Here is a 226,181-nt window from a genome sequence, read left to right as displayed (position 1 = left end):
ACCAATGGCGCCGCCGGTATCGTCCCGGCAGTGCTGCACTACTACATGCGCTTTATCCCGGGCGCCAACGACGACGGCGTGGTGCGCTTTCTGCTCACGGCCGCCGCCATCGGCATCCTCTATAAAGAGAACGCCTCGATCTCCGGTGCCGAAGTCGGTTGCCAGGGCGAGGTCGGCGTCGCCTGCTCGATGGCCGCCGGCGCCCTCTGCGAAGTCATGGGCGGCAGTGTGCAGCAGGTCGAGAACGCCGCCGAGATCGGTATGGAACACAACCTGGGCCTGACCTGCGACCCGATCGGCGGCTTGGTCCAGGTGCCCTGCATCGAACGCAACGCCATGGGCTCGGTCAAGGCGATCAATGCGGTGCGCATGGCCCTGCGCGGTGACGGGCAGCACTTCGTCTCGCTGGACAAAGTCATCCGCACCATGCGCCAGACCGGCGCCGACATGAAAAGCAAATACAAGGAGACCGCCCGCGGCGGTCTGGCCGTCAACATCATCGAATGCTGACACCCTCTCAAGCCCCAAGGAGTCATCAATGTCCACCGAAACACTGCTCAAGACCCCGCTGCACGCCCTGCACCTGGAACTGGGCGCCCGCATGGTGCCTTTCGCCGGTTACGACATGCCGGTTCAGTACCCGTTGGGGGTGATGAAAGAACACCTGCACAGCCGTGAACAGGCCGGCCTGTTCGACGTTTCGCACATGGGCCAGATCCGCCTGAGCGGCGCCGGTGCCGCCAAGGCCCTGGAGAGCCTGGTGCCGGTCGACATCATCGACCTGCCAGTGGGCATGCAGCGCTATGCCATGTTCACCAACGAACACGGCGGCATCCTCGACGACCTGATGGTTGCCAACCTGGGCAACAACGAACTGTTCCTGGTGGTCAACGCCGCCTGCAAGGAGCAGGACCTGGCGCACCTGCGCAAGCACATCGGCGACCAGTGCCAGATCCAGCCTCTGTTTGAAGAGCGCGCCCTGCTGGCCCTGCAGGGCCCGGCAGCGGTCAAGGTGCTGGAACGCCTGGCGCCAGAAGTGGCAAAAATGACCTTCATGCAGTTCCAGCCGGTACAACTGCTGGGCAGCGACTGCTTCGTCAGCCGTTCGGGCTACACCGGTGAAGACGGTTTCGAGATTTCCGTGCCGGCCGAAAACGCCGAAGCACTGGCCCGCCGCCTGCTGGCCGAAGCGGAGGTCGCCGCCATTGGCCTGGGCGCACGCGATTCGCTGCGCCTGGAAGCCGGCCTGTGCCTGTACGGCCACGACATGAACAGCCAGACCACGCCAATCGAAGCCAGCCTGCTCTGGGCCATTTCCAAGGTGCGCCGGGCCGATGGCGAACGTGCCGGTGGTTTCCCCGGTGCCGAGGCGATCTTCGCCCAGCAGCAAAGCGGCGTTGCCCGTAAACGCGTGGGCCTGCTGCCGCAGGAACGCACCCCGGTCCGTGAAGGTGCTGAAATCGTCGATGAAGCGGGCACGGTAATCGGTAGCGTCTGCAGTGGCGGCTTTGGTCCGTCATTGAATGCGCCGGTGGCCATGGGCTACCTGGATGCGGCCCATATCGCCCTGGAAACTCCGCTGTGGGCCATTGTTCGCGGCAAGCGCGTAGCGATGAAAGTCAGCAAGATGCCGTTTGTTGCCCAGCGTTACTATCGCGGCTGAATCGTTACTTGAAACTGGGTGTCATGACGCGTTCGGATTTTCGAATCCGAACGTGGTTTATAACTTTCGAAAAGCCTTGCAACACCGCTTGGAATGAGCCGGAAGCAATCGACCGAACGGCCGCTAAAAGGCACAGCCGCAGCGGTCTGCAGGGCTTGTTTTTGTCTTCAAAGTTAGCGTATTGTCTGTGCACTGTGTTTGCATGGGTCGCTATGGTTCGTGACCTGGGCAGTAGCTCTGATGTTTGCTACACCCGTTCGACGTCTCTTACTTTCCTGCAACCCAGCCCAGTACTCTTTCATTTGGAAGAAGCTGTTACTAATTCTAAGTTTCAAAGGAAATAAGACAATGTCCCAACGTCAGAGCGGTACCGTCAAGTGGTTTAACGACGAGAAAGGTTTTGGTTTCATCACTCCAGAAAGCGGTCCGGATCTGTTCGTACACTTCCGCGCTATTCAGGGCAACGGCTTCAAGAGCCTGAAAGAAGGCCAGAAAGTCACCTTCATCGCCGTGCAGGGCCAGAAAGGCATGCAGGCTGACGAAGTTATCGCGGAAGCCTGATTTCCCGATAGAAAAGCCCCTGCTGGCAACAGCAGGGGCTTTTTTGTGCGCGCTCGCTGAGTGCGGCCTGATGCGTAAACCGTGTCGCAGGGCAACGCATTGTGCGCGCAATTTCGTAGAATGGCGGTTTTGCCCAAGGAGGGCCATGTATGCCCAAGCAGTTGTTGCAGCCCCAGGGTGATTTCCCCCCGGTCGACCTGGGCCGCCGCCTGGCCGCCATGTTCTACGATTTTCTGCTGTGCACCGCGCTGCTGATCGTCACTGCCGGCGCCTACAAGATGATCCAGATGGCCATTATCGGCGAGGCGCGCATGCGCGAGCTGACCGAGGCTGGCGCGCTGGATGGCGATCCGCTGCTGTCGACCATCCTGCTGTTCGCCCTGTTCGGCTTCTTCGCCAAGTTCTGGACCCACGGCGGCCAGACCCTGGGGATGCAAGTGTGGGGTATTCGTGTACAGAACGCCGATGGCAGTGCCATCAGCCTGTGGCAGGCCCTGCTGCGTTTCGTCGTCGCCATCGCCTCCTGGCTGTGCCTGGGCCTGGGGTTTATCTGGGCCCTGTTCGACAAGCGCAAGCGCAGCTGGCACGACATCTATTCCGATACCCAGCTGGTGCGGATCCCCAAGCGCAAGAAATAGCAGGCAGAAAAAAGCCGACCCAAGGGTCGGCTTTTTCTTGTCTGCCGCGGCCTATCCAGCGCGCCGCAACAACCACAACCCCGCCACCGCACAGATTGCCGCCGGCAGCACCACCGCCAGCAACGGCGGGAAGCCGAACACCTGGCTCGAAGGCCCGAGCAAGTCCTGGGCGATACGGAACACAAAGCCCACCAGCACCCCGGTAAATACCCGCTGGCCGAGGGTAACCGAACGCAGTGGGCCGAAGATGAAGGAGATGGCCATCAGCACCAGCGCGGCGGTGACCATCGGCTGCAGCACCTTGGTCCAGAACGCCAGCCAGTAACGGGCGTTGTTCAGGCCCTGGTCGGACAGGTAGTGGATGTAGTCCCAGAGCCCGGTAATCGACAGCGACTCTGGCGCTACGACCACGGTATTGAGCAGTTGCGGAGTGACGGATACGTCCCAGCGCTCTTCAGGGGTTTTGACCACTTCGGTGTGGTCTCCACGGAAATACGTGGTGGTGACGTCGCTGAGCAGCCAGTGATCGTCCTTGTACTGGGCGCGGCGGGCAAAGCTTGAGGTCTGCATGTGCCGCTCGTTGTCGAAACGGTAGCGGGTCACGCCGTACAGCAAGCCGTTGGGCTGCACCGAGTTGATGTGCACGAACTCGTCACCCTGACGGTGCCACATACCGCGCTTGGAGCTCTGCGCCTCACCACCGCCCTGGGCCAGGGAACGCTCGGCCTGGGCCTTGTTCTCGGTGACCGGGGCCAGGTACTCGCCAATCAGGATACCGGCCAGCATCAGCACCAGCATCGGTTTCATTACCGCCCAGACGATCCGGCCAATGGACACGCCCGCGGCGCGCATGATGGTCAGTTCGCTGCTGCTGGCCAGGCTGCCCAGGCCGATCAGGCAGCCGATCAGCGCGGCCATCGGCAGCATGTCGTAGAGGCGCCGCGGCGCGGTGAGCAAGACGAAGTTGCCAGCGTCCATCAACGTATAGGTATCGGTGACGTCACCCATTTCATCGATGAAGGCAAACAGCGAGGCCAGGCCGAGAATGATCCCGAGTACGGCCAGAATGGCCACCAGCACGCTTTTGCCGATGTAACTATCGAGCTTAACCATGGGCCACCTCCGCACGGCGAGCAGCGCGCTTGAGGCGCAGCGGCTCCCAGTACATCAGCCCCAGGCCGATCAGCAGGAACAGGCCATGGACCCACCAGATGCCCAGGCCGATCGGCAGTTTGCCTTTCTCCAGGGCGCCACGCACGGCAATCAGCATTGTCAGGTACGCCATATACAGAAGAATCGCCGGCAGCAGCTTGAGGAAACGGCCCTGGCGTGGGTTGACCCGCGACAGCGGCACTGCCAGCAGGGTCACGATGAACACCAGCAACGGCAGCGACAGACGCCATTGCAGCTCGGCGCGCTCGCGCAAGCCGTCGCTGCCGATCAGTTGCGAGGTCGGGATGGCTTCGCGCTCGGTGACTTCTTCACTGACCTCGGGCTTGGGCAACAGCACGCCGTAAGTGTCGTACTTGATTGCCCGGTAATCGGCCTGGCCAGGGTTGCCGTCATAGCGATAGCCGTTTTCCAGGATCAGGTAACGGTTGCCATCGGGGTTGACCTGCTGGTGGCCTTTTTCGGCAACCAGTACCGACGGGCCACGATCCTTGGTCTTGTCCTGGCTGAAGCGCTTCTCGGAGATGAACACGCCGGCAAGGTTGGCGCGGTCTTCCGACAGTTGTTCGGTGTAGGTCACCCGCGAACCATCGCGCAGGGTCTGGAAGCGCCCCGGCACCAGGGTGTCGAACTCGGTCAGGGCATCCTGCTGGTTGATGATCTGCGCCACCTGGGTGACGCCCTGAGGCGCCAGCCCCAGGCTCAGCCAGGCGACCAGGACAGCGACCAGCGCAGCCGGGGCCATGGTCATGCCCAGCAGGCGCTGCTGGCTCATGCCGGTGGCCGAGAGCACGGTCATCTCGCTTTCCAGGTACAACCGGCCATAGGCCAGGAGGATGCCGAGGAACAGGCCCAGGGGCAGGATCAGTTGCAGGAAGCCCGGCAGGCGATACCCCATGATCAGGAACAGTACGCTCGGATCGAGCACGCCCTGGGCAGCCTGCGCCAGGTATTTGATGAAGCGCCCACTCATGATGATGACCAGCAGCACGGCGCTGACGGCACTCAAGGTCACCAGGACCTCGCGGGACAGATAACGAAAGACGATCAAACCAGACACTCCTGGGTTGTCAGGCTCGGACAGCCGAACAAGGAATCCATAACAGCCAAGATAGTAGCCCGCTCGCCAGAGCGGACCCGGGTAAAAGTTGGCGCATTATCCTGTGATTGACCGTGCCTGTCACTTGGCGCCGCACAATGCTTCATCTCGGGGTTGTCAGGGCGGGCGAAGCAGGCTCAAACTGGGGGCTTTATCACTGGTACGCGACCACGCGGCCAGGAGCCTTGGCGCGCCGGCATACCGTGTGCGCACTGACAGATCATTCGGGGAACCTGACATGGAACTGGTTGTAAAAAGCGTAGCCGCTGCATCCTTGAAAACCGCCACGCTGGTGCTGCCCGTGGCTGAAGGCGGCAAACTCGGCGCCACCGCCAAGGCCATCGACGAGGCTACCGGCGGCGCCCTGGCCGGTGTGCTCAAGCGCGGCGACCTGACCGGCAAGGTCGGCCAGACCCTGCTGCTGCACAGCCTGCCCAACCTCAAGGCCGAGCGCGTGCTGCTGGTCGGTACCGGCAAGGATGCCGAACTGGGTGATCGCAACTGGCGCAAAGTGGTCGCCAGCGTTCTGGCGGTGCTCAAGAGCCTGAACGGCAGCGATGCGGTGCTGGCCCTGGACGACGTCGCCGTCACCGGCCGCGAGGCCTCTTATGGCAAGACCCGCCTGCTGGCCGAAACCCTGCTCGATGGCCAGTACGTTTTCGACCAGTTCAAGAGCAAGAAGGCCGACCCCCGCGCCCTGAAGAAAATCACCCTGCTCAGCGCCAAGGCTGGCGTCAGCGACGTCGAGCGCGCGGTCAAGCACGCTGTCGCCATCGCCAACGGCATGGGCTTCACCCGCGACCTGGGCAACCTGCCACCGAACGTCTGCCACCCGAGCTACCTGGCCGAACAGGCCAAGGCCCTGGGCAAGGAATTCAAAGGCCTGAAGGTCGAGGTGCTGGATGAGAAGAAAATCAAGGACCTGGGCATGGGCGCGTTCTACGCCGTGGGCCAGGGCAGCGACCAGCCACCACGGCTGATCGTGCTCAACTACCAGGGCGGCAAAAAGAGCGAGAAGCCTTTCGTGCTGGTGGGCAAGGGCATCACTTTCGACACCGGCGGCATCAGCCTCAAGCCCGGCGCCGGCATGGATGAAATGAAATTCGACATGGGCGGTGCCGCCAGCGTCTTCGGCACCCTGCGCGCCGTGCTCGAACTGCAACTGCCGATCAACCTGGTGTGCCTGCTGGCCTGCGCCGAGAACATGCCAAGCGGCGGTGCCACCCGTCCGGGCGACATCGTCACGACCATGAGCGGGCAGACCGTCGAGATTCTCAACACCGACGCCGAAGGCCGCCTGGTGCTGTGCGATACCCTGACCTACGCCGAGCGCTTCAAGCCGCAGGCGGTGATCGACATCGCCACCCTGACCGGCGCCTGCATCGTCGCCCTGGGCAGCCACACGTCCGGCCTGATGGGCAACAACGACGCGCTGGTCGGGCAACTGCTCGATGCCGGCAAGCGCGCCGACGATCGCGCCTGGCAGTTGCCGCTGTTCGATGAATACCAGGAGCAGCTCGACAGCCCGTTCGCCGACATCGCCAACATCGGCGGGCCGAAAGCCGGCACCATCACCGCCGGTTGCTTCCTCTCGCGCTTTACCAAGGCCTACGACTGGGCCCACCTGGACATCGCCGGCACCGCCTGGATCAGCGGCGGCAAGGACAAGGGCGCCACGGGCCGTCCGGTACCGCTGCTGACCCAGTACCTGCTCGACCGCGCCAACGCCTGAGATGACGCTGGCCGCCAGCGCCTTCTGGCGTAGCCGGCCGGCAGGCCGATCATGACCAAAGTCGATTTCTACATATTGCCCAGCGCCGCGCCCTCGGCGCGCCTGGATTTCGCCTGCAAGCTGTGCGAAAAGGCCTGGCGCCTCGGGCACCGGGTTTACCTGCATTGCAGCGGCGCTGCCCAGCGCGATGAACTGGACGCACGCCTGTGGGCGTTCAAGGGCGAGGCCTTCGTGCCCCACAGCCCGGCTGAAGATGACCCGCAGGCCAGCGTGGCCCTTGGCCTTGGCGATGACGCCGGCAGCCATCAGGACCTGCTGATCAACCTGGACCTCAAGGTACCGCCCTTCGCTGCCGGTTTTGCCCGGATCGCCGAGATCGTGGTCGAAGAGCCGGCGATTCGTCTGGCGGCCCGAGAGAGTTTCCGTTTCTACCGCGAACAGGGCTATGCTCTGCAAGATCACCGCTTACAGCGACTCTGAAGACGATGGACAAATCCACTCCCCTGCCCCAATCCGCGCACCTGCTGGACGACCTGGAGTCGATCCGTCAGTTGCTTGGCGATGCATCCCTCGAGCCACCGCTGTTGACCGACACCGTCGAGGAGCAGATCCCGCTGCTGCTCGAAGAGGCCGAAGTGCCGCCAGCGCCCGTGCCTGAAGCCCCTGCCGACCCACAGGCCAAGCGCCAGGAAACCCTGCTGCACCTGGACGCCGAGCTGCGCGCAGCCGCGCAATTGATCATGCAAGACGTGATCAACGATTTCGCCCCGCATATCGAGAGCGAGATCAAGCGCCGGCTCGATGCCCGCCTCGAGCGCCTGCTTAACCAATAAAAAGCAGTTACAAGCTTCAAGCGACAAGCTGCAAGAGCCGTGCGGCGCTCTGAGCTTGTCGCTTGTCGCTTGTCGCTTGAAGCTTGCCGCTTCGTTATACTCTCCGGCTTTCCTGAATAAATGCCTAAGGGTCCCGCCGCGCATGGATAAGACCTACCAGCCGCACGCTATTGAAACTTCCTGGTACAACACCTGGGAGTCCGAGAATTATTTCGCTCCGCAAGGCGCGGGCGATTCCTACACCATCATGATCCCGCCGCCGAACGTCACCGGCAGCCTGCACATGGGTCATGGCTTCAACAACGCGATCATGGACGCCCTGATCCGTTTCCGTCGCATGCAGGGCCGCAACACCCTGTGGCAGCCTGGCACCGACCACGCCGGTATCGCCACGCAGATGCTGGTCGAGCGCCAGCTTGAAGCCAAGGGCCAGAGCCGCCACGACCTGGGCCGCGAGAAGTTCCTGGAAAAGGTCTGGGAATGGAAGGATCAGTCCGGTGGCAACATCAGCCGCCAGATTCGCCGCCTGGGCTCGTCAGTCGACTGGAGCCGCGAGCGCTTCACCATGGACGACGGCCTCTCTGAAGCCGTTAAAGAAGCTTTCGTGCGCCTGCATGAAGACGGCCTGATCTACCGCGGCAAGCGCCTGGTCAACTGGGATACCAAGCTGCACACGGCGATCTCCGACCTCGAAGTGGAAAACCACGACGAGAAGGGCCACCTGTGGAACCTGCGCTACCCGCTGGCTGATGGCGCCAAGACCGCCGACGGCAAGGACTACCTGATCGTCGCCACCACTCGTCCGGAAACCATGCTCGGCGACGCCGCCGTGGCCGTGAACCCGGAAGACGAGCGTTACAAAGCGCTGATCGGCAAGTTCGTCGAGCTGCCCCTGGTGGGTCGGCGCATCCCGATCATTGCCGACGACTACTGCGACCCTGAATTCGGCACCGGCTGCGTGAAGATCACCCCGGCCCACGACTTCAACGACTACGAAGTCGGCAAGCGCCACAACCTGCCGCTGCTGAACATCTTCGACAAGAACGCCTTCGTCCTGCCGGCCGCACAGGTGTTCAACCTCGACGGCAGCGTCAACGACAGCATCGACGCCACCCTGCCTGCCCAGTATGCCGGCCTGGACCGCTTCGTCGCGCGCAAGCAGATCGTTGCCGACTTCGACGCCGCGGGCCTGCTGGTCAGCGTCGACGACCACGCCCTGAAAGTACCGAAAGGCGATCGTTCAGGCACCGTCATCGAGCCGTGGCTGACCGACCAGTGGTACGTGTCGACCAAGCCGCTGGCGGAGCCGGCGATTGCTGCCGTTGAAGACGGCCGCATCCAGTTCGTGCCCAAGCAATACGAAAACATGTACTTCTCGTGGATGCGCGACATCCAGGACTGGTGCATCAGCCGTCAGCTGTGGTGGGGCCACCGTATTCCGGCCTGGTACGACGAGTCCGGCAAGGTCTATGTCGGGCGCAGCGAAGAAGAAGTGCGCAGCAAGCACAACCTCGGCGCAGACGTGGTCCTGAACCAGGACAACGATGTTCTCGATACCTGGTTCAGCTCGGGCCTGTGGACCTTCTCGACCCTGGGCTGGCCGCAGCAGACCGAATTCCTGAAGAAATTCCACTCCACCGACGTGCTGGTCACCGGCTTCGACATCATTTTCTTCTGGGTTGCCCGGATGATCATGCTGACCATGCACCTGGTGAAGAACGAGGACGGCACCCCGCAGGTACCGTTCAAGACCGTTTATGTTCACGGCCTGGTGCGCGATGGCCAGGGCCAGAAGATGTCCAAGTCCAAGGGCAACGTCCTTGACCCGCTGGACATCGTTGACGGCATCACCCTCGACGAACTGCTGGAAAAACGCACCAGCGGCATGATGCAGCCAAAACTTGCCGAGAAGATCGCCAAGCAGACCAAGGCCGAGTTCCCGGAGGGCATCGCCAGCTACGGCACCGACGCCCTGCGCTTCACCTTCTGCTCGCTGGCCTCCACCGGTCGCGACATCAAGTTCGACATGGGCCGCGTCGAAGGCTACCGCAACTTCTGCAACAAGATCTGGAACGCAGCCCGCTACGTGCTGGACAAGGGCGAGGACTGCGGCCAGAACGGCGAAGCCTGCGAACTGTCGCTGGCCGATCGCTGGATCATCTCGCAGTTGCAGCGCACCGAAGCCGAAGTCACCCGCCAGCTCGATCAGTTCCGCTTCGACCTCGCCGCCCAGGCGCTCTACGAGTTCATCTGGAACCAGTATTGCGACTGGTACCTGGAGCTGTCCAAGCCGGTCCTGTGGGACGAGAACGCGCCGGTCGAACGCGCCCGTGGCACTCGCCGCACCCTGGTGCGGGTACTGGAAGTGGCACTGCGCCTGGCCCATCCGTTCATGCCGTTCATCACCGAAGAAATCTGGCAGCGCCTGGCGCCGCTGGCCGGGGCCGAAGGCAAGACCATCATGCTGCAGCCATGGCCAGTGGCCAACGAAAGCCGCATCGACGCCGCTGCCGAAGGCGACATCGAGTGGCTCAAGGAGCTGATGCTCGGCGTGCGCAACATCCGTGGCGAAATGAACATCGGCCCGGGCAAGCCACTGCAACTGTTCCTGAAAAACGCCAGCGCCGAAGACCAGCGTCGCCTGCAGGAAAACGAAGCGCTGCTGAAGAAGCTGGCGAAGATCGAGTCCTTCACCGTGCTCGGCGAACAGGACGAAGCGCCACTGAGCGCCACCGCCCTGGTTGGCGATCTGCAGGTGCTGGTGCCGATGGCCGGCCTGATCGACAAGGATGCCGAACTGGCTCGCCTGAACAAGGAAATCCAGCGTCTGCAGGGTGAAGTCCAGCGCGTCGGCGGCAAGCTGTCCAATGCCGCCTTCGTCGACAAGGCACCGCCTGCGGTGATCGACAAGGAGCGCGCCAAGCTGGCTGAAGCCGAACAGGCCCTGGCCAACTTCACCGAGCAGCATGCGCGGATTGCCGCCTTGTAACACTCGCTGACCTCAGTGATGCTTTCGCGGGTCAAGCCCGCTCCTACACAACCCTGTAGGAGCGGGCTTGACCCGCGATGCTTTCCACCGGACATCAACATGACCACAGCCAACAAACCGACCCTGCACCCGCGCAACCGCCACCAGGGCCGCTACGACTTCCCCCAACTGATCAAGAGCAGCCCTGAGCTGGGCCGATTCATGATCACCAATCCCCATGGCAAGCCCAGCATCGACTTTGCCAACCCCGAGGCTGTGCGGGTCTTCAACCGCGCCTTGCTCAAGGCTCAGTACGGTATCCAGCACTGGGACATCCCGGCCGACTATCTATGCCCACCGATCCCTGGCCGGGCGGATTACGTGCATGTGCTGGCCGATTTGCTCGCGCAAGAAAACAACGGCGAAATCCCCCGGGGTGCGCACGTCCAGGCCCTGGATATCGGCGTCGGCGCCAACTGCATCTACCCGTTGCTGGGCCACAGCGATTACCGCTGGCGCTTTCTCGGCTCGGACATCGACGCCACGGCGCTGGCTGCGGCCGGCGCCATCGTCCAGGCCAACGGCCTGGGCAAGGCCATCAACCTGCGCCAGCAAGGCAACCGCAAGCACATCCTGCTGGGGCTGCTGAACAGTGACGAGCGCTTCGACCTGACCCTGTGCAACCCGCCCTTCCACGCCTCGCGCGAAGAAGCCACCCGTGGCAGCCAGCGCAAATGGCGAGCCCTGGGCAAGGCCGACCCCAAGCGCAAGCTGCCGGTGCTGAACTTTGGCGGGCAAAACAACGAACTGTGGTGCGAAGGCGGCGAGATCCGCTTTGTCAGCCAGTTGGTGACGGAGAGCGCCAGCCTTGGCCAGCAGGTGCTGTGGTTCACCAGCCTGGTGTCCAAAGCCTCCAACCTGCCCGGCATCCAGGCGGCGCTGAAAAAGGCCGGTGCGCTCGATCAGCGAGTGGTGGAGATGGGCCAGGGGCAGAAGCAGAGCCGCATGATCGCCTGGACCTTCCAGGATGCTGCAGCGCGCCAAGCCTGGCGCCAGCAGCGCTGGAGCAAAACCAAGGCATAAAAAAACCGCGTCCGGGCAACCCGGACGCGGTTTTTTCGAGCTGTTTACAATTACTTGTTTACAGCGTCGGTCAGCACTTTGGCTGGCACGAACTTGACGACTTTCTTGGCAGCGATTTCGATGGCAGCGCCAGTCGAAGGGTTGCGGCCGGTACGGGCAGGACGCTCGGTGATTTTCAGTTTGCCGATGCCTGGCAGGGTGATTTCGCTGCCATTTTCCAGCTGATCCGCAACGATCTGACCCAGTTGCTCCAGAGCGTTACGCGCGGTGGTTTTTGGCGCGTCGATAGCTTCAGCGATATCGGCGATCAGTTGGTCTTTGGTCAATGCCATGGTGGTGTTCCTTCCCTATCAAATTCAGTGAGTATGCAGAGTGCTACGTCAGTCATCGAGCCAGACCTGCGGGGGATCCGGCGGTCCGGTGTTACAGCCACGTCAATCGCGTATGTAGATACGTAAAACGACGTTTGGTTCGACGTGACGCGAGCGGTCTGCCAGCAATGCGCCACACACGGGGCGCAAGACCGGGCAAAACTACCACAGGAATAGATAAATATCCGCCTCCCTCAAGGCAAATGTGCAGGTTTTTCGGGGGTTTGCGCGAAAAAACGCAAAATTCTGAACAAAAAACGAACAACCGACATATCTGCCAACATCTGGCCACTGAATCACCCCTGGGCTGAGGTACACTTGGCGACTTTGCAACGCGGCCAGCACCGCCCATTTTCGACCGAGAATCCCATGCCGATCCGTCATTGCATCGTCCACCTGATCGACAAGAAACCCGATGGTAGCCCCGCCGTGCTGCACGCACGCGACTCGGAACTGGCCGAGTCCGGTGCCATCGAAAACCTCCTGGCCGACCTCAACGACAGCTACAACGCCAAACAGGGCAAGGCCTGGGGCTTCTTCCACGCAGAATCCGGCGCCCACCCGTTCAGCGGCTGGCTCAAGGAATACCTGGAGGAAGGCAGCACCTTTACCGCCTTCAGCCGGGTCGCCGTCGAACACCTGCAAAAACTGATGGAAGAGTCCAACCTGTCCGTCGGTGGCCACGTCTTGTTCGCCCACTACCAGCAAGGCATGACTGACTACCTGGCCATCGCCCTGCTGCACCACAGCGAAGGCGTGGCGGTGAACGCCGACCTCGACGTGACCCCGTCGCGCCACCTGGACCTGGGCCAGCTGCACCTGGCTGCACGCATCAACCTCTCCGAGTGGCAGAACAACAAAGCCTCCAAGCAGTACATCTCGTTCATCAAGGGCAAGAACGGCAAGAAGGTCTCGGAGTACTTCCGCGACTTCATCGGCTGCCAGGAAGGTGTCGACGGCCCGGGCGAAACCCGTACCCTGCTCAAGGCCTTCAGTGACTTCGTCGAAAGCGAGGACCTGCCCGAAGAAGCCGCTCGCGAGAAAACCCAGACCCTTGTCGACTACGCCACCAGCCAGACCAAGGCCGGCGAGCCGGTGACCCTTGAGGAGCTTTCGGGGCTGATCGACGAAGACCGCCCTCGGGCCTTCTACGAGCACATCCGCAACAAGGACTACGGCCTGTCGCCGGAAATCCCGGCCGATAAACGCACCCTCAACCAGTTCCGCCGCTTCACCGGGCGCGCCGAGGGCCTGTCGATCAGCTTTGAAGCCCACCTGCTGGGCTCGAAGATCGAATACGACGAGGAAGCCGGTACCCTGATCATCAAGGGCCTGCCGACGCAACTGACCGATCAGCTCAAGCGTCGCAAGGACTGAGCCCCGACCAGGAGGCCACCAGCGCTTCCTTGGCACTTTTGCGCAGCTTCTTCACCAGCCGCTCCTGTTGCAGGGCCTTGGTCTTGTCCGGCCAGGCTTCGACATAGACCAAAGCCACTGCCGGGCTGGTACTGAAGTAGCGTGCGCCCTGGCCCTTCTGATGGGCCAGGAAGCGCCGTGCGGGGTTGTCACTGATCCCGCAATACAGCGAGCCATTGGCGGCGCGCACCAGGTAGACGTACCAGGGTTTGTTCAGGGGTTCGGGAGTGGGCTCGGACACGACGGCTACTATCAACGGCAAAGCGCACAGCTTAGCGCTTCAGCGCCCGGCCTGAAACGCCCGCAGGCCTTTCTGCGCCTGGGCACGCACCTTGCCCTGCACCAGTGGTGACCAGCCCAGCAACAACCCGCTGGTGCCCAATGCCTGGCGCGACCAGCCCCACAGGTCGAAGCTATCGTGGTGCTCGCAGATCTTGCCGTCCCGCAGGACGAAACGCGCCTGAATGTCGTTGACCACGGTACGGCCGGTCTGGCTGAACAGGTAGCGGGCGACCCAGTGCGCACTGGCGCTGCGTTCATCGGCACGCACGCTGTCGAAGGTCAGGGAAAAATCCTTGGCACGGGTGGTGAGCATGCGCCACATGTCACCCGCGTCCTTGCCGCGCAAGGTGCCGAAGGCCGGGTCGCTGAAGATGATATCGTCGCTGTAGCAGGCAACCATGGCTTCGGCATCCAGGCGCTGGAAGGCCTGGTAGAAGCGGGTGATCAAGGCAGTGTTGGCGTCGCTCATGGGCGGGTCCGTTTCGAAGGGAATAGACCTGAACGATAGTCCGCTGGAGTGGCAAAAAGCTATGGACATTTACCTGGCGAATGTCTGCTTAAACCCGGGCCGCTTCGCAGCCTTGCCGGCAATAGCCTCAACGCAATCTCAAACCCGCTCGCTGACCACCTGCACATGCAAGTTGCGCCCGGCCTTGAGGCCAAAACCAATGGCGCCAGCCCCCAGCACCGCAAAAATCCAGCCTACCGCACTCCAGCCGCCGGTCAAATCATGCACCAGGCCGACCGCGAATGGCCCCATCGAAGCCAGGGTATAGCCGATGCCTTGAGCCATGCTCGACAGGTTGGCCGCCACATGGGCGTCTTTGGAGCGCAGCACGATCAGGGTCAGGGCCAGGGCGAAAGTGCCGCCCTGCCCCAAGCCAAGCACGATTGCCCAGCCCCACAGGCCATCCAGGGGCGCATACAGGCAGCCGAACAAACCGGCCAGGGCCATGAGCATGACGATCACGATGGCCAGGCGCTGGTCCTTGCCGCGGGTCGCCAGCCAGGGGGCGCTGAGCGAGCTGATCAACTGCACGATGACTGAGCCGGAAAGCACCAACCCCGCCTGGGTCGGGCTCAGGCCGCGACCGATGAGAATCGACGGCAGCCAGCCAAAGACGATATAGGCCAGCGACGACTGCAGGCCCATGTACAAGGTCACCTGCCAGGCCAGCGGGTCGCGCAGCAGGCCACGCACCCGATAGGCGACGTGATGCGCACCGTGTCCCTCGCGCGCCTGGGGCAACCAGATCAGCGCGGCCAGCAATGCCGGGATCAACCAGAAACCCAGACCTAGCGACCAACTGTCACCCAGGCGCTCGCTCAGGGGGACGGTGGCGCCGGCCGCCATGGCCGCGCCCAGGCACAAAGCCATGGTGTAGACACCGGTCAGGGTCCCGGCGTGCTTGGGGAAATCACGTTTGACGATGCCAGGCAACAGTACGCCGATCACGCCGATGCTGGCCCCGGCCATGATGCTGCCGACGAACACGCCAGTACTGCCGAAGGCGCTACGCACGGCAATACCCGCTGCCAACACCAAAAGAATACCGAGGATCACCCGCTCGCTGCCAAAGCGCCGCGCCAGCAACGGTGCCAGCGGCGCGAACAGGCCCAGGCAAAGCACTGGCAAGGTCGTCAGCAAACCGGCCTGCGACGCTGTCAGGCCGAGGCTGTCGCAAACCTGGCTAAGCAGCGGCGCCATGCTCGACAACGCTGGCCGCAGGTTCAGCGCCACCAGCACCAGGCCGAGCAGCAACAGCCAGGGCCGCTTGAGCAGCACCGGCTGCTGTTGCACCTGTTCGTCGTCGGCCTCGGCGTCGATCAGCAGTTCTTCCAGCTCCGGCCCATTGGCTGGCGCCGCAGTTCGGGTTGTGTCATGGCCCATGGCAGTCTCGCAAGGTCAGGATTCGTTGATCAGGGTCCGGCTCAGGGCCTTGGCCCGGTCCGGATCGCGTTGTTCGATGGCATCGAGAATCTGCCCGTGCAGGTCGAAGACCAGCTGACAGCGGGGCGCGTGGGACAGGTTGTGGTGCAAGGTGGCGGCCACCACACCGGAAAAGTACCGATACAGCTCGCTCAGGGCCGGGTTGTGCGCGGCATCGACCAGGCGCTGGTGGAACACCAGATCGCAACGAATGTACTGCTCCAGGTCGGCATGAAAATGCGCGCCGCTGTGTTCGAGCGCTTCGCGAAGAGCGTGCAGGTCCGCGTCGGTACGGCGCAGCGCGGCCAGGCCAATGGCTTCGGCTTCAAGAATATGGCGAGTCTCGCGCGCCTGCTCCAGATCGCAGCGCGACAAGGCCTGTAGCGCCTGCAGCGGGTCGACGGCGCTGCGCAGGTAGCTGCCATCCCCCTGGCGGACTTCGACCAGGCCGCTGAACGCCAGCACGCGCATGGCTTCACGCACGGTGTTGCGACTGATGCCCAGTTCGCTGGCCAGTTCCGGTTCGGTGGGCAGGCGCTGGCCCACGGCCCAGGCACCGCTGGCCACGCGCTGGCGCAGTTGCTCGACGGCTTGTTCGACCAGGGAGCGTTTGATCAATAACGTCATGACATCCAATCATCGGATGAATTCAGAAGGGAAAGATTACCGGTAACAAGCATCGCGGGGCAAGCCCGCTCCCACAGTGGGAGCGGGCTTGCCCCGCGATAAGGACTGAGCAGTTTCAGTTCAGCGCATCAAGCAACGCCTGGTTCTGCTCCGGCGTACCGATGGTGATGCGCAGGAACTGGGCAATCCGCGCCTGCTTGAAGTGCCGCACGATCACCCCTTGCTCGCGCAGGCGGGCCGCAAGCTCGGCGGCGTCCTGCTGCGGGTGGCGGGCAAAGATGAAGTTGGCCGCCGACGGCAGGACTTCAAAACCACGGGCGCTCAATTCCTTGACCAGCGACTCGCGGCTGTCGATCACTTTGCGGCAGGTTTCGTCGAAGTACGCGCGGTCGGCGAACGCTGCCGCCGCACCAACAATCGCCATGCGATCGAGCGGGTAGGAGTTGAAGCTGTTCTTGATCCGCTCCAGGGCCTCGATCAGGTCCGGGTGGCCCACCGCCAGACCGACCCGCAGACCTGCCAGCGAGCGCGACTTGGACAGGGTCTGGGTGACCAGCAGGTTGTCGTAGCGATCCACCAGGCTGATGGCGGTCTGGCCGCCAAAGTCGATGTAGGCTTCATCGACCACCACCACCGAATCCGGGTTGGCCTTGAGCAGTTGCTCGATGGCCTCCAGGGCCAGCAGGCAACCGGTCGGTGCGTTGGGGTTGGGGAAGATGATCCCGCCATTGGCCTTGCGGTAATCGTCGACACGGATCTGGAACTGCTCATCCAGCGCCACCGCCTCGAACGGGATGCCGTACAGGCCGCAGTAGACCGGGTAGAAGCTGTAGCTGATGTCTGGGAACAACAGCGGCGCATCGTGCTGGAACAGGCCATGGAAGATGTGCGCCAGCACTTCGTCCGAACCGTTGCCGAGAAATACCTGGTTGCCCTGCACGCCGTAGTATTCGGCCACCGCCTGCTTGAGCAGGTCGCTGTTAGGGTCCGGGTACAGGCGCAGGTTGTCGTTCAACTCGCCACGCATGGCTTCCAGCGCCTTGGGCGATGGGCCGTAGGGGTTTTCATTGGTGTTGAGCTTGACCAGCTTGGCCAGCTTTGGCTGCTCGCCCGGCACGTAAGGCACCAGATCCTTGACGAAGGGGCTCCAGAATTTACTCATGTTCAGTTCCCCTTTTTGTTATCGGCAAGGATGCGGTATTCGGCGCTGCGGGCGTGGGCGGTCAGCGATTCGCCACGGGCCAGTACCGAGGCGGTGTGGCCCAGCTCGGAAGCGCCCTGCTCGGAGCAGAAGATGATCGACGAACGCTTCTGGAAGTCGTACACCCCCAGCGGCGACGAGAAGCGCGCAGTGCCGGAGGTTGGCAGTACGTGGTTGGGGCCTGCGCAGTAATCGCCCAGGGCTTCGCTGGTGTGGCGGCCCATGAAGATCGCACCGGCATGGCGAATCTGCGGCAGCCAGGCTTGCGGATCGGCCACCGATAACTCCAGGTGCTCCGGCGCAATACGGTTGGCAACGTCCATCGCCTGCTGCATGTCGCGCACCTGGATCAGCGCACCACGGCCGTTGATCGAGGTCTTGATGATCTCGGCGCGTTCCATGGTCGGCAGCAGCTTGTCGATGCTGGCGGCAACCTTGTCGAGGAACGCGGCGTCAGGGCTGACCAGAATCGCCTGGGCATCTTCGTCGTGCTCGGCCTGGGAGAACAGGTCCATGGCGATCCAGTCCGGGTCGGTCTGGCCGTCGCATACCACGAGAATCTCCGACGGGCCGGCGATCATGTCGATACCTACCTGACCGAACACATGACGCTTGGCGGTGGCCACGTAGATGTTGCCCGGGCCAACCACCTTGTCGACCTGTGGCACGCTTTCGGTGCCATAGGCCAGGGCGGCAACCGCCTGGGCGCCACCGATGGTGAAGACCCGGTCGACACCGGCGATGCAGGCGGCGGCCAGGACCAGCTCGTTGACCTCGCCACGCGGGGTCGGCACCACCATGACCACTTCACCGACACCGGCGACCTTGGCCGGAATCGCGTTCATCAGTACCGACGAGGGGTACGACGCCTTGCCGCCTGGCACATACAGGCCGGCGCGGTCCAGTGGCGTGACCTTCTGGCCGAGCACGGTGCCGTCGGCTTCGGTGTAGCTCCAGGAATCCTGCTTCTGCCGTTCGTGGTAGCTGCGCACCCGCTCTGCGGCTTTTTCCAGCGCTTCACGCTGGGCCGGGGTGATGCGGGTCAGGGCCAGCTCCAGGCGCTCGCGACCAAGGATCAGGTCGTTGATCGAAGTGGCTTGCACGCCATCGAAACGCTGGGTGAACTCCACCAGCGCCGCATCGCCGCGCTCGCGCACGGCCTTGATGATGTCGAGCACGCGCTGGTTGACCGCGTCGTCAGAGACACTTTCCCAGCTCAGCAGATGATCCAGATGTCGGGCGAAATCCGGGTCAGCGGCATTGAGTCGGGCGATTGCAGTGGACGTGGTCATAGCGAGGGCCTCAATAAATGGCGAATGCTCAGGCGCCCTAAGCTACCAGTCCATCCGCGCGGGCACCCGAGAAAATTGGCTATGACGCGGATAGACGGGCGCGACAGCGAAGGCCGCGCGCAGGAGGTAGAAAGTCTTAGCCGCGGTGTCGCGATTCGACCGCTTCGCGCAGGGTGTCGATCAGGCTCTGGATGCGGGCGTGCTGCATCTTCATCGAAGCCTTGTTGACCACCAGCCGGGAGCTGATGGTGGCAATCAGTTCCTGGGGTTCCAGGCCGTTGGCACGCAGGGTATTGCCGGTGTCGACGACGTCGATGATCTTGTCGGCCAGGCCGATCAGCGGCGCCAGCTCCATCGAGCCATACAGCTTGATGATATCGACCTGACGGCCTTGTTCGGCGTAGTAGCGCTTGGCAACGTTGACGAACTTGGTGGCGATGCGCAAACGGCCTTTAGGCTCGGCAGCGCCGATCTTGCCGGCGGTCATCAGCTTGCACTGGGCAATCTGCAGGTCCAGCGGCTCGTACAGGCCCTGGCCACCGTACTCCATCAGCACGTCCTTGCCGGCCACGCCCAGATCGGCGGCACCATGCTCGACATAGGTCGGCACGTCGGTGGCGCGCACGATCAGCAGACGTACGTCTTCCTGAGTCGTAGGAATGATCAGCTTGCGGCTCTTGTCCGGGTTCTCGGTCGGAACGATACCGGCTTCCGCCAGCAGCGGCAGGGTGTCGTCGAGAATCCGACCTTTGGATAGCGCGATGGTCAACATGGGAAACGTCGGTCCTTATGCGGCTACAGCCGGCCGGGCACTCAACAGGCCCGACCGCATTAATTCGGTGCAGCAATTGGCTGGCGCGTCCCTGCGCCACTCACAGACTAGCCCGGTACGCGACGGATCTTGGCGCCGAGCATCTGCAGTTTTTCCTCGATGCACTCGTAACCACGGTCGATGTGGTAGATGCGGTCGATCAGCGTATCGCCTTCGGCAACCAGCGCCGACAGCACCAGGCTGGCCGAAGCCCGCAGGTCGGTGGCCATTACTGGAGCGCCTTTGAGGGTCTTGGTCCCGGTCACGATGGCAGTGTTGCCTTCGACCTGGATCAGGGCGCCCATGCGGTGCATTTCGTAGACGTGCATGAAGCGGTTTTCGAAGATCGTCTCGATCACCGCGCCGGTGCCTTCGGCAATGGCGTTGAGGGAGATGAACTGCGCCTGCATGTCGGTCGGGAACGCTGGGTACGGAGCGGTACGCAGGTTGACGGCTTTGGGCCGCTTGCCGTGCATGTCCAGCTCGATCCAGTCTTCACCGGTGGTGACTTCGGCACCAGCTTCCTTGAGTTTTTCAAGGACGGCTTCGAGGATGGTCGGATCGGTGTCCTTGACCTTGACGCGGCCGCCAGTAACGGCAGCAGCCACCAGGTAGGTACCGGTTTCGATACGGTCAGGCATGACGCGGTAGGTCGCCGAACCCAGACGCTCGACGCCGTCGATGGTGATGGTGTCGGTACCGGCGCCCTGAACCTTGGCGCCCATGGCGTTGAGGAAGTTGGCGAGGTCGACCACTTCCGGCTCGCGCGCGGCGTTTTGCAGCACGCTGCGGCCTTTGGCCAGGGCTGCGGCCATCATGATGTTCTCGGTACCGGTCACGCTGACGGTATCAAAGAAGAAGTGCGCGCCACGCAGGCCGCCTTCAGGGGCCTTGGCCTTGATGTAGCCGCCTTCGACCTCGATCTTCGCGCCCATGGCTTCCAGGCCACGGATGTGCAGGTCGACCGGACGCGAACCAATGGCGCAACCGCCAGGCAGGGCCACTTCGGCCTCGCCGAAACGGGCGACCATCGGGCCCAGCACCAGGATCGAGGCGCGCATGGTTTTCACCAGCTCGTACGGCGCGACCAGGGTCTTGATGGTGCGTGGGTCGATTTCGACCGAGAGCTTCTCGTCGATCACCGGCTCAATGCCCATGCGGCCGAACAGCTCGATCATCGTGGTGATGTCGTGCAGGTGTGGCAGGTTGCCCACGGTGACCGGGCCATCGCAGAGCAAGGTCGCCGCCAGAATCGGCAGGGCAGCGTTCTTTGCCCCGGAAATGCGGATTTCGCCATCGAGGCGAACGCCGCCAGTAATAATCAGTTTGTCCATTAGAGTCTCGCCGCCAAGTTGGCTCAGGTGCGCTCAGCCCAGGCTGCGCTGCTGAAAAATTTCATGGTTACCGCATGGATGCTGCCATCGGTGATCCACGGGTTAAGGTGAGCATAGATCTGCTGCTGACGCTTGACCGGGCTCAGGGCCGCCAATTCATCGCTGATCACGTTCAACTGGAAGTTGCAGCCTTCGCCTTCAACTTCGACCCGGGTTCCCGGCAACTTTTCTTCAAGGAAGTTCTTAACTTCTACGGCCTGCATGCTCAACCTCAATCGGCGCCCTGTGCGCGCGGGTCGGCCATCATACAAAAAAGCCCCTCGCCTGCGAACCCCGTAATCGGAGACTCTGACAGAGGGGCCAGTCGCTGGCTGGCGGTCATTGACCGGCCAGCACCTCATCGAGGTCATAAACTTCGGCGATTTCACGCATGTCCTGGGGCATGGAGCGGACCTGCACGGCCTTGCCCGCCGCCTTGCCATCGCGCATGAACGCCAGCAGCAGGGACAGGCCGACGCTGCTGGATTTCTCGACCTTCGAGCAATCCAGCACCAAAGCCTGGGCCTTGCACGCCGCGATCAGGGCCTTGCCTTCCTTGCGCAAGGCAGGCCCGCTGCGGTAATCCAGGACCCCGGCCAGGTTCAATACACCCGGCTCGCTCATGGTCACGGCGTTGTCGGTCATTGCGCTTGCTTCTCGGCCGCTTGCTCGGTGGACTCCTTGGCCTTGGCCACTTCGCCGGCCCAGCCGTCGATGGTCTTGTCCAGGTTGTTGCCGTTGCGCTGCATGGCGTCGGCGAACTGGTCACGGAACAGCTTGCCGATGTTGATGCCGTTGACGATGACGTTACGCACTTTCCACTCACCATTGAGCTTGGTCAGGGTGTACTGCACCGGGTAAACGGCACCGTTGTTGCCCTTGACCGTCATGTCGACGCTGGCACGCTCATCACCGTCCTGCTTGGCATTGCCGACAGTGATGCCCTGGTTGTTGTATTCGAGCAGGGCGTTGCCGTAGAACTGCATCAGGCTGCGCTTGAAGTTCTCCTGGAAGCGCTGCATCTGCGCCGGGCTGGCCTGGCGCGAATACTTGACGGTCATGATGCTTTTCGAGATGCCGTCGGCATCGACGACCGGGCCCAGGTTGGCATTGAGCGCATCGTAGAACGCACTCGGGTTGGCCTTGTACTGTTCTTTGTTGGTCTTGAGGTCAGACAACAACTGGCTGGTGGTCTTCTCGATCACCTCTTTGGGGGACTGAGCAGCCGCGCCGGCCATCAGTGGCAGCGCTGCCAGCAACACCAGCAAGCCGCGTCGCAGGATAGAAATCATGGAAACTCCTTATTTAGCTTCTTTGCCAACGGTATTGAGCAGGAACTTGCCAATCAGATCTTCCAGTACCAGCGCCGACTGGGTGTCGTGAATGGTTGCACCATCCTTGAGCACCGCATCTTCTCCGCCCACGCTGATACCGATGTACTTCTCGCCGAGCAGCCCTGCGGTGAGGATAGATGCAGTGGAGTCGACCGGCAGATTGTCTACCCGTTTTTCCAGCTGCAGCGTCACCCGACCGGTAAAGGTGTCACGATCCAGATCGATGGCGGTGACCTTGCCGATGGTCACACCGGCCATGGTCACTTTAGCTCTGACAGTCAAACCGGCGATATTGTCGAAATTGGCATAAAGTTTATAGGTATCGCTGCTCGGGCTCGCCGACAGGCCGCTGACACGCAGGGCCAGCAGGATCAGCGCCAGGATCCCGGCCAGAAGAAACAGGCCGACACCGATTTCCAGGGTGCGGTTTTGCATCAGAAATCTCCAAACATCAAGGCGGTCAGAATAAAGTCCAGACCCAGGACTGCCAATGAGGCATAGACCACGGTCTTGGTAGTGGCACGACTGATCCCCTCTGAAGTGGGCTCGCAGTCATAGCCCTGGAATACGGCAATCCAGGTCACGACGAAGGCAAAAACCAGGCTCTTGATCACCCCGTTGAGCACATCGTCGGTAAAGGAAACACTGTTCTGCATGTTGGCCCAGAACGAGCCTTCGTAGACGCCCAGCCAGTCCACGGCAACCCAGGAGCCACCCCAGATGCCGACCACGCTGAAGATCAGCGCCAGCAACGGCAGGGAGATGAAACCGGCCCACAACCGAGGGGCAACGATGTACTTGAGCGGGTCGACACCGATCATTTCCAGGCTGGACAACTGCTCGGTGGACTTCATGTTGCCGATCTCGGCGGTCAGCGCCGAGCCTGCACGGCCGGCAAACAGCAAGGCGGTAACCACCGGCCCGAGTTCACGCAGCAAGGTCAGGGCAACCATCTGCCCCACCGCCTGTTCCGAGCCGTACTTGGTCAGGATGCTGAACCCCTGCAGGGCCAGCACCATGCCGATGAACACCCCGGAAACGACAATGATCGCCAGCGACAGCACGCCAACCGAATACAGCTGCCGGACCAGCAGCTGGAAGCCGCCGCCGGTGCCGCTGCGCCCTACCAGCGAATGCAGCAGGAACAAAAAGGAGCGGCCGAGTACGGCCAGCACGTCGATGGCCGAACGGCCAAAACGACGAATACGTTCGAGCATGGATTTTTTGCGCATCAACGCTTCCCCAGAAGATCGGCGCGGTAATCCGGCGCAGGAAAGTGAAAGGGCACCGGACCATCCGGATCGCCTTTCATGAATTGACGAATGCGCGGGTTATCGGAGCCCATCAGTTCCTCTGGCGTGCCCTGCCCCAGGACCTGACCATCACCCACCACGTAGATGTAGTCGGCAATGCTGGCGGTTTCGGCCAGATCATGGGAAACCACGATACTGGTGATGCCCAGGGCGTCGTTGAGCAGGCGGATCAGCCGTACCAGCACCCCCATGGCAATCGGATCCTGGCCGACGAACGGCTCGTCGTACATGAGGATCTGCGGGTCCAGAGCGATGGCCCTGGCCAGGGCGACGCGACGCTTCATGCCACCGGACAACTCGTCGGGCATCAGCTCGATGGCGCCGCGCAGGCCAACGGCCTGGAGCTTCATCAGGACGATGTCGCGAATCATCTCGTCGGACAGCTGGGTATGTACCCGCAGCGGGAAGGCGACGTTCTCGAACACATCGAGATCGGTGAACAGCGCGCCGCTCTGGAACAGCACGCCCATTTGCTTGCGGGCATCGAACAGGTCACTGCGCGACAGGGTCGGCAGATTCTGCCCTGCCACCCAGACTTCGCCGCTGGCCGGACGCAACTGTGCGCCCATCAGCCTCAGCAGCGTGGTCTTGCCGCACCCGGAAGGCCCCATGATACCGGTAACCTTGCCGCGCGGAATGCGTATGTCGACATTATTGAAGATGCTGCGCGAACCGCGCTTGAAGGTTACGCCCTTCAATTCGACCGCGTAGGCGTTATCAACGCTCATCTAGACTCCTTGCGATGCAGCCTTCTCACTCAGACGCGCGCCCCCTTCGTGGAGGCACGCCCGCACCGAGCGGGCCGAACAGCAGCGAACTATAGCACCGCTGATAGGGCCGCCCCAAGGCCGCCACGGTGCTTGTTCAGGTATGGTTAAGCTAAGTGGACGACTGTATGACAATCACAAGGTGAGGCTTTTGCCCTTTACCGCTATAATCGCCGCCTTTTCATCAGGCAATCCGATTTTCGACATGAGCCAATCCAGCGACCTGATCCAATCCGCGCAGCGCACCATCCGTTTCGAACTCGAGGCGGTTGAGGGCCTGCTGGCCCACATCGACGCCGATTTCGTCAAGGCATGCGAGCTGATCCTGGCCAGCAAAGGCCGGGTAGTGGTGGTCGGCATGGGCAAGTCGGGGCACATCGGCAACAAGATCGCCGCCACCCTGGCCAGCACCGGTACGCCGGCGTTTTTCGTCCACCCGGCCGAAGCCAGTCATGGCGACATGGGCATGATCACCCGTGATGACGTGATCCTGGCCCTGTCCAACTCGGGCTCGACGGCCGAGATCGTCACCCTGTTGCCGCTGATCAAGCGCCTGGGCATCCAGTTGATCAGCCTCACCGGCAACCCCGACTCGCCGCTGGCCAAGGCCGCCGAGGTCAACCTCGACGCCCGTGTCGCCCAGGAAGCCTGCCCGCTCAACCTGGCACCGACCTCCTCGACCACCGCAGCACTGGTACTGGGCGATGCCCTGGCCATCGCGCTGCTCGAGGCCCGCGGCTTTACCGCTGAAGACTTCGCGTTCTCGCACCCCGGCGGCGCCCTCGGCCGACGCCTGCTGCTCAAAGTCGAGAACGTCATGCACGCTGGCGACGAGTTGCCGCAGGTTCAACGCGGTACCCTGCTCAAGGACGCGCTCCTCGAAATGTCTCGCAAAGGTTTGGGCATGACCGTGGTACTCGAAGCCGACGGACGGCTGGCCGGGATCTTCACCGACGGCGATCTGCGCCGTAGCCTCGATCGCAACATCGATGTGCACAAGACCCTCATCGAGGAAGTCATGACCGCCCACGGCAAGACCGCCCGCGCCGAGATGCTCGCCGCCGAGGCCCTGAAGATCATGGAAGACCACAAGATCAGCGCCCTGGTGGTGATCGACAAGGACGAGCGCCCGGTTGGCGCCCTGAACATGCACGACCTGTTGCGTGCGGGAGTGATGTAAATGACCCAGGACCTGCTCCAGCGCGGCAAAGCCATCAAACTGGCGGTTTTCGACGTAGACGGCGTACTCACCGATGGGCGCCTGTACTTTCTCGAAGACGGCAGCGAATTCAAGACCTTCAACACCCTCGACGGCCAGGGCATCAAGATGCTCATGAACTCGGGCGTGACCACCGCCATCATCAGCGGGCGCAAGACCCCGGTGGTCGAGCGCCGGGCAAAGAACCTCGGCATTCCTCACCTGTACCAGGGCCGCGAAGATAAATTGGTGGTATTGGACGAGCTTCTTGGCCAGCTCAACCTAAGCTATGAACAGGTTGCCTATCTGGGCGACGACCTGCCTGACCTGCCCGTGATCCGACGGGTCGGGCTGGGCATGGCGGTGGCCAACGCCGCCGCCTTCGTTCGCGAGCACGCTCATGGGGTGACCCTGGCGCGCGGCGGCGAAGGTGCCGCTCGCGAGTTCTGCGAACTGATCCTGCAAGCCCAGGGCAATCTTGAAGCGGCCAACAGCCATTACCTGTAGAGCGACACATGTTCAGTAAGAAAATCCGCAATATTGCGCTGTTCAGTGTGATTGCCGCCTTGCTGGTGGCGATCGGCTACTGGAACATCAGCCCTGAGAGCTTCCTCGACAACAAGCCTGTTGTCGGGCCCGACCAGAGCGCCATTGACTATTACGCCGTGAACGCCCGCAGCGTGCAGTTCCTGCCCGACGGCAAGATGCAGTACGAGATGACTGCCGACAAGGTCGAGCACCTCAAGGCCAGCGAAGTGACCTTGCTGACCACGCCGGACCTGCAGATGTACCGTGGCACCACTTACCCGTGGCACGTGCAAAGCGAGCGCGGCGAGGTCAACCCCGATGGCAGCGAAGTCGAACTGATCGACTCGGTACGGGTTGCCCGCACCGATGAAAAAAACCGCACCATGATCATTACCACCAGCCGCATGACGGTATTCCCGCAGAAGCAATATGCGCAAACCGAGCAAGCCGTTAGAATCGACGGCGCCGGTGGCGTAACTACGGGCAATGGAATGAAAGCGTATTTGAAAGACGGCAGGATGGACCTGCTGTCCAACGTAAGAGGACAGTATGAGGCTCGTTAAAACCCTCCCCTTTTTGCTCAGCCTGAGCGCAGCACTGGGAAGCGCGAGCGCCTGGGCCCTGCCGACCGACCGTGACCAGCCGATCCGTATCCAGGCTGACCATGCTCAACTGGATGACAAACAAGGCGTCGCCACCTACACCGGTGACGTGATCATCACCCAGGGCTCGATGATGATCAAAGGCAACACCGTGACCATCACCCGCACTGCCGGTGGCGACATCGACGTGGTGACCTCGGTGGGCAACCTGGCCTACTTCGAACAGCAGCAGAGCGCGGCCAAGCCAGACAAGATGCAAGGCTATGGCAAGACCATCCAGTACAATGCGCCGCAAAACCGCATCGTCCTGATCGACCGCGCCAAAGTGATCAACGAAGGCAACACCACCGAAGGCGAGAAGATCGTCTACGACACGGTGAAACAGATCGCTACCGCCGGTCGCGGTGGCAAAGTCACCGAGTCGCGCCCACGCATCGACATGGTGATCCAGCCGAAGAAGAAGGCCGAGTAAATGGCAACCCTCAAAGCCCAGCACCTGGCCAAGAGCTACAAGAGCCGGCAAGTGGTCCGCGACGTCAGCCTGTCGATCGACAGCGGCCAGATCGTCGGCCTGCTCGGCCCCAACGGCGCCGGCAAGACCACCTGCTTCTACATGATCGTCGGCCTGGTCCAGGCCGATCAGGGCCGCGTCCTGATCGACGACCACGATGTCAGCCATCAGCCCATGCACGGCCGCGCGCGCGCCGGCATCGGCTACCTGCCGCAGGAAGCCTCGATCTTTCGCAAGCTGTCGGTGGCCGACAACATCATGGCAATCCTTGAAACCCGCAAGGACCTCGACCGCGATGGCCGGCGCAAGGAACTGGAAAGCCTGCTGCAGGAATTCCACATCAGCCACATCCGCGACAACCTCGGCATGAGCCTCTCCGGTGGCGAGCGTCGCCGCGTCGAGATCGCCCGCGCCCTGGCCACTGCGCCGAAGTTCATTTTGCTCGACGAACCCTTTGCCGGTGTCGACCCGATCTCGGTCGGCGACATCAAGCAGATCATCCACCACCTGAAAGCCAAGGGCATTGGCGTTCTGATCACCGACCACAACGTCCGTGAAACCCTGGATATCTGTGAAACCGCTTACATCGTCAACGATGGCCAACTGATCGCCGAAGGCGATGCAGAGACCATCCTGGCCAACGATCTGGTCAAAGAGGTTTACCTCGGCCATGAGTTCCGCCTGTAGGCTCAAGGTGTAAGGCGCTGCCAGAGCGCTCTCGATCAAGCCAGTTCATGGCTTAATTGTTACGGCGCTCTAGGCAAACGCTGCAATTTCAGGCATATAATTTGCTTAAAGTTGGCGCTTCGGTGCCCTTGTAGTGGATGGCGCATGTGCGCCGGCAAATAAGGTGTTAAGCCCCTGCCATGAAACCATCGCTCGTCCTAAGAATGGGCCAGCAACTGACGATGACCCCGCAGTTGCAACAGGCCATACGTCTGCTCCAGCTTTCTACCCTGGACCTCCAGCAGGAAATCCAGGAAGCGCTGGAATCAAACCCGATGCTCGAACGCCAGGAAGACGGCGACGACTTCGACAACAGCGACCCGATGGCCGACAACGCCGAGAGCAAACCCGTCGCCGAAGTTCAGGAAACCAGCTTCCAGGAGACCGCCCCGACGGTGGACAACCTCGAAGAAGGCGAATGGAACGAGCGCATCCCCAACGAGCTACCGGTCGATACCGCCTGGGAAGACATCTACCAGACCAGCGCCAGCAGCCTGCCCAGCAACGACGATGACGAGTGGGACTTCACCACCCGCACCTCCGCTGGCGAAAGCCTGCAGAGCCACCTGCTCTGGCAGCTCAACCTGGCACCGATGTCCGACACCGACCGGCTGATCGCCGTGACCCTGATCGACTGCATCAACAACCAGGGCTACCTCGACGAAACCCTGGAAGAAATCTGCGACTCCTTCGACCCCGAGCTCGACATCGAGCTGGATGAAGTCGAAGCCGTGCTGCACCGTATTCAACAGTTCGAACCGGCCGGCATCGGCGCGCGCAACCTCAGCGAGTGCCTGTTGCTGCAATTGCGCCAACTGCCGCCAGGCACCCCGTGGATGGCCGAGGCCCAGCGCCTGGTCAGCGACTACATCGACCTGCTCGGTGGCCGCGACTACAGCCAGCTGATGCGCCGCATGAAGCTCAAGGAAGATGAACTGCGCCAGGTCATCGAACTGGTGCAGAGCCTCAACCCGCGCCCAGGTTCGCAGATCGAGTCCAGCGAAGCCGAATACGTGGTGCCGGACGTGATCGTGCGCAAGGACAACGAGCGCTGGCTGGTCGAGCTCAACCAGGAAGCGGTACCGCGCCTGCGGGTCAACCCGCAGTACGCCGGCTTCGTTCGCCGCGCCGACACCAGCGCCGACAACACCTTCATGCGCAACCAGTTGCAAGAGGCGCGCTGGTTCATCAAGAGCCTGCAAAGCCGTAACGAGACCCTGATGAAGGTCGCCACCCAGATCGTCGAGCACCAGCGTGGCTTCCTCGATCACGGCGATGAGGCGATGAAGCCGCTGGTGCTGCACGATATCGCTGAAGCGGTGGGCATGCACGAATCGACCATTTCCCGGGTCACCACGCAAAAATACATGCACACCCCTCGCGGTATTTACGAGCTGAAGTACTTTTTCTCCAGCCACGTCAGCACCTCCGAAGGCGGCGAGTGCTCGTCCACGGCGATCCGCGCGATCATCAAAAAACTGGTTGCAGCGGAAAATCAGAAAAAGCCATTGAGTGACAGCAAGATCGCTGGTTTACTGGAGGCACAAGGCATCCAGGTAGCACGTCGCACCGTCGCCAAGTACCGCGAGTCCCTCGGCATTGCACCGTCGAGCGAGCGCAAGCGATTGATGTAACGGCTCCTGAGGTGTGCCACCGCAGTTCAGTGGCAGGCGCAACACCTGCCTCTTATGCACCGGCAACAAAGGAGAAGCTGTATGCAAGTCAATATCAGTGGACAGCATGTAGAAGTTACTCAGCCCCTGCGTGAGTACGTCGAGCAGAAGTTGAAACGGCTGGAGGGGCATTTCGACAAGATTACCAATGTGACGGTAATCATGAAGGTCGAGAAGTTGCAGCAGAAGATTGAAGCAACGCTGTTCATTCCCGGCGGCGAAGTGGTTGCAAATGCCGAACACCAAGACATGTATGCAGCGATCGATGCCTTGACTGACAAGCTCGACCGCCAACTGAAAAAACACAAGGAAAAACAGCAAAGCCTGCTGCAAGGTGCAGCGGCCCGCTGATCCCCCTCATCCATGATCCGACTTGAAACCATCCTGACCCCCGGCCGTTCCCTTGTGAACGTGCCGGGCGGCAGTAAAAAGCGTGCGCTCGAACAGATCGCCAATCTGATCGGCAAACAAGTGCCCGAGCTGGACACCCAGGACGTGTACGAAGCCCTGATCGCCCGGGAAAAACTGGGCTCTACCGGCTTCGGCAACGGCATTGCCATTCCGCATTGCCGCCTCAAGGGCTGCGAATCGCCGGTCAGCGCACTGTTGCACCTTGACGCCCCTATCGATTTCGACGCCATCGATGGCGCCCCGGTCGACCTGCTGTTCGTACTGCTGGTCCCGGAAGCGGCTACCGATGCGCACCTGGAGCTGCTGCGCCAGATCGCCAGCATGCTCGATAGCAAGGACGTACGCGACAAACTGCGTGCGGCCACCAGTAACGAATCCTTGTACCAGGTCGTACTGGACGTACAGAACGGGCACTGAACATGCGCTTGATCATCGTTAGCGGCCGGTCCGGCTCCGGCAAGAGCACCGCCCTCGATGTACTTGAGGACAACGGTTACTACTGCATCGACAACCTGCCGGCGGGCTTGCTGCCGCAGCTGGCCGAAAACGCCCTGATCAATACCGAACTGATGCAGCCCAAGGTGGCGGTGTCGATCGACGCGCGCAACCTGCCAAGCCACCTCACGCGCTTCCCCGAACTGCTTGAGGAAGCCCGTAGCCGGCACATCCAGTGCGATGTCCTGTACCTGGACGCCGACGAAGAAACCCTGCTCAAGCGTTTCTCGGAAACCCGTCGCCGCCACCCGCTGACCAATGCCGAACGCTCGTTGGCCGAAGCCATCAAGGTCGAGAGCGATTTGCTCGGGCCGATCGCCGACCTCGCTGACTTGAAGATCGACACCACCAACCTGAACCTCTATCAGTTGCGTGATTCGATCAAGTTGCGCCTGCTGAACCAGCCGGAGCCAGGCACGGCCTTCCTGGTCGAGTCCTTCGGCTTCAAGCGCGGCATGCCGGTAGACGCCGACCTGGTGTTCGATGTGCGCTGCCTGCCCAACCCTTACTGGAAGCCGGAACTTCGCGACCATTCAGGGCTGGAGCAACCGGTGATCGACTACCTGGCAGCACAGCCGGATGTCGAGGACATGTTCCAGGACATCTCCAGCTACCTGCTCAAATGGTTGCCACGCTTTGCCGCCAGCAACCGCGCCTATGTCACCATTGCCATCGGCTGCACCGGCGGTCACCACCGCTCGGTGTACCTGACCGAGCGACTGGGACAGCTGCTGCAACAATCGTTGAAGAACGTCCAGGTTCGCCACCGCGACCTCTAGCCCACAGGATCCCCGCCTCGATGCCCGCTCGTGAAATCACCATCATCAACAAGCTGGGGCTGCACGCCCGGGCGGCGGCGAAATTCGTAGGTGTAGCCGGACGCTTTCCCTGCCAGGTCCGAGTGGGCCGTACACCCCAGAGCCTGGTCGACGGCAAGAGCATCATGGCCGTGATGATGCTCGCAGCTGGCAAGGGCACTCAGGTGCACCTGCACACCGAAGGCGAAGAAGACGACGCAGCACTGGCTGCACTGGTCGAGCTGATCAACAACTACTTCGACGAGGGCGAGTAACCCGCCCCCGTTTTCTCAAGACAGCGCCGTGTCCATCACCATCATCAGGCAGAAGCCGATGCACAGGCCAAGACTGGCCAGCCGGTGATGGCCATTGCTGCGCGATTCCGGAATGATTTCCTGGGTCACCACCAGCAACATCGCACCTGCCGCGCAGGCCAGCCCCAATGGCAGCAACAACTCCGCCACGCTAACCAGCCAGGCGCACACCACTGCCGCCAGCGGCTCGACCAGACCTGAAGCCGCACCGATCAGAAACGCCTTGAAACGGGCCATCCCCGCCCCTGCCAGCACCAGGGCGATGACCAGGCCTTCGGGCACATCCTGCAAGGCGATACCCATGGCCAGGCTGTCGGCATCAGGCATGCCGCCGCCGGCAGACACGCCAATGGCCATCCCTTCCGGAATGTTATGGGCAATGATGGCGATGACGAACACCCAGATCCGCGCGGCGATCACCGGCTGCTGGGCAGTACCGACCAGCGCCTCCGGTGAAGCGCCGGAGACCTTCAGGTCCACCAGGTACAGACAGAAGGCCCCGAACAGCAAGCCGAAGCTGATCAAGCCACCCGCGCCCCATTTACCCAGGCCAATGGCCTGGGCGGCATCCAGCCCGGGAATGATCAGCGAGAAAGCCGTGGCCGCCAGCATCACCCCGGCACCGAAGCCCAGCAGGGTATCGGCGAGCGCCACCGGCATGTTGCGGATCACCAGCACCGGCACGGCGCCCAGGGCAGTGCCCAGGGCGCACAGCGCACCGCCTTCAAGTGCCCGCAGCATGCGCGGCTCCAGATCAAGCCAGGCGATACCCTGAGCCACCAGCAGCGCGAAGCCGACCAGCAGCAACAGGGTACCGAGCGCCAGGCGAAACAGCCGCACTCCGGCAATGGACATCACATCCGAACGCATACCAGCGCGACTCACACAAGCGCGGCTGCGTAACGACGCTCTACCTCGGACCAGTCGATCACGTTGTAGAACGCGTTGATGTATTCCGGACGGCGGTTCTGGTACAGCAGGTAGTAAGCGTGCTCCCAGACGTCCAGGCCGAGGATCGGCGTATTGCCGTTCATCAGCGGGCTGTCCTGGTTACCACTGCTTTCGACCACCAGGGTCTTGGCCGGGGTCACGCTCAACCAGGCCCAGCCGCTGCCGAAACGGGTCAGCGCAGCCTTGGTAAAGGCCTCCTTGAAGGCGTCGAAGCCACCCAATTGCTCCTCGATGGCCTTGGCCACGGCGCCTTGTGGCAAGCCGCCGCCCTTGGGCGACATCACCGTCCAGAACAGCGAGTGGTTGGCGTGTCCGCCCCCCTGGTTGATCACGGCGTTCTGCAGTTTTTCCGGCAGCTGTTTAACGCTGGCGACCAGTTTTTCCACCGGCCACTCGGCATACTCGCTGCCTTCTACCGCCGCATTGAGGTTGTTGATGTAGGTCTGGTGGTGCTTGCTGTGGTGAATCTGCATGGTCTGGGTATCGATGTGCGGTTCCAGCGCATCGTAGGCGTAAGGCAATGCAGGCAAGGTATAAGGCATATCACTGGATTCCATATCGTAGGGCTGAAGGCGCGGTGCTTTCCTGGCCGGCATGCAGGGCCGGCTGCGGCTCGTGCCGGTAGAGCAGACGTTCGGTGCGCGGGTACTGGCCGTACTCGCTGATAAAGCTCAGCAACTCGGTGTAGGTCTTGCTGCTGTGGCGCAGCGCAGCTTCACGCAACCTCGGCGCCAGGCGTGGGTCCTGGGCGCTCTGCAGCAGCCGCTGGTGAATGGCGCAGAGGTACTCGGCGCTTTCCTGCGGCTGATTCAGGCGCAGGTGCAAGTCGGCCAGGTTATGGTGGGCGATGACACAAGCGGCCACCGCTTCGTCGGCGTCATGCCAGCGCTCGAACAACACCTGGGCAAGCGCCAGGGCCTGCAGATACAACTCGCGGGCATCGACCAGCTCGCCCTGCTCGAACAAGCGGTTGGCAATTTCGGTGGTGCGTTTCCAGTGCTGCATGACTAACCTCCAGAGCGGTGGACCGGCTCAGATCCCGCCAGCTGTGAGCTTTTCCGGATCGAGCAGCGCTTCAAGCTGGCTGCGCGGCAGGTCGGTATGTTCCAGGGCCACGTCAATAATCGGGCGACCCTGCTTGTAGGCGGTCTTGGCGATCTCGGCGGCCTTTTGGTAGCCGATGATCGGGTTCAGCGCGGTCACCAGGATCGGGTTGCGTGCCAACGCTTCCTTGAGTTTTGGCTCGTTGACCTTGAAGCTGGCAATCGCCTTGTCGGCCAGCAGGCGGCTGGCATTGGCCATCAGCTCGATGCTGCTGAGCAGGTTCTGGGCAATGATCGGCAGCATCACGTTGAGCTCGAAGTTGCCCGACTGTCCGGCCACGGCGATGGTCGCGTCGTTGCCGATCACCTGCGCGGCAACCATGGCGGTAGCCTCCGGAATAACCGGGTTGACCTTGCCCGGCATGATCGAGGAGCCCGGCTGCAAGCCTTCGAGCTCGATTTCGCCAAGGCCCGCCAGTGGCCCGGAGTTCATCCAGCGCAAGTCGTTGGCGATCTTCATCAGCGCCACCGCCGTTGTCTTGAGCTGGCCGGAAACGGCCACTGCGGTGTCTTGCGAGCCGATCAGGGCAAACAGGTTATCCCCAGGGACGAACTCGACGCGGGTCAGCGCGGTCAGTTGCCGGCTGAAGCGGGCAGCGAATTCAGGGTGGGCATTGATGCCGGTGCCCACCGCGGTACCGCCCTGGGCCAGCGCCTGCAGGCTTGGCAAGGTGGCTTGCAGGTGAGTAATAGCCGCCTTGATCTGCGCCGCCCAGCCACCCAGCACCTGGCTCATGCGCACCGGCATGGCGTCCATCAGGTGGGTGCGGCCGGTCTTGATGAACGGATGCACCTGTTCAGCCTTGGCGTCGATGACCTTGACCAGATGGTTTAGTGCCGGCAGCAACTGCTCATGCAAGGCCAGCGCGGCGCTGACATGAATGGTGGTGGGGATGATGTCGTTGCTGCTTTGCCCACAGTTGACATGATCGTTGGGGTTGACCGTGTCGCCCAGCACGCGGCTGGCCAGGGTGGCGATCACCTCGTTGGCGTTCATGTTCGAGCTGGTCCCGGAACCGGTCTGGAAGATATCCACCGGGAAGTGCTGCATGAAATCGCCCGCCAGCAGTTGCTCCACGGCGTTGACGATCGCCTCGCCCCGGGCCGGGTCCAGCTGTTTGAGCTCGATATTGGCCTTGGCCGCGGCAGCCTTGGCCAGCAGCAGCGCGCGAATGAACTGGGTCGGCATGCGTTGCTGGCTGATCGGAAAGTTGTTCACCGCGCGCTGGGTCTGGGCGCCATACAGGGCCTCGGCCGGCACCAGCAGTTCACCCATGCTGTCGCGCTCGATACGGGTATTACTCATCATCAAGTCCTTGCATCAGTTCATCGTAGGAAATCGAAGGCAGCAGCACGCAGTTCGCCAATTGCAGGGCGAAGGGCTGCCAGCGCTGGTTGTGTTCATGGCGATCTAGGTTGCGCAGCTCCAGCAGCGGGCGCCAGGCCTGGTCCAGGCACAGGCAGCGCCAATGCCAGGGCAGTGCACGATCGCAGGCGGTATCCAGCAACAGGCGAAATGAAGTCAGGGCGACGGTCCAGGCGCTGGTACCGGTGCAGCACACCAGGTAGCGGCCTTCAGTGAGGTAGTGCTCGATCAGGCGCGGCTCGTCCGGGTCCAGGGCACAGCGAATGCGCCGGCTCAGCCAGCGCCAGTTTTCCAGGTAGGGCAATTCGTGGAGGACTGGTTTCATGAACATCATCGCCGAGATAATGATATTCATTATTAGGTGATAATCAGAATCAGTTCAAGGACGAGTAAAAAGAAAAACAAAAAGCCCGACACAGGGCCGGGCTTTGCAGGGGGTGTAGGAACGGGCTCTGCGCGCTCGATCGCTGGCAAGTCCAGCTCCCACAGGTCCAGCTTACATCGAACCATTGTGGGAGCTGGCTTGCCAGCGATGAGGTCGGTAGGGGCTTAACTGCCCGCTACGGTCATCCGCTCAATCAATACCGAACCTGTGTGAATATTGCTGCGGGTTTCAAGATCATTACCGATCGCGACGATTTGCTGGAACATGTCCTTCATATTGCCGGCGATCGTCACCTCCTGAACAGCGAACTGAATCTCGCCGTTTTCAACCCAGAAGCCTGCGGCACCGCGAGAATAGTCACCGGTGACCATGTTCAGGCCATGGCCCATCAGCTCGGTGACCAACAGCCCGCGGCCCATGCGCCGCAGCAAGGCCGCCTGGTCTTCGACGCCATGGGTAACGAACAGGTTATGCACGCCACCGGCGTTGGCGGTGCTCGGCAAGCCGAGCTTGCGTCCGGAATAGGTGCCCAGCACATAAGACACAAGCTGGCCATTCTCGACGAACGGTTTGGCGTAGGTTGCCAGGCCATCACCGTCGAAGGCCGCACTGCCCAACGCCCTTTGCAGGTGCGGACGCTCATCCAGCGTCAGCCAGCTCGGGAACAGGCGCTGGCCCATGGCGCCATCAAGGAAAGATGACTTGCGATACAGGTTGCCGCCGGAAATCGCCGAGAGGAAGCTGCCGAACAAACCGCCAGCAAGCTCGGCGGAGAACAGCACCGGTACTTCACAGGTCGGCACCGGGCGCGCGCCGAGGCGGCTGGCCGCCCGTTGCGCGGCGCGAATGCCGATGCTGCGCGGGTCGGCCAGCAATTCGCCCTGGCGGTTGACGTCATACCAGTAATCGCGCTGCATCTGCCCGTCGGCTTCGGCAATCATCACGCAGCTCAGGCTGTGCCGGGTCGAAGCGTAGCCGCCAATAAAGCCATGGCTGTTGCCGTAAACGCGGCAGCCCTGGTGGGTGTTAAGGGTGGTGCCGTCGGCGTTCTTGATCCGTGCATCGGCGTCGAAGGCCGCAGCCTCGCACTCAAGCGCCTTCTCGATAGCCTGCTCGGGGGTGATGTCCCAGGCATGGTACAGGTCGAAATCCGGCTGTTCACGGGCCATCAGTGCCGGATCGGCAAGCCCGGCGCACTCGTCTTCGGAGGTGTGCTTGGCAATCGCCAAGGCGGCGGCGACGGTTTCCCGGATCGCCTCGCTGCCGCTGGCCGACGTGCTCGCCGAGCCCTTGCGCTGCCCCACGTACAGGGTAATGCCGAAGCCCTGGTCGCGGTTGAACTCCACGGTTTCGACTTCGCGCTGGCGCACCGAGGTCGACAACCCCTGCTCCAGCGATACCGCCACTTCACAGGCGCTGGCGCCCTGGCGCCGGGCTTCGGCGATGATCTGCTCGACCTGCTCCTGCAACGCCGGCAGGGCCTGTGGACCTACGCTCTGGACTGCACTCATGGTTTTCTCCACTCAAATTCTGCGTTCGGCGCGGGTCAATCTACGACCGGACCGGACAAGCGGCCCCCGACTGGTTATCATGGCGGCGATTCTCAGCGGACTGCCCCCATGGTTGATTCTTACGACACCGCCTTTGACGGCGAAAAAAGCAAAACCCAGATCAAGCGCGAGATGCAGGCGCTGGTTGATATGGGCGAGCGCCTCACTACGCTCAAGCCCGATACCCTGGCCAAACTGCCGTTGACCGACGAACTGCGCATGGCCCTGGAAGAACACAAGCGGCATACCGCGAACGAGGCGAAAAGACGTCATAAATCGTTCATCGGCAAGCTGATGCGTGACCAGGACATCGACGCGATCAATGCGCTTCTTGACCAGCTCGACGCCTCCTCGCGCCAATACAACGAGCGCTTCCACAATCTCGAACGCTGGCGCGACCGGCTGATCGACGGCACCGACGAAGTCCTGGAGAAATTTGTCCAGGAGTATCCGGATGCCGATCGCCAGCAGCTGCGCTCGCTGATCCGCCAGGCCCAGCACGAGCTGGCGCGCAACAAAGCGCCAACCGCGAGCCGCAAGATCTTCAAATACATCCGCGAGCTCGACGAGATCCAACGCGGCCTGCGTTGAGCCCCGCACACGGGCAGGCGCCCTGCCTGCCCGGTTTCACCTTCATGCGCCCGTGCCACCGACGGTGATCGCATCGATCTTCAGGGTTGGCTGGCCGACGCCCACCGGCACCGACTGACCATCCTTGCCACAGGTACCGACACCGCTGTCCAGCGCCAGGTCGTTGCCGACCATCGATACCCGGCTCATGGCTTCCGGACCGTTACCGATCAGGGTTGCGCCTTTGACCGGAGCGGTGATCTTGCCGTCTTCGATCAGGTACGCCTCGCTGGTAGAGAACACGAACTTGCCGCTGGTGATGTCCACCTGTCCGCCGCCGAGGTTGGCGCAGTAGATGCCCTTTTTCACCGAGGCGATGATCTCTGCCGGGTCGCTCTCGCCAGCACGCATGTAGGTGTTGGTCATGCGCGGCATCGGCAGATGCGCATAGGACTCGCGGCGGCCATTACCGGTGCGCGCCATGCCCATCAGACGGGCGTTGAGCTTGTCCTGCATGTAGCCCTTGAGGATGCCGTTCTCGATCAGGGTGGTGCACTCGGTCGGAGTGCCTTCGTCATCGACGCTCAGCGAGCCGCGACGCCCTTCCAGGGTGCCATCATCGACGATGGTGCACAGGCTTGAAGCGACCTTTTCGCCCATGTGGCCGCTATAGGCCGAGCTGCCCTTGCGGTTGAAGTCACCTTCCAGGCCATGGCCCACCGCCTCGTGCAGCAACACGCCGGACCAGCCCGAACCGAGCACCACCGGCAAGGTACCGGCCGGCGCCGGGATCGCTTCAAGGTTGACCAGCGCCTGGCGCAGGGCCTCGCGGGCAAAGCCCATGACCCGCTCGTCAGTGAAGTAGCGGTAATCGGTACGCCCGCCACCGCCATGGCCGCCACGCTCGCGGCGACCGTTCTGCTCGACAATCACGCTGACGTTGAAACGCACCAGCGGGCGAATGTCGGCCGCCAGGCTGCCGTCGGCAGCGGCCACCAGGATGCGCTCCCAGACCCCGGCCATGCTGACGGTGACTTGCTGGATGCGTGGATCAAGCTTGCGCGTGGCGGCGTCTACCCGCTTGAGCAGGTCGACCTTTTCGGCGCGGCTGATGACTTCCAGCGGGTTGTCGGTGCCATACAACTGGACGACGTCCTGGCTGTTGAACGCTTGCACACTGCCATTCTGCCCGGCACGGGAGATCGACCGGGCCGCGCGGGCCGCCGACGTCAGGGCTTCGAGATTGATTGCATTGCTGTAGGCAAACCCGGTCTTCTCGCCGGACTGGGCACGCACGCCCACGCCCTGATCGAGGTTGAAGCTGCCTTCTTTGACGATGCCGTCTTCCAGTGCCCAGGATTCGGAAATCTGCCCCTGGAAGTACAGGTCGGCGGCATCGATGCCTGGCCCTGCCAGCTCGCCCAGCACTGACTGCAGGCTGTCGAGGGTCAGGCCGCCCGGCGCCAGCAGGTGTTCGCTGACAGTGGATAACATCTGGCTCATAGTCACTCCGAGGTGTGCGCAGGCCGCAAGGCGTCCTGCGAGAAAAAGCGCCGGTGCAAGGTCACCGGCATCCGCGCCCGGATGGACGCTTGTTCGCTGCTGTCGCGCTCGCCGAGCAGCACGGCCTCGCCACTGGCCTGTTCGGCGACGATGCGCCCCCAGGGGTCGACGATCGCCGCATGGCCATAGGTTTCCCGTGGCCCCGGGTGGGTGCCGCCCTGGGCTGCGGCCAGGACATAGCATTGGGTTTCAATGGCCCGTGCGCGTATCAGCACTTCCCAGTGCGCTGCACCGGTCACCGCAGTGAAGGCCGACGGGGCGCTGATCAATTCGGCCCCGGCCTCGCGCAGCGCACTGTACAGCTCAGGGAAGCGCAGGTCATAGCAGACGCTCAGGCCCAGACGACCCACCGGGGTATCGGCAACCACCACCTGCCCGCCGTGGGCATAGTCATCGGATTCGCGATAGCGGCCGCGGTTATCCGCCACATCGACATCGAACAAGTGCAGCTTGTCGTAGCGCGCCACCTGCTCGCCATGTTCATCGATCAGCAAGGAACAGGCGTGGGACTTGGCCTCGGCCTGGCCGACCGGCGGCAGCGGCAAGGTCCCGGCCACTATCCATAACTTGAGGTCGCGGGCAGTCTGTTTCAACCAGGGCAGGATCGGGCCTTCGCCCAGGGCTTCGGCGCGACCGATTGCAGCGCTGTCGCGCCGGCCCATGGCGGCGAAGTTTTCCGGTAGCACGGCGAGCCGCGCGCCACCTGCGGCCGCCTGCTCAAGCAGGTGCCGGGCTCGCTCCAGGTTGGCCAGAACGTCGCTCTGGCTGACCATCTGGATAACCGCTGACTTCATGCCGGCTCCTAGCGTGTTTTTTCGAAAGGTTTGATAAAGCTTATCTTAGGCTCTTTCCACGGACCCTCGACGCGATAATGCACGCTGGCGTATCGCGCCACCCGATCACCGAGCAGCCGGTCAACCAGGAACAATGCCCCGCCGATGGCCGGCGCCCCGACAATCAGGGCGGCAATCGGCAGGTTGTTGGTCACCGGCAAGGTCACCAACAGGTTGGCGTCGACCCGGTCACGGACCATGTCCAGGGTGCCATCCAGTTCCAGGTTGCTGGACGGGCCCGTCAGGGTAATCGGCTCGCGGGTCACGTAGACCCCTTCACTGGCCACCAGCAGGCCCTTGACCCGGTCGTAGCTCAGACCCTTGTCGAGCAGGTCGGAGAAGTCCAGGCGCAAGCGCCGACCAATCGAGTTGAAGTTGAGCAGGCCGAACACCCGCAGCGCCTGGGCGCCGCCTTCCACTTCAACGAACTGACCTTTGCGCAAGGCAGCATCGAGGCTGCCGGAGAAACGCTTGAGCCCGACCCAGGCAGGCGAGCCGGGCCAGCGACCATCGACATCGAGGCGGAAATCACGGCTGGTGACCGTCGGGGCAAAGTTCCAGGCCTTGAGGATGTCAGCCAGGTTCTTGCCTTCCAGGCGGCCCTTGTACCAACTGGCGCTGGCCCCCGGCGCGCCTTCCCAGCCACCGTTGCCGTCGATCTGCAGGCCTTTGACGCTGACGTCGAGGTCGTTGAGAGCGATACCTTTGGCGGTCGGGCGAACTTTTACCGCCCAGCTGCCGAGCAGGTCGTCACCGCGGAACAGCTTGTCGATGGTCAGGTCGACGGCTGGAATCTTGCGCGGATCGATGTTGGCCATCGGATCCGGACCGTCATCGGAAGAGACTTCAGCGGGGTCGGCGGGCGGCAGGTGAATGGTCTGCAGGTTGATCACCATCGGCGCCCCCTTGGCATCAGGGATGCGGGCGTTGCCGATGAGTTCCTTGCTGTCCAGGCGCAAGGCCCACAGGTTGCCGCTGCGGTCCACACGTACCACCGCCTGGGCCAGGTTCAGGCCAAAGCCCTTGAGCTGGCCAATACTCAGGTCGACGCCGCGCAGCATCTGCTTGGCACTGCCGCTCGGGTCATTGCCGGCAAAGCGATCAAGCTGCTTCTGCCAGGGCTCCAGGTCCAGCTCTGCCAGGCGGCCACGCACCCGCAGGCCCTGGCCCGGTGGCAACTGGGCGGTCCCGGCGCCGAACAGCAATTCGCCACGCCCCTGGTCGAGCTTGTCCATGGGCGCGGCATAGAACGCCTTGGCGACATCGGCGTAAGTGACATTGAAACGCCGCTCCGGCCCCTGCAAGGTCATGCTGAACTGGCTGTTGCGGGTTTCACTGGAAGCCTTGCCAAAGGGTGCTGGCAAGTCCACCGTCAAGCCCTTGAGGCTGGAATCGACCGTCAGCAGGTTTTCGCGACTGCCCAGGCTCACCTGCAACTGATAAGGCAATTCGCCGGACAGCGGCAGGGCCTGCTTGACCTGCAGCCAGTCGGTCAGCGCCTTGACAGGCATCTGGCCCTTGGCGTTGACGCGAGTTTGCAACTGGCCGGACTTGCCTTCGGCAAAGATCTGCGCGGTGATCGGCTTGTCGAAGGACCGTGCGCTGATGTTCTCGCCGCTCAGGCCCTTGTCGAAGTCAAAGCGGAAATCGCCCTTGAGCTGGTTCAGCTCCAAGGCTGGCGCGGCGATCTTCAACCGTGCATCGCCGGTAGCGAAATCGACCACGATCTTGGGCTTCTGCCCCTTGGCCAAGGGGATATCCAGCTTCAGCTTGCCCTTGAGGCTGCCCTCGCCTTCCCAGCCGGCGAAGATCGGCCCGGTGCCGATCGGGGCGTCCTGGAGAATCTTCAGGCCATCGCCGAGCCCGCCGTCGAACTCACCGTCCAGATAAAGGTGATTGTGTTCACCGGCCACGACATGGGGAATGTTGACCTCAACGTCACGCACCTGGGTATTGAGCAACTGCCCGCTTTGCGCCTTGATGCGCACGCCAGCGTCGTCGATGAACACATCACCGGCAACTTTCTGCACCTGCGGCCAGCCCGGCTGAAAGTCCAGGGCGGCATCGTGCACCTTGAAGAACAGGCTGATGCTCCGGGCCTGCGCCGGGGCACCGTGATTGATCGAGCCCTGATACTGGAAATACCCTTCATCAACCGCGCCCTTGAGGATTGCCGTGCGCAGCCATTCATCCAGCCCCGGGCTGAGCACCTCGGGCAGGTACTTGGCAGTGTAGCGACCATCGCCGTCGACCAGGCCGACACGCAGGTCCATGTAGTCTTCGCGGGTTTCATCGAACAGCAGGCGAATCAGGAAGTCGCCGGCGATCTTGCCCTCATCGCCCAGCACCTTGAGGTACGGCGCGATCAAGGTGAAGCCTTCCTGGTCCAGGCGCCAGGTCAGCCGTGCATTGGCCTTCTGGTAGTGCCAGGGTTTCTCGAAGATCGGGTACAGGTGCAGCATGAAGGCATCGGTATCCAGGCGCAGCTCGCCCTGGCCGAGGTCGCCGCTGATGCTGCCGCTGACATTCCCCGCCGCCGGGGCGCCGTGATAGGCATCAAAACCTACCCGCTCCAGGTTGGCAGCGAAGCTCAGGCGCTGGTCACCCTGGGCTTTAGGCCGGATATCCAGACGCACATTGCGCAAGGCCCCCGTGACCTTGAGGCCATCGACTACCGCCATGAGTTTTTCCGGAAGCGGTGCCAAGGCATCGAGCAGCGGCGTGACGGGCGTCAGGTCGAGGCGGTCGGCCTGGATCGCCCAGGTTTCATCGCTCGACTCGGTCGCTGCCGTCTGCTTGAGCTGCACGTGGGATTCCCAACGGGTCTTGCCCAGGCTCATGGCCAGGGAGTCGACCAGCACATCAAGCCCCTTCTCGCTTCGCTGGAACCAGGCATTGAGGGCCAGGTTATCGACCTGCACCGGCTTGCGTTCGGCATAGTTGCCGCGCAGCTGCGGCGCATTGAGGCGCACCATGGCGCTTTGCAACTGGCCCTTGCCCCAGTTCGCCCACAGCTCGCCACCCGCGCGCAGCTCGGTGGCCTGCCACCGGCCCAGCAGGCGAGGTGGCAGCCAGCGCGCCCAGTCGCTTTGCGGCAAGCTCAGGTAGGCATCGACTTCACCGTCGCGCCACTGGCTTGGGCGGATGCGGCTGCGCAGGCTCAACGCCAGCGGCTGGCCATCGGGCAGGGTCACCCGCGCATCCAGGCGCTGACGCACGCTGCCGGTCTGCAGGCCAAGGCTGACGTAGGTGAGGGTCATCGGCTCGCGCTGGAACGCCTGCAGCGTCACCTGGCTGTCGACCACCGTGACCTTGGACACCACCTGGATTTGCTTGAGCAGTTGCTCGGGGTCCAGCGGCTTGTCGTCTTTTTTCGGCAGCCCTTCCAGAGCCCAGGCGCCATTTTCATCTTCGCGCAGACTGAGCTGCAGGCCACCGACCTCGAGGTTGGCCAGGCGCACTTGACGCTCGACCAGGCTGGCCCAGAGGTCGGGCACCAGCTTGACGCCGTCCAGACGCAGGGCCGTTGCCCCTTCGCCGACCTGGATATCACGCACCCGTACAATCGGCGCCAGGCCGCTCCAGTGCCCTTCCAGGGCACCAATATGCACCGGCATGCCCAGGGCCTGCTCGGCCTTGGTCTCGACTTCGGCGCGGTACTCGGCCACCAGCGGAATGAACTGCCGACCGAGGCTGACATACAGCGCCACCAGCACCGCCAGCAAGGCGCTGAAGCCGAGCCCCCAGCGGGTCAAGGCGCCAAGAACGCGTATTAGTCGTTCCATGCCAGTGGCCCTCCAGATCGTGGCTTAACTATGGCCGCAACCCGGCGCTTTGCCAGCCGACGCACGGCGCAATGTTGTTCAGAACGAGTCAGAGGAGCACCACATCGTATTGTTCCTGGGAATACATGGACTCGACCTGGAAGCGAATGGTTCGACCGATGAAGGCTTCAAGCTCGGCAACATTGCCCGACTCCTCGTCCAGCAAGCGGTCTACCACCTTCTGGTTGGCCAGTACTCTATAGCCTTCGGCCTGATACGCACGGGCTTCACGAAGGATCTCGCGGAAAATCTCGTAACAGACTGTCTCGGGGGTTTTCAGCTTGCCGCGCCCCTGGCAGCAGTAGCAGGGCTCGCACAGCACCTGCTCGAGGCTTTCGCGGGTGCGCTTGCGAGTCATCTGTACCAGGCCCAGTTCGGTGATGCCGATGATGTTGGTCTTGGCGTGGTCGCGCTCCAGCTGTTTTTCCAGGGTGCGTAGCACCTGGCGCTGGTGTTCTTCATCTTCCATGTCGATGAAGTCGATGATGATGATCCCGCCGATGTTGCGCAGGCGCAGTTGCCGGGCAATGGCGGTGGCCGCCTCAAGGTTGGTCTTGAAGATGGTTTCTTCGAGGTTGCGGTGGCCGACGAAGGCCCCGGTATTGACATCGATAGTGGTCATCGCCTCGGCCGGGTCGACCACCAGGTAGCCGCCGGACTTGAGCGGCACCTTGCGGTCCAGGGCACGCTGGATTTCGTCTTCGACGCCGTAGAGGTCGAAGATCGGTCGCTCGCCCGGGTAATGCTCCAGGCGATCGGCGATCTCCGGCATCAGTTCGGCGACGAACTGCGTGGTTTTCTGGAAGGTTTCCCGCGAGTCGATGCGAATCTTCTCGATCTTCGGGTTGACCAGGTCGCGCAAGGTGCGCAAGGCCAAGCCCAGGTCTTCATAGATTTCGGTCGGCGCGCCGACGGTCTTGATCTGAGTGCCGATCTGCTCCCAAAGCCTGCGCAGGTAGCGGATGTCCATGAGGATCTCATCGGCGCCGGCACCTTCGGCGGCGGTACGCAGGATGAAACCGCCGGCGTCCTGGATGTTCTCCTGGGCGATACAGTCGGTAACCACCTGCTTGAGGCGCTCACGCTCGGCTTCGTCTTCGATCTTCAGGGAAATGCCGACATGGCTGGTGCGCGGCATGTACACCAGGTAACGGGACGGGATCGACAGCTGGGTCGTCAGGCGCGCGCCTTTGGAGCCAATCGGGTCCTTGGTCACCTGCACCACCAGGCTCTGGCCCTCATGCACCAGGGCGCTGATGCTCTCGACCGACGAACCTTCGCGCAGGGAGATTTCCGACGCGTGGATGAACGCTGCGCGGTCCAGGCCGATGTCGACGAACGCCGCCTGCATGCCCGGCAGCACCCGCACCACCTTGCCTTTGTAGATGTTGCCGACGATGCCGCGGCGCTGGGTGCGCTCGACATGCACCTCCTGCAGTACACCGTTTTCCACCACCGCCACGCGTGATTCCATCGGTGTGATGTTGATCAGAATCTCTTCACTCATGGCAGGCTCTCGTCAAATGACTTCAGTAATGATGGATCGCGCGTTGGCGACTGGCTAGGGCAGTTCTGGCTTATCCTCGCTCAACGGGCCGACAGGCGCTGCCAGCAGGGGATGCCGAATTGGCCAAGCAGTCCAGCGGTTTCACTTAGAGGCAGGCCGACCACCGCCGAATAGCTGCCTTCAAGGCGCTGTACGAAAACGGCACCCAGGCCCTGTATGGCATAGCCGCCCGCCTTGTCGGCCGGCTCGCCGCTGGCCCAGTAGGCCTCGGCTTCCTCGGCGCTGATGGGGCGAAACAGCACATGGCTGCTGACACTGACGCTCAGGCAACGCTCATGATCGGCCACGGCGACTGCGGTCAGCACCTGATGCTGGCGCCCGGAAAGGGCTGCCAGCATCGCCAGGGCGTCTTCGCGGTGTTGTGGCTTGCCGAGAATTCGACCTTCGAGCACCACGGCGGTATCGGCCCCCAACACCGCTACCGGGCTGTTGTTGCCCTGGGGCAACGACGCCAGGCCGGCGCAGGCTTTTTCCCGCGCCAGACGCTCGACATAAGCCTCGGCCAACTCGGCGGGCAGCGGCGTCTCGTCGATCGCGGCACTCAGCGAAGAAAAGGGAATGCCGATCTGGGTCAGCAACTCACGGCGGCGTGGCGAGCCAGAGGCCAGGTACAGCAGGGTCATCTTGACGTCTCCCTGTCAGCGTCGAATGTGAGTGCTCAGTTGATGCTCAGGCGGCGGCGCAGACCACGCAGGCCATAGCTGATCCACGGCCAGAGCAAGGCGCTGATGACCGCCGACCAGATCAGCGCCAGGGTCGGCAGGCGGTTGCCGGTCAGGGCGCTGAGCCACAGCTGGATCAACTGGGCCAGGCCGAAGATCACCAGGATCACCAGGCTCTGCTGCCACATCGGGAACATCCTCAGGCGCTGTTGCAACGACAGCACCAGGAAGGTGATCAGGGTCAGCACCAGAGCATTTTGGCCCAATAGCGTGCCGTACAGTACGTCTTCGGCCAGGCCCAGGACGAACGCGGTGGTCATGCCGACCCGGTGCGGCAGGGCCAGGGTCCAGAAGGCCAGCAGCAGTGCCAGCCACATCGGCCGGAACACTTCGGCGAAGGGCAGCATCGGCGATACGCTGAGCAGCATACCGATCAGAAAAGTCAGCCAGACGACCCAGCCATTACGACTGCGGGTGCTTACCATCAGTGTCTCTCCCGGGAAATGACTGGCGCGCCCGGCGTTGCAGCAGGGGCTGCGGGGGCTGCCGTGGCGGGCGGATGGGCACTGGTTGCCGGTGTGGCGGGTGCGGCAGGCGCTGGTGCTGCCGGCGTCGAAGCGGCCGCTGCCGGTGTGACCGCAGCAGGCGCAGCCGGGGACGCGGCAGGCGCAGCACCCACCGCCGAAGCAGGCAGGCCCTGGCGATCCGCCTGTTCCTGGGCAATCGCCGCATCACTGGCACGTTGCTCGGGCGAACGACTGTCGGTGAACACCAACAGCAGGTAGCGGCTGCGGTTAAGCGCAGCAGTCGGGATCGCCCGGACGATGGCAAACGGCTGGCCGGAGTCGTGGATCACTTCCTTGACCGTGGCCACCGGGTAACCGGCCGGGAAGCGCTGGCCGAGGCCCGAGCTCACCAGCAGGTCGCCTTCCTTGATGTCGGCGGTGTCGGCAACGTGGCGCAGCTCAAGGCGCTCCGGGTTGCCGGTACCGCTGGCAATCGCCCGCAAGCCGTTGCGGTTGACCTGCACCGGAATGCTGTGGGTGGTGTCGGTCAGCAGCAGCACCCGCGAGGTGTAGGGCATCAGTTCGACCACCTGGCCCATCAGGCCACGCGCGTCGAGCACCGGCTGACCGAGGACCACGCCATCGCGCTCGCCTTTGTTGATCAGGATCCGGTGGGTGAAGGGATTGGGATCGACGCCGATCAATTCGGCGACTTCGACCTTCTCGTTGACCAGCGCCGACGAGTTGAGCAACTCGCGCAGGCGCACGTTCTGCTCGGTCAGGGCCGCCAGCTTCTGCAGGCGACCTTGCAGCAGCAAGGCTTCGGTCTTGAGTTTCTCGTTTTCGGCAGCGAGTTCGGTACGGCTGCCAAACTGGCTGGCAACCCCCTGCCACAAGCGCTGGGGCAGATCGGTAACCAGGTAGGACGGCATCAGCACCAGGCCCATCTGGCTGCGCAGAGGCTTGAGCAGGGTGAAGCGTGCATCGACCACCATCAGGGTGATCGACAGCACAACCAGCACGAGCAGGTGTACGCCCAGCGAAGGGCCCTTGGCGAAAAGCGGTTTAATGGGCCGCTCCTCGTGGACGACGATTCAAGAGGTCATTCATACGGCAACGCACCGGCCTGCTTGCGGATTGACGGAAAATGACGCCCACACGGACGTCAGCCCAGCACATACAGGTAGCACTGTGAGCACTACCTGTAAACCGGGCGGCGTGAACTGCAGGTTCCAGCTTATTCGCTGGAGAGCAGGTCCATGGTGTGTTTGTCCATCATTTCCAGGGCACGGCCACCACCGCGCGCCACGCAGGTCAGCGGGTCTTCGGCGACGATCACCGGCAGGCCGGTTTCCTGGGCCAGCAGCTTGTCGAGGTCGCGCAGCAGGGCGCCACCACCGGTCAGCACCAGGCCACGCTCGGCGATGTCCGAAGCCAGCTCCGGCGGCGATTGCTCCAGGGCGCTCTTGACCGCCTGGACGATGGTCGCCAGGGACTCCTGCAGGGCTTCAAGCACTTCGTTGGAATTCAGGGTGAAGGCACGTGGTACGCCCTCGGCCAGGTTGCGGCCGCGGACATCGACTTCACGGACTTCGCCGCCCGGATAGGCGGTACCGATTTCCTGCTTGATGCGCTCAGCGGTGGATTCACCGATCAGGCTGCCGTAGTTGCGACGCACGTAGGTGACGATGGCCTCGTCGAAACGGTCGCCACCGACCCGTACGGATTCGGCGTAAACCACACCGTTCAGGGAGATCAGCGCGATTTCAGTGGTACCACCACCGATATCGACGACCATCGAACCGCGAGCCTCTTCAACCGGCAGGCCGGCACCGATGGCGGCGGCCATCGGCTCTTCGATCAGGAACACTTCACGGGCACCGGCGCCCAGCGCCGATTCACGAATGGCCCGGCGCTCGACCTGGGTCGATTTGCACGGCACGCAGATCAGCACCCGCGGGCTTGGCTGCAGGAAGCTGTTTTCGTGAACCTTGTTGATGAAGTACTGCAGCATTTTCTCGCAAACGCTGAAATCGGCGATCACGCCGTCTTTCATCGGACGAATGGCAGCAATGTTGCCAGGCGTACGGCCCAGCATGCGCTTGGCTTCAGTACCGACAGCGACGACACTTTTCTGGTTGCCGTGAGTACGAATGGCCACAACCGATGGCTCATTCAGGACGATACCGCGCTCACGCACGTAAATAAGGGTGTTGGCAGTGCCCAGGTCGATGGAAAGATCGCTGGAAAACATGCCACGCAGTTTCTTGAACATGGGAAAGTGACCCTAGGCAACGCGTGGGTAAAAAAGTGCGGCAAACTCTAACAACGGCGGGGATTTTGGGCAAGGCACCAATATGTTAAATTGGTGGTTTTTCCGAGCAAGCCTGCACATGATCGCGGCCTTATGACCGTAATACTGCCAGCATGTTCCTCATCGCGGACCAAATCCGTTTTTGTTTCCCCAGGAGATCCCCATGGCGCTTGAACGCTGCGACGTGGAAAAGATCGCTCATCTGGCCCGACTTGGCCTGAATGAAAGCGATCTGCCACGCACTACCGATGCCCTGAACAGTATTCTGGGACTGGTCGACCAGATGCAAGCAGTCGACACCACTGGCATCGAGCCACTGGCCCACCCACTGGAAGCCACTCAGCGCCTGCGCGCCGATGTGGTAACAGAAAGTAACCACCGTGACAGCTACCAGGCCATCGCCCCGGCGACGGAAAACGGCCTGTACCTGGTTCCGAAAGTCATCGAGTAAGGGAATAGAGCCTGCCATGCATCAATTGACCCTGGCCGAGATCGCCCGCGGACTCGCCGACAAGAAGTTTTCTTCCGAAGAGCTGACCCGTGCCCTGCTGGCGCGGATCCACCAGCTCGATCCGCAAATCAACAGCTTCATCAGTGTCACCGACGAACTGGCCATCAGCCAGGCCCGTGCTGCCGACGCCCGTCGCGCTGCCGGCGAGAGCGGCGCCCTGCTGGGCGCGCCGATCGGCCACAAGGACCTGTTCTGCACCCAGGGCATCCGCACCAGCTGCGCCTCGAAGATGCTCGACAACTTCAAGGCGCCGTATGACGCCACCGTGGTCAGCAAGCTGGCCGAAGCCGGTACCGTGACGCTGGGCAAGACCAACATGGACGAATTCGCCATGGGTTCGGCCAACGAGAGCAGCTACTACGGCGCGGTGAAAAACCCGTGGAATTTCGAGCACGTGCCTGGCGGTTCCTCCGGTGGTTCGGCTGCCGCGGTTGCCGCGCGCCTGCTGCCGGCGGCCACCGCCACCGACACCGGCGGCTCGATCCGCCAGCCGGCGGCACTCACCAGCCTGACTGGCCTGAAACCGACCTACGGCCGTGTTTCGCGCTGGGGCATGATTGCCTACGCATCGAGCCTCGACCAGGCTGGTCCGCTGGCCCGCACCGCCGAAGACTGCGCACTGCTGCTGCAAGGCATGGCCGGTTTCGACGCCAAGGACTCCACCAGCATCGATGAACCGGTGCCGGACTACAGCGCCAGCCTCAATGCCTCGCTCGAAGGCCTGCGCATCGGTCTGCCGAAGGAATACTTCGGCGCCGGCCTCGACCCGCGCATCGCCGAGCTGGTCCAGGCCAGCGTCAAGGAGCTGGAAAAACTCGGCGCCGTGGTCAAGGAAATCAGCCTGCCGAACATGCAGCACGCGATTCCGGCCTACTACGTGATCGCCCCGGCTGAAGCCTCGTCCAACCTGTCGCGTTTCGACGGCGTGCGTTTCGGCTACCGCTGCGAGAACCCGGTCGACCTCACCGACCTGTACAAGCGCTCCCGTGGCGAAGGCTTCGGTGCCGAAGTGCAGCGCCGGATCATGGTCGGTGCCTACGCCCTGTCGGCCGGCTACTATGATGCCTACTACCTGCAGGCGCAGAAAATCCGCCGTCTGATCAAGAACGACTTCATGGCTGCCTTCAACGATGTCGACGTGATTCTCGGCCCGACCACGCCAAACCTGGCCTGGAAGATCGGCGCCAAGAACAACGACCCGGTCGCTGAATACCTGGAAGACGTCTACACCATCACCGCCAACCTCGCCGGCCTGCCAGGCCTGTCGATGCCGGCCGGTTTCGTCGATGGTCTGCCGGTTGGCGTGCAGTTGCTCGCGCCGTATTTCCACGAAGGCCGCCTGCTCAACGTCGCGCACCGCTATCAGCAACTGACTGACTGGCACACTCGCGCACCTAACGGCTTCTGAGGGACCACCACATGCAATGGGAAGTTGTCATCGGGCTGGAGATTCACACCCAGCTCGCCACCCAGTCGAAGATTTTCTCCGGCAGCGCCACCACTTTCGGCTCCGAGCCAAACACCCAGGCCAGCCTGATCGACCTGGGGATGCCCGGCGTACTGCCGGTGCTGAACCAGGAAGCGGTGCGCATGGCCTGCATGTTCGGCCTGGCCATCGATGCCGAAATCGGCCAGCACAACGTGTTCGCGCGCAAGAACTACTTCTACCCCGACCTGCCCAAGGGCTATCAGATCAGCCAGATGGAGCTGCCGATCGTCGGCAAGGGCCACCTGGACATCGCCCTCGAAGATGGCACGGTCAAGCGCATCGGCATCACCCGTGCGCACCTTGAAGAAGACGCCGGCAAGAGCCTGCACGAAGACTTCAGCGGCTCCACCGGCATCGACCTCAACCGCGCCGGCACGCCGCTGCTGGAGATCGTCTCGGAACCTGACCTGCGCAGCGCCAAAGAGGCGGTCGCCTACGTCAAGGCCATCCATGCCCTGGTGCGTTACCTGGGCATCTGCGACGGCAACATGGCCGAAGGCTCGCTGCGTTGCGACTGCAACGTCTCGGTACGCCCCAAGGGCCAGGCCGAGTTCGGGACCCGCTGCGAGATCAAGAACGTCAACTCGTTCCGCTTCATCGAGCGCGCCATCAACACCGAAGTGCAACGCCAGATCGAACTGATCGAAGACGGCGGCAAGGTCATCCAGGAAACCCGCCTGTACGACCCGAACAAGGACGAGACCCGCTCCATGCGCAGCAAGGAGGAAGCCAACGATTACCGTTACTTCCCCGATCCGGACCTGCTGCCGGTGGTCATCGAGAACGCCTTCCTCGAAGCCACCCGCGCCACCCTGCCGGAGTTGCCACCGCAAAAGCGCGAGCGCTTCCAGAGCCAGTTCGGCCTGTCGGTCTACGATGCCAACGTGCTGGCGACCAGCCGTGAGCAGGCAGACTACTTCGAACAGGTGGTCGGCGTGTGCGGCGATGCCAAGCTTGCCGCCAACTGGGTCATGGTCGAGCTGGGCAGCCTGCTCAACAAACTGGGCCTGGAAATCGACCAGTCGCCGGTCAGTGCCGAGCACCTGGGCGGCATGCTCAAGCGCATCCTCGACAACACCATCAGCGGCAAGATCGCCAAGGTAGTGTTCGAGAAAATGGCCGCCGGTGACGGTGATGCCGACCAGATCATCGAAGCCGAGGGCCTGAAACAGGTCACCGACAGCGGTGCGATCGAGAAGGTCCTGGACGAAGTCCTGGCAGCCAATGCCGAGCAGGTCGAGCAGTACCGCGCTGCCGACGAGGCCAAGCGCGGCAAGATGTTCGGCTTCTTCGTCGGCCAGGCCATGAAAGCCTCCAAGGGCAAGGCCAACCCGCAGCAAGTGAACCAATTGCTCAAGAGCAAGCTCGAAGGGTAGTTCGCATTACCCTGTGGGAGCCGGCGTTGCCGGCGATGCAAGGCGAAGCCTTGCCAGTTTCTGGGGCTGCCGAGCAGCCCATCGCCGGCAACGCCGGCTCCCACAGGTGATCACTTCACCTCGGAGCAACTGATTTGATGTGGCGTCCCCTCAGCGCACTCGCGCTCTTCACCCTGCTGGCCGGCTGCGCCAGCCACGATATCGACCCGCGCGGTTACGACCAGACCGGTACCGCCTCCTATTACGGCTCCCGTCACCACGGCAAACGTACCGCCAGTGGCGAGCCCTTCAATCAACACGGTATGACCGCCGCCCACCGCAGCTTGCCGTTTGGCTCGCAGGTCAAGGTCACCAACCTGAACAACGATCGCAGCGTCGTGGTCCGCATCAACGACCGCGGCCCGCATACCCGCGGCCGGCTGATCGACCTGTCACGCGCTGCCGCGGAAAAACTCGGGATGATCCGTAGCGGAACCGCGCGCGTACGGGTACAAAGTCTCAGCGACTGACCTGCCCCCGGAGCACGACCATTTTCGACCTGGCCGCTTTACCCACCTTCAGCCTGCTGCAACTGAGCATCGGCCTGCTGTTGCTGATCGCCGGCGCCGAACTGCTGGTACGCGCTGCCCTGCGCCTGGCCGCCAGCCTGCAAGTACGGCCGTTGATCATCGGCCTGAGCCTGGTGGCATTCGGCAGCAGCGCGCCGCAATTGACCGTCAGCCTGCAGGCCGCCTACACCGGCGCGCCCGACGTGGCCGTCGGCAGCGTGATCGGCAGCAATATCTTCAACATCCTGGTAACCCTGGGCCTGGCTGCGCTGATCATTCCGTTGCGGGTCTCCCGGCAACTGGTGCGCCTGGATATCCCGCTGATGATCGCCGCCAGCCTGGCGGTGTATCTGCTGGCCTTCAACGAACTGCTGGGCCGGCTGGAAGGCGCACTATTGCTGTGCGGCCTGTTCGGCTACCTGGCGATGCTCTGGCACCAGTCCCGTCATCATGCCCGCACCTACCCGGCCCCCGGCCCACGCCCGCAACGTGGCGGCCGCTTCTGGCTGGGGAGCGTGCTGCTGATGCTGGCCGGGCTTGGCCTGCTGAGCATGGCCGGCCATCTGCTGCTGGAGGCGGCGGTGGAGGTCGCCCAGGACCTGGGCCTGTCGGAACGGGTCATCGGCCTGACCGTGGTCGCCGTCTGTACCTCGCTGCCGGAGCTGGCCACTTCGCTGATCGCCGCCCTGCGCGGCGAGCGCGAAATCGCCGTGGGCAATGTCATCGGCAGCAATCTGTTCAACCTGCTGGCGGTGCTCGGCCTGACCGCGCTGGTCGCCCCCGAGCCCTTGTCGATCTCACCCAACGCCCTGGCCTTCGACCTGCCGGTGATGCTCGGGGTCGCGGTGCTGGCCCTGCCGGTGTTCTACTCCGGCTACCGGGTGACGCGCGCCGAAGGTCTGGTGTTCCTCTGCCTGTACCTGGCTTATGGTCTGCACGTGGTGGCCTTTACCACCGGCATGCCACTGGCCAGCCGACTTGAAAAACTGATGCTGTTCTACGCATTGCCAGCACTGGGGGCGTTGCTGCTGTACACCACCCTGCGTGCCTGGCGCCGCCAACACTAAGGAAAACAAAAATGGGCGACAACAACAAAACCGGCGAACAGGTTCGCCGCCAGGTCATGGGTGATGCCTTCGTCGATCGCGCACTGAACAACGCCACCGACTTCACCCAGCCGCTGCAGGACTTCGTCAATGAGCATGCCTGGGGCAGCGTCTGGAGCCGCGAAGGCCTGCCCTTGAAAACCCGCAGCCTGATCACCCTCGCCGCCCTCACCGCACTCAAGTGCCCGCAAGAGCTCAAGGGCCACGTGCGCGGCGCCTTGAACAACGGTTGTACGGTCGAGGAGATTCGTGAGGCGCTGCTGCACTGCGCGGTGTATGCCGGTGTCCCGGCAGCCATCGATGCCTTCCGCGCCGCCCAGGAAGTGATCGACAGCTACCAGCAGGGCTGAACGATCACTTGCGCCAAGGCCGTCAGTTGCTGACGACTGGGGCCTTCTGGCCCTTTTTCTTCAGCCAGAAGGCCACGCCCAGGGTGGCGATCCAGGCCGGGATCAACATGACCGAAATGCGGATCGGCGGGGTCAGGTACATCACCACCAGAATCAGGCCGATGAACGCCAGGCACAGGTAGTTGGTCAGCGGATGCCCCCAGCTCTTGTAGAAGGTCGACTCGCCCGACGCCTGCTTGGCGCGGCGGAACTTCAGGTGGGTGATGCTGATGCTGGCCCAGTTGATCACCAGTGCCGAGACCGCCAGGGCCATCAACAGGCCGAAGGCCTCGCCCGGCATCAGGTAGTTGATCAGCACGCACAGACCGGTGGCCAGGGCAGAAACGCCCAGGGCGGTCAGCGGTACGCCACGGCGGTTGACCTTGAGCAGGGCCCGCGGCGCGTCACCCTGGCTGGCCAGGCCGAACAGCATGCGGCTGTTGCAGTATACGCAGCTGTTGTACACCGACAGCGCGGCGGTCAATACCACCACGTTGAGGATGGTCGCCACCAGGTTGCTGTCCAGGTTGTGGAAGATCATCACGAACGGGCTGCCGCCCTGCACCACCTTCTGCCACGGATACAACGACAGCAGTACCGCCAGTGCACCGATGTAGAAAATCAGGATGCGATAGACCACCTGATTGGTGGCGCGCGGAATGCTGTGGCGCGGATCGTCGGCTTCGGCAGCGGTGATACCGACCAGCTCCAGGCCACCGAAAGAGAACATGATCACCGCCATGGCCATCAGCAAGCCGGTGAAGCCGTTGGGGAAGAAGCCGCCGTACTGCCAGAGGTTGGCCACGCTGGCATCCGGCCCGCCGTTACCACTGGCCAGCAGCCAGGCGCCAAAACCGATCATGCTGACGATGGCGATCACCTTGACCAGGGCGAACCAGAACTCCATCTCGCCATAGACCTTCACCTGGGTCAGGTTGATCAGGTTGATCACCACGAAGAAGATCGCCGCCGTGGCCCAGGTCGGAAAATCCGGCCACCAGTACTGCACATAGATGCCTACCGCTGTCAGTTCGGCCATACCGACCAGTACATAGACCACCCAGTAGTTCCAGCCAGAGACGAAACCGGCGAACTCGTTCCAGTAGCGGTGGGCAAAGTGGCTGAAGCTGCCGGCAACCGGCTCGTCGACCACCATCTCGCCCAGCTGGCGCATGATGAAGAACGCCATCAGGCCGGCAATCGCGTAACCCAGCAGCACGGCCGGGCCGGCCATCTGGATGGTCTGGGCAATGCCCAGAAACAGGCCGGTACCGATGGCGCCACCCAGGGCAATCAACTGGATATGGCGATTTTTCAACCCGCGCTGTAATCGCTCTGGGGGGATCTGTTCTTGCATGAAGTGTCCTTGAAGGTGGAAGGCAGTGTTGGCTTTATTGTCGGCACAGAATCTAGATCCAGCCGCCCCACTGCAAGAGGAAAATGCCGATATTCGTGGTTATGGCGGCCATCAGCGTGGTAATCACGATGATCGAGGCGGCCAGTTCATGGTTACCGTTGGCCGCCCGGGCCATGACATAACTGGCGGCGGCGGTCGGGCTACCGATGTACAGGAACAGGATGCCCAGTTCCGCCCCGCGAAAGCCGCAAAGCCAGGCAGCCAGGGTACCGATCACCGGCAGCCAGATCATCTTCACCAGGCTGGCGCTGACCGCCAGGCCGCCGCTTTCACGCAAGGAAGCCAGCGACAGGGTACCGCCGATGCAGATCAACGCCAGCGGCAGGGTCATCTGCGCCAGGTAATCGCCGGAGGTCAGCAGCCAGTTTGGCAGCGGCACTTGCCCGTAGGCCATGGGCGTAGCCAGCAACACGCTGATGATCAGCGGGTTGCGCAGGATACTCTTGAAGATGCTCCAGGGGTCGGACTTCATGCTCGGGCTGTACACCGCCAGCACCACCGATGACAGCGAGTTGTACAACAGAATCACCAGGCCAGCGAGGATTGCCCCCAGCGAGATGCCGTAATCGCCATACATACTCGCCGCCAGGGCCAGGCCAATGACCCCGTTATTGCCACGAAAGCCGCCCTGGGTGTAGATGCCACGATCCTCGCGCGGGCAGCGCCACAGGGCAAAGCCCCAGGCCAGGGCAAAACTGCCCAGCGTGGCGACCACGAAAAACACCAGCAACCCGGGTTTGACCGCCGCCGTCAGGTCAGCGTGATAAATCCCGAGAAACAGCAGCGCCGGCATACAGACGTTGAACACCAGCGACGACGCGGTGTGGATGAAGCCGTCGTTGATGGCCTTGATGCGCTTGAGCAGCACGCCCATGAACAGCATGGCGAACACCGGCGCCGTGATGTTCAGCGTCTGGATAAAAAGGGCGAGCATGCAGGGTGGTCCCGATGGCTGTCGTTAGGGGGCTAATGATACGTCAGCCGCAAGTTGATGAATCGCATTCTGACGTAAGAAAAAAGAATTGTTGACGTAGGAGACAGATTGGATATGATCCAAACAACTGTATATACATACAGTTGTTTACGGAAATCCATGACATCTCAAAGGAGTTGAATATGTCAGGTATGCAAACCGGACTGCACGCCCAAAAGGCGCTCGCCACCACCGTGGTCGCCGACCTCGATGCCCTGTTCAGTGTCGACGGTATCAAGATCCCCGGCCCCGATACCCGTATCGTGCTGGTGCTCGATGGTCACCACACGATCAAATACCACCGCCTTGGCCTGCCCGCCAAACCGCCAACCAGCGGCAAGCCGGTGCTGCGCTTCGAAGGTGGTGAACACACCGCCATCGGCGACAACACCCTGCTGCGCTTCAGCCAGGACAGCGCGCCGATCCCCGCCTGGAAAGTCGCCCTGCACCTGCCCAACGGCCTGACCCTCAGCTATGGCCAGATCGTTGCCCTGGGCGGCGACTTCTATGGTGTTCCCGAGCGGCCGATTGCCGATGGCGCCAATGCTGAAGAACGCGTCCAGCGCTTTGCCGCCGCCTTTGATTCGCTGGCCGTGCTTCCCGCCTCCCGGGAAGAAGCCGGCAAGATCCTCGCGGTCATGCAACGGGAAATCGCCGCGGCCAACCAGGCGATCAAAGACGGTCGCCAGCCCCACGAAGCCTACGATCAGTTGGGCGACACCCTCTCGGAAGAATGGAACAAGATCACCGGAGGTGGCAGCTTCGTCTCGCCGATGTTCCCACTTGGCCGCTACCTGAAACTGGCTGCGAGCAACTGGGACCACTTTGGCGAATGGGCGCTGCTGGCCTATATCGCCGGCCACACCGCCGCTCTGCGCCAGGCCGTGAAAGCACGGGCCAGCGGCGATGACGGGCAGCTGGAACTGGCCTACGCGATGAACGCCTTCGCTGACCACTTCCTCACCGACCTGTTCTCGGCCGGCCATGTGCGGGTGCCGCGCAAGGCCATCAAGGACAACGTCACCCCGGCCGACCTCGGCTCGCTGATCTCGCGCTTCATGCACGATGAAGACAGCAAGTACGGCCTGGTGCTGCGCAACGCCCAGGGCGATACCTGGCGTGGCTATGGCGACAAGCGCTACTTCGACAGCATCGATGTGGCCAACCGCAAGCAGGTGGGCCTGGCGGTGCAGAAGTCTGCCGATGAGATCTTCCAGGCGTTCGACAGCGGTAATCTGCCCGCGCCGACAGCCTATGGCGCCCTGCGCATCGCCGCCGACCTGCAGGCCGCGGTAGAGGGGCAAGTGCCGGGCAACTTCGCGCCGCTGTTCGCCCTGCGCAACGGCAAACTGATGCGCCGCGCCGACGTCAACAACCTCAATGACCCGGCGCAGATCGACAACTGGTGGGGCTGGAGCACCTACCTGCTGCTCAAGGACTACACCCCGAACACACCCGCCGGCTACCTCCAGGCCCCTGCCGGTGCACCGAGCGTGCGCGCCGACGGCTGGCAGACCCAGGTACCGAGCCAGCCGAACTGGCTGCCCGGCCATGCCGTGCGGTATGCGGTCAGTGTGGTCAACGGCCTGAATGAATCGTACATCGGCCCGTGGAGCGACTATGCCGAACTGACCGAGCGCTTCCAGCCGACCTTGACGGTGCCGGTGGACACCTCCGGCAAGTCAGTTTCGCGCAACCTGTTTCGCCAGTTCCGCGGTGGCTCGCCGGAACTGATCGCCTCGCTGGATGCGAGCACCACGACCTACATCGATCAACACCCGTGATAAGGAAATCACTCATGAGCATTACCCTGAACATTGAGCTGGCGTCGGGCCAGTCACTCAAGGATGTCCCCCTGGAACTGCTGCGCGATGGCGTAGTGATCGGCCGGGCCAAGCTGGCCGAGACGGGCAAGGTGGTGTTTGACGCCGCGCCCGGGGCCGGGCAGCTGGCAGTGAGGGTGGATCGAACGATCCTCGGCGGCAAGTAGATTCATCGCGGGGCAAGCCCGCTCCCACAGATAAGGCGCTGCTCCTGGGGTTGGCGCAGGACCTGTAGGAGCGGGCTTGCCCCGCGATTTGCGCTCAGCGCCGCACCGGGCGCTTCTGCAGTTTGCGCTGCAAGGTCCGCCGGTGCATGCCCAGGGCACGGGCCGTAGCGGAGATATTGCCTTCATGCTCGGTCAGCACGCGCTGGATGTGCTCCCACTGCAGGCGGTCGACCGACATCGGGTTTTCCGGCACCAGGCTGTCGAGGTCGGCATGCTCGGAGAGCAATGCGGCCAGCACATCGTCAGCATCGGCCGGCTTGCACAGGTAGTTGCAGGCACCGCGCTTGATCGCTTCAACCGCCGTGGCGATGCTCGAGTAACCGGTGAGGATCACCACGCGCATTTCCGGGTCCAGTTCCAGCAGCTTGGGCAGCAGTACCAAGCCGGAATCGCCGTCCATCTTCAAGTCCAGCGTGGCGTAGTCCGGCACGTCGTCCTGGGCGATTTTCAGGCCCTCCTCGGCAGAACCTGCGGTGCTCACGCGAAAGCCGCGGCGACTCATCGCCCGGGCCATCACCCGGGTAAAGGTGGCGTCGTCGTCAACCAGCAACAGGTGCGGCAGCTCTTCGCCTTCAACCTGGATTTCATCACTCATCACACATCTCCTCGCGCGTCACGCGGCAGGCGCAGCTCGGTGAGCGTACCGCCTTCTTCATGACTATAGAGTTTTACCGAGCCGCCAGCACGGGTCACGCTGGCCTTGCTCAAGAACAGGCCCAGGCCGAAGCCTTTGCCCTTGGTGGTAAAGAAGGGTTTGCCGATCGATTCGGCAATCGCCGCCGGCACGCCGGGGCCATGGTCACGGATGCTGATCACCATGTCCTGGGCATCCCAATCCAGGCGTACTTCCAGATCATCCGGGCAGGCATCGGCGGCGTTGTTCAACAGGTTGAGCAGGGCCTGGGTCAGGTCCGGCGGCGGCGCCAGACGTGGCACGCTACCCTGGCCCAGGCGCTGGAAGCGGTAACTGGCTTCCGGGCGCATCAGGTGCCAGCGGTTGAGCGCCTCGTCGAGCCAGAAGGTCACTTCCTGGTTCTCGACGGCCAGGCGCCGGTTGGCTTCGGCGGCGCGCACCAGATTCTGCAGGGTTTCCTTGCACAGTTTGACCTGATCCTGCAGCACCGCCAGGTCTTCCTGCAGCAGCGGGTCGCTGTGGTCCTGGCGCATTTCCTTGATCAACACGCTCATGGTCGCCAAAGGCGTGCCCAGTTCATGGGCGGCGCCCGCCGCCTGGGTAGCCACGGCCAGCAGTTGCTGGTCACGCAGCCCCTCCTCCCGGCGCTCGGCGCGCAGTTGTTCCTGGCGGCGCAGCTCTTCGGCCATCTTCGCGGCGAAGAAGGTAATCACCGCGGCGGCCAGGGCGATACTCAGCCACATGCCGTAGACCTGCATCTTCTCCCGGGCCATGGGGAAGGTTTCCAGCGGGTAGAACTGCACCAGCAGCAGGCTGTAGGCCGCCAGGGCGATACCGGAAAGGATCAGCGAATAGACCCAGGGCAAGGTCACCGCGGCGATGGCCAGTGGCACCAGATAGTAGGACACGAAGGGGTTGGTCGACCCCCCCGAGTAATACAGCAAGGCACTGTGGATCAGCAGGTCACAGGCCAGCTGGAAGGCATACTCCAGCTCGGTGACCGGCAGCGTAAGACGCAAGCGCAAGGCCGTGAAGGCGCACAGCAGCATCGACAGGCCAAGGGTGATGACCAGCGACAGCCACGGCAGCGGCAGCAGTTCGGTCCAGTAGGCGACACCGACCGAGCCGGCCTGGGCGGCAAGCACCAGGATGCGGATGAAGGTCAGGCGCCAGAGGTTCTGACGGGTTGCAGACAACATTTGTACGGGGGCGAGCATGAGCTCTCCTGATGAGTGCTCCAGGCGAATCGTCGCGAGTATACCGAAGCTGTGGCCTGGTCTGCAGTGATGCGGCAAAGCGCCACACTTTTTTACACAACAATGATGGCCATTTTGAACCTCACTACACTGTTGCCAGTCTTATGGGCCTGCGCACACTGCTTCTGTTCAGTGTTCGCGCCTCAATTTCAAGGAGTCATACATGTCTATCACCCGCAGCAGCGCCGCCCTGGTCATGGCCACCAGCTTGCTTGCCAGCCTTCCGGCCCTGGCTGAAGAAGCCCCTCGCTACAACCAGATTTCGCTGCGCGCCGAAGTCAGTAAGGAAGTGGCCCGCGACCTGATGGTCGTGACCCTGTACAGCGAAGCGCAGAATACCGACCCGGGCAAGCTTGCCACGCAAATCACCGAAACCATGAACAAGGCGGTGAAACAGGCCCGCGAAGTCAAGGACGTGAAGATCAGCCAGGGCAGCCGCAACAGCTATCCGATCTACGACAACAAGGGCCAGAGGATCACCGGCTGGCGTGAGCGCGCCGAACTGCGCCTGGAAAGCGCCAACTTCCCGGCCCTGTCGCAACTCACCGGTACCCTGTTGCAGGACCTGAAAATGGGCGGCATGGACTTCTCCATCGCCCCGGCCACGCGCAAGACCAGCGAAGACGAGTTGCTCAAGGATGCCGTCAGCGCCTTCAAGGCCCGCGCCCAACTGGCCACCGAAGCGCTGGGCGGCAAAGGCTACAAAGTGGTCAACCTCAACCTCAACAGCAGCGGCTACCCGCATCCTTATGCCCGTAGCGCGCCGATGATGATGAAAGCCGGCATGGCCGAAGACGCTGCTGCCGTTCCAGAAATCGAGGCGGGCACCAGCCAGGTGACCCTCAGCGCCGACGGCACCATCGAAGTCCAGATGCCGTAAACAACGTTACTTTTCTGCTGTTTCGCGGCAGCTTCGGCTGCCGCGAACCCTGTTACTCGTAGCACCTCACGCCCCAATTTAGTGCAAAGACTGACTCGATATAGAGACAACGTCTTCGAAATACACTGAAACACCCCCTCGCAAACGATCAACTCCATAAAAAATTATACGGATGCGACAATCTTGTACGTTCGTCCCACTGTTTTCCGTCACACATCCCTTTGAGTGTTGCATTGGGTATGGGGCCTGCATAAGTATCCGCAGGTCGGCTCACAAGGCCCCCTCAAATCAAAAATGACAACAATGAGGCCACCATGCTCAAACACGCGGTCATTCCGTTTCTGGTCGGCGCAGGCTTGCTTGCCGGCGCCCCCTCTGCCCTTGCGGCGACTAACCTGGTGTTTTGCTCCGAAGGCAGCCCTGCGGGCTTCGACCCTGGCCAATACACCACCGGAACCGACTTCGATGCCTCAGCCGAGACAGTCTTCAACCGTCTGAGCCAGTTCGAGCGTGGCGGCACTGCGGTCATCCCGGGCCTGGCAACTCGCTGGGACATTTCCGAGGATGGCCTGACCTATACCTTCCACCTGCGTGAAGGGGTCAAGTTCCATACCACCGATTTCTTCAAGCCGACCCGCGAATTCAACGCCGACGACGTGTTGTTCACCTTCAATCGGATGCTCGACAAGGACATGCCGTTCCGCAAGGCATACCCCACCGAGTTCCCGTACTTCACCGACATGGGCATGGACAAGAACATCGCCAAGGTCGAAAAGCTCGACGATCACACGGTCAAGTTCACCCTCAATGGCGTCGACGCCGCCTTCATCCAGAACCTGGCCATGAGCTTCGCCTCGATCCAGTCCGCCGAATACGCCGACCAGTTGCTCAAGCAGGGCAAGCCCGCCGACATCAATCAGAAACCGATCGGCACCGGCCCGTTCGTGTTCAGCAAGTACCAGAAAGACGCGCAGATTCGCTTCAAGGGCAACAAGGACTACTGGAAGCCTGACGATGTGAAGATCGACAACCTGATCTTCGCCATCACCACCGATGCCTCGGTGCGCATGCAGAAGCTCAAGAAGAACGAGTGCCAGGTCACCCTGTTCCCGCGCCCGGCCGATATCGAGCCGCTGAAGAACGACCCCAACCTGAAGATGCCTGACCAGGCCGGCTTCAACCTCGGCTACATCGCCTACAACGTGATGGACAAGATCAAGGGCAGCAACCAGCCCAACCCGATGGCCCAGCTCAAGGTCCGCGAAGCGCTGGACATGGCGGTGAACAAGCAGCAGATCATCGACTCGGTGTACCAGGGCGCCGGCCAGCTGGCGGTCAACGCCATGCCGCCGACCCAGTGGTCCTATGACACCACCATCAAGGACGCCAAGTACGATCCGGAAAAAGCCAGGCAACTGCTCAAGGAAGCCGGCATCAAGGAAGGCACCGAGATCAACCTCTGGGCCATGCCGGTGCAACGTCCGTACAACCCCAATGCCAAGCTGATGGCCGAGATGCTGCAGTCGGACTGGGCCAAGGTCGGCATCAAGGCCAAGATTGTCAGCTACGAGTGGGGTGAGTACATCAAGCGCTCCAAAGGCGGCGAAAACGGCGCCATGCTGATTGGCTGGAGCGGCGACAACGGTGACCCGGACAACTGGCTGGGCACCCTGTTCGGTTGTGATGCCCTGGAAGGCAACAACTTCTCCAAATGGTGCTACAAGCCGTACGACGACCTGGTCAAGCAAGCCAAGGCCACCTCCGACCAGGCCAAGCGCACCGAGTTGTACAAGCAAGCGCAACACATCCTCAAAGAACAGGTTCCGATGACACCCATCGCTCACTCGACGGTGTATCAACCTATGCGTTCAACCGTACAGGACTTCAAGATCAGCCCCTTTGGCTTGAACTCCTTCTATGGGGTCAGCGTGACCAAGTAGCAGCCAAACGGATCGGCCCCGCGACGCCACACGGCACCCGGGGCCGCAACCTGATGGCCTGGCAGGTCAACCGCTAGCGCATCGACAAGGAAACGTCGCCCGCTCTATCGGATACCTCCTACACACCTCTGCGCAATCGCACCTATCTGCAACGCCCTGATGGACCTACCGTCAAGGGTGCAGCGTAGTCGGCGCGATTCGTACAGCTGTGCGCCATGGACCACGTGAAAAACAACAAGAGAGAAGGGATTGTCATGCGCCACACTCCGATTTATGCGGCATTTCTGGGCCTTGGCCTGCTCGCCCAGGCCCCTACCAGCCTGGCCAACAACCTGGTGTTCTGCTCCGAAGGCAGCCCGGGCGGTTTTGACACGGCGCAATACACCAGCGCCACCGACAACGACGCCGCCGAACCGATCTACAACCGCCTGGTGGAATTCGAACGCGGGGCGACGGCCGTGAAGCCAGCCCTGGCGAAAAGCTGGAAGGTTTCCGACGACGGCCTGACCTACACCTTCCACCTGCGCGAAGGGGTCAAGTTCCACAGCAACAAGGCTTTCACTCCCAGCCGCGACTTCAACGCCGACGACGTGCTGTTCACCTTCAACCGGATGCTCGACCGCAACCACCCGTTCCGCAAGGCCTACCCCACCGAGTTTCCCTACTTCGTCAGCATGAGCCTGGACAAGAACATCGCGCGGATCGAGACGACCGACCCGATGACCGTGGTCTTTACCCTCAACAGCGTCGATGCCGCTTTTGTGCAAAACCTGGCGATGAACTTTGCCTCTGTACTCTCGGCCGAATATGCCGAGCAGTTGATGACGTCGGGGCGCCCCAGCGACATCAACCAGAAGCCGATCGGCACCGGCCCGTTCGTGTTCCAGCGTTATCAGAAGGACTCGCAGATCCGCTACCGCGGCAACAAGGACTACTGGGACCCGAGCCAGGTGAAGATCGACCAGTTGATCTTCTCGATCAACACCGACCCGTCGGTGCGCATCCAGAAGCTGCGCAAGAATGAATGCCAGGTCACCCTGCACCCGCGCCCCGCCGATCTCAACGCCCTGAAGAGCGACCCGAAGCTGCAGGTCATCGAAAAGCCCGGTTTCAACCTCGGCTACATCGCCTACAACGTGCGGCACAAACCCTTCGACCAGCTCGAGGTGCGCCAGGCCATGGACATGGCGATCAACAAATCGGCCATCGTCAAAGCGGTGTACCAGGAGGCTGGGCAGCTGGCGGTGGGCAGCATGCCGCCGACCCAGTGGTCCTACGACGACAGCATCAAGGATGCCGATTACAACCCGGACAAGGCCCGCGAGTTGCTCAAGGCTGCCGGGGTCAAGGAAGGCACCGAAATCACCCTGTGGGCCATGCCCGTGCAACGCCCGTACAACCCCAATGCCAAGCTGATGGCCGAAATGCTCCAGGCCGACTGGGGCAAGGTCGGTCTGAAAGTGAAGATCGTCAGCTACGAATGGGGCGAATACCTCAAGCGCACCAAGGACGGCGAACACGACATCTCGCTGATCGGCTGGACCGGCGACAACGGTGACCCGGACAACTGGCTGGGCACCCTGTACAGCTGCGACGCGATTGGCAGCAACAACTACTCCATGTGGTGCGACCCGCAGTACGACGCCCTGGTCAAGAAAGCCAAGACCATCACCGACCGCGAGCAACGCACCGTGCTCTACAAACAGGCGCAGCAGCGCCTCAAGCAACAGTTGCCCATCACCCCGATCGCCCACTCGACGGTCAACCAGCCGCTCAGTGCCAAGGTCGTGGATTTCAAGGTAAGTCCTTTCGGGCGCAACAACTTTTCAGGCGTCAGTACCGAATAAAAACCGACTTCTCCCTCGGGGGTGCGCATCGCCCTCGCAGGAGAGCTCAGCCTGAAGATGCTCGATTGCCCTACAGCAAACGTTTGCAACCCTTGTTCCATCCGGCAAGACGCCCAGCTCAAAAAGCCAGGCGATCACTAAAAAAAGAAAAGAAAAGGGAGCTTTACCTTGAAACGAACCAAAACCGCAGTACTGGCATTGTCCCTCAGTGGCCTGTCAGCCGTGGCCCAGGCCGAACCCGCCAGCCAGGACTTCGTCCCGGTCAGCGTCAAATCCACCAGCGCCCAGAGCGAAGCCAAGGGTTTCATCGAAGGGCAGAGCCTGTCCGGTTCGACCCGCAACTGGTACGCCCGCGAACGCGCCACCCGCGCGCCGATGTGGAAGTACTACAAGAGCGATGGTACCCGCCACGACACCCACAGCCGGGACAACTGGGTCCAGGGCACCATCCTCAACTACACCTCGGGCTTTACCGAAGGTACTGTTGGTTTCAGCACCGAAGTCGCCGCCTACAACGCCATTGCCCTGCAGCGCGGCCGTGCCGCAGTGGCCGGGCCGAACAACCGGACCCTGACCCACGGCGATGGCGACGTCATCGGCCAGTGGAGCAAGATGGGCCTGGCCAACGTCAAGGCGCGGGTTTCCAACACCACCCTGACCGCCGGCCGCCAGTCGATGGACACCCCGGTACTGGCGTTCATTGGCAACCGTGCCTTACCGTCGAGCTTCGAGGGTGTGAGCATCCACAGCGAAGAGTTCGACAACCTGTCCTTTGATTTCGGTACCTTCGACCGGCTCTCGACCCGGACCGAACAGGGCACCAGCAAGTTCGTTGCCGAGTATGGTGATCGCGCCTTTGAAGCCGATCACGTCAACATCGCCGGCGTCAGCTACCAGCCACTGAAGAGCCTGAAGACCAGCTTCTACGTGTCCAACGTCGAAGACCTGTGGAACCAGTACTACTTCGGCGCCAGCCATGAGCTGGGCGACAGCGCGGTGCTGAGCCTGACCACTGGCCTGAACTACTACAAGACCAAGGACGAAGGCAAAAGCAAGCTCGGCGACATTGATAACGACACCTACAGTCTGTCGTTCGGCCTGACCCACCAGGCTCACAACCTGACATTCTCCTACCAGCAGGTCAACGGCAACGAATACTTCGACTACCTGCACGACACCAACGCGATCTTCCTGGCCAACTCCCTGCTCTCGGACTTCAACGGCCCGAACGAGAAGTCGATGCAGATTGCCTATGTATTGAACATGGCCCAATACGGCGTGCCGGGGCTCAAGTTCAACCTGTACAACGCCCGTGGCTGGGGCATCGACGGTACCCACTACAAGGGCACCGGTTACGACGTCCGCGGCCTGGACGACGAGAACCACTACGAGTGGGGCATCGGCACCACCTACGCGGTGCAGAGCGGCACCCTGAAGGACACCACCATCCGCGCGACCTATACCGCCCACCGGGCCAGCAAGGCCCAGGCCGACGGTAGCCTGGACGAGCTGCGGATTGTCACCACCATTCCTTTCAACTTCCTCTAGAACGCGGTTTCCCGGTCGGTTCGCCGAACCGGCCGGGACGGCTACTCTGGTTAATCGATTGCAGGAGGTTTCATGAAACTGTTACCACTACAGGCTGCCCTGGCAGCCGTCCTGTTGAGTACTGCGGCGGGCCTCTCGGCCAAGCCGCTGGTGGTATGTACCGAGGCCAGCCCGGAAGGCTTCGATATCGTCCAGTACACCACTGCCGTGACCGCCGATGCCTCGGCCGAGGCCATCTTCAACCGCCTGGTCGACTTCAAGCCAGGCACCACCGATATCCAGCCAGCCCTGGCCGAACGCTGGGACATCAGCGCAGACGGCCTGACCTACACCTTCCACCTGCGCGAAGGGGTCAAGTTCCACACCACGGATTACTTCAAACCCACTCGCGATATGAATGCGGACGACGTGCTGTGGAGTTTCCGACGACAGCTGGACCCGAATCACCCGTGGCACAACAAGACCAGCATCGGTTTCCCTTATTTCGAGAGCATGGGTTTCAAGGACCTGCTCAAAAGCGTCGAGAAGACCGACGATCACACCGTGGTCTTCACCCTCAATCGCCCCGAAGCGCCTTTCCTGCGTGACCTGGCCATGGCCTTCACCTCGATCTACTCCGCCGAATACGGCGACCAGTTACTCAAGGCCGACAAGACCGCCGAGCTCAACAGCAAGCCGATCGGCACCGGCCCGTTCATCTTCCAGCGCTACAACAAAGACGCTCAGGTCCGCTACAAGGCCAACCCGGAATACTTTCGCGGCAAGCCACCAGCCGATGCCCTAATCTTCGCCATCGCCAACGACAACAACGTGCGCCTGCAAAAGCTCAAGGCCAACGAGTGCCAGGTGGCGCTGTATCCCAAGCCCGACGACATCCCCAGCATCAAGGCCGACCCCAAATTGAAAGTGGCCGAGATGGAAGCGCTGACCACCGGCTACATCTCGCTCAACACCGAACACAAGTACCTGAGCGATGTGCGCGTGCGCAAAGCCATCAACATCGCTTTCGACCGCCAGACCCACGTCGACCAATTGTTTGGCAAAGGCAACGCGCTGGTCGCGGTCAACCCTTACCCACCGACCCTGATTGGCTACAACACCGACAATCAGAACCCGCCCCGCGATCTCGACAAAGCCCGTGCCCTGCTCAAGGAAGCCGGCGTGCCGGAGGGCGCGGTGCTGACCCTGTTCACCCGCAACGGCGGCGGCCCGACCAACCCCAACCCGCGCCTGAGTGCCGAAATGCTCCAGGCGGACCTGGCCAAGATCGGCCTGAAAGTCGATATTCGGGTGATGGAATGGGCCGAAATGCTGCGCCGTGCCAAGAAGGGCGAAGCGGACATGGTCTCCGCAGGCTGGGCCGGTGACAACGGCGATCCGGACAACTTCCTCAGCCCGCTGCTTAGCTGCGACGCGGTGAAAAGTGGCGAGAACTATGCCCGCTGGTGCAATCAAACCTTCCAGCAGTTGATCACCAAGGCCCGTGAAGTCACCGACACCAATGAGCGCGCAGCGCTCTATGTAAAGGCTCTGGCGGTGTACGATGAAGATCAACCGTGGATCAGCATGGCGCATCCGAAGATGTTCACCGCCATGCGCGACAACGTTGAGGGGTACCACATCAACCCCCTCACCAATAACAACTTCGCCACTACCCAGGTGAAGTAGAACAAGAACGACCGCCGACACCCTACCCGGGTGTCGGCGGGCATGCCTGACCGGCTGATGAGGTACTCCAGAAGATGTTTAGTTTTATTGCCCGGCGCCTGGGATTGCTGATCCCGACCTTCTTCGGCATCACCTTGCTGACGTTTGCGCTCATACGGCTGATACCCGGCGATCCGGTTGAAGTCATGATGGGTGAACGGCGGGTCGACCCGGAAATGCACGCCCAGGCCATGGAGCGCCTGGGGCTGAACAAACCGCTTCCCGAACAGTACCTGGACTACGTCAGCAAGCTTGCCCAGGGTGACCTTGGCGAATCGCTGCGTACCCGTGAAAGTGTCTGGACCGAGTTCCTCGCCCTGTTCCCGGCGACCCTCGAGCTGGCCATGGCGGCGCTGTTTTTCGCCGGGGTGATCGGCCTGCTGGCCGGGGTGATCGCCGCGCTCAAGCGCGGTTCGCTGTTCGATCACGGGGTCATGGGGATCTCGCTGGCCGGCTACTCGATGCCGATCTTCTGGTGGGGCCTGATCCTGATCATGTTCTTCTCCGTAAGCCTGGGCTGGACCCCGGTTTCCGGGCGCATCGACCTGCTTTACGACATCGAGCCGAAAACCGGCTTCATGCTCATCGACACCTTGCTCAGCGACGAGGAAGGCGCCTTCAAGGACGCGCTGATGCACCTGATTCTGCCGGCCATTGTCCTGGGCACCATTCCGCTGGCAGTGATCGCCCGGATGACCCGCTCCTCCATGCTCGAAGTGCTGCGCGAAGACTACATCCGTACGGCCCGCGCCAAGGGCCTGTCACCGGCCCGCGTGGTGTTCGTGCACGGCCTGCGCAACGCGCTGATCCCGGTGCTGACGGTGTTCGGCCTGCAGGTCGGCACCCTGCTGGCCGGTGCGGTACTGACCGAAACCATCTTTTCCTGGCCGGGCATCGGCAAGTGGCTGATCGAAGCCATCGGCGCCCGTGATTACCCCGTGGTACAGAACGGCATCCTGTTGATTGCCTGCCTGGTGATCCTGGTCAACTTCGTCGTGGACATTCTCTACGGCCTGGCCAACCCACGCATCCGTCATCAGCGCTGAGGGCCTCGTCATGACTACCCCACTTCCGAAATCTGTCACCACCCCGGCCACCGCTGTCGACCAGAGCCTGCTCTACCCTTCGCCGTACAAGGAGTTCTGGCAAGCCTTCTCGCGCAACAAGGGTGCGGTCGCCGGGCTGATGTTCATGAGCCTGATCGTGTTCTGCGCGCTGTTCGCACCCTGGGTGGCGCCGCACAACCCCAGCGAGCAGTACCGTGACTTCCTGCTGACCCCGCCGGTGTGGCTCGAAGGCGGCAACTGGCAGTTCATCCTCGGCACCGACGAACTCGGTCGCGACCTGCTCTCGCGCTTGATCCAGGGCTCGCGCCTGTCGCTGCTGATCGGTCTGTCGTCGGTGGTGATCTCGCTGATCCCGGGGATCTTCCTCGGTCTGTTGGCCGGGTTCTTCCCGCGCATCCTCGGGCCGTCGATCATGCGCCTGATGGACGTGATGCTGGCCCTGCCCTCGCTGCTGCTGGCGGTCGCGATCGTCGCCATCCTCGGCCCTGGCCTGATCAACACCGTGATCGCCATCGCCATCGTCTCGTTGCCATCCTATGTGCGCCTGACCCGCGCGGCAGTCATGGGTGAACTGAACCGCGACTACGTCACCGCCGCACGCCTGGCCGGTGCCGGCCTGCCACGGCTGATGTTCGTCACCGTGCTGCCCAACTGCATGGCGCCGCTGATCGTCCAGGCCACCCTGAGCTTCTCTTCGGCGATCCTCGACGCTGCCGCCCTGGGCTTCCTCGGCCTTGGTGTGCAGCCGCCAACCCCCGAGTGGGGCACCATGCTGGCCTCGGCCCGCGACTACATCGAACGCGCCTGGTGGGTCGTGAGCCTGCCTGGCCTGACCATTTTGCTCAGCGTGCTGGCAATCAACCTGATGGGTGACGGACTGCGCGATGCGCTGGACCCGAAACTCAAGAATGCCGCCTGAGGAGATCGCCATGTCACTTCTGCAAATCAAGAATCTGAATGTGCGCTTTGGCGACGCCAATGCGGTACCGGTGGTCGACGGACTGGACCTGTCGGTCAATGAAGGTGAAGTCCTGGCCATCGTCGGCGAATCGGGCTCCGGCAAGTCGGTGACCATGATGGCGTTGATGGGTCTGATCGACGCCCCCGGGCGTATTACCGCCGACGCCCTGACCTTCGACGGCACCAACATGCTCAAGCTCAGCGGCCGGCAACGACGCAAGGTGGTCGGCAAGGATATGGCCATGGTCTTCCAGGACCCGATGACCGCTCTCAACCCCAGCTACACCGTGGGTTTCCAGATCGAGGAAGTCCTGCGCCAGCACCTCGGACTGCGCGGCAAGGCTGCCCGCCAGCGTGCCCTGGAGCTGCTCAAAAAAGTTGAAATCCCTGGCGCCGAAAGCCGCCTGGACGCCTACCCGCACCAGCTTTCCGGCGGCATGAGCCAGCGGGTGGCGATCGCCATGGCGATTGCCGGCGAGCCCAAGCTGCTGATCGCCGACGAACCGACCACCGCCCTCGACGTGACCATCCAGGCGCAGATCATGGAACTGCTGCTCAACCTGCAAAAAGAGCAGAACATGGCCCTGATCCTGATCACCCATGACCTTGCCGTAGTGGCCGAAACAGCCAAACGGGTGTGCGTGATGTACGCAGGCCAGGCCGTGGAAGTGGGTCAGGTGCCCGAACTGTTCGACGTACCGGCGCACCCCTACAGTGAAGCGTTGCTAGCGGCGATCCCCGAGCACAGCCAAGGCGCCGAGCGCCTGGCGACCCTGCCGGGCATCGTCCCCGGGCGCTACGATCGCCCCGAAGGCTGCCTGCTGTCGCCGCGCTGCCCGTACGCGCAGGACAACTGCCGCCGGCAACGGCCAACCCTCGACCCCCAGGCCCATAGCCAGGTGCGTTGTTTCTACCCGCTGAACCAGGAGGTGGCGTAATGACCGTCGTCCTTACCGCCCGTGAACTGACCCGTCACTACGAAGTTTCCCGTGGCCTGTTCAAGGGCCATGCCCTGGTGCGCGCACTCAACGGTGTGTCCTTTGAACTGGAAGCCGGCAAGACCCTGGCTGTGGTTGGCGAGTCCGGCTGTGGCAAGTCGACCCTGGCCCGGGCCCTGACCCTGATCGAAGAGCCGTCTTCCGGTTCGCTGAAGATCGCCGGCCAGGAAGTCGCCGGGGCCAACAAGGCCGAGCGCAAGCAACTGCGCAAGGACGTGCAGATGGTCTTCCAGAGCCCTTACGCCTCGCTCAACCCGCGGCAGAAGATCGGCGACCAGTTGGGCGAACCGCTGCTGATCAACACCAACCTGAGCAAGGCCGAACGCCGCGAGAAGGTGCAGGCGATGATGCAACAGGTCGGCCTGCGCCCCGAGCACTATCAGCGCTACCCGCACATGTTCTCCGGTGGCCAGCGCCAACGTATTGCCCTGGCCCGGGCGATGATGCTGCAACCGAAAGTGCTGGTGGCCGATGAACCGACTTCGGCCCTCGACGTGTCGATCCAGGCCCAGGTGCTGAACCTGTTCATGGACCTGCAGAAGGAGTTCAACACCGCCTACGTGTTCATTTCCCACAACCTGGCGGTGGTGCGCCATGTGGCGGATCAGGTGCTGGTGATGTACCTGGGCCGGCCAGCGGAAATGGGCCCCAAGGAGGATATCTACAGCAAGCCGCTGCACCCTTACACCCAGGCGCTGCTGTCGGCGACACCGACCATTCATCCGGACCCGCTCAAGCCGAAAATCAAGATCGCCGGCGAGCTGCCCAACCCACTGAATCCGCCACCTGGCTGTGCCTTCCACAAGCGCTGCCCGTATGCCACTGAGCGTTGTGCTGCCGAGGAGCCGGCGTTCAGGCAGGTGGGGACGCGGCAGGTGGCGTGCCATTACGCCGAGCAGTTCCTGTAACCGCATCGCGGGTCAAGCCCGCTCCCACAGTGCACTGTGTGGGAGCGGGCTTGACCCGCGATTGGCCCCTCCATCACTATCCAGCAATGACCCCAGACCCAATCCCCGACGGCCCGGAACAAACCCCGGAAACCGCCGCCACCGTCCTGCGCTACCACCTGTGCTGGAAGCATCGCGACCTCGACGGGGTCATGGCCTTGTATCACCCCGATATCCACTACAACGACTTCTTCCAGAACCGCGTCTTGCACCTCGACCAGCTGCGCGAATACGTGCGCGTGAGCATGCCCCGCGAAGCCGATGAAGACATCGTCCACAGTGACCGCATCCGCGTCGACGGCTGCACCGCCTTCATTCAGTACCAGGTCACCCTGCGCGGTGGCGAAGGCCTGGTGGCGTTCCAGTCCAGCGAAGCGATCACCGTGCGCGACGGTTTGATCTGGCGGGTCAACGAGTACGCCTCGCTGGTCCGTGCCCCCAGCCAGGCCCCCGGCCACAACGACCTGCGCCCGGCAGTCAGCCGCTTGGGCCTGTCGCCGCGCCAGCTGAGCTTCATGGCCCAGGACCTGGAACAGTACTTCCGGCACCAGCAACCCTACCTCGACCCGGAGCTGGACCTACAGTGCGTCGCCCGCGAAAGTGGCTACAGCCGTAACCAGATCTCCTACCTGCTCAACCAGGTGCTCGGCCAGAGCTTCTACCGCTACGTCAACCAGGCCCGCCTGCAACACCTGCTGACCAGCCTGGAGGCCAGCACCACAGTCGCGCGTGTCGACGAGCTGGCCTTTGCCGCCGGCTTCAACTCGCTGTCGGCGTTCTACAAGTGTTTTCGTCAGCACACCGGCCTGTCGCCCAAGGCCTACGTGAAGCAGAATTCTCTGCGTGCACGCACGTAAGACACAGCGCCCCGCAAGCTTCTAGGATCGCCACAGACCGTTACCGATGTGGAGCCGAACAATGCTGGCATGGCGCAGTATCAGCCTGTGGATGGACCAACTCGATGAGCCGTTGGCCTCACGCCCGGCGCTGCAACAGGACCTGGACGTCGACGTCTGCATCATCGGCGCTGGCTACACCGGGCTGTGGACCGCCTACTACCTCAAACGCCTGGCGCCGCAACTGAACATCGCCATCGTCGAAGCGCAGATCGCAGGCTTCGGTGCTTCCGGGCGCAATGGCGGCTGGCTGATGGGTAACCTGCTCGGCGAAGACCGCCTGCTCGCCGGCTGCACGCCCGAACAGCGACGCGCCAGCTATGACCTGCTGCACGGCATCCCCGATGAAGTTGCCCAAGTGCTCGAGCGCGAAGGCATCGACTGCGACTACCGCAAAGGTGGCGTGCTGTATTGCGCAGCACGCTACCCCGAGCAGGAAACCAGCCTGCGCACCTACCTGAACAAATGCTACAAACAGGGCCTGAGCGAAGCCGACTACCGCTGGCTGAGCCCCGATGAGCTGGCGCTCCAGCTGCGTATCAGCCGCCCCTATGGCGCAATCTTCAACCCCAATGTCGCCACCATCCAGCCGGCCAAACTGGTACGCGGCCTGGCCCGTACGGTGGAGGCCATGGGCGTGAAACTCTTTGAGAGTAGCCCCGTCACCCAGTGGCGCGCCGGCGAGGTGCGTACGTTGCAGGCACGGGTCAAATGCCAGTGGCTGGTGCCGGCGGTCGAGGGCTACTCGGTCAATCTGCCGCCACTGGGCCGCTATCAAATGCCGGTACAGAGCCTGCTGGTGGCCACCGAACCGCTGCCCGAACAGACCTGGGAGCAGATCGGCCTCAACCGCGGCCAAGCCTTCAGCGAGAACAGCCGTCAGGTCACCTACGGTCAGCGCACCCTCGACAACCGCCTGGTGTTTGGCGCCCGTGGCGGCTACCGCTTCGCCGGGCGCCTGCGTGACAACTTCGACCTCACCGACAGTGAAATCGAACTGCGCCGCTACCTGTTCGGCGAACTGTTCCCGCAGCTCAAGAACGTCGCCATCACCCATGCCTGGGGCGGCAACCTGGGCATGGCCCGGCGCTTCCAGCCGCACATGTTCTGCGACCGCAAACAGCGGATTGCCCTGGCGGGTGGCTACGGCGGCGAAGGCGTCGGCGCCAGCAACCTGGGCGGGCGAACCCTGGCCGACTTGATCCTGGAGCGGCGCAGCGTGCTTACCGAACAGCCCTGGGCCAACCACGACCGGGCCCTGCACAGCCTGCCCGGCTGGGAGCCTGAACCCTGCCGCTGGCTGGGTTACAACGCAATCATCAAGAGTTTCGTCCATGAGGACCAGACCCTCGCCGCCCCCTCCAGCGCCCCCTGGCGCCGACGCCTGGCCAGCGGCGTGGCGGACTTCATGGAAGGCTTCATGCGCTGACTTTTCGTTCCCCCTGCACAGGACTCACCGGTATGAGCATTACCCAGTTCAAGAACACCGACAGCGTCACCCTCGACGACTCCAACCCGGTGGCCGTACCGCTCGGCGAGCCGGTCTCGATCGCCTCGGTAACCTGCGTCGAGCGCAGCGATGGCGTCGAAACCGGCATCTGGGAATGCACCCCGGGGCGCTGGCGCCGGCAGATCGTCCAGCAGGAGTTCTGCCATTTCATCAAGGGCCGCTGCACCTTCACCCCTGACGGTGGCGAACCGCTGAGCATCGAAGCCGGCGACGCCATCCTGCTACCGGCCAACAGCACCGGCACCTGGGATATCCAGGAGACCGTGCGCAAGACCTACGTGCTGATTTTCTGATCATTTGATCGCCTGCCTCCTTCGATAAAAAACAGACCAAGCAAGGAATCCAGACATGCGCCCATTGCTCTTTGCACCACTATTGCTGGCCGCCTCCATCGCCCAGGCGGCCGATACGGTGAAAATCTACAACTGGTCCAGCTACATCGCCCCCGACACCCTCAAGCACTTCCAGCAGGCCAGCGGCATCGTGCCGACCTACGACGTGTTCGACAGCAACGAGACCCTCGACGGCAAGCTGATGACCGGCAACTCCGGCTACGACGTGGTGTTCCCCTCCAACCACTTCATGGCCCGGCAGATCCAGGGCAAGGCGCTCAAACAACTGGACAAGCGCCAGCTGCCCAACTGGAAAAACCTCAACCCGGTGCTGCTCAAGGCCCTGGAGGTCAACGACCCGGGCAACCAGTACGGCTTCCCGTACCTGTGGGGCAGTACCGGGATCGGCTACAACATCGACAAGGTCAAGGCGGTGCTGGGCGACAACGCCCCGGTGGATTCCTGGGACCTGATCTTCAAGCCCGAGTACATCAGCAAGCTGAAAAGCTGCGGCGTGGCGGTGCTCGACAATGGCCCGGAACTACTGCCGATCGCCCTCAACTACCTGGGCCTGGCGCACCACAGCCAAGACCCGAAAGACTACGACAAGGCCAAGCAACTGCTGATGACCGTGCGCCCGTACATCAGCTACTTCCACTCCTCCAAGTACACCGGCGACCTGGCCAACGGCGATATCTGCGTGGTGGTGGGCTTCTCCGGCGATGTGCTGCAGGCCAAGAACCGGGCAGAAGAGGCGAAAAATGGCGTGAAGGTCGGCTATTCGATTCCCAAGGAAGGCGCTCCGATGTGGTTCGACATGGTCGCCATGCCGGCCGACGCACCAGACGAGAAAGCCGGCTACGCCTATATGAACTACCTGCTGCAGCCTGAAGTGATGGCCAACATCAGCAACCATGTGCAGTACGCCAACGGTAACCTCACGGCCGACACCCTGGTCGACCCGGCGCTAAAAGCCAACGGCATGATCTACCCCAGCGACCAGATGCTCGGCAAGCTCTATGCCCTGGAAGCGATGCCGGCCAAGATCGACCGCATCCGCACCCGGATCTGGACCAGCATCAAAGCGGGAAACTAAGCCTTCGGCCAGCTGCAAGCGCCAAGCTTCCAGCTGCAAAAAAAAAAAGCAGACCGCGCACGGTCTGCTCTTTCTTGACGCTTGAAGCTTGAGGCTTGAGGCTTAAGTTAGTGATGCTCGCGGGTCGCGCGGAACTTCACATCCGGCCAGCGCTCTTCCATCAGCGCCAGGTTGACCCGGGTCGGGGCCAGGTAGGTCAGGTGACCGCCACCGTCGATGGCCAGGTTTTCCACGGCCTTGTTCTTGAATTCCTCAAGCTTCTTCTTGTCGTCGCAGCTGATCCAGCGCGCCGACCAGACGGTGATGGGCTCGTAGGCACACTCGACCTTGTACTCTTCCTTCAGGCGGCTGGCGACCACATCGAACTGCAGCACACCGACGGCGCCGAGGATGATGTCGTTGCTGCGCTCGGGGAAGAACACCTGGGTCGCACCCTCTTCAGCCAGTTGCTGCAAGCCCTGGCGCAGTTGCTTGGACTTGAGCGGGTCTTTCAGGCGCACGCGGCGGAACAGTTCCGGAGCGAAGTGCGGAATACCGGTAAAGCCCAGGGCCTCGCCTTCGGTGAAAGTATCGCCGATCTGGATGGTGCCGTGGTTGTGCAGGCCGATGATGTCGCCGGCCCAGGCCTCTTCCAGTTGCTCACGCTCGGAGGAGAAGAAGGTCAGCGCATCGCCGATGCGCAGGTCCTTGCCGGTGCGCACGTGGCGCATTTTCATGCCTTTTTCGTAACGGCCCGAGCAGATACGCATGAAGGCGATACGGTCGCGGTGCTTGGGGTCCATGTTCGCCTGGATCTTGAACACGAAACCGCTGAACTTCTCTTCGGTCGGCTCGACGGCGCGCTCGTTGGCCTCGCGCGGCAGCGGGCGTGGCGCCCAGTCGACGACGGCATCGAGCACGTGGTCGACACCGAAGTTGCCCAGCGCGGTACCGAAGAACACCGGGGTCAGCTCGCCACGCATGAATTCGCCCTGGTCGAACTCGTGGCAGGCGCCCTGCACCAGCTCCAGCTGCTCAAGGAAGCGCTCGTACTCGTCGCCAAGGTGGGCGCGGGCTTCATCGGAGTCGAGCTTCTCGATGATCTTCACCTCGGTGCGCTCATGGCCGTGGCCCGGGGTGTAGACGATGATGTAGTCGCCCGCCAGGTGGTACACGCCCTTGAAATCGCGGTAGCAACCGATCGGCCAGGTGATGGGTGCGGCCTTGATCTTCAGGACCGCTTCGATTTCATCGAGCAGTTCGATCGGGTCGCGGATGTCACGGTCAAGTTTGTTGATGAAGCTGACGATCGGCGTGTCACGCAGGCGGCAGACGTCCATCAGGGCGATGGTCCGTGGCTCGACCCCTTTACCGCCGTCGAGCACCATCAGCGCCGAGTCGACGGCGGTGAGGGTACGGTAGGTATCTTCCGAGAAGTCTTCGTGGCCCGGGGTGTCGAGCAGGTTGATCATGTGCTCGCGATAGGGGAACTGCATCACCGAGGTGGTAATGGAGATACCACGCTGCTTCTCCATTTCCATCCAGTCGGAGGTGGCATGGCGGTCGGACTTTCGCGATTTCACCGTACCGGCAACGGCAATCGCCTTGCCCATCAGCAGGAGCTTCTCGGTGATGGTGGTCTTACCCGCATCGGGGTGGGAAATAATGGCGAAGGTGCGGCGTTTCGCGACTTCGGCGGCCTGGTTGGTCATGGGAAATCGCCTGGCAGGTGATTCAAAAAAAGGGCGCAGATTATAGCCCAAATTTGCCCTCGAACTGAACCGTTGGGTTAATCAGCGCTGGCCAAATGCCGCTTCAGATGGGAACCTTTAAGGCTGTGGAGGCGTCCACTCCCCTGATCCGCAATCGGTCATGACCGTTCGTCAGGGTTGGTTTCACCGGCACTACGAGCCTGACGAGGCTTCGCTTATGGCGTGTTCCGCTCCGTTTTCGGACAACGCGCTGCTTATCGCGATCACACTGCCTGCCGCCTGGAATGGTGGCTGCCACGGGAGTGTGTTCGCCGACAACAAAAGGAGTCCGCCTGTGGCTAAAAGCTATGGCAAGGGGCTGATGGGATGTGCCTTCGTGCTCGTCATCCTGGCCCTGCTGATCCACTGGATCGGCATCGATACGATCGCGCACTACCGCGCCGATCTGTGGTTCTACCTGCAAGCGCACCTGATGCTGGTGTTGCTGTCGATGGTGGCGGCGCTAGCCGTGGGCATACCCGCTGGGATTGCCTTGAGTCGACCACATCGGGTCGACCGCGCCGAACGCTTCATGCAGTTTTTCAACATTGGCAACACCATCCCCCCTTTGGCCGTTCTGGCCATCGCCCTGAGTTTCCTGGGCATTGGCGCCGGTCCCGCCGTCTTCGCGCTGTTCCTCGCCTCCCTCCTGCCCATCGTACGCAACACCTACGAAGGCCTGAAAAACGTTCCCGCCTCGCTCAAGGAAGCCGCCACCGGTATCGGCATGACCCCGCGCCAGACCCTTTGGCGGGTCGAGTTGCCCAACGCCGTGCCGATCATCGTCGGCGGTGTGCGGGTGGCCCTGGCGATCAACGTCGGTACCGCGCCGCTGTCGTTCCTGATTGGCGCCAATAGCCTGGGCAGCCTGATTTTCCCCGGCATTGCCCTGAACAATCAGCCGCAACTGCTGCTCGGCGCTGCCTGTACCGCCCTGCTCGCCCTGGTGCTCGACGCCCTGGTGGCGCAGTCCAGCCGCCGTTGGCTTGAACGCGGCCTGGCCCACTAAGCGAAGGAGCTCCCATGAAAAGAATCGCCTTGTTGCTGGGCGCGGCCCTGCTGTTCGCAGGATTTGCCCAGGCCGCGACCAAACCTGTGATCCGCCTCGGTGCGCGGGTCTTCACTGAACAGACGGTGCTGGCTGAAATCACTGCCCAGTACCTCAACCAGAACGGCTTTGACGTGCGTATCACCGGCGGCCTGGGCAGCAACCTTGCCCGCAGCGCCCACGAAACCGGCCAGCTGGACATGGTCTGGGAATACACCGGTGTTTCGCTGGTGTCCTACAACCATATCGACGAACGCATGCCCAGCGCCGCCGCCACCTACGCCAGGGTCAAGGAACTGGATGCCAAGAAAGACCTGATCTGGCTGACGCCGTCGAAGTTCAGCAACACCTATGCCCTGGCCCTGCCGCGCAAGGTCGCTGAGCAATACCCGCAGGTCAACAGCATCAGCGAACTGAACCAGGTGCTGCGCGACGAGCAGGGCCGCATCCACGTGGTGGCCCTGGACACCGAGTTCGCCAACCGTCCCGATGGCCTGGTGGGCCTGAGCGAAACCTACGACCTGCAGCTGACCCGCCGCGACATCCGCCAGATGGACGCCGGCCTGGTCTACACCGCGCTACGCAACGGCCAGGTGTTCAGCGGCCTGGTGTACACCACCGACGGGCGCCTGAGCGCCTTTGACCTCAAGCTGCTGGAAGACGACAAGCACTACTTCCCCGATTACACCGCAGCCCCGGTGGTGCGCAAGGCCGTGCTCGACGCCCACCCGCAACTGGCCAGCCTGCTCAAGCCCCTGGCCGAACAGCTCGACGACGAAACCATGCGCCAGCTCAACGCCAAGGTCGATGTCGAACACCAGAGCCCGGGCAAAGTCGCCGCCGAGTACCTGCGCCAGCATCCTCCCGCACAGGAGCAGCCATAACATGCTCGATACCTTTACCCACCTGGACTGGGCCCAGGTCCTGCACCTGACCTGGCAACACATCACCCTGGTCGGCATCGCCGTCAGCCTGGCGATTGTCGTCGGCGTGCCGCTGGGCATCCTCATGACCCGCTTCCCGGCTCTCGCCGGCCCGCTGCAAGCCGCCGCCACGGTGCTGCTGACCATCCCCTCGATCGCCCTGTTCGGCCTGCTGCTGCCGTTCTACTCCACGTTCGGCCAGGGCCTGGGGCCACTACCGGCGATTACGGCGGTGTTTCTGTATTCGCTGTTGCCGATCCTGCGCAACACCTACCTGGCCCTGACCAACGTCGAGCCGGGCATCCGGGAAGCCGCCCGCGGCATCGGCATGACCTTCGGCCAGCGCCTGCGCATGGTCGAGTTGCCCATCGCCGTGCCGGTGATCCTCGCCGGTGTACGTACCGCCGTGGTGATGAACATCGGCGTCATGACCATCGCCGCGACCATCGGCGCCGGTGGCCTGGGCGTACTCATCCTCACCTCCATCAGCCGCAGCGACATGTCGATGCTGCTGGTCGGTGCCGTGCTGGTGAGCCTTTTGGCCATCATCGCCGACCTGCTGCTGCAAATCCTGCAACGTGCCCTGACTCCAGAAGGACTGCGCAAATGATCGAACTCCAGAACCTCAGCAAGACCTTCCACGCCAACGGCAAGGACGTCAAAGCCGTCGACTCCGTGAGCCTGACCGTCAACGAAGGCGAGATCTGCGTGTTCCTCGGCCCGTCCGGTTGCGGCAAGAGCACCACGCTGAAGATGATCAACCGCCTGATTGCGCCGACCTCCGGCAAGGTGCTGATCAACGGCGAAGACACCACCGGCCTCGACGAGGTGACCCTGCGCCGGCGCATCGGCTATGTGATCCAGCAGATCGGCCTGTTCCCCAACATGACCATCGAGGAGAACATCACCGTGGTCCCGCGCCTGCTCGGCTGGAACCCGCAAAAATGCCACGATCGCGCCCGCGAGCTGATGAGCATGATCAAGCTCGAACCCAAGCAGTACCTGCAGCGTTACCCCCGAGAGTTGTCCGGTGGCCAGCAACAGCGCATCGGCGTGATCCGCGCCCTGGCCGCCGAAGCACCGTTGCTGCTGATGGACGAGCCGTTCGGCGCGGTCGACCCGATCAACCGCGAGATGATCCAGAACGAGTTCTTCGAGATGCAGCGGGCGTTGAACAAGACCGTGATCATGGTCAGCCACGACATCGACGAGGCGATCAAGCTGGGTGACAAGATTGCGATTTTCCGCGCCGGCAAGCTGATCCAGATCGACCACCCGGACACCCTGCTGGCCCATCCTGCGGACGATTTTGTCAGCAACTTCGTTGGCCAGGACAGCACCCTCAAGCGCCTGCTGCTGGTGCGTGCCGAAGACGCCGCCGACAACGCGCCGGCGGTAAGCCCGCAAACGCCGGTGGCCGATGCATTGGAACTGATGGACGAACATGACCGTCGCTACCTGGTGGTCACCGACGGGCAGAACAAAGCCATGGGCTATGTGCGCCGTCGCGACCTGCATCGCCAGCAAGGCACCTGCGCCGACTTCCTGCGTACCTTCAACGCCACCGCCTCGCACGATGAGCACCTGCGCATCCTGCTGTCGCGGATGTACGAATTCAATCGCTCGTGGTTGCCGGTGCTGGATGCCGAGCAGGTGTTCCTCGGCGAGGTGACCCAGGAATCGATTGCCGCCTACCTGAGTTCGGGGCGTTCGCGTGGGGGCAAGACCTGCATTGTCTCGCCGGCACAAGCGCTGGCCTGACACTGAAAAGCATCGCTGGCAAGCCAGCTCCCACAGGGTCCGGTGTCCACCTACCCTGTGGGAGCCGGTCTTGCCAGCGGCCCCTGCTGCTTAAAACCCTACACTGGCCTGCACATAGAAGGTGCGCGGCTCACCCAGGTAGATCCCCGCGTTGTTGTCGCTGGAGCGGGTGTAGTACTGCTTGTCGAAGATGTTCTTCACCCCGGCCGCCAGCTTGAGGTTCGACAGTTCCTTGCCGAAGTCATAGCCGCCGCGCGCCGCCCAGGTCACGTAGCCCGGAATGTCGCCGTACTGGCCATCGGCACTCGGCTCGGTGATGTAGTTGCCGTTGAAGCTGCCGTCGGCATTCATGCCGGTACCCGGTGCGCGCTGTTTCGATTGGGCGTAGGCATCCAGGTTCCAGGTCCAGCGATTGATCTCATAGCGCAGCCCGGCATTGACGATCTGCCGCGAGTAAAACGGCAGGTCGCGCCCCTTGAAGCCCGGGATCTCGCCTTCATAGGTGGCACGGGTGTAGGTGAAGCCGGCATTGGCGCTCAGCCCCTGCAGACGCGGATCAAGCCCCGACAGGTCGTAATGCATCGAGGCTTCGATGCCCTGGTGCTTGGTCGCCCCGAGGTTGGTCCAGCCGATGTCGTTGCTGATGTACTGCAGCTCATCATCGAAGTCGATGTAGAACGCGGTCAGCTCACCCCCCCAAGTGCCGTTGTTGTAGCGGGTACCCACTTCATAGGTCTTGGCTTTCTCGGCTTGCAGGCCGTTGGCGGTCTGATCGCCGCTGCCGCCCTGGCCAAGCTGGAAGTACTGCAGGCTGCCGAACGAGGTTTCGTAGTTGGCGAACAGCTTCCACTCATCGGACAGGTGATACATCACGCTCAGTGCCGGCAGCGGTTCGTTGCTGGTCACGCTGCGGTTCTTTTCCTGCACCGGCACACCGTTGGTGCCGCGCACCGGGCGCTCGTGCCAGTCGGTGTTGATGTGCTCGAAGCGAATGCCCGGGGTGATGGTCCAGTTGCCGACATCGATCTTGTCATCGATGTAATAAGCGCTGGCTTCGGTACCGCCGGTTCGGTCCTGGAACACATGGCCGTCGGAGGTCGGGGTGACGGTCGGCACGTTGTTGATCAGCGCCAGGCGGGTCGACTGCTCGTGCATCGCCTCTTTCAGGTAACGGTAACCGACGCTGACTTCCTGAGTGGTGGGGCCGGCGAAGAAGATCCGTGAAACCCGTGGCTCAATGGCGAAGGTGTGGTAGCTGCGCGGGTACGACGACAGGGTCTTCTGGTCGCGGGCAGCGATGCTGCTGCCACGGAAGCTGTCGGTGTAGTAGGTCTGCACTTCGAACTGGGTGACGTCGTCGATCTGGCGCAGGTACTTGAAGGATACGTCCTTGCGTCGGCCGCTGAACGTGTCGTAATCGCGGTCGGACTGGTACGGGTCGTCGTCGAATTGGGCCTGGGTCAGGCCGCCGGGCATGTCGGCCTTGGCGTCGTAGTAATGGAAGTTGAGCCAGAACTCGTCGCTGTCGGTGACTGCCCAATGGGTCTTGAGCAACACGTCATCGATGTCGTTGTCGTTGTTGCTGCTGCGGTAGCCGTTGCCATTGACTCCGGAGTACAGCAAGGCTGCCCCCAGGCCATTGTCGGCGGTGCCGCCGAGGAAAGCCGATTCGATATGCTTCCAGCCACCATGGCGGGAAGTTTCCATCGTCGTGGACAGCTCGCCGGTGGCTTTCTCGGGGATCGCCCGGGTGACGAAGTTGATCACCCCGCCGACGTTCTGCGGGCCATAGCGCACGGAGCCGGCACCACGCACCACGTCGATGCTGTCGAGGTTGCCGGAAGAGATCGGTGCCATCGACAGTTGTGGTTGGCCGTAGGGCGCAAACGCCGCCGGGATGCCGTCGATCAACACCGTGGAGCGTGGCGACAGACGCGAGGTCAGACCGCGCACGCCGACGTTCAAGGCGATATCACTGCCGCCAGTGCCATTGGAGTCCTGCACCTGGACACCCGGCACGCCGCGCAGTACATCGCGAACGTTCAGCGCGCCCTGCTCGATCATTGCTTCGCGGCGCACCACGGTACGGGCGCCGGGATGGTTGTGGACCACGGTTTCTTCGGCACTGCCGAGCCAGTCACCGACCACCTTGACGTCGGTGGGCGCCAGCTCCAGGCTGCCGGTGGTCAAGGTCCCGGCAGTCTGCAGCGGGTGCAGGACGACGGTGCCCTGGGAGATTTCATAGGTCAGGCCGCTGCCCTCAAGCAAGGCTTGCAGCGCTTCTTCCGGCTGCAGGCTGCCGGACACTGCCGGTGCCTGTTTACCGGCCACCAGTTCGGGGCTGAAGAACAGCTGCAGCGAAGTCTGCTGGCCCAACTGGCTCAAGGCCCAAGCCAGGGGTTGAGCCTGGATCTGGATGCTGGCCGGTGCCGCTGCAGCATAGCTGCTGGCAACACCGCCACTGACAGCCAGGGCCAGGGCCAGAGGCAACCAGCGGCTAGAACGCGGGGAAAACTTGTTGTTGTTCACGTCGTCGAGAGGTCCTAAGGGTCCACATAGATGTCAATGCCATGCAAATGGAAATGCTTGGCAGTTGCAGTTGGACAGGAAGACGAACAACTGGAAAAAAACCTGAATCTATTTTGCGATTATTTCGCTGGAGCCATCGGCATGGGTCTTGATCGCCACTGGCAGGATGCTCGGCAGCGCCCGCAGCAAGGCGTCGGTATCGTTGGCATTGAAGGTGCTGCTCAGGCGTAGCGCGGCAACACTGCCTGGGGCGACACGCAGGGGCTGCTCACGGTAGCGCGAGACGTCCTTGACCACCTCGCTGAGCGGCGCATCGTTGAACACCAGCTTGCCCTTGCGCCACGCGGTCACTGCTGCGGCATCTACCGCGTAGGGCGCCGCCACCTGGCCTTGGGCATCGATATGCGAACCGAGCCCGGCGGTCAGCAGAGCCCTGGAGGCATCGCGGCCTTCGACCCGCACCGAGCCGTTTTCGACCGTCACACGGGTTTGCTCCGGGTCCTGGCGAACATCGAAGCGGGTGCCGGTCACCGTCACTGTGCCGTTGCCGGTGCTGACCACGAATGGCCGCTCGCTGTCGTGGGCGACGCTGAACATCACCTCGCCCTTGAGCAACTGGATATACCGCTGACCGGCGCTGAACTGCACCGCCAACTGCGTTCGGCCGTTGACTTCAAGCTGCGAACCGTCGGGCAAGTTCAGCTGGCGCCGCTCGCCCAGGGCCGTCTGCAATTGCTCCTGGTAATTGAGCTGATGCTCTTGCCAGCCAAACCAGCTCAAGCCCAGCGCCAGGGTCGCGATACCAGCCGCCAGCGCCTGGCGGACAAAACGCCGACGTGGCAACCGGCTGACCGGATCGGCCTGGCAAAGGGCCTCAAGATGCGCGCGCGGCACGTGCCCGGCAGCGCCCCAGAGCGTGCCAAGCAGATCGAACTCGTATTGATGCTGCCGGTGCTCGGCCAGCCAGCGCTGCAGTTCGTCCTGTTGCGCCGGCGCCAGCGCGCCATCACGGCTGCGGGCAAACCATTGGGCCGCCTGCTCGCGCACGCGCTCGCTGCCGCAACGGCACGCGTCCTGATTCATGAAAACATTCGCCTGACTCATCTCGTCGACACATCCAGGTGCTCACGCAGATGCCGGAGCGTGCGGATCATATACTTTTCGACCATGTTCTTGGTCAAGCCCATGCGCTCGGCGATCTCCGCCTGGGTCAGGCCTTCGAGCTTCTGCCAGATGAACACCCGCCGGCAGTTGAGGGGCAACTCGGCCAGGGCACGTTCGACACTGTCGGCCAGCTCCAGTGCATGCATATATGCCTCCGGATCACCGCTGGCACTGCCGCCCGCTTCGAACGTGTCCTGCTCAAGGGCCTGGCGGCGGTCTTCGCGGCGGTAGCCGTCCACCGCAATGTTGCGCGCGGTCTGGTGCAGGTAGGCCCGCGGTTGCTCGACTCCGGCCCGGTCGTTTTCCAGTACCCGCACAAATGCGTCATGTGCCAGGTCCTCGGCCTGCTGACGACTGCGCAGTTTGCGCGTCCAGGTACCGATCAGCTCATGGTAGTGGTCGAGAAAGCCTTTGTGTCGCGACACGATGCACAGGTCTTCGCAGGCGAGGAGGAGGAGTGGCGCGAATAGTAATGTTTCTTATTAAGACCGGCAATCGAAGATCGCTGCTGCCGACGAAGCGCCCGGCGGGAAAAAAATCGACGAAAAAGTGTGTCGACGACCAGCTGTCAGGGCGGAAAAAAATATGAACGGCCACCGATGAAACGCATGCTGCGCTTGAGCGTCGTTGCGCCCCCAAATGACCGATATTTACCGCACTTTCGCCACCAACTTCGACCATTGCATCCATTTGCGTGTTCTACGGGAGATCCAGGCGTATACCGGTATTTTTAACGCTTTTGTCATCAAATTGAACATCTACTGTTTACCTGGGTCGGTAACAAAGTGGCTGGCCGCCCCGGGGCGACGGACGTGTGCAAAAACGCGACATTTTTTGTTGATCTCAAGCCCCTCAGGTCCTAAAGTTCGCGCCGAACGTCCATGCTGGAAACGATCCATCCGGCTCAAGTACTGACGACGAGACAGCAAGGTCACCCGTAGCTCGCTTTATCACGCACGGATGACCTTTTTGCTTTCGGCGACATGCCTTGGGAAGTAGGCGAACCAAAGTGGGGATACGGAGGACGTTCAGTTGCAGCCACTTATTTTTTCAGTTTGCCCATGGAGTCCCTAAGCATGTCGATTCAGGTCGAAGACTACTTCGCGCGCGATACCTTCCAGAAAATGAAGGCGTTCGCCGACAAGCAAGAAACCCCGTTCGTGCTCATCGACACGCAGATGATCAGCCAGGCCTATGACGACCTGCGCGCCGGTTTCGAATTCGCCAAGGTCTACTACGCGGTCAAGGCCAACCCGGCCGTGGAGATCATCGACCTGCTCAAGGAAAAGGGCTCGAGCTTCGACATCGCCTCGATCTACGAGCTGGACAAGGTGATGGGCCGCGGCGTCAGCGCCGATCGCATCAGCTACGGCAACACCATCAAGAAATCCAAGGACATTCGCTACTTCTACGAGAAGGGCGTGCGCCTGTACGCCACCGACTCCGAAGCCGACCTGCGCAATATCGCCAAGGCCGCCCCGGGCTCGAAAGTCTACGTGCGCATCCTCACCGAAGGCTCGACCACCGCCGACTGGCCACTGTCGCGCAAGTTCGGCTGCCAGACCGACATGGCTATGGACCTGCTTATCCTCGCCCGCGACCTGGGCCTGGTGCCATACGGCGTGTCGTTCCACGTCGGCTCGCAGCAGCGCGACATCAGCGTCTGGGACGCAGCCATCGCCAAAGTGAAAGTGATCTTCGAGCGCCTGAAAGAAGAAGACGGCATCGAACTCAAGCTGATCAACATGGGTGGCGGCTTCCCGGCCAACTACATCACCCGTACCAACAGCCTGGAAACCTACGCCGAAGAGATCATTCGCTTCCTCAAGGAAGACTTCGGCGACGACCTGCCGGAAATCATCCTCGAGCCAGGCCGTTCGCTGATTGCCAACGCCGGCATCCTGGTCAGTGAAGTGGTGCTGGTGGCGCGTAAATCGCGTACCGCTGTCGAGCGCTGGGTGTACACCGACGTGGGCAAGTTCTCCGGCCTGATCGAAACCATGGACGAGTCCATCAAGTTCCCGATCTGGACCGAGAAGAAAGGCGAGATGGAAGAAGTGGTGATCGCAGGCCCTACCTGCGACAGCGCCGACATCATGTACGAGCACTACAAGTACGGCCTGCCGCTGAACCTGGCAATCGGTGACCGCCTGTACTGGCTGTCGACCGGTGCCTACACCACCAGCTACAGCGCGGTGGAATTCAACGGCTTTCCGCCGTTGAAGGCCTACTACTTGTAATCTAGCCGCGATGGCGACACCTCCTGTCGCCATCGCAACCCTTGAGCGTCAACGACGCTCTTCGCCAACGGATTGAATATCCAGTGTGAATTCAAGCACGTCTCCGTTTTCGGCATTCAAAAAGCAGTACCAGTGATCGCGCACCTGTCGCCGGGTGTGTGCGCGCAAAGGTTTTTTGCGATTTGCCAACAGGTGCATACGTGAGTGGAGTCCGGGCTCTACAGTAAACCCGTTGAATTGGACGTCGCCCATCCACCAATGGGCAAGCGGTTCGCTACCGGGCGCATACAGTCCGACATAGCTATTCTGACTCAGGTCCAGGCGATAGTTGTGATAAGCCTCATGGCGAGCCCATCGTCTGATTTCGTATCCCAGGCTTCCATCGGCATGGCGAAAACAGCCGAACCAGAACGGCTGCGGTGATAACGGAAAATCAGTAGCCGTCACCCAACCTGTTTGATTGGGCAACACTTCGCCTGGTTGGAAAGGATTTCCACCGGGACGGACAGGTTTGAGTTCACTCGCTTCGACGCGCCCCCGATAACCGGGCGAGGTACATGCTATTGAGGCGAGAAAAGACAGATGCTGCAAGTAAGTCGTCATGATCGAGTGCTCTTTCTGCATTGCCGAGATAGGCAGCCCAGTCGACGTTAGGTCAACCTCTCGCTCGCTATCAGCTTGCACACTTTCCCCGTTTGCCTGCTGCAGATGGCCGACAGCATGTACGAGCACTGTAAGTACCGCCTGCCGCGATCGGTGACCGCCTGTACTAGCTGTCGACCGGTGCCTACACCACCCGCTACAACGCGGTGGAGTTCAACGGCTTCGCGCCATTGAAAGCCTATGACCGGTAGTACCTGAGCGAGGGCGGCGACAAGCGCCGCCCTCATCAATGGCACAAGAGCAAATGTCAGAGCAGATAGATGTCAGTGGCGACCATGCTCAAGCGGCTCCCCTCATCGACATTGAGAAACTTGTCGCCATTGAAGGACTCGTAGTTTCCCGCCAGATGGCCTCTATGGTCACGCAAATAGAACTGCAGCCGATTGCTGCCGTCCCAATCACCGATGGTCTCGAGTTTCCAGAATGGCGAGGCATCGTTTTCATACAATCCGATGTAGCCATTACGGCTGACGCCCAACTTGCGACCGTAGTAGTTTTCCACGTTCGAATCGCAACTGATGCGGTAGTGAATTCGATCACCTCGCGTCTCCAGGTAGTCGAAGCGAAATCTCGCACCGCTGACATCGCGCCTGTTCCTGGCGGTGATCACCTGCAACCAGCCGCTAGTGGCAAGGTCGACAATGATGCTTCGGCTGGTGCGCGAGATGCCGACCTGCCCTTGATGTCCGGGGGTCGTGCTGTTCAGATACGCATGGAATGAGTGCTTTCGAGGGTCTTTCATAATGGCCTCCTGGCCTGGGTAGACGGTCAACGGAAACGACCTCCGCCCACCTTATCCCTGCCCAGTGCCTAGCCCCACCACGCAGGCTTTCCTCAAGGGGAAACCTTCGTTCATCAAGTCCGCGCGGTGTCGATTTGCGCCGTAATGCAAAACCTGGGGCATCACCACCGCCAAGCTTTGCGCATCTATCATTCACGCACGGCTGGGGTTATCAGTATATTAAGCAACGCTTACAGGAGCGCCTTGACCCTGACCGCGAAGCTCAGTGGCTTACCTTCATAAGCATTTAAAAACCTGTCGCCGTCCCGATGACTGTAGTAGTCCTTTACCTCGTGGCCCTCGTAGTCACGCAGGATGAAGTGGCGTTCACTGCCACCGTACCACTCTGCGAGCGGCTGAACTTTCCAGAAGAAGGTAATTTCGTTTTTTCCGTATAACCCGAGATAGCCGCCACTACTTCTTCCCAGCGTCTTCCCCAGGTAACCGTCAACCTTGGATGCACAGGTAATGTCGTAATGAATCCGGTCACCTTGATCTTCAACGAACTGAAAACGAAAGTTGATCGGCCGTACCCGCTGCCCATGCCCAACAATCTGTAGCCAGCCACTTTCTGCAAAATCAAACTCGGTACGCTGTGCACTGATGCCAATCTGACCTGAACGGCCGGATTTTGTTGAGTACAGGGTCGCGATAAACGATTTATCAACGTGATCAACCATTCTAAAGTCCTTTTAGATTTAGGCCAGGTACTCGATCTTGGGCGTTCCGTCACAAGCAGCGCAGACTGCATTGATTCCCTGGAAACTCATCGAAGACTTCCCGTCTAACGGTGAAACTGCATGAGCGCCAGACGCTGCTCATAGGCACGCAGGACAGGCAGCAGGCGCGAGCGCTGGACCTGCTGCAAGGTGGATACGCTACTGAGCAGGAAATTCTGATTGCCGCCCTGCAGAGCTTTGTCAAACCAGAGCATTGCGTCATCGAACTGATTGCGCTCCATCAGCACCGTGGCATAGCTGAACTGCCCGCGAAAATCCCCCGCCTCGGCTGAACGGCGATACCAGTCGAGAGCCATGCCGACGTCGCTTTCACAGGCCAGCCCCTGCTCCAGGTAACGGCCATACAGGTTCATCGACTTGGCATGGCCCATATGGGCGGCTTGTCGATAGCAGCGCAATGCCAAGGGATGGTTCTGAACCACCCCACGACCGGTACCCAGCAGGTTGGCGTAGTTGTACAAGCCCCAGTCCAGCCCCATTTCAGCAGCCCGGCGATAGGCCGTGGCTGCAGTCGAGACATCTGGCGCCCCTCCCCAGCCATGCTCCAGGCAACGCCCGAGCATGTTGTGCGCCATGGCACTGCCACGCTTGGCGGCGATGGCAAACCAGCGCCGGGCCAGGGCCGGGTCTTTCTCGATGCCACGCCCGTCGAGAAGGATCTGTCCAAGCAGCACCTGCGCCTCGACGATGTCCTGCCCCGCGGCGGCCAGCAATGCCTGGGCAGCTTTGCCCGGGCTGTGTTCGAGCATCTGGGCGATCTGTGCGCAGTCCAGTTCCTGGCGGTTGCGCAAGGCGAAAGTCATGGCTCAGACCTCGACCCAGCGGCGCAACAGGTTGTGGTAGGTGCCGGTCAGCTGGATCAGCGCCGGGTGATCAGGCACATCGGCGCCCAGCTGCTGGATGGCCTGGTCCATCTCGTACAGCAACGCACGCTGGCTGTCTTCGCGCACCAGGCTCTGGGTCCAGAAAAACGCCGCATAACGCGCCCCACGGGTCACCGGGTTGACCTTGTGCAGGCTGGTGCCCGGGTACAACACCAGGTCGCCCGCTGCCAGCTTCACCTGCTGCACGCCATAGGTGTCCTGGATCACCAGCTCACCGCCGTCGTAGTCCTCGGGGTTGCTCAGGAACAGCGTCGAGGACAGGTCCGTACGCACCCGCTCGTGGCTGCCTTGGGGTTGGCGCAAGGCGTTGTCGATGTGAAAACCGAAGCTGCCGCCCTCTCGATAGCAATTGATCAGCGGCGGGAACACCTTGTGCGGCAAGGCCGCCGACATGAATTGCGGATGCTGCCACAAGCGTTCGATCAGCGCCGTGCCAATTTCCTTGGCCAGCGGGTGGCCTTCGGGCAACTGCAGGTTGTGCTTGGCCTTGGCCGACTGGTAACCCGCGGTGATCTTGCCGTCGGCCCATTCGGTTTGTTCCAGCGCCTCACGAATACGCTGAACCTCCTCGGTGGAAAACAGGCCGGAAATAGGTAGCAGCATGGCACAGCACCTGAAGGTGAAAGGATGCCAATGGTATTGATTCCCATTGACTCTCTACAAGCTCTTTCGGCCGAAGGGGCACTATCAGGATCGAACATGGCCTGAGTGCGAACGTCCACTTCAGATTGGTGCGTGCAGCAAGCCCCGTTCATTTAGGTGAGCTGGGCTTTTGTGTATCAAGGCATAATGCGCGTCGCATTCGCATTTGCGACACGACAAGGTGATTGATGTGGTGAAGAAATCCCTGTTTCAACTGCACTGGTTCTTCGGCATTACTGCCGGCCTGGTGCTGGCGCTGATGGGCATTACCGGTGCCATCTGGTCGTTCCAGGATGAGCTGCTGGAACTGTTCAACCCCGAGGTACTTACCGTCGAGGTACGTCAGCAAGGCGTACTGCCGATGCCTGAGCTGGTGCGCAGGATCGAGACCGAGCAAGGCGACAAGGTCGCCATGCTCTGGGTCCAGCCGCGTAGCGACAGGGCCGCGCGGGTTTTCTTCACCCCTCCTCCCGGCGAGCGTCGGGGCGTGTTGCGCTATGCCGACCCGTACACCGGCAAGCTGCAGGGCGAGGTAGCCGGTCAGGGCTTTTTCGACCTGATGCTGCAGTTGCACCGCTTCCTGGCCATGGGTGATAGCGGCCGACAGATCACGGGCGCCTGTACCCTGATGCTGATTTTTTTCTGCCTCTCGGGCCTCTACCTGCGCTGGCCGCGCAAGGCACTGAACTGGCGGACCTGGCTGACCCTGGACTGGGCGAAAAAAGGCCGCGCCTTCAACTGGGACCTGCACGCCGTGGCCGGTACCTGGTGCTTGCTGTTCTATCTGCTGTTTGCCCTCACCGGCCTGTTCTGGAGCTACGAGTGGTACCGCGAAGGCCTGAACAAGCTGCTCGCCGACAGCCCGGCTGCTGGTCAGCAACACAAGCGCGGCGAAGGCCGCGGCGGGCGCCCGGGTGGTGCCCTGGGCAAGGACGCCAAGCCGCTGGTGGTCGACTACGACGCCGTCTGGGCCAGCCTGCAGGCCGCTGCCGGCCCCGACATGACCAGCTACAACCTGCGCCTGCCGCCAGCCGGCGGGCAACCGGCAACGATCTTCTACCTGCTTGAAGGCGCCGAACACGAACGCGCGCTCAACACCCTGAGCATCGACCCGGCCAGCGGCCAGGTGAAGACCAACGAGCGCTACGCCGACAAGTCGTTCAAGGCACAGCTATTGGCCAGCGTCTATGCCCTGCACGTGGGCAGCTACTTTGGCCTGACCGGGCGGATTCTGGTGACTATCGCCAGTTTGAGCATGCCGCTGTTCTTCGTCACCGGCTGGCTGTTGTACCTGGACCGCCGGCGTAAAAAGCGCCAGGTTCGCGCTGCACGAGGCAATCTCGCGCCTGCGAACGGGCAAGACGGCGGCTGGCTGGTAGGCTTTGCCAGCCAGAGCGGCTTTGCCGAGCAACTGGCCTGGCAAAGCGCAGGGCAACTGCAGGCTGCCGGCGTCGCGGTACAGGTCCGGCCCCTGGCCGAGCTGACCGAGCAGGACTTGAACCAGGCCCGGCAAGCGCTGTTCGTGGTCAGCACCTTCGGTGACGGCGAAGCTCCCGACAGCGCCCGCGGCTTTGAACGTAAAGTGCTTGGACAGCCCTGGGCCCTGGGTAATCTGAACTATGCCCTGCTCGCCCTGGGCGACCGCCAGTACCCGCATTTCTGCGGCTTTGCCCGGCGCCTGCAGGCCTGGCTAGGCGAGCGCGGTGCCACTAGCGCCTTCACCCCGGTAGAAGTCGACAGCGCTGACCCGGCGGCCTTGCAGCACTGGCAACAAGAACTTGCGAAAATCACCGCAAGCACGCCGCCTGTTGCCTGGCAAGCACCCGAGTTCGGCAACTGGACCCTTGTCAGTCGAGAATTGATCAATCCGGGCAGCCAGGGCTCGGCGGTCTATCTGCTCGGCCTCACGCCTGAGCAACCCGCGCAGTGGGAAGCTGGAGACCTGGTGGAGATCCTCCCCCGCAACAATACCCGGAGCCTTGAGCTGTTCCTCAAGGGCCTGGGGCTTGATGGCGAAACTTGCGTGCAGGTCGAAGGCCTGCAGGAGAGCCTGCTGCAGGCCCTGGCCAGCCGCCAGTTGCCGAAAAGCCGCGAGCACCTGGTCGGCCTGCACGCCCAGGCCCTGGTCGATGCGCTGATCCCGCTGGCTGCTCGGGAATACTCGATTGCTTCGATCGCCAGTGACGGCGTGCTAGAGCTGATCGTACGCCAGGAACGCCACCCTGACGGCAGCCTGGGCCTGGGTTCGGGCTGGCTGACCGAGCACCTGGCTGTGGATAACAGCGTCAGCCTGCGCCTGCGCCGCAACAGCGGTTTCCACCTGCCGGCACCGGCAACGCCAATGATCCTGATCGGCAACGGTACCGGGCTGGCCGGGCTGCGCAGCCTGCTCAAGGGCCGCATCGTGGCCGGCGAGCAGCGCAACTGGCTGCTGTTCGGCGAACGCAACCAGGCGTATGACTTTCTCTGCGGGGATGAGCTGCAGGGCTGGCAGCGCAGCGCTGATCTGGCGCGGCTGGACCTGGCCTTTTCTCGCGATCAGAGCCACAAGGTCTACGTGCAGGACCGCTTGCGCGAACAGGCGCCAGAGCTGCGGCGCTGGCTGGATCAGGGCGCGTCGATCTACATCTGCGGCAGTTTGCAGGGCATGGCCAGTGGCGTCGATGAGGTGCTCAACGAGGTGCTGGGGGCTGCCGAGGTTGAACGGCTGATCGAGCTGGGGCGCTATCGGCGGGATGTGTACTAAGCCTTGAGGGCCCCATCGCGGGTCAAGCCCGCTCCCACAGGTCTGGTATGGGAGCGGGCTTGCCTGCGATTGCGATCAATGCAGATCGAAGGTATCGGCATCCAGATTGGCCGGAAACCGCGCGCGGTAGGCCGCAAGGTCCGTCGCGCTGAGCACGACGGTAAACACCCCGTCAGCCTCCCCTGCACTCAGCAGGCTCTCTCCCTGGAAGTCCAGTACCTGGCTGTCGCCGGTGTAGGCAAAGCCCTTGCCGTCGGTACCCACGCGGTTCACCGCCGCCACGTAGCAGAGGTTCTCGATGCCCCGCGCCGGCAACAGGCGGTTCCAGTGCTGGCGACGGGCGGCCGGCCAGTTGGCGGTGTACAGCAGCAGGTCGGTGTCCTGGGCATCGCGGCTCCATACCGGGAACCGCAGGTCGTAGCAGATCAACGGCCGGACCCGCCAGCCCTTGATCTCGAACTGCACCTGGCGTTCGCCTGGGGTGTAGTGCTTGTGCTCACCGGCCATGCGGAACAGGTGGCGCTTGTCGTAGAACAGGATCTCGCCATCGGGCCGCGCCCACAGCAGGCGATTGCGGTGGCTACCGTCGGCGGCCTGGATGATCACGCTGCCGGTAACCACGGCATCGAACTTTTTGGCCTGGCTCTTGAGCCATTTGTAGGTCGGCCCGTTCTCGGGCTCGGCCAGGCTTTCGGAGTCCATGGAAAAACCAGTGGTGAACATCTCCGGGAGAATGATCAGGTCGGCGCCACGGGCCTGCTCCAGCAGGGTTTCGAAATGTTCGTAGTTGGCCAGGCGGTCCTGCCAGGCCAGGCTGGTCTGCACCAACGCGATGTTCAGGTTCGGCAGGCTACTCAGATCGCGCATAGTTTTTCCGCTGCCTGACGCAGCGTCTCCTCGCGTTTGGCAAAGCACAGGCGCACCAGGCGCTGCTCGGGAATAGGGTGCTGGTAGAACACCGACACCGGAATGGTCGCCACGCCATGCTCACGGGTCAGCCACAGCGACATGTCGACGTCGTTCAGGTCCGGGCGAATCTGCGAATAATCCACCAGCTGGAAGTAAGTGCCAGCGCTGCGCCTGAACTCCAAGCGCGAGCTGCCCAACAGATCGCAGAACAGGTCGCGCTTGGCCTGGTAGAAGGCCGGCAGTTCTTCGACATGTTCCGGGTGCGCCGCCATGAAATCGGCCAGCGCCCATTGCAGCGGCGTCACGCCGCAGAAGTTGACGTACTGGTGGACCTTGCGCAGCTCGGCGCTGAGGGCTGGCGGCGCCACCACATAGCCGGTTTTCCAGCCAGTGACGTGATAGGTCTTGCCGAACGAGCTGACCACGAAAGCGCGCGGGTACAGCGCCTCATGGGCCAACACACTGGCGTGCTGCACGCCGTCGAACACCAGGTGCTCGTAGACTTCGTCGCTGATCAGGTAGATATCGCGCTCGGCGATCAGCAGCGCCAGCTTGTCCAGGTCGTCGCGGCTGATCAACGCGCCGCTGGGGTTGTGCGGCGAATTGAGGATGATCATCCGCGTGCGCGGGCTGAGCGCGTCGGTGAGTTTCTGCCAGTCGATGGCGAACTCGCCGTCAGTGAGTTGCACATGCACGCAACGGCCACCGGCCAGCTCTACCGAGGGCTCATAGCTGTCGTAACTGGGGTCGAAGACGATGACCTCGTCGCCTGTGCGAATCACCGCCTGAATGGCACAGAAGATCGCTTCGGTGGCACCGGGAGTGATGGTGACTTCATGCTCGGCATCGACGCTGACGCCATAGCTGCGGGCGATCTTGTTCGCCACCTGCTGGCGCAATGCCGGCAAGCCGGTCATGGGGCTGTACTGGTTGTGTCCGGCACTGACATGCCGGCCTACCGCATCGAGCAGTGCTTGCGGGCCGTTGAAATCGGGAAAACCCTGGGACAGGTTCAAGGCGCCGGTTTGCGCGGCGAGCTGGGACATGGTGGTAAAGATGGTCGTGCCGACGTTCGGCAACTTGCTACTGATCATGGAGCCCTCTTTCCTGCAGCACTATCCGGCTCGAGGCGGCGCGGTCTGGGACCGAGCATAGCGGATTGATCGGTCAGGAAAAAGGTTGTAACAGTCGCAGGCCAATCGCGGGTCAAGCCTGCTCCCACATAGTGGGGGCGGGCTTGCCAGCGAAGAGGCCCTCAAGCCTTGTTAGCGTTTGTCTTTACGCTTCTTCTCGGCTTTCTTGTGGTGCGACATCAAGCGACGCTTCTTGTTGACCTGGCGGTCGGTCAAGGTGTTCTTGTTGCCTTCGTACGGGTTGTCACTGCCCTTGTACTCGATACGGATCGGCGTACCGACCAGCTTGAGCACGCGGCGGTAGGTGTTTTCCAGGTAGCGCGAGTAAGACTTGGGTACCTTCTCGACCTGGTTGCCGTGGATCACGATGATCGGCGGGTTGGCGCCACCGAGGTGGGCATAGCGCAGCTTGATCCGGCGGCTGTTGACCATCGGCGGCTGATGCTCGCTGACTGCGTCTTCGAGGATCTGGGTCAGGCGGCTGGTCGGCCAGCGGGTGACCGCCGACTTGAACGAGTTCTGTACCGACTGGTACAGGTTGCCCACGCCGGTGCCGTGCAGCGCCGAGATGAAGTGGATGTCGGCGAAGTCGACGAAGAACAGCCGGCGTTCCAGCTCGGTCTTCACGTAGTCGCGCTCGCTCGGCTGCATGCCGTCCCACTTGTTCAGGGCGATGACGATGGCGCGACCGGCTTCCAGGGCAAAGCCCAGCAGGTTCAGGTCATGGTCGACCACGCCTTCGCGGGCGTCCATGACGAAGATCACCACGTTGGCGTCCTTGATCGCCTGCAGGGTCTTGACCACGGAGAACTTCTCGACTTCTTCGTGGATCTTGCCGCGCTTGCGCACCCCGGCGGTGTCGATCAGGGTGTACTTCTCTTCGTTGCGCTCGAAGGGAATGTAGATACTGTCGCGGGTGGTGCCGGGCTGGTCATAGACGATGACCCGCTCTTCACCAAGCATGCGGTTGACCAGGGTCGACTTGCCGACGTTCGGCCGGCCGATGATCGCGATCTTGATCCCGTCTTTTTCGCTCGGGCCAGGAATGCGCACCGCTTCCTCGCCTTCGGCGACGTCGGTGTCGATCTCTTCCTCGTCCTTGTCGCGCGGGAAGTCGCTGAGCACGGCTTCCAGCAGGTTGTTGACGCCACGGCCCTGGGCGCCGGCGACACCAATGGCGTTACCCATGCCCAGCGGCGAGAACTCGGCGATGGCCGCCAGCGGATCGATGTTGTCGATCTTGTTGGCGACCAGGAACGAGCGTTTGTTGCGCTTGCGCAGGTGCTCGGAAATCATCTGGTCGGCGGCGGTCAGGCCAGCACGGGCATCGACCAGGAACAAGACCACATCGGCTTCTTCGATGGCCAGCAGCGACTGCTCGGCCATTTTTTCGTCCATGCCTTGCTCGTCACCGGAAATACCACCGGTGTCGACCAGGATGTACGAGCGGCCTTGCCAGCGCGCTTCACCGTACTGGCGGTCTCGGGTCAGCCCGGACAGGTCGCCGACGATAGCGTCGCGGGTCCTGGTCAGGCGGTTGAACATGGTGGATTTACCGACGTTCGGTCGGCCCACCAGGGCGATTACGGGAACCATTCGGCTCTCCACTGCGTAAATTCAGAAAATACAAAGGCCGCTGCACTGCAGCGGCCGGAGTTCGAGCGGCACCCGAAGTGCCGCAGCCCGAGGCCGGCATGGCCTCAAGCATAGCCTCAGCGGATGGTCAGCGCCTCGAGCTTGCCGCTGTTGCCGTACACATAGATGGTGTCACCCACCACCAACGGACGGGCGCGCAGGCCATCGCTGTCGATACGCTCACGACCGACGAAACGACCATCGACCTGGCTGAGCAGGTGCAGGTAACCTTCCAGGTCACCCACCGCCACATAGCTGGAGAACACTTCCGGCGCCGACAGCTGGCGGCGTGCCAGCGAGTCGTTGCTCCACAGCGCGCTGGAGGAGCGCTCGTCGATGCCTTCCACGGTGCCCGAAGCCAGGCTCACGTAGACGTTACCGAAGCCCTGGGCCACACCGGTGTAGCTGGAAGCATCACGCTGCCACAGTACCCGGCCGCTCTCCAAGTCCAGGCCGGCGACGCGGCCCTGGTAGCTGGAAACGTACAGGGTACCGCCGGACAGCAGCAGGCCGCCGTCGATATCCACCACCCGGTCGAGCTCCGAGCGACCTTGCGGGATGGCCACGCGCTGCTCCCAGACCGGCACGCCGTTCTGGGTGTCGAGGGCAATCACCTTGCCGGTCGACAGGCCGACAACGGCCAGACGGTTGGTCACGATCGGCGCGCCGGTACCACGCAAGGTGAGTACCGCTGGCGTGCTTTCGTAGATCCAGCGACGGTCGCCAGTGCTGGCGTCCAGGCCGATCACGCGGTCGTCCTGGGTCTGCACCACCACCACGTCACCGTTGGTGGCCGGCGGAGCCAGTACTTCACTGGTAACGCGCGAGCGCCAGCGTTCTTCACCGGTGCTGGCATCCAGGGCAATCACTTCGCCTTTGAGGGTACCGAGCATGACCATGCCGTAACCGACGCCAACGGCGCCGGACACCGGCAGTTCGAGGTCCTTCTTCCAGGCCACGTCGCCGTTGTTGCGATCCAGCGCCATCACCACGCCGGTGACATCGGCGGCATAGATGCGGTCGTTTTCGATCGCCGGCACCAGCATGTTGAAGGTCTCGCCCTGACCGTCACCGATCGAGCGGCTCCACTGCTTCTTGAGGACCACCTCTTCGGTGAACTTGGTGAGTTCGGCCGGCGGCAATTCCTTTTTGCTGTTGCTGCTGCAACCCACGGCCAGAAGGGCCAGGGTCAGCACTGCTGCATGTTTCCAACCGATCACGTCACGCATCCCCTTTGGCCAGGTCGTCGAGCTTGAGTTGCAGGCCACCGATCGCGGCATCGTCAGACAGCGCGGCCTTGGCTTTTTCGTAAGCGGCATGGGCTTCGCCAGCGCGGCCCAGTTGTACCAGCAGGTCACCCTTGAGCTCTTCGCGGCTGGCCAGGAAGGCCTGGTCGGCATCGCCTTCGAGCAGCTTCAGCGCCTCTTCAACCTTTTTCTGCGCAGCCAGGACACGGGCCAGGCGCTGACGGGCGATTTCGCCCAAGGTTGCGTCAGCCGGCTTGTCCATCACCAGCTTGAGCTCGGCGGCGGCGTCATCGAGCTTGCCGCTCTCGACGGCCACCTTGGCCACGAACAGGCTGGCGTACTGGGCATAGGCCGAGCCGCCAAATTCGTTCTTGAGCTTGCCGGACAGCTCGGCGACCTTGGCCGCGTCAGGCTCGCCAGTTGGCGTCAGGGTAGTCTCCAGCAGGGCCTGGTAGAGGTTCGAGGCGCCTTGCGACTGGTTGGTCTGGTATTTCTGCCAGGCTTGCCAGCCGAACACCACGACCAGCGCCAGCAGGCCACCGGTTACCAGCGGCTTGCCATTGCGGTCCCACCAGTCCTTCATCGCGACCAGTTGTTCATCATCGGTACTCGACACCCCAATACTCCTTTTCACCAAATCGGCTGTTGACTCGCCTCACGCCTGCGCGAGCGAGGCTTCCAGGTGCTCTGCCAGAGCATCCCAGGCAATGTTTTGTTGTTCGCCCTGACCGCGCAGGGGCTTGAAACCTACCACTTGTTGCGCCAGTTCGTCGTCCCCCAGGATCAAGGCGAACAGCGCGTTGCTCTTGTCGGCCTTCTTGAACTGGCTCTTGAAGCTGCCAGCACCGGCGTTGACCTGCAGGCGCAGGTTCGGCAGACGGTCACGCAGGCGCTCGCTCAGGGTCAGCCCAGCCAGCTCGGCCTGCTCGCCGAAGGCGCACAGGTAAACGTCGACCTGGCGGTTGATCGATTCCGGCACCTGCTCAAGGGTTTCCAGCAACAGGATCAGGCGCTCGATGCCCATGGCGAAACCAACGCCCGGGGTCGGCTTGCCGCCCATCTGCTCGACCAGGCCGTCGTAGCGGCCACCGGCACACACGGTGCCTTGGGAGCCGAGCTTGTCGGTGACCCATTCGAAAACGGTCTTGCTGTAGTAGTCCAGGCCACGCACCAGCTTGGTGTTGATCACGAACGGGATGCCGGCGGCATCCAGGCGTGCTTTCAGGCCGTCGAAGTGCACGCGGGACTCTTCGTCCAGGTAGTCTTCGAGTTTTGGCGCGTCGACCAGCACCGCCTGGGTGTTCGGGTCCTTGCTGTCGAGGATGCGCAGCGGGTTGCTTTTCAAGCGGCGCTGGCTGTCTTCGTCCAGTTGCTCCAGGCGCGCCGAGAGAAACTCGACCAGCGCGTCACGGTAGCGGGCACGGGCTTCGCTGGTGCCCAGGCTGTTGAGCTCGAGCTTGACCGCGTCACGGATGCCCAGCAGGCCCCAGAGGCGCCAGGTGAGCATGATCAGCTCGGCGTCGATGTCCGGACCGTCAAGGTTGAAGACTTCGACACCAATCTGGTGGAACTGGCGATAACGGCCTTTTTGTGGACGCTCGTGGCGGAACATCTGGCCGATGTACCAGAGCTTCTGCACCTGGCCACTACCGCTGATGCCATGTTCGAGCACAGCCCGCACGCAGGCGGCGGTGCCTTCCGGGCGCAGGGTCAGGGAGTCGCCGTTGCGGTCGTCGAAGGTGTACATCTCTTTTTCGACGATGTCGGTGACTTCACCGATCGAGCGCTTGAACAGCTCGGTGAACTCGACGATCGGCGTGCGGATCTGGCGATAGCCATAGGTATCCAGCAGACCGGCCACGGTGCTCTCGAAATAGCGCCACAGCGGCGTCTGATCGGGCAGGATATCGTTCATGCCACGGATGGCTTGCAGCGATTTGCTCACGGAAAATCCCTTAACAATTCTGTGTCAGTCAGCCACGGGCGATCAGCGCCGCGTCGGCCTCGGCTTTTTCAGCCGCTTTCTGGCGGATGAGTTTTTCCAGCTCATCGACCAGGTTGTCATTGGTCAGCTTCTGTGCAGGCTTGCCGTCGATGTAGATCAGGTTCGGCGTGCCGCCGGTGAGCCCGACATGGGCTTCCTTGGCCTCGCCCGGACCGTTGACCACGCACCCGATCACTGCCACGTCCAGCGGCACCAGCAAGTCTTCCAGGCGCCCTTCCAGCTCGTTCATGGTCTTGACCACATCGAAGTTCTGCCGCGAGCAGCTCGGGCAGGCGATGAAGTTGATGCCACGCGAACGCAGGTGCAAGGACTTGAGGATGTCGTAGCCGACCTTGACCTCTTCGACCGGGTCAGCTGCCAGCGAAATGCGAATAGTATCGCCAATCCCTTCAGCAAGCAGCATACCCAGGCCCACTGCGGATTTCACCGTGCCCGAGCGCAGGCCGCCGGCTTCGGTGATACCCAGGTGCAGCGGCTGGATGATCTGCTTGGCCAGCAGGCGGTAGGCTTCGACGGCCATGAACACGTCGGAGGCCTTGACGCTGACCTTGAAATCCTGGAAATCCAGGCGGTCGAGGTGCTCGACGTGACGCATGGCCGATTCGACCAGCGCCGCCGGGGTTGGCTCGCCGTACTTTTTCTGCAGGTCTTTTTCCAGGGAACCGGCGTTGACGCCGATCCGGATCGGGATACCGCGGTCGCGGGCGGCATCGACCACCGCACGCACGCGGTCTTCGCGACCGATGTTGCCCGGGTTGATGCGCAGGCAGTCAACGCCCAGCTCGGCTACGCGCAGGGCAATGCGGTAGTCGAAATGGATGTCGGCGACCAGCGGTACGCTGACCCGTTGCTTGATCTTGCCGAAGGCTTCGGCAGCGTCCATGTCCGGTACCGAGACGCGCACGATGTCGACGCCGGCATCGACCAGGCGGTTGATCTGCGCCACAGTCGCGGCCACGTCATTGGTGTCGGTGTTGGTCATGCTCTGGACCGCGATGGGAGCATCGCCGCCAACAGGCACATTACCTACCCAGATTTTCCGGGATTCGCGACGTTTGATCGGAGATTCGCCGTGCATGACTTATTGTCCCAACTTCAGGCGAGCGGTCTCGCCACTGGTGAACGGCGCAACGTCGACAGGCTGGCCGTTGTAGCTGACCTGCACGCCACGGGCAAAGCCCAGGCGGACCGCGAATGGCGGCTTGCCGGTCAGGTCCAGGCTGTCGCCCTTGCGCTTGATGGCGCTGAACAGCACCTTGCCGTTGCCATCGGTGACCGAAGTCCAGCAATCGGCGTTGAACTGCAAGTGCAGCTGGCCGCTACCAGCCGGGGCTGGAGCAGCAGGTGCTGCCGGTGCTGCGGCAACCGTGCTATTGACCACCGGTGCAGCCGGGGCTGGCGCCGGAGCAGGCACAACCGGGGCCACCGGAGCCGCTGGCGCTAGCGCAGCGCTGGCAGCAGGTGCGGCAGCCGGGCTGGCCGGTGCTTGCGCGGCGGGTGCTTGTTCAGTCGCTACTTGTTCAGCTGGTGCTGCGCCGGCCTGCTCGGCGGGCGTCGAGGCCTGCTCAAGGTTCAGCGTCGTGCTTTGCGGTTGCTGACCCGCGGTCACGGCCTGGTCTTCAGGCTCGTCCAGCGGGTGAATCTGGGTAGTGCCGTCGGCGCTTTCGACTTCGACGTGCTCCAGGGCCATGTTGGCCAGGTCCTTGCCGCGCAAGCTGGTCTGGTCCTGCCACCAGAAGAAGCCACCACCGATCACCACCACCAGCAGCACCAGGCTGACGATGCGCAGGATATTGTGCGACAGGCGTACCGGTTCTTCGATGCGGCCCAGGGCGTGCACGTCGCTGCCCTGGGCGTGGGTACCGGTGCACTGGTCGAAGGCCTGCACCAGAGTGGCCTGATCCATGTCCAGCAGCTTGGCATAGGCGCGGATGTAGCCTCGGGCAAAGGTATGCCCCGGCAGCTTGTCGAAGGCGCCGGCTTCAAGATTGTTCAGGGAACTCACGGTGAGGTTGAGCTTGCGAGCCACTTCGGCCTGGGACCAGTCCCTGCTCTCGCGGGCCTGACGCAGGATTTCACCGGGATTTTCGCGAGTCGCTGCTGCTGCTTCGGGATGCGCCGCTTTCATCATTGCTCCGACAGGTATTGCTGATATTCCGGCGTACCGGGATAAAGTCGTTGTAATTGCAGGCCCAGCTCGCTGGCCTTGTTCCGTTCTTCGAAGACATTGGCCAGGCGACTGCCCAGCAGCAGGCTGCGGGCACTGTGGTCGCTCAGCTGGCTGAAACGATCGTAGTAGTCACGGGCCGGCACATAATGCCTGTCTTCGTAAGACAACTCAGCCATTTCCAGCAACGCGCGCGGTTGCTGCTGGTTGAGTCGCAAAGCTTTTACCAGGTATTCCTGCGCTTGCGCGCGCTGGCCTTGCCTGAGCGCGGTCAGGCCGAGGTTCTCGAACACCCGGGAGCGTTCAGGATACAGGGTATCGGCCGCCGCTTGGGCAAACATCTGCTGCGCCTGGGCGTATTGCCCACGAGCATAAAGGAAACTGCCGTAATTGTTGCGAATTCGGCTGTCGTCCGGGCGGCTGGCCAGGGCCTTGCGAAAGTGCGCCTCGGCCAGTTCCGGCTCGTCTTCGGCCTGAAACACCAAAGCCAGGGCCGCATTGGCTGCGGCATCCTGGCTATCGAGGTCGAGGGCTTTTTTCAGCGGCGCCTTGGCCTGCTCGGTCAAACCTTGTTGCAAATAACCCAGGCCCAACTGCACATAGGCCTGCCGCGCCTGTTCGCGCCCTTCACGACTGCCCAGCGCGTCCGAACTCCCGCCGGACACGCAACCTGCAAGCAGGGCGAGCGCCAGGATCGACAGCGCGAAGCGCAGGGTCATGGAGGTCCTCTCTTTAGTTACGCGCGGCGCTTTCTTGCACGTCAGCGTCGGCGTTCAACTGACGCACGGCGATATAGCGCTCGCTGCGACGGGTGCGGTCCATTACCTGGCCAACCAGCTGGCCGCACGCCGCGTCGATGTCTTCACCACGGGTGGTACGCACCGTGACGTTGTAACCGGCGTGATGCAGGTGGTCCTGGAAGCGGCGGATGGCGTTGTTGCTCGGGCGCTCGTAACCGGAATGCGGGAACGGGTTGAACGGGATCAGGTTGATCTTGCACGGTACGTTCTTGAGCAGCTCGGCCATTTCCACGGCGTGCTCGAGCTTGTCGTTGACGTCCTTGAGCAAGGTGTACTCAATGGTCAGTACGCGCTTCTCGCCCAGTTGCGACATGTAGTTCATGCACGCCTCGAGCAATACCTTGAGCGGGTACTTCTTGTTGAGCGGCACCAGTTCGTTGCGCAGCGCATCGTTCGGCGCGTGCAGCGACAGGGCCAGGGAAACGTCGATGTGCTTGGCCAGCTCTTCGATCATCGGAACAACGCCAGAGGTGGACAGGGTCACCCGGCGCTTGGAAATACCGTAGCCGAGGTCGTCCATCATCAAATGCATGGCGGCGACCACGTTGTCGAAGTTCAGCAGCGGTTCGCCCATGCCCATCATCACCACGTTGGTGATGGCGCGGTCGATGGTGGCGGGAATGCTGCCGAACGACTTGTTGGCAATCCACACCTGGCCGATCACTTCGGCGGCGGTGAGGTTGCTGTTGAATCCTTGCTTGCCGGTGGAGCAGAAGCTGCAGTCCAGGGCGCAACCGGCCTGGGACGAGACACACAGGGTGCCACGCTTGCCCTGGGGGATGTACACGGTCTCGACGCAGCTGCCGGACGCCACGCGCACCACCCATTTACGGGTGCCGTCGCTGGAGATGTCCTCGCTGACCACTTCCGGACCGCGAATCTCGGCAACCGCCTTGAGCTTTTCGCGCAAGGCCTTGCCGACATTCGTCATGGCGTCGAAATCATCGACGCCAAAGTGGTGAATCCATTTCATTACCTGACCGGCACGGAAACGCTTCTCCCCGATAGAGTCGAAGAATTTTTCCATTTCCGGCTGGGTCAGCCCCAACAGGTTAGTTTTGCCAGTCGATGTCGTCATGGATTCACCCTCACCCGTAAGCTTTCGCTTAGCGAGTGGTTACCTCGGTAGCTGCGAAGAAGTAAGCGATTTCGCGAGCAGCAGCGGCTTCGGAGTCCGAACCGTGAACGGCGTTGGCGTCGATGGATTCAGCGAAGTCAGCGCGGATGGTGCCTGGAGCAGCTTCTTTAGGGTTGGTAGCGCCCATCAGCTCACGGTTCAGAGCGATAGCGTTTTCGCCTTCCAGAACCTGAACAACAACAGGACCGGAGATCATGAAAGCAACCAGGTCACCGAAGAAACCGCGCTCTTTGTGCTCAGCGTAGAAGCCTTCGGCTTCGGCTTTGGACAGTTGCTTCAGTTTCGAAGCAACGACGCGCAGGCCGGCTTTTTCGAAACGGGTGGTGATCTCGCCGATCACGTTTTTAGCAACTGCGTCAGGCTTGATGATCGAGAAAGTACGTTGAACAGCCATGGAAAACTCCAGAAACGTTGAGTGAAGCGAAAAATTAAACCCGCGAATTATACGCGGGTTCCGGGGGATTGCCTAACCTGCCGAGCGCGCTCAGTCGGCTTCTTCGATCCAGGCCGCCTGGATGGCTTCGAGAACCTTCTCGCCGCCACGCTGCGGATCGTCACTGAAATCCGGCAATGCCAGCACCCACTGGTGCAGATCGACGAAGTTCACATAACGAGGATCGACTTCCGGCTTGCTTTCGGCAAGCTGGATTGCAATTTCAAGTACATCAACCCATTTCAGACTCATGATGGCTCCCTGAATCAGTGCGGCGCTTCGGCGGCCAGGTTGATCGTGTACTTCGGAATCTCGATGGTCAGGTCTTGCTCACCAACGATCACCTGGCACGCCAGGCGCGACTGTGGCTCCAGGCCCCAGGCCTTGTCGAGCATGTCTTCCTCGAGTTCGTCGGCTTCTTCGAGCGAATCGAAGCCTTCACGCACGATGCAGTGGCAGGTGGTGCAGGCACACACGCCGCCACAGGCGCTTTCCATCTCGATGTGGTGCTCGTGGGCCAGCTCCAGGATGTTGGTTCCTGGTTCCACCTCCACCACCAGCCCTTCCGGGCAGAACTTCTCGTGGGGCAGAAAAATCACCTGCGGCATCAGTTATTCCTCGATCTCATTCAGGTTGCGCCCGGCCAAAGCGGCTTTTACCGTCGAATCAAGGCGACGGGCGGCAAAGGCATCGGTCACCTGCGACAGACGCTTGGTCTGCTGCTCGATGGCCACGCCATCGGTGCCGGTGATCAAATCACGCAAGTCTTGCATCTGTTGCTCGATCGCCAGGCGCTCTTCGGCGTCCAGCAGGCGCTCGCCATCGGCGTCCAGGGCGCCCTGCACCGCTTCGAGCAGGCGCTCGGCGTCGACCTGGTGCTCGCGCAGCTGGCGCGCCACCTTGTCGAAACCGGCATGTTCGAAGGAGTCCTTGAGCATGCGGGCAATTTCGCCGTCGGTCAGACCGTAGGACGGCTTGACCTGGATGCTCGACTCAACGCCCGAACCCAGTTCGCGCGCCGAGACATTGAGCAGGCCATCGGCGTCGACCTGGAAGGTCACGCGGATCTTCGCGGCACCGGCGACCATCGCCGGAATGCCACGCAGTTCGAAGCGCGCCAGGGAGCGGCAGTCACTGATCAGTTCGCGCTCACCCTGCAGCACGTGGATCATCATGGCCGACTGGCCATCTTTGTAAGTGGTGAACTCCTGGGCACGGGCAACCGGGATGGTGGTGTTGCGCGGAATCACCTTCTCCATCAGCCCGCCCATGGTTTCCAGACCCAGGGACAGCGGAATCACGTCGAGCAGAAGCAGTTCGCCACCATCGCGGCGATTACCGGCCAGGGTATCGGCCTGGATAGCGGCGCCGATGGCGACCACCTGGTCCGGGTCGATTTCGGTCAGCGGGGTACGGCCAAACAGCGCACCGACAGCCTCGCGCACACGCGGCACGCGGGTCGAACCACCGACCATGACCACCGCAGCGACTTCTTCGAGCTCCACGCCGCTGTCACGCACGGCGCGGCGGCAGGCCTTGAGGCTGCGGGCGACCATCGGTTCGATCAGGGCATCGAAGGCACTGCGAGTCAACTCGGCCTGCCAGCCGCCATAGGCAACCGTCACCGCATCAGCGCTGGTCAGGGCCTCTTTGGCTGCACAGGCGGTTTGCAGCAGCTGGCGCTGGGCACCGGGATCGAGGTCCGAGGACAGCCCAGCCTGCTCGACGATCCAGCTGGCGATGGCGTGATCGAAGTCGTCGCCACCCAGGGCGCTGTCGCCGCCAGTGGCCAGCACTTCAAAGACACCGCCGGTCAGGCGCAGGATCGAGATATCGAAGGTACCGCCACCCAGGTCATAGATGGCCACCAGGCCTTCGGCATTCTGGTCCAGGCCATAGGCCACGGCCGCCGCGGTCGGCTCGTTGAGCAGGCGCAATACGTTCAGCCCGGCCAGGCGCGCGGCGTCCTTGGTGGCCTGGCGCTGGGCGTCGTCGAAATAGGCCGGCACGGTGATCACCGCGCCGACCAGCTCGCCACCCAGGGTCTCTTCGGCGCGCTGGCGCAGCACCTTGAGGATATCGGCCGAGACTTCCACCGGGCTTTTCGGGCCCTGGACGGTGTCGATAAACGGCATGTGCGACTCGCCGCCGACAAAGCGGTACGGCAGCTGTTCGCCCAGTTGCTTGACGTCCGCCAGGCCACGGCCCATCAGGCGTTTGACCGACAGCACGGTATTGAGCGGGTCGCTGGAGGCGGCGTCGCGGGCCCCCTGGCCGACATCGATGCGGTCGGCGTGATAACGCACCGCGGACGGCAGGATGACCCGGCCTTGGGCATCCGGCAGGGGCTCGCTCCGGCCACTGCGCAGGGCAGCAACCAGGGAATTGGTGGTACCAAGGTCAATACCCACCGCCAGGCGACGCTGGTGCGGCTGGGGGCTCTGACCGGGTTCGGCGATCTGCAGTAGGGCCATGCTTATCTGAATACCAGGGGCGCCGCCAGAAGCAGCGCCGGGTTAATCGTCGAGGCGCTCTTCCAGCTGGCGCACTTCGTAGGCGAGCTTGTCGAGAAACTGCATGCGGCGCATCAGGCGCTCGGCCTGTTCACGCTGCGCAGCATCATCCCAGCAGGCGGCGAAGTTCTCATTGAGTGCTTCCTGGGCAGTTTTCAAGCGACGCTTGAAGACGGCCACGCCATCGAGGTCGGCACTGTCCTGGAGGTCTTCGAGCTCTTCACGCAGCTGCATCTGCTGCAGCAGGAACTCGGGATCATGGACGGTGACTTCCTGCGGCACTTCATGACCGCCGATCGCCAACAGGTAGCGTGCACGCCGGGGCGCGCTCTTGAGAGTCTGGTAGGCCTCGTTCAGCGCAGCCGAACGCTCCAGCGCAATGCGCTGCTCACGTTCGGAGGCATCGGCGAAGCGATCCGGATGGACCTCGCGGGCCAGCTCGCGATAGCGAACGGCCAGCTTGTCGAGATCCAGACGGAAGCCAGGTTGCAGGTCAAACAGGGCGAAATGACAAGGAGTACCCACGCGCAGCCTCAGACGTTGAAGCTTTCGCCGCAGCCACACTCACCGCGCACGTTGGGGTTGTTGAACTTGAAGCCTTCGTTCAACCCTTCCTTGACGAAATCCAGTTCGGTACCGTCGAGGTACGTCAGGCTTTTCGGATCGATGATGACCTTCTCGCCATGGCTCTCGAAGACCAGGTCTTCGCTGTCCGGCTGATCGACGAACTCCAGCACATAGGCCAGGCCCGAGCAGCCGGTGGTGCGCACGCCGAGGCGAATACCTTCACCCTTGCCACGTCCGTCGAGGGAGCGCCGCACATGTTTGGCGGCGGCTTCTGTCATGCTGATAGCCATCGAGACTCCTTACCTGCAACAGGCGACCTTAGAGCAAACCTTTCTTCTGCTTGTAATCGCGCACGGCCGCCTTGATGGCGTCCTCGGCGAGTACCGAGCAGTGGATCTTCACCGGCGGCAGCGCCAGTTCTTCGGCCAGCTGGGTGTTCTTGATGGTTTCGGCTTCGTCCAGGGTCTTGCCCTTCATCCACTCGGTGGCCAGGGAGCTGGAAGCGATGGCCGAACCGCAGCCGTAGGTCTTGAACTTGGCGTCTTCGATGACGCCCTGCTCGTTGACCTTGATCTGCAGACGCATGACGTCGCCGCACGCCGGGGCGCCGACCATGCCGGTGCCGACATCCGGGTCCTCGGCATTCATCTTGCCGACGTTACGCGGGTTTTCGTAGTGGTCGATGACCTTTTCACTGTATGCCATGGTGCAATTCCTTCCTCATCAGAGAGCCGCTCTTGCCGGCGACTACTTAGTGCGCAGCCCACTCGATCTTGGAGATGTCGACGCCGTCTTTGTACATATCCCACAGCGGCGACAATTCGCGCAGCTTGGTCACGGCCTCGCAAACCTTCTGCGCGGCGTAGTCGATTTCTTCTTCGGTGGTGAAACGACCGAAGGTGAAGCGGATCGAGCTGTGTGCCAGTTCGTCGTTGCGGCCCAGGGCGCGCAGTACGTAGGACGGCTCGAGCGAAGCCGAAGTACAGGCCGAGCCGGACGAAACGGCCAGGTCCTTGAGCGCCATGATCAGCGACTCGCCTTCGACGTAGTTGAAGCTCAGGTTCAGGTTGTGCGGAATGCGCGCGGTCATGCTGCCGTTGATGTACAGCTCTTCGAGGCCTTCAACCTGCTTGTAGAAGCGGTCGCTCAGGGCCTTGATGCGCACGTTTTCGCTGGCCATCAGTTCTTTGGCGATGGCGAAGGCTTCGCCCATGCCGACGATCTGGTGGGTGGCCAGGGTGCCCGAACGCATGCCGCGTTCGTGACCGCCGCCGTGCATGGCGGCTTCCAGGCGCACGCGAGGCTTGCGGCTGACATACAGCGCGCCAATGCCTTTAGGGCCGTAGGTTTTGTGCGCCGAGAACGACATCAGGTCGACTTTCAGCTTTTGCAGGTCGATCTCGACCTTGCCGGTGGACTGCGCGGCATCGACGTGGAACATGACGCCGCGGGCGCGGGTCAGTTCGCCAATGGCGGCGATGTCATTGATGGTGCCGATTTCGTTGTTCACGTGCATGATCGACACCAGGATGGTGTCTTCACGCAGGGCCGCTTCAACCATGGCCGGGGTGATCAGGCCATCGGCACCTGGTTCGATGTAGGTGACTTCAAAACCTTCACGCTCCAGCTGACGAGTGCTGTCCAGAACAGCCTTGTGCTCGATCTTGGAGGTGATCAGGTGCTTGCCCTTGGTGCTGTAGAAGTGCGCGACGCCCTTGATTGCCAGGTTGTCGGACTCGGTTGCACCGCTGGTCCAGACAATTTCCCGCGGGTCGGCATTGACCAGGTCGGCGACCTGGCGACGGGCGTTCTCGACCGCTTCCTCGGCTTTCCAGCCAAAGACGTGGGAGCGCGACGCCGGGTTACCGAAGTTCCCGTCGACCAGCAGGCAATCGCTCATCTTCTGGGCGACGCGTGGGTCGACCGGTGTGGTCGCGGAGTAATCGAGGTAGATCGGCAACTTCATTGAATATCTCCTATCAGGCGGTCGCGCCGCGCATCGAAACGGTCATTCGACGGCGGACGTCTCAATCTTGTCCAGCTGCGGTGCCCGGCCTGCGATACGACGCAGGTCCTGGCGCTGGGCGACTTCTTGTACCTCACGGCGAGTGACAAGGTCAGCCAGGCTGATGCCGCTGAGGAATTCGTGAATCTGCTGGCTGAGGTCGCACCACAGGTGGTGGGTCAGGCAGGTGTCGCCGGCGTGGCAATCACCCAGGCCCTGACAACGCGTGGCATCGACCGATTCGTTGACCGCGTCGATGACCTGGGCGACCTGAATGCTCTCCATGCTTCGCGACAGCTGATAGCCGCCGCCGGGGCCGCGCACACTGGAAACCAGGCTGCTACGGCGCAGCTTTGCAAACAGCTGCTCCAGATAAGAGAGGGAAATGCCTTGGCGCTCGGAAATGTCGGCCAGAGACACCGGCCCATTCTGCGCATGCAACGCCAGGTCGAGCATGGCGGTCACGGCGTATCGGCCTTTTGTAGTCAGTCGCATGGCTAGTAGGTACCACGGGGTTACGGAATGGGAGCGAGTATGCTATTCCCGAGCATTTAAGTCAACTATAAGACCTAGTGCTTTAGTCGGGTTTACCGCGAGAGGGCGGCCGAATGATAGCAAACTAAGGGGCGCTTGCGCACGCCCCTTCTGTCAATGCGTCGACGCGTCGCTACGGGCCTCGTCCTTGATCTGGGCGAAGTCTTCTTCACGCAGGGCCGGCAGCTCCTTGGCGCAGTAGTCGCTGCCCAGGCTCTTCAGCGCGCCGCACATGTCCTCCAGGCGCCCGTCGACGGCCTGCAGGTGGTCGAGCAGCTGACCAATGGCGCGAGCCACCGGGTCGGGCATGTCCTCGCTGACGCCATAGGCATCGAAGCCGATCTTCTCGGCCATGGCCTTGCGCCGGGCTTCGACTTCGGCATCGGTCTTGACGATAATCCGCCCCGGAATACCCACGGCAGTCGCACCGGCCGGCACCGCCTTGGTCACCACCGCATTGGAGCCGATCTTGGCCCCGGCGCCGACGGTGAACGGCCCCAGCACCTTGGCCCCGGCGCCCACCACCACGCCGTCTTCCAGGGTCGGATGACGCTTGCCCTTGTTCCAGGTGGTGCCCCCCAGGGTTACACCCTGGTACAGGGTGACGTCGTCGCCGATTTCAGCGGTTTCGCCAATAACGATGCCCATGCCATGGTCAATGAAAAATCGCCGGCCAACCTTGGCGCCGGGGTGGATCTCGATCCCGGTCAGCCAGCGCCCGAAGTTCGACACCAGCCGGGCCAGCCACTTCCAGTCCCGCAACCACAGGGCGTGCGCCGCGCGATGCAGCCAGATCGCATGCATGCCCGGGTAGCAGGTCAGCACTTCAAAGGCATTGCGCGCCGCCGGGTCACGGTGGAAAACGCTCTGGATATCTTCACGCAGACGCTCGAACATCTATTGATCCTTCCGCTTATGCGGTTCGCCACGAGCCACTTTCTGGGTTTCCGTGAGAATGCCGCGCAAAATACTCATTTCCGAACGATTGACCGAGCTGCGCCCGTACAGCCGACGCAGACGCGGCATCAGGTGCCTGGGCTTCTCCGGGTCGAGAAAACCGATGTCGACCAGGGTCTTTTCCAGGTGCTCGTAGAACAGCTCCATTTCATCCATGGTCGCCAGCTCGCTGCTGCGCTCCGGCGCCACTTCAGTGTTTTCCGTCTTCGACAGCTGCCCCTCCAGCGCCAGCCAGGCCATGCGCACTTCATAGGCCAGCACCTGCACCGCAGCACCGAGGTTCAGCGAGCTGAAGTCCGGATTCGAGGGGATGTGCACATGAAAATGGCAGCGCTGCAGTTCTTCGTTGGTAAGGCCCGCATGCTCGCGACCAAACACCAGGGCGATCTCCTCGCCCTGAACGGCATGCTCGATGACCTTGCTCGCGCACTCGCGCGGGTCGACCAGCGGCCAGGGGATGCGTCGCTCGCGGGCACTGGTGCCGAACACCAGGTTGCAGCCGACCAACGCGTCTTCGAGGGTGGCGACCACTTGCGCACCGGCCAGCACGTCATCGGCACCCGACGCACGGGCATCGGCCTCGTGGGACGGAAAATCCTGCGGGTCGACCAGCACCAGCCGCGACAAGCCCATGTTTTTCATGGCACGCGCTGCGCCGCCGATATTGCCCGGGTGGCTGGTATTGACCAGAACAACACGAATATTTTGCAGCAAGGCGAGCGCTCACAGACGTTGCGAAGGGGGAGCAAATCTTACAGAAGCGACCGACTTTACGCTACGAAAGCAAATGTCACCCTTCTTCGCGCAAAGTTTTCTGCTAGAATGTTCGGCTTTCTTTAACGACCCAGGTGAAACGTCCATGCAGCCCATGCTGAATATCGCGCTGCGCGCCGCCCGCAGCGCCAGTGAATTGATTTTCCGCTCCATCGAGCGCCTGGATAGCATCAAGGTTGATGAAAAAGACGCCAAGGATTACGTCTCCGAAGTCGATCGCGCCGCAGAGCAGAAAATCATCGATGCCCTGCGCAAGGCCTACCCGAACCACTCCATCTACGGCGAAGAGACCGGCCTGCATGCCGGTAGCGGCGAAGAAGGCAAGGACTACCTGTGGATCATCGACCCACTGGATGGCACCACCAACTTCCTGCGTGGCGTTCCGCACTTTGCTGTCAGCATTGCCTGCAAATACCGTGGCCGCCTTGAGCACGCCGTGGTGCTGGACCCTGTCCGCCAGGAAGAATTCACCGCCAGCCGTGGCCGTGGCGCCCAGCTGAACGGCCGCCGCCTGCGCGTCAGCCCTCGCACCAGCCTGGAAGGCGCCCTGCTCGGTACCGGCTTCCCGTTCCGTGACAACCAGATGGCCGACCTGGACAACTACCTGGGCATGTTCCGCGCCCTGGTCGGCCAGACCGCCGGCATCCGCCGCGCCGGCGCTGCCAGCCTGGACCTGGCCTACGTTGCCGCTGGTCGTTTCGATGCCTTCTGGGAATCGGGCCTGTCGGAGTGGGACATGGCTGCAGGCGCCCTGCTGATCCAGGAAGCCGGCGGTCTGGTGAGCGATTTCACCGGCGGCCACGACTTCCTCGAGAAGGGTCACATCGTTGCCGGTAACACCAAGTGCTTCAAGGCCGTCCTGACTGCTATCCAGCCGCACCTGCCTGCTTCGATCAAACGCTGAGTTTCGACCGGGCACAAAAAAGCACCCTTCGGGGTGCTTTTTTTTGGCCTTATGGACCACCTTCTCTCTGTGGGAGCTGGCTTGCCAGCGATGAGGCCGGTATAGCCAACACTGTAGCCGGCACCTGGACTGCGACCGCTTCGCGCTCGATCGCCGGCAAGCCCAGCTCCTACAGAGACCGCGCCGTTACTGACCGGGCTGGGCCTGGCCGAGCACCAGCTTGCCTTCTTTATCCAGCGGAATCTGCGAACCCGGATCACGGTCCATGCGCACCTGACCGACCTTGTCGCCGATCGAGTACTTCACGTCATATCCGACAACCTTCTCGCTCAGGTCATTGACCGTGTTGCAGCGGGTTTGCGTGGTGGTATAGGTATCACGCTCCTGCATGCCCTCCTGCACCTTGTTACCGGCATAGCCACCACCGACAGCACCGGCCACGGTAGCGATTTTCTTACCGGTGCCGCCGCCAATCTGATTACCCAGCAGGCCACCCGCCAGCGCGCCAACCACAGTACCGGCGATCTGGTGCTGATCCTTTACCGGCGCCTGACGCGTCACGGTGACATCCTTGCACACTTCACGAGGTGTCTTGACTGTCTGCTTGACCGGCTGCACCGCCAACACTTCGGCGAACTCCGGTCCACCCTTGACCAGGTTGTAGGTGGCAACAGCACCTCCGGCTGTTACACCGACAGCACCCAGAACCGCACCCACCAGCATCGACTTGTTCACCTGAACCTCCTGATCGTACCTGCAGGACAAAGCCCGCCTTCTCCCTGCCTTGGAGCATAAAAAAAGGCGCGAGTTCAACACTCGCGCCTTTTTGTACGGCCAACCGCGTGGGAAAACCCTTATGGACGGTCGTCCACGCCCTCGGCTTTTACGGTCGGGATCAGGTCTTCGCTGCTCAGGTTCAGCCAGATCAGCACCACGTTGGCGATGTAGATCGACGAGTAGGTACCCGCCATGACGCCGATGAACAGCGCCAGGGAGAAGCCCCACAGGTTGTCGCCACCGAAGAACAGCAGCGCGGCAATGGCCAACAGGGTCGATACCGATGTTGCCACGGTACGCAGCAGGGTCTGGGTGGTCGAGATGTTGATGTTCTCGATCAGCGAAGCCTTGCGCAGTACCCGGAAGTTCTCCCGCACCCGGTCGAACACGACGATGGTGTCGTTGAGCGAGTAACCGATGATCGCCAGCACCGCCGCCAGTACCGTCAGGTCGAAGGTAATCTGGAAGAACGAGAGGATCCCCATGGTCACGACCACGTCGTGGATCAGCGACAGGATCGCACCCAGGGCGAACTTCCACTGAAAGCGGAAGGCCAGGTAGATCATGATGCCGCCAAGAGCCAGCAACATGCCCAGGCCGCCCTGGTCGCGCAGCTCTTCACCGACTTGCGGGCCAACGAACTCGACGCGCTTGACCACTGCAGGGTTGTCGGAACTGACCTTTTGCAGCGCCTCGGACACACGATTACCCAGCAGCGGGTCATCGCCTGGCATGCGCACCAGCAGGTCGGTGGTAGCACCGAAACTCTGCACCACCGCATCCTCGAAGCCAGCCTTGACCAGTTCCTCGCGGACCTCGCCAAGGTTGGCCGGACGCTCGTAGGTCAGCTCGATGAGCGTACCGCCGGTGAAGTCCAGGCCGAAGTTGAGGCCCTTGTAGAACCAGCTGAACAACGCCAGCACGGTCAGTAGCAGGGTGATGCCGAACGCAACGTTGCGCACACCCATGAAGTTAATGGTACGTAACATGGCAGCCCCTTATACCCACAGCTTCTTGATATCACGCCCGCCGCAGGTCAGGTTGACCATTGCGCGGGTAACCATGACGGCCGTGAACATCGAGGTGAAAATCCCGAGGGACATGGTAACCGCAAAGCCCTTGACCGGGCCGGTACCCATGGCGAAGAGGATGCCACCGACCAGCAAGGTGGTCAGGTTGGCATCGACAATCGCCGTGTAGGCACGGTTGAAGCCTTCGTGGATGGCGCGCTGCACCGACATGCCGTTGGCCAGCTCTTCGCGGATCCGCGAGAAGATCAGCACGTTGGCGTCGACCGCCATACCCATGGTCAGCACGATACCGGCGATACCCGGCAGGGTCAGTGTCGCCCCCAGCAGGGACATCAGCGCCAGCAGCATGACCATGTTACCGGCCAGGGCGATGGTCGCAATCAGACCGAAGAAGCGGTAGATGGCCATGATGAACAGCGAAACGAACAGCATGCCCCACAGGGAAGCGTCGATACCCTTGGTGATGTTGTCGGCACCCAGGCTCGGGCCAATGGTGCGCTCTTCAGCGAAGTACATCGGCGCCGCCAGACCACCGGCACGCAGCAGCAGGGCCAGTTCCGACGATTCACCCTGACCGTTCAGGCCGGTGATACGGAATTGGCCGCCCAGTGGCGACTGGATGGTCGCCAGGCTGATGATCTTCTTCTCTTCGGTGAAGGTCTGCACGGCAACGTCTTTTTCGACGCCGTCGACCATCTGCTTGACGTAGCGCGTGGTAGGACGCTGCTCGATGAAGATCACCGCCATGCTGCGACCGACGTTGCTACGGGTAGCACGGCTCATCAGCTCGCCGCCATGACCATCCAGACGGATGTTCACTTGCGGACGGCCTTGCTCGTCGAAGCTGGCCTGGGCGTCGGTGACCTGGTCACCGGTGATGATCAGGCCACGCTCGACCGCAGCCGCACGACCGCCCTCGCGGAATTCGAAGGTTTCGGTGGTGGCTTTCGAGGCACCTGGCTCAGCACCCAGGCGGAATTCGAGGTTGGCGGTCTTGCCGAGGATCCGCTTGGCTTCGGCTGTGTCCTGCACGCCTGGCAGCTCGACCACGATGCGGTTGGCACCCTGGCGCTGAACCAGTGGCTCGGCTACACCCAGTTCGTTGACCCGGTTACGTACCGTGGTCAGGTTCTGCTTGATCGAGTATTCACGGATTTCCGCGACCTTGGCCGGGGTAATCGCCAGACGCAGCACGGACAGGCCGTTACGCTCGGTGGTGGTCAGCTCGAAATCGTTGAAATTCTTGCGGATCAGGCTACGGGCCTGTTCGCGGGAGTCATCATCGGAGAAGCCCAGCTGAATGCCGCCATCTTGTTGCGGCAGGCTGCGGTAGCGCACGCGCTCTTTGCGCAGCAGGCTTTTGACTTCACCTTCGTAGACTTTCAGGCGGGCCGACATGGCCTTGTCCATGTCCACTTCAAGCAGGAAGTGCACACCACCGGAAAGGTCCAGACCCAGCTTCATCGGGCTGGCGCCCAGGTTGCGCAACCATTGCGGGGTAGTCGGGGCCAGGTTGAGCGCTACTACATAGTCGTCGCCCAGTGCCTTGCGCACTACATCCTTGGCTGGCAGTTGGTCTTCCTGTTTGGTCAGGCGCACCAGCCCAACCTTGCCCTTCTCGCCCAGGCTCGCGGCCTTGACCTGGATTCCGGCCTCAACGAGCGCTTTGCTCACGCGGTCCAGATCAGTCTGATTGACCTGCAGCGCCGTGCTGGCACCACTGACCTGAACGGCCGGATCATCAGGGTAGAGGTTGGGAGCGGAATAAATAAAACCGATCGCCAGTACCACCAGGATCAGTGCGTATTTCCACAGAGGGTATTTGTTCAGCATCACGCCGCCCGTTCAAGACGCGGGGCGCCTTGCGCGCCCCGTCGATTGGTAAAAAACTGAAACTTAGATCGCTTTGAGCGTGCCTTTAGGCAGGGTCGCGGCTACGGCGCCCTTCTGGAACTTCAGCTCGACGTTGTCGGACACTTCCAGAACCACGAAGTCGTCGGCAACTTTGACGATCTTGCCGGCGATACCGCCGTTGGTGACAACTTCGTCACCTTTTTGCAGGTTGCTCAGCAGGTTTTTCTGCTCTTTGGCACGTTTGGCCTGCGGGCGCCAGATCATCAGGTAGAAGATGACCAGGAAACCGACCAGGAAAATCCACTCGAAGCCAGTACCGGCTGGGCCGGCGGCTGGGGCAGCTGCGTCCGCGTATGCGGCAGGGATCAGAAAGCTCATTTAGCACTCCAGTTGCAAATCAGTACTTGTTAGGGATCGACAATACATCAATCCAAGGGCGGCACAGGCAGCCCGCGCTTGGCGTAAAAGGCATCGACAAAGGCGGCCAATGTACCTTGTTGAATAGCCTCGCGTAAACCAGCCATCAACCGCTGGTAATGGCGCAAGTTATGGATCGTATTCAACATACTGCCCAACATTTCGCCGCATTTATCCAGGTGATGCAGATAAGCACGGGAGAAGTTCTGGCAGGTATAGCAATCGCAGGTCGGATCCAGGGGCGAATCATCGTGGCGATGGAACGCGTTACGGATTTTCAGCACGCCGGTATCGACAAACAGATGACCGTTGCGCGCGTTGCGCGTGGGCATCACGCAATCGAACATGTCGACGCCGCGGCGCACACCCTCAACGAGATCTTCCGGCTTGCCTACCCCCATAAGGTAACGAGGTTTGTCAGCCGGCATGCGCCCTGGCAGGTAATCCAGCACCTTGATCATTTCGTGCTTGGGCTCGCCCACCGACAGGCCGCCGATGGCCAGGCCGTCGAAACCGATCTTTTCCAGGCCTTCGAGCGAGCGCATGCGCAGGTTTTCGTGCATGCCGCCCTGGACAATGCCGAACAGCGCCGCAGTGCTGTCGCCGTGAGCGTTTTTCGAGCGCTGGGCCCAGCGCAGGGACAGCTCCATGGACACGCGGGCGACGTCTTCATCGGCCGGGTACGGGGTGCATTCGTCGAAGATCATCACCACGTCCGAGCCCAGGTCGCGCTGGACCTGCATCGACTCTTCCGGGCCCATGAACACCTTGGAGCCGTCGACCGGCGAGGCAAACGTCACGCCCTCTTCGCGGATCTTGCGCATGGCGCCCAGGCTGAACACCTGGAAACCACCGGAGTCGGTGAGAATCGGGCCCTGCCACTTCATGAAGTCATGCAGGTCGCCATGGGCCTTGATCACCTCGGTGCCCGGGCGCAGCCACAGGTGGAAGGTATTGCCAAGGATCATGTGCGCGCCGATCGCTTCGATGTCGCGCGGCAGCATGCCCTTGACCGTGCCATAGGTACCCACCGGCATGAACGCCGGGGTCTCGACCACGCCGCGGGGGAAGGTCAGGCGGCCGCGACGGGCCTTGCCGTCGGTGGCCAGCAATTCGAAGGACATACGACAGGTGCGACTCATGCTTGATCCTCGGGGCCGCGTGGCGCCGGATTGCGGGTGATGAACATGGCATCACCGTAACTGAAGAAGCGGTATCCGTTCTCGACCGCCGCCGCATAGGCAGCCATGGTCTCGGGATAACCGGCGAAGGCCGAAACCAGCATCAGCAGCGTGGATTCAGGCAAATGGAAGTTGGTCACCAGGGCATCGACCACATGGAATGGCCGGCCCGGGAAGATAAAGATATCGGTATCGCCGCTGAACGCCTTGAGCACACCATCACGGGCGGCGCTTTCGAGCGAACGCACGCTGGTGGTGCCCACGGCAATCACCCGCCCGCCACGGGCGCGGCAGGCCGCCACGGCGTCGACCACGTCCTGGCCGACCTCCAGCCACTCTTTATGCATGTGGTGGTCTTCGATGCGCTCGACCCGCACTGGCTGGAAAGTACCAGCCCCCACGTGCAGGGTGACGAAGGCGGTTTCCACGCCTTTGGCGGCGATCTTGGCCAGCAGCTCTTCATCGAAGTGCAGGCCGGCGGTCGGTGCGGCCACGGCCCCGGCGCGCTCGGCATATACCGTCTGGTAGCGCTCGCGGTCGGCGCCCTCGTCCGGACGATCAATGTACGGCGGCAGCGGCATATGGCCGACGCGATCGAGCAGCGCCAGCACCTCTTCGGCAAAGCGCAGCTCGAACAGCGCGTCGTGACGGGCGACCATCTCGGCCTCGCCACCGCCGTCGATGACGATCAGCGTGCCCGGCTTGGGCGCCTTGCTCGAACGCACGTGGGCCAGCACCCGGTGACTGTCGAGTACGCGCTCGACGAGGATCTCCAGCTTGCCGCCGCTGGCCTTCTGGCCGAACAGACGCGCCGGAATCACCCGGGTATTGTTGAACACCATCAGATCGCCCGGGCGCAAATGCTCGAGCAGGTCGGTGAACTGGCGATGCGCCAGTGCCCCGCTCGGCCCGTCCAGGGTCAGCAGCCGGCTGCTATGGCGCTGCGCCAGCGGATGGCGAGCGATCAGGGAATCAGGAAGCTCAAAAGAAAAATCGGCGACGCGCATGATGGTGTTCGGTTCGACAGGGCCGGAAAGTTTAGCCGAAACCGTGAAAATTGACCATGAAACCTGATTGACCAACGGTAGGCGCCTCTTTATACTTCGCCGCCACAAGCCCTGATGGCGGAATTGGTAGACGCGGCGGATTCAAAATCCGTTTTCGAAAGGAGTGGGAGTTCGAGTCTCCCTCGGGGCACCATTTGCAGTACATAGACGACTACCAGCGTCTACGCAACACCTCTAGAGCCCGCTAACTGCGGGCTTTTTGGTCTCTGGGGTTCCATCCCCGTCCCTTGCAAGCCAGCCTCTTTTTGGTACATTTTCTGTACAGATTCCAGTTCGAGAACCGGAGGTGTACAGCCATGCCCCTCACCGCCTTGCAAGTCAAAGCGTCCAAGCCTACCGACAAGCAATACACATTGGGTGATAGTTCGGGTCTTGCCCTTTTGGTTCAGCCGAACGGGCACAAGTACTGGCATTTCCGCTATACGTACCTTGGTCGGCCGGCGCGGGTGTCGCTTGGTGTCTATCCGAGCATCTCCTTGCAGGAGGCTCGTGAACGGGCTGCTGAATGCCGGAAGCTGCTCAAGGACGACATCAACCCTGGCGCCAAGCGGCGGGATGACAAGCAGCAGCAACGGGAGGCTGGGCTCAACACCTTCAGGCGAGCAACGGAGTACTGGTATCAGTTCAAGGCCGACTCCGGCCGCAGCCATGCGACGCTAAAGAAGATTCGCGACTACCTCGACAAGGATCTGCTACCGGCACTCGGCGAGATGCAGCTGGAGCACATCACTCGCGCCGACTGCGCGAAGTTGCAGGCCAGCATCGAAAAGCGTGGGGCGTTCAATGTGGCAGACAAGGCTCGGACCTGGCTCAAGCAGATTTTCAGTCAGGCGATTGCGCGGGGGTTGTGCGAACACAATCCGGCTTCAGAACTTCATGCCATCGCGTTGGTGCCGCCTCCCCCTGAGCACTATCCGCATTTGCGTGAAAGCGAGCTGCCGGAGTTTCTTCAGGCGCTGAGTAAGACCACCAGCCGGTTGCCGTCGAGGATTGCTTCGTGGATGGCAATACTGACGGCGAGCCGACCCGGCATGGTTCGGTATGCGACGTGGGATGAAATCGATTTTGAAGAAGGGACGTGGACCATACCAGCTGAACGCATGAAGATGCGCCGGGACTATGTCAGCCCCCTGCCCCATCAACTGATCGCGATGCTGATCAAGCTGCACCAATGCACTGGGCGCAGCCGCTACCTGTTTCCGGGTAGTGGTGAGAAACGGCCCGTCATCAGCGAGAACACGATCAATCTGGTGTTTGCCAAGATTGGCTACAAAGGGCGGATGGTGAGCCATGGCGTTCGCCACACCGCGAGCACGCTGCTGCGCGAACATGGGTGGCTGAAGGATCATGTTGAAAGCCAACTGGCGCATGTCGAGGGTGGCATTGCTGGGGAGTACAACCAAGCGCTGTACCTGACACAACGGCGGATCATGATGCAGTGGTATGCCGATTATCTCGATGCGCTCAGGGTTGGGATTACGGCGAGCCTGCGGGATCAGTTTGATACGCGGGTTAATCAGTTTCTGTCGCGCAAGTCTTCGGAGCTTCTCGGGGTCAACGCGGTCGATGGCGGCATCAGCGCCTTGGAAGATGAGCGTGGCGCATTCCAGCGCTAACACGCCAGTGAAATCTCCACAGCGTTGCCTTCCACGCAGGCCCTTCCAAGCAGGGCGGCAAAGCCGCCCTGCTTGGAAGGGCCTCACTTGAAAAACCTAAAAATCAGTGTAACCGTCTTCTAGAAACCACGGATTTCCATAGACGGCTTATGCCATTCGCAGCCGCAGAATTCTCGAAAAGTCGAGCCTTGACCCTGTCTATCGGCGAGCGTAGAAAAGATCGTGCAAGTGCTGTCGTTGACAGCAACCCAGGTAGCCAGAACCTTTAAGGCTACGCCACACCGTGGTGGTTCTCCCAAAGTGTGATTAGCGTCCGGCGGCTCGCACGGTCACAGCGATGTGATGGATGCCTACTTTTACCAGTGTGCCCACTGCGGCAACTCATCCCCTTTCATAGCTGCCCTGCAGCAACCAATCCGCTTGGCCACTCCCGTGCGCCAACCTGCGCCCGTCTCTTTCTCCCGGAAAGAGACGGGCGCTCCAACCGCTGCTGCAGCCCAACTCGTACAGGGCTTTGCGGCATTCCCCTTCGTGACAATTGGCGTGACAAACACCGAAGTCACCAGCAACAGCGATGCAGATGAAGGTGCCGCAGCCCAGGGAATGGACTGCACCTGACTGACAGTCAGGCATGCCCCGGTCATCGAATCACTGCCTTCACCCGACTCAGGATCTCGCGGCGCCGGTCTCGTCAGCCAGCGCAGCCTCCACCCGCCCACTTCCTCGGAAGTGTTCAGGAGGCCAGATCATGAGATGCCCAAGCTCCCGGTCGTAAGGTGTCGCCAGTCCCGCGTTAGTGGACAACCCTCACAGGTCGCAGGGGCCTTGATCCCTGATAACACTCAGCATTCATGGCGGGATGACGTGGGGAAGGTTTTAATGGTTTGGCTTCGAGAGGAGTTTGATCATGGCATTGGTCGGTAGACGGGACGCGCGGAACTTTGGCTATGGACGGCAACTGAGTTATGCCGGGCCACAGGCGCTACGTGATCTGTTTGGCGGCGGGCATTACGGGACGGTCAAAGCGTACAGTGATCGCTGGCAGGCGTTTGTGCGCTGGTGTCGGTCGGAGGATGGGCCAGGGTTTAACGATGCTCGGCAGATTGCTCGGCGGACTTTGCTCGATTACGCCAGATATCTGCGGCAGCAAGTTGAACAAGGTGAGCTCGCCATCGCCACCGCGCAAAACCGATTGTCCAGCGTGAACCGAACCATGGCCGCGCTTCGCGGTGATCTGAATGTGAAAGTACCGAGCCCGAGCAAGGCACTAGGAATGCAGCGCACCAGCGTTCGTTGCTCAGTGCCGCAAGGCCAAGATCGCGAACACGTGAAACGGATCGTCGACGTGCTTTGCGAACACCAGCAGCCGCGCGCCGCGGCCATCGTGCAGTTGGCGCGAGCCACTGGCATGCGCTTGCGCGAGGCCATTTTGGCCGACCTTCCCCGCCTAAAACGTGAAGCCGAACACTACGACAAAATCAACATCCAGGACGGCAACAAAGGTGGCCGCGGCGGCGCAACCGCGCCTCGTTGGATCACCGTGGATGACCATATTCGCGAAGCGCTCAGGTACGCCGAACAGGTCTCACCCGACGGTAGCCGCAACCTGCTGGCACCGAACGAGAGCTACCTCGATTTCCAACGGGAAATCGTCCGCCCCGCCCGAGATATCCTCCATACGCACGACCTCAAAGGCTTCCACGAACTGCGTGCGGCTTATGCGTGCGAACGCTATGAGCAGATCACCCATCACCTAGCACCCATTAACGGGGGCAGGTGCAGGCGCCTCGATCCACGCCTTGATCGAGAGGCACGCTTACAAATCAGCTATGAGCTGGGACATGGTCGAATCGACGTGGTATCGGCGTATATCGGTGGTCGGGTATGAATAAACCATTCGATATGGAGATCTTCTTGGCTGGGGTGCTGACTGGAGCACATGCCACACGCGAATGTCACATCCGCCAGGCCAAGACTATTCAAGCAGCCATTTCTGAACGCTGGAACCGAGATAATCCATGGACATGGCAAAGAAAACATCTCGTTTGGTTTTTGAACGACCACATGAACTCAAACTCGAAATCGACGCGCTACTACTACCTGCTGACTACAAACCTGATCACTCTGCGCCTAGGAAAATCCTGGAACTTTCCACGCTAGCCGAATGCCAGCAACTGCGCGCTCTGTATCCCTCACTGGCAGATTGAGCCAGCCAACGATTTGATTGGGACTAGGGCGGACCCCTTGAGCTCCTGAACCGAACCTCTGTTGTTTGATAACCTCTATGTTTTACTGATGGACTGAGGGTTGTAGCTCGAGGCTACAGGCTTCACCTGAGACGTAGAGGCTGAAGGCGGTGATAGACACTAGTCTGGTGGCGAAGCTAAGGGCTGAGAATGCAAGATTGGTTGCCTTGCTGGATGCTCATGGCATCGAATGGCGCCCGCCTGCTGAGCCAGTCAAAATAGCGATTGTCCAAGCAGAGCAATCACAGCAACTCGATACTGAAGGAAAGCTTGCCCTATTCCGAAGCTTGTTTCGTGGCAGGACGGACGTTTATCCCATCCGCTGGGAAAGCAAGGCAGGCAAATCAGGATACGCACCCGCTTGCGCAAACGAATGGAGGCCTGGCGTTTGTGAGAAGCCCCGAATTAAATGTGGCGACTGCGGTAACCGCCAGCTGCTTCCGCTGACCGATGAGGTGGTCTATCGCCATCTGGCGGGCGAAGTGGTCGCTGGTATCTACCCCCTACTCTCTGATGACACTTGTTATTTTTTGGCGGTCGACTTCGATGAGGCCGAATGGCGTGATGATTCCAAAGCTTTTGTGCAGTCATGCCATGAGCTGAACGTCCCGGTGGCGCTGGAAATATCGCGTTCAGGCCAAGGGGCTCATGGCTGGATTTTCTTTGAGCGTAATGTTCCTGCCTGCGATGCGCGCCGCCTCGGTGCCGCAATCATCAGTCATGCCTGTGAGCGCACCCGGCAGTTGGCGCTCAGCTCCTATGATCGACTGTTTCCAAACCAGGACTATATGCCCAAAGGCGGCTTTGGAAATCTCATCGCGCTCCCTTTACAAAAGCGCGCCAGGGCCCAAAACAATAGCGTTTTTGTAGACGACTCGCTTGAGCCTCATCCTGATCAATGGGCCTTCCTGGCATCGATTCAGCGCATGAGTCCAGAAGATATCCAGCCCGTTATTATCCAGGCGATGGGTAATCGGGACCCTCTAGGGGTCGCCTATGTCGATGACGAAGGTGATGCAGAACCCTGGAAAGATCGTGAATCGAGATCACGTAAATTGACATGCCCGTTGCCTGCTGCTGTCAACATCACGCTGGCTAACTTAATTTACTTTGAAAAGTCGGAATTGCCACAGCCATTGGCAAACCAGCTTGTCCGGCTCGCTGCCTTTCAAAATCCCGAGTTCTACAAAGCTCAGGCCATGCGCATGTCAGTATGGAACAAGCCAAGGATTATCGGCTGTGCCCAGAACTTCCCCAAACATATTGCGTTACCACGTGGCTGTTTGGATGCTGCGCTGGAGCTTTTAGAGGAAAACGGGGTTACCCCTATTCTTAAAGACGAACGCTTCGCGGGCGACCCCATCGACGTGAGCTTTCTCGGGACCCTGCGTTCTGACCAAGAGGCTGCTGTCAGCGCAATGCTAAGTCATGACACCGGTATCCTCTGCGCACCGACAGCTTTCGGTAAAACGGTGAGTGCTGCTGCGTTGATTGCCGCACGTGGCATTAACACGTTGGTGCTTGTGCATCGGACGGAGCTGTTAAGGCAGTGGCAAGAGCGCTTGCAGGCGTTCTTGGGAGTCGGGAATGGTGTCGTTGGTACTCTTGGGGGCGGAAAAGCGAAGCTTACAGGCATCATCGACATTGCCGTAATGCAGTCGTTATCGCGAAAAGGCGAGATCAGCGATCAGGCAAAAAACTACGGCCAGATCATCGTTGATGAGTGTCATCACCTATCAGCAGTGTCATTCGAGGCACTACTGAGGAGCGCGACCGCGCGGTACGTACTGGGACTCACAGCAACCCCAGTGCGCCGAGATGGGCAGCAGCCCATTATTTTCATGCAGTGCGGACCGATCCGACATTCTGCGCCTCGACCAGCGAGTGCGCCCCATGACCTATCTGTCGTGCCTCGATTGCTGCCCAAACCAATAGCGGTCCCCGACGGCTTTGGGATTCAGGACATTTTTCGGCGTCTAGCCGACGACTCTGAGCGGACAGCCAAAATCGTGTCGGAGATTGAGCTGGCGTACAACGAGGGTAGAAAAATTCTAGTGCTAACGGAGCGGACGGAACATGTGGATGCCCTTGAATTAGAATTGAAGCAGCGCGTGCATAACCTGTTCACGCTTCATGGGCGAGTGCCTAAGAAACAGCGCATTTCCCGTATGCATGAGCTTGAGTCCCTTCCCCCTGATGCTCCACGAGTGCTGTTGGCAACAGGAAAACTAGTAGGTGAAGGCTTCGATCATCCGCCGTTGGACACGCTGGTGCTGGCAATGCCCATCTCATGGAAGGGAATCCTTCAGCAATATGCGGGACGGTTGCATCGATCGCATGCCGATAAGGTCGACGTGCGAGTGATCGACTTCGTTGACGGGGGTAATGTCGCACTGCTGAGGATGTGGGATAAGCGCCAGGCGGGTTACAAAGCGATGGGCTACCGTATGGCTGATTCCATGGTCACCATGGACCTACTCTAACGTGGTTGACGGTCAACCTCCGCACCAGTCTCAGGATGCTTTTTCGAGGACAAACAAAACCCCAACTGCTTTCGCAATTGGGGTTTCGGAATTTAATCTTGACGATGACCTACTCTCACATGGGGAAACCCCACACTACCATCGGCGATGCATCGTTTCACTGCTGAGTTCGGGATGGGATCAGGTGGTTCCAACGCTCTATGGTCGTCAAGAAATTCGGGTACTGAGTCGTGACCGGTTGGCCTCGCTTCAGCAAATTGGGTATGTAATAGATTTGTGTGTTGCTTTTGTGAGTAAGCCTTCGAACTTTCGGTTCGTTTCGTCTTCACACACCGCAATCTGATGCTCTTTCGAGTAGTCAAATTGCTTGGGTGTTATATGGTCAAGCCTCACGGGCAATTAGTATTGGTTAGCTCAACGCCTCACAGCGCTTACACACCCAACCTATCAACGTCGTAGTCTTCGACGGCCCTTCAGGGAGCTCAAGGCTCCAGTGAGATCTCATCTTGAGGCAAGTTTCCCGCTTAGATGCTTTCAGCGGTTATCTTTTCCGAACATAGCTACCCGGCAATGCCACTGGCGTGACAACCGGAACACCAGAGGTTCGTCCACTCCGGTCCTCTCGTACTAGGAGCAGCCCCTCTCAAATCTCAAACGTCCACGGCAGATAGGGACCGAACTGTCTCACGACGTTCTAAACCCAGCTCGCGTACCACTTTAAATGGCGAACAGCCATACCCTTGGGACCGGCTTCAGCCCCAGGATGTGATGAGCCGACATCGAGGTGCCAAACACCGCCGTCGATATGAACTCTTGGGCGGTATCAGCCTGTTATCCCCGGAGTACCTTTTATCCGTTGAGCGATGGCCCTTCCATACAGAACCACCGGATCACTAAGACCTACTTTCGTACCTGCTCGACGTGTCTGTCTCGCAGTCAAGCGCGCTTTTGCCTTTATACTCTACGACCGATTTCCGACCGGTCTGAGCGCACCTTCGTACTCCTCCGTTACTCTTTAGGAGGAGACCGCCCCAGTCAAACTACCCACCATACACTGTCCTCGATCCGGATAACGGACCTGAGTTAGAACCTCAAAGTTGCCAGGGTGGTATTTCAAGGATGGCTCCACGCGAACTGGCGTCCACGCTTCAAAGCCTCCCACCTATCCTACACAAGCAAATTCAAAGTCCAGTGCAAAGCTATAGTAAAGGTTCACGGGGTCTTTCCGTCTAGCCGCGGATACACTGCATCTTCACAGCGATTTCAATTTCACTGAGTCTCGGGTGGAGACAGCGCCGCCATCGTTACGCCATTCGTGCAGGTCGGAACTTACCCGACAAGGAATTTCGCTACCTTAGGACCGTTATAGTTACGGCCGCCGTTTACCGGGGCTTCGATCAAGAGCTTCGCGTTAGCTAACCCCATCAATTAACCTTCCGGCACCGGGCAGGCGTCACACCCTATACGTCCACTTTCGTGTTTGCAGAGTGCTGTGTTTTTAATAAACAGTCGCAGCGGCCTGGTATCTTCGACCGGCATGGGCTTACGGAGCAAGTCCTTCACCCTCACCGGCGCACCTTCTCCCGAAGTTACGGTGCCATTTTGCCTAGTTCCTTCACCCGAGTTCTCTCAAGCGCCTTGGTATTCTCTACCCAACCACCTGTGTCGGTTTGGGGTACGGTTCCTAGTTATCTGAAGCTTAGAAGCTTTTCTTGGAAGCATGGCATCAACCACTTCGTCGCCTAAAGGCAACTCGTCATCAGCTCTCGGCCTTAAGATCCCGGATTTACCTAAGATCTCAGCCTACCACCTTAAACTTGGACAACCAACGCCAAGCTGGCCTAGCCTTCTCCGTCCCTCCATCGCAATAACTAGAAGTACAGGAATATTAACCTGTTTTCCATCGACTACGCTTTTCAGCCTCGCCTTAGGGACCGACTAACCCTGCGTCGATTAACGTTGCGCAGGAAACCTTGGTCTTTCGGCGTGGGAGTTTTTCACTCCCATTGTCGTTACTCATGTCAGCATTCGCACTTCTGATACCTCCAGCAAGCTTCTCAACTCACCTTCACAGGCTTACAGAACGCTCCTCTACCGCATCACCTAAGTGATACCCGTAGCTTCGGTGTATGGTTTGAGCCCCGTTACATCTTCCGCGCAGGCCGACTCGACTAGTGAGCTATTACGCTTTCTTTAAAGGGTGGCTGCTTCTAAGCCAACCTCCTAGCTGTCTAAGCCTTCCCACATCGTTTCCCACTTAACCATAACTTTGGGACCTTAGCTGACGGTCTGGGTTGTTTCCCTTTTCACGACGGACGTTAGCACCCGCCGTGTGTCTCCCATGCTCGGCACTTGTAGGTATTCGGAGTTTGCATCGGTTTGGTAAGTCGGGATGACCCCCTAGCCGAAACAGTGCTCTACCCCCTACAGTGATACATGAGGCGCTACCTAAATAGCTTTCGAGGAGAACCAGCTATCTCCGAGCTTGATTAGCCTTTCACTCCGATCCACAGGTCATCCGCTAACTTTTCAACGGTAGTCGGTTCGGTCCTCCAGTCAGTGTTACCTAACCTTCAACCTGCCCATGGATAGATCGCCCGGTTTCGGGTCTATACCCAGCGACTAAACGCCCTATTAAGACTCGCTTTCGCTACGCCTCCCCTATTCGGTTAAGCTCGCCACTGAATATAAGTCGCTGACCCATTATACAAAAGGTACGCAGTCACCTAACAAGTAGGCTCCCACTGCTTGTACGCATACGGTTTCAGGTTCTATTTCACTCCCCTCTCCGGGGTTCTTTTCGCCTTTCCCTCACGGTACTGGTTCACTATCGGTCAGTCAGTAGTATTTAGCCTTGGAGGATGGTCCCCCCATATTCAGACAAAGTTTCTCGTGCTCCGTCCTACTCGATTTCATGACTAAGAGATTTTCGCGTACAGGGCTATCACCCACTATGGCCGCACTTTCCAGAGCGTTCCGCTAATCTCAAAGCCACTTAAGGGCTAGTCCCCGTTCGCTCGCCACTACTAAGGGAATCTCGGTTGATTTCTTTTCCTCAGGGTACTTAGATGTTTCAGTTCCCCTGGTTCGCCTCTTGCACCTATGTATTCAGTACAAGATAACCATCTTATGATGGCTGGGTTCCCCCATTCAGACATCTCCGGATCAAAGTCTGTTTGCCGACTCCCCGAAGCTTTTCGCAGGCTACCACGTCTTTCATCGCCTCTGACTGCCAAGGCATCCACCGTATGCGCTTCTTCACTTGACCATATAACCCCAAGCAATCTGGTTATACTATGAAGACGACATTCGCCGAAAATTCGATTGAGCTCCTAAGAGCAACTCACAAATTTTACCTTAGCCTGATCCGTTACCAGTGAAAGTAACGTTCAGTCTATCTTTCTATCACATACCCAAATTTTTAAAGAACGAACTAGTCAAAGACTAGAAATCAATATTCACACTGGAATATTCATTTCTAAACTCTAACGAAGCAGACCACCTTAAAGGCTGGCCTCTCGTCTTCTACAATGAATCAAGCAATTCGTGTGGGAACTCATGGAGCAGCTGAGTCGTCGATTAAGGAGGTGATCCAGCCGCAGGTTCCCCTACGGCTACCTTGTTACGACTTCACCCCAGTCATGAATCACACCGTGGTAACCGTCCTCCCGAAGGTTAGACTAGCTACTTCTGGTGCAACCCACTCCCATGGTGTGACGGGCGGTGTGTACAAGGCCCGGGAACGTATTCACCGCGACATTCTGATTCGCGATTACTAGCGATTCCGACTTCACGCAGTCGAGTTGCAGACTGCGATCCGGACTACGATCGGTTTTGTGAGATTAGCTCCACCTCGCGGCTTGGCAACCCTCTGTACCGACCATTGTAGCACGTGTGTAGCCCAGGCCGTAAGGGCCATGATGACTTGACGTCATCCCCACCTTCCTCCGGTTTGTCACCGGCAGTCTCCTTAGAGTGCCCACCATAACGTGCTGGTAACTAAGGACAAGGGTTGCGCTCGTTACGGGACTTAACCCAACATCTCACGACACGAGCTGACGACAGCCATGCAGCACCTGTCTCAATGTTCCCGAAGGCACCAATCCATCTCTGGAAAGTTCATTGGATGTCAAGGCCTGGTAAGGTTCTTCGCGTTGCTTCGAATTAAACCACATGCTCCACCGCTTGTGCGGGCCCCCGTCAATTCATTTGAGTTTTAACCTTGCGGCCGTACTCCCCAGGCGGTCAACTTAATGCGTTAGCTGCGCCACTAAGAGCTCAAGGCTCCCAACGGCTAGTTGACATCGTTTACGGCGTGGACTACCAGGGTATCTAATCCTGTTTGCTCCCCACGCTTTCGCACCTCAGTGTCAGTATCAGTCCAGGTGGTCGCCTTCGCCACTGGTGTTCCTTCCTATATCTACGCATTTCACCGCTACACAGGAAATTCCACCACCCTCTACCATACTCTAGCTTGTCAGTTTTGAATGCAGTTCCCAGGTTGAGCCCGGGGCTTTCACATCCAACTTAACAAACCACCTACGCGCGCTTTACGCCCAGTAATTCCGATTAACGCTTGCACCCTCTGTATTACCGCGGCTGCTGGCACAGAGTTAGCCGGTGCTTATTCTGTCGGTAACGTCAAAACACTAACGTATTAGGTTAATGCTCTTCCTCCCAACTTAAAGTGCTTTACAATCCGAAGACCTTCTTCACACACGCGGCATGGCTGGATCAGGCTTTCGCCCATTGTCCAATATTCCCCACTGCTGCCTCCCGTAGGAGTCTGGACCGTGTCTCAGTTCCAGTGTGACTGATCATCCTCTCAGACCAGTTACGGATCGTCGCCTTGGTGAGCCATTACCTCACCAACTAGCTAATCCGACCTAGGCTCATCTGATAGCGCAAGGCCCGAAGGTCCCCTGCTTTCTCCCGTAGGACGTATGCGGTATTAGCGTTCCTTTCGAAACGTTGTCCCCCACTACCAGGCAGATTCCTAGGCATTACTCACCCGTCCGCCGCTGAATTCAGGAGCAAGCTCCTGTCATCCGCTCGACTTGCATGTGTTAGGCCTGCCGCCAGCGTTCAATCTGAGCCATGATCAAACTCTTCAGTTCAAACATCTTTGGGTTTTGAGAAAACCCTAAACTTGGCTCAGCAATCGTTGGTTACATCTTTGATTTCTCGCGGAGTAACTTGTGATGCTGATAATCTGTTGACTAGCAGTCTGACTCCACAAGCACCCACACGAATTGCTTGATTCAGTTGTTAAAGAGCGGTTGGTTAAGATCTTTCGTCTCAACCGAGGCGTGCACTCTACAGCAAACCCCATTAAGCAGCACCCTTAAAAGCTTCTGATTTTAATAATAAAATCAACTACTTAAGCCAAAACCAGCATCAAGCTGCTCGTTAGCGGGAGGCGAATACTACAGCATTAAAATACGTGGTCAACCCCTGTCTAGAAATTCTTTTCCCTTACCAAAGAGCCTAGGTTGCCACTATGAAAACTTCCAAGGTCTGTACAAAACATCAGGGCAGCAGAGTACCCAGACCACGTCGTCACTAAGTCGCCCCTTATTTCGTAGACGCTGACTGACCGCTTTTGGCTGTGGATTGCCGCCTGTCGCGACAGGCTGAAAACGACCCAGGCTGTGTAAAAACGCAGACGCCGTTTTGAAGTCCTCGCTTCTACGTTGAATCTGCAAACGTCCGGTTAGTTAGCAGACCTGGATTTTGCGTAGGTGCGTGCTTTTCGCGCCGATTTTCATTGCCGCGTCTGCCTTAAAATGTTTTTACACAGCCTCGCCCCATAGCTGTCACTCGCCAGCGGCAGCTGTCGACCGATTCTGTTGAAAAAGTCCGAGCGGATTGACTCAACCTACACTGAGCTTGAAAAGCGTCCGATTTACGCGTTGCTCGTGCTCCTAGCAGGGCGAGAGTATTGCAGTGAATCGCTCCAGCCCTACCACTTATGCCTGAGTCGTTAATCATGGAGGACGTCACTACCATGCCCTCGGATGATGTACCTGCTGTTCAACATATAGTGCAGCGCAAACTCGGACGCTGTCTGTTGCGCTTGCAACAATACGAACGGCAGCTGAAAGCCATTGTCGCGCATGGTGAGCTGAGCAGTCCTGCGGATCGGCTGCCTATCATCCGTGAGCAGAAGGTCGCACGTACCCAGAACAAGACGATGGGCACGTTGATGGGGATGTTGACCGAAAGCTTTCTGTCCCCGCCGCCCCCAAATGAAGAAGAGTCACAGACGGAAGCCGATCTCGGTGACCAGATCTGGCTCAGGTATCGATACCAGTTGGAAATGACAGCCGAGAACTATGAGGCAATGAAGGCCGACCTCAAGGAGCTGGTTGACCTGCGCAATAAAGTGGTTCACCACTTTATTGAGCGTTTCGATCTCTGGTCTGAATCAGGCTGCCAGGCGGCGGTTGGTTTTCTGGAGGAAAGCTACGAAACCATCAATCGGCATTGCCTAAATCTGCAATCCTGGGCCAAACACATGAGTGAGGCACGAGCTAAACTGGCTTCGCTTATGCAGAGCCAGGCATTTGAAGATGCGCTCGTCGACGGTATCAGGGAGGACAGTTCAGTCTTTTGGCCTGGCAATGGGATATGCCGCTGTTTACGTGAAGCAGAAAACAAACTTGCCGAAGATGGCTGGACTCGACTGGAAGCAGCCATCTGCTGGATTGGTGATACCTATCCAGAGCAGACGCCCAAGCGCTACGGTTGCAAAAGCTGGAGGCATGCCCTGTACGAATCACGGCAGTTCGAAATACGAAAATCCCAAGCTGATAACGAACCTACTGCCGTCTGGTATCGCAGCAAGGTCAGTTGAATGGGAAACTGAATCCTCCTTCCTTTTGTAAGCGCGCTGAGTGACTGCTCCTAGCCGACTTCTGCCTGTCACTACCGTCAGCTTTGGGTCCAGGCTGTGTAAAAACGCAGACACTGTCTTGAAGTCTGTGTCGCTACGTAAAATCTGCCAATGATTGGTGTATCAGCGGACCTGAAATTTGTGTAGGAACGCGATTTTCGTTCTGGTTCTGACTGTCAAACCTGCTCTAAACCGTTTTTACACAGCCTCGGTCGTTTTCTGCCTGTCATGACTGACATGTTTGGGTCGACAGTTGCCTATAGCGGCAGGCCAGACTCCACCGAACCCGATTGCTTTGTTGACAGCAATGACTCACACAACATGCATCTCGTCGGAAATCAGAAAGGCGAAATCTGGAGTCTTCCATCCACCAAGTTCCATTGATATAAATCACTCAAATTTACACTTTTCCGTATATTAAAAAGTGTACATGTGCTTTTATAGATATTAATCAAATGCTTAACCTATTCTTCGAGTCCCCCTCGGCACCAAACGCAACAAGAAACCGACCCTAGGGTCGGTTTTTTTGTGCCCGGCAGATCAGGCGCAAGCCACCAGGCGCTGCACCTGCCGGTGGATTTCATCGCCGTGCTTGAGCTCGGCAGTGCGCAGGTCAAACGCTGTCTGCAGGTTGAGCCAGAACTCTGGTGTTGTGCTCAGGCAAGTAGCCAGGCGCAATGCCATTTCTGCCGAAACTCCGCGACGCCGAGAAAGAACTGCATTTATCGCATAGGCAGACACGCTCAACGCGCGAGCCAAAGCGGCGACGCTAACACCCATCTCACTCTGAAAATCTTCGCGCAGGACTTCCCCTGGGTGTACCGGACGCATGGCGATTTTGCAGATCATGATGCACCTCAGTGAAAGCCCGTTATTGCAACACGTGCAGGCCTAGCGCATTGCGCAGTGGATAGCCCCTTACTGCACCACCCCACACGCAATCCGCGCCCCACCACCACCCAACACTTGCGGATGATCACTGTGATTATCACCGCCGCCATGCACCATCAGCGCATGGCCCTTGAACTCCTCGGCCTTCAGGCGTGGCGCCAGGACCGGATAGCGGGCGGTGCCGTCGGCGCTGACATACAGGGCCGGCAAGTCGCCTTTATGCCCGGCATCGTCGTATGGGCCCAGGTGTTTTTTACTCTGTTGCGGATCCCAGTGCCCGCCCGCGGCACCTGCCGGTGTGGTCTTGCCATCGGCGGTTGCCGGTGCACAGGAAGGCTGTTCATGCAGGTGAAAACCGTGTACGCCCGGCGGCAAGTCGCGCAGGTCAGGCGTGAGCAGGGTGCCGTATTGGTTCTGCTCGAGGGTGATGGTACCGACCGGTTTGGCGCTGCCGTCGGCGCCCACCAGGGCCAGTTCCACAGTCTGGGCCTGGGCGGCGCCCGCTGTTGCCAGGGCGGCAGTGAACAAGAGTGCTTTCATGGTGTTGCTCCTTGTGGGTCGATGCAGCCGAAGGGCACCTTATCAAGGAGACCCTTGGTCCGGCGTGGGGATTGCATTACCGGCTTTGTCAAAATGTGTAGGATCACTGTCCCCCCCTCATTTGCAGATCGAGTCGCGCCATGCAATTGACCCACCGCCCCGTCCAGCCCCACGACATCGCTGCCATTTGCTGCTTCCCCCAGGGCCCGGACGAGCTGTTCTACATGTTCCCCAAGGCCAGGTACCCGCTGACACCCGCGCAACTGAGCGAGGCCATCGCCCAGCGCAGCGGCTCGACCGTGGTCGAGGGCGACGGGACCGTGCTGGCCTTCGCTAACTTCTACAAGGCAGAGCATGGTGGCGTTTGCGCCCTTGGCAATGTGGTGGTGGCCCCCGCCGCGCGCGGCCATGGCGTAGCGCGCTATCTGGTGCAGAGCATGATCGAGCTGGCGCGCCGTCAGTTCGAGGCTCGCGAGGTGCAGGTGTCATGTTTCAACAGCAACACCGCCGGGCTGCTGCTTTATCCACAGCTGGGCTTTGAGCCCTTCGCCATCGTCGAACGTGAGGGCCCCGGCAATACGCGGGTCGCACTGGTGCAGATGAAGCAGGCGCTGTAGCCGATCGATGGGCTGCAACGAACCTTGAGCGTGCGACGGCGTTCGATCCCGTGCGCTGGTGGTGCTGGTCAGCTTTCGCAACAGCAGCGCCTACAACCGCTGGTGGGAAGCGCGCACCTTGTGGGGCGGGCTGGTCAACAGTTCACGCAGCTTTGCCCGCTAGGTGCTGACGCTGATCGATGATTTGGATGACGGCGTCAACCCGATCAAGACGACATTGCTGCGCCGCCATATCGCCTATGTGAACTGCCTGGCCGCACACCTTCGCGGCGAACCGTGCCCGGATGAACTGATGGCCTTCATCCCGCCCGAAGAATTCGACCGGCGCAGCCGCTCGAACAACTTCGCCAACGACATCCTCACCGGCTCTGCGGCGCTGCTAACCCGCGAATACAAGGCCGGGCGCCTGGACAGCATTCGCCTGGCGCGGCTGGAATCGACCCTGGTCGACCTGTCCAACAGCCAGGGCGGCATGGAGCGCATCGCCAACACGCCCCTGCCCTACCCTTACGTGTATTTCCCGCGGCTGTTTATTTCGCTGTTCTGTTTGCAGAGCCCGTTCCGGATCAGTGAGCATCAGATTCAGATGGATGCGATTTGTGAGACCATCGAAAGGAATTTGGAGTCGATGCAACGGGATGCGCAGTGTGGGGAGCTGGTTGGCGAATCTACCCATTGACGTGCAATCGAGTGCGGGCGACTCAGAGTCTCGACGAAGCATGAGGGTGGGCCAGAAGATCAATCCCTAGCGCCCGGATGACCTTCAGTACAGTGTCAAAACGAGGCTTCGCACCGGGGGTCAACGCCTTGTACAGGCTCTCGCGCCCCAATCCACTGGCAGTTGCGATCTGGCTCATGCCGCGAGCCTTGGCGATATAGCCGAGGGCGCGAATCAGTTCGTCATGATCACCATCCGCCAGCACTTGAGAAAGGTACTCGCTGATTGTCTCATCGCTATCGAGCAACGCGGCCATATCAAACGTAGTAAGTGACAAACTCATATCAAATTTCCTTGGCCAGCTTCCTGGCCAGTTGGATATCAACAGATTGCGATGACTTATCACCACCTGCCAACAAAACAATGACTACACCGTCCCGAGCCGTGAAATACACCCGATAACCCGCCCCCACATCGATGCGCATCTCGCAGACCTGACCACCGACGGACTTCACATCTCCCAGATTTCCCGCCGTTACACGCTCTATTCGCCGTGCGATTGCCACCCTTGCACGCATGTCGCGTACGGAAATCAACCAAGAGGTGAATCTGGGCGTTTGCAAAACACTGTATTTCAAGGCTCACACCAATGTATCCCTTTGGATACAAGCAAGCAACCAGCAACCCACACCTCTCATCGCCTGGCCAGAAATTTGGCCGGGTTATGCAGATGCCTGAAGATGGCAACAATGACACCGAGAGAAAGGTTGCTGGATACCGCTGCTTCGCTGTTTCGTGTAGTCCATTTCCCAAGCATAATCCCCAAGCACTTCAGCTGTTGCGCCTGCATCGCTAGCTGCCTAGTCTTGGCCGGTCGTTGCCAAATCAACGACCGGTTTTGACAGACCGCTGTTGATACAGTCGCACTGCTCTATGGCAGCTGTGCGTGGGGCACATTCGTGTGCGCCGGTTCCTGTATCACCGGTCTGTCAACCCACGTACTGCTGCCACCCTCCTGTTTGACAGCGGGTTTGTGGCGGCTCGACCGATACAGGAGCTGACCATGCTGAAAATAGTCCCCGATCCCCCGCTTCTCTCCACCGATTCCCCTCATTGCCTTGAAGACATCCTGGTTCATGCCGGCGAGCATCTGGCCTGTGCCCTGGCTGTCGGCCAGCAAGCGGTGTTGTTGCATCCCGATAGGCATGGGCAGGCGCTGGTGCGTACTGCCCTGCACGAGATGGAAACGGCGCGCTGGCGGGTTGAACAGGCGCTGGCCTGCGTTCAGGTAGCCCACTGATTACGAGCGCTTTGCGCTCGATCGCTGGCAAGCCTGCTCCCACAGGGCTCGGCGCATGCCGATCGTTTGTGGGAGCCGGACTTGCCGGCGATGGGCGGCGCAGCCGACCCGGGCATCCCCAGCGAACAGGCACTGGAGCACGCCTCGCTAGGTGCCAGCGAAGAAGACCCCACCCTGGCCTGGGCCGCGCACCTTCTGGGCGAGATGGCAAGGCGATTGTTGATGACATGGGCCTGGGTTTGCAGCAGGCCGAGCACGCAACAGGTAAAACCCAGTGAGGATTTCGCCCGCGCGGCCGTTATCCTCAAGGTAAGACCCTGCGCCCGAGGTAACGATGTTTCAACAATGGAGCGAAATGCTGCAGCTCTACAAACGCAGCCGCCCGAACTATTGGCACGCGATTCGCCACAATCCGCTGGCAGCGCACCTGTTGCCGACCTGGCTGGTGGTGCTGGCAATCATTCTGGTGGTCAGCGCGTCCTTCAGCGTGCAACAGCACCCGCTGGGACCGGTTACGGTGATGTTCAGTACCAGCCTGTGCATGTGGGCGCTGTTGCTGGCCCGTGAGTACTTTGTCGCCGAGCAGTTCAAAAGCCTGTATCAACGCCACGCCATCGCCAGCCAGCCGCTGCTGCAGCGCGACAGCTACCTGCGCTATGCACATTTCCTGCAGATGCTTGAACAGAACGCTGTCAGTGCGGCCCAGGCGGCCGAGATCGTAGCGTTTGCGAAGATTTCCGAGAACCCGCCCAAGTCGTTGAACCTGACCCAGAACGCGATGTTCGTGGCGATCATGACCTTCCTCGCCACCATTGCCGCCGAAAAGGCCAAGTTGACCGAGCTGTGGGCGTTCGGCAAAGGCAACCTGGTCATCCTGCTGACCTTCGCCGTCCTACTGGTGCTGTGGCTCGGATTGATAGTGGTACGCGATCACCTGCATTACAAGGAACGGATCATCCGCTACCTGGAATGGGCCAGCCATGATCTGCCCGCTCGTGAAACCCCTTGGAAATGAGACTCACTCTTATTAGTATGCGCGACTCGCGTGGGGCGAAATCAGGGTGGCGGGGGCTGTGGCCGTGGAGACGAATCAACAAAAGCTCAGCACGCTTTTTATCGGGCAGCGCAGTGCCTTGATCCGCATGCTGTCGCGAGTCGTCGGCTGCGCCAGCCTGGCCGAGGACCTGGCGCAGGAAACCTATCTGAAAGTGGCTAAAGCACTGAACACCCGACCGATCGAGCATTTGCACCCGTTCCTCTACCAAACCGCCCAGTACCTGGCATTCGATCACTTGCGCAGTCAACGAAGCAAGCGTCGCTTCGAAGACCCGTACGCGGATGAAAACCTTGTGGTGGAAGTGCCGACCAGCGCGCCTGGCCCGGACAGTCACGCCCAGGGCCAGCAACAGTTGCAACAGTTTCAGCAAGTGCTCGCAACCTTACCCAAACGCCAGCAACAAATCCTGATATTGCATAAACTGCATGGCCTTGCCCAAGCTGAGATTGCCCAGCGCCTGCAGGTTTCTCTGAGCACGGTGGAAAAAGACCTACGCAATGCGCTCACTGCCTGCATTAAAGCCACCGACATGCAGACCGCCCATGACTGAAGCATCCCCCCTCCTCATTCCCGGCGAATCGGCCAGAGAGCAGGCAAGCTACTGGTTCGCCCACCGTGCCCAGATCGCCAGTGATCAGGCAACCCGCCAGCGCTTCGAGCAGTGGCGCGGTGCCGATGCAGAACATGACGCAGCCTATGCCGAGCTAGAAGCACTGTGGAACAACCGCGCGTTCGAGCAGGCTCTGCAAAGCCTGGAAGTCGATCTGGGGTTGCCACCCGCGCCTGTCCAGCGCTCCTGGCGACGCCCAATGCGCCAATACCTGGCCACCGCCGCTGCCGTACTGCTGATGCTCGGTGCCGGCTGGATGGCCGATGTGCCGATGCGCTTGCAAGCCGAGCACCTGACCGCCATTGCCCAGGTCGAACACCTGGAGCTGGCTGACGGTTCGCATATCGTCCTGGGCAGCAACAGCGCAATCAGCACCACGTTTGACGGTCAATCCCGGCATATTCGCTTGCTGCGTGGCGACCTTTACATCGAAGCCTTTCACGACGCTGCGCGCCCGTTGATCATCGATACCGGCGAAGCCAGGGTAACGGTGGTCGGTACTCGCTTCAGCGTCAGCAAGCGTGACAAGCAAGTCACCGTTGCCGTACGCGAAGGCCGGGTACGCTTCGCCAACAACGCCGGTGACAACAACCTGCTGCTGGCCGGTAACTGGCAACAACTCAAGGCCGGGCACCTGCAACCTGCGCACCAGGAAGGCGGCGAACGGCAGATGGCCTGGATCAATGGCCGCCTGTCGTTCCAGGATGCGCCGCTGGCCGACGTTCTCAGCGAGTTGCGCCGCTACTACCCGGCGCCCATCCTGCTGTTCAACAGCACTGCCGCCACTCAGCGCGTCAGCGGCAATTACCAGTTGGATGAGCCCCTGGCGATTGTCCAGGCGCTGAGCAAAGTTACCGCCACACAGGTCACCCGCCTGCCCGGCGGAACCCTTGTGGTTCGCTGAGCGACACCAGCCGATCACACCGGTGAAAAAAGTTTTACGGCTTTCGAGCTTTCAACCCGTCAAGGTTTTTGCGCTTGCAAATAATTCCTATTCAGAACGGGGCTCGCATGCACCTTCCAGCACTCCACCCAACCCACGCCCATAGCATCCTGGCACTGGCCATCTACCTGGCCTGTAGTAACGCCATAGCCGCCGAGATCATCGACACACCGATTGGCAACCAGGTGCTGAGCACCCACGATTTCGCCATTGCCGCACAACCACTGGCCAACGCCCTCGATCAATTGAGCGAGCAGAGTGGCTTGCAGATCGCCTATTCGGCAGATCTGGCCCAAGGTGTGCAATCGTCCGGCGTCAGTGGCCAGATGACCAGCCAACAAGCGCTGGCCCAACTGCTGGCAGGCACACAGCTGGGCTTCGAGCCCAACGGCGCGAATGCAGTCATGCTCGTGCGCCGCCCTGCCCCGGGTTCGGCACTGGAGCTGGGCGCCACCAGTATTATCAGTAACCAGCTAGGCACGGTTACCGAAGGTACGGGCTCCTATACCCCAGGCACTATCGCCACGGCAACGCGCCTGGTCCTGACACCCCGGCAAACCCCGCAGTCGATCACCGTCATCACTCGCCAGCACATGGATGACTTCGGCCTCAACAACGTTGATGACGTGATGCGCCATACACCCGGCATCACCGTCTCGGCCTTCGACAGCGACCGTACCAACTATTACGCCCGTGGTTTTTCCATCAACAACTTCCAGTACGACGGCATTCCCTCCACCGTACGCAACGTCGCCTATTCGGCGGGCAATACCCTGAGCGACATGGCCATCTATGACCGTGTCGAGGTACTTAAAGGCGCCACAGGACTGTTGACCGGTGCCGGGTCCCTGGGCGCCACCATCAATCTGGTGCGTAAAAAACCCACCGCTGATTTCCAGGGCCACGCCAGCGCCGGGATGGGCTCCTGGGATAACTACCGCAGCGAACTGGACCTCAGCGGGCCCCTGACCGACACCGGCAATGTCCGTGGCCGGGCGGTGGCGGCCTACCAGGACAAGAACTCGTTCATGGACCACTACTCGCGTAAAAGCTCGGTGTACTACGGCATCCTCGAGTTTGATCTGTCACCTGACACGATGTTGACCGTGGGCGGCGATTATCAGGACAGCAACCCCAAAGGCTCGAGCTGGTCGGGGAGCTTCCCGCTGATCAACTCCGCGGGTGGTCACAACAGCGTCTCGCGCTCGTTCAACAACGGCACCGACTGGAGCGGCTGGGAGCAATACACCCGCACCGTGTTCGCCACCCTCGAACATGAGCTGGGCGATGGCTGGGTCACCAAGCTGCAACTGGACCACAAGATCAATGGCTACCATGCCGCGCTTGGCTCGATTCAGTTCGACCAGCCCAAGCCCGATGGCACCGCCAGCATCAACGCGCAGAAGTACACTGGCGAAACCACCAGCGACTCGGCCGATCTCTATGTCAGCGGGCCCTTCACGTTACTGGGACGCGAGCATGAGCTGGTGCTGGGTGGTTCGATCGGCACCTCGCACTGGAAAGGCAAGGGCTACTGGGACGTGACCCATCGCGGTCCCAACATTGTCGATTTCAATCATTGGAACGGCAATTTCCCCGAGCCTGACTGGGGCCCGGTGTCCCAACGTAGCGATGATGTGGTGCGCCAGACCGGCGCCTACATGACCACCCGGCTGAACCTCAGCGATGACCTGAAAGTCTTTCTTGGCGGTCGCGTCGTGAACTATCACCTGACAGGCCTGAACCCGTCCTACAAGGAGTCGGGACGCTTCGTGCCTTACGTCGGCGCAGTCTATGACCTCAACGACACCTATTCGGTGTACGCCAGCTACACCGACATTTTCATGCCCCAGGAAAGCTGGAACAAAGACCGCGACAGCAAGCTGCTCGAACCGGACGAAGGGCAGAACTACGAGTTGGGCCTGAAGGCGGACTTTTTCGAAGGCCGCCTGAACAGCAGCCTGGCCTACTTCGAGGTGCATGAAGACAACCGCTCCATGCCCGATGATGACTACAACAACCTGCAACCCACGCCACCCAACTACGCCTTCAAAGGCACCCAGGCGGTGACTAAAGGGTATGAGCTGGAGATTTCCGGGGAGCTCAGCCCGGGCTGGCAGTTGCAGGCCGGCTACACCCACAAGATCGTGCGCGATGACAATGATCAAAAGATCTCGACCTTTGAACCGGAGGACCAGGTCAGCCTGTACACCAGCTACAAGCTCAACGGTCGCCTGGAAAACCTGACCGTCGGCGCCGGCGCGCGCTGGCAAAGCGTGGGTTGGCAATCGATCTACAACGCCCCTCTCGGGCATTACCAAGACATCTCCCAGGAGTCCTACTGGCTGGTGGACCTGATGACCCGTTACCAGTTCAGCGAACACCTGTCGGCAACGCTCAACATCAACAACCTTTTCGACAAGTACTACTACACCAACGTCGGTTTCTATAACTCGGCGGCTTATGGTGAGCCACGCAATTTCATGCTGAGCACCCGCTGGGACTTCTGATCCGGGCACATCGCGGTAAACAAAGCCAGCGGACTGATCAAGCCCGCACAAACCGCTGCCTGAGCACGTCACTCAAGGCATCCACCAGCAACACCAGCACCAGCATGGCGATGATCACCGTGCTGGCCTGGGCTTCCTGGAACAGGCTCAGGGTGGTGTAGAGCATCTGCCCCAGGCCACCGGCACCAACAAAACCCAGTACGCTGGCCATGCGGATGTTGTTCTCCCAGCGGTACAGGCTGTAGGCCAGCAACTGCGGCCAGAGGTTGGGCAAGGTGCCGAAGCAGAACGCCGTGACCTGGCTGCCGCCTTGCAGGCGAATGGCCGCAGCCGGTTCTGGCGGGGTGTTTTCCAGCGCTTCGGCGAACAGGCGGCCGAGTACGCCTGAGGTATGCAAGGCCAAGGCCAGCGTGCCGGCATTCGGTCCAAGGCCCGCGGCCAGGACGGTCAAGGCCGCCCACACCAGCTCCGGAATCGCTCGCAATGCGTTGAGCAGCAGGCGCGCTACGCCTTGCAACGGCCAGCCAAAACGCCCGGCTGCCGGCAAGGCCAGCAACAGGCCGAGCACCACCGCAAGCAAGGTACCCAGCCCTGACATCGCCAGGGTTTCCAGTGCGCCTTTGCCAACCGCCCGCAGGTGATCGGGGCTCAGGTCGGGGCTGAGGAATCGCAGCGCGTATGCACCCATCTGCCCTAACCCGCCATCGCCAAACAGCGCCTGCAGATCAAGACTCAAATAAGCGAACGAAGCTGCCACCGCCGCCAACAGCGCCAGCACCAGCGCCGTGTTGACCAACGCTCTCATGCCAGCCTCCCGCGCAGCAGGCGACTGAGCTGGTCGGCCAGCCATACCAGCAGCAGAAACGTCAGCAGCATGCTTGCTACCTCGGCGCCTGCGAACATGCGCATGGACAGGTCGATCTGCTGGCCCAACCCGCCCGCGCCGACAAAGCCCATCACCACCGAGGCACGGATCGCGCATTCCCAGCGGTACACCGTGTAGGACACCAGCTCCGCCGCCGCAGCGGGCAGGATGCCGTAAAAAAACGCGCTCAAGCGGCTGCTGCCGGCCTGCAACAGGGCATGGGCCGGGCGCTGGTCGACCGATTCGAAGATCTCCGCGTAGACCTTGCCAAGCATGCCGCTGTAGGTAATGGCGATGGCCAGCACCCCGGCGGTCGGGCCCAGGCCGACCGCGCGGACGAACAACAGCGCCCAGACGATCTCCGGCACGCTACGCAGGAAGATCAAAAAGGCGCGCACCGGCAGACGCAAGGTGCGCGACCAGAAGCCCAGGCGCCCGCCCCGTGAGGCAGCGCGCAACGACAGCGCCCGGCTGGCCAGCAGGCTAGCCGGGATCGCCAGCAGCAAGGCCAGGGTCATGCCGGCAGTAGCCACTGCCAGGGTCTGCAAGGTGGCATCCAAAAGCAGCCGAAGGAAGTCAGGCTCATGGGCCGGCGGCCAGAAGGCGCTGAGGAAAGTGGCCATCTCCCGGCGGTTGTCGGCCTGCAGCAATACGCCGGGGTTCAGTTCGCTGAGGCGGATGCCCGGCCACAACAGGGCAATCGCCAGCAGCGCCAGCAGCACCCTGGGCAGTGCCGCCGGGTCGCGGCTATCGACCTTCAGCATCGGGGAATCTGCAGGTTCAACGCTGGCAGCGGTAGCGGCGGCGACACCAGATGTTCGTTGGCATACAAGCCATCGAGCATGTCGCTGGAGACCTCGCTCGCCGGGCGATCAAAGACGATCCGCCCTTCTCGAACACCAATCACCCGCGGGAAATGCGCCAGCGCCAGCTCTACCGCATGCAGGCTGGCGATCAGGGTCACGCCGCGCTCATTGGCATGCTGGTTGAGGGTTTTCAGGCTGTGTTCGGCCAGCACCGGGTCCATGGCCGAAACCGGCTCGTCAGCCAGCAGAATCTGTGGTTGCTGATACAGTGCCCGGGCAATGCCGACCCGCTGCAACTGGCCACCGGACAGTTGCCCGCACTGGACAAAAATCTTCTCGGCCATGCCCAGGCTCGTCAGCACTTCGCGTACACCCGGAACGTCCGCCGGGTGCAGCAGATTGAGCAGCCCGCGCAAGGTGCTCCACTGCCCCAGGCGCCCGGCCAGCACCGCCGTCACCACCCGCTGGCGCGGTGGCAGCGGCGGCGCCTGATGGATCAGGCCGATGCGCGCGCGCAGGCGCTGACGCGCCCCGGCCGACAAGCGCCAGGGCGCCACATCGAGCAGCTCGACGGCGCCGGTACTGGGGGCCAGGGCAGTGCCCAGCAACTGCAACAGGCTCGACTTGCCCGCCCCCGAAGGGCCGATGATCGCCACCCGCTCGCCGGCGCCAATCTGCAGGTCGATGCCGTGCAGGGCCTGGACCTGGCCATGGCGCAGGCTGGCGCCGGTCAAACGGATGGTCATTTCAGCAGTTCGGCGGCGCGCGCGGCCTCTTCGATGCCCTTGTAGTTGTCCGGGCTGGTTTCGATAAAGCGGCTGGCGGCCTGCAGGTCGAGGATGGCCTTGTCGGCGGGCTTGGCCGGATCGAGGTCGAGGAACGCCTGTTTGATCTTGTCTTTCAGCGCCGGGTCGAGGCTGCCGCGCACGGTCCAGTTGTAATCGAAGTAGCTTGGGGTGGTGGCGAACACCTTCACCTTATTGGTATCGACCTTGCCCGAGGCCACCAGCTTTTCCCAGACGCTGGCGTTGAGTACCCCACCGTCGGCCTTGCCGGCCTGGACCCACGCCGCCGTAGCATCGTGGGCACCGGAATAGGCGACGCGGCTGAAGTAGGTTTCAGGCTTGATGCCATCCTTGAGCATGAAGTAGCGCGGCATCAGGCTGCCCGAGGTGGACGAAATGGAACCGAAGGCAAAGGTCTTGCCCTTGAGATCGGCGAGGCTCTTCACATCCGGGTTGGCGGTGATGAATTTGCTGGTGAACTTGGCGTCCTGTTCACGCTGTACCAAAGGCGTGGCTGTCGGATCCTTGAGGTGCACCTGCACGAAAGTGAAACCGCCCAGCCAGGCCATATCCAGCTTGTTGGCGACCAGCGACTCGACCACCGCCGGGTAGTCTGCCACCGGCACGAACTCGACTTTCATCCCCAGCTTCTGCTCCAGATACTCACCCAACGGCTTGAACTTACGCAGCAGTTCGGTGGGCGCTTCGTCAGGGATCGCGCTGACCCGCAGGGTATCGGCCGCCTGGGCCAGGTAAGACGTGCAGGACAATAGCAGACCGGCAAACAGCGCCAGGGGACGTTTGAGCATGGGGATTCTCCGGTTCAATAGCGGGGAAAGGGCCGGTACGGGCCACCCCGGAAATTATAAGAGGCATCGGCGCAAAGGCCAGCTTTGCTACACTCGGGCCTTGACGATTTTTCGAGGTGCGTATGAGCGAAACGATTCGCCTGACCCAGTACAGCCACGGTGCCGGCTGTGGCTGCAAGATCTCTCCGAAGATGCTCGAGGTGATTCTCGCCGAAAGCGGTACCCAGGCGCTGGACCCGAAACTCTGGGTCGGCAACGCTTCGCGCGATGACGCGGCAGTTTACGCCCTCGATGACGAACGCGGTGTGGTTTCGACCACCGACTTCTTCATGCCGATCGTCGATGACCCCTATGACTTCGGCCGCATTGCCGCCACCAACGCCATCAGCGATATCTACGCCATGGGCGGCGACCCGCTGATGGCCATCGCCATTCTCGGCTGGCCGGTCAATGTGCTGGCCCCGGAAGTGGCCCGTGAAGTGATCCGCGGCGGCCGTGCCGTGTGCGCCGAGGCCGGCATTCCCCTGGCTGGCGGCCACTCCATCGACGCCCCCGAGCCGATCTTTGGCCTGGCGGTAACCGGCGTGGTGCAAAAGCGTCACATGAAGCGTAACGACACCGCCACGGCAGGTTGCCGTCTGTACCTGACCAAACCCTTGGGTATCGGCATCCTCACCACCGCCGAGAAAAAGGCCAAGCTGCGCGATCAGGACAAGGGCCTGGCCCGCGACTGGATGTGCACCCTGAACACCCCCGGCAGCCGCTTCGGCAAGCTGGCCGCGGTCAAGGCCATGACCGACGTCACCGGCTTCGGCCTGCTTGGCCACCTGGTGGAGTTGGCCGACGGCAGCGGCCTGAGCGCACGCCTGAACTACAACGCGGTGCCCCGCCTGCCGAGCGTCGAGCATTACCTGGCCGAAGGCTGCGTGCCCGGCGGAACCCTGCGCAACTTCGACAGCTACGGCGACAAGATCGCGCCCCTGAGCGATGAGCAGAAGCACCTGCTGTGCGATCCACAAACCAGCGGCGGGCTGCTGGTGGCGGTGACCCCGGAAGGTGAAACGGAGTTTCTCGCCGTCGCCGCCGAACTGGGCCTGAACCTGGCGCCGATCGGCGAACTGGTAGAGCGACAGAGCCATGCGGTTGAGGTGCTTTGATGCGCGACAACTGCACCGACTACCGCCAGCTGTTTCTCAACGATGTAGCCATGATGGACCTGCGCGCCCCGGTCGAATTCACCAAGGGCGCCTTCCCCAATGTCAGCAACCTGCCGCTGATGAACGACCTTGAGCGGCAAAAGGTCGGCACCTGCTACAAGCAGCAGGGCCAGCAGGCCGCCATCGCCCTCGGCCATCAACTGGTCAGCGGCCAGACCAAGGACCAGCGCATTGCCGCCTGGGCCGCGTTCGCCCGGGCCAACCCAGAAGGTTACCTCTACTGCTTTCGCGGTGGCCTGCGTTCGCAGATCGTCCAGCAGTGGCTCAAGGCTGAAGCCGGCATCGACTATCCGAAAGTGGTCGGCGGTTACAAGGCAATGCGCACGTTCCTGATCGAGACCACCCGGCAGGCCGTGGCGGAGTGCGACTTCGTGCTGATCGGCGGCCTCACCGGTACCGGCAAGACCGAAGTGCTACAACTGCTGGATAACACCATTGACCTGGAAGGCCACGCCAACCACCGCGGTTCCAGCTTTGGCAAGCGCGCCACCGGCCAGCCGGGGCAGATTGACTTCGAGAACGGCCTGGCCATCGATATGCTGAAGAAACGCGCCCGGGGCATCGAGCAGTTTGTGCTGGAAGATGAGGGCCGCATCGTCGGCAGCTGCACGGTGCCGCTAGAGCTGTACCAGGGCATGCAGGGTTACCCGCTGGTGTGGCTGGAAGACAGCTTTGACAACCGCGTCGAGCGGATTCTCGGCGATTACGTGATCAACCTGTGCGCCGAGTTCGTTGCCCTGCACGGTGATGAAAACGGCTTCAGGCTGTTTGCCGAACGCCTGACCCGGAGCATGGCCAATATCCTCAAACGCCTGGGCGGCGAGCGCTACCAGCGACTGTCGGCGTTGCTCCAGCAAGCGCTACAGGAACAACTGCGCAGTGGCGCGGTGGAGCTGCACCGCGCCTGGATCAGCGGCCTGCTCAGCGAATACTATGACCCGATGTACGCCTACCAGCGCGACAGCAAGGCCCAGCGCATCGAGTTTGCCGGCGATCAGCGCGAAGTGCGCGAGTACCTGCGCGAGCGCGCCGCCCGGCGCTGATCTCAGGGCTGCAGCAATGCCTGCAGTTCGTCTGCCCGGTCCCGGGTGCTGCCGAGGATGCACCCGGCGCCATTGAGCTGGTCGATAGTGCCGCCGGTGAGGCTGTAATACAGGTTGCAGTTGGCGTCGCGGTACTTGATCCAGGCCCGCTGGGCCTCACGCAGCTGGGTTTGCTGAGGGCCTTCGAAAGCGGCCATGGCCTTTTTGTAGGCGCTGTTGAGGCGGCTGTCCTGGCGCTTGATCTCGGCGCCGTTGCAGTTGTTCATGGCCAGGGTGGACTCGGCGGTTTTCATGCAGGCTGTGTAGGCCGGGGAGTACTCGTCCTGGGCCTGGGCTATTGAGGAACCACAGACCAATAGGCCGAGGAGCAAAAATGGGCGGTTCATGCTGCGGACTCCGTCTTGGGTGGGAGCGGGCTGATCGTGGTCGGCATGCTAGATGGCGCCCTTGTCGATCTGGACCGGCGTCGGTGGCTCGATCACTTTCTTTAGCTGAAAGTGCAGGCTAGGCGTCTGGATCGCGTAGACGATGGCAATGTTGAGCACGATTGCCAGGCCGCCATCAAGCCAGTGCCAACCCGGCATCTGCGCGCCTTTGACCCCCTGTCGGCACCACCAGGCCTGCGCTACGCAGAAGAAGCCGATCGATAGCAGCCAGACGTAATAACCGGGGCCAAAGCCGGTGACGTCGAGAAAACTGTAGCTGTGATTGTCTGGCAGACGCTCGACTTGCAGCGCGCTGAGTGCCAGGTACAGCGCGCCAAGGCCAAGCACCAGGGCCAGCCAGCGCCAACGCCGGTGCATCAGGATCGCCAGCCCCAGCAACGGGTTGGCAAACCAGCCGTAGATCTGCATGACAATGCCCCAAGGCCCGAGCAGCAGCACCTGCAAAGCATGCAGAGAGCCGTCAGCCGACAGGTAGATCGCTTTGAAGCACAGGCTCAACAGGTACAACGCCAGGGTGATTGCAACGTAGAAACGGGCCATCAGTTGCCTCCGCACTCAATGCACGGTACCTGCTCGGGGACCGACCGAAACGGCACTTTACTCCAGGGCGTGAATGCCAGCGGCACACTGACTACGATGCCAGCGACCAGCACCCAGCCCGGCCAGCCCAGCAGCGGTACCCTGCTGCTACCCGCAGGTTCCTGGCGGTAGCGCCACTGGCCAAGGATGAACAGCGCCATCGCCAGCAACCACACGTAGTAGCCGATCAGCAGCCCCGGACCGTTGGGCGAATCGGGTACCGGGGTCAAGTCGAACCAGCCCAGCGGCACCATCGAGCCACTGAGCAACAGCGCAGCGCACCCCAGGTACAGGGCCACCCGTGGTTGTTTGCGGTGCATCACCAGGGCGGCGAAATACAGCGGATTGGCATACCAGAAGGAGCCGCCCAAGACCCCCAGGGCCAGGGCGTGCATGCCACGCATCACATCGTGCTCACGGGCACAAGCCTCAAGGAACAGGCAGGTCAGGTAGCAGGCGAGGCTGAGGGTCAGGTAGTTCAGGGGCACCAGTAAATCCATTTGGCTGGTCAAAGAGCGCGCGACAATAGCGCAGACTGCGCTGTCGCGCTTGAGTATTCAACCTTCCATTGGCGCCTGATCGAGCAGCAGCCCGTATAGCCCCGAGTCCGACAGCTCACCGGCGACACACCAGCGCTGGCGCAGCAACCCTTCGAGCACAAACCCCTGACGCTCCAGGGTGCGTGCCGAGCCGTGGTTGCGCGGGTCGATTTCGGCCTCCAGGCGCCGCAAGTGCAGGCCGTGAGCCAGGTAGTCAATGAAACAGGTCAGCGCCTCGTCCATGAAACCACGGCCTTGGGCAGCACTGGCCAGGCAGTAGCCGATTTCCCCGCGGCGCGAAGTGGGCTCCAGGTTGAACAATTGGCTCATGCCGATCAGTTCGCTGGTGTCGCGCCGGTAGATGCCCAGCTTCAGCATCTGCCCAGCGGCATAGGCGGCGCGGTCTTCGGCCAATGCCGCCCGTGCCTCGGTCAGCGCTTGCCAGGGACGGTGGTGCCAGTAACGCATGACCTGCGGGTCGGCCATGATGGCAAACCATGCGTCGGCATCCTCGAGCACCATCGGGCGCAGTTGCAAGCGCGGGCTTTCCAGGCACAGGTCAGCGGGAAAACTGTACATGCGGGTCACGCGGGACCTCCTGTCCGATTCATGAACCCGCCAGTGTACCCCTCAAGCCGCGCCTCAGGCGACTTCAGCGCCCTCGTCCGGCCAGATCGGTTCGTTGGCCTCGAGCGGTGGCAGCCCATAGGCGGCGCGGGCCGCATCGCAGCTGGGGTTGGCTTCGCCATTGACCCAGGCCGCGTCGAACTCCCGGCACGGGCTGGAGCGTTGTTCATACAAGGTGCAGCTCACACCTTTGCCAATCTCGCCTTCGAGCCCGATGCAGCGACAGGGCTTGCTGTCGGTGCCGATCATCGCCACGCGGCTGGGGCTGATCTGGACCACCAGATCGTCGGGCACGACACCACCCGCCGACGTGCACTCACCCCAGAAGAAAGACACACGGAAATACCCGCAGCAGGCGCCGCAGTTCAAACAAGGATTATGTTCGGACATGATCAGAAGGGGGGAGGTTGATTATCGTTATAGGGAGAAACCCGCCGCCATTCTATGCTTTGCCGGATGTTTGAGAAGGGGGGTATTGCAGAAATAAATCGCCGCTGACGGACGGTTGTTTCGCTGCGGCAATCCCGCTCCCACTGTAGGAGCGGGATTGACCCGCGATGGCCTGTACGCTTATTTCTGGGCCGGCTTGCTGCCCACACCATCAGCCCTGAACATCTGCCGGATGCCGCGCACCGCCTGACGGATGCGGTCCTGGTTCTCGATCAGGGCAAAGCGCACATGGTCGTCGCCATAATCACCAAAGCCGATGCCCGGCGACACGCAGACCTTGGCCTCGGCCAGCAGCTTCTTGGAAAACTCCAGCGACCCCAGGTGCGCGTACTCTTCGGGGATTTTCGCCCAGACGTACATCGACGCCTTGGGGTTCTCGACCATCCAGCCCAACTCGTGCAGGCCCTTGACCAGCACGTTGCGACGCTGGCGATACTGCTCGGCGATATCGAGCACACACTGCTGATCGCCTTCCAGCGCGGCAATGGCCGCGACCTGCAGCGGGGTGAAGGTGCCGTAGTCGTGGTAGCTCTTGATGCGTGCCAGGGCGCTGACCAGCTCGGGGTTGCCGACCATGAAGCCGATCCGCCAGCCGGCCATGTTGTAGCTCTTGGACAGGGTGAAGAACTCCACGGCAATGTCCTTGGCCCCCGGCACCTGCATGATCGACGGTGCTTTCCAGCCGTCGTAGACGATGTCGGCGTAGGCCAGGTCGTGGATCACCAGCACGTCGTACTGCTTGGCCAGGGCCACCACCCGTTCGAAGAAGTCCAGCTCGACGCACTGCGCGGTCGGGTTGGAGGGAAAGCCAAGGATCATCATCTTCGGTTTCGGGATGGTTTCGCGGATTGCCCGCTCCAGCTCGTTGAAGAAATCCACCCCCGGAATCAACGGCACCGAACGCACCTGGGCACCGGCTATCACCGCCCCGTAGATGTGAATCGGGTAGCTGGGGTTGGGCACCAGCACGGTGTCGCCATGGTCAAGGGTGGCGAGCATTAGGTGCGCCAGGCCTTCCTTGGAGCCGATGGTGACGATGGCTTCGCTTTCCGGGTCGATCTCGACCTCGTAGCGGTCCTTGTACCAGCGCGAGATCGCCCGGCGCAGGCGTGGGATACCGCGGGAAGTCGAGTAGCCGTGGGTGTCTTCACGCTGGGCGACCTGCACCAGTTTCTCGACGATGTGCGGCGGCGTGGCGCCGTCGGGGTTGCCCATGCTCAGGTCGATGATGTCCTCGCCACGACGGCGCGCGGCCATCTTGAGCTCGGCAGTGATGTTGAAGACGTAGGGGGGGAGACGATCAATGCGCGCAAAGCGGCGCGGCGAACCTTGGTCAGCCATGGCTTCCTCGAAGACGTAAGCGCCCGGAACCGTCCGAGCGACGTTGGCCACTGCGGTGGCCGAGGCAAACCATAGAGCCTTTGCCCGCCGGGTGTCCAGTAACTGCAGAAAAATACCTCGCCAAGCCTTTCTTTTGCATTACAGTCCTGACACCATAATGAGAATCATTTGTATCACATTTATTAATTAGCCAGCATTCAAAGGAACTGCAATGCTTCCCCCCCTCCCCCAGCACCTCCCGTTCACACCGACACTTCTTGCCATCGCGCTATGTGCCGCCAGTGCCGGGCTGCACGCAGCCACGCCAGAAGACGACACTGAACCTGTCGACGTTCATCACCATCATGTGTGGGAACTTGGCGAAACCCGGGTCATCAGTAACCAACTGGGGACCATCACCGAAGGCAACGGCAGTTACACCCCGGGCACCATCGCCACTGCCACCCGCCTGGTGTTGACCCCCAAGCAGACTCCGCAGTCGATCTCGGTGGTCACCCGCCAGTTCATGGATGACTTCAATCTCAACGCCATCGACGAGGTGATGCGCCATACACCGGGCATCACGGTATCGAGACTGGACAGCGAGCGCACCACCTACTATTCCCGTGGCTATTCGATCCAGAACTACCAGTACGACGGCATTCCCACCCTGGATAACGGCGTCAACGCCGCCGGCAACAACCTCAGCGACACTGCCATCTACGACCGCATCGAGGTGATCAAGGGCGCCAACGGCCTGCTTTCCGGTGCCGGCAAACCTGGTGCAGCGATCAACTTCGTACGCAAGAAACCCACCGCCGACTTCAATGCCCATATCGGCGCCAGCGGTGGCTCCTGGGACAACTACCGCAGCGAGCTCGATGTCTCTGGCGCACTCAACGACAGCGCCAGCGTGCGGGCTCGGGCCGTGGCCGCCTTCCAGGACAAACACTCGTTCCAGGATCACTATGAACGCAAGACCAGCGTCTACTACGGCATTGTCGAAATGGACCTGGATGACGACACCCTGCTGACGTTGGGCGCCGACTACCAGGACAACGACCCCAGGGGCTCCAGTTGGGCGGCCATCCCGATATTCAACAGCGATGGCAACCTGAACAAGGTTTCGCGTTCGTTCAATCCGGGGGCGCAGTGGAGCCGTTGGGAGCAATACACCCGTACCGCATTTGCCAGCCTGGAACGGCACTTTGCCAGCGACTGGGTCGCCAAGTTCGAGCTGAGCCACAAGCTCAACGGTTACCACGCAAGGCTCGGCTCTCTCAGCGGCGGTGCCCCCAACCCTCGCACGGGCAGCGGCAGCGCCCTGTACTCGGGCAAGTTCACCGGCGAAACCAAAACCGACACCGCAGAGCTCTATGCCACCGGCCCTTTCGAGCTGTTCGGGCGCGAGCACGAATTGGTGGTCGGCACCAGCTATTCGCGGGCCAGGTTCGATGCCAAGGCCTATGACGCGGCGGCGGGTTACAACAACCGGGTCGACAACTTCTACACCTGGAACGGCAACATTGCCGAACCGGACTGGAAGCTGTCGCGCACCGACGACCTGACCACCCGCCAGACTGCCAGCTACATCACTGCGCGTTTCAAGCCCACTGATGATCTGGCACTGATCCTCGGGAGCCGGTTTGCCAACTTCACCCGCTCCGGCGACAGCGATCAGAAGGAAAGCGGACGCGCCGTGCCTTACGCGGGCGTGGTCTACGATCTCAATCCGACCTACGCCGTCTATGCCAGCTACACCAGCATTTTCAACCCGCAGTCCAGCCAGGATCGCTTTGGCAAGACCCTGGAGCCCAACGAGGGCGACAACTATGAAGTCGGTCTGAAGGGCGAATGGTTCGACGGGCGCCTCAATGCCAGCCTGGCCTACTTCGAGATCCATGAAGACAACCGCGCCGAACAGGACCGCAGCGGGCAACCGTCACAGGTTCTGAGCCCCTATGTGGCGACCAAGGCCAAGTCCAAAGGCTACGAAGCGGAGATTTCCGGGGAGCTGGCCCGCGGCTGGCAGGTGCAGGCCGGTTATACCCACAAGGTCATTCGCGATGACGATGGCGACAAGATCTCTACCTGGGAACCGGAGGACCAGGTCAGCCTGTTCACCAGCTACAAGCTGCCCGGCGAGCTGGAGCGCATGACCGTTGGGGGTGGCGCGCGCTGGCAGGGCAAGTCATGGCAAGCGGTGAACAACCCGGTTCGCGGCCGGGAAGACTACACCCAGGAAGCCTACTGGCTGGTCGACCTGATGACCCGGTATCAGTTCACCGACAGCCTCTGCGGCCAGGTCAACCTGAACAACCTGTTCGACAAGAAGTACTTCACCAACGTCGGCTTCTATAACTCCTACTACTACGGCGACCCACGCAACGTGAGTGTCAGCGCTCGCTACGATTTCTAAGCCATGTCTCAGCGAATTTCCTGGTAGGAAGATGCCTGCCAGGTGATAGGCGCTGCCAACCCGGCAGGCGGCATCAAGGTGCCGCCCTTCACCGCAGAGAAGCCAGCGCCCTGGCTGCCCAGCGAAACAGCCCGCTCGCCCTTCTCCGACTCGGTCAGCACGGTGTAGGAATGCGTGCGCATTGCCTGGTACTTGCTGTCGTCGCGCGCGAGCACCTGGTGATAGGCCTGCAGGTCGCGCTCGCCGAGGTTGAGCATTTTCTGCAGTTTCACTCCCCAACGGGTCAGGCACACTTCAGCAAAATGGCGAACGATCAGGCCCGGCTCGGCCAGCACCTTGCCACCGGCGGCACCATCGGCTGCAGCATTGCCCACCAGAGTGGCATGGCGCCCGGGCATCGGGTAGACATGGCAACGGGTGCTGGCATGGGTCTTGGGGATCACGCAGGAGAAACCTTTGGAGCGTTCGTCGCGGGAGAAGAAGCCAACGTACTGCTTGACGTTTTCGCCCAGTTGCACCCGGTGGTGGTCGAAGTTGCCAATGCCTGGTACCGGATCGATGGCGAAAATATTCACCGCAAGCTTCTTCAACTCACTATCGCCAAGCAGGGCATTGGCCAGCATGTGACAGCTGACGCCGCCTCGGCTCCACCCCACCAGGTTGACCTGGGTGGGGATGATGCCGTCCTTGCGAAATTGCTTGATGATCTGCTCCTGGAGCATTTGCGGCGTAATCTTGCGGTTGCCGTAGTTGTAGGTGCGCCAGAACCAGGAAGCCGTTGCCGTCGAGTTGGGGATTGGGACGCCAGCGGCTTTCAGGCGCTGATACTCCTCCTCACTCAGTTCCGTGCGCTGCCAGTTGCTCTCGCCCTTGATGATCTGCAGTGCATGCTGGACATTTTCCTCCCAGCCTTTGCCAAACAGGGTCTGGTTCCAGTTGTAGTAGCCACCTGGCTCCACGAACAACTCATCGGCCTGCAGGTTGCCACTGCCTGGGCCGTCGACGGCAATCCAGTGGGCATACTCCTTGCCCTGGTCGTTGGAGGCCAGGGTCGAAACCAGCTCGCCATTCCAGAAGTTGGGGTTCTTGTCGTCGAAACGATGAGAGCCGGTGCCACAAAAGTAAACGGTCAAAATGCTCATGTCATGATCCTGTCAGGTTGAGGACCAGCACACGCTATTGCAGCCCGAGCGCCACCGACAGACGGAAAGAAACCCTGACAGCGGGCACCCCGCTGCCAGGGTCAGCGCCTCAGTAGACCTGAACCCGCCAGAGCTCGCGCGAAGCCGAAGCCGGCGACATCGGCAAGCGACCATGCAGGGTCTGGTAGTTGTCGATCAATACCAGATCGCCCTCGACCCACTCATGGGCGATCAGGCAATCCTCGTCATAGACCAGCGCATTGAGCTGCTCGAGCAAAGCCTGCTGGGCTTGCGCCTCGAACCCGTGCACTTCCTGGCTCAAGGTCTGCAGGGTCGACTCGGTGCCTTCCTGGTAGCGCAAAATACGTTCACCGGTGCGCGGGTGCAGGTCCACCAGGCTGTAGCTACGCGGCGAGCCACCGAAGTAGGTCATGCGCGTGTAATAGGTAATGTCCACGGCCTGCCATTGCCGGGCTACCTGGCTGCCGACCTTGCGCAGGGCATTGCGGCTGTCGACGATGGTGGTCTGGCCTTCACCCGGCTGCGGCGCGGTCTTGCAATAGAGCATGAACTTGCTCGCGCAGAACTTCGGATCACGCTGCACCTGGGCATCGCTGGCCGGCAGCATGTTCAGGTCCCAATGCAGTGGCGTCTTCTCCAGCGAGTGCACCACGCCCTCGGGCTTGTCCGCCGGCTTGACCACATGCACCTTGCCGAAGGCCCATTGGTAGATGGTGCCGAAACGTTCGCAATCGCGGGCGAAGCTGTCGCGGTCTTCGAAGGTGCAGCCGCGCAGGCAGACAAAACCGAAGGTTTCCACCAAGGCTTCGAGCAATTGCGTCGAGAAACGCTCAAAGCCCAGGCCCAAGGGGGCGCGTACCAGCAAGCCGAACAACGGGCGCTTCTGGAGCTCGAATTCAAAGCCCTGCAGCGCCTCGCCGGTGGTTTCGTGGTACAGCCAGGGGCGCCCCTGGTACTGCACCAGCAGGTGCCGGTCGATATCCACTTCAGCCCGGGTGCGCAGCGTTTGGCTGCCATCCAGATGACGCACCGGCACCGCATGCCAGGGGCTGGAAACCCGTGTCAGGCCATCAGCCAAGGCCAGGGTGAACTTCGGCCCGGCATTGTCGTACTGATGCACCGACAGACGAATGTCGTCCGGGAAGAAGCGATTGACCGCGGCATTCAGCGCTTGCCCGCGGAACATCATCTGATAGGCCTTGTAGCCGATCTGCAGCAGGTGCTCGTCTTCGCTCTGCCCCGCTTCGCGGCACAGACGCAGGTCGTTGTAGAGGTGGCTGCAGAGCTTGTCGTGGGCATGACTGAGGGTCTCGTCATGGCGACTCTGCGCGATCAGCGCCTCGACGTTCTTCCACGGCAGCCGGGCCTGCTTGACCAGCGTGGCGCGCACGGCATCGGCGCTGCTGGCCTGGGGGAACAGGTCTTCCATGCTTACCCAGTTGATCGTGTGGGTGGTGCACAACTCGCGCAATGCCTGGTTGTAGGCTTTGCGCACGTCGTCGGGCACGCCGACGATATCGTTGAAGGTCGTGCCGTCACTCAGGATCGATACCACGCAACCTGGCGCGTACAGCGCCGCGATCTCCTGGCCCAGTTGGTCCAGACGCTCGATGGCCATGGCTTCGCCGTAATCTGGCAGCACACCGAACGTCTGGTCGCGGGCATTCGGCGACTTGCACGGGAAGCCCGGCAACACCAGGCGTACCGGCGCCTGTTGATCGTAGAAGTGGGCAAGGCTGGTGGCCAGGCTGGCCCGACCTGCCCTGTCGAACCGATCGTCGTTGTCCTTGAGCAGATAACCTGCCAGCACATCGCTGACCGCCTTGATCCAGGTGTCCTTGTGTTGCATGACCTTTCTTCCTTGAGAGGTGGTGTATCAGAGCGGGCTGGCAATAGCGCCAGCCACGCAGGTTGGGTTGGCCCGCTGCACGGCATGCAGCAGGTCTGCCGGTTGATCGCAGTACAGGTCCGCCGTCTGTGCTTGCAAGGCATAGGCCCGACCGTAGCCCCAGGTCACGCCAGCGGCGTGCATGCCGGCTGCGCGTGCGGTCATCAGGTCGATGACGGTATCGCCGACGAACAGGCAGCGGGAGGGTTCCACCGCCAGATGCCGGGCCGCTTCCAGGGCAGCATCCGGCTGGGGTTTGAGCGGGTGGCCACGGCGCTGGCCAAGAACGATTTCGAAGGTGTTTGAGGGGAACAGCTGCCCAGCCACCTGCAACGCCATGTCGTGGGCCTTGTTGGTGACGATGGCCATCGGCAATTGCAATTGGCGACAGCCCTCGAGCATTTCCAGCACGCCCTCGAACGGTCGCGAGAACTGCACCAGGTGCTGCTGGTAGCAGGCGATGTAATGGGTATGCAGGGCCTTGTCATCGGCAATGCCCAGGCGCGCGGCGACACGCTCGAGCATCGCCCCGGTTCCACCGCCGACATAGGCGCTGATGGTCTCCCGTGGCAGCGGCTGATAGCCCTGATCCTGCAGCACCCGGTTCAGGCACCAGACGATGTCCGGCAAGGTATCGACCAAGGTACCGTCGAGGTCGAAAATCACGGCATCTGCCGTCAATGCTGGAAGCATCATTGCGCACTGGCGTAGTGGCAGGGGCGGCCCTGGCGGAACACCAGGCGGCTGTAGCGCTCGTCGATATTGCTGCGCTTGTCGAGCATCACCACCCCGCGGCGCTTGATCGCTACCGAGTGCCAGGGCGTACGCCACAGGTCGCTGGTGGGCACCAGGCGGATGCCGATCTTCTGTGACACGGCCAACTGCGGGTGAATCGACAACCGCAGGCACTGTGGGTAGCGCGCCTGCAACAGCGCGCTCCAGGCTTCGCTGCGCTGGATCACCCGTTGCGACGCCGGCTTGGCGATCTTCTTCACGGCGTTGAGGCTCATGCCGGCGAACTCGGCAAGCCCCGAGTAATCCTCGGACAGAAAACGGTGAATGCCGCAGTACATCAGCATCATGTGCGGCTCATCCTGAAAGCGCTGGCCCAGTGCGATCAGCGACTGGCCATACTCGATCATCAGCTCCTCGCGCATGGAGTCCAGGCAGCCCAGTTGCGGGTAGGCATCCTTGAGATCGAACAAGGCGAAGCTGTGCGGATAATGCTGCTCGGCGTAACGCTGGATTTCGTCGGTGTAAGCCTTGACGTGGGCATCGGGCACACGCACCAGGTCGGAAAACACGTAGCCGTCGGAACAGATGTGAATCAACGCGCCCGGCGCATACAGCGCCTGGATTTCAGCGCACAGGTGCTGCAGTTCGTCGATGGCGTGACGCTCGGCAAGGTCCGGTAGGTGGCTGAGGGTTTTCTGCCGGTTCGGCGACTTGCCCGGGAAGGCTGGCAGGACCATTTCGATGCGCTGGCCGGCCTCGATCGCGCTGAGGACTTTATCCAGATGCGGCTCGAGCACTTCAGCCGACAACTCGTCGTCCTGGCCCGGTGCCAGGCTGCGGCGGCGGAACAGGCAGTCGAGCACCTGCAAGGCGGTATCGAGGTGCGCAGAGGTATGGCGTTCGCGCAGCAGCGCGAGGCACGCCCGTTGAGCAACGGCGTTTGGCTCGGTCATGGACAATCCCTTGTGTGGTCAATCACGGCCAGCATCCTCTGGCCATACGCAGATACTCCTTACCCGCGCCGCGCTAAAATCCGGCAAACCCCGGGTACTTGTCAACAGCAGATTCGGTCGTTGTGGCGTTCACTATCGATCGCGGGACAAGCCCGCTCCTACAGGGTTGATGCAATTCCTGTGGGAGCGGGCTTGACCCGCGATGAGCCCACCGGCACAAACAAAAACGCCCCAGGCTCTGCAGCCTGGGGCGTTTTTGTTACACGCGGATGAATCAGTGCGCGTAAGTCAGCAACAGCTCGGTCGGCACCTTGGTGTCCAGCGACATCATCACGCTCAGGGCAGTGATGGTGAAGATCGAGAACACGAACAGCTTGCGTGCCCACAGGCGATCGTCCACTGCCTTGTAGCCGGTCCAGGCCATGTACAGCCAGTACATGCCCATGGCGGCGGCAACGGCCATGTAGCTCATGCCCGCGTAGCCGCCCAGGGTCAGCATCAGGGTCGCGACCAGGAACGCCACGATGTACCAGAGGATGTGCTTCTTCGCCACCAGGATCCCACGCTTGACCGGCAGCACCGGAATCGATGCGGCCAGGTAGTCGTTGAAGCGGAAGATCGCAATGGCGTAGGAATGCGGCATCTGCCACAGGCTGAACATCACCAGCAGGGTCAGTGCAGCCAGGTCGAAGCTGTTGCTCACCGCGCAGTAGCCGATCACCGGAGGCATGGCACCGGACAGGCTGCCCACCAGGGTGCCGTGCACCGATTTGCGCTTGAGGTACAGGCTGTAGAAGCCGACGTAGATGACAAAGCCGATCAGGCCGAACAGCGCCGCCAGGGCATTGGCCTGCACATACAGCAGGCCAAGGCCGGCCACCCCGAGCAGGGTGGCGTAGGCCAGCGCGACGTTCAGCGAGATCTGGCCCTGGACCATCGCACGGTTCTTGGTGCGCTCCATCTTGATGTCGATGTCACGGTCGATGCAGTTGTTGAACACGCAACCGGACGCCACCACCAGCGAAGTGCCAATCACCGTGGCCAGGAACAGCATGAAGTCGACATGCCCTTGCGCGGCAAGGAAAAAACCGCCTGCCACAGAAAGCACGTTACCGAAAATGATCCCCGGTTTGGTGATTTGGATAAAGTGCTTAACGGACATGTCGTCTTACCTCACTTCGCCATCATGCTGGTGTGGATGCTGAACATGATCCACAGCGACAGGCCGACCAACAGTGCAATGACCATCGCTGTAAACAGGAAGGTCGACACGTTGGAGCGCTGCTCGGCGGAACGGTCCATGTGCAGGAAGTACACCAGGTGAACCACGACCTGAATGACCGCCAGGGCCACCACGATCATGATCGTGATGTCCTTCGGCATGCTCGGGAACATCACCAGGCCGAACGGAATCGCCGTCAGGATCACCGACAGGATGAAACCGATCACGTAGGACTTGACGCTACCGTGGTTGCCCTCGGCGTGGCTGTTATGTGCGTTAGCCATTTACAGAACCCCCAGCAGATACACGACGGTGAACACGCAGATCCAGACCACGTCCAGGAAGTGCCAGAACAGGCTCAGGCAGCTCATGCGGGTCTTGGCGGTACCGGTGATACCGTGCTTGTTGATCTGGTACATCATCACCGCCATCCAGATCAGACCTGCGGTCACGTGCAGGCCGTGGGTACCGACCAGCGCGAAGAACGCCGACAGGAAGCCACTGCGCTGCGGGCCGAAGCCCTCGGCGATCAGGTGATGGAACTCATAGACTTCCATCGCGATGAAGCCGGCACCGAACAGGAAGGTGACAGCCAACCAGCCCAGCACGCCGCCCTTGTTGCCTTTGAACATCTGCAACATGGCGAAGCCGAAGGTGATACTCGAGAACAGCAGCAGTGCGGTTTCGACCGCGACAAAGTCCAGCTGGAAAATGTCGTGACCCGACGGGCCGCCGGCAAAACTGCCGGACAGCACCGCGTAGGTGGCGAAGAGCGACGCAAACAGGATGCAGTCGGTCATCAGGTACAGCCAGAAACCGAATACGGTCATCTGGCCCGAGTCGTGGTGGTGGTCGTCATGCCCATGGTCGTGACCATGAGCATGAGTATCAGCGTTAATTACATGACTGGACATTGATTAAACCCGTTCAAACGATTCGACACGTGCGCCAACCGGGGTACCGGTAGCCAGGCCCAGGGACTTCATGCGCTCACCTTCGATGCGCGCCACTTCCTCGGCTGAAACCATGTAGCCCTGGTCGTCACGAGCAGCGTGGGCGACGAAGACCGCGATGGTACCGATCAGGCTTGCGCCGACCAGCCACCAGATGTGCCAGATGAAGGCGAAACCGAATACGGTGAGCAAGGCACCCATGAACACACCGGTAGAGGTGTTGTTCGGCATGTGGATCGCTTCGTACTTGGCTGGAACCTTGTAAGCCTTACCGGCTTGCTTGGTTTCGTGCCATGCATCCAGATCGACATTCTCAGGCATGCTGGCGAAGTTGTAGAACGGCGGTGGCGACGAAGTCGACCATTCCAGGGTACGGCCGCCCCATGGGTCGCCGGTCACGTCCATGTTGTCCTTGCGGTCGCGGATCGAGACGTACAGCTGGATCAGCTGGCAAGCGATACCGAACAGGATCAGCACGGCGCCGAACACGGCTACGTACAGGTAGGGTTCCCACAGTGGGTTGTCGGAGTGGTTCAGACGACGGGTCATACCCATGAAGCCCAGTGCGTACAGCGGCATGAAGGCCACGTAGAAACCGGAGATCCAGAACCAGAAGGCAGCTTTGCCCCACTTCTCGTTCAGGGTGAAACCGAAGGCTTTCGGGAACCAGAAGGCGAAGCCGGCAATGTAGCCGAACACCGCACCACCGATGATCACGTTGTGGAAGTGAGCGATTACGAACAGGCTGTTGTGCAGGACGAAGTCAGCACCTGGAACAGCCAGCAGTACGCCGGTCATACCACCGATCGAGAAGGTCACCATGAAGCCCAGGGTCCACAGCACCGGTGCGGTGAAGCGCAGACGGCCCTGGTAGATCGTGAACAGCCAGTTGAACAGCTTCACCCCGGTCGGAATCGAGATCAGCATGGTCGCCAGACCGAAGAAGGTGTTGACGCTGGCGCCCGAACCCATGGTGAAGAAGTGGTGCAGCCATACCGCAAAGCCCAGTACCGCGATCGCGCCCGAAGCGTAGATCATCGACTTGTGGCCAAACAGGCGTTTGCCGGCGAAGGTCGAGGTGACTTCCGAGAACACACCGAAGGCCGGCAGGATCAGGATGTAAACCTCAGGGTGACCCCAGGCCCAGAACAGGTTGACGTACATCATCGGGTTCCCACCAAGCTCGTTGGTGAAAATGTGGAAGTCCAGATAACGGTCAACAGTCAGCAGAGCCAGTGCAGCGGTCAGGATCGGGAACGAAGCGACGATCAGCACGTTGGCCCAGGTGCAGGTCCAGGTGAAGATCGGCATGTCCATCAGCTTCATGCCAGGGGCGCGCATTTTCAGCACGGTGGCGAGGAAGTTGACACCCGTTAGCGTCGTACCCAGACCCGATAGCTGTAGCGCCCAGATGTAGTAGTCGACACCCACGCCAGGGCTGTACTGGATACCCGCCAGCGGTGGATAGGCGACCCAGCCGGTCTTGGCGAACTCACCAACACCCAGGGAGACGTTGACCAGCACGACGCCGGACACCAGCAGCCAGAAGCTCAGGGAGTTGAGGAACGGGAAGGCAACGTCACGTGCACCGATCTGCAGAGGCAGGGCCAGGTTCATCAGGCCGGTGAAGAATGGCATTGCCATGAAGATGATCATGATCACACCGTGAGCGGTGAAGATCTGGTCATAGTGTTCGGGAGGCAGGTAGCCCTCGGAACCGCCGGTGGCCATGGCCAGCTGCGTGCGCATCATGATGGCGTCGGCAAAGCCGCGCAGCAGCATGATCATCGCGACGATGATGTACATCACCCCGATTTTCTTGTGGTCGACCGAAGTCAGCCACTCGGACCACAGGTAGGTCCATTTCTTGAAATAGGTGATTGCACCGATCAACGCAATACCGCCGAGCGCGATCATGGCAAGTGTCACCATGACTATCGGCTCGTGATACGGAATCGCATCCAGACTTAGTTTACCGAACATCTCTTACTCCTCTGCCCCAGCAGCTGAATGCATAGTCACGTCCATCCCTTCGGTACCGGCCGCTTCTTTGCTCTGCTCTTTTTCGTGGACCGGCCGACCGCGGTTCATGCCTTCGTACTTGTCGACGATGGACTGGAACTGCTCAGGCGAGGCCACGCTGTACAGCGCGACTGGATTGTTTTCGCTCGTTTTGGCCAATGCCGCGTATTCAGCCGCATCCAGCTGTTTAGGCGATTGCTTGACTTCGTTCACCCATGCTTCGAAATCAGCCTGGGAGGTGGCGGTTGCCTTGAACTTCATACCGGTGAAACCAGCACCGCTGTAGTTGGCGGAGATACCGTCGAACTCACCGTTCTCGTTGGCGATCAGGTGCAGTTTGGTGGTCATGCCAGCCATTGCGTAGATCTGCCCGCCCAGGCCCGGGATGAAGAAGGAGTTCATCACCGAATCGGAGGTCACGCGGAAGTTGACCGGGGTGTTGGCCGGGAAGACGATCTTGTTGACCGTGGCGATGCCTTGTTCCGGGTAGATGAACAGCCATTTCCAGTCCAGGGCGACCACGTCGATCTGCACCGGCTTCACGTCGGAAACCAGCGGACGATACGGGTCCAGCTCATGGGTGGTCTTGTAGGTGACGTAACCCAGGGCAATGATGATCAGCACCGGGATGGTCCAGACCGCCACTTCGATCTTGGTCGAGTGCGACCAGTCCGGGGTGTAGGTGGCTGCCTTGTTGGAAGCGCGATACTTCCAGGCAAACGCCAGGGTCATGAAAATGACAGGAATCACCACCAGCAACATCAAGCCGGTAGCGATCAGGATAAGGTTCTTTTGCTCAATGCCGACCTGGCCCTTCGGGTCGAGCAGGGTCCAGTTGCACCCACTGAGTAAAAGCATGCCTAAAAAGGGCAGAATGCCAAACAGTCTGGGGTAACGCTTTTTACTCATCTCACGACCTCTAGAGCAGCTTGCTTCAATGCAATTTGTGTTTTGGTCGCCAACACTTCGTCCTGCCAAGCGTCAGCATTTATGGGATCGAATACGGTCATGCCTTGAGGCCAGCTGCGGCGGCTCGGCATAAACCGGGTATTACGGTGTTTATTGTTTTGACTTCAGTAGGCAACAGGCCTGTCTTCAGACCAATTCCATTTGGTGCGGGAAATCACGGAGGGGGGTCAGCCCGGCATCGCCGCAGGCGATGCTCGTCAGAGTCAGCGAAAAGAGCCTGGGCTCCTTTAATCCTGCGACTCGCAAGCGGTGCCGAACGGAAATTGGGGGCGATTGTAGATAGGTAACCAATCGTTGACTATGACTTATTGAGCAACAGTCCTTTACCGATTACGTAACAATAGCGCCTGAAAAATCAGTTTCGCGACAGTTTGTCGCACCCCTTCCAATACCCCTGGAACGCCCGTTTTACAAGGGCCGAGACTTGATCAGGATCAAGTCTGGTGCGACAAACTTTGCAAATCTCATTGCGCAACGGACTTGCGTCAATACATGACTTTTGTCTAAGCCTGGCGGCGGTTGCGGTAGATGCCCAGAGGCACCAGAACGGCGGTCAGGATAAAGGCCGCCAGGGCCCATTGCGCCAGGGACAGGCCCATGACCGGCGGGTACGGCGTGGAGCAGAAACCATCGACCTGGAACACCAGTGGCAGCACCGACGCCAGCGGCAGGCCGTCGACGATCGGTTGCAGGGTATCGATGCCGCAACTGACCGCTGGATTGGCCAGAATGTACACATGATTACCGGCAGCGGCGATACCGCCGATGGCGCTGAGCACCACCAGGCCTTCGAGCACGGTCAGGCTGCGTTTGCCGGGCATGGCCGCACCGATGAAGGCAAACAGCGCGATCAGCAGCAAGGCATAGCGTTGCAGGATGCACAGCGGGCATGGCGCCTCGCCCAGCACGATCTGCATGTACAGCGCCCCGCCGATCAGGGCCAGGCAGATCACCCCCAGCAGTACCAGAAAGCGCCGTTCCCGATTCAGGCGCGATGTTTGCTCGTTCATTGCTGTTCCTTCGTAGACTGGATGGCTCGACTGCCGATACGCAATTCTACACGCTGAAGCAGACCATAGAGAGCGGCAAAAGTGCCGCGCCAGGCCCTCGTGGAGAGAAGCGAAGAGCAGAATACTGATTTGCCACTATCTTAGTCCTGTGGATTACCCTATCATTAACACTGTACAAATAAACAGTATCGAATACATCGATTACCAAAGGCATGTGAGGTGATGAATGGCCGTCGAAGTGGTATACCGCAGCAGCCGCGACCTGGAGCGCTTGTTCATGGATAAAGCCGAAGCAGACCGTCACGACAAGATGCTCGAGCTGGCCGAGCTGTTGGCCGAGGTCCTGAAGAAAGCCGTGCCTTCGCTGAGCGAACAGCAGGTCGAGGATGCCGGTATCTATATGGCGAAAAACCGTGATGTGTTCGCCAAGGCCTTCAAGAGCCAGCCCGACGCCCTGTCCGAGTTGCTCAACGACAGTACCGCCGAGTAACCGTCTTCAGTTGTAGATCAACTGCTCGGCCAGCATCTGCGCCACCCGCGCCGGCGAGCGCTTCTCGGCCTGGGCATGAGCGAAGACCTCGGTCAGGCGCAAGGGGATGCGCGCCAGGTGCGCGGTAATGGTGCTCAGGTCCTCGCCACGGTGCCTGAGCGCCACGTAGATCAACCCGCCGGCATTGATCACGTAATCCGGGGCATAAAGGATGCCGCGGCTTTCCAGCTGATCGGCCACCTGCAAGGTGGTCAACTGGTTGTTGGCCGCCCCCGCCACCGCCGCACAGCGCAACTGCATCACGCTCTGCCCCGTGAGCACCGGCCCTATCCCGCACGGGGCAAAGATGTCGCAGGGTGTGCTGATCAACATCTCGTTGGCCACCGGCCGGGCATTGAACTGCTCAATGGCCAGTTGCACCCGCCCCGGGTCATGATCACTGACCAGCAACTCGGCACCCGCTGCATGCAACTGCTCAGCCAGCGCATAACCGACATTGCCCAGGCCCTGCACGGCAATACGCAAACCTTCGAGGTTATCGCTGCCCAGGCGTGCCATCGAGGTAGCGCGAATGCCGGCGAACACACCCATGGCCGCATGCGGCGAGGGGTCGCCGGCAGCGGTGGTGCTGGTGACATGCTGGGTGGTCTGGGCGATGCAGTCCATGTCCAGGGTCGAGGTGCCGCTGTCCACGGCCGTAATGAAGCGCCCCTGCAGGGTATCGACAAAGCGCCCGAACGCCTCGAACAAGGCTGCACGGTTTTCCACATGGGGGTTGCGAATGATCACCGCCTTGCCCCCGCCCAACGGCAACCCTGCCAGCGCAGCCTTGTAACTCATGCCCTGGGCCAGGCGGATGGCGTCGATCATGGCGCTGTCGTCGTCCGGGTAAGCCAGGTAGCGGCAACCTCCCATGGCCGGGCCCAGGTGTTCGCTATGAATGGCGACCACTGCTTTGAGGCCGGTCGGCGGATCGATGCACAGGTGCAGCGACTGCGTGCGGGTGCTTTGCATGAGAGCGAACATCAACGGGCTCCTCGATGAGGTGCTGATCCCAGTATAGGTCGCGCTTTCACGCCTGATGACAACACTCGGACCACTGGACGAAAAGCCGCGCCAGCGCTACAACAGAAGCTTGAGCGGAGATTGTCATGAACCCACGTAGCGCCTGCCTGGCTTGCCTTGAACGTGACCCGGTCGCCTTGCTGGAAGCGGCACTGTGGATTGCTGCCGAGCACGATGAGAGCGTGGTGCCGGCGCAGGTCCTGGCCGAGGTTCAGGCATTGCAGCAGGAGGTCAGCGCCGGGCTGCCGATGCTGCCGCTCAGCGAACTGGCCCAACCCTTGTTGCGCCGCCTCAACGCCCTGGGTTTCCAGCAGGACGAGTACCACCCCCTGCGGCCCCAGTCGGCGCTGCTCGACAAAGTCATGCAGCGTCGCCGCGGTCAACCATTGGCCCTGGCCCTGCTGACCCTGGAACTGGCCCGTGGCCTGTCGATCCCCCTTGAGGGCGTGAACTTCCCCGGGCATTTCCTCTTGCGGGTGCCAGGCGCCGATCACCTGCTCGATCCTTGTGGCGGGCGGCGCCTGTACCCGGCCGATTGCCGCGAACTGCTGGGCCGTCAGTTCGGCCCGCAACTGGCCCTGAGCGCCGACCACCTGCTGACCGCCAGCCCTATGCAGATGCTCCAGCGCCTGTCACGCAACCTGCGCCAATTGCACGCCAGCCACGATGACTACCTCGAAGCCCTGAAGGATGCCGAACGGGTGTTGCAGTTGGGCCCGGGCACGGCTGCCGACTACATGGCACGCGCCACCCTGTATCAGCACCTGGAATGCCCCCAGGCCGAACGCTTCGACCTGGAGCACGCCCTGCTGCTCAGTGACGATCCAATCCAGCGCTTGCGCCTGACGGAACGCCTGAGTCATTTGCCACCGGCGTCGCCATCGGTGCATTGACCGCCTCGGCCGGGCTGCGCACCTGAATGATCAACAACGCTGCCAGCACCGCCGGAATCGCGCAGAAGAAGAATATCTGCTCGACCGGCAGGTGCATGGCCAACAGCAGGCTGCCGAACAGCGGCCCGAGGATCGAACCAAAGCGCCCTACCCCCAGCGCCCACCCCGTGCCGGTGGCGCGCACCTGGGCTGGATAGAAGTTGCTGGTAAAGGCGTTGAGCGTCAGTTGCCCGCCGATGATGCAGAAACCGGCGGCGAACACGCAGACCACCAGCCAGCGCGGGTTGCTGTGGTTCAGGCCGACCAGCACGGTAAACACCGCCGCCGCCAGCAGCACGGCACTGAGCAGGCGCACCTTGCGCTTGAGGCGGTCGGCGAACCAGGCCATGAACACCGCACCCAGGGTGCCGGCAAACAGGAACATCGAGGTCACCAGGTTGGCCTGATTCAGGGCCAGACCGCTTTCAAGCAGCAGCGAGGGCAGCCAACTGATCATGAAATACAAAAGGATCAGGCTGACGAAGAAGGTCGACCAGATCAACAGGGTCGGCCTGGCGTAGCCATCACGAAACAGCGCCACGACAGTGAGCTTGTTCTGGTTGTCTGCCATGGCCTGCGCACTGGCTGCAGGCGGCTGCCAGCCCGGGAGCATCTTCGCCGTGATCTTGAGCAGGCGCGCATAGGGCGGCGCATCACGCAGCAAGCGGGGCAAGGATTCAGGCAGGTACAAGACCAGGAACGGAAACAACAGCAGCGGCGCAATACCGCCGGCGAGGAACACCGCCTGCCAGCCGAAGCTGTCGATAAACCCGGCAGCGACGAAACCGCCCGCAGCGCCCCCCAGCGAGAAACCGCAAGCGGCCAGCGTGACCATCAGGGTACGCAAGCGCGGCGGCGCATACTCGGACATCAGCGCCATGGCACTGGGCATCGCCCCGCCCATGCCGATGCCACACACAAAGCGCGCCAGCATCAGGCTGTTGAGGGAGTTGGCGAACACCATCATCACGGTCAGGCTGGAGTACAGCAGTACACAGCACAGCAGCACCCGACGCACGCCAAAACGATCCGCCAGCGGCGTCACCGCCAGCGAACCGAGGGTCAGGCCCAGCAGGTTGGCGCTGAACACCGGCCCGAATGCGGCCTTCTCCAGGCCCCAGTCCTGGGCCAGAGAAGGAATCACATAGCCCAGCACCTGAGCATCATAACCATCGGTAACCAGCAATAAGGCGAGTAACAACAGCAATAACCACTGATAACGCGACACGGGCCGGGCATCCAGCGCCGTGCGAAAGCTGGCAATCTGATTGTGCATCGCAAGGTACCTTTTATTGTTATGGGTATCAGGTGCGGGCAGCGGGGTTTATGGCGTATCGGGCTGCCTCGACGGATGAGCCTGGGCGAACGCCGCATGTTGCTCGGCCAGCGCGGCGACCCGGCGAATGCGCGGGAAGCCACTGAGGTCGATGTTGAAGCGTTCGGCGGCATACAGTTGCGGAATCAGGTAGACATCAGCCAGCCCCGGCTCGTCGCCAAAGCAGAAGCCTTCATCGCCGATCAACTGCTCGACAGCAGCCAGGCCCTGGCTGATCCAGTGGCCGATCCACTGGTTGACCTGGGCGTCATCGTGGCCCAGGCCACGCAACTGGTTAAGCACACTGACGTTGTGCAGCGGATGAATATCGCAGCCGATCAACGCCGCAACACCACGGGCCTGGGCCCGCCGAAGCGGATCTTGCGGCAGCAGCGCCGGCTGTGGATAAACCTCTTCCAGGTATTCGATGATCGCTGGCGACTGCACCAGCACCTCACCGGAGTCGACCTTCAGCGCCGGCACCCGCCCTTGCGGGTTGAGGGCCAGGAAGTGCGCCTCGCGCTGCTCGCCCTTGAGCAGGTTGACCGGCAGTTGCCGGACCTCCAGCTGCTTGAGCGCCAGGGCAATCCGCACCCGGTAGGACGAGGTCGAGCGGTAGTAGGTAAAGAGTTCCATGGCCCTGCCCTCTCAGTGAGCCGCAAGGATCTTGCCGCGGCATTCACCGAAGCCGATCGAGGCCACGCCATCGCGCTTGCAACGGGCGCGCAGGATGATCTCGTCACCGTCTTCGAGGAACTTGCGCACCTCGCCCGACGCCAGTTCGACCGGCTCCTTACCGCCCTGGGTGATTTCCAGCAGGCTGCCGAACTGGCCCGGCTGGGCACCGGACAGGGTGCCGGAACCGAACAGGTCGCCCGGCTGCAGCTGGCAACCGTTGACGCTGTGGTGGGCAACCATCTGCGCCACGGTCCAGTACATGCTCAGGGTGTTGCTCAGGGTCAGGCGATGGGCCGGCAGCTTCTGCTCGCGCATGCGCTCGGTCAGCAGCAGCACTTCCAGCTCGATATCGAAGGCGCCGTTGGCCTGGTCGCGCTTGTCGAGCAGGTACGGCAGTGGCTGCGGATCACCTTCCGGGCGCGCCGGCTGGGCGCAGCGGAACGGTTCCAGAGCTTCGGCGGTGACCACCCACGGAGAAATGGTCGAGATGAAGCTCTTGGACAGGAACGGACCCAGCGGCTGGTATTCCCAGGCCTGGATATCGCGCGCCGACCAGTCGTTGAGCAGGCAGAAGCCGGCGATGTGTTCAGCGGCTTCGGCGACCGGGATCGAATCGCCCATGTCGTTGCCCTGGCCGATCCAGATGCCCAGCTCCAGCTCGTAATCCAGGCGCGCGCACGGGCCGAAGCTCGGTTCGCTCTGGCCGGCGGGCAGGGTCTGGCCTTTTGGCCGGCGCACGTCGGTACCGGACGGGCGAATGGTCGACGCGCGGCCGTGGTAGCCGATCGGCACGTGCTTGTAGTTGGGCAGCAGCGGGTTATCGGGGCGGAACAGCTTGCCGACATTCTTGGCGTGTTCGATGCCGACATAGAAGTCGGTGTAGTCGCCGATACGCGCCGGCAGGTGCAGTTGGCACTCGCTGGCCGGATACAACAGCGGCTTGAGCGCGGCCTGGTACTCGCTGTGCTCGCCGAGCAACTCCAGCAGGCGTTCACGCAGGGCGACACGCGCACTACGGCCGAGGGCGAAGAAAGCGTTCAGCGCACCGCCGCGGGTGGCTTCAACCGCAGCGCGTGCCTGGCCGTCGAACAGACCGGCAGCCAGCACGGCTTCCAGGTCGAGAATGGCATCACCGATAGCCACGCCACAGCGCGGCGCCTGGTCCTTGCGGCTGAAGATCCCCAGAGGCAGGTTCTGCAGCGGGAAGTCGCCGTGGCCGTTGGCGTGTTCGACCCAACTGCGGGCAAGGGCGGACTGATTCATGGGTTATCTCCGATTCGGGGTAAAGGTGCTCGGCAACGAGGCCCAGCAACTATCGTAGTCGGCCTGCAATTGCGGGCATTCGAGCGCATGACGGCTCGGGCGCAGCACCTGGCTGGTCTCGAACATGAAGGCCATGGTGTTGTCGATCTTGTTCGGTGCAAGCTCCACGGCAATGGCCTTGCTGCAGGTCTCGGCATCCGGGCCATGGGCGCTCATGCAGCTGTGCAGCGAAGCGCCGCCGGGCAGGAAGCCTTCGGCCTTGGCGTCGTACTCGCCCTTGATCAGGCCCATGAACTCGTTCATCAGGTTGCGGTGGAACCACGGCGGACGGAAGGTGTTCTCGGCCACCATCCAGCGCGGCGGGAAAATCACGAAGTCGAGGTTGGCCATGCCTGGCACGCTGGTCGGCGAGGTCAGCACGGTGAAGATCGAAGGGTCCGGGTGGTCGAAGCTGACCGTGCCGATGGTGTTGAAGCGGCGCAGGTCATATTTGTACGGCACGTTGTTGCCGTGCCAGGCGACCACGTCCAGTGGCGAGTGGTTGAGTTGGCAGCCCCACAACTCGCCGAGGAATTTCTGCACCAACTGCACCGGGCCGTCGATTTCTTCGTAATGGGCCACCGGCGCCAGAAAATCGCGCGGGTTGGCCAGGCCGTTGCTGCCGATCGGCCCCAGGTCCGGGATGCGCAGCGGCGCACCATGGTTTTCGGCCAGATAACCACGGGCCTGGGCGTCGAGCAGTTCGACGCGGAACTTCAGGCCACGGGGCAGTACCGCGATCTCCAGCGGCTCGACGTCCAGCACGCCCAGCTCGGTGACGATGCGCAGGCGGCCCTGCTCCGGCACCAGCAGCAGTTCGCCGTCGGCGTTGAAGAACACCCGTTCCATGGAGCGGTTGGCGCAATAGGTATAGATGCTGATGCCCGCCGGTTTTTCACCCGCCGAGTTGGCCGCCATGGCCACCCAACCGTCAATGAAGTCGGTCGCGTCGCTCGGGATCGGCTGTGGGCTCCAGCGCAGGCGATTGGGCGTCACCGAGCCCAGCGGACCACCGGCCAGTTGACGCTCCAGGCGCTCGAAGCGCGGGTGCAGGGCCGAAGGGCGAATGCGGTACATCCAGGTGCGGCGCAACTCGCTGCGGGCCATGGTGAAGGCGGTACCGGAAAACAGTTCGGCATACAGGCCGTACGGGGCTTTTTGCGGCGAGTTCTGCCCGACAGGCAGGGCGCCAGGCAAGGCTTCGCTGGCGAATTCGTTGCCGAAGCCGCTCTGGTAGCCGAGGACAGGGGTGTTATCGAGGTTCATCGAGCCTCCGGGCCCAGTGCAGGCCGGTCAATGGCAGTTGGCTGCAGGCCTTGAAGGGGTGGCAGCGCTTCTGCGTTATTTTTATCGTAATTACATTACGCATAACGTAATTTGATTGACGAAGACCGTCAAGCTATAAAGACGCCCACTGAACTCCCCGGATCGACTCCACCATGGCCAAAGCCAGCTCCCCCGCCGACAGCTCCGGCAAACAGAAGGTCCGCTCGGCCGAGGTCGGTACCGACATCCTCAAGGCCCTGGCGCAGTTGTCGCCGTCCACCTCGCTGTCGCGCCTGGCCGAGCATGTGGACATGCCGGCGAGCAAGGTCCACCGTTACCTGCAGGCGCTGATTGCCAGCGGTTTTGCCGAGCAGAACCCGGCCACCAACCACTACGGTCTGGGCCGCGAAGCCTTGCGCGTGGGCCTGGCCGCGCTGGGCGGGATGGACGTATTGAAAGAGGCGGCGCTGCCGCTGTCGCAACTGCGCGATGAGCTTAACGAAAGCTGCTTCATTGCCGTATGGGGCAACCAGGGCGCAACCGTGGTCAGTATCGAGCCGGCGGTACGCGCGGTCACCGTAGTTACCCAGATCGGTTCGGTACTGCCCTTGCTCACCTCCTCGACGGGCCTGGTGTTCGGCGCCTACCTGCCAGAGCGTGAAACCATCGAACTGCGCGAGCAGGAGCTGGCCACTTCTGGACACCGCTTCAGCGACTACGAAGCCTTGTTCGCCACGATCCGCCAGCGCGGCCTGCACCATGTCCATGGCCTGCTGATGCCGGGCGTCGATGCACTGTCGGCGCCGGTGTTCAACGCGGTCGGCAAGATTGCCGCGGTGCTGACCGTGGTCGGCCCGACCTCCATCTTCCATGCCGACGAGCAGGGGCCGGCAGCACAACGGCTGTTGGCTGCGGCGAAGCTGATCAGTTGGCGTATGGGGTATGAGGAAGCGCCGGCGGGATAAACTTGTTTACACACGATCACAGTCTTTCATCAAGCCAGCGCTTAATCTGACCACCGGGCACTGTTACTAGAGTTGTAACAGTGAATGTCACAATCGGCTATTTTTCCTCACCGATCAGCGGCTTATCCTGAACGCACTTACACAGCAGCAGGCAAAGCCCCAAGCCAGCTGTCTATTCCGGGCCTTTGCGGCGTGAACACCCCGCCCCCCGCGACCTGTAAGCCCAGGTTCACCGACGTTGATTTTGAAGCTCCTTGATCTGCGTCTTACTTGGCCGCTGCACTGCAGCGGCCTTTTTTATGCCCGTGATTCAATCGCCATCGGCGTCGTCAAAGTGAAATCGGTGCAACAATCGGTGAGCGATGGGCGCCAGGATCAAGCCGATGCTGGCGACGAACACCAATCCCACATAAAGCCCGTAACCGGCGAAGAACAACTTGCCGCCGATGGACTCGGGGAGGATTACCGGCCCCACTCCGCCGAGCAGCAAGGTGGCATTGAACAGCGCATCATGCCAAGGCACCTGCGGCTCGAAATACAGATGCCCGACCACACCAAACAGAATCGAGCCGATCAGCAACAGGCAGGCTGCGAAGCCGTGCCACATCAGGCGGTAGCCAAACTGTCGGGTAGAGATGACAGCATCCGTTCTGGATTCGTACATCCACTGTGCTCCTGCAACCTGGGTGGCCGTCCAGCATAGGCAACTTCAGCCGACGACCACAACCTTGGGGCAGGTTCAGCCCTGTGGATACTTCTGCAGATTGGCCATCATCTGCTGTAAGGCTTGCAGGCTGTCTTGCGGGTGCACAGCGTTGTCGAAGTCGCCGATCTGCTGCCAGTTCGCCGCAATATCTTCGGGTGAAAAGCCCTCGCGCGGGTCAAAACCGACACCCAGGCTGCGCTCCCAGCGCACCTTGCCGACCCAGCCACCGCCCACTTCGTAGAGGCCGCCGCTGTCCTGGCAATCGTCACTGCCCAGGTACACCACCAGCGGGCTGACCAGTTCCGGCTTGAGCTGTTCGAACACCTGCGGAGGAATCAGCCCTTCGGTCATGCGCGTGCCGCCGGTGGGGGCAATGGCGTTGACCAGGATGCCGTGCTTGCGCCCTTCGATGGCCAGGGTGCGGGTCAGGCCATACAAGCCGAGCTTGGCCGCACCATAGTTGGCCTGGCCGAAGTTGCCATAGATCCCCGAGGTCGAGGCAGTGAAGATCACCCGTCCCCAGTTCTGCTCGCGCAGGTGTGGCCAGGCGGCGCGGGTGACCTTGTAGGCACCTTCGAGGTGCACCTGGTAAACCTGCTCCCAGTCACTGTCCTCCATCTTGTGGAAGGTCTTGTCACGCAGGATACCGGCGTTGTTGATCACCACATCGACCCGACCGAAGCTGTCCAGGGCCTGTTCGACAATGCGCTGGCCATCGGTGACCGAGTCATGGTTGGCAACCGCAGTGCCGCCGGCTTCGCGAATCTGCGCCACCACCCGGTCGGCGGCCGAGACGCTGGCGCCTTCGCCATGGGTCGAGCCGCCCAGGTCGTTGACCACCACCCTGGCGCCATGTCGGGCGAACAGCAGGGCATGGGCGCGGCCCAGGCCACCGCCGGCTCCGGTGACAATCACCACTTTTTCGTCCAAGCGAATCGTCATGCTCATTTCTCCAGCAGAACAAGGGAGGGATGCCCGAGTGTCGGCCAGCACTGGCTGGCACACAATCAAGCGGGCAGACGCTGAATGGCAGGCGATAAGGCCGGGCGATAATTGCGCACACCTGGCCGCTCAGGACCAGGCGACCTTCTGCGGCATATTCACCAGGGGTTGCTCGCGAAACGCCAGGTAATGGCGCAGCACCTGTACCGGTGCTTCGGTATGCGGATAGTGGCCGATGCCCTGGAGCATCACGGTGTCGGCGTTGGGCACCAGTTCCTGGTAGCGCTCAACCATGTGTGCGCCGGAAATCGGATCGACCGCGCCGTTGATCAGCCGCAGCGGCACGCCTTCGGCCTGCAACGCCCCGACCCAGCGCTCACGATGGGCAACCCGTTCGGGCAGGTAAGTGATCAGCTTGTGCAGGATTCGTGTACCGCGGTTGGAAGCGACAAGGCTCCAGTAATCGTCCAGTGCGCTTTCACTGGGATGGGTGCAGGGGCCGTAGATCTGGGTCACGTTGCGCACCAGGTCGTCTCGCCCGAACGAACGCCCCACCAACCAACCCAGGCGGCTGAGCAGCAGTTTCTGGATCAGCAGCGGCCGATGACGCTCGGGAAACAGGCCGCCATTGAGGAATACGCAACTGGCGATTTGCGCACGGCCCTCATGGTGGCGGGCGAGCAATTCCTGGGCGACGCTGCCGCCATAGTCATGCCCGAGCAAATGCACCGGTTGCTCGACCTGCAGGTGCGCCAGCAGCGCCTGCAGCAAGTCGGCCTGCTCCAGCAAGCTGTAGTCGTGAGACAGCGGCTTGGCCGAATCGCCAAAGCCAAGCATGTCACAGGCAATCACCCGAAAACGCTGGGTCAGGGGGGCCCAGAGGTAATGCCAGTCCCAGCTGGCGGTGGGAAAGCCATGGATGAGCAGGAGCGGTTCGCCCTGCCCTGCGCTCCAGTAGCGGATGGCCAGGCCACGGAAGGAGAAATTCAAGCCCCGGGTCCGCCAGACGCACAATGGAATCTCGGCCAAAGGCATCACAGTGGTCCCGGTAGGTTGTAGCTGTTCGTGTTGGGCAAGGCATCGGCTGCGATCATTGCAATCACCTCGGCACATTCGTGTGCTCTACTGACTCAACAGTCTAGTCAGGCAGGCCCGTGCCGAGAGTTGCGTTAGCAGCCAGCTTATTGACCTTGGGAGTCAGCGCGCAAAATAGCGTGGTGAATCACAGCAGCAAGGTCAGCAACGGCGCGGCAAACAGGTTGAGCAAACCGGTCAGGACCATGACCAGGCCGGCCACCGAGCCCTCCTCGCCACCCACTTCATGGGCGCGGCTGACGCCCGCTCCGTGAGCGCCGACACCAAACAGCGCGCCACGGGCCAATGGCGTGCGCAGCGGCAGGTACTTGAGCAGCACGCCCCCCAACATCGCCCCCAATACACCGGTAAACATCACGAATACGGCGGTGAGCTCCGGCACACCGCCCAGGTCCTTGGCCAGCGGCATGGCAAAGGGCGTGGTGATCGAGCGCGGCACCAGCGACAGACTGACCGAGCTGTCCAGTGCCAGCAGGTGCGCCAGGCCCCAGGAGCTGCCGATCGACGCCGCGCTGCCCATCAGCATACCCAGGGTCAGGGCCGGCCAGTGGCGGGCGAGCAAGGCCCGCTGTTGCCAGATCGGTACGGCAAAGGCCACGGTCACCGGGCCCAGCACCGTCATCAGCCAATGGGTATTGCGCGCATACTCGGCGTAGGCGGTATGCAACGGCACGGCAATCGCCAACAGCACTGCCGGCACCAGAATCAATGGCGACAGCAGGTAGCGCCCGGTGCGCCGGTACAACCAGCGGCTGCCCAGATAGGCCAACAGGGTGATGAGCAGCCAGAACAGCGGCATCGGCTCAAGCGTCATGGCGCAGCCTCCAGCGGCAGACCCACTCCACGGTTACCGCCGTAACCACCATTACCAGCAAGGTACTCACGCCGATCACCAGCAAGATCCGCCAGCCTTCATCGCGCAACAGGCTGCCATAATCGAGCAGGCTCATCAGCGCCGGAATGAAAAACAACAGCATCTCGGCCATCAGTACCCCGGCACCCAGCTGCAACATGGCCGGCTTGAGCACGCCGGCGGCGAACAACAGCAACAGCAGGGCCAGGCCAATGACCCCGCCTGGAATCGGCCAGGCCAACCAGGCGGCCAGCACACCACCGACCTTATAAAGAGCCAGCAACACCGCCAGCTCGGCGAGCAGGCGGACAAATCGGTTAAACGCAGGGGGTTTCATCGCGGGGGTCCTCTCAGGCCTTCATTTTAAAAGCCAGCTCCCCACGCCAAAAGCGAATTGTTAGACTGCCAGCTATTCCAGATTGGAATTTCGCGAATGGAATTCAAACAGCTACGCAGTTTTCTCGAAGTGGTGCACCGCGGCGGTTTTACCCAGGCCGCGCTGACCTTGCACATCAGCCAGTCCGCAGTGAGCAAGCAGGTCGCGCAACTGGAGCAGGATCTTGGCGTTGCGCTGCTTGAGCGCCAAGGCTCGCAATTGCACCTGACCGCCGCCGGTAAAATTGTTCTGGAACGCGGCGAAGCCATGTTGCGCCTGCGCCAGGAGCTGCTCAGCGAACTGGATGACCTCAGCCAGCTGACACGCGGCGAGCTGCGCCTGGGCCTGCCGCTGCTGGGCAGCGATGCGCTGTTCGCCCGGTTGTTCGCCGAGTACCGGCGGCGCTACCCGAATATCAGCATCCAGCTGTTTGAAGGCGGCAGCCGCAGTGTCGAGCACGCCGTGCTCAGCGGCGAGCTGGAACTGGGCGGCAGCCTGACGCCAAACGACCCGGCCTTTGCCTACCAGCCGTTTTGCAACGAGCCCCTCGACGCCCTGCTGCCCACCGATCACCCGTTGGCGAACGCCGGCCAGGTCAGCCTGGCGCAACTGGCCGACACGCCGTTCCTGCTCTATCAGCGCAGTTTCGTGCTCAATGATCGTTTGCTCAGTGCCTGCCAGCAGCTGGGATTTACCCCGCGCGAAGGCGGGCGCAGTGGTCAGGCCGACTTTCTCGCCGCGCTGGTGGCGGCGGGCCAAGGGGTCGTACTGCTGCCCAGCGTGGTCGCCCGTGGCCTGGAGCGGCCGGGGGTGGTTCGCCTGTCACTGAGCGAACCGACGGACCTGCGCTGGGACATTGCCTTCATCTGGCGCCAGGGCGCCTACCTTTCACGCGCAGCCCAGGCCTGGCTGCAACTGCTGCGCGAGCAACCACAGCCGCCGTGATCAGCCGCGCAGTTTTTCCACCAGCTCGGCAATCCAGGGCTCTGCGTCGGTTTCCGGAGTAACGGTTTCGCTGGCATCCAGGCGCAGCATCGGCAGCACTTCCTCCAGGCCCAGCTCGGCGAACAGTTCACGCAGTTGCTCGCCGCCACCACAGAACGTATCGCCATAGCTGGAATCGCCCAGGCCGATGACCGCGCCCTTGAGTCCACGCCACTCGGCGGGCAGCACGTCGCGAATGGCACTGTACAGCGGCATGATGTTGTCCGGCAGCTCGCCCATGCCAGTGGTCGAGGTCACGGCCAGGAATGCCTGCGGGGCAAAGCCCTGGATGTCCTGCAGGGTGGCCCGGTTCGCGTGCCAGGCCTCGAAACCTGCTTGTTTGAGCAACTTCTCGGCGTGCCGAGCAACTTCTTCGGCGGTGCCGTAGACCGAACCGGAAAGGATCGCGACTTTCATAGAGGTTTCCGAAACTGAGTAAAAACGTAGGATACTAGCATCCGGCACTGGCAAAAGGCCTTATTCGGCAGCTGTACAGCGACGGTCAATCTACTAGAATCAGCCAACATGCCCGATCTACAGCCCTTGCGGACCTAACAAGATGATCAATGCCACATTGCTGCAGCGCATGATTGACGCCTCCAATGACGGGATCGTAGTGGCCGAACAGGAGGGCGACGACGACACCATCCTGATCTACGTGAACCCGGCCTTCGAGCGCTTGACCGGCTACGACGCCAACGAAATCCTCTACCGCGACTGCCGCTTCCTGCAGAACGACGATCGCAACCAAAGCGCCCGGGCACTGATCCGCCAGGCGATCAAGGATGGCCTGCCAAGCCGGGAAATCTTGCGTAACTACCGCAAGGACGGCAGCGCATTCTGGAACGAACTGTCGATCACCCCGGTGCTCAACGAGGCCGACAAGCGCAAGTATTTCATCGGTATCCAGAAAGACGTCAGCCGCCAGGTCGAAGCCGAACAGCGGGTGATCGCGCTTGAGCGCCAGCTGGCTGAAGCCCGTGCGCGCATCGCTGCGCTGGAAGCCGACCAACGGTCTTAACAAACCCGCCGTTTGGTTGTCCATGACGGTGAAAAAACGCACTCACGACTGCAACTTCGAGTTCGACCATGCAAGCAGATGCCCTTCTGACCCAGGATGAGCTGGACTTCATCCGCTCCATGCAGCACGCGCCCCAGCCCCACCCGGCTGAACCGCCGTCGCGCCTGATGGTCAATGGCGGCAGCGAAATCAAGAACCTGCTGACCCGTCTGATCGCCGACGAGCAGGTGACCCTGCAGGCACAGTTCAACAACCAGCAGATGACCTTCCCGCTGCAATTGGTCGAAGACGAGTTCCACGCCCTGCACCTGCAACTGGGCGTGCCGAACATCTACGAAGAAGGTGCCGTGGTCCGCCCTTGGCGCCTGACCCTTGAGCAGCCGGTGGCCCTGGAAGACGAACTGGGCTTGAGCACCGGTTTGTGGGTGCGGGAAATCTCCTTCAAGGGTGTGCTGCTGGAAATGCGCGAGCAACCCGAGCCACCCAAGCATTTCGAGCTCTGGTTCAGCCCCGACGGCGATGCCCCCATTGCCCTGCATGGCACCCTGCAACGGCGCACCGGCGATCGTCTGGCCGCCTACAACCTGGGCCAGAGCCTGCCGGCTGAAATCGAGCGCTTACGCGAGTACATCCTCCAGGCCCACCGCCGCGCCCACCCCGAACTGCACCCTTAAGAGTCCAGGTGACCGGCCAGGTATTGCTGCAGCCGCCGGCGCATCAATCGCCCGTCGCTACCCAGGCAGGCCACCTGCGATCCGATCAGGCTGTCCTGAGCTAGGTCTGCGGCCTCCCCCGCCAGCAGCAACGGGCACTCCAGCCCCAGCGCCAGGCGCGCCAGGCGCTTGGGCAAGTCACTGGTCGGTGGCAGGTTGGAAAACAGCACCAGGGCATGAGGCGTCATGCGCTCGCAGACCAGGCTCAACTCTTCCAATGGCTGGCCAAGGCCGAGCACGCTGATGGCAATTTCACTGGTGCCGAGCAATAGCGCTGCCACCAGCAACTCCAGCTCGCGGCATTGGCCGGGAATTGCCGCCAGCACCACGCGTACTTCCTGCTGCTCACGGGCCAGCTGCAAACGCTGCAACACCCGCCCGCGCAAAAAGTTGTCGAGAAACAGCCATTCGCTGGCCTGGCCAAAGGCCTCGTGGGTGCTGCGCAGCGCCTGCCAGACCGGCATGAGGATGTCCTGGAACACCACCAGCTGTGGATAACTGCTGAACACCTGACCGTACAGTTGCTCCAGACGACGCTCGTCGAACGCCCTGACGGCCTGGCGCACGTGCGCCTGCCATTGATTGAAGTCGGCCAGGGATTCGTCGCTGCGCTGCGGCTGGCTTTCGGCCTTGAGGTTCTGGCTTTTGGCGAGGATGCGCCCGACTTTGCTGACAGCCACACCGCGTTCGATCCAGCCGAGGATGCTGCGCACCTCGTCGATATCGGCTTGTGAGTACAAACGGTGCCCACTTTCGGTGCGCGTGGGCTGAATCAGCCCATATCGGCGCTCCCAGGCACGCAGGGTGACCGGGTTGATACCGGTCAGGCGGGACACTTCGCGGATCGGGAACAGTTCTTCGTGGTCGAGCTGATGAGTACTCAATGAAGGCTGGTCAGGTTCGATCATTGCCAGGAAACCGCGGGTTTATGGGCCAACAGCCATTCTACTCCGGCTGCTGCAAGCGCGACCATTGGCATTTCTGTCAGGTCGGCGACCGCCAGCACTGACGAGTCAGCCGATTTAGGGAATAATCCGCGCCCGATTCTTGCATCGATTCTTGCAAAGAAGCGAATACCGTCCAACACCCCGGGCGGCGTTCAAGGGGCAGGCCTACCGGCCACGCCCAGTTGCCAGGAGATATACCATGTCTACCCCACCCGTAACCCTGATGGTTACCCGCCGCGTCGCCGATGGTCGCTACCAGGACCTGATGGCCTGGTTGCACGAAGGCGAACAGCTGGCCACCGACTTTCCCGGCTACCTGGGCTCGGGCGTGCTCGCCCCGCCGCCGCAAGGCGATGAGTTCCAGATCATCTTCCGCTTCGCCAACGAGCAGACCATGCACGCCTGGGAGCATTCGGCCTCGCGCAAGGCCTGGCTGGCCCGTGGCAATGGCCTGTTCGCCGAGCCGTCGGAACAGCGGGTCAGCGGCCTGGAAGGCTGGTTCGGCAACAACCCGGTACAGCGCCCGCCGCGCTGGAAGCAGGCGGTGGCGATCTGGCTGGCATTCTTTCCGGTATCGCTGCTGTTCAATCTGCTGTTCGGCCACTGGCTGGGCGCGCTGGACCTGGTGCCGCGCATCCTGCTCAGCACCTTGGGCCTGACACCGTTGATGGTGTACTTCCTCATTCCACTGTCGACCCGCCTGCTGGCCAACTGGCTGAACGCCAGCCCTGCCCGCCCGAGACCGCAGGGCGCGCGCAATCCCGCCTAGTTCGGGTATGCTGGGGGTTATCCAAGCGAACCAGTAAAAGTTGACCGCCCCCACCATGAACAGCCCAATTCTTGTCACCGGAGCCAGCCAGCGAGTCGGGCTGGCGCTGGCCCTGAACCTGGCGCAGGCCGGCCATACCGTGGTCAGCGCCAGCCGCAGCAAAAACCCCGAGGCCGCACACCCGAACATCGTCCAGTTCCAGGCCGACCTGTGCCGGGAAGACGATCGCCTGGCCCTGATCGAGCACCTGCAAGGCCACTACGACGGCTTGCGCGCCATCGTCCACAACGCCTCGTTGTGGCTCGACGATGACCTGGCCAACCTCAACACTATGTTCAAGCTGCACGTCGAGGCGCCCTATCACCTGAACCTGGCCCTGGGCGCCCAACTGGCCAAGGTGGACAAGGCCGACATCATCCACATCTGCGACGAGACCTCCTCACGCGGCAGCGGCAGCCATATCGGCTATGCCGCCACCAAGGCTGCATTGCAGAACATGGTGCTGTCGTTTGCCGCCAAGTACGCGCCGAACATCCGCGTCAACGCGATTCTGCCGGGCTTGCTGATCCTCAAGGCAAACAGCGACGAGGCCTACCGCCAGCAAACCCTGAAAAAGGCCCTGCTGGAATTCGAACCCGGCGCCCAGCCGTTGATCGATGCCGTGCGCTTCTTGCTCGACAGCCAGTACAGCACCGGCAGCAATCTGGTCATCAACGGTGGCCGTCACCTGAAAAACCGCCTCGCGGTAGACTGACCTACCGCTGACACGAGAACGTCCATGAACGATCAACAGAAGCTAGAACTCGAAGCCGCCGCCTTCCGCCGCCTGGTTGCCCACCTGGACAGCCGCAAGGACGTGCAGAACATCGACCTGATGAACCTTGCCGGCTTCTGCCGCAACTGCCTGTCCAAATGGTACAAGGCCGCCGCCGACGAAAAACAGATCGAGCTGAGCATGGATGAAGCCCGTGAAGTGGTCTACGGCATGCCTTACGCCGAATGGAAATCCCTTTACCAGCAAGAAGCCAGCGCCGAACAACAAGCGGCGTTCGCCAAAGGAAAGCCCCATGACTGATCTGAACACCCTGCGCGCCAGCCTGAAATCCGGCGAGCACGTCTTCGCCGACACCCTGGCCTTCATCGCCGAGCACTACACCTATCAGCCACAAGCCTTCAACAATGGCGGCGTAGAGAATGCTGCCGGGCAGAACGAAGGTTCGTGCAAGACCCTGGGCCTGGCCCTGCTCGAAGGCCTGAGCGATGAAGAAGCCCTGCTGGCGTTCGGCGAGCACTACCGCTCGGTGCTGGCCACCCCGCAAGGCAGCGACCACGGCAACATCCGCGCGCTGATCGAACACGGCCTGGCTGCGGTCAAGTTCGCCGAGCAGCCGCTCAAGCGCCTGGCCTGATCAAACGCCCCGGCGTGCCTTCGGCCAATTGCCCGTGGCGCAGCCAGTGCAGGGCAATTGGCCACAGCCTGGGCTGGAAGCGGCTGTGGAAAAAGGCGAAATGACCGATACGGTTCTCGGCGATATCACCTGGGGCGATGCGCAGGTGACTGCGCTCACTGGCCTGGAAGTACCCCAGTAAACGCTCGATGGCAGCAACCGTGCCGAACGGGTCGTCGGTCAGGCTGATGGCCAGGGTTTGCGCCTTGACCCGGGCGAACGGCAATCCATTCAGCCCATTCAGCGCCCGCCCGCTAGGGCGATGCTCATAGCTTGCAGTGCGCGTGCTCCAGTCCTGCACCACCCCGGCCGGGGTATCTTCCAGCCACCCCAGGCGCTTGCCGGGAAAGTAACCGAATACCCGGGTCAGCAGCGGCATCAGCACATGCCATTTGCCGAACAGTTGCCAGCGGCTGTCAGCGGCATAATCGCGCCAGTAGGCAAACTGAGCGCCGACCGTCACCAACCGGCGCAGTTGATCGGCCGACGGCGCCAACCCCGCTGCACAGCCACCAAAACTGTGACCGACCACATCGATAGGCTGGCCAGGAAACTCGCGCCGGGCGCGTTGCAACATGGCTTCGAAATCCAGCGCGCCCCAGTCGGTCCAGGAGGCTTTGAAGTGGCGCATGGAGGCCGGGCGCGACTCACCGATGCCGCGATAGTCATAGGTGATGACGTCGAAACCATGGGCAAACAGGTACTGGGCAAAGCGGGCGTAATAGCTGCAGCGCACCGAGGTGGCGGCGTTGATGATCACCAACGGGCGCGTGGGGGCCGGCACCTGGTGGCGCCAACAGAAACCGCCAAGGGAATAACCGTCGGCGGTTGTCTCACGGAAGGCGTGCCCGCTGTTGCTGGCTACGGGCAAAGCCGGGAATGCTTCGAGACTGCTCATCGACCTCTGTCACGCCGAAGCCGCTACCTGCGGTGCAGGGACCTTGCGCAAGTCGCTCAGTCGCGAGCCATCGTAGCGGGTTTCGCGGAACAGGCGCCAGCGCCCGAACACCCCATACACGTGCGTCACCCGGCCCTGCTCTTGATAACCCATGCGCAAATGCATCTTGAGCGCCGGGATATTGTGGGTTTCACAGACATCCACCACTGTGTGGCAACCCTTGGCGCGCATGGTCTCCCACAGGCTGACCTGGGCATCTGCCGACAAACGAGTGCCAAAGTAGGCGCGGGTCATTTCGCCGCCGAATTCAAAGAACTCACCGGGCTTCACCGGGAAGGTGCAGCCGTAATAATGACGGTCGTGATAGTCGCGCATGCTGGCAAAGATGAACCCTACGGCATCGCCTTGTTCATCCAGGTACATGTGCCCGGTATGGCCTTCGGCGGCCAGCTCGCGCATGGTCTGCACGCGGTCGCCAAAATAGCGGGCGAAGGCATCGGCGTTTTCCGCGGTGATGTCCACCAGGCGTACCGCAGGATGGTCGCGCAGGTTGTGCGGCGGTACCGGGCTGACCAGGTCGCGTTCCATCCACAGCAACTCCCAATGGAAGAAGATGTAACGCTCATAGAGGGTTTTAAGGACTTTTTGCAGACCCTTTTGCCTGATCCGCTCTTTTAGTTTTTGTAGCCCACTCATGGTGCCTCCTGTCGAAACCTTGACGGTTTAAAAGGGCATGTAGAGAGTGGTATAGAACAGTGGCGGCGCGGGAGTAGCAAAGGGCCAGAAACGGACTTGTTTCAAATTGTTTCAAGACTGAAACTGTTGCCGCACCCGGTTAAAAACAGGTGCAGCAACAAACACTTGGCAAGTGCTACTTACAGCTCTATGCAGTCGAACCGTACGTCGGTAGCCACATCGGCGTCATAGTCAACATCCTGACGCTCGAAACCGAACAGGTTGAGGAACTGCTTCTTGTAACCGGCGTAGTCGGTAATTTCGAACAGGTTCTCGGTGGTCACCTGCGGCCACAGTGCCTTGCAGGCATCCTGTACGTCGTCGCGCAGCTCCCAGTCGTCCAGACGCAGGCGGCCTTCTTCGTCCAGCGCCGCCGGCGCGCCATCGGCACGGTACAGACGGTCACGGAACAGGCGGTCGAGCTGATCCTGGGTACCTTCGTGAACGTTCTTCTCTTTCATGATCTTGAAGACCATCGACAGGTACAGCGGCATCACCGGGATGGCCGAGCTGGCCTGGGTGACCACGGATTTCAGTACCGCGACGTTGGCGCCACCACCGACCTTCTGCTCCAGGCGCTTGGCGGTTTCGTCCAGGTCCATCTTGGCCTTGCCCAGGGCGCCGTGCCAGTAGATCGGCCAGGTGATTTCAGTGCCGATGTAGCTGAAGGCCACGGTGCGCGCTTGCGGCGCCAGAACACCGGCGGCGTCCAGGGCGTCGATCCACAGCTGCCAGTCCTGACCACCCATGACGGTGACGGTGTCGGCAATTTCCTGCTCGCTGGCAGGCTCGATGGATGCCTCGATGATGGTGTCTTTGTTGGTGTCGATGGCGGTTGACTTGTACGGCTGGCCAATTGGCTTGAGGGCCGAGCGTACCAGCTCGCCAGTCTGTGGCAGCTTGCGCACCGGCGACGCCAGGGAGTAGACCACCAGGTCGACCTGGCCGCCCATTTCGTTCTTGATCAGCTCGATGACCTTGGCCCGCGCTTCGTCAGAGAAGGCGTCGCCGTTGATCGACTTGCTGTACAGGCCTTCGGCCTTGGCGAACTTGTCGAAAGCGGCAGCGTTGTACCAGCCCGCAGTACCGGCCTTGGTCTCGGTGCCCGGCTTTTCAAAGAACACGCCCAGGGTATCGGCCTTGAAGCCGAAGGCGGCGGTGATGCGCGCCGCCAGGCCGTAACCGCTGGAAGCACCGATCACCAGGACCTTTTTCGGACCATCCTCGCGCACGCCCTGCTTGCGGGTGGCTTCGATCTGATCACGTACGTTCAGCTCGCAACCGGTCGGGTGCGTAGTGGTGCAGATAAAACCGCGGACTTTGGGATGGATAATGGCCAATGTCTGTACCTCGTCAGTGAATTTGCTGAGGGAGCCGAATCGCTTGGACTCGAGGTTCCGTGTGCTGTGAGGGTGAGACTACACCCGCAGCGTTGCCGACACATCCGGCCCCCTGGAATCCTTCAGGGCGCTACTTTGTCACAGCGTGGAAAACTTCAGCAACCGCTGATCTCAGACCCGGAACGCACCGATCAGGCGCTTGAGTTCCAGCACCTGGGTCGACAGCTGGCGGCTGGCGTCCTCGGTCTGGTGCGCGCCCTGGGTGGTGTTTTCCGCCGCCCGGTTGATCTCGACGATGTTCTGGTCGATGTCGTGGGCCACCGCCGTCTGCTGCTCCACCGCCGCAGCGATCTGCTGGTTCTGGTCGACGATGCTGCCAATGGCGCCAAGGATGTTCTCCAGCGCCTGCTGCACCTGCTGCGATTCGCCAACCGTGCCCGAAGCCATCTGATGGCTGCTGTCCATGGCCTTGACTGCGGCCCCTACCCCACCCTGCAGGCGCGAGATCATCTGCTCGATCTCTTCGGTGGACTGCTGGGTGCGCTTGGCCAGGGTGCGCACCTCATCGGCAACCACGGCAAAACCGCGGCCCTGCTCGCCCGCCCGGGCCGCCTCGATGGCGGCATTGAGGGCCAGCAGGTTGGTCTGCTCGGCGATGCTCTTGATCACCTCCAGTACCCGGCTGATGGCCTGGCTGTCGCTGGCCAGCTGGTTGATCACCGCCACCGACTGATCGATCTCGCCGGCCAGGCGGGCGATATTGCCTTGCTGGGTTTCCACCAGGCCACGTCCGCTGACGGTTTCCTGGTTGACGCTATGGGCGCTGCTGACTGCCGCCGCAGCGCTGCGCGCTACCTCCTGGGCAGTTGCCGACATCTGGTTCATGGCCGTGGCCACCTGCTCGATCTGCCCGCGCTGGCCACTGACCGCCTGGTTGCTGCGCGCCGATACCGCATGCACCTGCTCGGCCTGGCGCTCGACCTCGGCGACGGTATGGCCGACCTGCTCGATCAGGTCATGGATGCGCCGCACCGTACCGTTGAACACCTGGCCCAACTCACCCAGTTCATCGCGGCTGCTGGCCTGGAAATTCGCCGTCATGTCGCCGGCGGCAACCTTGTCCATCACCGCACCGAGGCTTTTCAGGGTATTGCGGGTCGAGGCGTAAAAGCCGCTATAGAGGTAGACGATCAGCAGGAATACGGCCGCCAGCGCCGACACCAGCAAAATCATGTGCAACCGGTGCTCGGCCAGACGCTGCTCGAGCTGCTGGCCGAGAAACTCGCCAATGGCGGTATTGAGCGTGTAGGTCTGCGCCATCAAGCCGCTAATCTGCTTGTAGAACCCCGGCCACGGTGCATCGAGGGTGTCGGCCACCACGACCTGTTCTTCGATCAGCTCGCTGGCCTGCTTGAGCGACGCCTGGCTGCTGTTGCCCAGGCTGCCAAGCCTGACCTGCGCGCCGGGCTCGGTGGCAAGCGCCTCATCCAGGCGGATGGCATAGTCGGCGCCGAGTTTTTCCAGTTTCAACAACAGGTCATCGAAGCGCGCGCTGGAGGCCGAATTGACAAAGCCCTGGCCTAGCGAATACGAGCCGATGGCCCGCCCTTCGCCGAGCGTCTGGGTAACTTGCGGGGTCACCGTGGTCATCAGTTCGCTCAGCTGGCGGATCGCCGAGTCGCTGTCCTGGCTGAGCCCGGCCTGGCTGGCAATCACCTTGCTCAGTACCTGGGCCTGGCCCAGCAGCTTGTCGAACAGCGCCACCTTGCTCAACAGCGAGGTCTCGCTTTGGGCGGTTTTGAGCGTCTCGAGCATCTCGGCGCGCTTGCCATCGAAAGCCTTGGCCTGGGCCTCGTCACCGCTCACTGCAATCAAGCCGGACAAGCGGCTCTGCACCTGTTGCTCGACGCTGGCGATCTGCGCCTCGACATCCTCGGCCTTGCCCGACTGACCGAGCACGGCGTTGATCTGCACCAGGTTGCCGAGGGTTTCCACGTCACCGCGCAAGGCCAGGCTGCTGCCGAGCAGTTCCAGGCTCTGCAGTTCGGTGCGGGTGGCATGGAACTGCGCATAGGAATCGCGGACCAGGTAGTAGTTGGTGACCAGCATGGGCAGGAAAAACAGAATACTGATCAGGCTGAACTTCATCCCGAAGCTCAGGCGGTTCATCAGCGCGATGGCCGGATACAACAGGCTCTTCAAGGGTGGTGCCCTCCGATTCTTATTGTTTTTACGGTTCCTGCCTTTGCACCATCCTCTGCAGGAGCGGGCTTGCCCCGCGATTGCGGTTTGCGCCCCCACAGTGGCACAAGGCCACCGAACGTATTCAGCAACACCTGTATAGCGCATATCGGATCGGGGGTTTGTAACTTAAGGTTAACCGGCAGCGGAGCGACCAACGGCCGCTCCGCGATGGGCTTTAGCCGAGCACGGTCCACAGGGCGAAACAGGCGTACCAGAGCACTGCCGAGCGCAGCAGCAGCTCCCACAGGTTGTCGAGGCCGAGCAGGCCATCGGGGCCTGCCGACGCGTTGCCGGGCAGTTCAGCGGCGACGCGGCCGAGCGAGTCGATCAAGCCGGCCGCGCTGATGTGCCAGTTCAGCAGTTCGTGCAACATCACCCGGCTGACTGCAACGAAGTTGCCGACCAGGGCGAAGCTTACGCCCAGCACGCGTACCGGTGCCCAGTCAAAGGCGTGGCGCAATTGCAAGGCATGGTCGCGCAGCACAGGGGTACGCCCATGCTCGGCGGTCAGTGCCAGCAGCCGATACGCCAGGGCTGCGGCCGGGCCGAGGAGGAAGTACCAGAAAATCACCGCAAAAAAGCTCTGGTAGGCCTGCCACAACAGGTTGCCCTGCACCCGCTCCAGCAGGGCCTGGGCATTGTCGGCGGTCAAACCCAGGTCGCGCTCGGCGACATGCACCGCTGCTTGCTCGTCACCGCGCCGCCAGGCATCGCGAAACGGCCCTTGGGCGGCCTTGATGTCGCCCCGGCCGAGGCTGTAGATCAGCACCAGCAGGTGCACCGGCAAGGCCAGCAAGCCATAGGCCACCGGCTCCAGCACGTGCAGCAGCAAGGCCAGCAAGGCCACCGGCAGCACCACCAGGATGGTCAGCACCCACCTGGGATGGCGCCTGCCGTCACGCTCCAGGCGGGTAAGTTCGGTGACATAAAAACCGTCGCGTTGCAGACGCTGGCGCAGGGCCGAGAACTTCTCGAACCACAACACCAGCAACAACACCAGAAAACTCATGCTTCGTCCTCCTTGTCCTTGAGGCTTGCGCGGTAGCGCAGCCAGTCAAAAGCGCCACCGGGGTCGGTCTTGCGTCCCGGAGCAATGTCGCTGTGGCCCTGAATCCGTTCAGTGCCAATGGCCGGCCAGGCGTCCTGGATCTGCCGGGTCAATGCTTGCAGTGCCTGGTACTGGGCATCGGTGAAGGGCAGCTCGTCAGTGCCTTCAAGCTCGATGCCGATGGAAAAGTCGTTGCACGCCTCGCGCCCCTCGAAACAGGACACCCCGGCATGCCAGGCACGCTCCAGACAGGAGACAAACTGCGTGACCTTGCCGTCACGTTCGATGAGGAAATGCGCCGACACGCGCAGGTGCTTGATGCCTTCGAAATAGGGGTGCTCGCTGGCATCCAGCCGGTTCTGGAAGAACTCCTGGACCTTACCGGTACCAAATTGCGCCGGCGGCAGGCTGATGTTGTGGATAACCAGCAGGGAGATGACTTCGCCTTCGGCGCGGGCATTGCAATTGGGCGAAGGACAATGGCAGACGCCGGCGAACCAGCCAGTAGCGCGGTCCAGTTGCATAGAAAATCCTGAGACACGGGGGCACCGGCTCAGTATGCCCCGTGGTGGCTATAGTTGCATCGTTAAAACGCGTAGGAATCTAGCGTGCCTGCGCCTGGCGCAACTGGCTGAGCACCGAGTCCAGTGCCCGGTCGAACAACAGGGTGTCGTCCAGCAAGCGTACATGGCCGCGGCGCAAGGCCACGGCCAGGGCCATGCGCGACCATTCGCGGACTTTGAGCCCGGTACGGTTGACGAAAATGAAACGGTCGGTGCTGTCGATCTGGGCAATCAGCTTGCAGCGCTGCACTTCATCGTCGCCGATCAACTCGACCCAGGCGCCAATACGCAGACGCTCGACCTGCAACAACGCCGGGTCGTCATCGGCCAGGCGCACCAGGGAAGCTTCCGACTCACCGCCTTCGGGGGCACGCAAGACGATTTCATCGAGCACCAGCACCCGTTCGCTGGCATTGACAGGGATAACGCGCCCGCCCTCCACCGCGGTATCGAACAGCTGCACATGCAGGGTTTCGAGCTGGGCGAAGAACTCGCTGGTGGCAAAGGGATCGAACGCGGCGCCGGCGAGGCCATCGCGCAACGCCTTGAGTAGCCCCGGCACCAGTTCCAGCAGGCGCAGGCGTGCCTGCTCGTCACCGTGCGGCTGCACGCTCCAGATCAGTTCATCCATGGTTTCCAGCGCTTCAAGCCATTGGCGAGAGGTGTCGCCGTGTTTGAGACAGGCGAGCAACAGCACCTGACTCCAGGCCTGTTCGAGAAAGCGCACCACCACCCGCGGCAACGAACGGCCAAGCAGGCGCTGATTGAATTCCTGCTGCACCCGCTGACGCGCCAGTGCGGTACGTGCGCGGCCTTCTTCGGCATCGCGGGTGCGCTGCTCAAGCAACTCATTGCGGCGTCGCTCGTCACTGCTGAAGGCAAGAAACTCGGCGAGCAGTTCAGAGAAGATCGCCGGGTCATCGACAAAGTCGCTGAGCAGGCGCTGAACGATTTTTTCCACCCGCAGGTACAGGCTGTCGCGCTGGCAATCATCGCTGGCTCCCCAACCCATGGCCGCCGTGGCAATCTCGTTGAGCAAGCGCCGGGCCGGGTGGTTGCTGCGGCTGAAGAAGCTCTTGTCGAGCACCGCCACCTTGAGCATCGGGATCTGCAGGCGACCAATCAGGGCTCGCAGCGAGTGCGGCAGGTTGCGATCGCCAAGGATGAACTCGAAGAGCATGGCAATGAGGTTGATGACATCCTCGTCGACCACCTCGATCTTGCGGTAGGTGCCGCTTTTGACGCTGACCCGGGTCAGCAGTTGTTGCAGCTGTTGGTGCAGGTCGAAATCGTCACTCTCAGAGGTAGGCGGCACGTAGTGCTGCAGGTGCGAGAGCAGGCGCAACAGGTCACGGGTGCTGATCGCCTGCACCTGCTCGCAGGCCTCAAGGCGCGGGGCAACACGCCCGCGTACCGGCGAGAGCAAGGCCTGCAGCGAGGCGAACACCGCCTGGCCGTTGGCATCCAGCGGGTTGCTGTGCGGTTTGCTGTCGCCCTGGCTGGCCGACGGCTCGCATTCGGCCAGTGGCCGCTCCCGAGCCCGGCGTCGCGGCACGGCCTTGAGCTCGGGCAGCACGCCGGTGGCAATCAACAACTGGTTGGCTTCGCCGTACAACGGGTCGGCATCCTGCAGCACATAACGCTCGAACAGCTTGAGAATGATCAGTTTGACCTTGATCCCCACTCCCAGGCTGCGCCCGGCGCGCAAAAAATAATCACAGAGCATCGCCGGGCCCAGCGGGTTGCGCGCATCGTCCAGCGTCTGGCCCACCAGGGCGCCGAAGCGCAAGGTCAACTGGTTCAGGGCGATGCCGTCGCGCGCCAGTACCCGCGCGACCATGGCATCCAGGGCCATGTTGCGCTCCAGCTCATCGTTGGCCACCAGGGTCAGGCGCTCGCTGGCATCGCTATGCAGGGCCGGCAGTGCATCGGACTGACCGATCTGCACGAAGGCTTCATAGAAGTGGTCGAGATAGCCGCGCTCGATGTTCTTGCGCTTGAGGCGCAGGTCGCGCATGGCTTCGAAAAGGATGTTCTGTTCAACATTGTTGGCGGCCTTGTCGGCCATCTCGAACAGCGTATCGTCAGCGTTGTCGAATAGCGCCTGCAGGCTTTGGCGCAGCTGCAGCGCGGCCTTGTCACGGACCTGAAGAAGCACCACCGGCAGACGAGCGAGGGGCGCATTGTGCGCCTGTTCGGTGATGGCCTTGATCGGCACCACCTTCCCGTCGTTGTGCATCCTGGTCTCCTTGCCGGTTCGGTTTTGAGCGCTTGAACGCTCGTCAAAGCTATGACGCCAAATACAAGGCGCATTATCGAGTAAAAACCCTTCACTCGCCAGTGCACGGCACGCCGCTGCCGATAGACCCAGGTCCGGGTAAAACGCTCATTCGGCCTGACCAAAGGTCAAGCGTTGGCCACCCCTGCAGTGTTTGCTGCAAGCGCAGGCTGCCCTGCCCTATAATCCCGGGCACTTAGCTTGTGGAGCCCGCCATGCCGAATTTACGCCTCGCCGACCTGACCGCCGAAATCGAAGCCAACGTGCGCCGTGCGTTACTCGAAGACATCGGCAGCGGCGACATCACCGCCCAGTTGATCCCGGCCGAGCGCCTGGCCAAGGCCACCATCATTACCCGCGACGACTGCGTGATTGCCGGCACGGCCTGGGTCGATGCGGTGTTCCGTCAGCTCGACCCGCGGGTGGCGGTGCACTGGCAGGTCAAGGATGGCGACCGCGCCAGCGCCAACCAGGTGCTGTTCAACCTTGAAGGCCCGGCGCGTTCGCTGCTCAGTGGCGAGCGCTCGGCGCTGAACTTCCTGCAGATGCTGTCGGGCGTTGCCACGCACGCGCAATTTCTCGCCGACAAGGTCGCCGACACCCAGGTCAAGTTGCTCGACACCCGCAAGACCCTGCCCGGCTTGCGTCTGGCGCAGAAATACGCGGTCACCTGCGGCGGTTGCCACAACCACCGCATTGGCCTGTACGACGCGTTCCTGATCAAGGAAAACCACATCGCCGCCAGTGGCGGTATCGCCGAGGCAATCACCGCCGCGCACCGCATTGCCCCAGGCAAACCGGTGGAGATCGAGGTAGAAAGCCTGGACGAGCTCAAAGAAGCCCTGGATGCGGGCGCCGACATCATCATGCTCGATGAGCTGAGCCTGGACGACATGCGCGAAGCGGTGCGCCTGAACGGCGGCAAGGCCAAGCTTGAAGCCAGTGGCGGCGTGACTGAAAGCACCCTGCGGGTGATTGCTGAAACGGGTGTGGACTACATCTCGATCGGGGCGATGACCAAGGATGTAAAGGCGGTGGATCTGTCGATGCGCCTTAGCCTCTGAGGCTGACTGCAGGTATAAAAAAACCGGCCTTAGGGCCGGTTTTTTTAGATTGACTCTATCAGAGCGCTGCGTTCTGCAGGCCGTCCAGGTAGCGCTCGACATCCAGCGCCGCCATGCAACCGGCACCGGCCGAGGTAATGGCCTGACGGTAAACATGGTCAGCCACGTCACCGGCAGCGAACACACCTTCAACGTTGGTCGCAGTGGCGTTGCCGTCACGGCCGCCATTCACCACCAGGTAGCCGTCTTTCAAGGTCAGCTGGCCTTCGAACAGCGAGGTGTTCGGGGTGTGACCGATAGCGATGAACACGCCATCGACCTTGATGTCGTCGAAGCTGCCGTCGTTGTTCTTCAGACGCGCGCCGGTGACACCCATATTGTCACCCAGCACTTCGTCCAGGGTGGCGTTGAGTTTCAGCTCGATCTTGCCTTCGGCCACGCGGGCGTTGAGCTTGTCGACCAGGATCTTCTCGGCGCGGAAGGTCTCGCGGCGGTGAACCAGGGTGACCTTGCTGGCGATATTGGCCAGGTACAGGGCTTCCTCAACAGCGGTGTTACCCCCACCGACCACGGCCACCGGCTTGTTGCGGTAGAAGAAGCCGTCGCAGGTCGCGCAGGCGGAAACGCCCTTGCCCATGAACGCTTCTTCCGATGGCAGGCCCAGGTAGCGAGCGCTGGCACCGGTGGCGATGATCAATGCATCGCAGGTGTAGGTGGCGCTATCGCCCTTGAGGGTGAACGGCTTGCTGGCCAGGTCAACGGCATTGATGTGGTCGAACACCACTTCGGTCTCGAAACGCTCGGCGTGTTCCTGCATGCGTTGCATCAGCGCCGGGCCGGTCAGGCCGTGGGCGTCGCCCGGCCAGTTGTCGACTTCGGTGGTGGTGGTCAGCTGGCCGCCGGCCTGCATGCCGGTGATCAGCAGCGGCTTGAGGTTGGCGCGCGCGGCGTACACGGCAGCGCTGTAACCGGCAGGGCCGGAACCGAGAATAATCACTCGCGAATGACGTACTTCAGACATGTCACACTCCTGTCGAGCGGGCGTTCAATTGCCCGCATCGTATCGCCGGGATCACCGGCTGGAATAAAAAAGAACCTGCGAAGCACTTGGGGAAGGCTTTTGGCCGCAGGTCCTGAAAAACGTTGAATCGCAGCCTTACAGGCTGGCGGCGTTCTCGGCCAGGTAGTCGGCAACGCCCTTGGCGTCGGCCTTCATGCCTTTCTGGCCAGGGCGCCAGCCGGCCGGGCAGACTTCACCGTGCTGTTCAGTGAACTGCAGGGCTTCGACCAGGCGGATCATCTCGTCGACTTCGCGGCCCAGCGGCAGGTTGTTGACCACCTGGTGCTGGACAACGCCTTGCTGGTCGATCAGGAACGAGGCACGCAGGGCCACGCCGTCATCGTGCTCGATACCGTAGGCACGGGTAATCTCGTGCTTGACGTCGGCTACCATGGTGAACTCGACCGCGCCGATGCCGCCCTTCTCGACCGGGGTGCTGCGCCAGGCGTGGTGGGTGAACTGCGAGTCAATGGACACACCGACCACTTCCACACCCAGCTCGCGGAACTTGTCCATGCGATTGTTGTGGGCAATGATTTCCGACGGGCAGACAAAGGTGAAGTCCAGCGGCCAGAAGAACAGCACGACGTATTTGCCGCGCAGGGAAGAAAGCTTGAAGCTGTCGACGATCGAACCGTCGCCCAACACCGCCGCCGCATCGAAATCAGGGGCTTGCTTGTTGACCAGAATGCTCATGGAAACTCCTTGAAAATCAGAATTCGAAGGCGTTGAAAAGATGTGCGCACTTTAGCGAGGTGGCAGAGATTAAGGAAATATCCTTAGACAATCCACCTTATAGGCCTGCTCTATTTATCAACAAAAGCGCTCGTGGTTTATCTATGAAGCCCTGCCCGGGATGCTGCCGAGGTTTTGTTACAGCCCGTTTCTCGCTCTGCACCGCGCTTTCGCCAGGCGCACAAACTCGGTAAGGTCAGCGCGTTTGCCTTTACCCGGAGCCTTCCCCTTTATGCAAGCCCCTGTCCTCTCTGGCCCACAGTACCTGCGCGAAGGGCTGAAACTGGTCCTGAGCCCGAGCCTGCGCCTGTTCGTGTTGCTGCCGCTGGCGGTCAACCTGCTGCTGTTCGTCGGCCTGATCTACTTTGCCGGCCATCAGTTCAGCCTCTGGGTCGATTCGCTGATGCCCAGCCTGCCGAGCTGGCTGAGCTTTCTCAACTACGTGCTGTGGCCGCTGTTCGTGGTTTTGGTCGGGCTGATGGTGTTCTTCACCTTTACCATGCTGGCCAACGTCATTGCCGCGCCGTTCAATGGTTTCCTGGCAGAAAAGGTCGAAGTGGTGGTGCGCGGCACCGATGACTTCCCGGCCTTCAGCTGGGCGGAGCTCATGGCCATGGTGCCACGCACCCTCGGTCGCGAGGCGCGCAAGCTCGGCTACTTCCTGCCACGGGCGATCGGCCTGTTCATCCTCTCGCTGATCCCGGTGGTGAACATCATCGCCGCGCCGCTGTGGCTGCTGTTCGGTATCTGGATGATGGCTATCCAGTACATCGACTACCCGGCGGATAACCACAAGATGAGCTGGCAGGACATGCTCGCCTGGCTGCGCGAAAAACGCTGGCAGAGCCTGGGCTTTGGCGGTTCGGTGTACCTGGTGTTGCTGGTGCCCTTCCTCAACATCCTGATGATGCCGGCCGCAGTGGCCGGCGCCACGCTGTTCTGGGTGCGCGAACGCACCTGAGCCCTGGCCGCGTAGCCGCCCGGCTACGCGGCGCAGCCATCAGTTCGACAGCTGGTTGGAGAACTGCCCCACCGCATTGACTACCTTCTGCGCACCGTCCTGAATCTCGACGATCACCGTACCGGTCTGCCCGGCCAGGGACAGGCCCTGCTCGGCCTGGCGCTTGCTGCTGTCGATGATATCCACCGCCGCCTTGGCCAATTGCTCATTCTGCTGCACCACGCGAGCGATTTCTTCGGTGGCGGTGCTGGTGCGCGAGGCCAGTTGCCGGACCTCGTCGGCAACCACGGCAAAGCCGCGCCCCTGCTCGCCGGCACGGGCGGCTTCGATGGCGGCGTTGAGGGCCAGCAAGTTGGTCTGCCCGGCGATGTCGCTGATGGTCTTGATGATCGAACCGATCACCTGCGACTGCTTGTCCAGCGCCTCGATGCCTTCGGCGGCTTCCTGCATGTAGGTTTCCAGGCCGCGCATGACGTCCACGGTCTGGGTCACCACCTCAGTGGCCTTGCGTGCACAGGCGTCGGTTTCCAGCGAGGTGTTGTAGGCGATGTCGGCAGCCTGGGCTACGGCGGTTTCCTGGTTGACCTGGTCGGTGATCACCGTGGCGAACTTGACCACTTTGTAGAGCACGTCGTGGGCATCGATGATCGGGTTGTAGGACGCCTCCAGCCACACCACACGGCCATGGGCATCGATCCGCTTGAAGCGCTCGGCGACGAACTCACCATGGCGCAGTTTGTCCCAGAAGGCCTGATAGGCCACCGAGTTGTACTCCTCAGGCTCGCAGAACAAGCGGTGGTGCTTGCCCACGACCTGATCGAGCTTATAGCCCATGGTCTGCAGAAAGCGGTCGTTGGCGGTCAGCACTTCACCATTGAGGTTGAACTCGATCACCGCCGTGGAGCGCATCAGCGCCTTGATCAGGCTTTCGTGCTCGCGGGAGGTTTCGATGGTGCGGGTCAGGTCGCTCGAATGCAGGGAGAAGTACTTGATCCGCCCTTCGCTGTTTTTCACCGGCTGCAGGATCGACCGCAACCAGGCTTCCTGGCCATTGCCGCGCAGCAGGCGGAAGGCGCCATTGAGGTGCTCGCCACGGGTGATGGCGTGCTTCATGCGCTGGTAAAAGTCGAGCTGCTTGACGTGCGGGGGAACGATTTCCTCGATGTTGCGACCAATCAGTTGATGGCCGCTATAGAGCATCTCTTTTTCGAAGTTGCTGTTGACCGATTCGATTCGCCCTTGAGGGTCGAGTTGTAACACCAGCATCTCGCTGTCGAGGCTGCTTTTGACCTGTTCCATGGACTGCAGGTCTTCACGCAGCTGGAGGATTTCTTTCTTGAGTTTGCTGTTGAACATGACGCTCTCCCGGAGCGAAACCAGTCATTCGAATGCCTCTGCATCGGCTGCTGGCCAGGCAATCTTGAGTCACTTGCTGGGAAATATTTAAGCGCTGAAAACCGCCGGTAATCAGGCGTCATCGATCTGTCATTTATTGGTCACAGAGCGGCAATCCGGGCGGTCGACACTGGCTTCATGAGCACACCGTCCCTGCATGTCACCCTGATCAGTGAAACCTTCCCACCGGAAATCAACGGCGTGGCCAATACCCTTGGCCGCCTCAGCGATGGCTTGCGCTCGCGCGGTCACCGGGTCGAGCTGGTGCGCCCGCGGCAACTGGCCGAACAGCCCTCTGCCAGCGATGAAAACCTGCTGTTGTGCCGGGGCTGGCCGTTGCCGGGGTATCCGGGTTTGCAGTGGGGCCAGGTGTCGATGCACAAGTTGATCCGCCGCTGGCGCCGGCAACGCCCCGACGTGCTGTACATCGCCACCGAAGGCCCGCTGGGCCTGAGCGCCCTGCGCGCCGCGCGGCGCCTGGGGATTGCTGTGGTCAGCGGTTTTCACACCAACTTCCAGCAATACTCCAGCGAGTACGGCCTGGGCCTGCTGGCGCGCCTGCTGACCCACTACCTGCGCTGGTTCCACCGGCGCACCCACACCACCCTGGTGCCCAGCCTCAGCCAGCGCCTGGAGCTGGAACGGCGCGGCTTCGATAACCTCAGCCTGATGGCCCGCGGGGTCGACAGCCAGCTGTTCAACCCGGCACGGCGCAATCAGGCGTTGCGTGAACAATGGGGCCTGGGCGATGACGATATCGCCCTGCTGCATGTCGGGCGCCTGGCCGCCGAGAAGAACCTCGGTTTGCTCCAGCCGTGCCTGGAGGCCCTGCAGCAGCAGTATCCACAGCGGCGCATCAAGCTGATCGTAGTGGGTGACGGGCCCCAGCGCAGCATGCTTGAACAACACCTGCCGGGCGCAGTGTTCTGCGGCGCCCAGCGTGGCGAAACGCTGGCCGAGCACTATGCCTCGGGGGATGTGTTCCTGTTTCCCAGCCTGACCGAAACCTTCGGCAATGTGGTGCTTGAAGCCCTGGCTTCAGGCCTGGGCGTGGTCGCCTACGATGAAGCGGCAGCAGCCCAGCACATCCGCCACGGGCACAGCGGCGCACTGGCCATGCCGGGTGACGAAGCGGCCTTTATCGATGCCGCCGCCTGGTTGCTCGAAGAGCCGGAAACCCTGCGCCGGGTGCGCCTCAATGCCCGCCAGCACGCCAGCCGCCAGGGCTGGCCGGCGATTGTCGAGCAGTTCGAAGCGCACTTGCAGGCAGCCTGCCGCCAGGGCCAGGGCAACGTTGCGCGCCCGAGCCCGGCAGCACTTGCAATCAAACCAGAGTCGTCAACGCCTCACGGCTGAACGGCAGGATGTCCTGCTCGCGGCCATCACGCACTTTGGCTGCCCAGTCTGGGTCCACCAGCAGCGCCCGGCCGACCGCCACCAGGTCGAACTCGTCGTTGTTCAGGCGCTTGAGCAGGTTCTCAAGGCTAGCCGGCTGTGCCACTTTGTCGGTGGCGACCATGAACTGCAGGAACTCGCCATCCAGGCCGACGCTACCGACGGTGATGGTCGGCTTGCCGGTGAGCTGGCGGGTCCAGCCGGCCAGGTTGAGGTCCGAGCCTTCGAACTCCGGCTCCCAGAAGCGCCGGGTCGAGCAATGGAAGATATCCACACCGGCGTCGACCAACGGCTGCAGGAACGCCCCCAGCGCCTCGGCGCTCTGCACCAGGCGCGCGCTGTAATCCTGCTGCTTCCACTGCGAGAAGCGGAAAATGATCGGGAAGTCCGGGCCCACCGCCGCGCGCACCGCCTCAATCAGCTCGATGGCAAATCGCGAACGGCCAGCCAGGTCGCCACCATACTCGTCGCTGCGCTGGTTGCTGGCGTCCCAAAAGAACTGGTCGATCAGGTAGCCATGGGCGCCATGGATCTCGACACCGTCCATACCAATGGCCTGGGCGTCGCGGGCAGCCTGAGCAAAAGCCTCGATCACTTCACGGATATCGGCCTTAGTCATGCCGTGCACCACCACCTGGCCATCCTTGAGCTTCTCGCTCGGACCATGGCCCGGCACGCTGGCATCCGGCTCGGTGCCCAGGCGGCGCACGCTACCCACGTGCCAGAGCTGCGGAACGATGCGTCCGCCTTCGGCATGCACGGCTTCGACGACTTTTTTCCAGCCGGCCAGGGCGTCTTCCCCGTAAAAACGCGGCACATTCGGGTAGCCATTGGCGGCTTTGTGGCCGACCGTGGTGCCTTCAGTGATGATCAGGCCGACGCCTGCCGCGGCGCGGCGGCGGTAGTATTCCACCACTTGCGCGTGCGGTACGCCGCCAGGGCAGAAGGTACGGGTCATCGGTGCCATGACCACCCGGCTTGGCAGCGCGAGGGTGCCCAGTTGGAAGGGAGTGAAGAGTGCGTTGGCGGACATGGGGCGCTCCAGGGAATGGGGAATGCGCCTGAGGATAGGGGGAGCCGTTCGGGTGGCCCAGTACTATTGATCTGGGTGATTGAACAGCATCGCGGGGCAAGCCCGCTCCTACACTTCTGTAGGAGCGGGCTTGCCCCGCGATAGGGCCGATCAGGCCAAAGCCTTCTCGATCGCCTGCACCACTGTCGGATCATCCGGCGCGGTACGTGGCGAGAAACGCGCCAGCACGCGGCCGTCCTTACCGACCAGAAACTTCTCGAAGTTCCAGGTGATATCGCCCGGAAACTCGGCGCCTTCACCCGCCAGCAAGCGATACAGCTGATGACGGTCGTGGCCGTTGACTTCAAGCTTGCTGCCCAACGGAAAGCTCACGCCGTAGTTCAGGCTGCAGAACTTCTGGATTTCTTCTTCAGTCCCTGGCTCCTGGCCGGCAAACTGGTTGCACGGCAGGCCCAGCACACTGAAGCCTTTGCCCTTGTACTGCTGATAGAGGTTTTCCAGCGCCGCATACTGTGGGGTCAGGCCACACTTGGAGGCGACATTGACCACCAGCACCACCTGGCCCTTGAACGGCGCCAGAGGCAACTCCTGGCCATTCAGTGCCTGCAGCTTCAGGTCGTGAAATGCACTCATGACGTACTCCCCTTTCCAGATCCCGGTTGCCGCTGCGAGCTGCAATCAGTAAAACCAGCCCATCAAAAAGGCGCCCTGCCAAGCCGTCTTCCCCTGCTGGAGCGACGGACTTGCCCGGGCGCCTTCGCGACTCTCTGAGCTTAGCGCAGAAAATCAGTGGTGATGGCCACCTTCGCCATGGACGTGGCCATGGGCTACTTCTTCTTCGCTGGCATCACGCACGTTGACGACCTTGACCTTGAAGTTCAGGCGCTGGCCAGCCAGTGGGTGGTTGCCGTCGACGGTGACGTCGTCGCCGTCCAGGTCGCGAATGGTGACGATCTGCATCTGGCCATCCGGCGCCGAAGCGTGGAACTGCATGCCCACTTCCAGCTCGTCGACACCTTCGAACATGCTGCGGTTCAGGGTGCTGACCAGCTCGGCCAGGTATTCGCCGTAGGCGTCTTCCGGCTCGACGGCAACGTCCAGCTCGTCACCGGTGGTTTTACCTTCCAGGGCTTTTTCCAGGCCCGGAATGATGTTGCCTGCGCCATGCAGGTAGACCAGCGGAGCGCCGCCGGCGGAGCTGTCGATGACCTCACCAGCGTCGTTGGTCAGGGTATAGTCGATGGAGACAGCCTTTTTGGCGGCGATCAGCATGGGGCGAGACCTTTTGCATAAGAATGTAGAACGAACAAGTGTAACCAAGGCCTCGCCTGAAAGCGAACGCAACCCGGACAAACGGGTTGCCGGATATTTGCGACGGGTGCGCTCGGGGGGTCGATAGCGATACCCTTGGCAATTGATTCTTTTGCACAGCTCATTTCGAGAAGCTCGCATGCAGACATTTTTTATCGCGCCGACCGACTTTGGCGTCGGCCTGACCTCCATCAGCCTGGGCCTGGTGCGCACCCTGGAGCGTGCCGGGTTGAAGGTTGGCTTCTTCAAGCCGATTGCCCAGCCGCACCCGGGCGATACCGGCCCGGAACGCTCCACCGAACTGGTTGCCCGCACCCATGGCCTCAAGCCACCGCAGCCGCTGAGCCTGGCCCATGTCGAGCGTATGCTGGGCGACGGCCAGCTGGATGAGCTGCTCGAGGAAATCATTACTCTCTACCAGCAGGCCTGCATCGGCAAGGACGTGGTGGTGGTCGAAGGCATGGTCCCGACCCGCCACGCCAGCTACGCCGCGCGGGTCAACCTGCACCTGGCCAAGAGCCTGGATGCCGAAGTGATCCTGGTGTCGGCACCGGAAAACGAGGTGCTCACCGAGCTGTCCGGGCGCGTCGAACTGCAGGCCCAGCTGTTTGGCGGGCCACGCGACCCGAAAGTGCTCGGGGTAATTCTCAACAAGGTGCGCACCGACGAGGACATGAGCGCCTTCGCCGCGCGCCTGGTCGAGCATTCGCCGCTGCTGCGCGGCGGCGACTTCCGCCTGCTCGGCTGCATCCCCTTCCAGGCCGGCCTCAACGACCCACGCACCCGCGACGTGGCCGAACTGCTCGGCGCCCAGGTACTCAATGCCGGCGACTACGAAACCCGGCGGATGAACAAGATCATCATCTGCGCCCGCACCGTGGCCAATACCGTGCCGCTGCTCAAGCCCGGCACGCTGGTGGTGACCCCGGGGGATCGCGACGACATCATCCTCGCCGTGAGCCTGGCGGCGATCAACGGTGTACCGCTGGCGGGCCTGCTGCTGACCAGCGACAGCAAGCCCGACCCGCGCATCCTCGAACTGTGCCAGGGCGCGCTGCTGGCCGGCTTGCCGGTCCTGTCGGTAAGCACCGGCTCCTACGACACCGCCAACCAGCTCAACGGCCTGAACAAGGAAATCCCGGTGGATGACCGCGAGCGCGCGGAGCTGATCACCGATTTCGTCGCCAGCTACCTGGACGCCGACTGGCTGCACCAGCGCTGCGGCACCCCGCGCGAGCTGCGCCTGTCGCCAGCCGTGTTCCGCTACCAGTTGATCCAGCGCGCCCAGCAGGCCAACAAGCGCATTGTCCTGCCCGAAGGCGCCGAGCCGATGACCGTGCAGGCCGCCGCCATCTGCCAGGCCCGCGGTATTGCCCGCTGTGTGCTGCTGGCCAAGCCCGACGACGTTCAGGCCGTGGCCCGCGCCCAGGGCATTACCTTGCCCGAAGGCCTGGAGATTCTTGACCCGGACCTGATCCGCGAGCGCTACGTCGAGCCGATGGTCAGCCTGCGCAAGAGCAAGAGCCTCAATGCACCGATGGCCGAGCAACAACTGGAAGACCCGGTGGTGATCGGCACCATGATGCTGGCCCTGGACGAGGTCGACGGCCTGGTGTCGGGCCTGGTGCACTCCACCGCCAACACCATCCGCCCGGCCCTGCAACTGATCAAGACCGCGCCGGGCTGCAGCCTTGTGTCGTCGGTGTTCTTCATGCTGTTCCCCGAGCAGGTGCTGGTGTACGGCGACTGCGTGATGAACCCGCACCCAACGGCCCATGAGCTGGCGGAAATCGCCCTGCAGAGCGCCGACTCCGCCGAAGCCTTCGGTATTGCCCCGCGGGTGGCGATGATCAGCTACTCCAGCGGTGATTCGGCCAGTGGCGAAGAGGTCGAGAAGGTTCGCGAAGCCACCCTGCTGGCCCAGGAAACCCAGCGCGGCCTGCTGATCGACGGCCCCTTGCAGTACGACGCTGCGGCCAACCTGGACATCGCCCGGCAACTGGCGCCCAACAGTCAAGTGGCCGGCCGCGCCACCGTGTTCGTGTTCCCCGACCTGAACACCGGCAACACCACTCACAAGGCCGTGCAGCGCAGCGCCGATTGCGTAAGCCTGGGGCCGATGCTGCAAGGCCTGCGCAAGCCGGTCAACGACCTGCCGCGCGGCGCCCAGGTCGACGACATCGTCTACACCATCGCCCTGACCGCCATTCAGGCCAACCGCTCACTGGATAGTTGAACATGCTCGGATTGCTACCCGCGCCGCTGCGCGGGGTTATCGCCTCGTTGCTGCTGGGGCTCAACACCATCGTCTGCTGCACCCCGTTGTTCATCGTCAGCCTGTTCAAGCTGTTGCTGCCGTTCGCCGCGGCGCAGCGGCTCACCGATGAACTGATGCGCCACATCCACGAAACCTGGATCAGCAACAACAACGCCTGGATCAACCTGCTGGGCAAGGCCCGCTGGCAGGTCGAGGGCCTGGCCGGGCTGGACTACCAGCACAGCTACCTGGTCACCAGCAACCACCAGAGCTGGGTCGATATCCTGGTACTGCAGTACGTGCTCAACCGCCGTATCCGCCCGCTGAAGTTCTTCCTCAAGCAAGTACTGATCTGGGTGCCGGTGATCGGCCTGGCCTGGTGGGCGCTGGGCTTCCCGTTCATGAAGCGCTACTCCAAGGCGTACCTGGCCAAGCACCCGGAAAAGGCCGGCAAGGACCTGGAAACCACCCGCCGCACCTGCGCCAAGTTTCGCGGCAAGCCGACGGCAATCTTCAACTTCGCCGAAGGCACGCGGTTCACGCAGGCCAAGCATCGCCAGCAGCAGTCGCCGTTCAAGCACTTGCTCAAGCCCAAGGCCGGCGGTATTGCCTTTGTGCTCGATGCCATGGGCGAGCAACTGCAGTCGATCATCAACGTCACCATTCACTATCCAAACGGGGCGCCAGGCTTCTGGGACTTGCTGTGCGGGCGGGTCAGGCACATTGTCGTGCACTTCGAGGAACTGGCGATTCCGGCCGAGTTCCTGGGCAGGAACTACGACCAGGATGAAACCTATCGCCTGGCCTTCCAGCAATGGATCAACCAGCTGTGGAGCGATAAGGACGCCTTGCTCGAACGGCTGCGACAAAACGCCGACGGGTAATTTGCCGGACAGCATCTATGCTCACTTCCTACGATGATTTAACTAGCAATCACAAGGAACGTAAGCCTATGAAACCGCTGCGCCGCTTTGCCCATGCTTTTGCTGTTGTTTCACTTCTGTCTGCAGCCAGTTTCACGGTGCAGGCAGAAGACATCCTGATCGACGCTGTCGCCACTGAGGATGTGGTGAATACCAAAGTCCTTGCCGTTGACCTCGATAAGCGCATCGTTACGGTGGCAGGGCCTGAGAACTCTGAGGTGCCGATCCAGGTGAGCGAACAGGCCAAGGCCCTGCATAACCTCAAGGTCGGCGACCTGGTCAACATCACAGTCAACCGCTCGGTTGCTACTGTGCTCGAAACCGACCTCACCAAGGCCCCGGGCATCAGCAAGGAGGCCGGTGTCATTCGCGCCACCAAGGACAACCCTAACCCAGGTGGTGAGGCATTTCGGCAGATCAAGGTCACCTCGAAGATCACCAAGATCGACCTGAAAACCCATGAGGTAACGCTGACGCCACCTGAGGGCCCGCAAAAGGTGGTGAAGGTCGAAGACCCTGACCTTCAGGCGCGCATGAAAAATCTCAAGGTCGGCCAGTCTGTGGTCATCGTTTATACCGATGTGCTGACAATCACTACCAGAAGCCCAAGCTGAGTCGCCTGACCTACCGTATCGCCGGCAAAGCCGGCTTCCACAATTAATCTGGGCACACACCGGACCTGTGGGAGCTGGCCTTGCCAGCGATCGAGCGCAACGCGCTCGCAACTCAGGCGCCGCCTGGCATCCTGATCACACGGCTCTCCAGCCCATCGAGCAACGCATCAATCAATGCCTTGGCCATTTCATGGGAATGCAGGGTCGCCTGAAGAAACCCTCGCCCCGGCTCACAGGTATGCTCGACCGCCAGCGGCCCGGTCAGGCTTGCGCACTTCAAATACAGCGATGCATGCACCAGCGCATCTTCGACATTGACCCCGGCGCGCACGGCGAATAACTGTGGATGACCAGCATCGCAGAGGCCGAATGGGGTTTCTGTGGTTTCGAGAAGGTGGAATTCAGGTGGGTCTGGAACGATTTTTTTCATGATGAAGCTCCTTTTGGAATGGAGCAGCCACCGACTCGTCGCCAAACGAAGGGGTGGCGGCTGTACGCGGATTGGCGAACCGAGCCAAAAGGGAAACCCGGCAGGGCCGAAGCCCTCCCGCGCACAGCCACCATAAAGTGAAGTCAGCGCAACTTAACGCCGACAAGCATTCACATGGTGCAGTCTTTTGTTTGCTCCAGGTCGCCAAACCCGATCGCTGATACATCAGCGACCCAGTGAGCCTAGTGGTGTACTTCCCCCGGAGCAATCATCTGCAGGGCGACAGAATTCGTAGGATAGGTCCTAGGACGCTCAAACTACCAGTCCAAGGCTGTTGCAGGATGCTAACCAGGCCTCTGTGAGAGCTGGCTTGCCAGCAATGAGGCCACTGCAGGCACAAAAAAGGGGAGCCAGGCTCCCCTTTCTTACATCTTGCAACTTACTGATACTGCTGCCCAGGAATCGGCTTGAGGTTGACCTCTACCCGACGGTTCTGCGCGCGGCCGTTGGCGTCGGCGTTGCTGGCGATCGGCTGGTCCGGGCCCAGGCCACGGGCGCTGACGCGGCTCGGGTCAACACCCTGGGAGGTCAGGTAGCTGACCACCGATTGCGCCCGACGTTGCGACAGGTCCATGTTGTGCTGACGGCTGCCGGTACTGTCGGTGTAGCCGACCACTTCAATGGTGTTCTGGTTGAACTGCTTGAAGGAGTTGGCCAGGTTGTTCAGCGGCGAGTAGAAGCTCGGGGCAATGTTGGCCGAGTCGGTGGCGAAGGTGATGTTACCCGGCATGATCAGCTTGATCTGATCGCCCTGGCGTTGAACCTCGACACCGGTGTTGGCCATGCTCTCACGCAGGGCAGCTTCCTGCTTGTCGGCGTAGTAGCCATAACCTGCGGCGGCGGCGCCCACCGCGGCAGCGCCGATCAGCGCACCCTTGCCGCGGTTGTTATGGTCGATGGCCGCACCGGCAATGGCACCGGCCAGCGCGCCCAGGCCGCCGTACTTGGCAGTTTTGCTCATCCCTGTGGAACCCTGCTGCGCCTGACCCTGGCTGTCATACGGGTTGGGGCTGGCACAACCGGACATCAGCGCGGCAGCGGTAGCGACGATAATCAAACGACGCATGGTGAACATGGACAAGCTCCTACTGTAATTCGAAAGTGCAGCGGATCTGATTCGGATCTATGCCAGCCTTGGATTGCAGCAAAGCAGAAAAATTCCCTGAAACTTCACGCGCGCACGAACGGGTTCTGGCGCATCTCATCACCCAGGCGGGTATCCGGCCCATGTCCGGTCACCACCGTGGCCTCTTCATCCAGGCTGTACAAGCGCTGCTTGATAGAACGAACGATAGTCGCCTGATCACCACCCCACAAATCGGTGCGACCAATCCCACGGCGAAAAAGCGTATCGCCTGCAATCAGCAGCTTGGCCTCGGCGAACCAGAAACTCATCGAGCCCGGCGTGTGCCCCGGGGTGTGCAAGGCCACGCCACAGCCGCAGGCCAGTTCTTCGTCATCGGCCAGCCAGCGGTCCGGCGCCGGCACTGGAGTGTAGGGCACGCCGAACATCTGGCACTGCATTTCCAGGTTGTCCCAGAGGAACTGGTCGTCCTTATGCAGGTGCAGGGTGGCGCCGGTCTTCTCCTTCAACTGCCCGGAGGCGAGGAAATGATCCAGATGCGCGTGGGTATGGATGATGCTCACCACCTTCAGGCCATGGGCATCCAGGCGGGCGAGGATCTGCTCGTGATTGCCACCCGGATCGACGACGATGGCCTTTTTGCTGATCGGGTCACCGATGATGGTGCAGTTGCACTGCAACGGGCCGACGGGGAAGGTTTCGCGGATCAGGGCGGGTTTAGCCGGGTTCATGGGGCAATCCTGTGGAGCAAAGGGTGGAGTGTCGCACAGCCTTCCACCTCCGGCGACGACACTCGTCACTTCACCTCAAGGCGATACTCGCGATCCGCACTCAAGCCAGCACACTGCGTACCAAACGCCCCCACCGACACCACGAAGTGATAGACCCCCTCACGTTGCGGTGTGCCGACCAATGTCGCGTCAGGCCTGCGGCCCTGGTGCTGCAGTGTCAGCCCTGGCGGTAAGGGTTCGGCATAGAAGCCACTCACCGGCGAACTGCTGGCGATGAGCGTGATCTGCGCCTGATAGGGCTGCCCCACCCTCGCCAGCGGCAAGGCTTCAGGGGAGAGCGTCGGCTGCGCACGCAAAGCGCAGCTGACCAGGGTAATCGGGTACAGGGCAATCTGACACCCGCTCAATGGCAGCAACAGCCCGGCCAACAGCCCGCGGGATAACCACTTCACGGCAAATAGAGCCTGAAAAGCCCCCCGCCCAACACCCCGCCGTTGGCAATCTCGATCCGCCCCTTGACGCCGTTGCGCTCGTGCAGAGCGGCAATCCGCGCCGCGAAGTATAGCCCCAGGCCGGTGCTGCCGCTCTTGCCGTCGATACCCTGCACATACTCCTGCTGACGCTCGAGCATGCGCGCCGGGAAGCCCGGTCCGTCATCGTTGATGCTCAGCAGCAGTTGTTCGCCTTCGTCGCTGACGCTGATCAACAAGGTATGCCCGGCATAACGAATGGCGTTGTTGAGGATGTTGGCCACTACCGAGCCAACCAGTTCGCGGTCGAAGAAACCCAGCGGGCTTGCGGTTTCAATGCGCCAGCTGGCGAGGATGTCGCGGTGCTGCAGCAGGTTCTGCTGGGCCGCCAGCTGGGCTTCGATGAAATCGTCGAGCTCGTGATAGTCGGGGCACATGGGCAGTTGGTTGACGCCCAGCTTGTACAAGCCCAGCAACTGCACCAGCATGCCGTTGAGGTGGCTGAATTCGTGCTCCATCACCCCCTGTTCGCTGCCGCTGCGCAACGCTTCGGGCAGGCGCGCCAGCCACTGGCTGTGGGCCTGGGTCAGGGCCGCCAGGGAGTTCTTCATGTCGTGTACGGTGGAGGCGATCACCGTGGAGAAATCCAGCCCCTGGTTGTCCTGGTTCATGCGCCAAAGGCCCGGATGTGCAGTTTGCGGTAGCGATCGTAACGGTTGTCGCTTTTCGGGATGCCGGTCACGCTGCCCAGGCAGGCACGGCACTCGTCCATGATCGCCGGCGGCGGTGCCTCGCCACCGATGCGCAGCAGCGCCTGGGCGGTGTTGAGGGCAATACTGATGTTCTTCGGCTGCAGCGTCAGGGCCCGGCGGAACTGCGCCAGCGCTTCGCTGAGCTGGCCGGCCTGGTAACTGCGAACGCCCTGGCGGTTAAGGTCGACCGCTTCGGTCACCGCGCCCAACACGCTCGGATCATCGGTCAGTTGTGCCACGCTCTGCATGACCTTGGGGTCGTCGCCGTAGGTCTCCACGCAGCCCTTGAGAATAGAGGTGCCGGCAGCCTCCTGACCGAGCTTTTGCAACTGCGTGGCCACCACCAACGCGGCTTCCACCGAGAAAAACTGGTCCATTTTCTCCAGCCGGGCCATGGCCTGTTCGGTCAGCTTGGCGGCGGTTTCGGCGTCGCCAGCCTGCTGCAGGCTGGCGGCTTTCATCAACCGTGCGCGCACCTGCAGCCCCTGGTCTTCGACGTTCTCTTTGGCCACTTCGCTGAGCACGGTGTTGATCTCGACCCGGGTACGTGCATCCAGGCCGTTGCCGGCGTTCTTGTTCATCAGCGCCTGCACCAGCCCGAGGTTGCTCTCCGGGTCTTTGTAACGCGAGCTCTGGCCCTGGTTGACGGCGTGCCGGTAGGCCTTGGACGAGGTGTCGTAGTCGTCGTTGCTCAGGGCCAGCTTGCCCAGCATCATCTGCCGGCGTACGGCCAACGGCGAAAGGCGCACGGCCTCTTCCAGCACACCCTGGGCGCGCTTGCTTTCACCCAGGGCCACCAGCACCTCGGCCAGGCCATCGTACAGCCCGGGCATCATCGGGAAAGCCTTGAGTGCTTGTTCGTATACGCCCTGGGCCTGGGCCAACTGGTTGCGCTTGTACAACAGGTTGCCCAGGGCGGCATAGGCCCAGGGCGTGGCGCGGCTGGCGATGATGGTGGTGAGGAACTTCTCCAGCTCGTCGACGCGGTTGAGGTCGCGCAAGGCATCGGCGCGATAACGCAGGCACAGCGGCGCGAAGCGCGGGTCCTTCTTGCACAGCTCGGCACAGGCCGCCAGCACCTCGGCCGGACGGCCGCGGTCCAGGGCCTGGAGGATCGGTTTGAGCAAGGTCTTGCGCTGCACCAGTTTTTCCAGGCGCTGAGCCAGGCCGATGCGGTTGAACGGCTTGGTCAGGTAGGCGTCGGGCTCGTGCTCCAGGGCGCTGAGGACAATCGCCTGGCTGCTTTCGGCAGTGACCATGAGGAACACGCACTCATGACTGATCAGTTTGTCGAGGATCAGGTCCTCGAGCACCTGCTGGCCGTTCTTCTTGCCATCGCCCAGGTGGAAGTCTTGAAGGATAAAGTCGTAACGTTTCTGCGCGCACATGCGCAGTGCCTGCTCGCCACTGTCGGCGGTGTCGACATCGCGCACGCCCAGTTCGCGCAACATCGAGCGGGCCGAGCTGCGAAAATCGGAGAAGTCATCGACAATCAGAAAGCTTTTTTGGCTGTAGACCTGCATCCACGAAACCTGTCATGGCAAATGAAAAAATAGACGCAGAGGCACCTTCACGGACAGGCTCGGCTTCGCGGGTAGATTCGCTGCGGCAATGAATCGGGCCGCACTCGCAGAGTATCGGCCACACAGGGCGATAGCTTGAGGCTTGCGCTGCGCATATTTGGCGCACGATCGTACCAGCAATGACGCAAACAATAGCACTATGCTATCACTGTTCATGCCAAGCACAGAGTAAAGCGCCGCGCCCCTGTTGCGGACAACGGTGCTGAGGTGACGATACATACCGACCCGTCTCACCACTGTCTCAAAATGAGACGGAGCATCCCGGCGACAGGCTGCCAACGTTGCCCGACAGCGCCTGAAAACAGGGACTTCGCCACGTTGGCACACGCGTTGCGAACACCCGGCACTCACTCACAACAATGAGGTTTGCCATGTCCACCACTGCCCCCCTGCACCCCGACGTCGAAGCCTTCATTCGCCGCGCCCCACGCATGCTGATTGGCGCCGACTGGGTCGACTCCAGCGATGGCGCCCGCCTGACCCTGCGCAACCCGGCCAACGGCGAGAACCTCTGCGAGGTGCCCGCCGCCACCCCGGCCGATGTCGACCGCGCGGTACACGCCGCCCGCCAGGCGTTCGATGACTCCGCCTGGAGCCGCACCCGCCCACGCGAGCGGCAGAACCTGCTGTGGCGCCTGGCCGACCTGCTTGAGCGCGACGGCGAAATCCTCGCCCAGCTCGAATGCCTGAACAACGGCAAGAGTGCCGTGGTAGCCCGGGCCATGGACGTGCAGCTGTCGATCGACTTTCTGCGCTATATGGCCGGCTGGGCCACCAAGATCGAAGGCAGCACCGTCGAGGTGTCGATGCCGTTGATGCCCGCCGATCAGTTCCACGGGTTCGTGCGCCGTGAAGCGGTCGGCGTGGTCGGCGCCATCGTCGCCTGGAACTTCCCCCTGCTGCTGGCCTGCTGGAAGCTCGGCCCGGCCCTGGCCACCGGCTGCACCATGGTCCTCAAGCCTGCCGATGAAACCCCGCTGAGTGCTCTGAAACTGGCCGAACTGGTACTGGAAGCGGGTTACCCGGCGGGGGTCTTCAACGTCGTGACCGGCACCGGCCTGGTCGCCGGCGATGCCCTGACCCGCAACCCGCTGGTCGACAAACTGACCTTCACCGGCTCCACCGCCGTGGGCAAGACCATTGGCAAGATCGCCATGGACTCCATGACCCGGGTCACCCTGGAACTGGGCGGCAAATCACCGACCATCGTCATGGCCGACGCCGATCTGGCCAGCGCCGCCGCCGGCGCCGCCAGCGCGATCTTCTTCAACCAGGGCCAAGTGTGCTGTGCCGGTTCCCGCCTGTACGTACAGCGCAAGCATTTCGACAATGTGGTGGCCGATATCGCCGGCATCGCCAATGCCATGAAACTCGGCAACGGCCTGGACCCCAGCGTGGAAATGGGGCCGCTGATCTCCGCGCGCCAGCAGAAGCGCGTCTACGACTACATCGAGCAAGGCCGCAGCAGCGGTGCGACCATCGCCTGCGGTGGCGAGCAATTCGGCCCCGGTTACTTCGTCAAGCCAACGGTGATTGTCGATGTCGACCAGCGTCACCCGCTGGTGCAGGAAGAAATCTTCGGCCCGGTGCTGGTGGCCATTCCGTTCGATGACGAAGCTGACGCGGTGCGCATGGCCAACGACAGCCCCTACGGCCTGGGTGCGAGCATCTGGTCCAACAACCTGGGCGCGGTGCACCGGATGATCCCGCAGATCCGCTCGGGCTCGGTATGGGTCAACTGCCACAGCGCCCTCGACCCGGCGTTGCCGTTCGGCGGCTACAAGATGTCGGGGGTCGGTCGGGAAATGGGCGCAGCGGCCATCGAGCACTACACCGAGCTCAAGTCGGTGCTGATCAAGCTGTAACCCTCAGAGTGGCAATGCGCTGTTGCTGGCCGCGCTCGCCTAACGGGCGGTCGAGGCCAGCAGGCGCTGGATCAAGGCGGCGTCTGCTTGAGCTTGCGGTACAGGGTTGCACGGCTGATGCCCAGGGCCTCGGCTGCCGCAGTGACATTGCCAGCATGGCGTTCCAGGGCCTGGCGAATCAGCACGCTCTGGCTGTCACGCATGCGTGTGCTGGGCGGCTGGGCGCTGTCGCGCAATTCGTCGAGCAGGTTGTCGGGCAGATGATCCAGGCCCAGTTCCTGTTCACCGGCTTCACGCATGGCCAGCAGCAAGCGCAAGGTCATTTCCAGCTGACGGATGTTGCCCGGCCAGTGATAGCCGGCGAACAATGCACTCAGCTCGCTCGAAAGCTCGACGCCCTGGCCACCGAGGCGATCAAGCAGGCTGCGCACCAGCGCCGGCAGGTCTTCGCGCTCCCGCAACGCGGGCAACTGCACGCTGATGCCATGGATACGGTAAAAAAGGTCTTCACGAAACTGCTGGCTTTGCACCTGGGCCTTGAGGTCGCGATGGGTGGCGCAGATCAGGGCGATATCCAGGTCTTGCTCCTGGCCCGCGCCCAACGGCGCAACCTTGCGCTCCTGCAACACCCGCAGCAGGCGGGCCTGCAAGGCCAGCGGCATATCGCCAACTTCGTCCAGAAACAGCGTACCGCCATGGGCCTGCTGCAGGCGCCCGATCATGCCGCCGCGACGCGAGCCGGTGAACGCCCCTTCACGGTAGCCGAACAGCTCCGACTCGATCAGGCCTTCAGGGATCGCCGCGCAGTTCACCGCCACAAAGGGCTTGCCGGCGCGCGCGCTGTCCTGATGCAGGGCGCGCGCTACCACTTCCTTGCCGCTGCCGGTCTCGCCCAGCAGCACCACCGGCAGGCCGTTGGCCAAGCCCTGACGCGCCATGCGCAGGGCCCTGGCGTGGCGGCTGTTGCCGGCGCCAAGGCGCTCCAGGTCCGGCTGTTGAGTGCTTTGCCGAGGCGCCCGTGCAGCCGGCACGACAACGCTCAGTGGCCGCTGCGGCACCTGCAGGGCCTTGTAGAAAAAACCACCCTTGGCTGTCTCGGTGCTTTCGACGCTGCCTGGTTGCACGCGCGCCAGCCATTGCTCCAGGCGCATGCCGAGCAGGCTGTCGCAACGTTGGCCGAGCAGCGCCTCGCGCTGACTGCCGAGCAGTTGGCAGGCCTGGTTGCTGGCGGCCAGGATACGCCCGTCCAGGCCCAGTGCCAGCAGGCCCTGCCAAGGGGAGCCGAGGTATTGCCGGCGGCTGTGAAACGCCAGCACGATCTGCTGCGGGTAACTGTTGTTGAACAGCTTGCCCTCAATCTGGCTGACCGCCAGGGCGAGCAAGGCAGTGCGGTCCTGCAAGCGGCCCAAGGGCCCTTGGCGGGTCAGGTCGAGCACGCCGAACAGGTCACCTTGCGGGCAGTGGATCGGCACTGAGGTGCAGGAATAATCGCTGAGCCGTTCGAGAAAATGTTCGCCACAATCGATCTGCACCGTGCGCGCCTCCACCAGCGCCGTCCCCAGGGCATTGGTGCCGCATTCGGCTTCACTCCAGCGGGTGCCAGGGACAATCCCCGCCTCGGTGCTGTGGCGCACAACGTCGGCCGGGCCTTCAACGGCCAGGATGGTCGCATCGGCGTTAGCCAGGATGATCAGGGCGTCCTGGCCCTGATGCCCACTCAAGTAATCGAGTTCCGCGGTGGCGGCATCGAGCAGCAAGCGGTTGTTGGCGAGTAACAGATCAAGGTTGGCCACCGGGGCCAGGCCGAGGTCATGCTGACTGTGCACGCCGACGCCATGATCAAGGCTGCGGCGCCAGGAGGCGTCGATTTCGGCACGCAACACGCCTTCCGGCACCTGGCCGTCCACCGCGAGTATTTCCCGGGCTAGGCGTGTACTGGGAGGGAGTGCGATCGTTGTTGTTTGTTGCGGGCTCATCGGCTGCTCCGGATCGGTATCCCGATTCAAGCAAGTCCCACGCCAGCAATGGTCGACGGGGCAAGCGGCTCCCATCCTTTTACGTCAAGGACGGTTGCGCTGCAATCACCCGGTGTCACTATTGCAGCATCCCCAGGGCCTTGGCCCGGGCCACCGCCTGGGTCCGGCGCTCGACGCCCAGCTTGCTGTTGATGTGGCTGGCGTGGGTTTTCACCGTGTGCAGGGAAATGAACAGGCGCTCGCTGATTTCCTGGTTCGAGCAGCCTTGGGCAATCAGCTCCAGCACTGCCATCTCGCGGCTACTCAACGATTCGTTGCCAGCCATCGATTCGACCGATTCAGGCGTCGGCAGCAACCCCAGCAAGCTGCTTTGGGCGGCCCCCTGAGGGTGTTGCAGCAACTGCTCACGCAGCCATTTCGGGTGGTCCTGCAGCAGGCGCTGGAAAGGTTGCAGAACACCGCCGCGCGCGGACTCCAGGGCCAGGCCCAGCAGGTCTCGCGCCTGCGCCTCGTTATTGCTGGCCAGCAGCAGAACCATCCACTGGCACAGCGCAGTGACGCAGAGCATCTGCCCGCCGCTGGCCTGGCCGCGCTCCACCAGTGCCTGCAAGCGGCACCCGGCCTGTTCCAGACGACCTTGGGTGCGTTCGAGCAAGGCCTGCTGCAGTTCGATATGCAGCGGCAACAACGGGTGGAACTCGGGAGCAGCCGCCGCCTGTTCGCCACCGTAGGTCTGGCCCAGGCGCAACAGCCAGGACTCGGCCAGGTCGGTGCGGCCCTGGGCCAGCCACAGCTCGCACTTGACCAGGGTGATCATCGCCAGATAGAAAATCGGCGGCACGTCCCAGATGTGCATCAGCCGCTCGGCTTCGGCAAGCTCGGCAAAGGCTTCGGCGAAACGCCCTTCGCGGCCATCCAGCGAAGCGATCACGCAATGACCGATCAGTACGCTGATGTCGCGACAGGCGCGCGCCTCGATCAGCCCGGCGCGCAGGCGGCTACGGCCGGCTTCCGGTTTTAGCCGTGCCGCCAGCAGGTAGCCCTCGTACAGGGTCAACCGCGCTCGTGCCGCGTACAGCCGTTGCGCCGACAAACCCTGCAGGCGCTGCAGGCCCTGGCGCACTTCATCCAGGGCGCGCAGCACCTCACCACGGGCGTGCAGTACCCGCGCGCGGTCGTAATGGGCCAGGGCTTCGAACAAGGGATTGCCGACCCGCTGGGCCAGCTCCAGCGCTTCGCGGTTCCAGCCGCGGGCACGCCAGAAATCGGCATCGGCGATGGCCAGGTTGGACAAGGTCGACAGGCATACCAGACGCTGCCCATAGCGCTTGAACGGCAAGCTGTGCAGCGCCTCGGAGCAGTATTCGAGGGTGCGCTGGCGGTCGCCGCGACCACGGGCAATGACCCCGCTCAACGCCAGCCACTGGGCCAGCATGGATTTCTGTGCGGTGGCTGAAGGCGCCGGCAAAAAACGGCTCAGGTGGCTGGCCAGCTCTTCGGCGGCATCCAGTTGCCCGGCCAGGCCCAGGGCCCAGCTGTACAGCACGATCAGCCGCGGCGTGCTGATCAGCAGGCTGTCGGGCAGGTCCATCTTCCAGCGCAGGAGCATGCCGACGTTCTGCTCGGCCAGCAGTTGCTCCTCGGACAGGTTCTGCACCAGGTTGGCGGCCACATCCAGGTGCCCGGCACGCAAGGCCTGCTCGACGGCTTCATCGAGCAGGCCCTGGCCATGGAACCAGCGACAAGCGCGCAGGTGCAGGCTCGACAACGGCAGGCTGGCCTGGCGGGTGCGCAGCAGGTCGGAGAACAAGTGATGATAACGGAACCAGCGCCCGTGCTCGTCCAGCGGCACCAGGAACACCTGGTGTGCCTGCAGGTATCGAAGGATCTCGGCACTGTCATGGCTTTCGCGCAGGGCGTCACAGAGCTCGGCGCAAAAGCGCTCCTGGCAGGCGGTGTCGTATAGAAACCCCTGCACTTCGGCGGGCAGCATCTCGATCACTTCTTCGAGCAGGTAGTCACGAATCAGCCCTTCGCCGCCATGCAGGGCCTGAGGCAAGGCACTGTCGGCCCCCGCCTCGTTGGCGGCGAGCAACCAGAAACGCAAACCGGCGACCCAGCCATCGCTGCGCTGGATCAGGTTGTCCAGCGCCTGTCCGCGCAGCACGCTCGGTTGCTGGCCAAGCACGGCGAGGGATTCATCGGTGGTCAGGCGCAAGTCCTGCTCATTGAGTTCGAGCAACTGGCGCGACAGACGCAGGCGCGCCAGGTGCCAGTCTGGCCGCTGCCGGCTGGTCACCAGCAGCACCAGGCCAGGCGGCAGGTGATTGAGGAAAAACTGCAGGCAGCGATCGAGCACCGGGCCCTGGGCCAGGTGGTAATCATCCAGCACCAGCAGCAAGGGGTTGTGCGGCTGCAGGTGCCGGGCCAGCTCATCGAGCAGGCCGTCGAGCCATTCTTCGAAGGCGAACGGCTGATGCCGCTGGCGCATTTTCAGCAGGCCCAGGGCCTGGCCGCCAAGCGCCGGGCAGTACTGCTGCAAGCCTTCGAGCAAGCGCTCAAGAAAGCGCCCGGGGTCGTTGTCGCGCCGGCTCAGCCCCAGCCACAGGCTGCTCCAATGGTTGGGCAACCCCTGGCAGAACTCCACCGCCAATGAACTTTTACCGAAGCCTGCCGGTGCGTTGACCAGCAACAAGCGCCCACCGAGCCCCGCGTGCAAACGCTGGCACAAGCGTGCTCGCGGTACATAGCCTTCGGGCAATGGCGGACGAAAGAAGCGGCCCTCCAGGACGCTCATGGCCTGGCTGGCGAACCCTTGCGTACGGGACAGATCAGTCATGGCCGGCTCGTTCTAGTTAGGGAATCTTCGGCAGTACGGATCAAGGCAGACTAACGGGTTAAACCGCACATTTGAAGATGATTGCCCCTTTATGCCGAAAAAAGACTACAACAAAAAACGACAAACCTGAGCGGGTCACGCTGCGCAAACAGAAACGCCCCGGCAAGCCGGGGCGTTCTGGGAGATCACACGGAGGTTTTAAAGCTTAGCGCACACCTTCCTGGCGAAGCGCGGCAGGCTGGAAGTCAGCCTTGGAGGCAGTGAAGCCAAAGTCGTAGGCTCTCTTTTCCTCGTTCTTCATGCCCAGAGCCAGGTAACGACCCGATTGCAGGTCGTAGATGACTTCCAGGGCGTACCACGGCACCTGGACGTTGTAGTAGTCCTGGGAGTGGGCCTCGGACACGCGCCACAGCTGGTTGCGGCCGTCGTATTGGTCGATCACCGCGGCTTGCCAGGTGTCTTCGTCGATGTAGAAGTCACGCTTGGCGTAGATATGGCGCTGGCCCGGTTTCAGGGTCGCAACCACATGCCATACCCGGCGCAGCTCGTAACGGGCAAGGTCCTGGTTGATGTGCCCGGCCTTGATGATGTCGGCGTACTTGAGCTTTGGATCGTCGAGCTTGTAGCTGTTGGAGGCAATGTACAGCTCTTTCTTGCCTTCCAGCTTCCAGTCGTAGCGATCCGGCGCACCGTTGTACATGTCCAGGTTATCGGAGGTGCGCAGGCCGTCGGCAGCAGTACCCGGACCGTCATAGGAAACCTGTGGCGCAGCCCGTACCCGACGCTGGCCGGCGTTGTAGACCCACGCTTTGCGAGGCTCTTTGACCTGGTCCAGGGTTTCATGCACCAGCAGTACGGTACCGGCCAGACGCGCTGGCGCCGTCACCTTCTGTTTGAAGTAGAACAGTACGTTGCCCGGGTTGGCCGGATCGTAATCCTTCATCCGGTCACGGAAGACGAACTGGTCCTGGAAGTACACCAGGCTGTACGAGCCGTTTTGCTGCGGCGTGGCCTGGGTTACCAGACGGGTCACGCTGCCGCCACGGTAGCGGGTGATGTGGTTCCAGATCACTTCCACGCCGCTTTTCGGAATCGGGAACGGTACGGCGTTGTCGAAGTTCTCCAGGCCGTTGCCACCACCGACCAGGTTGGTGCTGGTGGCGTTTTTCTTGATCGCGGCAAACACTGCATCCGGCACGGTGGAACCGCGGTGGGTCGGGTACACCGGAATCTTGAAGGTGTCCGGATAGCGCTTGAACATAGCGACCTGGCCTGGGGACAGTTTGTCCTTGTACTGGTCGACGTTCTGCGCGGTGATGGTGAACTTCGGTTGCTCGTTGCCGTACGGGTCGGAAAGGAAGCCCTTGCCGTCGACGCTACCGGCGCCGGTGGACAGCGGCTTCCAGGCGGTGATCGAGCCGTCGGCGTTACCGGCCTTTTCCGCCCCCATCGGCGTCAGGCTCGCGCCCAGCTTGGCCGCCTCGTCGGCGGAAACCGCCGCCATGACACTGGTCGCCAACAGGGACAGGCCCAGTACACCGGCTTGCAGCAGAGTCTTGGTTGTTTTCATCTTCATGGTCGTCCTGAATCCGAATTCTTAGAAGTTCACGCCGAAGCTGAGGGCGATGAAGTCGCGGTCATCCACGGTGGTGTACTTGCCGTCGAAGAAGTTGGTGTACGACAGGCTGGTGGTGTAGGTGTTCTGGTACTCGGCGTCCAGGCCCAGGCTGATCGCCTTGCGCCCTTCCTCGAAGTTGCCGCCAGGGCCTGGCGAGTAACCGGAGACGTCATGGGACCAGGCGATGTTCGGCTTGAGGTTGACCCCGGCGAACACGTCGTTGTAGTCCCAGATCGCCCGGGCGCGGTAGCCCCAGGAGGTGCTGGTGGTGTAACCGTCGTTTTCGCACTTGCGACTGCGGTTGTCGCCCGAGGTGCCGGGGCCTGCGCCGGTGATGGTGCCACTGTTGAGGATCTGCGAGCAGGTATCGAAACCGCCGGTTGCCGGCAATGGACCAGGACCGTAGACCGGGTCACGGCCATAACGCACTTCGTGGGCGCTTTCCAGGCCGCCGACATGGGTCACGCCCAGCTCACCCACCACGGTCAGACGGCTGGCGCCCATGACCTGGTCGAAGAAGTGCGTCAGGGTGGTCTGGAACTGGGTGATTTCCTTGCGCCGGTAACCGTGCAGGTCCTGGCCAGGAACACCATTGAGCAACGAGGCGTTAGCCAGGGTCCCGCCAATTGGACGCACGCCAGCAAACAGGATGTCGGTGGTGTTCAGTTGCACCGGCGCATTCGGCCGGTAGCTGATTTCACCGCTCCACGCGGTACCGGTAGGCAGGGTGGTGGAGAAGCTCAGGCCATACAGGCGGATGTCTTCAGGGTACTCGACGAAGTACTGCGAGTTGCCCGCAACGATCATCGGCGCCAGCGGCCGCAGGGATGCCGGCAAGCCAGCCAACCCGGCATAGACCGATGGCGCGGCGCCGGTGGCGCTGAAGATCGGCGCACGGCTGTGGTAATTCATGAAGTAGGCGCCGAATTCGGTACCCAGCGGGTCGTACATGTAACGGAAGGCCACACCGAACTGGCCGCTGTCGCGCGCATCGCGGTCCGGGCCACGGCGTACCAGCACGCCTTCTTCGTTGATGTTCACCCCGCGGGTGGCGAGGAACTGCTGGGCAGCGCCCGGCACCGTACGGCTGCTGTTGAGCACGCGCAGGTTGTCGGTACAGCCGTCGGCAATGATGTCCGGCTGGGAGAAGAAGGTGCCGCAGTTGTCGACGACGGTCTGGTCCCATTCGATCTGGTAGAACGCTTCGGCCGAGAGGTTGTCGGTCAGGCTCTGGGACACATAGAACATGTTGACCGGAATCAGGCCTTCCTTCACTTCGGCGCCCGGGCGACGGAATGCGGCGACGTCGATCGGGTTGATCGAGTTGATGCCGCCACCGATGAAGGTACTTTCACCCCAACTGACCACCTGCTTACCCAGGCGCACCGAGCCCGGCTGATCGGCGATGGAGTAGTTGTGATAGACGAAGGCGTCGAGGATCTGCCCGCCGGACGATTGCGCGCCCTCTTTGCGGTTGGAATCGCTGATGTCCTTGAACTCGCGATGCTCGTCCTTGAGTTCGAAGTCGTACCAGTACTTGCCACGGACGAATACCCCGGTATCGCCGTACTTGAGCTCCAGATCATGGATGCCCTTGAAGATCTTCGAGAAGGTTTCACCGCGCTTGAAGTTCAGGTGGCCGTCATCGGAGGTTTGCGACAGGCCCTTGCCGCCGTTGTTGACGCCGATCAGGTTCTTGTTCGGGTTGGCTGTCGACCAGCTCGCCCCCACCGACAGCGACGAGTCGAACGAGCCTTCGATTTCACCGATATTGAAACTGACGCCGAAAGCAGGACCGGCGAGCGTAGAAGCGAGGCTGACGGCCAGGGGCAGTTTCGCCCGGCGCCAGAACAGATTTGCTGATGTCATCGACGCTACTCCATGTACTTTATTTTTATGGCAGTGAGTCCTTTGCAGAAACGCATCGTTCGAGCGGTGTGAGCGCACCTTTTGCTCGAGCGAGTGGCTGGGCACATGCATGTGCGATCCCCCGTTCCTGAAAATCCCCTGAACCGACTATAGCCAGCAGGTTGAACTGCTTGATCCCTCTAAAGTGTGATTTGCATCCCAACCCCTCTGCCGTGGTCTGCATGACCGGCCACTATGCTGGCAGGGGGAAGAATGGCTGAATTTCGTCATTTGACAAGGCAGCCATGCGTCTGGCGTGCGGGTCGCGCCCGAATGGGCACGACCCGCCTGACGTTACAGGGTCGAGAGGAAGGTGCTGTTACTGGCTTGCCATTGGCTGATATCCACGCGGATTCGCTTCTTGTCGAGCTTGCCGACGCTGGTCTTGGGAATTTCAGTAACAAGGGCGATCTGACTGGGGATTGCCCACTTGTTGATGTGCCCCAGCTCCACGAACGGCTTGAGGTGCGCCTTGAGCGCCTTGGCATCGATGCTCTGGCCTTCGTGGAGCACCAGCAGGGCAAACGGCCGCTCGCCCCACTGTGGATCGGCGACGCCGACCACTGCCACTTCGCGGACCGCCGGATGACGGCTGATCAGGTCTTCGAGCTCCAGTGAAGAGATCCACTCACCGCCGGTCTTGATCACATCCTTGATCCGGTCGCGGATATCGATCACGCCCATGCTGTCAAGGGTGGCGACGTCGCCGGTGTGCAGCCAGCCGCCGTGCCAGAGTTCGGCGCCCTTCTCGGCCTCGCGGAAGTAGCCCATGGTCAGCCACGGCGCCCGCAATACCAGTTCGCCCTGGGTTTCGCCATCGGCCGGGAGGAACTTGCCAGTACCGTCGACGATCGCCGCCTCCACCAACGGTACCGGCACCCCGGCCTTGATCCGGTAGGTGATGCATTCATCTTCGCTACCGGCCAGCAATTCGTCGTTGAGGTGGGCACAGGCCACCAGCGGGCAGGTCTCCGACATGCCATAGGCCGCGGTCAACTGGATGCCATGGGCCTTGGCCGCCTCATACAGGGCGCGGTTCAGCGCACTGCCGCCGATGATGATCTTCCAACCGCCAAAGTCCTGCTGCTGGGCGCCCTTGGCGTTGAGCAGCATCTGCAGGATGGTCGGTACGCAGTGCGAGAAGGTCACCTGCTCCTTGCGCCACAGCTCGCACAGCATCTCCGGTTCGTAACGCCCCGGGTAAACCTGCTTGATGCCAAGCATGGTCGCCACGTAGGGAATACCCCAGGCGTGGACATGGAACATCGGGGTAATGGGCATGTACACATCGTTGCTGCCGAGCAGGCGCACGCTGTCGATACTGCCGGTGACCGACGCCGCCGCCAGGGTGTGCAGCACCAGTTGCCGGTGGGTGAAGTACACCCCCTTGGGGTTACCGGTGGTGCCGGTGGTGTAGAACGTGGTGGCCACCGAGTTCTCGTCGAAATCGGGGAAGTCGTACACCGGGCTGGCCGCCGCCAGGAGTTGCTCATACTCACCGACCAGGTTGGGCAGGTCGGCGGTTTTTTGCTCACCATCGGTCAGCAACAGGGTTTTCTCGACCGTGGTCAGTTGCCCGGCGATAGCCTGGTAGAGGCCGACAAAGTCGCTGTTGACCAGCACGAAGCGGTCGTCGGCGTGATTCATGGTGTAGAGGATCTGCTCCGGCGACAGGCGCACGTTGATGGTGTGCACCACTGCGCCGATCATCGGGATGGCAAACATGCATTCGAGGTAGCGATGGCTGTCCCAGTCCATCACCGCCACGGTGTCACCGGCCTTGACCCCCGCCGCGGTGAGCACGTTGGCCAGCCGCGCGATGCGTTCGTTGAGGGTCAGGTAGCTGTAGCGCAGTTGATCGCGGTAGACGATTTCGCGGGTTTTCTCGTAGCGACTGCCCGACAACAGCAAACGCTTGATCAACAGCGGAAACTGATAGGCGCCCTCGGCGGGAGGAATGACGCGAGTCTGCAACATAGGAGTCCCTTTTCTAGTGTGCACAAGCTAAGCAAGACATGTCCTACTCTAGAACGCCACAGCAGCGGCCAAATCAGCCAAAGGAATGATTTGACCGGTACAGGGACCAGCGGCGTTTAACCATCACTGTCAGTGCATCTCGGTGAAGGCAATCTTCACGCCCAGGGCAATCAGCACCGCCCCCATGCTGCGGTCGAACCAGTGGCCCATGCGCGCAAAGGCGGCGCGCACCCGCTGCTGGCTGAACAGCCTGGCCACCAGGCAGAACCACAGGCCGGTGGCCAGTGCCAGGTAGACGCCGTAGCCGGCCTGCACGGCCAACGGGGTGTGCGGGTTGATCACCACGGTGAACAGCGACAGGAAAAACAGCGTCGCCTTGGGGTTCAGGCCGTTGGTCATGAAGCCTGCGACAAAGGCGGCACGCGGCGTGCGCTCGACCGTCGAGACCTGCACGGCGTCACTGCCAGGCGCCGCAGGGCGGGCGCGCAGGGCCTTGAAACCGATATACAGCAGATAACCTGCTGCCAGCCATTTCAGCACGTTGAACAGCATGATCGACTGCGACACGATCAAGCCGATACCCAACAGCGAATAGCCCACATGCAGGAAAATCGCCGTACCGACACCGCAGGCCGTCCAGGTGCCGGCGCGCCGGCCGTGGGTAACACTCTCGCGTACCACCACGGCAAAGTCCGGGCCGGGGCTGGCCACCGCCAGCAGGTGAATCAACGCGACAGTCAGAAATTCAGCCCAGTACATGGGGGCTCCTTGCGGCAAAGAAGGCAATCGGGGGCGCTACATTACGCTTTCGTCCTTTCGGGCAACAGTCTCTGGTAGGAGCGGGCTTGACTCTCCTCCTGAGGGCAGGGGTTAGCCTCAGCGCTTTTGCCCCTGGACCTGCCTTCGATGAGTAAACGAATCCTGGTGATACTCGGCCACCCTGCGCGCAACAGCTTCTGCGCCGCGTTAAGTGACAGCTACATCAATAGTGCCCGGGATAAAGGCCATAGCGTCTGCCTGCTGGCACTCGGCAACCTGGCCTTCGACCCGATCCTGCATGACGGTTATCAACAGGTGCAACCCCTGGAGCCCGACCTGCTGCAAGCCCAGCAACTGATCAGTTGGGCCGAGCACCTGGTGTTCATCTTCCCGGTCTGGTGGGGCGGCATTCCGGCGTTGCTCAAGGGCTTTCTCGATCGCATCCTGCTGCCCGGCTTTGCCTTCAAATACCGCAGCGGCTCGCCCTTCCCCGAACAACTGCTCAAGGGCCGCAGCGCCGACCTGCTGGTGAGCATGGACACGCCGCCCTGGTATTACCGCTGGGTCTATCGCATGCCGGCCCTTGAGCAAATGCGCCGCACCACCCTTGGCTTCTGTGGAATCAGGGCCAAAAAGACGTTAACGTTCGGTCCTGTCATCAGCTCAAGCGAACGGCAACGCGAAACCTGGCTGCAACAGGCGCGCACACTGGCTCGCCGGCATTAAAAGGACGTTCGATGTACATTGGCAAAGCCGCGCAGTTGTCCGGGGCGACCATCAAGAGCATTCGCCACTATGAGCGCATCGGCCTGTTGCCGGCGCCCAGGCGCCAGGGAAGCTATCGCCTGTATGACCAGCAGAGCGTCGCCCTGCTGAGCCTGATCAAGTGCGCGCAAAAGCTCGGTTTCAGCCTCAAGGAAATGCAGGCGCTGGTCGGCGATGATCAGGCCGGGCTGCCGATGGAGCGCGTGCGCCAAGCGATTGCCGGCAAGAAAGCCCAGTTGCAGGCGCAGATCCAGGCGCTGCAGCAACAACATCAAGGCCTGCTCGAACTGGAAAGCAGTCTTGAGCAAAGCCATTACGATTGCTTCGTCTACAACGCCTGAGCCCTCACAGGAGTCATCCTAATGTCCATCTCCCGTCGCGCCGTATTTCTCGACCATAGTTCCCTGGACCTGGGTGACCTGGCGCTGGATCGCCTCAAGGCCTGTTTCGATGATTTGCAGCTGTATCCGGCAACCGCTCCCGAGCAGGTCGCCGAACGCCTGCAGGGCGCAACCGTGGCGATCAGCAACAAGGTCATGATCGACGCCGCCACCCTGGCGGCCTGCCCCGAACTGAAGCTGATCCTGGTGGCCGCCACCGGCACCAACAATGTCGACCTGCAGGCGGCACGCGCTCAAGGTATCGTCGTCAGCAACTGCCAGGGTTACGGCACCCCGTCAGTGGCGCAGCACACCCTGGCCCTGCTGCTGGCCCTGGCCACCCGCCTGAGCGACTATCAAAAGGCCGTCGCCGACGGCCGCTGGGGCCAGGCCAAGCAGTTCTGCCTGCTGGACTTCCCGATCGTCGAGCTGGAAGGCAAGACCCTCGGCCTGCTCGGCCATGGCGAGCTGGGTGGCGCCGTGGCGCGCCTGGCCGAAGCTTTCGGCATGCGCGTGCTGCTAGGCCAATTGCCCGGCCGTCCGCCGCGCGAAGACCGCCTGGCGCTGGATGAGCTGCTGCCGCAAGTCGACGTCTTGACTCTGCACTGCCCGCTCAACGAGCACACCCACAACCTGATCGGCGCCCGCCAACTGGCCCTGCTCAAGCCGGGCGCTTTCGTGATCAACACCGCCCGCGGCGGCCTGATCGACGAGCAGGCCCTGGCCGATGCCTTGCGTGCCGGCCACCTGGGCGGTGCCGCCACCGATGTGCTGAGTGTCGAGCCGCCAGTCAATGGCAACCCGCTGCTGGCGACGGACATCCCGCGCCTGATCATTACCCCGCACAGCGCCTGGGGCGCGGTCGAATCACGCCAGCGTATCGTCGAGCAGTTGAGCGAAAACGCCGAGGCGTTTTTCGCCGGCAGCCCGCGCCGCCAGGTCTAAGCCAGGCCCGGCTCTGGTAAACTGCGCCACTTTTTTCAGGAGTCGCCGTCCATGGACCCGCGCAGTGAAGTGTTGCTTCGTCAGGCTGATCTTTTCCAGGGCTCGCTGTTGCTGGCCGGTTTGCCTGCTGACGACCTGCTCGGCAAGCTGCCAGCGGCCCATGGCTGGAGCTGGCATGCCGGCGATCATGCGGCGCTCGATGCGCGCTTCGCCGGGCGCAGCCACTTCGGCGTAGAAGCACCGGCCCAGGCCTTCGACGCCGCCGTAGTGTTTTTGCCCAAGTCCCGTGACCTGGCCAATTACCTGCTCAACACCCTGGCTTCGCGCCTGGCCGGCCGCGAGCTGTACCTGGTCGGCGAGAAACGCGGCGGCATCGAAGGCGCGGCCAAGCAGCTGCACGCCTTCGGCAAGCCCCGCAAGCTCGACAGCGCCCGCCATTGCCAGTTGTGGCAGGTCACCGTGGAGCACGCACCGCAAGCCAAATCGCTGCAAAGCCTGGCCGAGCATTTCGAACTGGCGCTGGCCGATGGCCCGCTGCAGATCGTCAGCCTGCCGGGTGTGTTCAGCCACGGCCGCCTGGATCGCGGCAGCGCCCTGCTGCTGGAAAACCTCGATCAACTGCCCACCGGCCACGTGCTGGATTTTGGTTGTGGTGCGGGCGTCCTCGGCGCGGCCATCAAACGTCGCTATCCGCAAAACCGCATCACCTTGCTCGATGTCGATGCCTTCGCGGTCGCCAGCAGCCGCCTGACCCTGGCCGCCAATGGTCTGGACGGCGAGGTGATCAGCGGCGACGGCATCGATGCCGCACCGCGCGAGCTTGACGTGATCATCAGCAACCCG

General features: G+C 61.7%; 215 protein-coding genes, 1 tRNA gene, 3 rRNA genes and 6 pseudogenes (2 of these 225 cut by a window edge). 88 read left to right on the top strand and 137 right to left on the bottom strand.

Translation table 11 applies throughout. The features are described 5' to 3' along the window. The 4 genes from BV82_RS05700 to BV82_RS05685 all read left to right on the top strand — a co-directional run. A protein-coding gene (locus BV82_RS05700) for an L-serine ammonia-lyase (RefSeq protein ID WP_036993965.1) crosses the window boundary here: on the top strand, positions 1-510 show its 3' portion. 867 nt of this gene lie to the left of the window's left edge; the window shows 510 of its 1,377 coding nt (coding positions 868-1,377); its start codon lies beyond the left edge, outside the window; it ends in the stop codon at positions 508-510. Between the two features lie 28 nt (positions 511-538). Then, positions 539-1,663, top strand: a complete 1,125-nt coding sequence (gene gcvT / locus BV82_RS05695) for a glycine cleavage system aminomethyltransferase GcvT (protein WP_010220198.1) — start codon at positions 539-541, stop codon at positions 1,661-1,663. 348 nt (positions 1,664-2,011) lie between these two features. After that, positions 2,012-2,224, top strand: coding sequence for a cold-shock protein (locus BV82_RS05690; protein ID WP_010220199.1), 213 nt, complete (start codon positions 2,012-2,014; stop codon positions 2,222-2,224). Between the two features lie 149 nt (positions 2,225-2,373). Then, positions 2,374-2,862, top strand: coding sequence for an RDD family protein (locus BV82_RS05685; RefSeq protein ID WP_010220200.1), 489 nt, complete (start codon positions 2,374-2,376; stop codon positions 2,860-2,862). A gap of 51 nt (positions 2,863-2,913) precedes the next feature. Here BV82_RS05685 and lptG read toward each other — a convergent pair whose 3' ends face one another. After that, positions 2,914-3,975, bottom strand: coding sequence for an LPS export ABC transporter permease LptG (gene lptG / locus BV82_RS05680; protein WP_010220201.1), 1,062 nt, complete (start codon positions 3,973-3,975; stop codon positions 2,914-2,916). Continuing rightward, a complete protein-coding gene (gene lptF, locus BV82_RS05675; protein ID WP_010220204.1) occupies positions 3,968-5,083 on the bottom strand; it encodes an LPS export ABC transporter permease LptF in 1,116 nt (371 codons plus the stop codon). Before lptF ends, lptG begins: the two co-directional genes overlap by 8 nt. A 286-nt stretch (positions 5,084-5,369) precedes the next feature. Here lptF and BV82_RS05670 point away from each other — a divergent pair, with 286 nt between their 5' ends. The 5 genes from BV82_RS05670 to rlmF all read left to right on the top strand — a co-directional run bounded on the left by BV82_RS05670 (position 5,370) and on the right by rlmF (position 11,747). Further along, positions 5,370-6,863 (top strand): leucyl aminopeptidase, encoded by a 1,494-nt coding sequence (locus BV82_RS05670; RefSeq protein ID WP_036993964.1) that lies wholly within the window; start codon positions 5,370-5,372, stop codon positions 6,861-6,863. A 51-nt stretch (positions 6,864-6,914) separates the two neighbouring features. Then, complete coding sequence (locus BV82_RS05665) at positions 6,915-7,343, top strand: DNA polymerase III subunit chi (protein ID WP_036993961.1); 429 nt, start codon at positions 6,915-6,917, stop codon at positions 7,341-7,343. Positions 7,344-7,348: 5 nt separating this feature from the next. Continuing rightward, the gene (locus BV82_RS05660) at positions 7,349-7,696 is read left to right on the top strand and encodes a hypothetical protein (protein WP_010220207.1); all 348 of its coding nucleotides are present in this window, start codon (positions 7,349-7,351) and stop codon (positions 7,694-7,696) included. Between the two features lie 142 nt (positions 7,697-7,838). After that, positions 7,839-10,685, top strand: coding sequence for a valine--tRNA ligase (locus tag BV82_RS05655; RefSeq protein WP_010220208.1), 2,847 nt, complete (start codon positions 7,839-7,841; stop codon positions 10,683-10,685). A 99-nt stretch (positions 10,686-10,784) separates the two neighbouring features. After that, complete coding sequence (gene rlmF / locus BV82_RS05650) at positions 10,785-11,747, top strand: 23S rRNA (adenine(1618)-N(6))-methyltransferase RlmF (RefSeq protein ID WP_010220210.1); 963 nt, start codon at positions 10,785-10,787, stop codon at positions 11,745-11,747. A gap of 50 nt (positions 11,748-11,797) precedes the next feature. Here the strand turns inward: rlmF and BV82_RS05645 are convergent, their stop codons facing one another. Next, positions 11,798-12,079 (bottom strand): HU family DNA-binding protein, encoded by a 282-nt coding sequence (locus tag BV82_RS05645; protein ID WP_009398256.1) that lies wholly within the window; start codon positions 12,077-12,079, stop codon positions 11,798-11,800. A 408-nt stretch (positions 12,080-12,487) separates the two neighbouring features. Here BV82_RS05645 and yejK point away from each other — a divergent pair, with 408 nt between their 5' ends. Then, on the top strand, positions 12,488-13,495 hold the full coding sequence (yejK, locus tag BV82_RS05640) for a nucleoid-associated protein YejK (protein ID WP_010220565.1): 1,008 nt from the start codon (positions 12,488-12,490) through the stop codon (positions 13,493-13,495). Here yejK and BV82_RS05635 read toward each other — a convergent pair. The 14 genes from BV82_RS05635 to BV82_RS05570 form a co-directional block, all read right to left on the bottom strand. Continuing rightward, entirely contained in the window at positions 13,476-13,775 is a 300-nt protein-coding gene (locus BV82_RS05635; protein WP_010220564.1) for a GIY-YIG nuclease family protein, read from the bottom strand. The genes yejK and BV82_RS05635 overlap by 20 nt on opposite strands. Before the next feature lie 39 nt (positions 13,776-13,814). After that, positions 13,815-14,285 (bottom strand): nuclear transport factor 2 family protein, encoded by a 471-nt coding sequence (locus BV82_RS05630; RefSeq protein ID WP_036993960.1) that lies wholly within the window; start codon positions 14,283-14,285, stop codon positions 13,815-13,817. Positions 14,286-14,423: 138 nt separating this feature from the next. Then, positions 14,424-15,707: a CynX/NimT family MFS transporter gene (locus BV82_RS05625; protein ID WP_010220562.1), complete on the bottom strand. Its 1,284-nt coding sequence runs from the start codon at positions 15,705-15,707 to the stop codon at positions 14,424-14,426. 15 nt (positions 15,708-15,722) lie between these two features. Further along, positions 15,723-16,373: a FadR/GntR family transcriptional regulator gene (locus BV82_RS05620; RefSeq protein ID WP_010220561.1), complete on the bottom strand. Its 651-nt coding sequence runs from the start codon at positions 16,371-16,373 to the stop codon at positions 15,723-15,725. Positions 16,374-16,488: 115 nt separating this feature from the next. Further along, positions 16,489-17,535, bottom strand: a complete 1,047-nt coding sequence (gene hisC, locus BV82_RS05615) for a histidinol-phosphate transaminase (RefSeq protein WP_010223369.1) — start codon at positions 17,533-17,535, stop codon at positions 16,489-16,491. Positions 17,536-17,537: 2 nt separating this feature from the next. Then, complete coding sequence (hisD, locus tag BV82_RS05610; RefSeq protein ID WP_010223370.1) at positions 17,538-18,866, bottom strand: histidinol dehydrogenase; 1,329 nt, start codon at positions 18,864-18,866, stop codon at positions 17,538-17,540. A gap of 136 nt (positions 18,867-19,002) precedes the next feature. Continuing rightward, positions 19,003-19,638 (bottom strand): ATP phosphoribosyltransferase, encoded by a 636-nt coding sequence (hisG, locus tag BV82_RS05605; RefSeq protein WP_010223371.1) that lies wholly within the window; start codon positions 19,636-19,638, stop codon positions 19,003-19,005. A gap of 107 nt (positions 19,639-19,745) precedes the next feature. Next, positions 19,746-21,011, bottom strand: coding sequence for a UDP-N-acetylglucosamine 1-carboxyvinyltransferase (gene murA, locus BV82_RS05600; protein ID WP_010223372.1), 1,266 nt, complete (start codon positions 21,009-21,011; stop codon positions 19,746-19,748). A 23-nt stretch (positions 21,012-21,034) separates the two neighbouring features. Then, a complete protein-coding gene (locus tag BV82_RS05595; protein ID WP_010223373.1) occupies positions 21,035-21,274 on the bottom strand; it encodes a BolA family protein in 240 nt (79 codons plus the stop codon). A gap of 115 nt (positions 21,275-21,389) precedes the next feature. Further along, positions 21,390-21,695, bottom strand: coding sequence for an STAS domain-containing protein (locus tag BV82_RS05590; RefSeq protein WP_010223374.1), 306 nt, complete (start codon positions 21,693-21,695; stop codon positions 21,390-21,392). Further along, entirely contained in the window at positions 21,692-22,342 is a 651-nt protein-coding gene (locus BV82_RS05585; RefSeq protein ID WP_036993958.1) for an MlaC/ttg2D family ABC transporter substrate-binding protein, read from the bottom strand. The genes BV82_RS05590 and BV82_RS05585 overlap by 4 nt, the downstream gene beginning before the upstream one ends. Before the next feature lie 9 nt (positions 22,343-22,351). Continuing rightward, a complete protein-coding gene (gene mlaD, locus BV82_RS05580) occupies positions 22,352-22,819 on the bottom strand; it encodes an outer membrane lipid asymmetry maintenance protein MlaD (RefSeq protein WP_010223376.1) in 468 nt (155 codons plus the stop codon). Further along, positions 22,819-23,616 (bottom strand): lipid asymmetry maintenance ABC transporter permease subunit MlaE, encoded by a 798-nt coding sequence (gene mlaE / locus BV82_RS05575; protein ID WP_010223377.1) that lies wholly within the window; start codon positions 23,614-23,616, stop codon positions 22,819-22,821. The genes mlaD and mlaE overlap by 1 nt, the downstream gene beginning before the upstream one ends. After that, positions 23,616-24,425, bottom strand: coding sequence for an ATP-binding cassette domain-containing protein (locus BV82_RS05570; RefSeq protein ID WP_010223378.1), 810 nt, complete (start codon positions 24,423-24,425; stop codon positions 23,616-23,618). Before BV82_RS05570 ends, mlaE begins: the two co-directional genes overlap by 1 nt. A 244-nt stretch (positions 24,426-24,669) precedes the next feature. Here BV82_RS05570 and BV82_RS05565 point away from each other — a divergent pair, with 244 nt between their 5' ends. The 10 genes from BV82_RS05565 to BV82_RS05520 all read left to right on the top strand — a co-directional run bounded on the left by BV82_RS05565 (position 24,670) and on the right by BV82_RS05520 (position 31,680). After that, entirely contained in the window at positions 24,670-25,644 is a 975-nt protein-coding gene (locus BV82_RS05565) for a KpsF/GutQ family sugar-phosphate isomerase (RefSeq protein ID WP_010223379.1), read from the top strand. Beyond that, entirely contained in the window at positions 25,645-26,169 is a 525-nt protein-coding gene (locus tag BV82_RS05560; protein ID WP_010223380.1) for a KdsC family phosphatase, read from the top strand. A gap of 8 nt (positions 26,170-26,177) precedes the next feature. After that, a complete protein-coding gene (gene lptC, locus BV82_RS05555) occupies positions 26,178-26,753 on the top strand; it encodes an LPS export ABC transporter periplasmic protein LptC (protein ID WP_010223381.1) in 576 nt (191 codons plus the stop codon). Then, positions 26,740-27,264, top strand: coding sequence for a lipopolysaccharide transport periplasmic protein LptA (lptA, locus tag BV82_RS05550; protein WP_010223382.1), 525 nt, complete (start codon positions 26,740-26,742; stop codon positions 27,262-27,264). The genes lptC and lptA overlap by 14 nt, the downstream gene beginning before the upstream one ends. After that, positions 27,265-27,990 (top strand): LPS export ABC transporter ATP-binding protein, encoded by a 726-nt coding sequence (gene lptB, locus BV82_RS05545; RefSeq protein WP_010223383.1) that lies wholly within the window; start codon positions 27,265-27,267, stop codon positions 27,988-27,990. 179 nt (positions 27,991-28,169) lie between these two features. Continuing rightward, positions 28,170-29,663 carry an RNA polymerase factor sigma-54 gene (locus BV82_RS05540; RefSeq protein WP_010223384.1) on the top strand — a complete coding sequence of 498 codons (1,494 nt, stop codon included), beginning with the start codon at positions 28,170-28,172 and terminating at the stop codon, positions 29,661-29,663. A gap of 81 nt (positions 29,664-29,744) precedes the next feature. Then, a complete protein-coding gene (gene hpf, locus BV82_RS05535; protein ID WP_010223385.1) occupies positions 29,745-30,053 on the top strand; it encodes a ribosome hibernation-promoting factor, HPF/YfiA family in 309 nt (102 codons plus the stop codon). A 12-nt stretch (positions 30,054-30,065) separates the two neighbouring features. Continuing rightward, positions 30,066-30,530, top strand: coding sequence for a PTS IIA-like nitrogen regulatory protein PtsN (gene ptsN, locus BV82_RS05530; RefSeq protein WP_010223386.1), 465 nt, complete (start codon positions 30,066-30,068; stop codon positions 30,528-30,530). Between the two features lie 2 nt (positions 30,531-30,532). After that, positions 30,533-31,387, top strand: a complete 855-nt coding sequence (rapZ, locus tag BV82_RS05525; RefSeq protein ID WP_010223387.1) for an RNase adapter RapZ — start codon at positions 30,533-30,535, stop codon at positions 31,385-31,387. 20 nt (positions 31,388-31,407) lie between these two features. Further along, the gene (locus BV82_RS05520) at positions 31,408-31,680 is read left to right on the top strand and encodes an HPr family phosphocarrier protein (protein ID WP_010223388.1); all 273 of its coding nucleotides are present in this window, start codon (positions 31,408-31,410) and stop codon (positions 31,678-31,680) included. Between the two features lie 15 nt (positions 31,681-31,695). Here BV82_RS05520 and BV82_RS05515 read toward each other — a convergent pair whose 3' ends face one another. The 6 genes from BV82_RS05515 to pmbA all read right to left on the bottom strand — a co-directional run bounded on the left by BV82_RS05515 (position 31,696) and on the right by pmbA (position 37,035). Continuing rightward, the gene (locus BV82_RS05515) at positions 31,696-32,589 is read right to left on the bottom strand and encodes a ZIP family metal transporter (RefSeq protein ID WP_036993956.1); all 894 of its coding nucleotides are present in this window, start codon (positions 32,587-32,589) and stop codon (positions 31,696-31,698) included. An 11-nt stretch (positions 32,590-32,600) separates the two neighbouring features. After that, on the bottom strand, positions 32,601-33,212 hold the full coding sequence (locus BV82_RS05510) for a superoxide dismutase (RefSeq protein WP_010223391.1): 612 nt from the start codon (positions 33,210-33,212) through the stop codon (positions 32,601-32,603). A 1-nt stretch (position 33,213) separates the two neighbouring features. After that, on the bottom strand, positions 33,214-33,675 hold the full coding sequence (locus BV82_RS05505; RefSeq protein WP_010223392.1) for a hypothetical protein: 462 nt from the start codon (positions 33,673-33,675) through the stop codon (positions 33,214-33,216). A 27-nt stretch (positions 33,676-33,702) separates the two neighbouring features. Next, positions 33,703-35,079: a class II fumarate hydratase gene (locus BV82_RS05500; protein ID WP_036993954.1), complete on the bottom strand. Its 1,377-nt coding sequence runs from the start codon at positions 35,077-35,079 to the stop codon at positions 33,703-33,705. After that, positions 35,072-35,473, bottom strand: coding sequence for a FagA protein (locus BV82_RS05495; RefSeq protein WP_081492803.1), 402 nt, complete (start codon positions 35,471-35,473; stop codon positions 35,072-35,074). Before BV82_RS05495 ends, BV82_RS05500 begins: the two co-directional genes overlap by 8 nt. A 215-nt stretch (positions 35,474-35,688) precedes the next feature. Next, positions 35,689-37,035, bottom strand: a complete 1,347-nt coding sequence (gene pmbA, locus BV82_RS05490; protein ID WP_010223395.1) for a metalloprotease PmbA — start codon at positions 37,033-37,035, stop codon at positions 35,689-35,691. A gap of 108 nt (positions 37,036-37,143) precedes the next feature. On the opposite strand from pmbA, the gene yjgA reads away from it, so the two are divergent. Continuing rightward, positions 37,144-37,665: a ribosome biogenesis factor YjgA gene (yjgA, locus tag BV82_RS05485; protein WP_010223396.1), complete on the top strand. Its 522-nt coding sequence runs from the start codon at positions 37,144-37,146 to the stop codon at positions 37,663-37,665. A 42-nt stretch (positions 37,666-37,707) separates the two neighbouring features. On the opposite strand, the gene tldD is transcribed toward yjgA, so the two are convergent. The 8 genes from tldD to mreB all read right to left on the bottom strand — a co-directional run bounded on the left by tldD (position 37,708) and on the right by mreB (position 48,874). Further along, positions 37,708-39,147: a metalloprotease TldD gene (tldD, locus tag BV82_RS05480; protein ID WP_010223397.1), complete on the bottom strand. Its 1,440-nt coding sequence runs from the start codon at positions 39,145-39,147 to the stop codon at positions 37,708-37,710. Between the two features lie 2 nt (positions 39,148-39,149). After that, complete coding sequence (locus BV82_RS05475; RefSeq protein ID WP_010223398.1) at positions 39,150-40,001, bottom strand: carbon-nitrogen hydrolase family protein; 852 nt, start codon at positions 39,999-40,001, stop codon at positions 39,150-39,152. A gap of 8 nt (positions 40,002-40,009) precedes the next feature. After that, entirely contained in the window at positions 40,010-43,825 is a 3,816-nt protein-coding gene (locus BV82_RS05470; RefSeq protein WP_036993952.1) for a YhdP family protein, read from the bottom strand. An 88-nt stretch (positions 43,826-43,913) separates the two neighbouring features. Then, on the bottom strand, positions 43,914-45,371 hold the full coding sequence (rng, locus tag BV82_RS05465; RefSeq protein WP_010223400.1) for a ribonuclease G: 1,458 nt from the start codon (positions 45,369-45,371) through the stop codon (positions 43,914-43,916). A gap of 80 nt (positions 45,372-45,451) precedes the next feature. Beyond that, complete coding sequence (locus BV82_RS05460) at positions 45,452-46,054, bottom strand: Maf family protein (RefSeq protein ID WP_010223401.1); 603 nt, start codon at positions 46,052-46,054, stop codon at positions 45,452-45,454. A gap of 35 nt (positions 46,055-46,089) precedes the next feature. Continuing rightward, entirely contained in the window at positions 46,090-46,578 is a 489-nt protein-coding gene (mreD, locus tag BV82_RS05455) for a rod shape-determining protein MreD (RefSeq protein WP_010223402.1), read from the bottom strand. Further along, entirely contained in the window at positions 46,578-47,621 is a 1,044-nt protein-coding gene (mreC, locus tag BV82_RS05450) for a rod shape-determining protein MreC (protein ID WP_010223403.1), read from the bottom strand. Before mreC ends, mreD begins: the two co-directional genes overlap by 1 nt. A 215-nt stretch (positions 47,622-47,836) precedes the next feature. Further along, entirely contained in the window at positions 47,837-48,874 is a 1,038-nt protein-coding gene (gene mreB, locus BV82_RS05445) for a rod shape-determining protein MreB (protein WP_008371426.1), read from the bottom strand. 202 nt (positions 48,875-49,076) lie between these two features. On the opposite strand from mreB, the gene gatC reads away from it, so the two are divergent. The 6 genes from gatC (at position 49,077) to BV82_RS05415 (ending at position 54,293) form a co-directional block, all read left to right on the top strand. Further along, on the top strand, positions 49,077-49,364 hold the full coding sequence (gene gatC, locus BV82_RS05440) for an Asp-tRNA(Asn)/Glu-tRNA(Gln) amidotransferase subunit GatC (RefSeq protein WP_010223404.1): 288 nt from the start codon (positions 49,077-49,079) through the stop codon (positions 49,362-49,364). Between the two features lie 16 nt (positions 49,365-49,380). Next, positions 49,381-50,832 (top strand): Asp-tRNA(Asn)/Glu-tRNA(Gln) amidotransferase subunit GatA, encoded by a 1,452-nt coding sequence (gatA, locus tag BV82_RS05435; protein WP_036993950.1) that lies wholly within the window; start codon positions 49,381-49,383, stop codon positions 50,830-50,832. Positions 50,833-50,843: 11 nt separating this feature from the next. After that, positions 50,844-52,289 carry an Asp-tRNA(Asn)/Glu-tRNA(Gln) amidotransferase subunit GatB gene (gene gatB / locus BV82_RS05430; RefSeq protein ID WP_010223406.1) on the top strand — a complete coding sequence of 482 codons (1,446 nt, stop codon included), beginning with the start codon at positions 50,844-50,846 and terminating at the stop codon, positions 52,287-52,289. 137 nt (positions 52,290-52,426) lie between these two features. Continuing rightward, entirely contained in the window at positions 52,427-52,798 is a 372-nt protein-coding gene (locus BV82_RS05425; protein ID WP_010223407.1) for a septal ring lytic transglycosylase RlpA family protein, read from the top strand. A 62-nt stretch (positions 52,799-52,860) separates the two neighbouring features. Then, entirely contained in the window at positions 52,861-53,904 is a 1,044-nt protein-coding gene (locus BV82_RS05420; protein WP_036993949.1) for a calcium/sodium antiporter, read from the top strand. A gap of 11 nt (positions 53,905-53,915) precedes the next feature. Further along, positions 53,916-54,293 (top strand): carboxymuconolactone decarboxylase family protein, encoded by a 378-nt coding sequence (locus BV82_RS05415; protein WP_010223409.1) that lies wholly within the window; start codon positions 53,916-53,918, stop codon positions 54,291-54,293. A 22-nt stretch (positions 54,294-54,315) separates the two neighbouring features. Here BV82_RS05415 and BV82_RS05410 read toward each other — a convergent pair whose 3' ends face one another. Together BV82_RS05410 and BV82_RS05405 are read right to left on the bottom strand one after the other, a co-directional pair. Further along, positions 54,316-55,689, bottom strand: coding sequence for an amino acid permease (locus tag BV82_RS05410; RefSeq protein WP_010223410.1), 1,374 nt, complete (start codon positions 55,687-55,689; stop codon positions 54,316-54,318). Between the two features lie 52 nt (positions 55,690-55,741). Further along, positions 55,742-56,683, bottom strand: coding sequence for an AEC family transporter (locus tag BV82_RS05405; RefSeq protein ID WP_036993947.1), 942 nt, complete (start codon positions 56,681-56,683; stop codon positions 55,742-55,744). A 182-nt stretch (positions 56,684-56,865) separates the two neighbouring features. On the opposite strand from BV82_RS05405, the gene BV82_RS05400 reads away from it, so the two are divergent. Beyond that, positions 56,866-58,506, top strand: coding sequence for a hypothetical protein (locus BV82_RS05400; RefSeq protein ID WP_010223413.1), 1,641 nt, complete (start codon positions 56,866-56,868; stop codon positions 58,504-58,506). A 14-nt stretch (positions 58,507-58,520) separates the two neighbouring features. Further along, a complete protein-coding gene (locus BV82_RS05395; RefSeq protein WP_036993946.1) occupies positions 58,521-58,712 on the top strand; it encodes a hypothetical protein in 192 nt (63 codons plus the stop codon). 94 nt (positions 58,713-58,806) lie between these two features. On the opposite strand, the gene BV82_RS05390 is transcribed toward BV82_RS05395, so the two are convergent. Further along, positions 58,807-59,367, bottom strand: a complete 561-nt coding sequence (locus BV82_RS05390) for a response regulator transcription factor (protein WP_010223415.1) — start codon at positions 59,365-59,367, stop codon at positions 58,807-58,809. Next, positions 59,367-60,623 (bottom strand): ATP-binding protein, encoded by a 1,257-nt coding sequence (locus BV82_RS05385; RefSeq protein WP_010223416.1) that lies wholly within the window; start codon positions 60,621-60,623, stop codon positions 59,367-59,369. The genes BV82_RS05390 and BV82_RS05385 overlap by 1 nt, the downstream gene beginning before the upstream one ends. Before the next feature lie 202 nt (positions 60,624-60,825). Between BV82_RS05385 and BV82_RS05380 the strand changes: the two genes are divergently transcribed. The 13 genes from BV82_RS05380 (at position 60,826) to BV82_RS05320 (ending at position 76,390) form a co-directional block, all read left to right on the top strand. After that, positions 60,826-61,542 carry an SIMPL domain-containing protein gene (locus BV82_RS05380; protein ID WP_010223417.1) on the top strand — a complete coding sequence of 239 codons (717 nt, stop codon included), beginning with the start codon at positions 60,826-60,828 and terminating at the stop codon, positions 61,540-61,542. A gap of 314 nt (positions 61,543-61,856) precedes the next feature. After that, positions 61,857-63,482, top strand: coding sequence for an ABC transporter substrate-binding protein (locus tag BV82_RS05375; RefSeq protein ID WP_010223418.1), 1,626 nt, complete (start codon positions 61,857-61,859; stop codon positions 63,480-63,482). 254 nt (positions 63,483-63,736) lie between these two features. Beyond that, positions 63,737-65,329 (top strand): ABC transporter substrate-binding protein, encoded by a 1,593-nt coding sequence (locus tag BV82_RS05370; RefSeq protein WP_036993945.1) that lies wholly within the window; start codon positions 63,737-63,739, stop codon positions 65,327-65,329. A gap of 168 nt (positions 65,330-65,497) precedes the next feature. Continuing rightward, the gene (locus BV82_RS05365) at positions 65,498-66,877 is read left to right on the top strand and encodes an OprD family porin (RefSeq protein ID WP_036993944.1); all 1,380 of its coding nucleotides are present in this window, start codon (positions 65,498-65,500) and stop codon (positions 66,875-66,877) included. Positions 66,878-66,949: 72 nt separating this feature from the next. Beyond that, a complete protein-coding gene (locus tag BV82_RS05360; protein WP_036993943.1) occupies positions 66,950-68,545 on the top strand; it encodes an ABC transporter substrate-binding protein in 1,596 nt (531 codons plus the stop codon). A 74-nt stretch (positions 68,546-68,619) separates the two neighbouring features. Next, positions 68,620-69,630, top strand: coding sequence for an ABC transporter permease subunit (locus tag BV82_RS05355; protein WP_036993941.1), 1,011 nt, complete (start codon positions 68,620-68,622; stop codon positions 69,628-69,630). Between the two features lie 10 nt (positions 69,631-69,640). After that, complete coding sequence (locus BV82_RS05350; protein ID WP_036993939.1) at positions 69,641-70,570, top strand: ABC transporter permease subunit; 930 nt, start codon at positions 69,641-69,643, stop codon at positions 70,568-70,570. A gap of 10 nt (positions 70,571-70,580) precedes the next feature. Further along, the gene (locus BV82_RS05345; RefSeq protein WP_010223425.1) at positions 70,581-71,549 is read left to right on the top strand and encodes an ABC transporter ATP-binding protein; all 969 of its coding nucleotides are present in this window, start codon (positions 70,581-70,583) and stop codon (positions 71,547-71,549) included. Next, a complete protein-coding gene (locus tag BV82_RS05340; protein WP_036993936.1) occupies positions 71,549-72,517 on the top strand; it encodes a peptide ABC transporter ATP-binding protein in 969 nt (322 codons plus the stop codon). Before BV82_RS05345 ends, BV82_RS05340 begins: the two co-directional genes overlap by 1 nt. A gap of 86 nt (positions 72,518-72,603) precedes the next feature. Next, positions 72,604-73,413: an AraC family transcriptional regulator gene (locus BV82_RS05335; RefSeq protein ID WP_036993934.1), complete on the top strand. Its 810-nt coding sequence runs from the start codon at positions 72,604-72,606 to the stop codon at positions 73,411-73,413. Positions 73,414-73,474: 61 nt separating this feature from the next. Next, positions 73,475-74,881: an NAD(P)/FAD-dependent oxidoreductase gene (locus BV82_RS05330; RefSeq protein WP_036993932.1), complete on the top strand. Its 1,407-nt coding sequence runs from the start codon at positions 73,475-73,477 to the stop codon at positions 74,879-74,881. A gap of 32 nt (positions 74,882-74,913) precedes the next feature. After that, on the top strand, positions 74,914-75,255 hold the full coding sequence (locus tag BV82_RS05325) for a cupin domain-containing protein (protein ID WP_010223429.1): 342 nt from the start codon (positions 74,914-74,916) through the stop codon (positions 75,253-75,255). Between the two features lie 55 nt (positions 75,256-75,310). Next, entirely contained in the window at positions 75,311-76,390 is a 1,080-nt protein-coding gene (locus BV82_RS05320; protein WP_010223430.1) for a polyamine ABC transporter substrate-binding protein, read from the top strand. Between the two features lie 107 nt (positions 76,391-76,497). Here the strand turns inward: BV82_RS05320 and BV82_RS05315 are convergent, their stop codons facing one another. Next, complete coding sequence (locus tag BV82_RS05315; RefSeq protein ID WP_010223431.1) at positions 76,498-78,081, bottom strand: peptide chain release factor 3; 1,584 nt, start codon at positions 78,079-78,081, stop codon at positions 76,498-76,500. A gap of 334 nt (positions 78,082-78,415) precedes the next feature. Here BV82_RS05315 and BV82_RS05310 point away from each other — a divergent pair, with 334 nt between their 5' ends. Genes BV82_RS05310 through BV82_RS05295 form a run of 4 tightly spaced genes read left to right on the top strand, consistent with a single transcriptional unit; the run spans position 78,416 to position 81,852 of the window. Continuing rightward, positions 78,416-79,129, top strand: coding sequence for an ABC transporter permease (locus BV82_RS05310; protein ID WP_010223432.1), 714 nt, complete (start codon positions 78,416-78,418; stop codon positions 79,127-79,129). A gap of 14 nt (positions 79,130-79,143) precedes the next feature. Continuing rightward, the gene (locus BV82_RS05305; RefSeq protein ID WP_010223433.1) at positions 79,144-80,052 is read left to right on the top strand and encodes a glycine betaine ABC transporter substrate-binding protein; all 909 of its coding nucleotides are present in this window, start codon (positions 79,144-79,146) and stop codon (positions 80,050-80,052) included. Position 80,053: 1 nt separating this feature from the next. Beyond that, a complete protein-coding gene (locus BV82_RS05300; RefSeq protein WP_036993928.1) occupies positions 80,054-80,701 on the top strand; it encodes an ABC transporter permease in 648 nt (215 codons plus the stop codon). After that, a complete protein-coding gene (locus BV82_RS05295; RefSeq protein WP_036993927.1) occupies positions 80,698-81,852 on the top strand; it encodes an osmoprotectant ABC transporter ATP-binding protein OsmV in 1,155 nt (384 codons plus the stop codon). The genes BV82_RS05300 and BV82_RS05295 overlap by 4 nt, the downstream gene beginning before the upstream one ends. 90 nt (positions 81,853-81,942) lie before the next feature. Here BV82_RS05295 and BV82_RS05290 read toward each other — a convergent pair whose 3' ends face one another. The 3 genes from BV82_RS05290 to BV82_RS05280 form a co-directional block, all read right to left on the bottom strand. Further along, entirely contained in the window at positions 81,943-84,381 is a 2,439-nt protein-coding gene (locus BV82_RS05290) for a TonB-dependent siderophore receptor (RefSeq protein ID WP_036993925.1), read from the bottom strand. Between the two features lie 108 nt (positions 84,382-84,489). Next, complete coding sequence (locus BV82_RS05285) at positions 84,490-85,464, bottom strand: FecR family protein (protein ID WP_010223438.1); 975 nt, start codon at positions 85,462-85,464, stop codon at positions 84,490-84,492. Between the two features lie 17 nt (positions 85,465-85,481). Continuing rightward, the gene (locus BV82_RS05280) at positions 85,482-85,970 is read right to left on the bottom strand and encodes a sigma-70 family RNA polymerase sigma factor (RefSeq protein WP_010223439.1); all 489 of its coding nucleotides are present in this window, start codon (positions 85,968-85,970) and stop codon (positions 85,482-85,484) included. Between the two features lie 651 nt (positions 85,971-86,621). Between BV82_RS05280 and BV82_RS05275 the strand changes: the two genes are divergently transcribed. Next, entirely contained in the window at positions 86,622-87,785 is a 1,164-nt protein-coding gene (locus BV82_RS05275; RefSeq protein ID WP_036993923.1) for a type III PLP-dependent enzyme, read from the top strand. Positions 87,786-87,833: 48 nt separating this feature from the next. On the opposite strand, the gene BV82_RS05270 is transcribed toward BV82_RS05275, so the two are convergent. Further along, positions 87,834-88,388 (bottom strand): hypothetical protein, encoded by a 555-nt coding sequence (locus BV82_RS05270; RefSeq protein ID WP_145959265.1) that lies wholly within the window; start codon positions 88,386-88,388, stop codon positions 87,834-87,836. 108 nt (positions 88,389-88,496) lie between these two features. On the opposite strand from BV82_RS05270, the pseudogene BV82_RS05265 reads away from it, so the two are divergent. After that, positions 88,497-88,639, top strand: a pseudogene (locus tag BV82_RS05265) (type III PLP-dependent enzyme); the annotation flags it as partial. 56 nt (positions 88,640-88,695) lie between these two features. Here BV82_RS05265 and BV82_RS05260 read toward each other — a convergent pair. The 4 genes from BV82_RS05260 to BV82_RS05245 all read right to left on the bottom strand — a co-directional run bounded on the left by BV82_RS05260 (position 88,696) and on the right by BV82_RS05245 (position 91,456). Further along, complete coding sequence (locus BV82_RS05260) at positions 88,696-89,190, bottom strand: hypothetical protein (protein ID WP_010223442.1); 495 nt, start codon at positions 89,188-89,190, stop codon at positions 88,696-88,698. A gap of 230 nt (positions 89,191-89,420) precedes the next feature. Next, on the bottom strand, positions 89,421-89,909 hold the full coding sequence (locus BV82_RS05255) for a hypothetical protein (protein WP_010223443.1): 489 nt from the start codon (positions 89,907-89,909) through the stop codon (positions 89,421-89,423). A 104-nt stretch (positions 89,910-90,013) separates the two neighbouring features. Next, on the bottom strand, positions 90,014-90,772 hold the full coding sequence (locus tag BV82_RS05250) for a tetratricopeptide repeat protein (protein ID WP_036993921.1): 759 nt from the start codon (positions 90,770-90,772) through the stop codon (positions 90,014-90,016). A gap of 3 nt (positions 90,773-90,775) precedes the next feature. Continuing rightward, positions 90,776-91,456, bottom strand: a complete 681-nt coding sequence (locus BV82_RS05245; RefSeq protein WP_036993920.1) for a Fe2+-dependent dioxygenase — start codon at positions 91,454-91,456, stop codon at positions 90,776-90,778. A 229-nt stretch (positions 91,457-91,685) separates the two neighbouring features. Between BV82_RS05245 and BV82_RS05240 the strand changes: the two genes are divergently transcribed. After that, complete coding sequence (locus BV82_RS05240; RefSeq protein ID WP_036994271.1) at positions 91,686-94,241, top strand: PepSY domain-containing protein; 2,556 nt, start codon at positions 91,686-91,688, stop codon at positions 94,239-94,241. A 75-nt stretch (positions 94,242-94,316) separates the two neighbouring features. Here BV82_RS05240 and BV82_RS05235 read toward each other — a convergent pair whose 3' ends face one another. The 21 genes from BV82_RS05235 to trmJ all read right to left on the bottom strand — a co-directional run bounded on the left by BV82_RS05235 (position 94,317) and on the right by trmJ (position 112,998). Further along, positions 94,317-95,108 carry an amidohydrolase gene (locus BV82_RS05235; protein WP_036993919.1) on the bottom strand — a complete coding sequence of 264 codons (792 nt, stop codon included), beginning with the start codon at positions 95,106-95,108 and terminating at the stop codon, positions 94,317-94,319. Continuing rightward, on the bottom strand, positions 95,096-96,244 hold the full coding sequence (locus tag BV82_RS05230; RefSeq protein ID WP_010223448.1) for a pyridoxal phosphate-dependent aminotransferase: 1,149 nt from the start codon (positions 96,242-96,244) through the stop codon (positions 95,096-95,098). The genes BV82_RS05235 and BV82_RS05230 overlap by 13 nt, the downstream gene beginning before the upstream one ends. Before the next feature lie 171 nt (positions 96,245-96,415). After that, complete coding sequence (gene der, locus BV82_RS05225; RefSeq protein ID WP_010223449.1) at positions 96,416-97,879, bottom strand: ribosome biogenesis GTPase Der; 1,464 nt, start codon at positions 97,877-97,879, stop codon at positions 96,416-96,418. A 116-nt stretch (positions 97,880-97,995) separates the two neighbouring features. Next, positions 97,996-99,147 (bottom strand): outer membrane protein assembly factor BamB, encoded by a 1,152-nt coding sequence (bamB, locus tag BV82_RS05220; protein WP_026001344.1) that lies wholly within the window; start codon positions 99,145-99,147, stop codon positions 97,996-97,998. Then, positions 99,140-99,748, bottom strand: coding sequence for a tetratricopeptide repeat protein (locus tag BV82_RS05215; RefSeq protein ID WP_174242319.1), 609 nt, complete (start codon positions 99,746-99,748; stop codon positions 99,140-99,142). The genes bamB and BV82_RS05215 overlap by 8 nt, the downstream gene beginning before the upstream one ends. 72 nt (positions 99,749-99,820) lie before the next feature. Next, positions 99,821-101,110, bottom strand: a complete 1,290-nt coding sequence (gene hisS, locus BV82_RS05210) for a histidine--tRNA ligase (RefSeq protein ID WP_010223452.1) — start codon at positions 101,108-101,110, stop codon at positions 99,821-99,823. Between the two features lie 28 nt (positions 101,111-101,138). Further along, the gene (gene ispG / locus BV82_RS05205; protein ID WP_010223453.1) at positions 101,139-102,248 is read right to left on the bottom strand and encodes a flavodoxin-dependent (E)-4-hydroxy-3-methylbut-2-enyl-diphosphate synthase; all 1,110 of its coding nucleotides are present in this window, start codon (positions 102,246-102,248) and stop codon (positions 101,139-101,141) included. Positions 102,249-102,251: 3 nt separating this feature from the next. After that, complete coding sequence (locus tag BV82_RS05200; RefSeq protein ID WP_036993917.1) at positions 102,252-103,298, bottom strand: RodZ domain-containing protein; 1,047 nt, start codon at positions 103,296-103,298, stop codon at positions 102,252-102,254. After that, entirely contained in the window at positions 103,298-104,056 is a 759-nt protein-coding gene (gene pilW / locus BV82_RS05195) for a type IV pilus biogenesis/stability protein PilW (RefSeq protein ID WP_010223455.1), read from the bottom strand. Before pilW ends, BV82_RS05200 begins: the two co-directional genes overlap by 1 nt. 13 nt (positions 104,057-104,069) lie before the next feature. Further along, positions 104,070-105,215, bottom strand: a complete 1,146-nt coding sequence (rlmN, locus tag BV82_RS05190; protein WP_010223456.1) for a dual-specificity RNA methyltransferase RlmN — start codon at positions 105,213-105,215, stop codon at positions 104,070-104,072. Between the two features lie 28 nt (positions 105,216-105,243). Next, complete coding sequence (gene ndk, locus BV82_RS05185) at positions 105,244-105,669, bottom strand: nucleoside-diphosphate kinase (RefSeq protein WP_010223457.1); 426 nt, start codon at positions 105,667-105,669, stop codon at positions 105,244-105,246. 90 nt (positions 105,670-105,759) lie between these two features. Continuing rightward, positions 105,760-105,960, bottom strand: a complete 201-nt coding sequence (gene iscX, locus BV82_RS05180) for a Fe-S cluster assembly protein IscX (RefSeq protein WP_010223458.1) — start codon at positions 105,958-105,960, stop codon at positions 105,760-105,762. Between the two features lie 14 nt (positions 105,961-105,974). Beyond that, positions 105,975-106,316 carry an ISC system 2Fe-2S type ferredoxin gene (fdx, locus tag BV82_RS05175; RefSeq protein WP_010223459.1) on the bottom strand — a complete coding sequence of 114 codons (342 nt, stop codon included), beginning with the start codon at positions 106,314-106,316 and terminating at the stop codon, positions 105,975-105,977. 3 nt (positions 106,317-106,319) lie between these two features. Beyond that, the gene (gene hscA, locus BV82_RS05170) at positions 106,320-108,182 is read right to left on the bottom strand and encodes a Fe-S protein assembly chaperone HscA (protein WP_010223461.1); all 1,863 of its coding nucleotides are present in this window, start codon (positions 108,180-108,182) and stop codon (positions 106,320-106,322) included. Between the two features lie 42 nt (positions 108,183-108,224). Next, positions 108,225-108,746, bottom strand: coding sequence for a co-chaperone HscB (gene hscB, locus BV82_RS05165; RefSeq protein WP_010223462.1), 522 nt, complete (start codon positions 108,744-108,746; stop codon positions 108,225-108,227). 8 nt (positions 108,747-108,754) lie between these two features. Next, complete coding sequence (iscA, locus tag BV82_RS05160) at positions 108,755-109,078, bottom strand: iron-sulfur cluster assembly protein IscA (RefSeq protein ID WP_010223463.1); 324 nt, start codon at positions 109,076-109,078, stop codon at positions 108,755-108,757. A 28-nt stretch (positions 109,079-109,106) separates the two neighbouring features. Beyond that, complete coding sequence (iscU, locus tag BV82_RS05155) at positions 109,107-109,493, bottom strand: Fe-S cluster assembly scaffold IscU (RefSeq protein ID WP_002552476.1); 387 nt, start codon at positions 109,491-109,493, stop codon at positions 109,107-109,109. Positions 109,494-109,539: 46 nt separating this feature from the next. Further along, the gene (locus tag BV82_RS05150; RefSeq protein ID WP_010223464.1) at positions 109,540-110,754 is read right to left on the bottom strand and encodes an IscS subfamily cysteine desulfurase; all 1,215 of its coding nucleotides are present in this window, start codon (positions 110,752-110,754) and stop codon (positions 109,540-109,542) included. A gap of 42 nt (positions 110,755-110,796) precedes the next feature. After that, on the bottom strand, positions 110,797-111,288 hold the full coding sequence (iscR, locus tag BV82_RS05145; RefSeq protein ID WP_036993915.1) for a Fe-S cluster assembly transcriptional regulator IscR: 492 nt from the start codon (positions 111,286-111,288) through the stop codon (positions 110,797-110,799). Between the two features lie 153 nt (positions 111,289-111,441). Beyond that, positions 111,442-112,224 (bottom strand): serine O-acetyltransferase, encoded by a 783-nt coding sequence (gene cysE, locus BV82_RS05140; RefSeq protein WP_036993914.1) that lies wholly within the window; start codon positions 112,222-112,224, stop codon positions 111,442-111,444. After that, a complete protein-coding gene (trmJ, locus tag BV82_RS05135; protein ID WP_010223468.1) occupies positions 112,225-112,998 on the bottom strand; it encodes a tRNA (cytosine(32)/uridine(32)-2'-O)-methyltransferase TrmJ in 774 nt (257 codons plus the stop codon). A gap of 145 nt (positions 112,999-113,143) precedes the next feature. Here trmJ and suhB point away from each other — a divergent pair, with 145 nt between their 5' ends. After that, positions 113,144-113,962 (top strand): type III secretion system regulator SuhB, encoded by an 819-nt coding sequence (gene suhB / locus BV82_RS05130; protein ID WP_010223469.1) that lies wholly within the window; start codon positions 113,144-113,146, stop codon positions 113,960-113,962. 186 nt (positions 113,963-114,148) lie between these two features. On the opposite strand, the gene BV82_RS05125 is transcribed toward suhB, so the two are convergent. The 6 genes from BV82_RS05125 to queA form a co-directional block, all read right to left on the bottom strand. Then, positions 114,149-114,697, bottom strand: coding sequence for a glycine zipper 2TM domain-containing protein (locus BV82_RS05125; RefSeq protein ID WP_010223470.1), 549 nt, complete (start codon positions 114,695-114,697; stop codon positions 114,149-114,151). Between the two features lie 119 nt (positions 114,698-114,816). Further along, positions 114,817-115,728 carry a protein translocase subunit SecF gene (secF, locus tag BV82_RS05120; protein WP_010223471.1) on the bottom strand — a complete coding sequence of 304 codons (912 nt, stop codon included), beginning with the start codon at positions 115,726-115,728 and terminating at the stop codon, positions 114,817-114,819. Between the two features lie 9 nt (positions 115,729-115,737). Then, positions 115,738-117,603 carry a protein translocase subunit SecD gene (gene secD / locus BV82_RS05115; RefSeq protein ID WP_036993913.1) on the bottom strand — a complete coding sequence of 622 codons (1,866 nt, stop codon included), beginning with the start codon at positions 117,601-117,603 and terminating at the stop codon, positions 115,738-115,740. A gap of 63 nt (positions 117,604-117,666) precedes the next feature. Next, complete coding sequence (gene yajC / locus BV82_RS05110; RefSeq protein WP_010223473.1) at positions 117,667-118,002, bottom strand: preprotein translocase subunit YajC; 336 nt, start codon at positions 118,000-118,002, stop codon at positions 117,667-117,669. Positions 118,003-118,049: 47 nt separating this feature from the next. Next, positions 118,050-119,165, bottom strand: coding sequence for a tRNA guanosine(34) transglycosylase Tgt (gene tgt, locus BV82_RS05105; RefSeq protein WP_010223474.1), 1,116 nt, complete (start codon positions 119,163-119,165; stop codon positions 118,050-118,052). A gap of 14 nt (positions 119,166-119,179) precedes the next feature. Next, entirely contained in the window at positions 119,180-120,229 is a 1,050-nt protein-coding gene (gene queA, locus BV82_RS05100; RefSeq protein ID WP_010223475.1) for a tRNA preQ1(34) S-adenosylmethionine ribosyltransferase-isomerase QueA, read from the bottom strand. Positions 120,230-120,337: 108 nt separating this feature from the next. On the opposite strand from queA, the gene BV82_RS05095 reads away from it, so the two are divergent. From BV82_RS05095 to BV82_RS05075, 5 genes are all read left to right on the top strand, one after another. Beyond that, positions 120,338-120,422, top strand: a tRNA-Leu gene (locus BV82_RS05095). Positions 120,423-120,585: 163 nt separating this feature from the next. Then, a complete protein-coding gene (locus tag BV82_RS05090) occupies positions 120,586-121,905 on the top strand; it encodes a tyrosine-type recombinase/integrase (protein ID WP_051636696.1) in 1,320 nt (439 codons plus the stop codon). 907 nt (positions 121,906-122,812) lie between these two features. Then, positions 122,813-123,793: an integrase domain-containing protein gene (locus BV82_RS05085; RefSeq protein ID WP_036993912.1), complete on the top strand. Its 981-nt coding sequence runs from the start codon at positions 122,813-122,815 to the stop codon at positions 123,791-123,793. After that, positions 123,790-124,065 (top strand): hypothetical protein, encoded by a 276-nt coding sequence (locus BV82_RS05080; protein WP_081839611.1) that lies wholly within the window; start codon positions 123,790-123,792, stop codon positions 124,063-124,065. The genes BV82_RS05085 and BV82_RS05080 overlap by 4 nt, the downstream gene beginning before the upstream one ends. 196 nt (positions 124,066-124,261) lie before the next feature. Then, positions 124,262-126,634, top strand: a complete 2,373-nt coding sequence (locus BV82_RS05075) for a TOTE conflict system archaeo-eukaryotic primase domain-containing protein (protein WP_036993909.1) — start codon at positions 124,262-124,264, stop codon at positions 126,632-126,634. 96 nt (positions 126,635-126,730) lie between these two features. On the opposite strand, the gene rrf is transcribed toward BV82_RS05075, so the two are convergent. The 3 genes from rrf to BV82_RS05060 form a co-directional block, all read right to left on the bottom strand. Then, positions 126,731-126,846: ribosomal RNA gene (gene rrf, locus BV82_RS05070) — 5S ribosomal RNA — on the bottom strand. Between the two features lie 166 nt (positions 126,847-127,012). Further along, positions 127,013-129,902 (bottom strand): 23S ribosomal RNA (locus BV82_RS05065). A 312-nt stretch (positions 129,903-130,214) separates the two neighbouring features. Further along, positions 130,215-131,751: ribosomal RNA gene (locus BV82_RS05060) — 16S ribosomal RNA — on the bottom strand. The 16S, 23S and 5S rRNA genes sit together here, the layout of an rRNA operon. Positions 131,752-132,623: 872 nt before the next feature. On the opposite strand from BV82_RS05060, the gene BV82_RS05055 reads away from it, so the two are divergent. Continuing rightward, positions 132,624-133,490 (top strand): OST-HTH/LOTUS domain-containing protein, encoded by an 867-nt coding sequence (locus tag BV82_RS05055; RefSeq protein ID WP_036993899.1) that lies wholly within the window; start codon positions 132,624-132,626, stop codon positions 133,488-133,490. Positions 133,491-134,069: 579 nt separating this feature from the next. Here BV82_RS05055 and BV82_RS05050 read toward each other — a convergent pair. Both BV82_RS05050 and sodC read right to left on the bottom strand, forming a co-directional pair. After that, positions 134,070-134,375, bottom strand: a complete 306-nt coding sequence (locus BV82_RS05050; RefSeq protein ID WP_036993904.1) for a HigA family addiction module antitoxin — start codon at positions 134,373-134,375, stop codon at positions 134,070-134,072. A gap of 72 nt (positions 134,376-134,447) precedes the next feature. Further along, positions 134,448-134,960: a superoxide dismutase family protein gene (gene sodC / locus BV82_RS05045; RefSeq protein ID WP_036993898.1), complete on the bottom strand. Its 513-nt coding sequence runs from the start codon at positions 134,958-134,960 to the stop codon at positions 134,448-134,450. Positions 134,961-135,100: 140 nt separating this feature from the next. On the opposite strand from sodC, the gene BV82_RS05040 reads away from it, so the two are divergent. Both BV82_RS05040 and BV82_RS05035 read left to right on the top strand, forming a co-directional pair. After that, complete coding sequence (locus BV82_RS05040; protein WP_036993897.1) at positions 135,101-135,577, top strand: GNAT family N-acetyltransferase; 477 nt, start codon at positions 135,101-135,103, stop codon at positions 135,575-135,577. A gap of 52 nt (positions 135,578-135,629) precedes the next feature. Further along, positions 135,630-136,256 (top strand): annotated as a pseudogene (locus BV82_RS05035) (bestrophin family protein); the annotation flags it as partial. 22 nt (positions 136,257-136,278) lie between these two features. On the opposite strand, the gene BV82_RS05030 reads toward BV82_RS05035, so the two are convergent. Together BV82_RS05030 and BV82_RS05025 are read right to left on the bottom strand one after the other, a co-directional pair. After that, positions 136,279-136,578 carry an addiction module antidote protein gene (locus tag BV82_RS05030; RefSeq protein WP_010223489.1) on the bottom strand — a complete coding sequence of 100 codons (300 nt, stop codon included), beginning with the start codon at positions 136,576-136,578 and terminating at the stop codon, positions 136,279-136,281. 1 nt (position 136,579) lies between these two features. Continuing rightward, positions 136,580-136,873, bottom strand: coding sequence for a type II toxin-antitoxin system RelE/ParE family toxin (locus tag BV82_RS05025; protein ID WP_036993896.1), 294 nt, complete (start codon positions 136,871-136,873; stop codon positions 136,580-136,582). Positions 136,874-137,298: 425 nt separating this feature from the next. Here BV82_RS05025 and BV82_RS05020 point away from each other — a divergent pair, with 425 nt between their 5' ends. The 5 genes from BV82_RS05020 to BV82_RS05000 all read left to right on the top strand — a co-directional run bounded on the left by BV82_RS05020 (position 137,299) and on the right by BV82_RS05000 (position 142,655). Continuing rightward, entirely contained in the window at positions 137,299-137,535 is a 237-nt protein-coding gene (locus BV82_RS05020; RefSeq protein WP_081492801.1) for a hypothetical protein, read from the top strand. 334 nt (positions 137,536-137,869) lie between these two features. Beyond that, the gene (locus BV82_RS05015) at positions 137,870-138,550 is read left to right on the top strand and encodes a hypothetical protein (protein WP_145959264.1); all 681 of its coding nucleotides are present in this window, start codon (positions 137,870-137,872) and stop codon (positions 138,548-138,550) included. Positions 138,551-138,614: 64 nt separating this feature from the next. After that, complete coding sequence (locus tag BV82_RS05010) at positions 138,615-139,142, top strand: RNA polymerase sigma factor (RefSeq protein ID WP_026001351.1); 528 nt, start codon at positions 138,615-138,617, stop codon at positions 139,140-139,142. Next, positions 139,135-140,106, top strand: a complete 972-nt coding sequence (locus BV82_RS05005; protein ID WP_036993895.1) for a FecR family protein — start codon at positions 139,135-139,137, stop codon at positions 140,104-140,106. The genes BV82_RS05010 and BV82_RS05005 overlap by 8 nt, the downstream gene beginning before the upstream one ends. Positions 140,107-140,213: 107 nt before the next feature. Continuing rightward, positions 140,214-142,655, top strand: a complete 2,442-nt coding sequence (locus tag BV82_RS05000; protein ID WP_010223494.1) for a TonB-dependent siderophore receptor — start codon at positions 140,214-140,216, stop codon at positions 142,653-142,655. Between the two features lie 37 nt (positions 142,656-142,692). Here BV82_RS05000 and phnE read toward each other — a convergent pair whose 3' ends face one another. The 4 genes from phnE to BV82_RS04980 are packed head-to-tail and all read right to left on the bottom strand — an operon-like array spanning position 142,693 to position 145,920. Next, positions 142,693-143,460 (bottom strand): phosphonate ABC transporter, permease protein PhnE, encoded by a 768-nt coding sequence (phnE, locus tag BV82_RS04995; RefSeq protein WP_010223495.1) that lies wholly within the window; start codon positions 143,458-143,460, stop codon positions 142,693-142,695. Beyond that, the gene (locus tag BV82_RS04990) at positions 143,457-144,284 is read right to left on the bottom strand and encodes a PhnE/PtxC family ABC transporter permease (RefSeq protein WP_036993893.1); all 828 of its coding nucleotides are present in this window, start codon (positions 144,282-144,284) and stop codon (positions 143,457-143,459) included. The genes phnE and BV82_RS04990 overlap by 4 nt, the downstream gene beginning before the upstream one ends. Continuing rightward, positions 144,278-145,072: a phosphonate ABC transporter ATP-binding protein gene (locus BV82_RS04985; RefSeq protein WP_010223497.1), complete on the bottom strand. Its 795-nt coding sequence runs from the start codon at positions 145,070-145,072 to the stop codon at positions 144,278-144,280. Before BV82_RS04985 ends, BV82_RS04990 begins: the two co-directional genes overlap by 7 nt. Further along, positions 145,069-145,920 (bottom strand): putative selenate ABC transporter substrate-binding protein, encoded by an 852-nt coding sequence (locus BV82_RS04980; RefSeq protein WP_010223498.1) that lies wholly within the window; start codon positions 145,918-145,920, stop codon positions 145,069-145,071. The genes BV82_RS04985 and BV82_RS04980 overlap by 4 nt, the downstream gene beginning before the upstream one ends. A gap of 122 nt (positions 145,921-146,042) precedes the next feature. Here BV82_RS04980 and selD point away from each other — a divergent pair, with 122 nt between their 5' ends. Together selD and mnmH are read left to right on the top strand one after the other, a co-directional pair. Beyond that, positions 146,043-147,077, top strand: a complete 1,035-nt coding sequence (selD, locus tag BV82_RS04975; RefSeq protein ID WP_010223499.1) for a selenide, water dikinase SelD — start codon at positions 146,043-146,045, stop codon at positions 147,075-147,077. Continuing rightward, the gene (gene mnmH, locus BV82_RS04970) at positions 147,077-148,180 is read left to right on the top strand and encodes a tRNA 2-selenouridine(34) synthase MnmH (protein ID WP_036993892.1); all 1,104 of its coding nucleotides are present in this window, start codon (positions 147,077-147,079) and stop codon (positions 148,178-148,180) included. Before selD ends, mnmH begins: the two co-directional genes overlap by 1 nt. 2 nt (positions 148,181-148,182) lie before the next feature. Here mnmH and BV82_RS04965 read toward each other — a convergent pair whose 3' ends face one another. From BV82_RS04965 to alaC, 6 genes are all read right to left on the bottom strand, one after another. Continuing rightward, positions 148,183-148,566: a lysozyme inhibitor LprI family protein gene (locus BV82_RS04965; protein WP_036993890.1), complete on the bottom strand. Its 384-nt coding sequence runs from the start codon at positions 148,564-148,566 to the stop codon at positions 148,183-148,185. Positions 148,567-148,614: 48 nt separating this feature from the next. Then, positions 148,615-149,166 carry a hypothetical protein gene (locus tag BV82_RS04960; RefSeq protein WP_036993889.1) on the bottom strand — a complete coding sequence of 184 codons (552 nt, stop codon included), beginning with the start codon at positions 149,164-149,166 and terminating at the stop codon, positions 148,615-148,617. Further along, positions 149,166-149,693, bottom strand: coding sequence for a hypothetical protein (locus BV82_RS04955; RefSeq protein ID WP_145997583.1), 528 nt, complete (start codon positions 149,691-149,693; stop codon positions 149,166-149,168). Before BV82_RS04955 ends, BV82_RS04960 begins: the two co-directional genes overlap by 1 nt. Before the next feature lie 69 nt (positions 149,694-149,762). Beyond that, the gene (locus BV82_RS04950; protein ID WP_036993887.1) at positions 149,763-150,332 is read right to left on the bottom strand and encodes a GNAT family N-acetyltransferase; all 570 of its coding nucleotides are present in this window, start codon (positions 150,330-150,332) and stop codon (positions 149,763-149,765) included. 54 nt (positions 150,333-150,386) lie between these two features. Continuing rightward, positions 150,387-150,761 carry a YkgJ family cysteine cluster protein gene (locus BV82_RS04945; RefSeq protein ID WP_010223505.1) on the bottom strand — a complete coding sequence of 125 codons (375 nt, stop codon included), beginning with the start codon at positions 150,759-150,761 and terminating at the stop codon, positions 150,387-150,389. A gap of 180 nt (positions 150,762-150,941) precedes the next feature. After that, positions 150,942-152,162, bottom strand: a complete 1,221-nt coding sequence (alaC, locus tag BV82_RS04940; RefSeq protein WP_010223506.1) for an alanine transaminase — start codon at positions 152,160-152,162, stop codon at positions 150,942-150,944. A gap of 211 nt (positions 152,163-152,373) precedes the next feature. On the opposite strand from alaC, the gene BV82_RS04935 reads away from it, so the two are divergent. Beyond that, the gene (locus BV82_RS04935; RefSeq protein ID WP_081839610.1) at positions 152,374-154,560 is read left to right on the top strand and encodes a TonB-dependent siderophore receptor; all 2,187 of its coding nucleotides are present in this window, start codon (positions 152,374-152,376) and stop codon (positions 154,558-154,560) included. An 8-nt stretch (positions 154,561-154,568) separates the two neighbouring features. On the opposite strand, the gene BV82_RS04930 is transcribed toward BV82_RS04935, so the two are convergent. The 10 genes from BV82_RS04930 to BV82_RS04885 form a co-directional block, all read right to left on the bottom strand. Continuing rightward, positions 154,569-155,702: a hypothetical protein gene (locus BV82_RS04930; RefSeq protein ID WP_010223508.1), complete on the bottom strand. Its 1,134-nt coding sequence runs from the start codon at positions 155,700-155,702 to the stop codon at positions 154,569-154,571. A 109-nt stretch (positions 155,703-155,811) separates the two neighbouring features. Further along, the gene (locus tag BV82_RS04925; protein ID WP_010223509.1) at positions 155,812-157,572 is read right to left on the bottom strand and encodes an isocyanide synthase family protein; all 1,761 of its coding nucleotides are present in this window, start codon (positions 157,570-157,572) and stop codon (positions 155,812-155,814) included. A 27-nt stretch (positions 157,573-157,599) separates the two neighbouring features. Continuing rightward, positions 157,600-158,304, bottom strand: coding sequence for an HAD family hydrolase (locus tag BV82_RS04920; RefSeq protein ID WP_036993883.1), 705 nt, complete (start codon positions 158,302-158,304; stop codon positions 157,600-157,602). Continuing rightward, positions 158,304-159,299 (bottom strand): isocyanide synthase family protein, encoded by a 996-nt coding sequence (locus BV82_RS04915; RefSeq protein ID WP_010223511.1) that lies wholly within the window; start codon positions 159,297-159,299, stop codon positions 158,304-158,306. The genes BV82_RS04920 and BV82_RS04915 overlap by 1 nt, the downstream gene beginning before the upstream one ends. Positions 159,300-159,573: 274 nt before the next feature. Continuing rightward, on the bottom strand, positions 159,574-160,461 hold the full coding sequence (cyoE, locus tag BV82_RS04910; RefSeq protein WP_010223512.1) for a heme o synthase: 888 nt from the start codon (positions 160,459-160,461) through the stop codon (positions 159,574-159,576). A gap of 11 nt (positions 160,462-160,472) precedes the next feature. Further along, a complete protein-coding gene (cyoD, locus tag BV82_RS04905) occupies positions 160,473-160,805 on the bottom strand; it encodes a cytochrome o ubiquinol oxidase subunit IV (RefSeq protein WP_010223513.1) in 333 nt (110 codons plus the stop codon). After that, positions 160,806-161,435: a cytochrome o ubiquinol oxidase subunit III gene (locus BV82_RS04900; protein ID WP_026001353.1), complete on the bottom strand. Its 630-nt coding sequence runs from the start codon at positions 161,433-161,435 to the stop codon at positions 160,806-160,808. 3 nt (positions 161,436-161,438) lie between these two features. Beyond that, positions 161,439-163,457 carry a cytochrome o ubiquinol oxidase subunit I gene (cyoB, locus tag BV82_RS04895; protein ID WP_036993882.1) on the bottom strand — a complete coding sequence of 673 codons (2,019 nt, stop codon included), beginning with the start codon at positions 163,455-163,457 and terminating at the stop codon, positions 161,439-161,441. Between the two features lie 3 nt (positions 163,458-163,460). Further along, the gene (gene cyoA, locus BV82_RS04890; RefSeq protein ID WP_010223516.1) at positions 163,461-164,405 is read right to left on the bottom strand and encodes a ubiquinol oxidase subunit II; all 945 of its coding nucleotides are present in this window, start codon (positions 164,403-164,405) and stop codon (positions 163,461-163,463) included. Between the two features lie 563 nt (positions 164,406-164,968). Next, positions 164,969-165,475: a disulfide bond formation protein B gene (locus BV82_RS04885; protein WP_010223517.1), complete on the bottom strand. Its 507-nt coding sequence runs from the start codon at positions 165,473-165,475 to the stop codon at positions 164,969-164,971. A gap of 226 nt (positions 165,476-165,701) precedes the next feature. On the opposite strand from BV82_RS04885, the gene BV82_RS04880 reads away from it, so the two are divergent. After that, positions 165,702-165,965, top strand: coding sequence for a YebG family protein (locus BV82_RS04880; RefSeq protein WP_010223518.1), 264 nt, complete (start codon positions 165,702-165,704; stop codon positions 165,963-165,965). Positions 165,966-165,971: 6 nt separating this feature from the next. Here BV82_RS04880 and BV82_RS04875 read toward each other — a convergent pair whose 3' ends face one another. Next, the gene (locus tag BV82_RS04875; protein WP_010223519.1) at positions 165,972-166,991 is read right to left on the bottom strand and encodes a Leu/Phe/Val dehydrogenase; all 1,020 of its coding nucleotides are present in this window, start codon (positions 166,989-166,991) and stop codon (positions 165,972-165,974) included. Between the two features lie 125 nt (positions 166,992-167,116). On the opposite strand from BV82_RS04875, the gene BV82_RS04870 reads away from it, so the two are divergent. Further along, on the top strand, positions 167,117-167,923 hold the full coding sequence (locus BV82_RS04870; RefSeq protein ID WP_010223520.1) for a SirB1 family protein: 807 nt from the start codon (positions 167,117-167,119) through the stop codon (positions 167,921-167,923). Here BV82_RS04870 and BV82_RS04865 read toward each other — a convergent pair. From BV82_RS04865 to hmgA, 4 genes are read right to left on the bottom strand one after another with little or no spacing between them, the layout of a single operon-like run. Next, complete coding sequence (locus tag BV82_RS04865; protein WP_010223521.1) at positions 167,844-169,238, bottom strand: MFS transporter; 1,395 nt, start codon at positions 169,236-169,238, stop codon at positions 167,844-167,846. The genes BV82_RS04870 and BV82_RS04865 overlap by 80 nt on opposite strands. A 48-nt stretch (positions 169,239-169,286) precedes the next feature. After that, on the bottom strand, positions 169,287-169,913 hold the full coding sequence (gene maiA / locus BV82_RS04860) for a maleylacetoacetate isomerase (protein ID WP_010223522.1): 627 nt from the start codon (positions 169,911-169,913) through the stop codon (positions 169,287-169,289). Positions 169,914-169,925: 12 nt separating this feature from the next. Beyond that, positions 169,926-171,218 (bottom strand): fumarylacetoacetase, encoded by a 1,293-nt coding sequence (fahA, locus tag BV82_RS04855; protein WP_036993880.1) that lies wholly within the window; start codon positions 171,216-171,218, stop codon positions 169,926-169,928. A 3-nt stretch (positions 171,219-171,221) separates the two neighbouring features. Further along, positions 171,222-172,523 carry a homogentisate 1,2-dioxygenase gene (hmgA, locus tag BV82_RS04850; protein ID WP_010223524.1) on the bottom strand — a complete coding sequence of 434 codons (1,302 nt, stop codon included), beginning with the start codon at positions 172,521-172,523 and terminating at the stop codon, positions 171,222-171,224. Between the two features lie 173 nt (positions 172,524-172,696). Between hmgA and BV82_RS04845 the strand changes: the two genes are divergently transcribed. Further along, positions 172,697-173,488: an IclR family transcriptional regulator gene (locus tag BV82_RS04845; protein ID WP_036993879.1), complete on the top strand. Its 792-nt coding sequence runs from the start codon at positions 172,697-172,699 to the stop codon at positions 173,486-173,488. Positions 173,489-173,798: 310 nt separating this feature from the next. On the opposite strand, the gene BV82_RS04840 is transcribed toward BV82_RS04845, so the two are convergent. The 5 genes from BV82_RS04840 to BV82_RS04820 all read right to left on the bottom strand — a co-directional run bounded on the left by BV82_RS04840 (position 173,799) and on the right by BV82_RS04820 (position 177,421). Next, a complete protein-coding gene (locus tag BV82_RS04840) occupies positions 173,799-174,152 on the bottom strand; it encodes a hypothetical protein (RefSeq protein ID WP_010223526.1) in 354 nt (117 codons plus the stop codon). 75 nt (positions 174,153-174,227) lie between these two features. Beyond that, entirely contained in the window at positions 174,228-175,142 is a 915-nt protein-coding gene (locus tag BV82_RS04835) for an SDR family oxidoreductase (RefSeq protein WP_036993877.1), read from the bottom strand. A gap of 123 nt (positions 175,143-175,265) precedes the next feature. Next, positions 175,266-176,171, bottom strand: coding sequence for an alpha/beta fold hydrolase (locus BV82_RS04830; RefSeq protein WP_010223528.1), 906 nt, complete (start codon positions 176,169-176,171; stop codon positions 175,266-175,268). Between the two features lie 187 nt (positions 176,172-176,358). Further along, entirely contained in the window at positions 176,359-177,045 is a 687-nt protein-coding gene (locus BV82_RS04825; protein ID WP_010223529.1) for an LrgB family protein, read from the bottom strand. Beyond that, positions 177,035-177,421, bottom strand: a complete 387-nt coding sequence (locus BV82_RS04820) for a CidA/LrgA family protein (protein WP_010223530.1) — start codon at positions 177,419-177,421, stop codon at positions 177,035-177,037. The genes BV82_RS04825 and BV82_RS04820 overlap by 11 nt, the downstream gene beginning before the upstream one ends. A 96-nt stretch (positions 177,422-177,517) precedes the next feature. On the opposite strand from BV82_RS04820, the gene BV82_RS04815 reads away from it, so the two are divergent. Further along, entirely contained in the window at positions 177,518-178,405 is an 888-nt protein-coding gene (locus BV82_RS04815) for a LysR family transcriptional regulator (protein ID WP_036993874.1), read from the top strand. Here the strand turns inward: BV82_RS04815 and BV82_RS04810 are convergent, their stop codons facing one another. Continuing rightward, the gene (locus tag BV82_RS04810; protein WP_036993873.1) at positions 178,406-178,861 is read right to left on the bottom strand and encodes a flavodoxin; all 456 of its coding nucleotides are present in this window, start codon (positions 178,859-178,861) and stop codon (positions 178,406-178,408) included. It lies immediately after the preceding gene. Between the two features lie 142 nt (positions 178,862-179,003). On the opposite strand from BV82_RS04810, the gene BV82_RS04805 reads away from it, so the two are divergent. Both BV82_RS04805 and BV82_RS04800 read left to right on the top strand, forming a co-directional pair. Continuing rightward, positions 179,004-179,465, top strand: a complete 462-nt coding sequence (locus BV82_RS04805; protein WP_036993872.1) for a PAS domain S-box protein — start codon at positions 179,004-179,006, stop codon at positions 179,463-179,465. Positions 179,466-179,533: 68 nt separating this feature from the next. Continuing rightward, complete coding sequence (locus tag BV82_RS04800) at positions 179,534-180,139, top strand: hypothetical protein (protein WP_036993871.1); 606 nt, start codon at positions 179,534-179,536, stop codon at positions 180,137-180,139. Here the strand turns inward: BV82_RS04800 and BV82_RS04795 are convergent. Further along, positions 180,136-181,086 (bottom strand): MerR family transcriptional regulator, encoded by a 951-nt coding sequence (locus BV82_RS04795; RefSeq protein WP_010223535.1) that lies wholly within the window; start codon positions 181,084-181,086, stop codon positions 180,136-180,138. The two genes, BV82_RS04800 and BV82_RS04795, sit on opposite strands and share 4 nt — an antisense overlap. A 238-nt stretch (positions 181,087-181,324) precedes the next feature. Between BV82_RS04795 and BV82_RS04790 the strand changes: the two genes are divergently transcribed. The 4 genes from BV82_RS04790 to BV82_RS04775 are packed head-to-tail and all read left to right on the top strand — an operon-like array spanning position 181,325 to position 183,303. Then, the gene (locus tag BV82_RS04790; protein ID WP_036993870.1) at positions 181,325-181,894 is read left to right on the top strand and encodes an antibiotic biosynthesis monooxygenase; all 570 of its coding nucleotides are present in this window, start codon (positions 181,325-181,327) and stop codon (positions 181,892-181,894) included. Between the two features lie 55 nt (positions 181,895-181,949). After that, on the top strand, positions 181,950-182,648 hold the full coding sequence (gene folM, locus BV82_RS04785; protein WP_010223537.1) for a dihydromonapterin reductase: 699 nt from the start codon (positions 181,950-181,952) through the stop codon (positions 182,646-182,648). Between the two features lie 24 nt (positions 182,649-182,672). After that, entirely contained in the window at positions 182,673-182,969 is a 297-nt protein-coding gene (locus BV82_RS04780) for a DUF1244 domain-containing protein (RefSeq protein ID WP_010223538.1), read from the top strand. Continuing rightward, positions 182,962-183,303, top strand: a complete 342-nt coding sequence (locus BV82_RS04775; protein ID WP_036993869.1) for a HopJ type III effector protein — start codon at positions 182,962-182,964, stop codon at positions 183,301-183,303. Before BV82_RS04780 ends, BV82_RS04775 begins: the two co-directional genes overlap by 8 nt. Here BV82_RS04775 and BV82_RS04770 read toward each other — a convergent pair. From BV82_RS04770 to BV82_RS04740, 8 genes and pseudogenes are all read right to left on the bottom strand, one after another. After that, entirely contained in the window at positions 183,287-184,240 is a 954-nt protein-coding gene (locus BV82_RS04770) for an alpha/beta hydrolase family protein (RefSeq protein WP_036993867.1), read from the bottom strand. The two genes, BV82_RS04775 and BV82_RS04770, sit on opposite strands and share 17 nt — an antisense overlap. Before the next feature lie 9 nt (positions 184,241-184,249). Continuing rightward, complete coding sequence (locus BV82_RS04765) at positions 184,250-184,936, bottom strand: GNAT family N-acetyltransferase (RefSeq protein WP_026001356.1); 687 nt, start codon at positions 184,934-184,936, stop codon at positions 184,250-184,252. A gap of 179 nt (positions 184,937-185,115) precedes the next feature. Beyond that, on the bottom strand, positions 185,116-186,315 hold the full coding sequence (gene fabV / locus BV82_RS04760) for an enoyl-ACP reductase FabV (protein ID WP_010223542.1): 1,200 nt from the start codon (positions 186,313-186,315) through the stop codon (positions 185,116-185,118). A gap of 171 nt (positions 186,316-186,486) precedes the next feature. After that, positions 186,487-187,191, bottom strand: coding sequence for a methyl-accepting chemotaxis protein (locus BV82_RS26650; RefSeq protein WP_374045997.1), 705 nt, complete (start codon positions 187,189-187,191; stop codon positions 186,487-186,489). A gap of 150 nt (positions 187,192-187,341) precedes the next feature. Then, positions 187,342-187,548 (bottom strand): annotated as a pseudogene (locus BV82_RS26645) (HAMP domain-containing protein); the annotation flags it as partial. A gap of 1,186 nt (positions 187,549-188,734) precedes the next feature. Further along, positions 188,735-189,568: a regulatory signaling modulator protein AmpE gene (ampE, locus tag BV82_RS04750; RefSeq protein ID WP_036993866.1), complete on the bottom strand. Its 834-nt coding sequence runs from the start codon at positions 189,566-189,568 to the stop codon at positions 188,735-188,737. Continuing rightward, a complete protein-coding gene (gene ampD / locus BV82_RS04745) occupies positions 189,565-190,131 on the bottom strand; it encodes a 1,6-anhydro-N-acetylmuramyl-L-alanine amidase AmpD (RefSeq protein ID WP_010223545.1) in 567 nt (188 codons plus the stop codon). The genes ampE and ampD overlap by 4 nt, the downstream gene beginning before the upstream one ends. 79 nt (positions 190,132-190,210) lie before the next feature. Beyond that, positions 190,211-192,409 carry a DUF1631 domain-containing protein gene (locus BV82_RS04740; protein WP_036993865.1) on the bottom strand — a complete coding sequence of 733 codons (2,199 nt, stop codon included), beginning with the start codon at positions 192,407-192,409 and terminating at the stop codon, positions 190,211-190,213. A 254-nt stretch (positions 192,410-192,663) separates the two neighbouring features. Between BV82_RS04740 and nadC the strand changes: the two genes are divergently transcribed. After that, positions 192,664-193,512, top strand: a complete 849-nt coding sequence (gene nadC, locus BV82_RS04735; RefSeq protein ID WP_010223547.1) for a carboxylating nicotinate-nucleotide diphosphorylase — start codon at positions 192,664-192,666, stop codon at positions 193,510-193,512. Between the two features lie 58 nt (positions 193,513-193,570). Here nadC and trxB read toward each other — a convergent pair whose 3' ends face one another. Together trxB and BV82_RS04725 are read right to left on the bottom strand one after the other, a co-directional pair. Beyond that, a complete protein-coding gene (gene trxB, locus BV82_RS04730) occupies positions 193,571-194,533 on the bottom strand; it encodes a thioredoxin-disulfide reductase (protein WP_010223548.1) in 963 nt (320 codons plus the stop codon). Positions 194,534-194,668: 135 nt separating this feature from the next. Next, the gene (locus BV82_RS04725; RefSeq protein ID WP_010223549.1) at positions 194,669-195,268 is read right to left on the bottom strand and encodes a peroxiredoxin; all 600 of its coding nucleotides are present in this window, start codon (positions 195,266-195,268) and stop codon (positions 194,669-194,671) included. A 271-nt stretch (positions 195,269-195,539) separates the two neighbouring features. Here BV82_RS04725 and cysZ point away from each other — a divergent pair, with 271 nt between their 5' ends. Then, a complete protein-coding gene (gene cysZ, locus BV82_RS04720) occupies positions 195,540-196,268 on the top strand; it encodes a sulfate transporter CysZ (RefSeq protein ID WP_010223550.1) in 729 nt (242 codons plus the stop codon). A gap of 39 nt (positions 196,269-196,307) precedes the next feature. Here the strand turns inward: cysZ and BV82_RS26640 are convergent. Then, positions 196,308-196,667, bottom strand: a pseudogene (locus tag BV82_RS26640) (methyl-accepting chemotaxis protein); the annotation flags it as partial. Between the two features lie 231 nt (positions 196,668-196,898). Further along, a pseudogene (locus BV82_RS26635) lies at positions 196,899-197,534 on the bottom strand (PAS domain-containing protein); the annotation flags it as partial. A gap of 267 nt (positions 197,535-197,801) precedes the next feature. Between BV82_RS26635 and BV82_RS04710 the strand changes: the two are divergent. Next, a complete protein-coding gene (locus BV82_RS04710) occupies positions 197,802-199,019 on the top strand; it encodes a glycosyltransferase family 4 protein (RefSeq protein WP_036993864.1) in 1,218 nt (405 codons plus the stop codon). On the opposite strand, the gene BV82_RS04705 is transcribed toward BV82_RS04710, so the two are convergent. The 3 genes from BV82_RS04705 to BV82_RS04695 all read right to left on the bottom strand — a co-directional run bounded on the left by BV82_RS04705 (position 198,988) and on the right by BV82_RS04695 (position 201,363). Continuing rightward, the gene (locus BV82_RS04705) at positions 198,988-200,091 is read right to left on the bottom strand and encodes an NADH:flavin oxidoreductase (RefSeq protein ID WP_010223553.1); all 1,104 of its coding nucleotides are present in this window, start codon (positions 200,089-200,091) and stop codon (positions 198,988-198,990) included. The two genes, BV82_RS04710 and BV82_RS04705, sit on opposite strands and share 32 nt — an antisense overlap. A 150-nt stretch (positions 200,092-200,241) precedes the next feature. Further along, entirely contained in the window at positions 200,242-200,724 is a 483-nt protein-coding gene (locus tag BV82_RS04700) for a glutathione peroxidase (protein ID WP_010225806.1), read from the bottom strand. A gap of 153 nt (positions 200,725-200,877) precedes the next feature. Continuing rightward, positions 200,878-201,363: an FKBP-type peptidyl-prolyl cis-trans isomerase gene (locus BV82_RS04695; RefSeq protein WP_010225804.1), complete on the bottom strand. Its 486-nt coding sequence runs from the start codon at positions 201,361-201,363 to the stop codon at positions 200,878-200,880. Between BV82_RS04695 and BV82_RS26305 the strand changes: the two are divergent. The 4 genes and pseudogenes from BV82_RS26305 to BV82_RS04680 all read left to right on the top strand — a co-directional run. After that, positions 201,332-201,448, top strand: a pseudogene (locus tag BV82_RS26305) (DUF3565 domain-containing protein); the annotation flags it as partial. The gene BV82_RS04695 and the pseudogene BV82_RS26305 sit on opposite strands and share 32 nt — an antisense overlap. A 93-nt stretch (positions 201,449-201,541) precedes the next feature. Next, entirely contained in the window at positions 201,542-203,638 is a 2,097-nt protein-coding gene (gene pta / locus BV82_RS04690) for a phosphate acetyltransferase (protein ID WP_010225802.1), read from the top strand. A gap of 2 nt (positions 203,639-203,640) precedes the next feature. Further along, positions 203,641-204,543 carry an acyltransferase gene (locus BV82_RS04685; RefSeq protein WP_010225801.1) on the top strand — a complete coding sequence of 301 codons (903 nt, stop codon included), beginning with the start codon at positions 203,641-203,643 and terminating at the stop codon, positions 204,541-204,543. A 68-nt stretch (positions 204,544-204,611) separates the two neighbouring features. Then, positions 204,612-205,196: a hypothetical protein gene (locus tag BV82_RS04680; protein WP_036993863.1), complete on the top strand. Its 585-nt coding sequence runs from the start codon at positions 204,612-204,614 to the stop codon at positions 205,194-205,196. 112 nt (positions 205,197-205,308) lie between these two features. Here BV82_RS04680 and BV82_RS04675 read toward each other — a convergent pair whose 3' ends face one another. From BV82_RS04675 to BV82_RS04650, 6 genes are all read right to left on the bottom strand, one after another. Next, positions 205,309-205,626 carry a DUF3077 domain-containing protein gene (locus tag BV82_RS04675; RefSeq protein WP_010225799.1) on the bottom strand — a complete coding sequence of 106 codons (318 nt, stop codon included), beginning with the start codon at positions 205,624-205,626 and terminating at the stop codon, positions 205,309-205,311. Positions 205,627-206,065: 439 nt separating this feature from the next. Next, entirely contained in the window at positions 206,066-206,761 is a 696-nt protein-coding gene (locus tag BV82_RS04670; RefSeq protein ID WP_010225798.1) for a YiaD family glycine zipper/OmpA-like lipoprotein, read from the bottom strand. Between the two features lie 95 nt (positions 206,762-206,856). Continuing rightward, a complete protein-coding gene (locus tag BV82_RS04665; protein WP_010225797.1) occupies positions 206,857-207,501 on the bottom strand; it encodes an MBL fold metallo-hydrolase in 645 nt (214 codons plus the stop codon). 65 nt (positions 207,502-207,566) lie between these two features. Then, positions 207,567-207,953: a hypothetical protein gene (locus BV82_RS04660; RefSeq protein WP_036993860.1), complete on the bottom strand. Its 387-nt coding sequence runs from the start codon at positions 207,951-207,953 to the stop codon at positions 207,567-207,569. After that, complete coding sequence (locus BV82_RS04655) at positions 207,950-208,642, bottom strand: sensor histidine kinase (protein WP_010225795.1); 693 nt, start codon at positions 208,640-208,642, stop codon at positions 207,950-207,952. The genes BV82_RS04660 and BV82_RS04655 overlap by 4 nt, the downstream gene beginning before the upstream one ends. Beyond that, the gene (locus BV82_RS04650; protein WP_036993859.1) at positions 208,639-210,246 is read right to left on the bottom strand and encodes a tetratricopeptide repeat-containing response regulator; all 1,608 of its coding nucleotides are present in this window, start codon (positions 210,244-210,246) and stop codon (positions 208,639-208,641) included. The genes BV82_RS04655 and BV82_RS04650 overlap by 4 nt, the downstream gene beginning before the upstream one ends. 431 nt (positions 210,247-210,677) lie before the next feature. Between BV82_RS04650 and BV82_RS04645 the strand changes: the two genes are divergently transcribed. Next, positions 210,678-212,171, top strand: coding sequence for an aldehyde dehydrogenase family protein (locus tag BV82_RS04645; RefSeq protein ID WP_036993858.1), 1,494 nt, complete (start codon positions 210,678-210,680; stop codon positions 212,169-212,171). 71 nt (positions 212,172-212,242) lie between these two features. On the opposite strand, the gene BV82_RS04640 is transcribed toward BV82_RS04645, so the two are convergent. The 6 genes from BV82_RS04640 to BV82_RS04615 all read right to left on the bottom strand — a co-directional run bounded on the left by BV82_RS04640 (position 212,243) and on the right by BV82_RS04615 (position 223,248). Next, positions 212,243-214,147 carry a sigma-54-dependent Fis family transcriptional regulator gene (locus tag BV82_RS04640; protein WP_036993857.1) on the bottom strand — a complete coding sequence of 635 codons (1,905 nt, stop codon included), beginning with the start codon at positions 214,145-214,147 and terminating at the stop codon, positions 212,243-212,245. A 118-nt stretch (positions 214,148-214,265) separates the two neighbouring features. Further along, complete coding sequence (locus BV82_RS04635) at positions 214,266-216,986, bottom strand: winged helix-turn-helix domain-containing protein (protein WP_036993856.1); 2,721 nt, start codon at positions 216,984-216,986, stop codon at positions 214,266-214,268. 205 nt (positions 216,987-217,191) lie between these two features. Then, on the bottom strand, positions 217,192-218,556 hold the full coding sequence (locus BV82_RS04630) for a DUF1329 domain-containing protein (protein ID WP_010225787.1): 1,365 nt from the start codon (positions 218,554-218,556) through the stop codon (positions 217,192-217,194). Positions 218,557-218,583: 27 nt separating this feature from the next. Next, positions 218,584-220,473, bottom strand: coding sequence for a DUF1302 domain-containing protein (locus tag BV82_RS04625; RefSeq protein WP_010225786.1), 1,890 nt, complete (start codon positions 220,471-220,473; stop codon positions 218,584-218,586). Between the two features lie 333 nt (positions 220,474-220,806). Beyond that, positions 220,807-222,489 (bottom strand): fatty acid--CoA ligase, encoded by a 1,683-nt coding sequence (locus BV82_RS04620; RefSeq protein ID WP_036993854.1) that lies wholly within the window; start codon positions 222,487-222,489, stop codon positions 220,807-220,809. A 129-nt stretch (positions 222,490-222,618) separates the two neighbouring features. After that, complete coding sequence (locus tag BV82_RS04615; protein ID WP_010225784.1) at positions 222,619-223,248, bottom strand: LysE family translocator; 630 nt, start codon at positions 223,246-223,248, stop codon at positions 222,619-222,621. A 147-nt stretch (positions 223,249-223,395) separates the two neighbouring features. Between BV82_RS04615 and BV82_RS04610 the strand changes: the two genes are divergently transcribed. The 4 genes in view from BV82_RS04610 to BV82_RS04595 are tightly spaced (at most 51 nt apart) and all read left to right on the top strand, a layout consistent with a single transcriptional unit that may run on beyond the window. Continuing rightward, complete coding sequence (locus BV82_RS04610; protein WP_036993851.1) at positions 223,396-223,974, top strand: NAD(P)H-dependent oxidoreductase; 579 nt, start codon at positions 223,396-223,398, stop codon at positions 223,972-223,974. An 11-nt stretch (positions 223,975-223,985) separates the two neighbouring features. Further along, entirely contained in the window at positions 223,986-224,354 is a 369-nt protein-coding gene (locus BV82_RS04605) for a MerR family transcriptional regulator (protein ID WP_010225782.1), read from the top strand. 21 nt (positions 224,355-224,375) lie between these two features. After that, positions 224,376-225,338 carry a 2-hydroxyacid dehydrogenase gene (locus BV82_RS04600; RefSeq protein ID WP_010225780.1) on the top strand — a complete coding sequence of 321 codons (963 nt, stop codon included), beginning with the start codon at positions 224,376-224,378 and terminating at the stop codon, positions 225,336-225,338. Positions 225,339-225,389: 51 nt separating this feature from the next. Continuing rightward, a protein-coding gene (locus BV82_RS04595) for a class I SAM-dependent methyltransferase (protein ID WP_036993850.1) crosses the window boundary here: on the top strand, positions 225,390-226,181 show its 5' portion. It continues 207 nt past the right edge of the window; 792 of the gene's 999 nt are visible here — the first part of the coding sequence; it begins with the start codon at positions 225,390-225,392; its stop codon lies beyond the right edge, outside the window.

This window comes from Pseudomonas donghuensis (genome assembly GCF_000696345.2).
Taxonomy (GTDB): domain Bacteria; phylum Pseudomonadota; class Gammaproteobacteria; order Pseudomonadales; family Pseudomonadaceae; genus Aquipseudomonas; species Aquipseudomonas donghuensis.
Note: the sequence above shows the minus strand (reverse complement) of the source record. Positions and strands in the feature narration are given on the sequence as shown.

Bases quoted from the DNA above. Each gene is read 5' to 3' on its own strand.
- gcvT (WP_010220198.1), top strand. From the start codon at position 539: ATGTCCACCGAAACACTGCTCAAGACCCCGCTGCACGCCCTGCACCTG.
- BV82_RS05690 (WP_010220199.1), top strand. From the start codon at position 2,012: ATGTCCCAACGTCAGAGCGGTACCGTCAAGTGGTTTAACGACGAGAAA.
- BV82_RS05685 (WP_010220200.1), top strand. From the start codon at position 2,374: ATGCCCAAGCAGTTGTTGCAGCCCCAGGGTGATTTCCCCCCGGTCGAC.
- lptG (WP_010220201.1), bottom strand. From the start codon at position 3,975: ATGGTTAAGCTCGATAGTTACATCGGCAAAAGCGTGCTGGTGGCCATT.
- BV82_RS05670 (WP_036993964.1), top strand. From the start codon at position 5,370: ATGGAACTGGTTGTAAAAAGCGTAGCCGCTGCATCCTTGAAAACCGCC.
- BV82_RS05665 (WP_036993961.1), top strand. From the start codon at position 6,915: ATGACCAAAGTCGATTTCTACATATTGCCCAGCGCCGCGCCCTCGGCG.
- BV82_RS05660 (WP_010220207.1), top strand. From the start codon at position 7,349: ATGGACAAATCCACTCCCCTGCCCCAATCCGCGCACCTGCTGGACGAC.
- BV82_RS05655 (WP_010220208.1), top strand. From the start codon at position 7,839: ATGGATAAGACCTACCAGCCGCACGCTATTGAAACTTCCTGGTACAAC.
- rlmF (WP_010220210.1), top strand. From the start codon at position 10,785: ATGACCACAGCCAACAAACCGACCCTGCACCCGCGCAACCGCCACCAG.
- BV82_RS05645 (WP_009398256.1), bottom strand. From the start codon at position 12,079: ATGGCATTGACCAAAGACCAACTGATCGCCGATATCGCTGAAGCTATC.
- yejK (WP_010220565.1), top strand. From the start codon at position 12,488: ATGCCGATCCGTCATTGCATCGTCCACCTGATCGACAAGAAACCCGAT.
- BV82_RS05630 (WP_036993960.1), bottom strand. From the start codon at position 14,285: ATGAGCGACGCCAACACTGCCTTGATCACCCGCTTCTACCAGGCCTTC.
- BV82_RS05625 (WP_010220562.1), bottom strand. From the start codon at position 15,707: ATGGGCCATGACACAACCCGAACTGCGGCGCCAGCCAATGGGCCGGAG.
- BV82_RS05620 (WP_010220561.1), bottom strand. From the start codon at position 16,373: ATGACGTTATTGATCAAACGCTCCCTGGTCGAACAAGCCGTCGAGCAA.
- hisC (WP_010223369.1), bottom strand. From the start codon at position 17,535: ATGAGTAAATTCTGGAGCCCCTTCGTCAAGGATCTGGTGCCTTACGTG.
- hisD (WP_010223370.1), bottom strand. From the start codon at position 18,866: ATGACCACGTCCACTGCAATCGCCCGACTCAATGCCGCTGACCCGGAT.
- hisG (WP_010223371.1), bottom strand. From the start codon at position 19,638: ATGTTGACCATCGCGCTATCCAAAGGTCGGATTCTCGACGACACCCTG.
- murA (WP_010223372.1), bottom strand. From the start codon at position 21,011: ATGGACAAACTGATTATTACTGGCGGCGTTCGCCTCGATGGCGAAATC.
- BV82_RS05595 (WP_010223373.1), bottom strand. From the start codon at position 21,274: ATGCAGGCCGTAGAAGTTAAGAACTTCCTTGAAGAAAAGTTGCCGGGA.
- BV82_RS05590 (WP_010223374.1), bottom strand. From the start codon at position 21,695: ATGACCGACAACGCCGTGACCATGAGCGAGCCGGGTGTATTGAACCTG.
- BV82_RS05585 (WP_036993958.1), bottom strand. From the start codon at position 22,342: ATGATTTCTATCCTGCGACGCGGCTTGCTGGTGTTGCTGGCAGCGCTG.
- mlaD (WP_010223376.1), bottom strand. From the start codon at position 22,819: ATGCAAAACCGCACCCTGGAAATCGGTGTCGGCCTGTTTCTTCTGGCC.
- mlaE (WP_010223377.1), bottom strand. From the start codon at position 23,616: ATGCGCAAAAAATCCATGCTCGAACGTATTCGTCGTTTTGGCCGTTCG.
- BV82_RS05570 (WP_010223378.1), bottom strand. From the start codon at position 24,425: ATGAGCGTTGATAACGCCTACGCGGTCGAATTGAAGGGCGTAACCTTC.
- BV82_RS05565 (WP_010223379.1), top strand. From the start codon at position 24,670: ATGAGCCAATCCAGCGACCTGATCCAATCCGCGCAGCGCACCATCCGT.
- BV82_RS05560 (WP_010223380.1), top strand. From the start codon at position 25,645: ATGACCCAGGACCTGCTCCAGCGCGGCAAAGCCATCAAACTGGCGGTT.
- lptC (WP_010223381.1), top strand. From the start codon at position 26,178: ATGTTCAGTAAGAAAATCCGCAATATTGCGCTGTTCAGTGTGATTGCC.
- lptA (WP_010223382.1), top strand. From the start codon at position 26,740: ATGAGGCTCGTTAAAACCCTCCCCTTTTTGCTCAGCCTGAGCGCAGCA.
- lptB (WP_010223383.1), top strand. From the start codon at position 27,265: ATGGCAACCCTCAAAGCCCAGCACCTGGCCAAGAGCTACAAGAGCCGG.
- BV82_RS05540 (WP_010223384.1), top strand. From the start codon at position 28,170: ATGAAACCATCGCTCGTCCTAAGAATGGGCCAGCAACTGACGATGACC.
- hpf (WP_010223385.1), top strand. From the start codon at position 29,745: ATGCAAGTCAATATCAGTGGACAGCATGTAGAAGTTACTCAGCCCCTG.
- ptsN (WP_010223386.1), top strand. From the start codon at position 30,066: ATGATCCGACTTGAAACCATCCTGACCCCCGGCCGTTCCCTTGTGAAC.
- rapZ (WP_010223387.1), top strand. From the start codon at position 30,533: ATGCGCTTGATCATCGTTAGCGGCCGGTCCGGCTCCGGCAAGAGCACC.
- BV82_RS05520 (WP_010223388.1), top strand. From the start codon at position 31,408: ATGCCCGCTCGTGAAATCACCATCATCAACAAGCTGGGGCTGCACGCC.
- BV82_RS05515 (WP_036993956.1), bottom strand. From the start codon at position 32,589: ATGCGTTCGGATGTGATGTCCATTGCCGGAGTGCGGCTGTTTCGCCTG.
- BV82_RS05510 (WP_010223391.1), bottom strand. From the start codon at position 33,212: ATGCCTTATACCTTGCCTGCATTGCCTTACGCCTACGATGCGCTGGAA.
- BV82_RS05505 (WP_010223392.1), bottom strand. From the start codon at position 33,675: ATGCAGCACTGGAAACGCACCACCGAAATTGCCAACCGCTTGTTCGAG.
- BV82_RS05500 (WP_036993954.1), bottom strand. From the start codon at position 35,079: ATGAGTAATACCCGTATCGAGCGCGACAGCATGGGTGAACTGCTGGTG.
- BV82_RS05495 (WP_081492803.1), bottom strand. From the start codon at position 35,473: ATGATGTTCATGAAACCAGTCCTCCACGAATTGCCCTACCTGGAAAAC.
- pmbA (WP_010223395.1), bottom strand. From the start codon at position 37,035: ATGAGTGCAGTCCAGAGCGTAGGTCCACAGGCCCTGCCGGCGTTGCAG.
- yjgA (WP_010223396.1), top strand. From the start codon at position 37,144: ATGGTTGATTCTTACGACACCGCCTTTGACGGCGAAAAAAGCAAAACC.
- tldD (WP_010223397.1), bottom strand. From the start codon at position 39,147: ATGAGCCAGATGTTATCCACTGTCAGCGAACACCTGCTGGCGCCGGGC.
- BV82_RS05475 (WP_010223398.1), bottom strand. From the start codon at position 40,001: ATGAAGTCAGCGGTTATCCAGATGGTCAGCCAGAGCGACGTTCTGGCC.
- BV82_RS05470 (WP_036993952.1), bottom strand. From the start codon at position 43,825: ATGGAACGACTAATACGCGTTCTTGGCGCCTTGACCCGCTGGGGGCTC.
- rng (WP_010223400.1), bottom strand. From the start codon at position 45,371: ATGAGTGAAGAGATTCTGATCAACATCACACCGATGGAATCACGCGTG.
- BV82_RS05460 (WP_010223401.1), bottom strand. From the start codon at position 46,054: ATGACCCTGCTGTACCTGGCCTCTGGCTCGCCACGCCGCCGTGAGTTG.
- mreD (WP_010223402.1), bottom strand. From the start codon at position 46,578: ATGGTAAGCACCCGCAGTCGTAATGGCTGGGTCGTCTGGCTGACTTTT.
- mreB (WP_008371426.1), bottom strand. From the start codon at position 48,874: ATGTTCAAGAAACTGCGTGGCATGTTTTCCAGCGATCTTTCCATCGAC.
- gatC (WP_010223404.1), top strand. From the start codon at position 49,077: ATGGCGCTTGAACGCTGCGACGTGGAAAAGATCGCTCATCTGGCCCGA.
- gatA (WP_036993950.1), top strand. From the start codon at position 49,381: ATGCATCAATTGACCCTGGCCGAGATCGCCCGCGGACTCGCCGACAAG.
- gatB (WP_010223406.1), top strand. From the start codon at position 50,844: ATGCAATGGGAAGTTGTCATCGGGCTGGAGATTCACACCCAGCTCGCC.
- BV82_RS05425 (WP_010223407.1), top strand. From the start codon at position 52,427: ATGTGGCGTCCCCTCAGCGCACTCGCGCTCTTCACCCTGCTGGCCGGC.
- BV82_RS05415 (WP_010223409.1), top strand. From the start codon at position 53,916: ATGGGCGACAACAACAAAACCGGCGAACAGGTTCGCCGCCAGGTCATG.
- BV82_RS05410 (WP_010223410.1), bottom strand. From the start codon at position 55,689: ATGCAAGAACAGATCCCCCCAGAGCGATTACAGCGCGGGTTGAAAAAT.
- BV82_RS05405 (WP_036993947.1), bottom strand. From the start codon at position 56,683: ATGCTCGCCCTTTTTATCCAGACGCTGAACATCACGGCGCCGGTGTTC.
- BV82_RS05400 (WP_010223413.1), top strand. From the start codon at position 56,866: ATGTCAGGTATGCAAACCGGACTGCACGCCCAAAAGGCGCTCGCCACC.
- BV82_RS05395 (WP_036993946.1), top strand. From the start codon at position 58,521: ATGAGCATTACCCTGAACATTGAGCTGGCGTCGGGCCAGTCACTCAAG.
- BV82_RS05390 (WP_010223415.1), bottom strand. From the start codon at position 59,367: ATGAGTGATGAAATCCAGGTTGAAGGCGAAGAGCTGCCGCACCTGTTG.
- BV82_RS05385 (WP_010223416.1), bottom strand. From the start codon at position 60,623: ATGCTCGCCCCCGTACAAATGTTGTCTGCAACCCGTCAGAACCTCTGG.
- BV82_RS05380 (WP_010223417.1), top strand. From the start codon at position 60,826: ATGTCTATCACCCGCAGCAGCGCCGCCCTGGTCATGGCCACCAGCTTG.
- BV82_RS05375 (WP_010223418.1), top strand. From the start codon at position 61,857: ATGCTCAAACACGCGGTCATTCCGTTTCTGGTCGGCGCAGGCTTGCTT.
- BV82_RS05370 (WP_036993945.1), top strand. From the start codon at position 63,737: ATGCGCCACACTCCGATTTATGCGGCATTTCTGGGCCTTGGCCTGCTC.
- BV82_RS05360 (WP_036993943.1), top strand. From the start codon at position 66,950: ATGAAACTGTTACCACTACAGGCTGCCCTGGCAGCCGTCCTGTTGAGT.
- BV82_RS05355 (WP_036993941.1), top strand. From the start codon at position 68,620: ATGTTTAGTTTTATTGCCCGGCGCCTGGGATTGCTGATCCCGACCTTC.
- BV82_RS05350 (WP_036993939.1), top strand. From the start codon at position 69,641: ATGACTACCCCACTTCCGAAATCTGTCACCACCCCGGCCACCGCTGTC.
- BV82_RS05345 (WP_010223425.1), top strand. From the start codon at position 70,581: ATGTCACTTCTGCAAATCAAGAATCTGAATGTGCGCTTTGGCGACGCC.
- BV82_RS05340 (WP_036993936.1), top strand. From the start codon at position 71,549: ATGACCGTCGTCCTTACCGCCCGTGAACTGACCCGTCACTACGAAGTT.
- BV82_RS05335 (WP_036993934.1), top strand. From the start codon at position 72,604: ATGACCCCAGACCCAATCCCCGACGGCCCGGAACAAACCCCGGAAACC.
- BV82_RS05330 (WP_036993932.1), top strand. From the start codon at position 73,475: ATGCTGGCATGGCGCAGTATCAGCCTGTGGATGGACCAACTCGATGAG.
- BV82_RS05325 (WP_010223429.1), top strand. From the start codon at position 74,914: ATGAGCATTACCCAGTTCAAGAACACCGACAGCGTCACCCTCGACGAC.
- BV82_RS05320 (WP_010223430.1), top strand. From the start codon at position 75,311: ATGCGCCCATTGCTCTTTGCACCACTATTGCTGGCCGCCTCCATCGCC.
- BV82_RS05315 (WP_010223431.1), bottom strand. From the start codon at position 78,081: ATGACCAACCAGGCCGCCGAAGTCGCGAAACGCCGCACCTTCGCCATT.
- BV82_RS05305 (WP_010223433.1), top strand. From the start codon at position 79,144: ATGAAAAGAATCGCCTTGTTGCTGGGCGCGGCCCTGCTGTTCGCAGGA.
- BV82_RS05300 (WP_036993928.1), top strand. From the start codon at position 80,054: ATGCTCGATACCTTTACCCACCTGGACTGGGCCCAGGTCCTGCACCTG.
- BV82_RS05295 (WP_036993927.1), top strand. From the start codon at position 80,698: ATGATCGAACTCCAGAACCTCAGCAAGACCTTCCACGCCAACGGCAAG.
- BV82_RS05285 (WP_010223438.1), bottom strand. From the start codon at position 85,464: ATGAATCAGGACGCGTGCCGTTGCGGCAGCGAGCGCGTGCGCGAGCAG.
- BV82_RS05275 (WP_036993923.1), top strand. From the start codon at position 86,622: ATGTCGATTCAGGTCGAAGACTACTTCGCGCGCGATACCTTCCAGAAA.
- BV82_RS05270 (WP_145959265.1), bottom strand. From the start codon at position 88,388: ATGACGACTTACTTGCAGCATCTGTCTTTTCTCGCCTCAATAGCATGT.
- BV82_RS05260 (WP_010223442.1), bottom strand. From the start codon at position 89,190: ATGAAAGACCCTCGAAAGCACTCATTCCATGCGTATCTGAACAGCACG.
- BV82_RS05255 (WP_010223443.1), bottom strand. From the start codon at position 89,909: ATGGTTGATCACGTTGATAAATCGTTTATCGCGACCCTGTACTCAACA.
- BV82_RS05250 (WP_036993921.1), bottom strand. From the start codon at position 90,772: ATGACTTTCGCCTTGCGCAACCGCCAGGAACTGGACTGCGCACAGATC.
- BV82_RS05245 (WP_036993920.1), bottom strand. From the start codon at position 91,456: ATGCTGCTACCTATTTCCGGCCTGTTTTCCACCGAGGAGGTTCAGCGT.
- BV82_RS05235 (WP_036993919.1), bottom strand. From the start codon at position 95,108: ATGCGCGATCTGAGTAGCCTGCCGAACCTGAACATCGCGTTGGTGCAG.
- BV82_RS05230 (WP_010223448.1), bottom strand. From the start codon at position 96,244: ATGATCAGTAGCAAGTTGCCGAACGTCGGCACGACCATCTTTACCACC.
- der (WP_010223449.1), bottom strand. From the start codon at position 97,879: ATGGTTCCCGTAATCGCCCTGGTGGGCCGACCGAACGTCGGTAAATCC.
- bamB (WP_026001344.1), bottom strand. From the start codon at position 99,147: ATGCGTGACGTGATCGGTTGGAAACATGCAGCAGTGCTGACCCTGGCC.
- BV82_RS05215 (WP_174242319.1), bottom strand. From the start codon at position 99,748: ATGAAGGACTGGTGGGACCGCAATGGCAAGCCGCTGGTAACCGGTGGC.
- ispG (WP_010223453.1), bottom strand. From the start codon at position 102,248: ATGCACGGCGAATCTCCGATCAAACGTCGCGAATCCCGGAAAATCTGG.
- BV82_RS05200 (WP_036993917.1), bottom strand. From the start codon at position 103,298: ATGAAAGCGGCGCATCCCGAAGCAGCAGCAGCGACTCGCGAAAATCCC.
- pilW (WP_010223455.1), bottom strand. From the start codon at position 104,056: ATGACCCTGCGCTTCGCGCTGTCGATCCTGGCGCTCGCCCTGCTTGCA.
- rlmN (WP_010223456.1), bottom strand. From the start codon at position 105,215: ATGACGACATCGACTGGCAAAACTAACCTGTTGGGGCTGACCCAGCCG.
- ndk (WP_010223457.1), bottom strand. From the start codon at position 105,669: ATGGCTGTTCAACGTACTTTCTCGATCATCAAGCCTGACGCAGTTGCT.
- iscX (WP_010223458.1), bottom strand. From the start codon at position 105,960: ATGAGTCTGAAATGGGTTGATGTACTTGAAATTGCAATCCAGCTTGCC.
- fdx (WP_010223459.1), bottom strand. From the start codon at position 106,316: ATGCCGCAGGTGATTTTTCTGCCCCACGAGAAGTTCTGCCCGGAAGGG.
- hscA (WP_010223461.1), bottom strand. From the start codon at position 108,182: ATGGCCCTACTGCAGATCGCCGAACCCGGTCAGAGCCCCCAGCCGCAC.
- iscA (WP_010223463.1), bottom strand. From the start codon at position 109,078: ATGGCTATCAGCATGACAGAAGCCGCCGCCAAACATGTGCGGCGCTCC.
- iscU (WP_002552476.1), bottom strand. From the start codon at position 109,493: ATGGCATACAGTGAAAAGGTCATCGACCACTACGAAAACCCGCGTAAC.
- BV82_RS05150 (WP_010223464.1), bottom strand. From the start codon at position 110,754: ATGAAGTTGCCGATCTACCTCGATTACTCCGCGACCACACCGGTCGAC.
- iscR (WP_036993915.1), bottom strand. From the start codon at position 111,288: ATGCGACTGACTACAAAAGGCCGATACGCCGTGACCGCCATGCTCGAC.
- cysE (WP_036993914.1), bottom strand. From the start codon at position 112,224: ATGTTCGAGCGTCTGCGTGAAGATATCCAGAGCGTTTTCCACCGTGAC.
- suhB (WP_010223469.1), top strand. From the start codon at position 113,144: ATGCAGCCCATGCTGAATATCGCGCTGCGCGCCGCCCGCAGCGCCAGT.
- secF (WP_010223471.1), bottom strand. From the start codon at position 115,728: ATGTTACGTACCATTAACTTCATGGGTGTGCGCAACGTTGCGTTCGGC.
- secD (WP_036993913.1), bottom strand. From the start codon at position 117,603: ATGCTGAACAAATACCCTCTGTGGAAATACGCACTGATCCTGGTGGTA.
- yajC (WP_010223473.1), bottom strand. From the start codon at position 118,002: ATGAGCTTTCTGATCCCTGCCGCATACGCGGACGCAGCTGCCCCAGCC.
- tgt (WP_010223474.1), bottom strand. From the start codon at position 119,165: ATGTCCTTCGAATTGCTGGCCACCGACGGCAAGGCCCGTCGCGGCCGC.
- queA (WP_010223475.1), bottom strand. From the start codon at position 120,229: ATGCGCGTCGCCGATTTTTCTTTTGAGCTTCCTGATTCCCTGATCGCT.
- BV82_RS05090 (WP_051636696.1), top strand. From the start codon at position 120,586: ATGCCCCTCACCGCCTTGCAAGTCAAAGCGTCCAAGCCTACCGACAAG.
- BV82_RS05085 (WP_036993912.1), top strand. From the start codon at position 122,813: ATGGCATTGGTCGGTAGACGGGACGCGCGGAACTTTGGCTATGGACGG.
- BV82_RS05080 (WP_081839611.1), top strand. From the start codon at position 123,790: ATGAATAAACCATTCGATATGGAGATCTTCTTGGCTGGGGTGCTGACT.
- BV82_RS05055 (WP_036993899.1), top strand. From the start codon at position 132,624: ATGGAGGACGTCACTACCATGCCCTCGGATGATGTACCTGCTGTTCAA.
- sodC (WP_036993898.1), bottom strand. From the start codon at position 134,960: ATGAAAGCACTCTTGTTCACTGCCGCCCTGGCAACAGCGGGCGCCGCC.
- BV82_RS05040 (WP_036993897.1), top strand. From the start codon at position 135,101: ATGCAATTGACCCACCGCCCCGTCCAGCCCCACGACATCGCTGCCATT.
- BV82_RS05030 (WP_010223489.1), bottom strand. From the start codon at position 136,578: ATGAGTTTGTCACTTACTACGTTTGATATGGCCGCGTTGCTCGATAGC.
- BV82_RS05020 (WP_081492801.1), top strand. From the start codon at position 137,299: ATGCTGAAAATAGTCCCCGATCCCCCGCTTCTCTCCACCGATTCCCCT.
- BV82_RS05015 (WP_145959264.1), top strand. From the start codon at position 137,870: ATGTTTCAACAATGGAGCGAAATGCTGCAGCTCTACAAACGCAGCCGC.
- BV82_RS05005 (WP_036993895.1), top strand. From the start codon at position 139,135: ATGACTGAAGCATCCCCCCTCCTCATTCCCGGCGAATCGGCCAGAGAG.
- BV82_RS05000 (WP_010223494.1), top strand. From the start codon at position 140,214: ATGCACCTTCCAGCACTCCACCCAACCCACGCCCATAGCATCCTGGCA.
- phnE (WP_010223495.1), bottom strand. From the start codon at position 143,460: ATGAGAGCGTTGGTCAACACGGCGCTGGTGCTGGCGCTGTTGGCGGCG.
- BV82_RS04990 (WP_036993893.1), bottom strand. From the start codon at position 144,284: ATGCTGAAGGTCGATAGCCGCGACCCGGCGGCACTGCCCAGGGTGCTG.
- BV82_RS04985 (WP_010223497.1), bottom strand. From the start codon at position 145,072: ATGACCATCCGTTTGACCGGCGCCAGCCTGCGCCATGGCCAGGTCCAG.
- BV82_RS04980 (WP_010223498.1), bottom strand. From the start codon at position 145,920: ATGCTCAAACGTCCCCTGGCGCTGTTTGCCGGTCTGCTATTGTCCTGC.
- selD (WP_010223499.1), top strand. From the start codon at position 146,043: ATGAGCGAAACGATTCGCCTGACCCAGTACAGCCACGGTGCCGGCTGT.
- mnmH (WP_036993892.1), top strand. From the start codon at position 147,077: ATGCGCGACAACTGCACCGACTACCGCCAGCTGTTTCTCAACGATGTA.
- BV82_RS04965 (WP_036993890.1), bottom strand. From the start codon at position 148,566: ATGAACCGCCCATTTTTGCTCCTCGGCCTATTGGTCTGTGGTTCCTCA.
- BV82_RS04960 (WP_036993889.1), bottom strand. From the start codon at position 149,166: ATGGCCCGTTTCTACGTTGCAATCACCCTGGCGTTGTACCTGTTGAGC.
- BV82_RS04945 (WP_010223505.1), bottom strand. From the start codon at position 150,761: ATGTCCGAACATAATCCTTGTTTGAACTGCGGCGCCTGCTGCGGGTAT.
- alaC (WP_010223506.1), bottom strand. From the start codon at position 152,162: ATGGCTGACCAAGGTTCGCCGCGCCGCTTTGCGCGCATTGATCGTCTC.
- BV82_RS04935 (WP_081839610.1), top strand. From the start codon at position 152,374: ATGCTTCCCCCCCTCCCCCAGCACCTCCCGTTCACACCGACACTTCTT.
- BV82_RS04930 (WP_010223508.1), bottom strand. From the start codon at position 155,702: ATGAGCATTTTGACCGTTTACTTTTGTGGCACCGGCTCTCATCGTTTC.
- BV82_RS04925 (WP_010223509.1), bottom strand. From the start codon at position 157,572: ATGCAACACAAGGACACCTGGATCAAGGCGGTCAGCGATGTGCTGGCA.
- BV82_RS04920 (WP_036993883.1), bottom strand. From the start codon at position 158,304: ATGCTTCCAGCATTGACGGCAGATGCCGTGATTTTCGACCTCGACGGT.
- BV82_RS04915 (WP_010223511.1), bottom strand. From the start codon at position 159,299: ATGACCGAGCCAAACGCCGTTGCTCAACGGGCGTGCCTCGCGCTGCTG.
- cyoE (WP_010223512.1), bottom strand. From the start codon at position 160,461: ATGTCCGTTAAGCACTTTATCCAAATCACCAAACCGGGGATCATTTTC.
- cyoD (WP_010223513.1), bottom strand. From the start codon at position 160,805: ATGGCTAACGCACATAACAGCCACGCCGAGGGCAACCACGGTAGCGTC.
- BV82_RS04900 (WP_026001353.1), bottom strand. From the start codon at position 161,435: ATGTCCAGTCATGTAATTAACGCTGATACTCATGCTCATGGTCACGAC.
- cyoB (WP_036993882.1), bottom strand. From the start codon at position 163,457: ATGTTCGGTAAACTAAGTCTGGATGCGATTCCGTATCACGAGCCGATA.
- cyoA (WP_010223516.1), bottom strand. From the start codon at position 164,405: ATGAGTAAAAAGCGTTACCCCAGACTGTTTGGCATTCTGCCCTTTTTA.
- BV82_RS04885 (WP_010223517.1), bottom strand. From the start codon at position 165,475: ATGAACGAGCAAACATCGCGCCTGAATCGGGAACGGCGCTTTCTGGTA.
- BV82_RS04880 (WP_010223518.1), top strand. From the start codon at position 165,702: ATGGCCGTCGAAGTGGTATACCGCAGCAGCCGCGACCTGGAGCGCTTG.
- BV82_RS04875 (WP_010223519.1), bottom strand. From the start codon at position 166,991: ATGTTCGCTCTCATGCAAAGCACCCGCACGCAGTCGCTGCACCTGTGC.
- BV82_RS04870 (WP_010223520.1), top strand. From the start codon at position 167,117: ATGAACCCACGTAGCGCCTGCCTGGCTTGCCTTGAACGTGACCCGGTC.
- BV82_RS04865 (WP_010223521.1), bottom strand. From the start codon at position 169,238: ATGCACAATCAGATTGCCAGCTTTCGCACGGCGCTGGATGCCCGGCCC.
- maiA (WP_010223522.1), bottom strand. From the start codon at position 169,913: ATGGAACTCTTTACCTACTACCGCTCGACCTCGTCCTACCGGGTGCGG.
- fahA (WP_036993880.1), bottom strand. From the start codon at position 171,218: ATGAATCAGTCCGCCCTTGCCCGCAGTTGGGTCGAACACGCCAACGGC.
- hmgA (WP_010223524.1), bottom strand. From the start codon at position 172,523: ATGAACCTCGATAACACCCCTGTCCTCGGCTACCAGAGCGGCTTCGGC.
- BV82_RS04845 (WP_036993879.1), top strand. From the start codon at position 172,697: ATGGCCAAAGCCAGCTCCCCCGCCGACAGCTCCGGCAAACAGAAGGTC.
- BV82_RS04840 (WP_010223526.1), bottom strand. From the start codon at position 174,152: ATGTACGAATCCAGAACGGATGCTGTCATCTCTACCCGACAGTTTGGC.
- BV82_RS04835 (WP_036993877.1), bottom strand. From the start codon at position 175,142: ATGAGCATGACGATTCGCTTGGACGAAAAAGTGGTGATTGTCACCGGA.
- BV82_RS04830 (WP_010223528.1), bottom strand. From the start codon at position 176,171: ATGCCTTTGGCCGAGATTCCATTGTGCGTCTGGCGGACCCGGGGCTTG.
- BV82_RS04825 (WP_010223529.1), bottom strand. From the start codon at position 177,045: ATGACGCTTGAGCCGATGCCGCTGTTCTGGCTGCTCATCACCCTGTTG.
- BV82_RS04820 (WP_010223530.1), bottom strand. From the start codon at position 177,421: ATGAAACCCCCTGCGTTTAACCGATTTGTCCGCCTGCTCGCCGAGCTG.
- BV82_RS04815 (WP_036993874.1), top strand. From the start codon at position 177,518: ATGGAATTCAAACAGCTACGCAGTTTTCTCGAAGTGGTGCACCGCGGC.
- BV82_RS04810 (WP_036993873.1), bottom strand. From the start codon at position 178,861: ATGAAAGTCGCGATCCTTTCCGGTTCGGTCTACGGCACCGCCGAAGAA.
- BV82_RS04805 (WP_036993872.1), top strand. From the start codon at position 179,004: ATGATCAATGCCACATTGCTGCAGCGCATGATTGACGCCTCCAATGAC.
- BV82_RS04800 (WP_036993871.1), top strand. From the start codon at position 179,534: ATGCAAGCAGATGCCCTTCTGACCCAGGATGAGCTGGACTTCATCCGC.
- BV82_RS04795 (WP_010223535.1), bottom strand. From the start codon at position 181,086: ATGATCGAACCTGACCAGCCTTCATTGAGTACTCATCAGCTCGACCAC.
- BV82_RS04790 (WP_036993870.1), top strand. From the start codon at position 181,325: ATGTCTACCCCACCCGTAACCCTGATGGTTACCCGCCGCGTCGCCGAT.
- folM (WP_010223537.1), top strand. From the start codon at position 181,950: ATGAACAGCCCAATTCTTGTCACCGGAGCCAGCCAGCGAGTCGGGCTG.
- BV82_RS04780 (WP_010223538.1), top strand. From the start codon at position 182,673: ATGAACGATCAACAGAAGCTAGAACTCGAAGCCGCCGCCTTCCGCCGC.
- BV82_RS04775 (WP_036993869.1), top strand. From the start codon at position 182,962: ATGACTGATCTGAACACCCTGCGCGCCAGCCTGAAATCCGGCGAGCAC.
- BV82_RS04770 (WP_036993867.1), bottom strand. From the start codon at position 184,240: ATGAGCAGTCTCGAAGCATTCCCGGCTTTGCCCGTAGCCAGCAACAGC.
- BV82_RS04765 (WP_026001356.1), bottom strand. From the start codon at position 184,936: ATGAGTGGGCTACAAAAACTAAAAGAGCGGATCAGGCAAAAGGGTCTG.
- BV82_RS26650 (WP_374045997.1), bottom strand. From the start codon at position 187,191: ATGTCGGCAACTGCCCAGGAGGTAGCGCGCAGCGCTGCGGCGGCAGTC.
- ampE (WP_036993866.1), bottom strand. From the start codon at position 189,568: ATGAGTTTTCTGGTGTTGTTGCTGGTGTTGTGGTTCGAGAAGTTCTCG.
- ampD (WP_010223545.1), bottom strand. From the start codon at position 190,131: ATGCAACTGGACCGCGCTACTGGCTGGTTCGCCGGCGTCTGCCATTGT.
- BV82_RS04740 (WP_036993865.1), bottom strand. From the start codon at position 192,409: ATGCACAACGACGGGAAGGTGGTGCCGATCAAGGCCATCACCGAACAG.
- nadC (WP_010223547.1), top strand. From the start codon at position 192,664: ATGCCGAATTTACGCCTCGCCGACCTGACCGCCGAAATCGAAGCCAAC.
- trxB (WP_010223548.1), bottom strand. From the start codon at position 194,533: ATGTCTGAAGTACGTCATTCGCGAGTGATTATTCTCGGTTCCGGCCCT.
- BV82_RS04725 (WP_010223549.1), bottom strand. From the start codon at position 195,268: ATGAGCATTCTGGTCAACAAGCAAGCCCCTGATTTCGATGCGGCGGCG.
- cysZ (WP_010223550.1), top strand. From the start codon at position 195,540: ATGCAAGCCCCTGTCCTCTCTGGCCCACAGTACCTGCGCGAAGGGCTG.
- BV82_RS04710 (WP_036993864.1), top strand. From the start codon at position 197,802: ATGAGCACACCGTCCCTGCATGTCACCCTGATCAGTGAAACCTTCCCA.
- BV82_RS04705 (WP_010223553.1), bottom strand. From the start codon at position 200,091: ATGTCCGCCAACGCACTCTTCACTCCCTTCCAACTGGGCACCCTCGCG.
- BV82_RS04700 (WP_010225806.1), bottom strand. From the start codon at position 200,724: ATGAGTGCATTTCACGACCTGAAGCTGCAGGCACTGAATGGCCAGGAG.
- BV82_RS04695 (WP_010225804.1), bottom strand. From the start codon at position 201,363: ATGCTGATCGCCGCCAAAAAGGCTGTCTCCATCGACTATACCCTGACC.
- pta (WP_010225802.1), top strand. From the start codon at position 201,542: ATGCAGACATTTTTTATCGCGCCGACCGACTTTGGCGTCGGCCTGACC.
- BV82_RS04685 (WP_010225801.1), top strand. From the start codon at position 203,641: ATGCTCGGATTGCTACCCGCGCCGCTGCGCGGGGTTATCGCCTCGTTG.
- BV82_RS04680 (WP_036993863.1), top strand. From the start codon at position 204,612: ATGAAACCGCTGCGCCGCTTTGCCCATGCTTTTGCTGTTGTTTCACTT.
- BV82_RS04675 (WP_010225799.1), bottom strand. From the start codon at position 205,626: ATGAAAAAAATCGTTCCAGACCCACCTGAATTCCACCTTCTCGAAACC.
- BV82_RS04670 (WP_010225798.1), bottom strand. From the start codon at position 206,761: ATGTTCACCATGCGTCGTTTGATTATCGTCGCTACCGCTGCCGCGCTG.
- BV82_RS04665 (WP_010225797.1), bottom strand. From the start codon at position 207,501: ATGAACCCGGCTAAACCCGCCCTGATCCGCGAAACCTTCCCCGTCGGC.
- BV82_RS04655 (WP_010225795.1), bottom strand. From the start codon at position 208,642: ATGAACCAGGACAACCAGGGGCTGGATTTCTCCACGGTGATCGCCTCC.
- BV82_RS04650 (WP_036993859.1), bottom strand. From the start codon at position 210,246: ATGCAGGTCTACAGCCAAAAAAGCTTTCTGATTGTCGATGACTTCTCC.
- BV82_RS04645 (WP_036993858.1), top strand. From the start codon at position 210,678: ATGTCCACCACTGCCCCCCTGCACCCCGACGTCGAAGCCTTCATTCGC.
- BV82_RS04640 (WP_036993857.1), bottom strand. From the start codon at position 214,147: ATGAGCCCGCAACAAACAACAACGATCGCACTCCCTCCCAGTACACGC.
- BV82_RS04635 (WP_036993856.1), bottom strand. From the start codon at position 216,986: ATGACTGATCTGTCCCGTACGCAAGGGTTCGCCAGCCAGGCCATGAGC.
- BV82_RS04630 (WP_010225787.1), bottom strand. From the start codon at position 218,556: ATGAAAACAACCAAGACTCTGCTGCAAGCCGGTGTACTGGGCCTGTCC.
- BV82_RS04625 (WP_010225786.1), bottom strand. From the start codon at position 220,473: ATGACATCAGCAAATCTGTTCTGGCGCCGGGCGAAACTGCCCCTGGCC.
- BV82_RS04620 (WP_036993854.1), bottom strand. From the start codon at position 222,489: ATGTTGCAGACTCGCGTCATTCCTCCCGCCGAGGGCGCCTATCAGTTT.
- BV82_RS04615 (WP_010225784.1), bottom strand. From the start codon at position 223,248: ATGTACTGGGCTGAATTTCTGACTGTCGCGTTGATTCACCTGCTGGCG.
- BV82_RS04610 (WP_036993851.1), top strand. From the start codon at position 223,396: ATGAGTAAACGAATCCTGGTGATACTCGGCCACCCTGCGCGCAACAGC.
- BV82_RS04605 (WP_010225782.1), top strand. From the start codon at position 223,986: ATGTACATTGGCAAAGCCGCGCAGTTGTCCGGGGCGACCATCAAGAGC.
- BV82_RS04600 (WP_010225780.1), top strand. From the start codon at position 224,376: ATGTCCATCTCCCGTCGCGCCGTATTTCTCGACCATAGTTCCCTGGAC.